The sequence below is a fragment of the Carnobacterium sp. genome (assembly GCF_045617425.1).
Taxonomy (GTDB): domain Bacteria; phylum Bacillota; class Bacilli; order Lactobacillales; family Carnobacteriaceae; genus Carnobacterium_B.
This window is the reverse complement of sequence record NZ_JAZLIO010000006.1, coordinates 1-230686: the sequence shown is the minus strand read 5'-3', so window position 1 is coordinate 230686 and position 230686 is coordinate 1. Positions and strand designations below refer to the sequence as shown.

Annotated in this window: 212 protein-coding genes, 8 tRNA genes, 1 rRNA gene, 1 other RNA gene, 3 pseudogenes, 5 riboswitches and 2 other annotated features (1 of these 232 cut by a window edge); of the genes and pseudogenes, 35 read left to right on the top strand and 190 right to left on the bottom strand. The window is 35.8% G+C overall.

Going from position 1 to position 230686, the window contains the following annotated elements; translation table 11 throughout:
• The 3 genes from ACKI3H_RS03305 to yugI all read right to left on the bottom strand — a co-directional run.
• Nucleotides 1-131 carry the 5' portion of a glucose-6-phosphate isomerase gene (locus ACKI3H_RS03305; RefSeq protein WP_407370856.1) on the bottom strand. 1216 nt of this gene lie to the left of the window's left edge, so only the first 131 of its 1347 coding nucleotides appear in the window; its start codon is at nucleotides 129-131; the stop codon falls past the left edge of the window.
• Between the two features lie 132 nt (nucleotides 132-263).
• On the bottom strand, nucleotides 264-647 hold the full coding sequence (locus tag ACKI3H_RS03300) for a hypothetical protein (protein ID WP_407370855.1): 384 nt from the start codon (nucleotides 645-647) through the stop codon (nucleotides 264-266).
• Nucleotides 648-715: 68 nt separating this feature from the next.
• On the bottom strand, nucleotides 716-1093 hold the full coding sequence (yugI, locus tag ACKI3H_RS03295; RefSeq protein WP_407370854.1) for a S1 domain-containing post-transcriptional regulator GSP13: 378 nt from the start codon (nucleotides 1091-1093) through the stop codon (nucleotides 716-718).
• 229 nt (nucleotides 1094-1322) lie between these two features.
• On the opposite strand from yugI, the gene ACKI3H_RS03290 reads away from it, so the two are divergent.
• Nucleotides 1323-2504 carry a MalY/PatB family protein gene (locus ACKI3H_RS03290; RefSeq protein ID WP_407370853.1) on the top strand — a complete coding sequence of 394 codons (1182 nt, stop codon included), beginning with the start codon at nucleotides 1323-1325 and terminating at the stop codon, nucleotides 2502-2504.
• A gap of 51 nt (nucleotides 2505-2555) precedes the next feature.
• Here the strand turns inward: ACKI3H_RS03290 and ACKI3H_RS03285 are convergent, their stop codons facing one another.
• On the bottom strand, nucleotides 2556-3146 hold the full coding sequence (locus tag ACKI3H_RS03285) for a peptidylprolyl isomerase (protein ID WP_407370852.1): 591 nt from the start codon (nucleotides 3144-3146) through the stop codon (nucleotides 2556-2558).
• 200 nt (nucleotides 3147-3346) lie between these two features.
• Between ACKI3H_RS03285 and ACKI3H_RS03280 the strand changes: the two genes are divergently transcribed.
• From ACKI3H_RS03280 to ACKI3H_RS03270, 3 genes are all read left to right on the top strand, one after another.
• Nucleotides 3347-3850 (top strand): divergent PAP2 family protein, encoded by a 504-nt coding sequence (locus tag ACKI3H_RS03280; protein WP_407370851.1) that lies wholly within the window; start codon nucleotides 3347-3349, stop codon nucleotides 3848-3850.
• 149 nt (nucleotides 3851-3999) lie between these two features.
• The gene (locus tag ACKI3H_RS03275) at nucleotides 4000-4992 is read left to right on the top strand and encodes an NAD(P)/FAD-dependent oxidoreductase (RefSeq protein ID WP_407370850.1); all 993 of its coding nucleotides are present in this window, start codon (nucleotides 4000-4002) and stop codon (nucleotides 4990-4992) included.
• A 181-nt stretch (nucleotides 4993-5173) separates the two neighbouring features.
• Nucleotides 5174-5680, top strand: a complete 507-nt coding sequence (locus ACKI3H_RS03270; protein ID WP_407370849.1) for a phosphatidylglycerophosphatase A — start codon at nucleotides 5174-5176, stop codon at nucleotides 5678-5680.
• Between the two features lie 55 nt (nucleotides 5681-5735).
• Here ACKI3H_RS03270 and ACKI3H_RS03265 read toward each other — a convergent pair whose 3' ends face one another.
• Genes ACKI3H_RS03265 through ACKI3H_RS03250 form a run of 4 tightly spaced genes read right to left on the bottom strand, consistent with a single transcriptional unit; the run spans nucleotide 5736 to nucleotide 9401 of the window.
• On the bottom strand, nucleotides 5736-6335 hold the full coding sequence (locus ACKI3H_RS03265) for a TIGR01906 family membrane protein (RefSeq protein WP_407370864.1): 600 nt from the start codon (nucleotides 6333-6335) through the stop codon (nucleotides 5736-5738).
• Nucleotides 6336-6364: 29 nt separating this feature from the next.
• On the bottom strand, nucleotides 6365-7129 hold the full coding sequence (locus ACKI3H_RS03260; RefSeq protein WP_407370848.1) for a TIGR01457 family HAD-type hydrolase: 765 nt from the start codon (nucleotides 7127-7129) through the stop codon (nucleotides 6365-6367).
• Between the two features lie 29 nt (nucleotides 7130-7158).
• Nucleotides 7159-7983, bottom strand: a complete 825-nt coding sequence (locus ACKI3H_RS03255; RefSeq protein ID WP_407370847.1) for a YutD family protein — start codon at nucleotides 7981-7983, stop codon at nucleotides 7159-7161.
• Between the two features lie 35 nt (nucleotides 7984-8018).
• Nucleotides 8019-9401 carry a bifunctional metallophosphatase/5'-nucleotidase gene (locus ACKI3H_RS03250; RefSeq protein ID WP_407370846.1) on the bottom strand — a complete coding sequence of 461 codons (1383 nt, stop codon included), beginning with the start codon at nucleotides 9399-9401 and terminating at the stop codon, nucleotides 8019-8021.
• A 588-nt stretch (nucleotides 9402-9989) separates the two neighbouring features.
• Here ACKI3H_RS03250 and ACKI3H_RS03245 point away from each other — a divergent pair.
• The 5 genes from ACKI3H_RS03245 to ACKI3H_RS03225 all read left to right on the top strand — a co-directional run bounded on the left by ACKI3H_RS03245 (nucleotide 9990) and on the right by ACKI3H_RS03225 (nucleotide 13360).
• Nucleotides 9990-10718, top strand: coding sequence for an amino acid ABC transporter ATP-binding protein (locus ACKI3H_RS03245; protein ID WP_407370845.1), 729 nt, complete (start codon nucleotides 9990-9992; stop codon nucleotides 10716-10718).
• Between the two features lie 21 nt (nucleotides 10719-10739).
• Nucleotides 10740-11540 carry a transporter substrate-binding domain-containing protein gene (locus tag ACKI3H_RS03240; protein ID WP_407370844.1) on the top strand — a complete coding sequence of 267 codons (801 nt, stop codon included), beginning with the start codon at nucleotides 10740-10742 and terminating at the stop codon, nucleotides 11538-11540.
• A gap of 65 nt (nucleotides 11541-11605) precedes the next feature.
• Nucleotides 11606-12253 carry an amino acid ABC transporter permease gene (locus ACKI3H_RS03235; RefSeq protein ID WP_407370843.1) on the top strand — a complete coding sequence of 216 codons (648 nt, stop codon included), beginning with the start codon at nucleotides 11606-11608 and terminating at the stop codon, nucleotides 12251-12253.
• Nucleotides 12254-12296: 43 nt separating this feature from the next.
• The gene (locus tag ACKI3H_RS03230) at nucleotides 12297-12920 is read left to right on the top strand and encodes an amino acid ABC transporter permease (RefSeq protein ID WP_350451260.1); all 624 of its coding nucleotides are present in this window, start codon (nucleotides 12297-12299) and stop codon (nucleotides 12918-12920) included.
• Nucleotides 12921-13027: 107 nt separating this feature from the next.
• Nucleotides 13028-13360 carry an MGMT family protein gene (locus tag ACKI3H_RS03225; RefSeq protein WP_407370842.1) on the top strand — a complete coding sequence of 111 codons (333 nt, stop codon included), beginning with the start codon at nucleotides 13028-13030 and terminating at the stop codon, nucleotides 13358-13360.
• 3 nt (nucleotides 13361-13363) lie between these two features.
• Here the strand turns inward: ACKI3H_RS03225 and ACKI3H_RS03220 are convergent, their stop codons facing one another.
• The 8 genes from ACKI3H_RS03220 to ACKI3H_RS03185 all read right to left on the bottom strand — a co-directional run bounded on the left by ACKI3H_RS03220 (nucleotide 13364) and on the right by ACKI3H_RS03185 (nucleotide 19501).
• Nucleotides 13364-13822, bottom strand: coding sequence for a GNAT family N-acetyltransferase (locus ACKI3H_RS03220; RefSeq protein WP_407370841.1), 459 nt, complete (start codon nucleotides 13820-13822; stop codon nucleotides 13364-13366).
• A gap of 6 nt (nucleotides 13823-13828) precedes the next feature.
• Nucleotides 13829-14269, bottom strand: a complete 441-nt coding sequence (locus tag ACKI3H_RS03215; protein WP_407370840.1) for a VOC family protein — start codon at nucleotides 14267-14269, stop codon at nucleotides 13829-13831.
• Nucleotides 14270-14357: 88 nt separating this feature from the next.
• Nucleotides 14358-15167 carry an aldo/keto reductase family protein gene (locus tag ACKI3H_RS03210; protein ID WP_407370839.1) on the bottom strand — a complete coding sequence of 270 codons (810 nt, stop codon included), beginning with the start codon at nucleotides 15165-15167 and terminating at the stop codon, nucleotides 14358-14360.
• 166 nt (nucleotides 15168-15333) lie between these two features.
• Nucleotides 15334-15900: a polymer-forming cytoskeletal protein gene (locus ACKI3H_RS03205; RefSeq protein WP_407370838.1), complete on the bottom strand. Its 567-nt coding sequence runs from the start codon at nucleotides 15898-15900 to the stop codon at nucleotides 15334-15336.
• Nucleotides 15901-16093: 193 nt separating this feature from the next.
• A complete protein-coding gene (locus tag ACKI3H_RS03200; protein ID WP_407370837.1) occupies nucleotides 16094-16363 on the bottom strand; it encodes a toxin-antitoxin system YwqK family antitoxin in 270 nt (89 codons plus the stop codon).
• Between the two features lie 498 nt (nucleotides 16364-16861).
• Nucleotides 16862-17806, bottom strand: a complete 945-nt coding sequence (locus ACKI3H_RS03195; RefSeq protein WP_407370836.1) for an alpha/beta hydrolase — start codon at nucleotides 17804-17806, stop codon at nucleotides 16862-16864.
• Between the two features lie 178 nt (nucleotides 17807-17984).
• Entirely contained in the window at nucleotides 17985-18527 is a 543-nt protein-coding gene (locus ACKI3H_RS03190; RefSeq protein ID WP_407370835.1) for a DUF1697 domain-containing protein, read from the bottom strand.
• Between the two features lie 53 nt (nucleotides 18528-18580).
• Nucleotides 18581-19501, bottom strand: coding sequence for an alpha/beta hydrolase (locus ACKI3H_RS03185; RefSeq protein ID WP_407370834.1), 921 nt, complete (start codon nucleotides 19499-19501; stop codon nucleotides 18581-18583).
• Between the two features lie 191 nt (nucleotides 19502-19692).
• Between ACKI3H_RS03185 and ACKI3H_RS03180 the strand changes: the two genes are divergently transcribed.
• Nucleotides 19693-20472 (top strand): ABC transporter ATP-binding protein, encoded by a 780-nt coding sequence (locus ACKI3H_RS03180; RefSeq protein ID WP_407370833.1) that lies wholly within the window; start codon nucleotides 19693-19695, stop codon nucleotides 20470-20472.
• 2 nt (nucleotides 20473-20474) lie between these two features.
• A complete protein-coding gene (locus tag ACKI3H_RS03175; protein WP_407370832.1) occupies nucleotides 20475-22100 on the top strand; it encodes a hypothetical protein in 1626 nt (541 codons plus the stop codon).
• Nucleotides 22101-22187: 87 nt separating this feature from the next.
• On the opposite strand, the gene ACKI3H_RS03170 is transcribed toward ACKI3H_RS03175, so the two are convergent.
• From ACKI3H_RS03170 to ACKI3H_RS03110, 13 genes are all read right to left on the bottom strand, one after another.
• A complete protein-coding gene (locus ACKI3H_RS03170; protein WP_407370831.1) occupies nucleotides 22188-22766 on the bottom strand; it encodes a type 1 glutamine amidotransferase family protein in 579 nt (192 codons plus the stop codon).
• Between the two features lie 236 nt (nucleotides 22767-23002).
• Nucleotides 23003-23998 carry an SIS domain-containing protein gene (locus ACKI3H_RS03165; RefSeq protein ID WP_407370830.1) on the bottom strand — a complete coding sequence of 332 codons (996 nt, stop codon included), beginning with the start codon at nucleotides 23996-23998 and terminating at the stop codon, nucleotides 23003-23005.
• Between the two features lie 19 nt (nucleotides 23999-24017).
• Nucleotides 24018-25067 (bottom strand): SIS domain-containing protein, encoded by a 1050-nt coding sequence (locus ACKI3H_RS03160; protein ID WP_407370829.1) that lies wholly within the window; start codon nucleotides 25065-25067, stop codon nucleotides 24018-24020.
• A 10-nt stretch (nucleotides 25068-25077) separates the two neighbouring features.
• The gene (locus tag ACKI3H_RS03155) at nucleotides 25078-25905 is read right to left on the bottom strand and encodes a PTS system mannose/fructose/sorbose family transporter subunit IID (RefSeq protein ID WP_407370828.1); all 828 of its coding nucleotides are present in this window, start codon (nucleotides 25903-25905) and stop codon (nucleotides 25078-25080) included.
• A complete protein-coding gene (locus tag ACKI3H_RS03150; RefSeq protein WP_407370827.1) occupies nucleotides 25889-26680 on the bottom strand; it encodes a PTS mannose/fructose/sorbose/N-acetylgalactosamine transporter subunit IIC in 792 nt (263 codons plus the stop codon). Before ACKI3H_RS03150 ends, ACKI3H_RS03155 begins: the two co-directional genes overlap by 17 nt.
• Before the next feature lie 18 nt (nucleotides 26681-26698).
• Nucleotides 26699-27169 carry a PTS sugar transporter subunit IIB gene (locus ACKI3H_RS03145; RefSeq protein WP_407370826.1) on the bottom strand — a complete coding sequence of 157 codons (471 nt, stop codon included), beginning with the start codon at nucleotides 27167-27169 and terminating at the stop codon, nucleotides 26699-26701.
• A gap of 14 nt (nucleotides 27170-27183) precedes the next feature.
• On the bottom strand, nucleotides 27184-27603 hold the full coding sequence (locus tag ACKI3H_RS03140) for a PTS sugar transporter subunit IIA (RefSeq protein WP_407370825.1): 420 nt from the start codon (nucleotides 27601-27603) through the stop codon (nucleotides 27184-27186).
• A 73-nt stretch (nucleotides 27604-27676) separates the two neighbouring features.
• Nucleotides 27677-30451, bottom strand: coding sequence for a sigma 54-interacting transcriptional regulator (locus ACKI3H_RS03135; protein ID WP_407370824.1), 2775 nt, complete (start codon nucleotides 30449-30451; stop codon nucleotides 27677-27679).
• Nucleotides 30452-30658: 207 nt separating this feature from the next.
• Nucleotides 30659-31126 carry a hypothetical protein gene (locus ACKI3H_RS03130; RefSeq protein WP_407370823.1) on the bottom strand — a complete coding sequence of 156 codons (468 nt, stop codon included), beginning with the start codon at nucleotides 31124-31126 and terminating at the stop codon, nucleotides 30659-30661.
• 207 nt (nucleotides 31127-31333) lie between these two features.
• The gene (locus ACKI3H_RS03125; RefSeq protein WP_407370822.1) at nucleotides 31334-31738 is read right to left on the bottom strand and encodes a DUF956 family protein; all 405 of its coding nucleotides are present in this window, start codon (nucleotides 31736-31738) and stop codon (nucleotides 31334-31336) included.
• 151 nt (nucleotides 31739-31889) lie between these two features.
• Nucleotides 31890-32801, bottom strand: coding sequence for a PTS system mannose/fructose/sorbose family transporter subunit IID (locus ACKI3H_RS03120; protein ID WP_407370821.1), 912 nt, complete (start codon nucleotides 32799-32801; stop codon nucleotides 31890-31892).
• Between the two features lie 21 nt (nucleotides 32802-32822).
• Nucleotides 32823-33623 carry a PTS mannose/fructose/sorbose transporter subunit IIC gene (locus ACKI3H_RS03115; RefSeq protein WP_407370820.1) on the bottom strand — a complete coding sequence of 267 codons (801 nt, stop codon included), beginning with the start codon at nucleotides 33621-33623 and terminating at the stop codon, nucleotides 32823-32825.
• A 41-nt stretch (nucleotides 33624-33664) separates the two neighbouring features.
• Nucleotides 33665-34651 carry a mannose/fructose/sorbose PTS transporter subunit IIA gene (locus tag ACKI3H_RS03110; protein ID WP_407370819.1) on the bottom strand — a complete coding sequence of 329 codons (987 nt, stop codon included), beginning with the start codon at nucleotides 34649-34651 and terminating at the stop codon, nucleotides 33665-33667.
• A 747-nt stretch (nucleotides 34652-35398) separates the two neighbouring features.
• Between ACKI3H_RS03110 and ACKI3H_RS03105 the strand changes: the two are divergent.
• A pseudogene (locus ACKI3H_RS03105) lies at nucleotides 35399-36481 on the top strand (iron-containing alcohol dehydrogenase family protein).
• A 180-nt stretch (nucleotides 36482-36661) separates the two neighbouring features.
• On the opposite strand, the gene ACKI3H_RS03100 reads toward ACKI3H_RS03105, so the two are convergent.
• The 3 genes from ACKI3H_RS03100 to ACKI3H_RS03090 all read right to left on the bottom strand — a co-directional run bounded on the left by ACKI3H_RS03100 (nucleotide 36662) and on the right by ACKI3H_RS03090 (nucleotide 41266).
• Complete coding sequence (locus tag ACKI3H_RS03100) at nucleotides 36662-38308, bottom strand: peptide ABC transporter substrate-binding protein (protein ID WP_407370818.1); 1647 nt, start codon at nucleotides 38306-38308, stop codon at nucleotides 36662-36664.
• Between the two features lie 62 nt (nucleotides 38309-38370).
• Nucleotides 38371-38638 (bottom strand) — a binding site (T-box leader).
• Nucleotides 38639-38747: 109 nt separating this feature from the next.
• Entirely contained in the window at nucleotides 38748-40349 is a 1602-nt protein-coding gene (locus ACKI3H_RS03095; protein WP_407370817.1) for an ABC transporter permease, read from the bottom strand.
• A 2-nt stretch (nucleotides 40350-40351) separates the two neighbouring features.
• Nucleotides 40352-41266 carry an ATP-binding cassette domain-containing protein gene (locus ACKI3H_RS03090; protein WP_407370816.1) on the bottom strand — a complete coding sequence of 305 codons (915 nt, stop codon included), beginning with the start codon at nucleotides 41264-41266 and terminating at the stop codon, nucleotides 40352-40354.
• A 256-nt stretch (nucleotides 41267-41522) separates the two neighbouring features.
• On the opposite strand from ACKI3H_RS03090, the gene ACKI3H_RS03085 reads away from it, so the two are divergent.
• From ACKI3H_RS03085 to mgtA, 3 genes are all read left to right on the top strand, one after another.
• The gene (locus ACKI3H_RS03085; protein WP_407370815.1) at nucleotides 41523-41927 is read left to right on the top strand and encodes a hypothetical protein; all 405 of its coding nucleotides are present in this window, start codon (nucleotides 41523-41525) and stop codon (nucleotides 41925-41927) included.
• Between the two features lie 238 nt (nucleotides 41928-42165).
• The gene (locus tag ACKI3H_RS03080; protein WP_407370814.1) at nucleotides 42166-43818 is read left to right on the top strand and encodes a peptide ABC transporter substrate-binding protein; all 1653 of its coding nucleotides are present in this window, start codon (nucleotides 42166-42168) and stop codon (nucleotides 43816-43818) included.
• Nucleotides 43819-44034: 216 nt separating this feature from the next.
• A riboswitch (M-box (ykoK) riboswitch) is annotated at nucleotides 44035-44198 on the top strand.
• A 353-nt stretch (nucleotides 44199-44551) separates the two neighbouring features.
• A complete protein-coding gene (gene mgtA, locus ACKI3H_RS03075; RefSeq protein WP_407370813.1) occupies nucleotides 44552-47167 on the top strand; it encodes a magnesium-translocating P-type ATPase in 2616 nt (871 codons plus the stop codon).
• A 162-nt stretch (nucleotides 47168-47329) separates the two neighbouring features.
• Here mgtA and ACKI3H_RS03070 read toward each other — a convergent pair whose 3' ends face one another.
• The 5 genes from ACKI3H_RS03070 to ACKI3H_RS03050 all read right to left on the bottom strand — a co-directional run bounded on the left by ACKI3H_RS03070 (nucleotide 47330) and on the right by ACKI3H_RS03050 (nucleotide 52915).
• Nucleotides 47330-48655: an MBL fold metallo-hydrolase gene (locus ACKI3H_RS03070; RefSeq protein ID WP_407370812.1), complete on the bottom strand. Its 1326-nt coding sequence runs from the start codon at nucleotides 48653-48655 to the stop codon at nucleotides 47330-47332.
• 15 nt (nucleotides 48656-48670) lie between these two features.
• A complete protein-coding gene (locus ACKI3H_RS03065) occupies nucleotides 48671-49999 on the bottom strand; it encodes an ABC transporter substrate-binding protein (RefSeq protein WP_407370811.1) in 1329 nt (442 codons plus the stop codon).
• Nucleotides 50000-50051: 52 nt separating this feature from the next.
• On the bottom strand, nucleotides 50052-50873 hold the full coding sequence (locus tag ACKI3H_RS03060; protein WP_407370863.1) for a carbohydrate ABC transporter permease: 822 nt from the start codon (nucleotides 50871-50873) through the stop codon (nucleotides 50052-50054).
• 99 nt (nucleotides 50874-50972) lie between these two features.
• Complete coding sequence (locus ACKI3H_RS03055; protein WP_407370810.1) at nucleotides 50973-51863, bottom strand: carbohydrate ABC transporter permease; 891 nt, start codon at nucleotides 51861-51863, stop codon at nucleotides 50973-50975.
• Entirely contained in the window at nucleotides 51860-52915 is a 1056-nt protein-coding gene (locus ACKI3H_RS03050; protein ID WP_407370809.1) for an ABC transporter ATP-binding protein, read from the bottom strand. The genes ACKI3H_RS03055 and ACKI3H_RS03050 overlap by 4 nt, the downstream gene beginning before the upstream one ends.
• A 556-nt stretch (nucleotides 52916-53471) precedes the next feature.
• Here ACKI3H_RS03050 and ACKI3H_RS03045 point away from each other — a divergent pair.
• A complete protein-coding gene (locus ACKI3H_RS03045; RefSeq protein ID WP_407370808.1) occupies nucleotides 53472-53798 on the top strand; it encodes a MazG-like protein in 327 nt (108 codons plus the stop codon).
• A gap of 76 nt (nucleotides 53799-53874) precedes the next feature.
• Here ACKI3H_RS03045 and ACKI3H_RS03040 read toward each other — a convergent pair whose 3' ends face one another.
• The 6 genes from ACKI3H_RS03040 to ACKI3H_RS03015 form a co-directional block, all read right to left on the bottom strand.
• Nucleotides 53875-54300, bottom strand: a complete 426-nt coding sequence (locus tag ACKI3H_RS03040) for an OsmC family protein (RefSeq protein ID WP_407370807.1) — start codon at nucleotides 54298-54300, stop codon at nucleotides 53875-53877.
• Nucleotides 54300-55064, bottom strand: a complete 765-nt coding sequence (locus ACKI3H_RS03035; protein ID WP_407370806.1) for an amino acid ABC transporter ATP-binding protein — start codon at nucleotides 55062-55064, stop codon at nucleotides 54300-54302. Before ACKI3H_RS03035 ends, ACKI3H_RS03040 begins: the two co-directional genes overlap by 1 nt.
• 13 nt (nucleotides 55065-55077) lie before the next feature.
• On the bottom strand, nucleotides 55078-55722 hold the full coding sequence (locus ACKI3H_RS03030) for an amino acid ABC transporter permease (protein WP_332495118.1): 645 nt from the start codon (nucleotides 55720-55722) through the stop codon (nucleotides 55078-55080).
• Nucleotides 55723-55761: 39 nt separating this feature from the next.
• Complete coding sequence (locus tag ACKI3H_RS03025; RefSeq protein ID WP_407370805.1) at nucleotides 55762-56586, bottom strand: transporter substrate-binding domain-containing protein; 825 nt, start codon at nucleotides 56584-56586, stop codon at nucleotides 55762-55764.
• Between the two features lie 221 nt (nucleotides 56587-56807).
• Entirely contained in the window at nucleotides 56808-57572 is a 765-nt protein-coding gene (locus ACKI3H_RS03020; RefSeq protein ID WP_407370804.1) for a class I SAM-dependent methyltransferase, read from the bottom strand.
• On the bottom strand, nucleotides 57573-58106 hold the full coding sequence (locus tag ACKI3H_RS03015) for an RDD family protein (RefSeq protein ID WP_407370803.1): 534 nt from the start codon (nucleotides 58104-58106) through the stop codon (nucleotides 57573-57575).
• 233 nt (nucleotides 58107-58339) lie between these two features.
• Here ACKI3H_RS03015 and ACKI3H_RS03010 point away from each other — a divergent pair, with 233 nt between their 5' ends.
• Entirely contained in the window at nucleotides 58340-58825 is a 486-nt protein-coding gene (locus ACKI3H_RS03010) for a DNA-deoxyinosine glycosylase (protein WP_407370802.1), read from the top strand.
• Nucleotides 58826-58866: 41 nt separating this feature from the next.
• Nucleotides 58867-59754, top strand: a complete 888-nt coding sequence (locus ACKI3H_RS03005) for an LEM-3-like GIY-YIG domain-containing protein (RefSeq protein ID WP_407370801.1) — start codon at nucleotides 58867-58869, stop codon at nucleotides 59752-59754.
• A gap of 111 nt (nucleotides 59755-59865) precedes the next feature.
• Here ACKI3H_RS03005 and ACKI3H_RS03000 read toward each other — a convergent pair whose 3' ends face one another.
• The 4 genes from ACKI3H_RS03000 to ACKI3H_RS02985 form a co-directional block, all read right to left on the bottom strand.
• Complete coding sequence (locus tag ACKI3H_RS03000) at nucleotides 59866-61698, bottom strand: DUF2207 domain-containing protein (RefSeq protein ID WP_407370800.1); 1833 nt, start codon at nucleotides 61696-61698, stop codon at nucleotides 59866-59868.
• 234 nt (nucleotides 61699-61932) lie between these two features.
• Nucleotides 61933-62640: a DsbA family protein gene (locus tag ACKI3H_RS02995; RefSeq protein ID WP_407370799.1), complete on the bottom strand. Its 708-nt coding sequence runs from the start codon at nucleotides 62638-62640 to the stop codon at nucleotides 61933-61935.
• A 170-nt stretch (nucleotides 62641-62810) separates the two neighbouring features.
• Nucleotides 62811-64160: a TrkH family potassium uptake protein gene (locus ACKI3H_RS02990; protein WP_407370798.1), complete on the bottom strand. Its 1350-nt coding sequence runs from the start codon at nucleotides 64158-64160 to the stop codon at nucleotides 62811-62813.
• A gap of 4 nt (nucleotides 64161-64164) precedes the next feature.
• Nucleotides 64165-64821 (bottom strand): potassium channel family protein, encoded by a 657-nt coding sequence (locus ACKI3H_RS02985; RefSeq protein ID WP_407370797.1) that lies wholly within the window; start codon nucleotides 64819-64821, stop codon nucleotides 64165-64167.
• 410 nt (nucleotides 64822-65231) lie between these two features.
• On the opposite strand from ACKI3H_RS02985, the gene ACKI3H_RS02980 reads away from it, so the two are divergent.
• Nucleotides 65232-66674, top strand: coding sequence for a hypothetical protein (locus tag ACKI3H_RS02980; RefSeq protein ID WP_407370796.1), 1443 nt, complete (start codon nucleotides 65232-65234; stop codon nucleotides 66672-66674).
• Nucleotides 66675-66783: 109 nt separating this feature from the next.
• Here the strand turns inward: ACKI3H_RS02980 and ACKI3H_RS02975 are convergent, their stop codons facing one another.
• The 6 genes from ACKI3H_RS02975 to ACKI3H_RS02950 form a co-directional block, all read right to left on the bottom strand.
• Entirely contained in the window at nucleotides 66784-67449 is a 666-nt protein-coding gene (locus ACKI3H_RS02975; protein WP_407370795.1) for an HAD family hydrolase, read from the bottom strand.
• A 9-nt stretch (nucleotides 67450-67458) separates the two neighbouring features.
• Complete coding sequence (gene ribE, locus ACKI3H_RS02970) at nucleotides 67459-67920, bottom strand: 6,7-dimethyl-8-ribityllumazine synthase (protein ID WP_407370794.1); 462 nt, start codon at nucleotides 67918-67920, stop codon at nucleotides 67459-67461.
• 48 nt (nucleotides 67921-67968) lie between these two features.
• Nucleotides 67969-69162, bottom strand: coding sequence for a bifunctional 3,4-dihydroxy-2-butanone-4-phosphate synthase/GTP cyclohydrolase II (locus tag ACKI3H_RS02965; protein WP_407370793.1), 1194 nt, complete (start codon nucleotides 69160-69162; stop codon nucleotides 67969-67971).
• An 18-nt stretch (nucleotides 69163-69180) separates the two neighbouring features.
• Entirely contained in the window at nucleotides 69181-69834 is a 654-nt protein-coding gene (locus ACKI3H_RS02960; RefSeq protein ID WP_341046495.1) for a riboflavin synthase, read from the bottom strand.
• Between the two features lie 27 nt (nucleotides 69835-69861).
• On the bottom strand, nucleotides 69862-70935 hold the full coding sequence (gene ribD / locus ACKI3H_RS02955) for a bifunctional diaminohydroxyphosphoribosylaminopyrimidine deaminase/5-amino-6-(5-phosphoribosylamino)uracil reductase RibD (protein WP_407370862.1): 1074 nt from the start codon (nucleotides 70933-70935) through the stop codon (nucleotides 69862-69864).
• Nucleotides 70936-71075: 140 nt separating this feature from the next.
• A riboswitch (FMN riboswitch) is annotated at nucleotides 71076-71191 on the bottom strand.
• Nucleotides 71192-71344: 153 nt separating this feature from the next.
• Nucleotides 71345-71459: riboswitch (FMN riboswitch) on the bottom strand.
• Between the two features lie 154 nt (nucleotides 71460-71613).
• Nucleotides 71614-71728, bottom strand: a riboswitch (FMN riboswitch).
• 345 nt (nucleotides 71729-72073) lie between these two features.
• Nucleotides 72074-72904, bottom strand: coding sequence for a MerR family transcriptional regulator (locus ACKI3H_RS02950; RefSeq protein ID WP_407370792.1), 831 nt, complete (start codon nucleotides 72902-72904; stop codon nucleotides 72074-72076).
• A 162-nt stretch (nucleotides 72905-73066) separates the two neighbouring features.
• Between ACKI3H_RS02950 and ACKI3H_RS02945 the strand changes: the two genes are divergently transcribed.
• Together ACKI3H_RS02945 and ACKI3H_RS02940 are read left to right on the top strand one after the other, a co-directional pair.
• Nucleotides 73067-74815 carry an ABC transporter ATP-binding protein gene (locus tag ACKI3H_RS02945; protein ID WP_407370791.1) on the top strand — a complete coding sequence of 583 codons (1749 nt, stop codon included), beginning with the start codon at nucleotides 73067-73069 and terminating at the stop codon, nucleotides 74813-74815.
• Nucleotides 74808-76622: an ABC transporter ATP-binding protein gene (locus ACKI3H_RS02940; protein ID WP_407370790.1), complete on the top strand. Its 1815-nt coding sequence runs from the start codon at nucleotides 74808-74810 to the stop codon at nucleotides 76620-76622. The genes ACKI3H_RS02945 and ACKI3H_RS02940 overlap by 8 nt, the downstream gene beginning before the upstream one ends.
• A 75-nt stretch (nucleotides 76623-76697) precedes the next feature.
• On the opposite strand, the gene ACKI3H_RS02935 is transcribed toward ACKI3H_RS02940, so the two are convergent.
• Entirely contained in the window at nucleotides 76698-77510 is an 813-nt protein-coding gene (locus tag ACKI3H_RS02935) for an alpha/beta fold hydrolase (protein WP_407370789.1), read from the bottom strand.
• A gap of 242 nt (nucleotides 77511-77752) precedes the next feature.
• Between ACKI3H_RS02935 and ACKI3H_RS02930 the strand changes: the two genes are divergently transcribed.
• Nucleotides 77753-78151: a VOC family protein gene (locus ACKI3H_RS02930; RefSeq protein WP_407370788.1), complete on the top strand. Its 399-nt coding sequence runs from the start codon at nucleotides 77753-77755 to the stop codon at nucleotides 78149-78151.
• 109 nt (nucleotides 78152-78260) lie between these two features.
• On the opposite strand, the gene ACKI3H_RS02925 is transcribed toward ACKI3H_RS02930, so the two are convergent.
• The 3 genes from ACKI3H_RS02925 to ACKI3H_RS02915 are packed head-to-tail and all read right to left on the bottom strand — an operon-like array spanning nucleotide 78261 to nucleotide 81154.
• Nucleotides 78261-79019 carry an ABC transporter ATP-binding protein gene (locus ACKI3H_RS02925; protein ID WP_407370787.1) on the bottom strand — a complete coding sequence of 253 codons (759 nt, stop codon included), beginning with the start codon at nucleotides 79017-79019 and terminating at the stop codon, nucleotides 78261-78263.
• A gap of 2 nt (nucleotides 79020-79021) precedes the next feature.
• The gene (locus ACKI3H_RS02920; RefSeq protein WP_407370786.1) at nucleotides 79022-80089 is read right to left on the bottom strand and encodes a FecCD family ABC transporter permease; all 1068 of its coding nucleotides are present in this window, start codon (nucleotides 80087-80089) and stop codon (nucleotides 79022-79024) included.
• 24 nt (nucleotides 80090-80113) lie between these two features.
• Entirely contained in the window at nucleotides 80114-81154 is a 1041-nt protein-coding gene (locus ACKI3H_RS02915) for an ABC transporter substrate-binding protein (RefSeq protein WP_407370785.1), read from the bottom strand.
• A 678-nt stretch (nucleotides 81155-81832) separates the two neighbouring features.
• Here ACKI3H_RS02915 and ACKI3H_RS02910 point away from each other — a divergent pair.
• Nucleotides 81833-83104: a DEAD/DEAH box helicase gene (locus tag ACKI3H_RS02910; RefSeq protein ID WP_407370784.1), complete on the top strand. Its 1272-nt coding sequence runs from the start codon at nucleotides 81833-81835 to the stop codon at nucleotides 83102-83104.
• 279 nt (nucleotides 83105-83383) lie between these two features.
• Here the strand turns inward: ACKI3H_RS02910 and sufB are convergent, their stop codons facing one another.
• From sufB to sufC, 5 genes are read right to left on the bottom strand one after another with little or no spacing between them, the layout of a single operon-like run.
• On the bottom strand, nucleotides 83384-84778 hold the full coding sequence (gene sufB, locus ACKI3H_RS02905) for a Fe-S cluster assembly protein SufB (RefSeq protein ID WP_407370783.1): 1395 nt from the start codon (nucleotides 84776-84778) through the stop codon (nucleotides 83384-83386).
• Entirely contained in the window at nucleotides 84778-85242 is a 465-nt protein-coding gene (gene sufU / locus ACKI3H_RS02900) for a Fe-S cluster assembly sulfur transfer protein SufU (protein WP_407370861.1), read from the bottom strand. Before sufU ends, sufB begins: the two co-directional genes overlap by 1 nt.
• On the bottom strand, nucleotides 85229-86467 hold the full coding sequence (locus ACKI3H_RS02895; RefSeq protein ID WP_407370782.1) for a cysteine desulfurase: 1239 nt from the start codon (nucleotides 86465-86467) through the stop codon (nucleotides 85229-85231). The genes sufU and ACKI3H_RS02895 overlap by 14 nt, the downstream gene beginning before the upstream one ends.
• Nucleotides 86464-87750, bottom strand: a complete 1287-nt coding sequence (gene sufD / locus ACKI3H_RS02890; RefSeq protein ID WP_407370781.1) for a Fe-S cluster assembly protein SufD — start codon at nucleotides 87748-87750, stop codon at nucleotides 86464-86466. Before sufD ends, ACKI3H_RS02895 begins: the two co-directional genes overlap by 4 nt.
• Before the next feature lie 11 nt (nucleotides 87751-87761).
• Complete coding sequence (gene sufC, locus ACKI3H_RS02885) at nucleotides 87762-88535, bottom strand: Fe-S cluster assembly ATPase SufC (RefSeq protein WP_407370780.1); 774 nt, start codon at nucleotides 88533-88535, stop codon at nucleotides 87762-87764.
• 252 nt (nucleotides 88536-88787) lie between these two features.
• Here sufC and ACKI3H_RS02880 point away from each other — a divergent pair, with 252 nt between their 5' ends.
• Complete coding sequence (locus ACKI3H_RS02880) at nucleotides 88788-89516, top strand: gamma-glutamyl-gamma-aminobutyrate hydrolase family protein (RefSeq protein WP_407370779.1); 729 nt, start codon at nucleotides 88788-88790, stop codon at nucleotides 89514-89516.
• A gap of 82 nt (nucleotides 89517-89598) precedes the next feature.
• On the opposite strand, the gene ACKI3H_RS02875 is transcribed toward ACKI3H_RS02880, so the two are convergent.
• The 5 genes from ACKI3H_RS02875 to ACKI3H_RS02855 form a co-directional block, all read right to left on the bottom strand.
• Complete coding sequence (locus ACKI3H_RS02875; protein WP_244877168.1) at nucleotides 89599-90072, bottom strand: PH domain-containing protein; 474 nt, start codon at nucleotides 90070-90072, stop codon at nucleotides 89599-89601.
• On the bottom strand, nucleotides 90062-91582 hold the full coding sequence (locus ACKI3H_RS02870) for a PH domain-containing protein (RefSeq protein ID WP_407370778.1): 1521 nt from the start codon (nucleotides 91580-91582) through the stop codon (nucleotides 90062-90064). The genes ACKI3H_RS02875 and ACKI3H_RS02870 overlap by 11 nt, the downstream gene beginning before the upstream one ends.
• Nucleotides 91575-92057, bottom strand: coding sequence for a PH domain-containing protein (locus ACKI3H_RS02865; RefSeq protein WP_407370777.1), 483 nt, complete (start codon nucleotides 92055-92057; stop codon nucleotides 91575-91577). The genes ACKI3H_RS02870 and ACKI3H_RS02865 overlap by 8 nt, the downstream gene beginning before the upstream one ends.
• A gap of 131 nt (nucleotides 92058-92188) precedes the next feature.
• On the bottom strand, nucleotides 92189-93526 hold the full coding sequence (gene celB / locus ACKI3H_RS02860; protein WP_407370776.1) for a PTS cellobiose transporter subunit IIC: 1338 nt from the start codon (nucleotides 93524-93526) through the stop codon (nucleotides 92189-92191).
• 119 nt (nucleotides 93527-93645) lie between these two features.
• Complete coding sequence (locus ACKI3H_RS02855; RefSeq protein WP_407370775.1) at nucleotides 93646-95070, bottom strand: 6-phospho-beta-glucosidase; 1425 nt, start codon at nucleotides 95068-95070, stop codon at nucleotides 93646-93648.
• Between the two features lie 189 nt (nucleotides 95071-95259).
• Between ACKI3H_RS02855 and ACKI3H_RS02850 the strand changes: the two genes are divergently transcribed.
• Nucleotides 95260-96231: a LacI family DNA-binding transcriptional regulator gene (locus tag ACKI3H_RS02850; protein WP_407370774.1), complete on the top strand. Its 972-nt coding sequence runs from the start codon at nucleotides 95260-95262 to the stop codon at nucleotides 96229-96231.
• 164 nt (nucleotides 96232-96395) lie between these two features.
• Here the strand turns inward: ACKI3H_RS02850 and ACKI3H_RS02845 are convergent, their stop codons facing one another.
• The 9 genes from ACKI3H_RS02845 to ald form a co-directional block, all read right to left on the bottom strand.
• Nucleotides 96396-97241 carry a MetQ/NlpA family ABC transporter substrate-binding protein gene (locus ACKI3H_RS02845; protein WP_407370773.1) on the bottom strand — a complete coding sequence of 282 codons (846 nt, stop codon included), beginning with the start codon at nucleotides 97239-97241 and terminating at the stop codon, nucleotides 96396-96398.
• A 120-nt stretch (nucleotides 97242-97361) separates the two neighbouring features.
• Nucleotides 97362-98066 carry a methionine ABC transporter permease gene (locus ACKI3H_RS02840; protein ID WP_407370772.1) on the bottom strand — a complete coding sequence of 235 codons (705 nt, stop codon included), beginning with the start codon at nucleotides 98064-98066 and terminating at the stop codon, nucleotides 97362-97364.
• Nucleotides 98050-99090: a methionine ABC transporter ATP-binding protein gene (locus ACKI3H_RS02835; RefSeq protein WP_407370771.1), complete on the bottom strand. Its 1041-nt coding sequence runs from the start codon at nucleotides 99088-99090 to the stop codon at nucleotides 98050-98052. The genes ACKI3H_RS02840 and ACKI3H_RS02835 overlap by 17 nt, the downstream gene beginning before the upstream one ends.
• 67 nt (nucleotides 99091-99157) lie before the next feature.
• Nucleotides 99158-99421, bottom strand: a binding site (T-box leader).
• 50 nt (nucleotides 99422-99471) lie between these two features.
• Complete coding sequence (locus tag ACKI3H_RS02830) at nucleotides 99472-99822, bottom strand: glycine cleavage system protein H (RefSeq protein WP_407370770.1); 351 nt, start codon at nucleotides 99820-99822, stop codon at nucleotides 99472-99474.
• 23 nt (nucleotides 99823-99845) lie between these two features.
• Nucleotides 99846-100202 carry an arsenate reductase family protein gene (locus ACKI3H_RS02825; RefSeq protein WP_407370769.1) on the bottom strand — a complete coding sequence of 119 codons (357 nt, stop codon included), beginning with the start codon at nucleotides 100200-100202 and terminating at the stop codon, nucleotides 99846-99848.
• 28 nt (nucleotides 100203-100230) lie between these two features.
• Complete coding sequence (locus tag ACKI3H_RS02820; RefSeq protein ID WP_407370768.1) at nucleotides 100231-101406, bottom strand: FtsW/RodA/SpoVE family cell cycle protein; 1176 nt, start codon at nucleotides 101404-101406, stop codon at nucleotides 100231-100233.
• Nucleotides 101407-101575: 169 nt separating this feature from the next.
• Nucleotides 101576-102571 carry a YihY/virulence factor BrkB family protein gene (locus tag ACKI3H_RS02815; RefSeq protein ID WP_407370767.1) on the bottom strand — a complete coding sequence of 332 codons (996 nt, stop codon included), beginning with the start codon at nucleotides 102569-102571 and terminating at the stop codon, nucleotides 101576-101578.
• 144 nt (nucleotides 102572-102715) lie between these two features.
• On the bottom strand, nucleotides 102716-102946 hold the full coding sequence (locus ACKI3H_RS02810) for a DUF2969 family protein (RefSeq protein ID WP_407370766.1): 231 nt from the start codon (nucleotides 102944-102946) through the stop codon (nucleotides 102716-102718).
• 111 nt (nucleotides 102947-103057) lie between these two features.
• Nucleotides 103058-104173: an alanine dehydrogenase gene (gene ald, locus ACKI3H_RS02805; protein WP_407370765.1), complete on the bottom strand. Its 1116-nt coding sequence runs from the start codon at nucleotides 104171-104173 to the stop codon at nucleotides 103058-103060.
• A gap of 286 nt (nucleotides 104174-104459) precedes the next feature.
• Here ald and ACKI3H_RS02800 point away from each other — a divergent pair, with 286 nt between their 5' ends.
• On the top strand, nucleotides 104460-104831 hold the full coding sequence (locus ACKI3H_RS02800; protein WP_407370764.1) for a hypothetical protein: 372 nt from the start codon (nucleotides 104460-104462) through the stop codon (nucleotides 104829-104831).
• Between the two features lie 89 nt (nucleotides 104832-104920).
• Here the strand turns inward: ACKI3H_RS02800 and ACKI3H_RS02795 are convergent, their stop codons facing one another.
• From ACKI3H_RS02795 to ACKI3H_RS02760, 8 genes are all read right to left on the bottom strand, one after another.
• The gene (locus ACKI3H_RS02795; RefSeq protein ID WP_407370763.1) at nucleotides 104921-105934 is read right to left on the bottom strand and encodes a sugar kinase; all 1014 of its coding nucleotides are present in this window, start codon (nucleotides 105932-105934) and stop codon (nucleotides 104921-104923) included.
• 9 nt (nucleotides 105935-105943) lie between these two features.
• Nucleotides 105944-106693 (bottom strand): 2-dehydro-3-deoxy-phosphogluconate aldolase, encoded by a 750-nt coding sequence (gene dagF / locus ACKI3H_RS02790; RefSeq protein ID WP_407370762.1) that lies wholly within the window; start codon nucleotides 106691-106693, stop codon nucleotides 105944-105946.
• Nucleotides 106686-107813: a DgaE family pyridoxal phosphate-dependent ammonia lyase gene (locus ACKI3H_RS02785; RefSeq protein WP_407370761.1), complete on the bottom strand. Its 1128-nt coding sequence runs from the start codon at nucleotides 107811-107813 to the stop codon at nucleotides 106686-106688. Before ACKI3H_RS02785 ends, dagF begins: the two co-directional genes overlap by 8 nt.
• On the bottom strand, nucleotides 107791-108930 hold the full coding sequence (locus ACKI3H_RS02780; protein WP_407370760.1) for an amidohydrolase/deacetylase family metallohydrolase: 1140 nt from the start codon (nucleotides 108928-108930) through the stop codon (nucleotides 107791-107793). The genes ACKI3H_RS02785 and ACKI3H_RS02780 overlap by 23 nt, the downstream gene beginning before the upstream one ends.
• A 12-nt stretch (nucleotides 108931-108942) precedes the next feature.
• On the bottom strand, nucleotides 108943-110031 hold the full coding sequence (locus ACKI3H_RS02775) for a DUF871 domain-containing protein (protein WP_407370759.1): 1089 nt from the start codon (nucleotides 110029-110031) through the stop codon (nucleotides 108943-108945).
• A gap of 20 nt (nucleotides 110032-110051) precedes the next feature.
• Complete coding sequence (locus ACKI3H_RS02770) at nucleotides 110052-110300, bottom strand: hypothetical protein (protein ID WP_350451164.1); 249 nt, start codon at nucleotides 110298-110300, stop codon at nucleotides 110052-110054.
• A gap of 65 nt (nucleotides 110301-110365) precedes the next feature.
• Nucleotides 110366-111700 (bottom strand): PTS sugar transporter subunit IIC, encoded by a 1335-nt coding sequence (locus ACKI3H_RS02765; protein ID WP_407370758.1) that lies wholly within the window; start codon nucleotides 111698-111700, stop codon nucleotides 110366-110368.
• Between the two features lie 105 nt (nucleotides 111701-111805).
• Entirely contained in the window at nucleotides 111806-112510 is a 705-nt protein-coding gene (locus ACKI3H_RS02760; protein WP_407370757.1) for a GntR family transcriptional regulator, read from the bottom strand.
• 264 nt (nucleotides 112511-112774) lie between these two features.
• On the opposite strand from ACKI3H_RS02760, the gene ssrA reads away from it, so the two are divergent.
• The 3 genes from ssrA (at nucleotide 112775) to ACKI3H_RS02745 (ending at nucleotide 114079) form a co-directional block, all read left to right on the top strand.
• Nucleotides 112775-113141: a transfer-messenger RNA gene (gene ssrA / locus ACKI3H_RS02755) on the top strand.
• A 395-nt stretch (nucleotides 113142-113536) separates the two neighbouring features.
• The gene (locus tag ACKI3H_RS02750; protein WP_407370756.1) at nucleotides 113537-113701 is read left to right on the top strand and encodes a hypothetical protein; all 165 of its coding nucleotides are present in this window, start codon (nucleotides 113537-113539) and stop codon (nucleotides 113699-113701) included.
• A 48-nt stretch (nucleotides 113702-113749) separates the two neighbouring features.
• Complete coding sequence (locus tag ACKI3H_RS02745; RefSeq protein ID WP_407370755.1) at nucleotides 113750-114079, top strand: hypothetical protein; 330 nt, start codon at nucleotides 113750-113752, stop codon at nucleotides 114077-114079.
• A gap of 150 nt (nucleotides 114080-114229) precedes the next feature.
• On the opposite strand, the gene ACKI3H_RS02740 is transcribed toward ACKI3H_RS02745, so the two are convergent.
• The 71 genes and pseudogenes from ACKI3H_RS02740 to ACKI3H_RS02390 form a co-directional block, all read right to left on the bottom strand.
• The gene (locus tag ACKI3H_RS02740; RefSeq protein WP_407370754.1) at nucleotides 114230-114454 is read right to left on the bottom strand and encodes a glycine zipper domain-containing protein; all 225 of its coding nucleotides are present in this window, start codon (nucleotides 114452-114454) and stop codon (nucleotides 114230-114232) included.
• A 29-nt stretch (nucleotides 114455-114483) separates the two neighbouring features.
• Nucleotides 114484-114678, bottom strand: a complete 195-nt coding sequence (locus ACKI3H_RS02735) for a glycine zipper family protein (protein WP_407370753.1) — start codon at nucleotides 114676-114678, stop codon at nucleotides 114484-114486.
• Between the two features lie 69 nt (nucleotides 114679-114747).
• Nucleotides 114748-115107: a helix-turn-helix domain-containing protein gene (locus ACKI3H_RS02730; RefSeq protein ID WP_407370752.1), complete on the bottom strand. Its 360-nt coding sequence runs from the start codon at nucleotides 115105-115107 to the stop codon at nucleotides 114748-114750.
• A 95-nt stretch (nucleotides 115108-115202) separates the two neighbouring features.
• Nucleotides 115203-115550: a hypothetical protein gene (locus tag ACKI3H_RS02725; protein WP_407370751.1), complete on the bottom strand. Its 348-nt coding sequence runs from the start codon at nucleotides 115548-115550 to the stop codon at nucleotides 115203-115205.
• A gap of 803 nt (nucleotides 115551-116353) precedes the next feature.
• Nucleotides 116354-117307, bottom strand: a complete 954-nt coding sequence (gene argF / locus ACKI3H_RS02720; protein WP_407370750.1) for an ornithine carbamoyltransferase — start codon at nucleotides 117305-117307, stop codon at nucleotides 116354-116356.
• A 25-nt stretch (nucleotides 117308-117332) separates the two neighbouring features.
• On the bottom strand, nucleotides 117333-118523 hold the full coding sequence (locus tag ACKI3H_RS02715; RefSeq protein WP_407370749.1) for an acetylornithine transaminase: 1191 nt from the start codon (nucleotides 118521-118523) through the stop codon (nucleotides 117333-117335).
• On the bottom strand, nucleotides 118516-119319 hold the full coding sequence (gene argB, locus ACKI3H_RS02710; protein WP_407370748.1) for an acetylglutamate kinase: 804 nt from the start codon (nucleotides 119317-119319) through the stop codon (nucleotides 118516-118518). The genes ACKI3H_RS02715 and argB overlap by 8 nt, the downstream gene beginning before the upstream one ends.
• 9 nt (nucleotides 119320-119328) lie before the next feature.
• A complete protein-coding gene (gene argJ / locus ACKI3H_RS02705) occupies nucleotides 119329-120564 on the bottom strand; it encodes a bifunctional ornithine acetyltransferase/N-acetylglutamate synthase (protein ID WP_407370860.1) in 1236 nt (411 codons plus the stop codon).
• 22 nt (nucleotides 120565-120586) lie between these two features.
• Nucleotides 120587-121621 carry an N-acetyl-gamma-glutamyl-phosphate reductase gene (gene argC, locus ACKI3H_RS02700; protein ID WP_407370859.1) on the bottom strand — a complete coding sequence of 345 codons (1035 nt, stop codon included), beginning with the start codon at nucleotides 121619-121621 and terminating at the stop codon, nucleotides 120587-120589.
• Between the two features lie 200 nt (nucleotides 121622-121821).
• Nucleotides 121822-122604, bottom strand: a complete 783-nt coding sequence (locus ACKI3H_RS02695; protein WP_407370747.1) for a Cof-type HAD-IIB family hydrolase — start codon at nucleotides 122602-122604, stop codon at nucleotides 121822-121824.
• A gap of 38 nt (nucleotides 122605-122642) precedes the next feature.
• Nucleotides 122643-123317: a histidine phosphatase family protein gene (locus tag ACKI3H_RS02690; RefSeq protein WP_407370746.1), complete on the bottom strand. Its 675-nt coding sequence runs from the start codon at nucleotides 123315-123317 to the stop codon at nucleotides 122643-122645.
• Nucleotides 123318-123442: 125 nt separating this feature from the next.
• On the bottom strand, nucleotides 123443-125437 hold the full coding sequence (locus ACKI3H_RS02685; protein ID WP_407370745.1) for a fructose-1,6-bisphosphatase: 1995 nt from the start codon (nucleotides 125435-125437) through the stop codon (nucleotides 123443-123445).
• A 177-nt stretch (nucleotides 125438-125614) separates the two neighbouring features.
• Nucleotides 125615-126088, bottom strand: coding sequence for a glutathione peroxidase (locus tag ACKI3H_RS02680; protein ID WP_407370744.1), 474 nt, complete (start codon nucleotides 126086-126088; stop codon nucleotides 125615-125617).
• 110 nt (nucleotides 126089-126198) lie between these two features.
• Nucleotides 126199-126657: an SsrA-binding protein SmpB gene (smpB, locus tag ACKI3H_RS02675; protein WP_407370743.1), complete on the bottom strand. Its 459-nt coding sequence runs from the start codon at nucleotides 126655-126657 to the stop codon at nucleotides 126199-126201.
• 32 nt (nucleotides 126658-126689) lie between these two features.
• On the bottom strand, nucleotides 126690-129053 hold the full coding sequence (rnr, locus tag ACKI3H_RS02670; RefSeq protein WP_407370742.1) for a ribonuclease R: 2364 nt from the start codon (nucleotides 129051-129053) through the stop codon (nucleotides 126690-126692).
• A 3-nt stretch (nucleotides 129054-129056) separates the two neighbouring features.
• Nucleotides 129057-129809 (bottom strand): alpha/beta hydrolase, encoded by a 753-nt coding sequence (locus ACKI3H_RS02665; RefSeq protein WP_407370741.1) that lies wholly within the window; start codon nucleotides 129807-129809, stop codon nucleotides 129057-129059.
• Between the two features lie 181 nt (nucleotides 129810-129990).
• Nucleotides 129991-130227, bottom strand: a complete 237-nt coding sequence (gene secG, locus ACKI3H_RS02660) for a preprotein translocase subunit SecG (RefSeq protein ID WP_035021456.1) — start codon at nucleotides 130225-130227, stop codon at nucleotides 129991-129993.
• A gap of 106 nt (nucleotides 130228-130333) precedes the next feature.
• Complete coding sequence (locus ACKI3H_RS02655) at nucleotides 130334-131575, bottom strand: DUF1015 domain-containing protein (RefSeq protein WP_407370740.1); 1242 nt, start codon at nucleotides 131573-131575, stop codon at nucleotides 130334-130336.
• Between the two features lie 8 nt (nucleotides 131576-131583).
• Nucleotides 131584-132765: a 3-phosphoglycerate dehydrogenase family protein gene (locus ACKI3H_RS02650; RefSeq protein WP_407370739.1), complete on the bottom strand. Its 1182-nt coding sequence runs from the start codon at nucleotides 132763-132765 to the stop codon at nucleotides 131584-131586.
• A 4-nt stretch (nucleotides 132766-132769) separates the two neighbouring features.
• Nucleotides 132770-133849: a 3-phosphoserine/phosphohydroxythreonine transaminase gene (gene serC / locus ACKI3H_RS02645; protein WP_407370738.1), complete on the bottom strand. Its 1080-nt coding sequence runs from the start codon at nucleotides 133847-133849 to the stop codon at nucleotides 132770-132772.
• A gap of 446 nt (nucleotides 133850-134295) precedes the next feature.
• Nucleotides 134296-134793, bottom strand: coding sequence for a mannose/fructose/sorbose PTS transporter subunit IIB (locus ACKI3H_RS02640; RefSeq protein WP_407370737.1), 498 nt, complete (start codon nucleotides 134791-134793; stop codon nucleotides 134296-134298).
• 56 nt (nucleotides 134794-134849) lie between these two features.
• Entirely contained in the window at nucleotides 134850-137690 is a 2841-nt protein-coding gene (locus ACKI3H_RS02635; RefSeq protein ID WP_407370736.1) for a sigma 54-interacting transcriptional regulator, read from the bottom strand.
• Nucleotides 137691-138172: 482 nt separating this feature from the next.
• Entirely contained in the window at nucleotides 138173-139471 is a 1299-nt protein-coding gene (gene eno / locus ACKI3H_RS02630; RefSeq protein ID WP_407370735.1) for a phosphopyruvate hydratase, read from the bottom strand.
• Nucleotides 139472-139670: 199 nt separating this feature from the next.
• Nucleotides 139671-141200: a 2,3-bisphosphoglycerate-independent phosphoglycerate mutase gene (gene gpmI / locus ACKI3H_RS02625; protein ID WP_407370734.1), complete on the bottom strand. Its 1530-nt coding sequence runs from the start codon at nucleotides 141198-141200 to the stop codon at nucleotides 139671-139673.
• Nucleotides 141200-141955, bottom strand: a complete 756-nt coding sequence (gene tpiA, locus ACKI3H_RS02620; protein WP_407370733.1) for a triose-phosphate isomerase — start codon at nucleotides 141953-141955, stop codon at nucleotides 141200-141202. The genes gpmI and tpiA overlap by 1 nt, the downstream gene beginning before the upstream one ends.
• 31 nt (nucleotides 141956-141986) lie before the next feature.
• Nucleotides 141987-143174 carry a phosphoglycerate kinase gene (locus ACKI3H_RS02615; protein ID WP_407370732.1) on the bottom strand — a complete coding sequence of 396 codons (1188 nt, stop codon included), beginning with the start codon at nucleotides 143172-143174 and terminating at the stop codon, nucleotides 141987-141989.
• A gap of 125 nt (nucleotides 143175-143299) precedes the next feature.
• On the bottom strand, nucleotides 143300-144304 hold the full coding sequence (gene gap, locus ACKI3H_RS02610) for a type I glyceraldehyde-3-phosphate dehydrogenase (protein ID WP_407370731.1): 1005 nt from the start codon (nucleotides 144302-144304) through the stop codon (nucleotides 143300-143302).
• A 41-nt stretch (nucleotides 144305-144345) separates the two neighbouring features.
• Nucleotides 144346-145383 carry a sugar-binding transcriptional regulator gene (locus ACKI3H_RS02605; RefSeq protein ID WP_407370730.1) on the bottom strand — a complete coding sequence of 346 codons (1038 nt, stop codon included), beginning with the start codon at nucleotides 145381-145383 and terminating at the stop codon, nucleotides 144346-144348.
• Between the two features lie 271 nt (nucleotides 145384-145654).
• Nucleotides 145655-146182 (bottom strand): DsbA family protein, encoded by a 528-nt coding sequence (locus tag ACKI3H_RS02600; RefSeq protein ID WP_407370729.1) that lies wholly within the window; start codon nucleotides 146180-146182, stop codon nucleotides 145655-145657.
• A 203-nt stretch (nucleotides 146183-146385) separates the two neighbouring features.
• Nucleotides 146386-146979 carry an ATP-dependent Clp endopeptidase proteolytic subunit ClpP gene (gene clpP, locus ACKI3H_RS02595; protein WP_187948908.1) on the bottom strand — a complete coding sequence of 198 codons (594 nt, stop codon included), beginning with the start codon at nucleotides 146977-146979 and terminating at the stop codon, nucleotides 146386-146388.
• A gap of 319 nt (nucleotides 146980-147298) precedes the next feature.
• Nucleotides 147299-148279, bottom strand: a complete 981-nt coding sequence (locus ACKI3H_RS02590) for a tRNA dihydrouridine synthase (RefSeq protein WP_407370728.1) — start codon at nucleotides 148277-148279, stop codon at nucleotides 147299-147301.
• A gap of 372 nt (nucleotides 148280-148651) precedes the next feature.
• A tRNA-Arg gene (locus tag ACKI3H_RS02585) sits at nucleotides 148652-148723 on the bottom strand.
• Between the two features lie 177 nt (nucleotides 148724-148900).
• Entirely contained in the window at nucleotides 148901-149857 is a 957-nt protein-coding gene (gene whiA, locus ACKI3H_RS02580) for a DNA-binding protein WhiA (protein ID WP_407370727.1), read from the bottom strand.
• 34 nt (nucleotides 149858-149891) lie between these two features.
• Entirely contained in the window at nucleotides 149892-150908 is a 1017-nt protein-coding gene (gene yvcK, locus ACKI3H_RS02575; RefSeq protein WP_407370726.1) for a uridine diphosphate-N-acetylglucosamine-binding protein YvcK, read from the bottom strand.
• The gene (rapZ, locus tag ACKI3H_RS02570) at nucleotides 150905-151792 is read right to left on the bottom strand and encodes an RNase adapter RapZ (RefSeq protein WP_407370725.1); all 888 of its coding nucleotides are present in this window, start codon (nucleotides 151790-151792) and stop codon (nucleotides 150905-150907) included. The genes yvcK and rapZ overlap by 4 nt, the downstream gene beginning before the upstream one ends.
• A 203-nt stretch (nucleotides 151793-151995) precedes the next feature.
• On the bottom strand, nucleotides 151996-153723 hold the full coding sequence (locus ACKI3H_RS02565; RefSeq protein ID WP_407370724.1) for a phospho-sugar mutase: 1728 nt from the start codon (nucleotides 153721-153723) through the stop codon (nucleotides 151996-151998).
• 246 nt (nucleotides 153724-153969) lie between these two features.
• Nucleotides 153970-154935 (bottom strand): thioredoxin-disulfide reductase, encoded by a 966-nt coding sequence (trxB, locus tag ACKI3H_RS02560; protein ID WP_407370723.1) that lies wholly within the window; start codon nucleotides 154933-154935, stop codon nucleotides 153970-153972.
• A gap of 105 nt (nucleotides 154936-155040) precedes the next feature.
• Nucleotides 155041-155472 (bottom strand): tetratricopeptide repeat protein, encoded by a 432-nt coding sequence (locus ACKI3H_RS02555; RefSeq protein WP_407370722.1) that lies wholly within the window; start codon nucleotides 155470-155472, stop codon nucleotides 155041-155043.
• 139 nt (nucleotides 155473-155611) lie between these two features.
• On the bottom strand, nucleotides 155612-156493 hold the full coding sequence (gene galU, locus ACKI3H_RS02550; RefSeq protein WP_350451132.1) for a UTP--glucose-1-phosphate uridylyltransferase GalU: 882 nt from the start codon (nucleotides 156491-156493) through the stop codon (nucleotides 155612-155614).
• A gap of 45 nt (nucleotides 156494-156538) precedes the next feature.
• The gene (locus ACKI3H_RS02545; protein WP_407370721.1) at nucleotides 156539-157543 is read right to left on the bottom strand and encodes an NAD(P)H-dependent glycerol-3-phosphate dehydrogenase; all 1005 of its coding nucleotides are present in this window, start codon (nucleotides 157541-157543) and stop codon (nucleotides 156539-156541) included.
• 15 nt (nucleotides 157544-157558) lie between these two features.
• Entirely contained in the window at nucleotides 157559-158407 is an 849-nt protein-coding gene (gene lgt / locus ACKI3H_RS02540) for a prolipoprotein diacylglyceryl transferase (protein WP_407370720.1), read from the bottom strand.
• Between the two features lie 16 nt (nucleotides 158408-158423).
• Nucleotides 158424-159359: an HPr(Ser) kinase/phosphatase gene (gene hprK, locus ACKI3H_RS02535; protein ID WP_407370719.1), complete on the bottom strand. Its 936-nt coding sequence runs from the start codon at nucleotides 159357-159359 to the stop codon at nucleotides 158424-158426.
• A 324-nt stretch (nucleotides 159360-159683) separates the two neighbouring features.
• Nucleotides 159684-160034, bottom strand: a complete 351-nt coding sequence (locus tag ACKI3H_RS02530; protein ID WP_407370718.1) for a phage holin family protein — start codon at nucleotides 160032-160034, stop codon at nucleotides 159684-159686.
• Nucleotides 160034-160339: a PspC domain-containing protein gene (locus ACKI3H_RS02525; protein ID WP_407370717.1), complete on the bottom strand. Its 306-nt coding sequence runs from the start codon at nucleotides 160337-160339 to the stop codon at nucleotides 160034-160036. The genes ACKI3H_RS02530 and ACKI3H_RS02525 overlap by 1 nt, the downstream gene beginning before the upstream one ends.
• A gap of 32 nt (nucleotides 160340-160371) precedes the next feature.
• A complete protein-coding gene (gene liaX, locus ACKI3H_RS02520; protein ID WP_407370716.1) occupies nucleotides 160372-161967 on the bottom strand; it encodes a daptomycin-sensing surface protein LiaX in 1596 nt (531 codons plus the stop codon).
• Nucleotides 161968-162242: 275 nt separating this feature from the next.
• Nucleotides 162243-165104 carry an excinuclease ABC subunit UvrA gene (uvrA, locus tag ACKI3H_RS02515; RefSeq protein WP_407370715.1) on the bottom strand — a complete coding sequence of 954 codons (2862 nt, stop codon included), beginning with the start codon at nucleotides 165102-165104 and terminating at the stop codon, nucleotides 162243-162245.
• A 157-nt stretch (nucleotides 165105-165261) separates the two neighbouring features.
• Nucleotides 165262-165906: an HD domain-containing protein gene (locus tag ACKI3H_RS02510; RefSeq protein WP_407370714.1), complete on the bottom strand. Its 645-nt coding sequence runs from the start codon at nucleotides 165904-165906 to the stop codon at nucleotides 165262-165264.
• 140 nt (nucleotides 165907-166046) lie between these two features.
• On the bottom strand, nucleotides 166047-166727 hold the full coding sequence (gene phoU / locus ACKI3H_RS02505) for a phosphate signaling complex protein PhoU (RefSeq protein WP_407370713.1): 681 nt from the start codon (nucleotides 166725-166727) through the stop codon (nucleotides 166047-166049).
• 41 nt (nucleotides 166728-166768) lie between these two features.
• Nucleotides 166769-167533 carry a phosphate ABC transporter ATP-binding protein PstB gene (gene pstB / locus ACKI3H_RS02500; RefSeq protein WP_407370712.1) on the bottom strand — a complete coding sequence of 255 codons (765 nt, stop codon included), beginning with the start codon at nucleotides 167531-167533 and terminating at the stop codon, nucleotides 166769-166771.
• An 11-nt stretch (nucleotides 167534-167544) separates the two neighbouring features.
• A complete protein-coding gene (pstB, locus tag ACKI3H_RS02495) occupies nucleotides 167545-168351 on the bottom strand; it encodes a phosphate ABC transporter ATP-binding protein PstB (protein ID WP_407370711.1) in 807 nt (268 codons plus the stop codon).
• 55 nt (nucleotides 168352-168406) lie between these two features.
• The gene (gene pstA, locus ACKI3H_RS02490) at nucleotides 168407-169291 is read right to left on the bottom strand and encodes a phosphate ABC transporter permease PstA (RefSeq protein ID WP_407370710.1); all 885 of its coding nucleotides are present in this window, start codon (nucleotides 169289-169291) and stop codon (nucleotides 168407-168409) included.
• Complete coding sequence (gene pstC / locus ACKI3H_RS02485; protein WP_407370709.1) at nucleotides 169291-170211, bottom strand: phosphate ABC transporter permease subunit PstC; 921 nt, start codon at nucleotides 170209-170211, stop codon at nucleotides 169291-169293. The genes pstA (ACKI3H_RS02490) and pstC (ACKI3H_RS02485) overlap by 1 nt, the downstream gene beginning before the upstream one ends.
• Nucleotides 170212-170325: 114 nt before the next feature.
• Nucleotides 170326-171189, bottom strand: a complete 864-nt coding sequence (locus ACKI3H_RS02480; RefSeq protein WP_407370708.1) for a phosphate ABC transporter substrate-binding protein PstS family protein — start codon at nucleotides 171187-171189, stop codon at nucleotides 170326-170328.
• Nucleotides 171190-171489: 300 nt separating this feature from the next.
• A complete protein-coding gene (phoU, locus tag ACKI3H_RS02475; protein ID WP_407370707.1) occupies nucleotides 171490-172155 on the bottom strand; it encodes a phosphate signaling complex protein PhoU in 666 nt (221 codons plus the stop codon).
• 30 nt (nucleotides 172156-172185) lie between these two features.
• On the bottom strand, nucleotides 172186-172938 hold the full coding sequence (pstB, locus tag ACKI3H_RS02470) for a phosphate ABC transporter ATP-binding protein PstB (protein ID WP_407370706.1): 753 nt from the start codon (nucleotides 172936-172938) through the stop codon (nucleotides 172186-172188).
• Entirely contained in the window at nucleotides 172938-173753 is an 816-nt protein-coding gene (pstA, locus tag ACKI3H_RS02465; protein WP_407370705.1) for a phosphate ABC transporter permease PstA, read from the bottom strand. Before pstA (ACKI3H_RS02465) ends, pstB (ACKI3H_RS02470) begins: the two co-directional genes overlap by 1 nt.
• Nucleotides 173754-173755: 2 nt before the next feature.
• On the bottom strand, nucleotides 173756-174616 hold the full coding sequence (gene pstC, locus ACKI3H_RS02460; RefSeq protein WP_407370704.1) for a phosphate ABC transporter permease subunit PstC: 861 nt from the start codon (nucleotides 174614-174616) through the stop codon (nucleotides 173756-173758).
• A gap of 239 nt (nucleotides 174617-174855) precedes the next feature.
• Entirely contained in the window at nucleotides 174856-175758 is a 903-nt protein-coding gene (locus tag ACKI3H_RS02455) for a substrate-binding domain-containing protein (protein ID WP_407370703.1), read from the bottom strand.
• Between the two features lie 295 nt (nucleotides 175759-176053).
• Entirely contained in the window at nucleotides 176054-177829 is a 1776-nt protein-coding gene (gene pnpS, locus ACKI3H_RS02450) for a two-component system histidine kinase PnpS (RefSeq protein ID WP_407370702.1), read from the bottom strand.
• Nucleotides 177826-178554 carry a response regulator transcription factor gene (locus ACKI3H_RS02445; RefSeq protein ID WP_407370701.1) on the bottom strand — a complete coding sequence of 243 codons (729 nt, stop codon included), beginning with the start codon at nucleotides 178552-178554 and terminating at the stop codon, nucleotides 177826-177828. Before ACKI3H_RS02445 ends, pnpS begins: the two co-directional genes overlap by 4 nt.
• Nucleotides 178555-178602: 48 nt before the next feature.
• Nucleotides 178603-179781 carry a PDZ domain-containing protein gene (locus ACKI3H_RS02440; protein ID WP_407370700.1) on the bottom strand — a complete coding sequence of 393 codons (1179 nt, stop codon included), beginning with the start codon at nucleotides 179779-179781 and terminating at the stop codon, nucleotides 178603-178605.
• A 228-nt stretch (nucleotides 179782-180009) separates the two neighbouring features.
• A complete protein-coding gene (locus ACKI3H_RS02435; protein WP_407370699.1) occupies nucleotides 180010-181215 on the bottom strand; it encodes an NlpC/P60 family protein in 1206 nt (401 codons plus the stop codon).
• Nucleotides 181216-181270: 55 nt separating this feature from the next.
• The gene (gene ftsX, locus ACKI3H_RS02430; protein WP_407370698.1) at nucleotides 181271-182158 is read right to left on the bottom strand and encodes a permease-like cell division protein FtsX; all 888 of its coding nucleotides are present in this window, start codon (nucleotides 182156-182158) and stop codon (nucleotides 181271-181273) included.
• Nucleotides 182148-182834: a cell division ATP-binding protein FtsE gene (ftsE, locus tag ACKI3H_RS02425; RefSeq protein WP_035021387.1), complete on the bottom strand. Its 687-nt coding sequence runs from the start codon at nucleotides 182832-182834 to the stop codon at nucleotides 182148-182150. The genes ftsX and ftsE overlap by 11 nt, the downstream gene beginning before the upstream one ends.
• 368 nt (nucleotides 182835-183202) lie before the next feature.
• A protein-coding gene (gene prfB, locus ACKI3H_RS02420; protein ID WP_407370697.1) for a peptide chain release factor 2 occupies nucleotides 183203-184316 on the bottom strand; the annotation gives its coding sequence in 2 pieces (ribosomal slippage) (nucleotides 183203-184243 and nucleotides 184245-184316; 1113 coding nt in all).
• A gap of 74 nt (nucleotides 184317-184390) precedes the next feature.
• Nucleotides 184391-184471, bottom strand: a pseudogene (locus ACKI3H_RS02415) (SEC-C metal-binding domain-containing protein); the annotation flags it as partial.
• Nucleotides 184472-184536: 65 nt separating this feature from the next.
• Nucleotides 184537-186919: pseudogene (gene secA, locus ACKI3H_RS02410) on the bottom strand (preprotein translocase subunit SecA); the annotation flags it as partial.
• A gap of 291 nt (nucleotides 186920-187210) precedes the next feature.
• Nucleotides 187211-187753, bottom strand: coding sequence for a ribosome hibernation-promoting factor, HPF/YfiA family (hpf, locus tag ACKI3H_RS02405; RefSeq protein WP_350451106.1), 543 nt, complete (start codon nucleotides 187751-187753; stop codon nucleotides 187211-187213).
• A gap of 136 nt (nucleotides 187754-187889) precedes the next feature.
• Nucleotides 187890-188576: a ComF family protein gene (locus tag ACKI3H_RS02400; RefSeq protein ID WP_407370696.1), complete on the bottom strand. Its 687-nt coding sequence runs from the start codon at nucleotides 188574-188576 to the stop codon at nucleotides 187890-187892.
• Nucleotides 188573-189922, bottom strand: a complete 1350-nt coding sequence (locus tag ACKI3H_RS02395) for a DEAD/DEAH box helicase (RefSeq protein ID WP_407370695.1) — start codon at nucleotides 189920-189922, stop codon at nucleotides 188573-188575. The genes ACKI3H_RS02400 and ACKI3H_RS02395 overlap by 4 nt, the downstream gene beginning before the upstream one ends.
• A gap of 131 nt (nucleotides 189923-190053) precedes the next feature.
• Nucleotides 190054-190905 (bottom strand): DegV family protein, encoded by an 852-nt coding sequence (locus ACKI3H_RS02390; protein WP_407370694.1) that lies wholly within the window; start codon nucleotides 190903-190905, stop codon nucleotides 190054-190056.
• Between the two features lie 194 nt (nucleotides 190906-191099).
• Here ACKI3H_RS02390 and ACKI3H_RS02385 point away from each other — a divergent pair, with 194 nt between their 5' ends.
• Both ACKI3H_RS02385 and ACKI3H_RS02380 read left to right on the top strand, forming a co-directional pair.
• Entirely contained in the window at nucleotides 191100-191738 is a 639-nt protein-coding gene (locus ACKI3H_RS02385) for a YigZ family protein (RefSeq protein WP_407370693.1), read from the top strand.
• A gap of 151 nt (nucleotides 191739-191889) precedes the next feature.
• Entirely contained in the window at nucleotides 191890-192939 is a 1050-nt protein-coding gene (locus ACKI3H_RS02380) for an LCP family protein (RefSeq protein WP_407370692.1), read from the top strand.
• A 49-nt stretch (nucleotides 192940-192988) separates the two neighbouring features.
• Here the strand turns inward: ACKI3H_RS02380 and ACKI3H_RS02375 are convergent, their stop codons facing one another.
• The 15 genes from ACKI3H_RS02375 to ACKI3H_RS02305 all read right to left on the bottom strand — a co-directional run bounded on the left by ACKI3H_RS02375 (nucleotide 192989) and on the right by ACKI3H_RS02305 (nucleotide 210997).
• Nucleotides 192989-194068 carry a glycosyltransferase family 4 protein gene (locus tag ACKI3H_RS02375; RefSeq protein WP_407370858.1) on the bottom strand — a complete coding sequence of 360 codons (1080 nt, stop codon included), beginning with the start codon at nucleotides 194066-194068 and terminating at the stop codon, nucleotides 192989-192991.
• A gap of 140 nt (nucleotides 194069-194208) precedes the next feature.
• Nucleotides 194209-194925 carry a GntR family transcriptional regulator gene (locus ACKI3H_RS02370; protein ID WP_407370691.1) on the bottom strand — a complete coding sequence of 239 codons (717 nt, stop codon included), beginning with the start codon at nucleotides 194923-194925 and terminating at the stop codon, nucleotides 194209-194211.
• Nucleotides 194926-194935: 10 nt separating this feature from the next.
• Nucleotides 194936-195643, bottom strand: a complete 708-nt coding sequence (nagB, locus tag ACKI3H_RS02365; protein ID WP_407370690.1) for a glucosamine-6-phosphate deaminase — start codon at nucleotides 195641-195643, stop codon at nucleotides 194936-194938.
• A gap of 33 nt (nucleotides 195644-195676) precedes the next feature.
• Nucleotides 195677-196807: an N-acetylglucosamine-6-phosphate deacetylase gene (nagA, locus tag ACKI3H_RS02360; protein ID WP_407370689.1), complete on the bottom strand. Its 1131-nt coding sequence runs from the start codon at nucleotides 196805-196807 to the stop codon at nucleotides 195677-195679.
• A 74-nt stretch (nucleotides 196808-196881) separates the two neighbouring features.
• Nucleotides 196882-198780, bottom strand: a complete 1899-nt coding sequence (locus ACKI3H_RS02355; protein ID WP_407370688.1) for an LTA synthase family protein — start codon at nucleotides 198778-198780, stop codon at nucleotides 196882-196884.
• Nucleotides 198781-198814: 34 nt separating this feature from the next.
• Nucleotides 198815-199768, bottom strand: coding sequence for a glycosyltransferase family 2 protein (locus ACKI3H_RS02350; RefSeq protein WP_407370687.1), 954 nt, complete (start codon nucleotides 199766-199768; stop codon nucleotides 198815-198817).
• A 126-nt stretch (nucleotides 199769-199894) separates the two neighbouring features.
• Nucleotides 199895-200722 carry an ammonia-dependent NAD(+) synthetase gene (gene nadE / locus ACKI3H_RS02345; protein ID WP_407370686.1) on the bottom strand — a complete coding sequence of 276 codons (828 nt, stop codon included), beginning with the start codon at nucleotides 200720-200722 and terminating at the stop codon, nucleotides 199895-199897.
• A gap of 128 nt (nucleotides 200723-200850) precedes the next feature.
• A complete protein-coding gene (locus tag ACKI3H_RS02340; RefSeq protein WP_407370685.1) occupies nucleotides 200851-202329 on the bottom strand; it encodes a nicotinate phosphoribosyltransferase in 1479 nt (492 codons plus the stop codon).
• Nucleotides 202330-202409: 80 nt separating this feature from the next.
• Nucleotides 202410-203831, bottom strand: coding sequence for a glycosyl hydrolase family 28-related protein (locus ACKI3H_RS02335; RefSeq protein ID WP_407370684.1), 1422 nt, complete (start codon nucleotides 203829-203831; stop codon nucleotides 202410-202412).
• A 32-nt stretch (nucleotides 203832-203863) separates the two neighbouring features.
• The gene (locus ACKI3H_RS02330) at nucleotides 203864-204316 is read right to left on the bottom strand and encodes a SprT family protein (protein WP_407370683.1); all 453 of its coding nucleotides are present in this window, start codon (nucleotides 204314-204316) and stop codon (nucleotides 203864-203866) included.
• A 175-nt stretch (nucleotides 204317-204491) separates the two neighbouring features.
• Nucleotides 204492-206669, bottom strand: a complete 2178-nt coding sequence (locus ACKI3H_RS02325) for a Tex family protein (RefSeq protein ID WP_407370682.1) — start codon at nucleotides 206667-206669, stop codon at nucleotides 204492-204494.
• 155 nt (nucleotides 206670-206824) lie between these two features.
• Nucleotides 206825-207661 carry a metallophosphoesterase gene (locus ACKI3H_RS02320; protein ID WP_407370681.1) on the bottom strand — a complete coding sequence of 279 codons (837 nt, stop codon included), beginning with the start codon at nucleotides 207659-207661 and terminating at the stop codon, nucleotides 206825-206827.
• A 67-nt stretch (nucleotides 207662-207728) separates the two neighbouring features.
• Complete coding sequence (locus tag ACKI3H_RS02315) at nucleotides 207729-209246, bottom strand: ABC transporter permease/substrate-binding protein (protein WP_407370680.1); 1518 nt, start codon at nucleotides 209244-209246, stop codon at nucleotides 207729-207731.
• Between the two features lies 1 nt (nucleotide 209247).
• Nucleotides 209248-210225 carry an ABC transporter ATP-binding protein gene (locus ACKI3H_RS02310; RefSeq protein WP_407370679.1) on the bottom strand — a complete coding sequence of 326 codons (978 nt, stop codon included), beginning with the start codon at nucleotides 210223-210225 and terminating at the stop codon, nucleotides 209248-209250.
• Between the two features lie 37 nt (nucleotides 210226-210262).
• Nucleotides 210263-210997: a metallophosphoesterase gene (locus ACKI3H_RS02305; RefSeq protein ID WP_407370678.1), complete on the bottom strand. Its 735-nt coding sequence runs from the start codon at nucleotides 210995-210997 to the stop codon at nucleotides 210263-210265.
• A gap of 193 nt (nucleotides 210998-211190) precedes the next feature.
• Between ACKI3H_RS02305 and ACKI3H_RS02300 the strand changes: the two genes are divergently transcribed.
• Genes ACKI3H_RS02300 through ACKI3H_RS02290 form a run of 3 tightly spaced genes read left to right on the top strand, consistent with a single transcriptional unit; the run spans nucleotide 211191 to nucleotide 213999 of the window.
• Nucleotides 211191-212054, top strand: a complete 864-nt coding sequence (locus tag ACKI3H_RS02300; RefSeq protein WP_407370677.1) for an efflux RND transporter periplasmic adaptor subunit — start codon at nucleotides 211191-211193, stop codon at nucleotides 212052-212054.
• Nucleotides 212055-212068: 14 nt separating this feature from the next.
• Nucleotides 212069-212758: an ABC transporter ATP-binding protein gene (locus ACKI3H_RS02295; protein WP_407370676.1), complete on the top strand. Its 690-nt coding sequence runs from the start codon at nucleotides 212069-212071 to the stop codon at nucleotides 212756-212758.
• Nucleotides 212759-212772: 14 nt separating this feature from the next.
• The gene (locus ACKI3H_RS02290) at nucleotides 212773-213999 is read left to right on the top strand and encodes an ABC transporter permease (protein ID WP_407370675.1); all 1227 of its coding nucleotides are present in this window, start codon (nucleotides 212773-212775) and stop codon (nucleotides 213997-213999) included.
• Between the two features lie 64 nt (nucleotides 214000-214063).
• Here the strand turns inward: ACKI3H_RS02290 and ACKI3H_RS02285 are convergent, their stop codons facing one another.
• The 3 genes from ACKI3H_RS02285 to ACKI3H_RS02275 all read right to left on the bottom strand — a co-directional run bounded on the left by ACKI3H_RS02285 (nucleotide 214064) and on the right by ACKI3H_RS02275 (nucleotide 220015).
• Nucleotides 214064-215455 carry an L-cystine transporter gene (locus ACKI3H_RS02285; protein WP_407370674.1) on the bottom strand — a complete coding sequence of 464 codons (1392 nt, stop codon included), beginning with the start codon at nucleotides 215453-215455 and terminating at the stop codon, nucleotides 214064-214066.
• A 329-nt stretch (nucleotides 215456-215784) separates the two neighbouring features.
• Nucleotides 215785-217140 (bottom strand): DUF1576 domain-containing protein, encoded by a 1356-nt coding sequence (locus ACKI3H_RS02280; RefSeq protein WP_407370673.1) that lies wholly within the window; start codon nucleotides 217138-217140, stop codon nucleotides 215785-215787.
• A 202-nt stretch (nucleotides 217141-217342) separates the two neighbouring features.
• Complete coding sequence (locus ACKI3H_RS02275) at nucleotides 217343-220015, bottom strand: cation-translocating P-type ATPase (RefSeq protein WP_407370672.1); 2673 nt, start codon at nucleotides 220013-220015, stop codon at nucleotides 217343-217345.
• 234 nt (nucleotides 220016-220249) lie between these two features.
• Between ACKI3H_RS02275 and ACKI3H_RS02270 the strand changes: the two genes are divergently transcribed.
• A complete protein-coding gene (locus ACKI3H_RS02270) occupies nucleotides 220250-220942 on the top strand; it encodes a zinc metallopeptidase (RefSeq protein ID WP_407370671.1) in 693 nt (230 codons plus the stop codon).
• A gap of 113 nt (nucleotides 220943-221055) precedes the next feature.
• Here the strand turns inward: ACKI3H_RS02270 and ACKI3H_RS02265 are convergent, their stop codons facing one another.
• The 17 genes from ACKI3H_RS02265 to ACKI3H_RS02185 form a co-directional block, all read right to left on the bottom strand.
• A complete protein-coding gene (locus tag ACKI3H_RS02265) occupies nucleotides 221056-222759 on the bottom strand; it encodes a Na+/H+ antiporter NhaC family protein (protein WP_407370670.1) in 1704 nt (567 codons plus the stop codon).
• A 98-nt stretch (nucleotides 222760-222857) separates the two neighbouring features.
• A riboswitch (Lysine riboswitch) is annotated at nucleotides 222858-223037 on the bottom strand.
• 84 nt (nucleotides 223038-223121) lie between these two features.
• A complete protein-coding gene (locus ACKI3H_RS02260; RefSeq protein ID WP_407370669.1) occupies nucleotides 223122-223325 on the bottom strand; it encodes a DUF554 family protein in 204 nt (67 codons plus the stop codon).
• Complete coding sequence (locus tag ACKI3H_RS02255) at nucleotides 223312-223458, bottom strand: DUF554 family protein (protein WP_407370668.1); 147 nt, start codon at nucleotides 223456-223458, stop codon at nucleotides 223312-223314. The genes ACKI3H_RS02260 and ACKI3H_RS02255 overlap by 14 nt, the downstream gene beginning before the upstream one ends.
• Entirely contained in the window at nucleotides 223407-223685 is a 279-nt protein-coding gene (locus tag ACKI3H_RS02250) for a DUF554 family protein (RefSeq protein WP_407370667.1), read from the bottom strand. Before ACKI3H_RS02250 ends, ACKI3H_RS02255 begins: the two co-directional genes overlap by 52 nt.
• A gap of 339 nt (nucleotides 223686-224024) precedes the next feature.
• Nucleotides 224025-225383, bottom strand: coding sequence for a phosphoglucosamine mutase (gene glmM, locus ACKI3H_RS02245; protein ID WP_407370666.1), 1359 nt, complete (start codon nucleotides 225381-225383; stop codon nucleotides 224025-224027).
• Between the two features lie 53 nt (nucleotides 225384-225436).
• Entirely contained in the window at nucleotides 225437-226591 is a 1155-nt protein-coding gene (locus tag ACKI3H_RS02240; RefSeq protein ID WP_407370665.1) for a YbbR-like domain-containing protein, read from the bottom strand.
• A complete protein-coding gene (gene cdaA, locus ACKI3H_RS02235) occupies nucleotides 226591-227430 on the bottom strand; it encodes a diadenylate cyclase CdaA (RefSeq protein WP_407370664.1) in 840 nt (279 codons plus the stop codon). Before cdaA ends, ACKI3H_RS02240 begins: the two co-directional genes overlap by 1 nt.
• A 173-nt stretch (nucleotides 227431-227603) precedes the next feature.
• Nucleotides 227604-227676: transfer RNA gene (locus ACKI3H_RS02230), tRNA-Lys, on the bottom strand.
• A gap of 17 nt (nucleotides 227677-227693) precedes the next feature.
• Nucleotides 227694-227809, bottom strand: a 5S ribosomal RNA gene (gene rrf, locus ACKI3H_RS02225).
• Between the two features lie 38 nt (nucleotides 227810-227847).
• Nucleotides 227848-227919, bottom strand: a tRNA-Gln gene (locus ACKI3H_RS02220).
• A 4-nt stretch (nucleotides 227920-227923) separates the two neighbouring features.
• Nucleotides 227924-228007 (bottom strand) — tRNA-Tyr (locus ACKI3H_RS02215).
• Between the two features lie 41 nt (nucleotides 228008-228048).
• Nucleotides 228049-228121, bottom strand: a tRNA-Thr gene (locus ACKI3H_RS02210).
• Nucleotides 228122-228143: 22 nt separating this feature from the next.
• A tRNA-Glu gene (locus ACKI3H_RS02205) sits at nucleotides 228144-228215 on the bottom strand.
• A 206-nt stretch (nucleotides 228216-228421) separates the two neighbouring features.
• A complete protein-coding gene (locus ACKI3H_RS02200) occupies nucleotides 228422-228700 on the bottom strand; it encodes a GNAT family N-acetyltransferase (protein ID WP_407370663.1) in 279 nt (92 codons plus the stop codon).
• Between the two features lie 89 nt (nucleotides 228701-228789).
• Nucleotides 228790-229785, bottom strand: coding sequence for an NAD(P)-dependent alcohol dehydrogenase (locus ACKI3H_RS02195; protein ID WP_407370662.1), 996 nt, complete (start codon nucleotides 229783-229785; stop codon nucleotides 228790-228792).
• 652 nt (nucleotides 229786-230437) lie between these two features.
• Nucleotides 230438-230510, bottom strand: a tRNA-Thr gene (locus ACKI3H_RS02190).
• 38 nt (nucleotides 230511-230548) lie between these two features.
• A tRNA-Asn gene (locus ACKI3H_RS02185) sits at nucleotides 230549-230622 on the bottom strand.
• Nucleotides 230623-230686: the final 64 nt, after the last annotated feature.

Genomic DNA, 230686 nt, shown 5'->3' with positions numbered 1-230686 from the left:
TAATCGCTACCTGCTCCAGTTCCTTTACGTAACATTTCATCAGCAGTTGTAACCTGTTGTTGTAAGTTCGTAATTTCATGTGGTTGTACAAATTTTTCAATATTTGAATAATCAAATTTAATATGACCCACGTAAACCCCTCCAATTAATTGTTTTAAAGAATAAAAAACACTATTCTCATACCTATTAACTTTAGTTGTTTTAATCAAAAAAAGCAAGAAAAAACAGCATTTCTCGAATGAGAAGTGCCGTTAAAGATAAACTTATTTAAATTGTGGGACTCCTGAGATTTCCCATTTTTCTAAAGTTTTTGTGAGTTCATCAGAATGCAACCAGATTAGTGAGTTATCACCGCTTTCAGTTAGAAGTCTGTAATCGGCTTCTTCATCATAAAGTTCAAAAACAAATAAAGGGATACGGTTATCATTAACTACTGCATTTGTCAGTTCATATAAATTCAAATCAGTTGCTTTAATGGGTAAAATAGTTTTTAGCGCCTCTAATATAGTAGCTAATCCTGTTTTAACATCACTGATTTCTGTGGTAGGGAATGAATGCATTTCAGCTTCTACTTTCACTAAAAAAACATACTTTCCTTCTGGTCCTTTTGCCATTATAGTTCCAGCTACCCATCTTTTCTCTGTCATTAGTTTACACCTCTACCTATAGTTTTAAGCTCATTTGTTTGGTTTACAATAGGTCAATAATCTCTTTACTACATTACCCGTCTTTTTTCATCTTCTTTAGCTTCTTCAATCCATTTTGGCATCGACTCTTTTATTGTAGCAAAACCTAGCTTACCGACCTTTTCATGATGTTGCCTTCTTTTCTTAGGATGATATTGAAATGTTGTATTTTCCTCTAACGTTCTTAGAGATAAACTGATTTTTCTTGTGTATTCATCAATATCTAATACCATCACTTCAATTTCATTTCCCACTGTTAAAACTTCATTTAAGTCTTTAACAAAACCATGTTTGCATTCTGAGATATGGATAAGCCCTTGTGTTTCTTCATCAAGTGAAACAAACGCTCCATAAGGTTGAATTCCAGTAATTTTGCCTTTAATGACCATGCCAATTTTATACTTCATCCTATCACCTCGCTTATCCATTTCTAGATTACTTTTTGTTCTATGTTTTATTTTATCATAAATAAACAGACAGCGTGTTTAGAATACGTTTTCATATTTTTAAATTTTAGACTTAATTTATGTTACAAGCTTTAAAAGAGGCAACATAGAAAAAAATATCTCTCTTCGGTTTTTACTAGTATACTTAATCCTATAATAGAAACTAACTTTTGATAGGAGGAATAGTTCTATGACTTGGAACTTTGATGAACAAATTGATCGCAGTGATCAAAGTAGTATTAAATGGGGATATTCAAAAAAAATATTTGGGGACGATACTGTTTTGCCCATGTGGGTAGCGGATATGGACTTTGCTAATTCGCCTTTGATTTTAGATGCTTTGAAAAAAGTAGTGGATCAACGTATTTTAGGCTATGCGTTTCCTCCCGATTCTCTCTACCAAGCTATCACAGACTGGCAAAAAAACCGTCATAACTTACAGTTGTCACCCAAGGATATTTTATTCTCTCCTGGAGTGGTTCCAAGTATTGCATTGGTGATCCAAACTTTTACAAACGAACGGGAGACTGTGATGATTCAAGACCCTGTTTATACCCCGTTTGAAAATATGATTACATTGAATAACCGAAAAGTCATTCGAAATTCGTTGTTTATTGAGGATGGTTTGTTTAAGATGGATTTCATTGATATAGAACAACAATTTATAAAAAGAAATGTAAAATTATTTGTTTTAAGCAACCCACATAACCCTGGAGGCCGTGTGTGGACCAAACAAGAGTTGGCTCAATTAGCGGGACTATGTCAAAAATACCACGTTATCTTATGCAGTGATGAAATACATGGTGATCTTATTTATCAACCACATGAGTTTATTTCAGTTGCAGCCATCAATGAGCAATACAAAGACTTTGTCATTACTCTAACGGCGGCTACGAAAACATTTAACTTAGCTGGGATAAAAAATTCAATGATTTTTGTTCAAAACGAAGATTTGCGTAATGCATTGATTGTAGCTCAATCCAAAACCGAACAAAATAGCATCAATACATTTGGTTACGCAGCAACCGAAGCCGCTTTTGCAACAAGTGAACCCTGGCTAGAAGAGTTAATGACATATTTAAAAAACAACTTAGAAACAATTTGTACGTTTTTTGATACTGAACTTCCTGAAGTTTTTTATATGAGACCTCAAGGAACATACTTACTGTGGTTTGACTGTTCTACTTTAAATATTCCTGATAAACAATTGACCAATCATTTTGCAAAAGTTGGAAAAATCGGTTTAAATGCTGGTTCGGATTATGGACCTTCGGGAACAAACTACATGCGACTAAACTTTGCTGCGCCTCATGAAACTGTTGTTGAAGGTTTGAAGCGTATAAAATATGCATTTGAACACCCAAAAGGTTAAGTAAAAAAATAAACGATCAGCAGACATGACGTCTGTTGATCGTTTATTTTTTTAGTTTAATTCAATGCTTTCAATAACAATATCGTTTACTGGCTTGTCTTGAGCTCCACGTTTTACATTTTGGATTGAATCCACAACGTCCATTCCTTCAATAACATGACCAAAAACAGTGTGACGATTATCTAACCAAGGTGTTCCACCATTTTCTTTGTATGCTTCAACAATCTCTACAGGATAACCAGCCGCTTCAAGTTGGCCAATCATATTTGCTGGAGTTTGAGAAGCTGATACGATGAAGAATTGGCTTCCGTTTGTATGCGGACCTGCATTAGCCATTGAAAGCGCACCTTTAAGGTTAAATGCTTTATCTGAAAATTCATCTTCAAAAGAACTTCCCCAGACACTTTCTCCTCCCATACCTGTTCCAGTTGGGTCTCCCCCTTGAATCATAAAGTCAGGGATAACACGGTGGAAAATAATTCCATTGTAGTAACCACTTTCTGCTAATTTAACAAAATTTTCTACTGCTTTAGGGGCAATTTCAGGGAATAATTTAATTTTAAGATCACCCATCGTTGTTTTAATGGTAGCAACTTGTTCATTACTTGCTACTTCATTTGATAATTGTGGAAATTCAGACATTTTATCGTCCTCCTAATTTTTATATTTACTTCTCTATCATACCGAAATCTTTCTTGTATTGCCATTTTTTTTAGCTATCAAACAAAAAATAGCTTACTTCTGTTTCTTTTTTCTATCATTAACACTTTTTTGTCAAAGAAAAACTTGTTTCATGTTATGATATGAAATAGAATATTGAATTTTTTAAAGGATGGTACACTATGCTTATTTTAACGAATTTTCCGCTTGTTGCGGCTTTTACAGCTATTACATTTGCACAAATCATTAAAATTCCAGTAGCTTTTCTATTACAAAGAAAAACCACTTGGGCATTAGCTACTTCTACTGGCGGAATGCCTAGTTCACATTCAGCAGCGGTATCTGCCCTTATTACAGCTCTAGCTTTACAGTATGGTGTAGCTTCACCTTTTGTAGCTATTGCAAGTACCTTTGGAGTCATTGTTATGTTTGATTCTATGGGTGTGCGTCGACAAAGTGGCGAACAAGGAATCTTGTTAAATCAATTAGTGGTTGATTTTCATATGTTGAGTAAAAAAGTGGTTAAACTTTCTCACGATTCGGCAGCCCTCGTTGATGAACAAACTGAACGTCACTTAAAAGAATATTTAGGCCATAAGCCGATTGAAGTTTTCTTTGGGATTCTTACCGGTATTTTAGTCGCTTTTGCTACACAAGCTGTATTGACTTACTTTTCTATTTTATAATCTTTCTTCACCTTTTTATGGGTCCTTTTAGCTGCCTTGAAAGATATACGCAGTTAAAGGATCCTTTTTATTTCTAACTATATATGTCTTGTTTACTATACTTTAAGAAAATTTGAATAAAAAATTCGCACCTTTGGAGGAATTTAGTTTTGAATACTACTAAAGAAGTCTTTGATATTACGATTATTGGTGGTGGACCCGTTGGCATGTTTGCAGCTTTTTACGGCGGGATGCGCAATGCAAAAGTTAAAATAATTGAGAGTTTGCCTCAGTTAGGTGGACAGTTGAGTATGCTGTATCCGGAAAAAAACATCTATGATATCGCTGCACTGCCTGTAGTGACGGGACAAAAATTGATTGATAATCTTTCTGAGCAAATCTCTCGTTTTGACCCGACGATTTGTTTAGAAGAAGAAGTGATTGATGTCATTAAAAATGAAGATGGACTATTCAAATTAACAACTCCCAAAACTGTCCACTATTCAAAAGCGATTATTATCACTGCTGGTAACGGAGCTTTTCAACCTCGTAGATTGGAACTGGATCAAGCCGAAGAGTTCGAAGGCAGTACCCTTCATTATTATGTGAATAATATTGAGCAATTTAAAGATCGAACGGTAGCGATTTGTGGTGGTGGCGATTCTGCGGTCGATTGGGCACTGGCTCTTGAACCAATTGCAAAAAAAGTGTATCTCATCCATAGAAGAAATAAGTTTAGAGCACTGGAACATAGCGTTTCCTTGCTCGAACAATCAACTGTTGAGATGATCACTCCTTATATTCCTGTGGCAATTAAAGGCAATCATCCACAGATTAAATCTGTTCAATTAAAAGAAGTCAGAGGAGAAAGTGAAAAAGAACTTGAAATCGATGATTTTTTGATCAATTACGGTTTTACCTCTTCCATTGGACCAATGAAAAAATGGGGATTTGACGTGAAACGTAATGAGATTCCCGTGAATACTAAGATGGAAACTACAGTTCCTGGTATTTATGCAGCAGGTGATATCTGTACTTATGACGGAAAAATTAAATTAATTGCGACCGGATTTGGAGAAGCTCCTACTGCCATTAACAATGCCATGAGTTACATCAATCCAGACGAACGAGTACAACCCATGCATAGCACAAGTCTATTTTAGGTAATGCCATAAAAAGCTGTTACATTCTAACCTACTTGAGTCATAGTTTGCTTAATATTAGAGTAACCTTCAGAAAGTAGATGTGGGGTCTGTTATTTGAAAAATTTGTAAAAAGGTTATTGCAAGTCATTTGTTCTGCTTTCTAGTATAATTAATCTATACTTAAAACGGAGGGATACGAATGGTAAAAGATACAAATGAGTTACACAAAAAAGCTTTAGAATTACTGGACCAACGTGGCGTTAAATTAAAAGATATTGCCGAATTGGTTATGTTTTTACAACAGTCTTATATCAACGATTTATCTTATGAAGTCTGTTTAGAACACGTAGAAGCCGTTCTCAAAAAAAGAGAAGTCCAAAATACGGTCTTAACTGGGATTCAATTAGATATTTTAGCAGAGAAAAAACAATTGATGAACCCTTTATTGGATATCATTGTGGATGATGAAGGACTATATGGTATTGACGAAATCATGGCGCTTTCTATTGTAAATGTCTATGGTTCAATTGGTTTTACCAACTATGGCTATATTGATAAAATTAAACCCGGTATTCTAAAAAAATTAAACAGTCATAATGACAACGAAGTTCATACATTCTTAGATGATATCGTTGGGGCTATTGCAGCCGCCGCTGCTAGTCGGCTAGCACATGCTCAACCCAATAAAAGTGATATTACACAATAATCATGAACTAGAAATAAGACCCCCCTACTCAACTTTGAGTAGGGGGGTCTTATTTTTAATGAAATGCTTTTCGTTTAGTGTAAAAATACCCAAAAATAATTTGTAGTTCAATTAATACGAAAGCTAAAATAAAGCAATGCATAAAAAAGGTTTCTGGCAATGCTAAAATAATCGGATCGGTAGAAGGATTGAACAGCCAAGCATCGTTATTAAAAAAAACTTTATGGAAAGCTACAAATAACTGATCAAAACTGACAGCTATCATAAAGAGCACGACAAACGGAACGGCTGTTGCAACTTGAAACGGGCGAACCAATTTCCAAAACAATTGATTTTTCTTCATGTAGCGAAGATAAAAGAATGATCCCCCCGCTGTAATCATTGCAATGACATAGTCCCACATAAACAAGCGTTTGACTTCATAAAAATGAAACAACCCACTTTCTGAACTTGGAAAATTCGGAAAGTTCAATTCAGTTACCCAAGGTAAGTTCAAATAATTTAATAATACTCGATAGTTTTCCATCAATGTTTCCTTTGTCAATCCAACGGTTTGAGATATTTTTAAGTAATCAATATCAAAAGCATATAGTGGCGTCAAATTAATCGTTACTACGATAGAAAATGATACAATAAATAAAAATAGACTTATCATTCCTACTACATGAAGGACTTTTTCTTTCACTAAAACACCCACTCATCCAATGAATTTAGTAAATAAGTGGGTTGTTCTTCCACAAGTTCTAAATCTGTTAGAGAGGTAAAACCCGTCAATACTAGTAAAGTGTCAACATCATTGTGAATACCGGCTAAAATATCGGTTTCGTAGTTGTCGCCTACCATGATAACTTCTTTTTTTGTTAGACCAATTGTTTTGATGGCCTCTTCCATAATGATTGCTTCCGGTTTCCCGATAAAAGTAGGCTGAACTCTTGTTGAGGCTATCAGCAAGGCTACTAATGAACCAGCACCAGGTACCATTCCTTTATCACTCGGTAAATTGGTATCTTTATTTGTCGCGATAAAGCGAGCACCTTTATGAATCGCTAAGGTTGCAACTTCAAAATCATGATACGTAACTTGTCGATCGATTCCCACAACCACGTAGTCCGGATTTTCTTCATCTTCAATAAAGCCCGCATTTTTCAATGCACTTCTGAGTCCTGTTTCTCCTATTATATAGACTCTATTTCCTCCACCAAGTGAAGTTAAGTAATCTGCAGTTGCTAGCGAACTAGTGTATACCTCTTCTGCAGACGTTTGAACGCCAAAGTTTTGAATTAAATTATCGGCTACTTCTTTTTGTGTTTTAGAAGAATTATTAGTAACAAATAAATAAGGAATGTTTCTTTCTTGTAGTCTTTTAATAAATCGTGCAGCCGCTGGAATTGGCTCTTTTCCTCGATACATGGTGCCATCTAAATCAATCAAATATCCTTTATACTTCATTTACCTTACCCAACCTTTATCTTATTCATTTATTTTGGAACAACTTTACGCCGGATACTGTATTGGCGTTTCCCTTTAGCATCCTTTACTGTTTCAACAGTTTCTTTTGAACTATGTTTTTCAACGGATTTTTCAACTGGAGAAATTTCCTTTTTGACAAAATCTTTTTTAGCTTTTGCTCTGTCGGAAGATTTTTTAGGAGTTACTGTCGTGCTTGGTTTTAAATCTGAATTTTTTGGTTGAACTTGTTTAATCCCTTTTTCATTTGTTAGACTTTTACTTTTTTGTGTTCTGCGCCTTTTAGGTTTGCTCGTTTTAATACGTTCTTTTTTGTCGTCTACACGTTGCAAGACAAAATAAGGACAGCCAAAATTACAGTACTCGTACAAATAATCCTGAAGATTAGCAATGCGCTGGTCCTGAGGAACTTTCCGATTACGGTTGTCATAAAAACCTTTCAACCGCATTTGTTCAAAGCCCCAGTCCGCTACAACATAATCGTATTTATTTAAAATCTCGCTGTAGCGCTCACCTAATCGCTCTGCATCAAAAGCATCTCGATAATTTTGTACAATTTCGAATTTTTTGCCTTCTATCATAATAGTAGTAGCATCAATTCTTTGAACGATTGGTTCCTCAACTGGTTTACTTAATTCTTGTACTTCTTTATCAACTGTCTGTTCACCTGAGTCTTCAGTGCTGTGATTTTCTTCTATTGCAGTTGTAGCTGGTTGTGATTCTTTCACTCGTTTTTTTGGTCTTGGTTTAATCGGCCTTTTTTTGGTTGGAACGGCTTTTTTAGGTGACCTTGTCTCCTGAGCTCGTTCTGTAGTTGTTTCGTTTTCACTTGTCATTGCGTTCACCTACTTTCATAATCCATTCATCTTACTCATTTATCTGTTGGGTAATGCTTTTTTAAATATTGACCTACAACATTGCGTATAAAATAAGGAAACAGCACTTCGTTCTCCCCTTTGATTTCAATCGTAGGAAAAAAAGGGATAAACATGAAATGATCTACTGTAGCAAATGTATACTGTTTGGTTCGCTCTATCGGTTTACCTAGCCAAGATACTTCTCCAGTTATTTTATCATATGCTACTCCATTGTAACAGATTTCGCCAAAAATTTTTCCTCTAAATCCAATACCTTTAATCGGGAAATTTCGCAAGAATAAGCGATTTTTTTCCATTTCGTAAATCATACGAATGAGATTTTCTCCATCTAGAGTGCACCTTAGAATACGCATAGGATGAGGTAATATTTTGTGCAAGTCATCTTTCGTGACCGTTCCTTCATTCAATGACTGCATAAACAGTCCTGCATTTAAAATAGCTGCCTCTGTGTGAGCATACTCTTTAAGAGCTTCCAATCCAACTTCAACAAGTTCAGATTTACCATGCCAATTAATTGAAAAAGTAGCCGGGATAGTTGCTATTACTTGTTCATTTAACAACTGATGCCCCTTATGTTCATAACCTTCGATCATCTTATCTTCATTTGCGGGGGGGATTATTGTAGCTGTTTCCTTAACAGTGGCTTTAGCCTCAATGATTTTATTTCTTTCGATCCCTAATTCAATATGGCCAACGTATTGACCATATTTACCGGCTGCTGCAAGCAATGTATTTCTAATAATTTTCCCTTGTGGCAATAAGTGATGTGTGTGAGAACCGATAATAACAGAAATCATTGGATATAATTCAGCTATGCGTTGATCTTCACCAATTCCCAGATGAGACAGCAAAATAATGGAATCCACTAAAGGAGTAATCAATTCTAGAATGTCTCCTATCACTTCGTCTGGATTTTTCACATCCCATCCAATCGGTTTGTAGCTTGTTGGAAAAGGTGCAGTTAAACCGAACAAACCAATCTTATGACCAGATTTGGTTTGAATGACTTGGAAAACTTTTGCCCATTCTGGCGGATACCCTGTTTTTGCATCGAATAAGTTTGAGATTACAATAGGAAAATTAGCTTCATCGTATAAGTGACTCAATTGTTTTTTTGAGCTTCCGATGCCTTCATTGTTTCCAATTGTAACTGCATCATATCCAATTTCATTCAGCAAAAGGATATTTGCTGCTCCATCTGTTGCTTCCGTCAAAGGATGGACTCGATCACAGGCGTCTCCAATATCAAATGAAAATACTGTTTCATTTTCTTGTTCCAATCGTTTAGACTCTTCTCTTAAATAAGCAGAAATTCTTGGCCAATTTTCAAAGTGAGAATGAATATCGTTTGTATGATAAATGTGGACACGTTCCATTTTCTTCATCCTTTATTTCAGAAATTTATACTGCTCTTATTATACCAATCTTCAAAAAAAATATCTTGTCTATTTATATAGATTATATATAGAAGAAAAACTGGTTAATTTAAATAGAGACACATTTATTCAAGTCATTTTTTTATTTGATATTAAAAAGCGAAATAATTTGCAAACACCAATCTTTAATGATAAAATTTTCAATGCTGCAACATTTTAAAAACTAGCAAATAATAGATTGGCCATCTTCCTATCAGGTAGATGCTATTAGTAAACTAAAGTCATCTATCTTTACTTTTACAAAATTCTTCTTCATACTTATGAAGAATTCTTTCATTTTCAATGCGATTTATATAACCCAATATGAAGTCGTACTGTTGAATTCATTCGAATAAAAATAGTTGCTTTACAAAAAATAGAATACTCTATCTAACTGTAAGCATTAGAAAATTCTTATTTGTTCTAAGCTTTTTTTTAGTGTTCAAAAACCAATTTTATTATTCCCCTAAGGAGTATGCAGGAGGTTTATACTCCTTACATACTTCTTAATTTAATTACTTAACAATAGAAAACAAGGAGTGTGTTTAAATGATTGAATTTAAAAATATCGAAAAATATTACGGTGATTTCCATGCATTGAAAAATATTAACCTTACCTTTAATCAAGGTGAAGTGGTAGTGGTTATCGGTCCTTCTGGTTCTGGTAAAAGTACCATGTTGCGTTGCATCAACGGTTTAGAAGATATTACTGAAGGAGAATTATTGATTAAAGGTACCAATCTTCATGCTAAAGGTACGAATATCAATGAAATTCGTAAAAACGTTGGAATGGTTTTCCAGCATTTCAACCTTTATCCACATAAAACTGTTTTGGAAAATATTATGTTAGCGCCTATGAAGGTCTTAAAACAATCTAAAGAAGAGGCACAAAAAAATGCTGAGAAATTTTTAGAAAAAGTAAACATGTTGGACAAAAAAGATGCTTACCCTTCTAATTTATCTGGTGGTCAGCAACAACGTGTGGCTATTGCACGAGGATTAGCTATGGGACCAGGAGTTTTATTGTTTGACGAACCAACCAGTGCATTAGACCCGGAAACAATTGAAGATGTATTAGACGTTATGAAAAAGTTAGCTAAAGAAGGTATGACAATGATTGTTGTGACTCATGAAATGGGATTTGCACGTGAAGTCGCTGACCGAGTTATTTTTATGGCTGATGGAGAGGTCCTTGAAGACCGTGAAACAGTTTCGTTCTTTGAAAATCCTAAAGATGAACGTGCTAAACAATTTTTAAGCAAAATTATTAATCATTAATTTTATAGGAGGACTTTTCAGATGAAAAAATTAAATAAGCAAGCTCTTTTTCTTCTTTTACTCCTACCTGTCTTTTTTCTTGCTGCTTGTGGTTCTAAAAGTGCAGCAAATGTAGATATAACAGAACGGATAGAAGAAAATCCTACCATTACATGGGGCGTAAAAGTGGATACCAACCTTTTTGGTCTTTATGATATTCAATCAAGCGAGATCAGAGGATTTGATATCGACATAGCCAAAGCCATTACCGAAGAATTGACTGGAGATGCAGATAACGCAGAATTCGTTGAAGTAACATCTAAAACACGTATTCCTTTATTAAAAAATGGAAATATTGATGCTATTATTGCGACAATGACCATTACTGAAGAGCGAAAAGAGCAAGTCAACTTTACAGATATTTACTTTGATGCTGGCCAAGCTTTATTGGTTCCAAACGACAGTTCGATTCAAAGTTTAGACGATCTAACTGCTGATACAACCGTTTTGGCTGTTAAAGGCTCTACTTCTGCACAAAATATTCGTGAGTTATCTCCTGAGGCAAATGTACTAGAACTAGAAAATTATTCTGAAGCCTTTACTGCTTTGCAATCTGGCCAAGGAGATGCCGTTACAACTGATAATGCTATTTTATTAGGTATTATCGCCGATAACCCTGGCTATCGATTAGCTGGTGGAAACTTTACTCAAGAGCCTTATGGAGTTGCAATTAACAAAGGCCAAGATGCCTTTTTGAAAGAGGTCAACAAAGCCTTAGAAACAATTAAAGAAAATGGCATATACGAATCCATTTATGCTAGATGGATTCCTGAATTAGATTAGTCATTTTAAAACTTCAAAAAAAGCAGTACCTGTACTGCTAAGAAATAAAAAAGCGAGGTGCACCTATGCTAACGATCTTAACAACCTACCATGACGTTTTAATTGATGGGTTTCTAAATACATTGTACTCCAGTATTATTGCCTTATTTTTCAGTTTGATCATCGGTACATTAATGGCAATCTTTCAGTTATCTAAAAATAAATGGCTAAAAGGATTGGCAAATGCTTATGTAGAGTTCTTTAAGAATATTCCCCTTTTGATTATTGTGATGTTCTTTTATGTAGTAGTACCTTTATATTGGTTCTCTATCGATGGCTTTACAGCTGGTACAATTGGATTAACTATTTACACTTCTGCTTTTATTGCAGAAACTGTCCGTGCTGGAATTATGGGCGTACCTAAAGGTCAAACAGAAGCTGGACTTTCAACTGGTTTGACTCAAAATGAAACGATGCGGTACATTATTTTACCACAAGCTTTCAAAATTGTGATTCCGCCTCTTGGCAATCAATTCATTAATTTAGTGAAAAACTCATCTGTTCTTGCGATGGTTACTGGTCTTGATTTAATGTATCAAGGCGATTTAATTGCTAGTGAGACCTTTAATACGTTCGATACGTATATCTTAATCGGCTTAATCTATCTCATCATTACCTTACCCTTAACATACTTGATGAGTTACATTGAGCGTCGCTTAAATGTAACATCTTAAAAGGAGGAGAAATCATTTGACTATTATAGAAGCTTTTTCATGGATGAATATCCGCTTCTTACTGGATGGACTTCTCGTTACAGTAGAAGTGGCCGTACTTTCAATTATTTTCAGTTTTATTATTGGAGCCATCTTAGGATTGCTTCGGTATATGAAGATACCAATTTTTTCAAAAATCGTCGGGGGCATTGTTGATTTGATTCGTAACTTGCCTTTATTACTGATCATCTTTTTTACTTACTTTGCTTTACCGCAAATTGGCATACGTTTAGACATCTTTTGGTCAGCAGTAGCTGCGATGACGATTTTTGAATCTGCTATGCTGTCAGAAATTATGCGAGCAGGTTTAAACTCTGTTCCTTCTGGACAAATGGAAGCTGGACGTTCTACCGGTTTAACGTATCTTCAAACGCTATGGATAATCATTATTCCACAAGCATTTAAAGCTATGGTTCCTCCAATCGTCAGCCAACTCGTATCTTTGATTAAAGATACCTCATTAGCTACCATCATTTCCTTACCAGAATTAACTCATAATGCTCGAATCATTTATGGCCAAAACACGACTTATGTGATTCCGATGTTTATTGCCTTAGCATTCTTCTACTTTATTATTTGTTACGCATTATCAAAAGTTGCTAAACGCTTTGAAACAAAATTATCTTAATTAAAAAAAGCTGTTCACTAAAACTAATTTTAGTGAACAGCTATTTTTTTTCTTATATTTCAGTTACGATAGAAAAAGATATTGAAGAAATGAGAAAGGATCTTACTATGACTCCCTTTACTGAACGTGTAATCCGTATTATCCAATCTATTCCAAGCGGAAAAGTTATGACTTACGGTCAAATAGCAGCACTTGCTGGAAACACTCGAGGTGCAAGACAAGTCGCCCGTATTCTCCATTCCATGAGCCAGAAGTTTGATCTGCCTTGGCATCGTATTGTTAATGCTAAATGTGAAGTAGCTATCAACAATGCTGAAGGGGCTTTTACTCAAAAAGATCGTTTACTTTCAGAAGGCATAATCTTAACACATTCCGGAAAAGTGGATTTAGTGGTTTACCGTCACCATCCCACTACTGAATTAATAGTTGAGAATCAATAAAAGTTATTGCGGAATATTTTTATACAAAAACACGTTAGCTTCCGAGATATTAAAATTCATTTTTTGGTAAAAATGATAAGCTGGTACATTTTTATCCGTTACTAACGTGATTGCTTCTAATTCTTTTTTCTGACAGTAGTCTTCTAAATGTATCATCATTTCTTTTCCCACACCTTTTTGTTGACACTGTGGATGAACGTAGAATTCATCCACATAAACTTCATCTCCAGACCAAAATGTTCGTTCAACCCCGAATAATGCACCAACAATGGTAGACTTATCCACATAAACAAAGCCAAACGAACGTTTTCGGTGTATAAACTCTTGTAGATGACTTTTAGCAGTATTTTTTGTCCACTTTTCATCCCATGGTTTGCTGTTATACACAGTTATCAACAATTCTGCACACAAATCTAAATCAAACTCAGTCAATTCTCGAATTTCCCCATTTTTCTCTTTCAAAAAAAACTAACCTTCTTCCATTATTAGCATATCATTCTCATCAAATTTCCAACTCGCACTATAGGCTACTTCCCAATGATAGCCATCTAAGTCTTGAAAATACCCACTATATCCGCCCCAACTAACCTTCTCAGGTTCTTTAACGATTGTTCCACCATTTTGTTTTACAAGAGTAACCACCTCGTCTACTTCCTTTTCTGACTTTAGGTTGCAGGCTAGTGTGATTCCATTAAATCCTCTTTCTGGAATTACTGGCGGAACTGTTTTATTAATGTCTTTTGCTAAATCTTCAATTGGAAAAAGCTCTAATTTGCTGCCTTGATTATTGAAAAATACGATAGCCGGTTCTTCTACTTTTTCATAGGTTTTAAAACCTATACGTTTATAAAATCTTAAAGCAGCTTTCATATCTCTTACCCCTAGACAAATTAAATTAATGCGATTCATTTTAACCCCTCCTATTAGCTTATTTAAAACTTTTTATTGAGAGTGAAAAAAGCTTATTTAAGTCTTCTAACTTAAATAAGCTCATAAGTTACAGTGTTTCAATTAAAAATTGATCTTCTTTGGTTAATTCAAAATCAAATAACTCTAAATTAGCTACTTGATGCTCTTTGTTGTGAGATTTAGGAATAACCACAACCCCTCTTTGGATTTGGTAACGCAATAAAACTTGTCCCCAATTTTTTCCATAATTTTCAGCAATTTTATCTAATGTTTCTATTTGTTCTTGGGTAACTTTGCTTAACGGTCCCCAAGCTTCTGGTACAATATTATTACTCGTTAAATAGTCAATCAATTCATGATTCCATGTATGTGGATTAGATTCAATTTGATTTACTACTGGCTGAATCCGAGCAAAGTTACGCACCGTTTCCAACATATCAATGGTAAAATTGGATACTCCAATTGATTTGATTTTCCCATTATCCACAAATGATTCAAGAACTTCCCACGTTTGCTGCAATTTTTCATCATCTTCAATCGGATGATGGATTAAGTACAAATCAATATAATCCGTTTGTAAATTTTTCAAACTGTTTTGTATAGTTTGGTTAATTAATTTTTTTGAACCAATATACGCTTCATCTGAAGGAATTTTTGTAGTGATAAAAAATTCTCCACGAGGAATGCCGCTTTCAAAAATAGTAGCTCCGACACCTTCTTCATTTCGATAAGAAATTGCTGTATCGATCAGCCGATAACCAGCTTGAATTGCAGACTTTAATGAGCTAAAATCGTTAGTCAAAGCTCCATTGTATTGATTACCTTCTTTTCCATAAGTATTCGTTCCTGTTCCAACTACTGGTATATCTACTCCATTTGCTAACGTAATCATTTGCATTGAATCACTCCCTTAAAAAGAATATCTACACTACCAATAATAATGATTCTATTGATATTTAGTCAAGTTTAGACATTTTTTTCTTAGTGGCTTCAGGACTCAAATAAAAAACATCTCGCCTTTTAAGTAGCTAAAGGCAAGATGTTTGTTTTAAAGATTTAATTTGTTATTCAGCTACAGTTGTTTCTCCAGTTACAGTGCCTGCATCTAATACTGCAGAATCCATTAATTCTTGAGTAGCAAATGTAAGATTTCCTTCAATAGTTGAATCAGCAAGTTCGAATCCTTCAGCTTCTACTACAACATCTCCAACAAATGTTCCGTTTTGAATTTTAAAGTTTGGAGATTCAACAGTCATTGTTGGTGCTGTTAAAGTAAATTCATCTGTAACTTTGTGATCTTCATCTTGTGCATACAAAGCTAATTTACGGTAAACATCTCCACTTTCTTCCCCTTTATCATGGAAAGTTCCAGCTACAACGATGTCATCAGTTACTGTTACATCATCTGTTATTGCGTAGATCCAAGTTCCGTCTTCGCTAAGTCCAGCTAAAACGTCTGCTGGATCATTGCTGATTGAAGCAGTTGTAACAACTTCTGTACTTTCAACAGCTGAAGAAGCTGATGATTCTTTTTCTGCTGTATCATCGTTATTTCCACAACCTGCTGCAAAAATAATAAGTGATGCACAAGCTCCTAAAAATAATGCTCTTTTTTTGTTTGTTTTAATCATAATGTATCCTTACCTCCAATTTTTTTTATGCGTTTCCAAAGCTATCAATACCATTTTATTATGAAGAATTGATCCGCCTTAACAACTACAAATATAGTGTACAACATCTTTGTGAATTATTCAACTTGTATTTGTTATTTAAATAATTTTTTTTTTTTATTTTGTGTCAAAAATAGTGTTTTAAGTAAATAAATCATCGCTTCTTTTCTTTGCCCCTATCAAATTGTGCTTCTTTTTCAACTTGACCATCATGATTATATCGAATCCATTCACCATTTTTCAGATCATTCTCTAAGTATCCAATCTGCCACAGTTCTCCACTTTTGCGGTAAAATTCCCAGTTTCCTTGCATCTTTCCATCAAAAGGACCGCTTGCCTTTATTAGTCCATTTTCAAAATAATGTGTACGTATCCCATCTTTAGTCACTTGCTTGATTTGTCCATTTTTATAATATCCTTCCATAGTGTTCCTCCTTGTGAATAAATTTCAATTCTTGCCTATTATAAGCTATACTTATTTTTAATTTTCTTCCTGTTCCAAAATAAAGAAACTATATACTAGTTCTATTTTTTTATCTAATGTAACTACTAAATGATTGATAAAGTGCGACAAGGAATGTACGAAAACGCCATCTTCTGCTACATTGAATACAATAGGCGAAACATCTCCAATTTGTTTTAATTTAAGAATAATAGCAACTTTCCCATCTGTATTTTCAAGTGATTCTACTCTATCTAATCATTCAATTTTTCAACCATAAGCTAAGTTATCTGTTTTTGTTGAGACATCTTTTCGACTAGTCAATACAAAGTTCGCTTCTCTTAAATCCTTTTCATATAATATAACTTAAATCCAAAATTTCCCCAATAATGAACTATCTATCCTTAAAAAATTACTAAAAATAGGACCCCAAAAATTAAATATAACTTTTGAGGTCCTCTATTATTTACTAGTATCAAATTAACTTCCAATATACTCAAACACAAACTCTTGGACTTTTTGTTTATAAGCTTCTTTATTTTGCACGTAGGAATCCGCATGATCAGCGTTAGGTGCAATATATAACTCTTTAGGAGATGAGTTAGCTTCATATACATCATACACCATGTTCGTCGGCACAAATGTATCTTCTGCCCCATGGATAAAAAGCATCGGAACTTTATTCTTTTTTATTTGTTCTACTGTATCAGCTTCTCCAAACCAATATCCAGAACGAACTTTTGTCACTAAACTGGTAACTGGAATCAATGGAAATTCAGGTAAACCGTACATATCGTTCAATTGATATGCCAGCTCGCCGTTTAAAGAGCTATACCCACAATCTTCTACAATTACCTTAACATTATCCGGCAAATCTTCTCCACTGACATTCATTACCGTGGCTCCGCCCATACTGATTCCAAACAAGGCTAATTCAGCATCTGTGCCTACTTTATCGATCATCAATTGGATCCACTGCAAGTAGTCTTTTCGTTCATGCCAGCCAAAGCCGATATAATTCCCTTCGCTCTTTCCATGTCCACGAGCGTCTGGCACAAGTACGTTAAACCCCATGTCATGGTACAATTTAACATACGGTGCCATTTGTTCTAGGTTGCCTGCATACCCATGGGCCAAAATGGCTACTTTTTTAGAAGCAGATTCGCTTTCAATGTAAACCCCAGAAAGATTTAATCCATCAGCTGACTCAATCGAAACTTCTTCACGCTCTACCTCACCGTACCATCTCTTTTCTTCCAACCATGGATCTTCAGGGTCGTAATCTCCATCCACATCTGTTGCTTCTATAAAGTCTTTTGGATTTATGGCTACCGCTAGATCATAAAAATAATTCCCAGCAAATCCTAATCCAATAATAACCAAAGCCACCAAAACAACTAAACCTATCCCTATTTTTCTTTTCATTTACTCACACTCCACTAGTTTGTTGATTGAACCATCTAACCATTCAGTTTATTTTACGTTTTTTTTATATAAATGTGAACCACTAAAGAATACAAGGCTGAGTAAAAGTCTTAACTTCATTTTCATGAATACACTTTCTACTATGGTTAGAAAAAAGCTCTCCTTACACAGTTGCCTGCTAATTCTCTAAAAGTTTACGCAGTTTAAGGGTTGTATTTCGATTTCTGATTGTTACCTTTTTATAGAAAGGTTGACTGGATAATTTTGAATAATAGGTCTTACTGTAATTTTGTTTAAAAGAGGAGGACCAAAAGATAACATGTTCTCCAATATAGATTTTTTCATAGGTGGTTTCAATAGACGATAAGAGTTCAACAATTTCTTTTTTATTCACTGAAGGCAATAAAAACAAAGCATTGTGCTTGTAGTCTTCATCTTCTCCCCACCAAAATGGAATACTTGCTAATGCTGCTTGATACTTTTCATCAGAAATAATCACGACTTTAATGGGATAAGAAAAGTGATCCGATAAGATTTTTTGACATTTTTCTAAAACATCCTGTTCACTGTCTTTTTCACTTTCAACAATCAAATTACCGCTATTAATATAAGATCTGACACTTGTAAATCCAGCATTGACTAGATACTGTTTCAAATCACTCATTAGAACTCGATTTTTTCCTCCAACATTGACTCCTCGTAATAAAATAATAAATTGCATATGACTACACCCCTCTATCTGTTTAGGTCATCCCCCTTAACTCTATTCATTATTTAAGGAGTACTCCATATAAAGTCAGCAACTAACTTATCTACTTGCGTATTTTCATGTAGTTGAATATGAGAAGTCTGTGATCCAGTAACGATTTCCTCACGATAACTCAGTTCAGTTGTTTGCATTAAATAACCAATGGACAACCCGCTTCTAATCGAAACTGTTCCATCTCCTTCTGACCCATCTTGCAGATTTCCAACGATGTTTAACATTTTAGTCATTCTAGGGTATTGTTTGATTCCTGTAGTAAAATCACTATACCGTTCGCTAGTTACTAAAGGACCACTTTGCTTTAAATCATTCAAGGATTGCTCTTCATTACCTGATACAAAGTCATTGAAGGGAGCGCCTATCGCTACAAATTTAGTGATTACCGGCAATGTTTTATCATTTCCATATGTGACTAGATAGCGAAAACTACTTACTCCGCCCATAGAGTGCCCAACTAAGTTAAATTCATTTATTTGATACACAGTCTTTAAATAAGTTAAAACATCTTTGATCCACTCTGCTTGATTCCATTCATTATTCTTATTATCTGCAAACAACACTTGGATCATTGGATTATTTGATTCATTTTTCCATTCACCAATTTCAGAAATAATACCATCCGGCTGAACGGTTAGTGTTAATTCCCTCTTTCCCCATCTATTTTCTTCAAATCGAGAAAGCATTCCGTTAAAACTGCCTGCTGTTCCTCCATAACCATGGATAAAAAGCGTCGGAACTGCCGTTTGATTGGTCGTTAATGGATCTGAAGAATCAATTTTGGAACTTATTTTTTCACTTGTATTGGTTGACTGTTCCTCATTAGCTGTTTGATTTTCACTAATTGATTTAGTGTTTTCACGGTTTCCACAACCCATGACTATAATGCTTAACAAGATAACTAAGAAAAGAACATAAACCTTCTTTTGCATACATTACCACTCCTAACTGTTTCTAACTTTAATAAACCATATTATTAAGTATAAAGCAAAAATCACTTTTTATTTCCAAGAAAATAATTTCTTTTTTTGTATAGTTCATTTTAGTAAGGGCTTTTGATATAATAAAAAAAACGTGTTATGTAATTAACAGAACGAATGATAAACATAAGGAGAATGCCTAAATGATAGAATTCAAAACTGTTTCAAAATCCTATAACAGTAAACATGCATTAAAAGAAGTCTCTTTTACTATCCGTTCAGGAGAAATTTTTGGTTTAATTGGACATAACGGTGCTGGAAAATCGACCGCCATCAAATCGTTAGTTAGTATCATTGAACCAAGCAAAGGCACTATTTTGGTGGATGGAGAAGATATTGCAATTAACCGTCTTGCTATAAAAAAGAAAATCGGTTATGTTCCCGACTCTCCGGATATGTTCTTACTTTTATCAGCTATGGAATATTGGGATTTGATTGCTGTTGCTTACGAAATTCCCGAAGAAGAACAAGACAAACAACTATTAAAGTTAATGAATTTATTCGATATGGTGGAAAATCAGGCTAGTATGATTAGTTCTTTTTCACATGGGATGCGTCAAAAAACTTTTGTTATAGGTGCCTTACTATCCGATCCAGAAATCTGGGTGTTGGATGAGCCAATGACGGGATTAGATCCACAAGCAGCCTATGATTTGAAAGAATTAATGAGGCAACATGCAGCAAAAGGGCATACTGTGTTGTTCTCCACTCATGTATTAGAAGTAGCACAGCAACTTTGCGACCATATTGCGATACTCAAGAATGGTGAGATTTTGTATGATGGAACGGTTGAGGAACTGCAAGCGGAAAATGAAGACCAATCACTGGAGACGATTTATTTGAAAATGGCAGGGAAAACTCCAGCGGAAGAAGAACAACCTAGCAGCGAGATTGATTTGGCTTCTCCAGAAAGGAGAGGATGAGAGTGCGGCTGCAACATATCAAACAGCTGGCTAAAGTAAATTTGGTTTCTGCTAATCCTCATATGGTCGAGAAAAAAAGGACGGCATCTTCATCTCCACCATACATCGCCGTTCTTTTGCAAAGTGGTCTTATGTTGTTTATATTTTTTCTACTGTATAGTTTTATGTTTTTTTTCATAGATTTTACTCAGTATCCTGGTATGTTTTCTACTTATATTGTGATGTTCATTGTCATGGCTGTCCTACAAGGGTTTTATTTAGTTTATAATTTATTTTATGAGTCAAAAGATCTCATTCATTATCTTCCACTGCCTTTCAAAGGGAGTGAAGTTTTCACTGCTAAATTGGCTGTCCTTGCACTAATGATATTACCGTACTTGATTCCAATCTTATCTTTATTTATTCTGTTAGGACAGGATGCTGGTCAGTCTATCCTCATCACTATTACCGTTTCCTTGTTTTTATTTCTATTACTGATAGTGGTGGTTTTTTTCTTTTCAGTGGTTTTGGTTCATCTGATTACCAAACTAGCAGTGTTCAGAAAGAATAAACAAGCTGTCACAACGACTCTTTATACTTTGTCTAGTTTAGGAATGACGGCTGTCATCCTTTTTTTCTCTTCCATGGATCAAGAAGCTGATATTCCCTATGGCCAAGTCTTACCTGACTATCGAGTGATTCCTTTTGTTCAATACTTCCATCAGGTCTTATTGAATCCACTCAACTTGAATGCTTGGTTTGGTATCACCTTATGGATTGCGCTACTAGCTTTTTTAGCGATGATTGTATTTAAATGGGCCGTACCCGGATTTTATCGGGAAGAAGAATTGGATGTAAGAGATAGACAAAAAAAGGCAAAAAACAAAAAAAAAGACAACTCAATTGGTTTAGAAAAACCTTCCGTTTCTGTTAATCGAACCTTATGGAAATATAACTTTGGACTTATTCAAGATGGTACACTTATCATGCAACATTTGAGTTCAAGTATTGTTTTTCCTATCATCATACTATTAGGTCCAATTTTTACAAATGGGATTTATTTAGGAGATATGACTTTGCACTATTGGGCTTTGTTTCTCTTTGCAGGATTCGCCTATGCTTTTCTTACATTGAGTTCGACTTCTATTGTTGGTGTTATTATCTCACTAGATAGAGAAAACTTTATGTACCTAAAATCCTTACCTTTTTCGATGAAAAACTACTTAAAGCAGAAATTTTTATTCGCTTTTGTAGCGGAAGCTCTTCTCCCTCTTATTTTAGGGATAGTCTTTATTTTCATTGCAAAACTACCTTTACTTTTGGGAGTACTGTTTTTAGCTGGAATAATCATCGGGATTTTCATACTCTGTCACTATTACTTTGCTCGTGATTTCCGTCTATTATATTTGGAATGGCAGAATCTTACAGAATTATTCAACAGAGGAGGAGCATTCATTCAATTTGTTAGTCTTTTTATTTCACTCATTATCGGACTATTATCTATTCTACTTATTGGCTTCTTATTAAATAACTTAACTCCTATCTGGCAAACAATTGTCTCTGTGTTAACAGCTGCTATCCCAATTATGGCATGTGTTGGTACTGTAAAATGGTACAACAAACGCTTCTGGTCTCGTTTAAGTGATTAATTTACGATTATACGACAAAAGTAAAAAACGGATGGTCGCATTTAAGCTGCCATCCGTTTTCCTATTCTCAAGTTTTTAAAATTTTTTCTATCTGACAAACCCATTTTTAAAATTATCGTACCAAGCTTCTAACTCTTTTGGTTCATCAATTTCCAACAGTTGATATATTTCATAAGCAAACTCAACTGCAGCTGTTTCATTTGCGGTGATGATATTTTTATCCCGAATCACTTGTGACTCCAGAAAATTTGATGATCCCTTATATTCATCTTGCGCTTCAAAAAAATCAAAACTGTCCCCAGTATGTTTAACTTGATTCAGTAATCCATGACTGCCAAGAAAAACAGTTGCTCCACAAATTGCTGCTATTGGAATGTTTTGGTCATGAACCTGCTTAATAAAATGAGCAATTTCTTCATATCGATTATCTTGCCATGAAAATCCACCTGGTAAGATGACCATAGCCAAATTCTTTAAATCAGTATACTCTTCAATTGAAAGATCAATTTCAGCGCGTATTCCACCAATAGAAGCCTTTGACTCTTTATCTAAAGCAATCGTTTTTACTGAATAGTGTGGAACAGAATTTACTTCAGCAATAGCATACGAAGCTTCCCAATCCGCCCATTTATCAGTCAATAAAAGCAATACGTCTTTCGTATTCATCAGGATACCACCTTTTCGATTATTAGTTAATTATAGCATATCCATCATTTCTTTCTTCTTATATTCATTCAACAAAATGAAGAATGTATTTTTTACATTTCTGCAATAGATGTCTTAAAATTATTTAGTACTACCGTATTATATTAGTTTTATACACTATTTTTTATTTAAGCAAAAATGCTCATTGACATCTTAATAATGGCAATGAGCAAGTATATAAGATACACTAAAAAGTTTTAATACTCAAATTGACGGTAGTAACGACGAATGTCTAAAGGATGACAGTTAAGTTTTTCAACATGTGCATCAACTCGTTGAGTCACACAGTGTGCCACCAAATGTGAAAGTCGACCGCGATATTTTTCACTAATTCCTTCTAAAGCATAATCTTTCGAGTCAATGATCGTATAATTCGCACAAATACGAGGCAATAATTTAGCTACCCGTTCAGATAATGAACGCTGTTCGTCTTCACCGATGAATAACGTAACTGGAGTTGTTTCTTCCACGATCTCTAATGTCCCATGTAAGAACTCAGCTGCATGGATTGATTTTGAAGGCAACCAACTCTGTTCTTCCCAATAACACATTGCATAAGAATAGACTCCTCCCCATTGGTTACCTGCGCCAATAAAGTAATGCATATCATCGTGCCTATGTTTTTCAGCAAATTCACGACCAAAATCGTCTGCTGATTTTTCAGCTTCTACTAATCCAATAGCCAAATGTACTTCTAATTCTTTATAATAGTCTTCATAATCATCAAATTCTCCATTACGGTACATGAATCGATCTGCCGCCATAAAAAACTTCAATTGTTCATTCTCTGGGTAACTGATTAAGTAGTCACCCATATCTGCTAAAGGAGTGTTTGGTAAATCTACAAAAGAAATAATCGTAGCACCTAGTTCTTTGATTTCTTTAACTGCCTTTACAACTTCTTGAGTCGTACCTGTTACTGAAGATAATATGACTATTGATCTATCCGTTAAGCGTTTGTTGCCTGTTGTATAATATTCAGCTGCATGTTGAACATACACGGGCAAATTACTTTTACCATTGATATAAGTAACAGCTTGCATGCTAGATGCATAAGTCCCCCCAATTCCTAGATAGTAGATGCTATCAAAGCCTTTTTCCCAGACTTCATCTACTATTTTTTCTACTTCACTTCGTAATTTTAAAGTTCCATTCACACTATTAACTAATTTAGGTTCGTCAAATTTTAGCATCTTTTTATTTCCCCTTTTTTTATATTTTACTTTTTAATACTTCATCAAAATCGTCAAAAATTCTTTCATTTAAATCTATTCCTTGGACTGTCGCAATTTGATAAGCCAGATATTGGAAAGGAATGATTAGTAATAAAGGACTAATTTTTTCACTAACATTTATATCTAAAGCCAAAGTATATATATCATCACTTTTATCTGTAGTAATAGTGAAAGAATCTTTAACATATTTTCTCATATAATTTCTTAACGCTATCGAACGTTCCATAAAGTCGTTATTTGTTTCAATGTAGAACAGAGTATGGTTTTGATTAGCTTCGAGATAAGGTCCATGCATATAAGCTTCTAATTCAAAACCTTGTGTCGGTTTCCTCACTGTTTCAGTAAACTTAGTTTCAAATTCTTTTGCTGTACCCCAGTTAGGACCGTAACCCATTGCAATAAAACGTTGTCCTGATTTAAAAGATTGCTTATGAGTTTCAAAAAAGTTAATAGATTTATCAATCACGCTATCAATGCTCATAACTGCTGAACGAATATTGTTGAGCTCGAGTGTTACTTTTTCAACTGTTAAGAAAGACGATATCTTGGCAACTTCTAAGGCTACTAACATGAGATTTAAGACTGTTGCTGAATACCCTTTTGTGACAAAACCAACTTTTTCAATCCCCATATTTAAATCAAAGACAGTGTCAACTACTTTAGTAATAGGACTAGTAATGTCGCTTGTGATAGCAATTGTTCTAATATTTCCAACTATTTTTATTTTTTCAACCGCTTGAATCGTTGATGTGCTTTTACCACTTTGTGATACAGCAATTACTAAATCAACCTTAGGATCTATTTTTCCATAATGCAAGAAATTGAAAGGCTCTTGGATATCGATATAAATAGATGCCGTACTTTCCATATAGTACTTTGCAGCTAAACAAGCATTGTAAGAAGATCCTGTTGCTAAAATTAAGCAATGTTTTACGTCTACCAGCTGTTTTTTATCAATGTTAAATTCATTAAGAATAGTTGTTAAACTAGCTTGTTCTTCTACGATATAATCTAGCATTGTTACCATTATAACCCTCCTAAAAAATTCCAATCCAAGATCCTAAGATACCTACAACAGCCATTCCACCTAAAATCATTAATGGCTTAACCTCTTTTTTCAATAAATAAAAGACGATTCCAAATGCTCCTAAAGGTAATAATCCTGGCATAATATTATCAAAAATACTTTGTACAGTTACTGCACCATCTCCAGTACCAATTGAAAGCGGAATAGTAATGTCGATTAATGTTGCTGTCATAGCACCAACAACCATTAAACCAATAATTGAAGCCCCTAAAGTTAAACTATCCATCATTCCATTGCTTTGTATTTTCTTTAAGAATCCGGTTCCCAATTTATAACCCCAATTAGTAAATAAATACCGTAAAATAAGGTGAGGTACATTAAAAATCAATAGAAATAAGATGGGTCCTAAAATGTTTCCTTGTAATGCTAATGATGTTCCAATACCAGTCGCAATTAAACGTAAGGTACCCCAGAAAAATGAATCCCCAATACCCGCTAAAGGGCCCATTAAAGATGTTTTGATACTATCGATTGTCTTTACATCAAATTTTTCATCCAACGTATTTTCTTCTTCCATTGCTGCGTTAATTCCAAGAATTAACGTAACAATATGAGGTGTTGTATTAAAAAATTCTAAGTGGCGTTTTAAAGCACCAGACATTTCATCTTTAGTCTTATATAATTTTTTTAAAATTGGGATCATCGCATAAGCATATGCCATATTCATTTGACGCTCATAGTTCCAAGAGAATTCCATTTGGAAAGAGCGCCAGAATACTTTATTTAAATCTTTTTTTGTTATCCTGTTCTCTTCTTTTGACTTAGAAGTCTTCGTCATCGTCGATAACCTCCCCATTTATTGTTTGTACTCCGTCAGTTTGTCCTTTTCTAAAGTTCATAATATTTACAACAATGACCGCTATGATTGCACCAAAAACAGCAATTCCAGTAACCGGAATATTTAAGTATGCTGCAACAATAAACCCTAAGAAGAAATACGGTGCCACCGCTTTATTAATTAATAGGCGAGCTAACATTGCGAATCCTAGTGCTGGGATAATACCAGTAGCAACAGATAACCCATGTTGGACAAATTCAGGAATCATATCCAATAAGCCTTTGATTGTATTGCTTCCTACTGAAAAAGAAATTCCAACAATTAAAGCAAGCATTAAAGATAAACCAAATCCTGCAGTTAAATGCATCCGTTCAACGCCTTTATAATTCCCTTCACTTGCGTAGCGATCTGCTTTGTTATTCATAATTGGAATCAATAACCCTAAATAAACATTTTTAAAAATCAACGTCAATGTAGCAATTGGAAGTCCTAATAATAGAGCAGTTTCAGTACCAGCACCAGCCGTAATAGCAAAAGCAGTTCCTAAAATACCACCTGTTACAACATCTGGTGGTATTGAAGCACCTACTGAGAATGAACCAATGAAAGCTAACTCTAAAGTAGCTCCCATGATAATACCAGTATTAATATCACCTAATACAATTCCAGTAAACAAACCCGTCACAATTGGACGAGATAATAATGAAGTTCCTAAAGCATATTCAGATTGGGCAATAAAAGCCACAATTCCCAGAAGGACAGCATGCATGATCATCTATTTTCTTCCTTTCTTTTAAAGAGCATTTAATGCAGCAACTTTTTTATCTGTTGGTACTTGACGAATTTCGACTTCAATTCCTTTATCGACTAATTCTTTTATCAACTCTTCTTCTTCAAGCGTAATATTAATCGCTTTAGAAATATTTCTTGTACCTTCACGTACCTTTATACCTCCTAAATTGATTTGTTGGATTTCTGGGTAAGCTTCTGCTAATCTCTTTGCATCTTTTACTGATTCCACAACAATAAACAATTTGTATTTATCTGTTACGCCGCTTTTTAAAGCTTGAATAGAGTCTTCGATACTTTTTATAACTAACTTTACACCTTGTGGTTTAGCTAACTTAATCGTTGTTTTACGGATATCATTTTGTGGAACATCGTCATTAGCAATTAAAATACAATCTGCACCTATATTTTGTGTCCATGAAAAAGCTACTTGGCCGTGTAATAAGCGATGATCTACACGTAATAATTTAAGCATGTTATTTGCCTCCTTTAAAATTCTTCTTCTTCAGTTTTATTTTGAATCGTTTCATTACAAAATTGAATTGTCGATGTTGAATTAACTAATGACTGTTTAATCATTTCCGGAATTGAATCAGCGAATTCCAATCGGGTCATTAATTCGATTAATAACGGTAAATTCATTCCTGCAACTAAATAAAAATTTGGGGTATAAATATAGTTTAAAAATTCATTATTTATACTACCGCCAAAAATATCGGTTACAACAATCAATTCATTTTCTTTGTTTAAGTCCATAAGTACTTTTATTTCTTCGATTAAATTGTAATCAGCTGTCATATAAGTATCAATAGTTGTGATTTTATCGTTTTTACCACAAATTAGTTCTAATGAACTTAAAATTCCCGATGCAAAATTTCCATGACTGGCTAAAATTAATTTTCTTTCCACCTTTTTTCACCTCTCTTATATCTATATATATGCAAAGAGCGTGCCAAATATAGTGGCACGCTCTTTGTGATTATTAAAATTCTTCTTCAGTTAGTGATACATCAAGTTTTTGGAAAATGATATCATGGATATAAGCTAATTCAGAATCAGGAATCTTGACACTGTAGTTTTTCTCTATGACACTAAACGCTTCTTTGATTTTTTTTAGCTGTTCTTTTTGACACTGATTTGTAAACCTTTCCCAACTATAGTTTTCAATTGTCTCATTACGGATTAGCCGTTCAATTAAACAACTAATATGAATGTACAAAGCAAGTTTACTCTCATTCGCAATTTGCTGTTCTGTTAGTTCTTCAAATATGCGCATAAACAATTCAACTTCGTACATGACTTTATCACTATCGAGAATGGTAACCGAATCAATAACTTTTTTTAATGAAAAATTACGAATCATACGATTATTAAATTGTTCATTTTCTTCTTGAGTCATGACTTTTTTTAGCCAATCAGAAAGATGTTGCGTTCCTTTTCCAGAAATTAATTCTTCAAGAGAAAGATATGGAATATCATTGATTGCCGGATTAGCGGTTCCGATAATACCAACAACATCATATAACGAAAAGACCGGTTCTTTCTTTTTATGATTATGCAATGTTTCATAATCATAAGGTATTACTTTTAAATGGCTTGTTGCTGGCAAACTTTCTTCTAATAATTGACTAATTTGTTTTGCCGTTCCAATTCCTGTAAAACAAGTCGTCAGCAAAGCCTTAATTTTATTTTCTTGAGGATAGATTAATTTCCAATCCTGTTTGAGATAACTTGCCGAGTGGACTGCTACATCAGCAAGACTCAGTTCTTTTTGAATATTTTCTCCAACAGCAAGTGCTAAAGGTGTTGTGACATTATTCATGATCATAATAGGAGTTATCAATTGTTGTGGAAAATATTCATAAATTTCTTTTAATGAACCCATATCAACTAAAATAACTAAGCCATTACTGATATCATTTTTCTCTGAATAATCAACAATTTCTTCAGCAATTTTTTGTGGCGTAGTATCAAGTGGCATATCAAACGATTCAAAAATATTTTTCCCTAACATATTGTTGGCAACATTTGCAATACTACTGGCTGTAGCGTAACCATGAGCTACAATAATAGCTTTAGCGGATATAGATTCTCGGGATACTCCTAGTCGATTAAGATAGAGTGTAAGCAATATCTTGTCCATATCCGATACTTCAATATCTAATTTAGGTTGAATTAAAATAAGAATCCGTTCGATATATTGAAACTGTGTAGTATATGTCTGTGCTACTTTTTCTTTGAATTCCTTAATTAAACGAATTAATTCAGTACTTTCCGGCTGCCATCGGACACTACTGCGTTGGAAAAGATAGTAACTAATGGCATAAACTGTATTTCCATTAAACGTAATTTGATAAGAAGTCTCCATCTGCTTTAATGTATCGCGTACATATTGGGTCATAAATAAAAGTAATTCTTGTTTTTGTTCCCTATCTGTTTCAAAAATCAAGAAATTAAATAAATTATCTACTTCTTGTTTCATACTTTCTTCTGCTCCAGTTAAATTTGATCGATGAGTACTGAATGCAACTAATAACTTTTCGTAGGTATGAATGATTCTTTGTTGATCAGGGTTTTTTTGAATAATTAAGTTTTCTACCGTTGTTGACTCATCAATCAGCACACTTTCTTCCACGACTGCACTTGTGTTAAGTACAGTCTGAGATAGAAAATCTGGTGACAAATGATGTATGGCAATTTTTACTTCTGACTCTTCTCTTTGTAGAGAAAACGCATTTGCTACAGTTACTTTTATCACATTTTTTAGTTCGCCAATATTACCTTTATATGTCCCATTTTTTAATAAATGCAATACTTGACCGCTGACTAATAATGGATTTTTTATTTTTCGCTGCTCTTTAATTAAAAAATCATACACCATTTCTAAACGTTCGTTTTGTGTACGAGAACTTAAAGCAGGCAATTCAATTTGTACCGGAATCCGGCGAATAAACGTTGTTAAAAAGCTACTAGAAAGATCTTCTGTTGTGGCAAAGAATAAACGTGTTTTAACTTTTCGTGGATTATTCGGTTCACCCATCCGATAAATAATTCCTTGATCTAAATAGGTAAATAATTTTTCCTGTCCTTCTGCATTCAAACGATGAACTTCATCTAAAAATAATATTCCACCATCCGATTCTTCAAATGCTCCTTTACGATTTTCATCTGCTCCTGTATACGCACCTTTAACGTGACCAAATAACTGACTCGTTAACAACTCTGGGTTATTGGCGTATTGTGCACAATTCATAGTAACCAAAGGGACTTCTTCTTCGATTAAATCATTAGCCAAGCAAAATTGGTGAATAATCTTCACCATATAACTTTTTCCCGTCCCACTTTCACCTGTCAGCAAAACCGGCAAACCATTATCAGGATAATAGATGGCAGTCTTTAACTGTTCAATACTACGAGACAGACTTGCATTGTTTCCAATTAGTAACGAGAATAAATCATTTTTTTTGTAGAATAAAGGTTTTTCTTTTTTTACTTCTTCTAAGCTATTGTAAACAGTTTTAGATAAAAAATAAAATTGATTTTCAAAAGCTTCTTTGTGTAAAAAATAAACAGGACGTGTATTAATTTTGACAATAATCTCTTGTTCATTTAGTTGACTTAAGTAATGACTAACAGTATTTCTTTTTATTCCAAATTCTTCAGCCATCCTTTTAGCTGTAAAAATATCGCTTACATTAAGTGAATCAAAGAAGGCTGTTTGGTTTTCTAAATAATCTACTAATTTTTTCTTTAACATTATATTCACCTCAGTTTTATATTAGGTGAATAACCTAATAAGTCAATCTTTTATTGCTAATTTAACTTATTCACATATTAGGTACCTATTTAATATTTAAAAGTGTCTTTTTTGCAAAAAAACTCTCTCAAGATTAATACATTAGTGTTCTGCAAGGATTATCTTAGTATTTAATTATTTGTTAAAAGACTATAATTTTTATTTCTTCTAATTTTCTGTCAGTATACGTACCCATTCTTCCTGTGCATCTATATTATCTGAAACTTTAAAAATAAAATTTCCAACTGATTCAGCCTTTAGCTTAGTGATCCCGTCATAAACATATTCACTATAACCTGCACTGAAATTTGCTATTTCTCCCACTGTTCCAATCAACTCATAGATTGCTCCATTATCTCCTAATAAATATTTGTGCATAGAATAGTCTGTATTTACTATATTATGAAATCCTTCTGTAGTGGCCTGTGTTTTTAGGGTTTCATAATAGCTTGTAATCCCTAAAAGAGCTGTATAAAATACTACACCTCCCAAGGCATGTACTTCAAAAGCATCATATCCAGGTAATGTTTCATCTGGAAACAGTTGCTGAACTTGAATGTCTCCATCTTCAGTGAAAGCAGGACAGTCTCCTTTACTCGCGGCACCATGGTTAAAAAATAAGTCAGATACGGCCATCTCTCCAATTTTAAAACAACTCTATTTCACCCTTAAACTAATAATTCCTCAACATTTATTTTATCATATCCATGAGTTAATTAATTATAATCTACTTACTTTACACAACAATGATTGGATCAATAACATTCTTATACAAAAAAAGTCTAGAATTATAGACTTCTAGACTTACGTAATACTTTTTAAATCACAATTAACTTAGCATTATTATTTCTTTTTCTTAGTTTTTCTAATCTTCGTTTTCTTTTTCCCAATCGATTTAAATGCACGTTTTATAACCTCAAAGAAGCTTAAGGAATGGACCATATGACTTGGATCTACATATACTTGGATAGCTCGAAGAACTTTCTTAGGATCCTTAGATGAAAAGGTAAACGTACCAGATCTTTTTGTTTCAATAGCATAACGTGGTATCCATTTCCCTTTAAACATTACAGAAGCAATAACGTTCTCTACTTCTTCCCAAGGAATTTGAACAAATTTACGTTTGTCGCGAGAATTAAAGAACTCAAATCCCTTATCCCCAATCATAATTTTCCCATAATCCGTTAATCCTGTAAAAGCAGTGGCATCTATTACTAAATCTACTTTTGTATTAATTGATTCAACCATTCTATCTGCTCCATTTCATTTATCATCTTTTCATTATTATACGTTGTTTTAAGTGCTTAGAGCAATAAAAAAAGTGACTGAGATGATCCCAGCCACTTTTTATTGCGAATTAGTAGTGATTCAGAGATTTTAAACGACTTTTTAGTTGATCTTATAAAAGTCCGATTAAATGTCCACCGATTCCGACTACGAATAAGCCAAGAATAATAACGATTGGACTAACTTTTTTCTTAAGCAACCACATACAGAACATTGTTAAAGCCAATGCAGCTAATCCTGGAATCAATTGATCCAAGTTGTTTTGTAAAGTTGTTACTTTTATAGGTGAAAGCGCCAATCCTGAGTTGACTTGTTCAAAGGCTTGACGAATTCCTTCGCCACCCATTGGAAGTTCATCCCATTTGATGTATGCTCCTTCATCTAGTTGAACTCTGGAAACAACCGGTTGGAAACTGATTGAAACCCACCGCTGCACTAAAGCAGCTAATACGAACATACCTAGAATTGATGCACCTTTTGTAATATCTTGTAATAATCCACCTGAAAGATCTTCTGTGATTTTAGAACCGGCTTTATAACCGAATTCTTGTGTGTACCACATGAATCCCCAACGAATTAAGTTCCAAGCTACGAAGAAAATGATTGGTCCAAGGATACTTCCACCCATTGCTAATGATGCTCCAAGAGCACCTAACATCGGACGTACTGTAAACCAGAACACTGGGTCACCAACACCGGCCAAAGGACCCATCATACCAACTTTTACCCCTTGAATTGCTACATCATCAACTGGAGCTCCGTTTGCACGTTCTTCTTCAAGAGCTAAAGTAACTCCAAGAATTGGTGAAGCAATGTATGGGTGAGTGTTAAAGAATTCTAAATGACGTTTTAACGCTAATGAGCGATCCTCTTTAGTAGTGTATAATTTTTTAATTGCTGGAATCATTGCATAAGCCCAACCACCATTTTGCATACGTTCGTAGTTCCAAGAACCTTGAATGAACGTAGAGCGCCATGCTACGGCTAAGCGATCTTTTTTAGTTAACTGAATTTTTTCTGCCATGTCTCTTCTCCTCCTTCAGGATTAATAATCGTTTAAGATATCGCCAAGCGGGTCACCAGAGTTACTTCCGCCACCATTTGAAGAACCACCCATTTTAGAAAGGTTCAAGTAAATAAGAGCTAAAGCTACGCCTAATGCTCCAAGAGCAATAAGAGTTAATTGAGAAATTGCTGCTACTACGAAACCGATAATAAAGAACGGCCATACTTCTTTTGTTGCCATCATGTTGATAACTAATGCATAACCAACCGCAACGACCATTCCACCACCGATTGCCATACCGTCAGTTAACCAAGCTGGCATAGATTCTAAGAATGATTGAACTGTTTGTGCTGGGATGAATAAAAGAGCTGCTGCTGGAATCGCAATACGAATCCCTTGCATAGCTACGGCAGCCATATGCAACAGTTCGATTCTTTTGAAATTGCCATCTTCAGCTGCGCTGTCCATTAAATGTACGATAGGTACAGCTAATGTACGAACAACCATTGTTAAGAAAAGTCCTGCTACTGCAAGTGGAACCGCAACTGCGATTGCTGCTGGAACTCCAGCTGCTCCTTGTCCACCTAATACTAAAATGATTGCTGATGCAACTGATGCTAATGCAGCATCTGGTGCTACGGCTGCTCCAATGTTTGCCCAACCAAGAGCGATCATTTGAAGTGTTCCGCCAAGAATGATACAAGCTGTTAAATTACCTGTTACTAAACCGATTAATGTACATGCCACTAATGGTTGATGAAATTGGAATTCGTCTAAGATTCCTTCGATACCGGCTAGAAATGCAACAAGAATTACTAGAATAATTGATATTATAGACATAATAGGCCTCCTATTTAATTTAATATTATTTTATTATTTCATTATGCGCGTGCTAATTCATTTTTTGCTTTTTTAAGAATGTCTTCCATGTTGGCACGTGAATCATTTGGTACTTTACGTACATCAAATTTAACGCCTTTTGCTTTCATCTCTTCAAAAGCTTTTACATCTTCTTGTCCCATTGAAAGAACTTTACTTACAACCACTTTACCCACTGAGTGCGCCATAGAACCAACGTTAACTTCTTTAATGTCTACGCCGCCATCCATAACTCTAATAACATCTTGTGGATTTTCGAATAATAATAATGCTTTTGTGCCTCCAAAACGAGGATCTTTAGCAATTTCAATCATTTTACTGATTGGAACAACGTTAGCTTTAACTCCTGGTGGTGCTGCTTGTTCGATTAATTTCTTACGAAGTTCATCTTTAGCAACAGCGTCTGAAACGATAATAATACGGCTTGGTAACACAGATTTTGTCCATGCTGTAGCTACTTGACCATGTAGTAAACGAGAGTCTACACGTGTTAGAACTATTTTGATTTTACCATCGCCAACTACTGTTCCTGGTGGGATCGAACCTTGTACCGGTTCAGCAGTTGCACCTGCAGTTGTTGATACAGGTTCCAACTCTTCAGGTCTGATTCTCACACCCTCTTTTGCTGTTTCAATGATATGTGCTGCAATTTCTTGAGCTGAATTCATTGAAAGACGAGATGCATAAGCTTCAATTACCATTGGTAAATTTAACCCGGCAACGATTGCCCACTTCTCTTTATGTTCTTCAAACAAAGTGTTTGCTTGATTAAATGGAGTTCCACCCCATAAATCAACTAAGAACAATACTTCATCTTGATCATCAAACGAAGCGATTGCAGTTTTCATTTTTGCTTTAACGTCTTCTGGTCCTTCGCTTGGCATTAAGGTAATAGCTTTAACATTTTCTTGTTCTCCAAAAATCATTGCGCCAGATTGCAAGATGCCTTCAGCAAATTCGCCATGGCTTGCTAGTATAATTCCTACCATATTTCTACCTCCTAAATATTTTATTTCTATGTTTCTGATGAGACGAAACTAACAGAATCACTTCTTCATCATGTTTTTTTAGTTTTATTTCACTTGAAAAACACAACTCTTAAAGCTACAACACCGCCACCTTTCAATACCCTTTATCTAAACATGATAGCGTTTAGATTTTCCAACAAGATTATTGATTTGTCCATCACTTACTATATGCAATTTCTATGCCAACTTTAGTGTATCGTTTGAAACACTAGTAAATCAGTATTTATAAATGATACACAAACAAAAATTGATACACTTCTAAGTGTATCAATTTTTGTTTTGCATTCTATTCTTTTTTTATTTTTTAGTGTATTAGTTAAATTTATTTCTAATACACAAATTCTATTAAAAATCAGATTATAAAACGATTAAATTTTAGTGTTGACTTACTAATTTTGCAGTGTTATCCTAGCTTCACTAACCCATGAGAGGATGTCATTCCATGATATATTCATTCAATCAAACAGCTATTATTATTAGAATCAGGATTTAGACACTGCCATTTTTTGCAGTCGTTTAAATCCTATTCAAGCTTGTTTGGCTGAATGGGACTTAGGCCACCCATTCATTTAATGAATGGTTGTCCTTTTTATCTTTTTTATAGACATGATGCAATAGAAAAAATGCTTTATAAGAAAAATCATTTAGAAAAACCTATCCCTCCTCTACCGAGTTTAATCATTATACTAAAGAAAGAAGGAATTTATTATGCGTTTAAGTCAAGTTGTTCGTCCAGGTCCTGGCCAATTTTTTTGTAATTCCGGTACCTTAAACTATTTAGATCAAAAATTAACTTCTTTTACTAATCCTGTTATTATTACAGGTGAACAGTCTTATAATGCTTTTAAAAAACATTATTCTGGTTCTTTGGATTTACCAGTATTTTATTATGATGGATCAGCTTCACATGAAGACATGGATCGTCTTTCTTCATTAATAAAGGGAACGGACTGTGTGGTAGGAATCGGTGGTGGACGTGCTTTAGATACGGCTAAAGGTACCGCTGAACTATTAAAAGTAGAATATGTAACTATTCCAACGGTATTAGGAACTTGTTCGGCTTATACTCCCCTTTCAGCCGTGTATCATCCTGATCATACTTTCAAAGTAGTCGATTACTATGAAAAAGCAGCCTTTCTTTGTTTGATGGATCTAGATTTATTAGTAGAATCGCCTAAAAAATATTTTATGGGTGGAATTGGAGATACATTGGCAAAATGGTATGAAGCAGAAGGCATTACTCGACATATTGATGGCGATTTACCTGCTATGGTCCAAGTGGGTTTAAAAACTGCGAAAGTAACTCAAGAATTATTATTAAAAGATAGTACAGAAGCTTTAACAAATTTAGAAAATCATGAAGTAACAAGTGCCTTCAAAAGAGTTGCTGAAAGTGTTGTAGCTATCGCGGGTACCGTTGGCGGATTTGCAGGATAATATGGCCGGATGGCTGGTGCACATGCTATGCATAACGGAATGTCGCTTATTCAAGAAACGCATACTTTTGAGCATGGTATAAAAGTTGCTTATGGCATTTTAGTTCAACTATGGGCTTCCGGAGACGAAAAAGAAGTAAGGAACTTATTACCATTTTTCGAGTCAAATCATTTCCCACATCGTTTTTCCGACTTTGACGTAAAGACTGATTTTTCAAAAAAAGCAAAAAAGGTTGCTGAATTTGCTGCCTCTGATAAAGAGACATTCAACTTAGCTGTGCCTGGTGTAACCAAAGAAACTATTCTGGAAGCTATGAAGGCTGTAGAGAGTCTTTCTGAATCTGTTTCAGCGTAATAAAAAAGAGTGATATGCAGCTAAACTTCTGCACATCACTCTTTTTTTATTTATATAAAGAATAATAGATTTAAAATAATCCATTGAAACATTCATATGTAACTTTAGAAATTCTTACAGAGGAAGACCACTTTTTTTCATCTTCCTATCTTTGACAATAACCAATTGTTTTGCTATTAATTACTCTATAATCGTGGCATTTCTGAAAGTGAAATCAGATCCTAACAGATGACTTTCCAATCCTTGGACTGTAGGGCGTTGCAAGTAATTCGTTGTACGTTGATACAAAGGTTGGAAAGCAGCTGTATCCATCAGAATTTTTTCTGCTTCCAAAAAATTGGTGTACCTTACAGTAGAATCATTAGCATATGTTGTTTTGCTTTCATCTATTAAAGCTTGGTACTCGTCATTTTGATAAGAACCATAGTTATAGGGACTATCTGTCTCCAATAAAATAAAGAAACCTGTTGGATCTAAATCTCCGGCTATCCATCCCGCTATTGAAAAGTCATAATTGCCAGAAGTCCGCTCCGTTTTTGCAACGTTACTTGGTACACTCCTAATTGTGACTGTTATCCCTGAGAGATGTTTTTGAACTTCACTTTGGATATAAGTCCCAACTTTCTTAGAAGTTGCATCATCATTTGTCAATAATTCAAGTTCTAGTGTATCGCCTAATTCATCTTGTGCCAAGCTCCATTCTGCTTTAGCCTTTTCAGAATCGTAATCATTAAAAGAGCCATTATCTGTACGGAAATCTTCATCAGTCTCAGGATTTGTTAATAATTTTTGTGGTATTAAACCACCCAGAGGTTCTGATCCATCTTCAAGTACATTTTCAGTTAGTTCTTTTCTATCAATAGATAAAGCAATTGCTTTTCTCAAATGTTCATTCTTTAGTGGACTATTTTCTGAGGCATTGTAAGTTAAGTATTGTAATGCTAATTCTTGTTTACGGATCAGATTCTCATGGGTTTCGAATTGTCTGGCATAGTCTCCTGTTAATGTAACGACATCCACCTCACCCGTCTCGTAAAGATTCAATCCTGTAGAAACTTCTTTTACCACAGCAACATTCACTCTGTCCAAAGCAACTTCATCTTTATCATAATAGGATTCATTTTTTTCATACGCCCAACTAGTCGCACCATCTTTCCAATCAACTAGCGTAAATGGCCCGTTGTAAAGGATAGAATCCGTATCTTGTCCGTAATTGTCACCTTGCAATTCCACAAACTTCTCATTTTGTGGGAAGAACCATCCGATTGCTAATAGGCTCAAAAAATTAGGTCTTGGAACTTCTAACTCCACTTTTAATTCATAGTCTGACACTGCTGAAACGCCAAACTCACTCAGTTTTTTATCTCCATTAACAATTTCAGAACCATTTTTAATATTTTCAAATAAATAAGCGTTAGGTGACAATGATTCTGGATTCACCATTTTCCCCCAAGCATAAACAAAATCATTAGCAGTTACAGGTGTTCCATTTGACCATTTTGCATCTTCTCTTAACTTAAACGTATAAGTTAAGCCATCCTCACTAATAATTGCCGGTTCTGCTGCAAGAGCTAACTCAAGCTCATCTTCAGCATTGAAACGGTACAACCCTTCAAATATTTGCTCAATAACGGTAAAAGTATTGCGGTCGGTAGCTTGAGTGGTATCCAGTGTCGTGATTTCAGCACTTACTCCAACACCTGTTTCTTGTACAATTTTTGTGGTTTCTGAGGTATCTGAGCCGTTATTTCCTTCTGCTTGTGTACCACATCCAATCAATAATCCTGTTGCCAATAAAATACTTATCCACAATGTCCATTTCTTCATTACTATTCCCCCATTTCATTTATACAACAAAAAAATGCCCGTCCAATCTTAGTCTTTCGACTAGAAAGGACGGACATTTAAATTCCGTGTTACCACCTTAGTTTATAAAAATATCGCTATTTTCACCTTATTCAGTACACAATCTCACAAATGAAAGATCGTAAACTGATGCACTAGATAACGGATGCTTACCGTAACAGTCTAAAAGAAACTCTCACTCGACTGCTCAACTCAAAGGCCATTTTCCATCAGAACTATCATTACCCTTTTCCATCATCCGGGCTTTCTAAAAACTATTTTCTGACGTACTTTCCTTATCAAAGTCTTTTTATCATTTAAAATTCATTGTTTTTTAATCTAAATAAATAGTAACAGACTGCTTGCATACCTGTCAATAACTAAGATGAATTTTTATCAATCTTTCAAATTGTTTTATACGTCAGTAAATATCCCTTTTGTTGTAACTTACAAACCCTATCACAGAAAGAGCAATTCCTACTACACTTAAACTAATTAATGGGGACCAAGCAATTTCTTCATTTGGCAGTTGAGGGATATGATGAAAAGCAGAAATGTTTTTTATCCACTCTGGAAATTCGAGTAAATTGCCAAGATAAACGACCAAAATGACAAAAGTTACATAGATCCAAATCAAACCTGTTCTCTTGGGAAAAGCTCCTACAAGTACTGTTGTTAAACCTAATACTACTAAAATCGCTGGGATATAGACCAGCCCCGAAGCGATAACAGTTCCTGCACCAATAGTTGTCTTTATGACTTGACTTGCCGAAGCATACAACCCTAATCCAATCAACAATTGCATCAGTACAGCTGTTAAAAATGCTAATGTATAATAGCTTCCCATCACTTTATTTCGAGAAATCGCTCGACTATAAAAGTTTTCCGTTCGGCTCATTCTTTCTTCTTTTTTCAGTTTTAAAAAGACCGATACTGTTGGAACAGCGGAAAAGCCAGACATAATCCCCACCAATAATGTAATAAACTGTTTAGTCATAGAATCACTTAAGTCATCTGCTAAAATAACTTGAACCAATTCAAAGTCTGAGAAGTATGCTTCTAAATCGCCTAAAATCGAACCAAAAGCAGTACTCATTAAAAAGATACCAATAGCCCATGAAATGATCGTTCCTTTTTCCAATCGCCATGTTAACCCAAATTGACTTTTTAAAGTATTCGAAGCGTACCTTCTTCCTTTACGTTCAGGTAATAACCCGGCGTTAATATCCCTTTGCTGATTTAAATAGAACGCACTCACGAATAAAATAACCATTCCACTAATTAACGCACTAACTGGCCACCAGTCATTGTCGACAAATACCACTGTTCGAACAGTCCAACCTAATGGAGAAACAAGTGACAGCATTTCACTGCTGACATCTCCAATAGCTCTTATGATGTAAGCAGCTATTAGTACAGTAAACGAAATTCCTGTAGCACCTCTAGATGTTTCAGTTAATTGTGCTGCAACGGCTGTAACGCCTGCAAAAAATAATCCAGTACTTGCCAGGATACCACCATATAGCAAAGTAGATTCTACATTAAACACTTCATGGTTAAATAACCCTAAACTTAACGTCAGAATCATAAACAATAGACTGTTTACGATAACCATCACATTAATTGTTGCAGCTAAATATGCTAACCGTCCAACAGGCAACCCTAGAACCATTTCCAGTCGCCCTTCTTCTTCATCCATCCTCGTACTGGAACTGACTATTAAGATATTCATCACGCTAGCTGCGACAGCTGAAAATAATAACATTTCACTTGCGAAAACTGTCCCTAAATTAAACGTATCCACTTCATAAAGTGATCCTAGCATGGCTATCATAGCTGGATTTTGCATCGTTAAACCAAATTCTATGATCTCTTTTTGGCCAGTATAAATGGTTGTATAAGCTGTTACTGTAGCGATTGAAACACCGATCAAACCAGTTAACCATAAACCGATTTTTACTCCATTTTGTCGAAAAAGCAATCGCATGACCTGACCTGTTCCTTTGAATTGCTGAACAATCATCGTTAGACACTCCCTTTTAAGCCACTTTGTTCCTGGCTGTCCCCTTTGTAGTAGCGTATAAATAAATCTTCCAAAGTCGGAGGAGCACTTTCCAGTTTCAAAACACCAAATTGACTGATATGACGAATAACTTTTGCGAGTTCATCGCTGTCTACTTGAAAGACCCATCCCTTATTTGTCTGGACAACGTCATGCACACCTTCTAGCTCGAATAAATTCATCAAAGGTTCACTTGTTTCAACAGTCAATTTTGTTCGAGTCAAATGACGCATCTCAGCTAATGTTCCTGTTTCAATAATTTCACCTTCACGAATAATGGCTACCCGATCACACAGCTTTTCAACTTCGGACAGAATATGGCTAGACAACAATACACTCTTACCTTGTTGTTTCATCTCTAAAACAAGTTCTTGAAAAATACGCTCCATCAATGGATCTAAACCCGCAGTTGGCTCATCAAGAATATAGAGTTCCGCTTCAGAAGCAAATGCAGCAATCAAGGCTATTTTTTGTCGATTTCCTTTCGAATAGGTGCGGCATTTTTTTGACGGGTCTAGTTCAAACAGCTGAATCAATTCATCACGCCGGTTCTGATTTCCATTTCCGCGCATAGCTAAGAATAAATCAATTACTTCTCCACCAGTTAAATTAGGCCATAGATTTGCTTCACCTGAAACATATGCTACCCGTTTATGAACTTCTACAGCATCTTTCCAAGCGTCTTGCCCAAAAATTGTGACTTGACCTTCACTTGGTTTCAACATCCCAAGTAAAACACGAATAGTTGTAGATTTTCCGGCACCATTGGGACCAATAAACCCGTAGATTTCACCTTTTTTTACAGTGAAATCGATGTTTTTTAAAGCAGTAAATTTTCCAAATCGTTTAGTTAAGCCTTTTACCTCTACTAAGTTCATTTTTACGCCTCCACTTACTACCTTATCTTTATTTATTACTTAAATCGTAAGCGTTTTATTCCTTAATGTAAAGCCTGATGAACCCATGTATGTTAGAAAAACAATCTAATAATTTCCTGGAGTATCTTATCGTTTTTATACTTTGACAACTCTTTTTTATAAACTCAGACTAAAGACGGTCGCTGAATGCTGTTCAACATGTTACACTATTTAATGCTAATCTTATGGAACAAAGAGAAAAAGGAGACACTAGTAAATGAAAAAACTCAAAACTTACATTCAAAAATTTATGATCGGCAGATATGGAGTAGATAAACTTTCAACCTATTTGCTTTATGGGGGACTTGCTATTGTTGTCTTAGCTAACTTATTCAATTGGTCAGTCATTGGCTTACTCGGTTGGGCAGCTATTATTCTTGGTTACTATCGGACTTTTTCTCACAATCGAACAAAACGGTATCAGGAAAACCAAAAATTTTTAGCATCCACTCGTCAATTTACTAGGAGTTGGAACCAAAAGCGAAATAAATTTCTGCAACGAAAAGTTTATAAGTATTACGCTTGTCCAAACTGTCATAAAAAATTACGCGTACCGAGAAACAAAGGAAAAATCAGTATCAAATGCCCACACTGCAAAGAGCAATTCATCAAAAAAACTTAGTCAGTAGCAACCTCTATCTTAGAAATGGAGCCTCCTTTATAGCTTATCGTTGATTTGCGATAACTTGTAAGAAGGTTCTTTTTTTTGCAAAAAAATTAAGCGAAATCCTTTATTCGTATTATATTCTACTTTTTATTCAGAAATGTGTGGATTTTTAGCCAAAACCATACATTTTTTTGCATAAACGTGTTATCCTATTAAAATAAGATTAATTAAATTAGATTAAGGAGTGTTTACAGTGAGAACATCATATAAATTAGCAGCTACAATGAGTACCGCCTTTTTATTAACTGCGTGCGGTGGAAATGGAGATTCTTCAAATTCAACGAGCGGTGATTCTTCAGGTTCTACCTCTGGGGAACAGGCCGTTAATTATACTGCCCCTACAGAGTTATCTACCATGGATACAGCTTTAATCACTGATATCAATAGTTCCAATTATTTAGGACATGTTATTGAAGGATTATTACGTATCGATGAAGAAGGAAATCCTGTCCCTGCTATTGCAGCTGACGAAGGCGTAATCTCAGAAGATGGACTTACGTATACGTATACGCTTCGTGACGATGCTGTTTGGTCTAATGGCGATCCTGTTACAGCAAATGATTTCGTATACGCTATGCAAAAATTAGTCGATCCTGATACTGGAGCTTCTTATAGTTATCTAGCAGAAACGATTGAAAATGCACCTGAAATCATGGCTGGTGAAGCAGATGTCAATGAACTTGGTGTTACAGCTAATGGCGATCATGAGATTACGTTTAACTTAACGCAACCAACGCCTTACTTTGAATTCTTGTTAGCTTTTACGGCTTTCTTCCCTCAAAATGAAGCCTTTGTTGAAGAACAAGGAGATAATTACGGAACTTCTAGTGAAGCCTTGCTCGCTAATGGTCCATTCACATTAGAAAATTGGGATGGCACGGGACTAACTTGGGACTTAGTAAAAAATGACGATTACTATGCTGCTGATGAAGTAACGTTAAACGCTGTGAATGTTCAAGTTGTAAAAGAAACAAGTACTGCTGTTAATTTATTTGAAGGTGGTCAAGCAGATAACGCTCAATTAACCGGTGAGATTGTTAAGCAATTCGCTGAGGACGAAAATGTTGTCGTTCAAAAGAAAGCTAGAACCTCATACTTGGAATTCAACTGGGATAATGAATACTTACAAAACGAAAAATTAAGAGAAGCTTTAGGACTAGTCATCAATACAGATGATTTAGTGAATACTGTTTTAGCAGATGGTTCAACTGAAATCGGCGGATTTTTGCCAGCTGACTTTGTAGCTGATCCAGCTACTGGTGAAGATTTTACTGAAGAAGCAGGAACCTTCTTATCTTATGATACAGAGCGTGCTCAAGAGCTATGGGAAGAAGCCAAAGCTGAATTAGGCGTAGACAGTATCTCTCTATCTTTTGTTGGAGACGATGATGAAAAGAGCAAACAAATCAGTCAATACATCCAAGGTCAAATTCAAAACAATTTGCCTGGTATCTCTGTTGAGTTACGTAATGTACCTAAGAAGAACCGTCTTGCACTAGCTGATACTCGTGATTTTGATATCTTACTTACTGGATGGGGTGCTGACTTCGCGGATGCCATCAACTTTATGGACCTGCTATACAGCGATTCTCCTTATAACGAAGGTGGATATGCAAATAGCGATTATGATGCTTTGATCGACCAAGCGAAAACAACAAATGCAAATGATGATGAAAAACGTTGGGAAGCTCTCCAACAAGCTCATAAAGCCATAACTGACGACTTTGCCTTCATTCCTTTGTACCAAGAAGCCGAAACGCAACTCCGTAATCCTGCTATTGAAGGAATCATCTTGAATTCAGTTGGTGTAGAGTTTGACTTAAGTCGTGCTAGTGTTAAAAATTAATTAGTTGAAAACGAGAAAGGCCAAAGAAGTTTCCGAATTGGAAATTTTCTTTGGTCTTTTTTTATTGTTATATAAAATCCTAATTCTAATCTTAAGTTCTTTTTAAGTATCTTTGTGATATTAACAAATAAAATAATTTCCATAAGTATCCTTATCAAAATAATAGAGTAACTTGACTTCTAAAAATCTTTGAGCTAGCATAGATTATGAAATGAATAAGACTTCTGTTAGGTGAGGCTCCTATATGGACACACGCTGCTGCCCAAAAACGTCGAGAGACACCAATGGGTCAACAGGAATAATCGAATTAAGGTTATTTTTAATGTAGCTGATGGACAATCTACGCCATATAGTGCTAAAACTCAACGATGGAGATGGTTAAAGTTTTTTGATATGAAAAAAAACTTTAGCTAATTATGGAATCGTTTATTTGGAATGGACATTCAAGCATATACTCTATCGTTGAATAGAGTATATGCTTTTTTTGTTTTTTTCTTTACAAAAAGGTTTTAATCCTAATTTTGAAGCTTTGTCTTATCATTTTATGTAGTGTATGGTTTGATCAAGAAAGTGAGGTGAGCGGTATGGTAAAAAGTTCCAGTAATGATAGTCCAGATGATGATTTTTGGAGAATAAAAGAAGGAATAAGTAAGCCTGCCATGAGCCTATTCTTGGTTAGGAAACTCATGCAGTAAATCTTATTTCTTCTGGTAATACAAAGGAGGAAATAATCATGACAAACAAAAAAAAGTCTATTTATACAGAAAAAAAATCTAAAAACAACCAATTGAAGGAATTAGGTTACCTCAAAGAAGAAGCTGTTTTAAAACAGCTGAAATCAAATGCGTCAGGATTAAACAGTCAAGAAGCGAAAAAACGTTTAGAAGAATTTGGGCTAAATGAAGTAGCAGCCCAAAAGCCTGTTTCTTGGTATCAATTAGTGTTTCAAGCATTTAAAGACCCCTTTATTTATGTTTTGACTCTTTTATTAGTCGTTTCAGCTGCCACTAAAGATTTTGAAGCCAGCATTGTGATGGCTATGATGATTTTATTTAGTGCTGGACTTCATTTCATTCAAGAATACCGTTCTCAAAAAGCTAGTTTAGCTTTAAAAGAAATGATTGAAACGACTTGCGCTGTGACTAGAGATGGCGTAACAAAAGAAATTCCAATCGATGAAGTGGTTCCTGGTGATATTGTCACTCTTTCAACTGGAGATTGGATCCCAGCAGACTCTCGTTTGATTTGGGCAAAGGATTTATTTGTTAATCAATCTTCAATGACTGGTGAATCCATGCCCATTGAAAAGCATGTTTCTCTGAAAAAAGAAAAAGAAATTTCACAGTTGACCGCTTTAGATCTTCCTAATTTACTGTTTATGGGTACCGATGTTTTAAGCGGCCAAGGTAAAGTTGTTGTTGTGAAAACTGGTGAAGATACTCTCTTTGGCGATATCGCTGCTCAATCTTCTAAGTCTAGAGGCGAAACGAGTTTTGACCGCGGAGTAAAAAATGTGAGTAAATTATTGATCAGATTTATGTTGGTTATGGTCCCTATTGTCTTTTTGATTAATGGAATCTCAAAAGGAGATTGGAGCGAAGCATTCTTCTTCTCAATAGCCGTAGCCGTTGGTCTGACACCAGAAATGTTGCCAATGATTATTACCAGCAACCTTGCTAAAGGTGCGATTACGATGTCTAAGAAAAAAGTAATTGTTAAAGAATTAAATGCCATTCAAAACTTAGGCGCTATGGATGTTTTGTGTACTGATAAAACTGGCACCATAACGGAAGACAAAGTTGTTTTAGTGCAACATGTTAACCCAATTGGTGAAGAAAGTAATCGTGTTTTAGAATTAGCGTATATGAATTCCAATTACCAAACAGGTTGGAAAAATGTGATGGATCATGCTGTGATTGAGTACTTCAATGAGAATCGTGAAGAAAATGAATTAGAAAAAATCGAGAAAATTGATGAAATCCCTTTTGATTTTTCAAGACGACGCCTAACTGTTGCTGTTAAAACCGGTAATCAACAATTGATGATCACAAAAGGGGCCGTTGAAGAAATGCTGAAAGTTTGTCAATATGTAGAATTAAATAACGAAATCATTCCATTAACTTATGAGCTACAAAAAAAGATGGAAGAAGTTAGCATCCAGATGAATAAAGAAGGCATGCGTGCTCTTGGTGTTGCGTATAAACAAAACGTCCATGATTCAGCTGTCTATTCCATTAAAGACGAGTCTGATATGGTCCTTGTTGGTTTCATGGGGTTCTTAGATCCGCCAAAACAATCCTCTATCACAGCTATTAAATCGCTTCATGAACATGGTGTGAATGTAAAAGTATTGACTGGCGATAATGAAATTGTTGCTCAAAAAATCTGCAAAGATGTCGGAATCCAAGTCGATCGAGCAATCCTTGGAACAGAACTTGAATCCATGACAGATACTGAACTGATGAACGCTACAGAAGAAGTGAATCTTTTTGCTAAATTAAACCCCACTCAAAAAGCTCGGATCATTGAGCTGGTGCAACAAAAAGGACATACTGTTGGATTTATGGGCGACGGAATCAATGATGCACCAGCATTGAGAACAGCTGATGTAGGTATCTCCGTTGATACTGCAGCTGATATTACTAAAGAAGCCAGTTCAATTATTCTGCTGGAAAAAAGTTTGACGGTTTTAGAAGATGGCGTTTTAGAAGGTCGGACTGTTTTTGGAAACATGATGAAATACATCAAGATGACGATCAGTTCAAACTTTGGAAATGTGTTTAGTGTCTTAGTAGCCAGTGCCTTTCTACCATTCTTGCCTATGCTTTCGATTCAACTCTTAGTACAAAATCTTATTTATGATGTTGCGCAATTAACAATTCCTTGGGATAAAATGGATCCTGAAGACCTAATGAAACCTGCTAAATGGGGAACGTCAGATTTATTGAAATTTACATTTAGTATTGGTCCAATCAGTTCTATTTTTGATATTCTTACCTTTATCTTAATGTGGTTTATTTTCCAAGCTAATACCGTCCAAGATGCTGCACTATTCCATACCGGTTGGTTTGTGATTGGTTTGATTACTCAAACTGTTGTCGTGCATGTTATCAGAACGAAAAAAATTCCATTTATCCAAAGTAGAGCCAGCATGAGTGTAATACTTTCAACACTTGCTGTTGTAGTTGCTGCTATATTAATTCCAGGCAGCACGTTCGGAACATTTTTTGACTTTGTAGCATTGCCAGAAACTTATTGGAAATGGATGATACTAATTGTCCTCTCCTATATCGCAATGGTACAAGTCGTCAAATCTATTTATATCAATATTAATAAACAATGGTTATAGTATTTAAAAAATCATAGTAAAAAAGGAGTGAGATTATGATTTCACTCCTTTTTTACTATGATTGACACTATAATTTCATGTGAAAATGAGATGCATTTAACTATTCCACCTACTCTATAGGTTGGAAATATTGGTAGCTATACAATTTTTCCCAACCGCACTTTACTCTGTCACACCTATTTCAGTCTTTTGTTTCACTAAGTAGTTCGTGTTTATTTCTGGAATAAAACTGGCCAATCCATTTGCAATCAATCTCTGTTGAAATGCTACCGGTTTAAAACTATGCCACGGAATCGTTTGTTTTGCGCTAACTATTTTTGCAATTATAAGCAAGTCTTCTTTAGTAGCATGTCCACTAGTCCCCATTTGGATAAACGAATAGTGGTGCATATCTAAAAAGTTCACTAATTCTGCGTAACGCTTATCATAATCACCTAGAGGTTCCCCGTTACTATGGACATAAATGCCTTTATTAAAATAAGTCACAGTCTCTTTATTTTTATAGCTATTTTGTAAAACATAGTGTGACGGATGTTGTGTCAAATCTTGTAAAGTTACTATTTCTTGTACATATTCTTTTACTTCTATTTGATCACTTTCCAGAATACGCCATTTCTTTTCAGGATAAAAAGCATGTAGTACTTCTGCATATGCCGATTCAAAAACCATTTTACGTCCATATAATTCTGTTTCTTCAGCAATTGATTTTATGCGCTCGACATTCCGAATATAAGGATTATATAAAATGATCGAATCAGGATCATCTTGCAACAATTCTCCCCACTTTTGAAGCAGTTCTTTTTCAGAAACAGGTTCTTCTGATGCTTGCTTTTTTTCACCATCAAAGCTAAAAGAGGTTCCTTCCAAAAGAAGCACATCCGGACTCCATACCTTTGCGTCATTTGCCCATTTAATGATTCGCTCAGGATGTTCCCCATTTAAACGAACATCTCCAGAGTGAATTAATTTCAATTCGTTTGTTTCAATAAAAAATGCACTGCAACCCACTGAATCATGATCGCTCCATTTAGGTGTAACTGTAATATCGCCAACTTGAACTGCTGTATCAAAATCAAACAGTCGTATATCTGCTTTGCTGGGATTTTCTTCACCGACTCTAATTAACACATCATACAAGCGGTATGCTTCTTCAGAAAGGTAAACTACAGTTCCTTCTGGTAAATATTGCAATCCCCCCATATGGTCCAAATGCAAGTGAGAGATAAATAGTGTTGTCTTAAAAGTTGATTCATTGACAGATGCCAATTTTATTTTTTTGAACGACTCAGTCTCATAGAGGTAGGGTATTGAAGGCAATTGGTTAGTCGCAAGGAGAAATTCCAGTTCAGATAAAGTTTCATCTACCTGTCCAGTATCTCCACCAACGCTCAAGCCAAAGTCGCATATGACTCTGGCTTGGTCTGTTTGGACTTCCATGATATTGCCGCCAATGGTGTGTAAACCACTCCAAAATCGATATTGTGTCATGTTTAAGTCTCCTCTTTAATTCTTATTAGTTGAAATGATTTCTTCTGTCTTCTTATTCAGCTCTGTTAATGCTTCTTGCTCATCAGCATCATTTACTAAAACATCATCCATCGTGTTCAATAACTCATTACGGTATTCGCCATATCCCACAAATGAAGGTGCAGAGATTCCATAGTCTAATTCAAGAGTTGCTGCTTCTGCTGTTGGATTTTCTTCTAAGTAAGTTTTGTATTCTGGAACTTCTAAAGCAGCTTTACTGATTGGGACATAACCTGTTTCCATAGACCAGTAAGCTGTATTTTCTGGTTCTAATAAGAAGCTTAGGAACGCAACTGCAGCTTCTTGTTCTTCTTCAGTAGCAGAAGAAAAGACACCTAGATCATTACCGGCAAAAATAGTTAAAGGAGTATCATTGTACGTTGGCAGTTCAGCCGTGCTCCAGTTGATCCCATTTTCTTCAGCAACAGGTCCAACATGTGCTAGACCAGCACTAGATCCAATGTACAAAGCACTTTCCCCACGAGCAAATGGACCTGAAAAGAAACCATCTTCGCCAGCTGTGCGAGCATGACCATCATCAATTAATCCCATTAAAAATTCCAGTGTTTCAACACTTTCTGGAGAATCAATATCTACTTCTAATGTTTCACCATCAATGAATGTTGAACCATTTTGACGAGCCATCGTTTCGTATTCCATTTCAAAAGCATTTTCAAGTCCCATGGCAATACTGTCATCCCCAGCAGCAACCATTTTTTCACCTAAGGCTTTTACGTCTTTCCAAGTAGTCGGTACTTCTACCCCATATTCATCCAACAAATCTTGGTTGTAGTACATGACACGCGTTGACTTTGAAAAAGGTATAGCATAAGTTTGCTCATTATAAACAGAGCTTTCCATAAATCCTGGGTAGATATCATCCAATTCTTCTTGTGTAAAGCCATTTTCCCCTGTTAGAATATCATCCAGTGGCAAAAGCAATTCGTTGGTCGCCAAATCCGGTACTAAACCAGGAGTTAGTTGAGACAATGTAGGAAGATCTCCCGAAACACCTGAGGCCATAATGGACTGTTCAAGCGTTTCATAGTCTCCTTGGTTCATTTCTTCTACGGTATATAATTCTTGAGAATCATTAAACTCTTCCGTCAAAGCTGTAATCGCTTCTTGATGTGGACCATTCATCGCATGCCAAAAAGTAATCTCAGTTTCTTCTGTACCTTCAGTTGCTTTAGTTGATCCCCCTGCATCTGCTTCTTCATTTCCTGATCCACAAGCGGCCAATAAAAGACTGCTTGAAAGCAGTAAACCTGTACCAAATGTTAACCAATTCCTTTTTTTGCTCATCTGTCATTCTCCTCTAATTCTATTTTTTAAATTGCTTACACCCTTAAATGAATTACCCTTTTAGTCCACTTTTTGAAATCCCCATAATGATATATTTCTGGAGAAAAAGATACACAATAACCATCGGAATCACAACAATCGTTGCAGCCGCCATCAGAAGTTCGTATTGCGTTCCAGCTTCAGTCGTAAAAGCCTGCAGACCAACGGGCAATGTACGTAATGCACGATCATTGGTCACAATCAAAGGCCACATAAATGCATTCCAACTTCCAATAATTTTCAAAATGGTAATGGCTACAATTGACGATTTAGCCAACGGAACCATTATCGTCCATAAAAAACGAAAATCACTACAACCATCTACTTTAGCTGCATAATGCAATTCTTTTGGAACCGATTGAAAACTTTGCTTCAACATAAATACTGAAAAAACACTTGCTAGATAGGGAACGATTAGTGCCGCGTATGTATTAATCAACCCCATATTGGATAGTGTAACAAAATTAGGTATGATTAGGATTTCACCTGGGACCATCATCGTCGCAATCAATAATGTAAACAAAACATTTTTGCCATAAAATTCAATTTTAGCAAAGGCAAAGGCAGCCAAAATTGTTGTAACTAGTTCACCTACTGTTGAAAGAACTGTTACAAGCACGCTATTTAAAAAATAACGGCCAAAGGGAGCAGCATCGAAAGCAGCAGCGTAATTTCCAATCTGCAAGCTATCGGGGATCCAAACCGGCGGCATAGCAACCGTTTCTCCTGGTGACTTTAAGGATGTTGAAACCATCCAGATAAAAGGAATCAGCATAGTGGCTGCTCCTGCTACCAATAGAGTATAGAGGATGCTTTTTTTTACTTTGCTTCCAATATCTGTGTTCTCGCGTTCTTTGGAAAAATCAGCCAAAAGTGAACGTGATACTTTTGGAATAGCTTTATTGGATAACTCCTTCATTATTCTCCCCCTTTCTTAGTAATGAACAAATCTCTTGTTGTAAGCCATTTGAATAAGCGTAACCACTAAGATAATTAGGAACAAAACAATTCCAGCGGCTGCGGCAACACCATATTGGTATTCGGTATAAAATTTTTCATAAATATAATAAACTACTGTCAACGCTGAATTCCCTGGTCCTGGTCTCCCTTGAAAAAGCGAATACACTTCGTCAAATACTTTGAAGCTACTGATAACTCCCATAACTGTCACCAAAAACGTCGTTGGTCCTAGCAACGGAACTGTGATATTAGTAAACCGTTGCAAATCAGAGGCTCCATCAACCTTAGCTGCCGAGTAATATCCTTTATCAATATTGTTCAATCCTACGAGAAACAAAATAATATTGAAGCCTAGTCCTTTCCAGATAGCCATAATGACCAATGCCAACATGGAATATTTTGGATCCGTTATCCAATTGATTGGGTTCACTCCGAATAGGCCTAGAAAATAATTCATCAAACCATATCTGGAATGGTAGATCCAATTCCAGACAATTGAGATAGCAACCGTACTGGTAACAAATGGCAAGAAATAAATAGACCTAAAAAATCCTGATAAAAACTGTACATTATGCAACAGCAAGGCAATACCCAGTGACAACATAATCGATAAAGGAACAACGCCCAACACAAAGATGAATGTATTTTTGATTGCTAAAAAGAAATTTGGGTCATTAAAAATTCGGATAAAATTATCCCAGCCATAGGCATAGACAACATCTTGATAAAAGTTGTAATCAGAGTAAAAACTCATAGCGAGTGATTTAAGGATCGGATAAATATTGAATACGCCGATAATCAGCATCATCGGAGCAATATAAATCCACGCCCTCAAGGTACTTTTTAGAGTTGGTTTTTCAATCATCCAACAACAGCCTCCTCCAATACCATCGTATTCCCTTGTTTATCAAAATGCAGAATATCTTGTACATCTGCTGTCAAATGGACATTATCTCCTTCTTTATAATTCCCAGAAAGACTAGTAGCAATCACTTCTTTCATTCCACATTTGATTTTGATTGAAACATCTTTGCCTACTCGCTCGATGTGTCGAATCTGACCGCTGATAAAAGCTTGAGATTCACTTGCAGCTTCTTTAAAATTCTCTGCACGAACTCCAATAGAATGGAAAGTTGGATTAAAACTCAAAGCGCTAGATAAGTTGGACCAATTGACTTGTTGTTCATCCACAGAAAAGGTATTGATGATCGGAGTTCCCAAGAACTTCGCTACAAATAAATTAACTGGGCGTTCATACAATGGTTGAGGCTCACTGATTTGCTGAATAGCTCCATCATTTAAAACCATTACTTGATCGGAGATGCTTAAAGCCTCTTCTTGATCATGTGTCACAAAAACAGTCGTCACATTTGTTTCTTGTTGTATACGGCGAATCTCTTCTCGCATTTCAATCCTCAATCGTGCATCCAAATTCGATAACGGCTCATCCATCAGTAATATAGAAGGCTCTTTAGCTAACGCACGTGCTATCGCTACCCGTTGTTGCTGTCCCCCTGAGAGCTGTTTCGGTTTTTTATCCACATGATCTTGGATTTTGACCAACTTCGCTAAATCCATCGCTCTGGTTATTCGTTCATTTTTAGACATTTTTGCCATTTTCAAAGGAAACATGATATTTTCTAATACGGATAAATGAGGATATAACGCATAATTCTGAAAAACCATTCCTACTTTTCGTTTTACAGCATCCGCTTTGGTCACTTCTTTTTCACCAAAATAAATTTTGCCTTCTGAAGGAGTGGTCAGTCCAGAAATCAACATTAGTGTCGTTGATTTTCCACAACCGCTTGGTCCAAGGATAGAAACCAAAGAATGCTCAGGGATGACAAAATTGATATTTTGGAGTACATTTTTTTCTCCATAAGCCATTGTGATATCTTCAAATTTAACCTGCACAAAATTACCTCCATTGCTAATAAACTTCCTTTTCCTTACTTTTCTACTCTATCATAGGCATGTAGATTCTCTGTAAATGCTCCGTAAATTCCAATTGTTTTTTTTAAAGTTTATGTAAACTATATGTGAGGGGTGTAAAGACTAGTCACTTTCCTTGTTTTTGGTCTACCTTATTCAATAGGAGATATTTTGAAACTATTTAAATGAAATCAGGACTTGAGTTAATCAAATTAAGGCTCCTTGTATCAATTCAAGTGGAATATGCATTTGAGTAACCGAACTAGAGCTCGTTGCGTCAACTCAAATGGAAAATGGCCTTGAGTTCACCGAACTAGAGCTCATTGCATCAACTCAAATGGAAAATGGCTTTGAGTTAACCAAACTAGAGCTCGTTACGTCAACTCAAATGGAAAACGGCCTTGAGTTAACCGAACTAGAGCTCATTGCATCAACTCAAATGGAAAACGGCTTTGAGTTAATCGAACTTAGGCTTACTGTGCTATACTAAAACCTTAAAGTTTCATAAAGAACTGATAGATGAAATGGAGGGCTTTCTATGGATGAAACAAGGTCTAGTGAATTAGTTGAACGCTCTAAAAAATTACGAGCACGTTACCATGAGTTGGAGATAAAGCACCATGAGGATATTTGGACTGTTGAAGAAGATGCATTAGCATTTCTGACCGACGCTGGTTTAGTTGGCCGTTTAACTATGGCCCAACAAGAACGTTGGCCTAGTAGCTCAACAAACGAAACTGATTTAGAGTTAAAAATTGGTGAAACCATGTGGTGGTTGATTGTTCTAGCTGAAAGAATGAACATTAATAGTTCTGAAGCTTTAGAAAACTTTCTATCCACCACTGAAAAAAGATTAGAAAAATAATACACTATGAATGATTTATTAGTCACAAAAAAATACCCGCTCCCCTTGTAACACTAAGGGTAACGAGTATTTTTTCTTACAATTCTCTTGCTAATTTTTCGCCATTCAATACTACATCATACGTGATTTCACCTTTTAAAGAGTTCGAAACGGTGCAATATTTTTCTTCGCTTAAGCGAATAGCACGCCAGATTTTGTCGCTATTTACTGTACCGTCTACTACAAAGGTAACATTCATAGCGGTAAAGTCTTTAGGAGCTTCTTCTCTGCGGGTTCCGTCAGTAATGATTTCAAGTTTCTCAATTTTGTCCAAATGCGGATTTAAAATCATCGTTGCATCGATTCCAATACAGCCTGCCAAAGAAGCCAACAACATTTCTGTTGGTGTTGCTCCCTCTCCTACTCCACCATAAGCTGGTGTAGCATCCATATTTAGTTCAAAACCTGAATCGCCTTTAGCGGTAAACTTACGACCCTTATTCCATGTTGTTGTTACAATCATCATTTTACCTCTTCTCTATGTTCTAATTCTTCCATTTTTAAAAACCTTCTAGCACGCTCTGTTTTTGGTTGTGTAAAAAAGGCTTCAGGGTCATTTTGTTCAACGATAATACCGTCTGCCATAAAAATCACACGGTCTGCCACTTCACGTGCAAATTGCATTTCATGTGTCACGATAACCATTGTTCGACCTTCTTTAGCCAATTCTTTAATAACTGTCAAAACTTCATCGACTAATTCAGGGTCCAACGAAGACGTTGGCTCATCGAATAACATCACAGTTGGGTCCATAGCTAGCGCACGTGAAATGGCTACACGCTGCTGTTGTCCACCTGATAATCTAGAAGGAAATTCATCTTTTTTATCTGATAATCCTACTTGTTCCAACATTTTTTCGCCAAGTTGGTTTGCTTTAGTTTTATCCATTTTCTTAACTGTGATCAACGCTTCCGTTACATTTCCCAATGCCGTTTTATGTGGATACAAGTTAAATTGTTGAAAAACCATTCCTGTATGCAAACGTGCTTCACGGACTTTTTTGGTACGCTCTTTTTTAGACTGCTCGGCGTTCATAACAACGCCATTTACTTCAATGCTTCCAGCTGTTAGTTCTTCAAGACCATTCATGCAACGCAACAAGGTGCTTTTTCCAGATCCACTAGGTCCCAAAATAACCACAACTTCACCAGAACTAATTTGCAAATCAATAGACTTTAAAACTTCTAATGCTCCAAACGATTTTACTAATCCATTTATTTTAATCATGTTAATCCCTCAACTATTCATAGATTGACATACGTGCTTCCAACTTGTTCAGTAGGAAAGAAAAAACCGTGCTCATGATCCAGTAAATGACCGCGATTCCCAAGTAAAACGGCATATAACTATAATATTGAGCGATCAGCAATTGAGCCGAACGCAATAATTCCGTTACACTGATGACCGATACTAAGGACGTTTCTTTCAACATACCAATAAAGGTATTTCCTACTGGTGGGATAGCAATGCGAATGGCTTGCGGAAGAATAATCCGACGCATCGCTTGCCAAGGTGTCATCCCTGTTGCATAAGCAGCTTCCATTTGACCTTTTGGAATCGACTGTAACGCTCCACGAATCGATTCAGATAAATACGCTCCATTATTAACACTCAATGCAATAAAAGCAGCTGGCAAAGGATCTAAACTAATTCCAAAATCAACTAAACCATAATAAATAATGATGATTTGAACCAATGTTGGTGTGCCTCGAATAATTGATACATACCCTCGTGCAACAGCTTGTATCACTTTATTGCCTTTCAAACGGGCTATTGCTACGATGATCCCAATCAGAGAACCAAAAAACATCGAAACCAACGTAATCAATAACGTATAATACGCTCCTTGCAACAAGAACGGGATATTCTGTATTAAAACTTCCATAAAAGAAGTACCTCTCTTCTACTTATTCTTGCTTCATGTTTAGTCTTTTGGTGGTGCTTCACCGAACCATTTCATAAAGATTTCATCATACGTACCGTCTGCTTTAATATCAGCTAAAATAGTATTTACTTCTTCAATAAAGGCTTCATTGCCTAATTGAACAGCAATTCCGGCTTGGTCTGATTTGATTGGTTCGCCAACTGCTTTAATCTTCAACCCATTTGCTTCAATGATTGGTTTTAAAGCATACATATTGTTGATCGTAGCGTCGATTCGACCAGAGTCCAAATCTTTTAATGAAGTAATTACATCATCATATGTGCGGATATTAAACTCGCCAACTTCCGGAACCAATTCGTTACGCAAATAAGTTTCATCATTTGTTCCTAAACCTACTCCAATATCTTTACCCACAAAATCTTCTACAGAAGTAATCTCTGTATTGTCATCTTTCACAATAACTTTTACTTGATTGGTGATGTATGGATCTGAGAATAACATTTCTTTTTTACGGTCATCCGTAATCGTCATTTGACTTGCAACCATATCAAATTTACCCGTTTGCAATCCAGCAATCATTCCTGAAAATTCTTGAGAGACAAATTCAATGTCCACATCTAATCCTTTGGCAATTTCTTTAGCGATATCTGCATCAAACCCATCCATGTCTTTATCTTCATTGATAAAGTTGTACGGTTGATAGGTTCCCATTACGCCGACTTTCAATACCCCAGCATCTTGAACAGACTGCAATAAATCTTCGCCTTCAGTTGAAGTGGCATCCTCTTTTGTTGACGTTCCACATGCACTAACAAATAATGCTACTGCCGCGATTCCAGCTAGCATCCATTTTTTCTTTTTCACTATTTATCTCATCCTTTTCTGTTAACGTTCTTAATTTTTAATTTTATCACTTTACAAAAAGTAAGTAAAGTAAATAGTTTGTCCTTTAAAAAAGTCTACATTCCCTTAATTTTACGAATTATCGTGTCTCTAATGGATAACAATAGAGACTGCATAGGCTAAAAGATGTTTCTTTAGCTCATGCAGTCTCTATGATTTCGCATATTCAAGTCCTTTTTACTTTATCTTTTTAACTTAATGGCCTTAAACACCATAAAATCAGCACATCTCAAATCTTCTTCGAATGACGGATATTTTTCCAACATTATTTCTGATGGCTTCGGTTCGACTATACTTTCTATCATAAAGCCTGCTTTAGTTAACGTATCAACATAACTGGTTAATGTCCTGTGGAAAAATAGTACTTTATCTTTATCTCCTAATCGTTGTTCGTAGGCACCTTCATAGAAATAACGATCCACGTTCCAATGCAATTTTTCACCACTATCCTTTTTCTCCCAGCCACTTTCAGGAGTAACAAAACAAGGATGCAAAATTGAAAAGATAAAGTTCCCACCATCTACCAACAAACGAAACATTTCTTGAAAGGCATTTTCGTAGTTGGGTAAATCTTGTATCACCATGTTGGACACAACCAAATCAAAACTGTTGTCTTCGAGCGTATCCAACTTTTCACAATTTCCTCTTACATACTTAATCTGCATGTTAACTGGCGTTCTCTTCTGTGCAATTTCAATCATTCTTGGAGAATAATCCACAGCGGTCACATTTGATCCAGCCTTGGACAACAATCTGCTTAAATACCCCTCGCCACATCCTGCATCCAAAACTTGTTTATCTTTCAATTCGCCCATAAGAGAAAATAAAGTAGGATTTAAAAACACTTCTTTATGAATATCCCCTTGTTCGTTGTGATTTTTTGAGTACGTATCAGCAAAAGCATCCCATCTTCTAATCACTTCTTCAGCATCAACATTCTGTTCCACTTATGATTCCCTCCTAATTGGTACAACTTGAGTTCCGGCTATTAAATCACCTAAATGCCGTTTATCTTTTCTAAAAAACCCCATAACCAATAGGATAATAGCAAACAGAATTCCAGCATTTGTAAAAATAATCGAATTCCAAGTTGTAAATTCCGTATAAATACCATCGATGACCCCAATATGAGCAAGCTGCCACGGTAAAAACTTAATGCTATTTCTAACCAAACTTCTAAAAAACGAAGGCGTTTTATACTGTACTTTTAAACCAGCTTTTCTCTTACCGTATGTCCCAAAGGGTTTCTTGTAATCAAGTAGTGAGAAAATCAGCACTATCGGAACAACCGATTCAAACGTCGCTATCAGTTGGGATTGAACGATTGTAAATTCAGGTATTCCGTCTAACACTAGAAAATAAAAGACTAAGTTAGCCATAAGAAGAAAAACAAGATAAAGCAAAATCACACCGTAATCCATTGCCAGTTCTTTAATTCTTACTTGCACTCGTATCGGATTATTCTCCCACACTAGTTTCACCCTTTCAAACTTCAATTTGAACTTATGCGTCAATTATACTACATATTTTTACTTATCAGGTTTAAGTATAAGCGCAACTTGCGTTTAGAAAAAAAACAAATATACAAAAGCTATTACAACGCTAATAACCCTATAGGAATTCTCCATTTTTTACTATACAATTGAAAGATACTGATTTATATTTTACATATAAATAGTGTCTAATATAAATTTACTATTAAGGAGTATAAATTATGAACAGTGGTTTAGAACCTATCTATGATGAAAACACTAAAATTTTAATACTCGGCAGTGCTCCAAGTATAAAATCGTTAGAATTGCAGCAATACTATGCAAATAAAGGCAATCAATTTTGGAAAATCATTTCTGAATCTTTAAATACTACTGATCCAATTGACTATGAAAAAAGGTTGGAATTATTGGTACAAAACCAAATTGGCCTATGGGATATTTATAGTCATTTTGATAGAATTGGGAGTTTAGATAGTAACTTTAAACAAACAAAATTAAATGATTTTGATGCATTATTTTCAACAGCTTCTATCAAACTTATCATTGCAAATGGAGATAAATCTTATCAAGAAATTTTAAAATCAACTATTTTTGAACACTATACTGTTATAAAATGTTTATCCACTAGCGGTGCAAATAATGGCAAAGCACAAGAACGGAAATTAGAATGGAAAGTGGCTCTTCAACTTCCTTTTCTTAATGAGTAACTTATTCAGCACCTTATAGTAGACATGGAGGAAATAATACAATGAATCGATTTACAGAAGAAGTTATTACTCAGCTTCGCTATTACGTTTATATTTTAGTTAATCCTATTGACCATACCATTTTTTATATTGGTAAAGGTACAAAAAATAGAGTATTTGCTCATGAATTAGATTATCTCAAAACTGACTTCTCCAATGACCTTGTGGAAAAGCAAAAATTAACTGAAATAAAGACTATTCATTCAAATGGTATGGAAGTTGAGAAATATATTTTGACTTTTGGATTAAGTGAAGATGAAGCCTTCCACGTAGAAAATGCGGTTATTAATTTTTGTAAACTAATTGATGACCAAAAACTTAACGTGAAAAAATTGACTAATATTATGAGTGGACATCGCTCTGTTGGGCAGAAAGAAGCCTTGCAAACTTTTGGAAGAGTTGAATTGTTACAAGATGCACTTAGTCCAAAACCCGTTAATATTAATCATTTAAAACCCCATAAAATTATGTTTGTGAAAATCAAGCCTACTAAAGATAAATCTGATTCTAGTAAAGATTTAAAAGCTGAAGAAATGTATAACCCTGAATCTGAAGCTTTGAAAAAAAGAACCTTGGGTGATTGGGTCATGAGTTTAGATAAAGCAAACAACCTAGAATATATCCTAGGTGTCTATCCTGGCAGTGGCATGATCGTTAGTGCTTTTAAAATCGTTAAAGACAGTCCTAGATATGAAATACTTCATAGTAAAACAAAGTCTGGAAGAAAGCAAAAAAGGTATAATTTCTATCAATATGCCGAACCACTGACAGAAATAGATGGTATTCAACTTTTCCCAGATCATATCAAATTAACAAATTATCAATACGTTAATAGCAATGGAGTACCTTGTAATATCCAAAATGAAAGAGTCTATGTAGGATTTGATTAGACATTCATTAACCTAAATCTATCACAATAAAAAAACAAAATATCTTTATACGATATTTTGTCTTTTTATATCTAAAATTCATTAACGTACACAAACTATTAAGAGACTATTCTATCGAGCCCCTCCGCCGCCTCCACCACCGGCACCTCCACCTCCACCAAAGGAAGTTGAGCCACCTGTTCCGGATGCTGCTGATGAAGCACTTGAGTTAAATCCACCACTTGCTAATCCACTAGACCAGTTGTGCCTAAATCCAGTCATGCCGTTCCAATACCAATAATAATAGATGAAGGAGTTATCTCCAGAGGCATCATTCGGATTCGGAATCATTTCCTTGAATTCATCTGTTATTTCCTCACTTCTAAAGTACAAGGTATTCCAGAATAGAAATTCTTCAAATGTAAATGGATTAGCGTTGTCCGCAAAACCTTCTAAGTCGATTTCTTCTAAATAGTTATCAAATTGAACCAAACGATCAAACAGTTCGTCGCCTTCAGGACTGGCAACAGATACCTCATGTTTTGCACCCCATACGTCAACTTTGCCAAAAGAAATAAGTCCTTCTCTTTCTAAATACTCTTTTGAGTAGTCAATCAAATAATCCGCAAATTTGCCTACTTCTTTGGCATGTTTTTTTGCCCATTTTTTCATATCATCGTCTTTAACAAAGCCGTTACCGTTTGCAGCATCCAATAACATCAACCATAATCCAGTTTCATAGGTCTCACCATTTGTTTCTAGATGAGCAACGAAGTCACTGAATGACTGAGGATAACGTGCACGTTCTTCCTGAAAATGTAGGATTTCTATTTCCGTATCAAATCCTTCACCAAATAATGATTTGGTTTCAGTGGTGTGAATAAGGATCCGTTCTTCATATGACCATCTCAGTAAATAAGCTGAGAAATAATCTTCAAAATAACCTTTGTCCATGTCTTGCAATAAATATGCAATTCCTGCAAAGTCTTCTCCTTTATAAGGAATCTCTTCTAAGACAACTCCTTTGTGTTCCTTGATTCTTTGTATTCCCGTACGCATTTGTCCAGCTTCTTCTCTCGCTTGTTTTAATTTCTTAGAATATTTGATAATAAAAGCTGTGATTCCTCCACCAGCAACTGCTACGAGAGAAATAATTACGATAGGTAATGTGTTAGAAGTGGCCTCATCATTATATGCTGAACCATCCATTGCCATTTCGCGTTGTTCTTCCAAAGTCATATCTACACTAGTTTGTGTATTGAATAAGCCTTGAGGAAATTGCAGTAATACTGTTACATCGTTGCTGTCGTCTACTTCTTCCTCAGCTTCCCAAACGATCGTGTTGCCCTCTAATTGCATATCCCCTTCAAAACCAAATCCCCAAAAGCGAACATCTTCTTCTGTTAAAGGTTCAAACCCTGTAACTTCAACCGTTAAATTTTCGGCTGGAATATCGGAAAACGTATCAAAATTCCATAACAAGGCTTGCCCATCTTCTAATTCACGGACTAAGTTTGATAAAGTATACGTCACTTCATATTCATTTTCTCCGTATTCCCCAATTCCCCAAATCAGTTCTAACCCAGTATCCGTTCCTACAATACCGTATTGTCCTGCCTTTTCTTCTAGTGAAGCATCTGGATTCCAGGGTTCCAACTCTTGATAACCGGCTACTGAGAAATCAAGCAATTCTGAATCTTGCAGATCATCTAACACGATGTACAATTCAGTGCCATCGTCCATATTCATCTTTCTATGTTCTGTAACAATCCCCGATCCATCTTCTTGCAGTTCGATTTCGATTCTCATATCCGATAATTGATTTTCTGCAAATACTGTTTCGCCAAAAGTCATACTAAATAAAAATGCTAAACCAATACTAAGCGACCTTCTTAACCCTTTATTCATCCACATATCCCCTCTTTCTTGTTTACACAACTCATTTTCAACTAGTTTTCTGTTCAAAGTTTTCTCTCTATCTCTAGTATACACAATATCACTATGCTCTAGGAAACGTTTTCCCTAAACAACTTTTAAAAATCATTTTTATTTGCACTATGCATTCCCTTAAAAAAGACCTTTTAACATAAAAAAAGAGAGCTTTATCGTTAATTCTTAAAATCAGTATAAAACTAATTTCTAAAAATAACTTAAGCTCTCTTCTATAGTTTACAAAACTTTTTAATGTTAAAAAATTTGTTAGTCACAGACCCATTTGCCATCTATCATGTTACAAGCTGCAGCATCTGTTCCCATTAAGGTTAAACCTTTTAGTTGAAATCCTTCTTCTTTAGCAATTTGTTCAATAGTCTGTTCGATCACTTCTTGCGGTTGTGCTCCGCTGATTAAATATTTTTGGTTCACCACTATAGCAGGAGCTCCTTGGATACCATAGTCTTGCACTCGTTGTAAATCTTCCATTACAGCTTGCTCCGTTTCTGGATTCTCAAATTGAGTTTTCCAAGCATCAAAATCAATAGAAGTTTGTTTCACAACACTTTCGATAACCTTCGTATCTGAAATATCTCTGTTTTTTACAAATAAAGCTTGTTGCAAATCATCAAAAACAGCCCAATAGGCTTCTTGATTCGCGATCATCCCCGCAGCTTTTGCGGCTTTTAAACCATTCTTAGATGTTGGAAATAAGAAATCGTGTTCTTTCATCCCATCAATGTTGAAGCGATGCTCTTCATCATTCTGATTAGCCGATTCCCAATGATGGATCACTTCAGGTTTTACTGCTTCATGAGAACCAAATTGTTGGATAAACTGTTCTTTCTCCCACCCTAAAGCAAATGAACGATGAATAATTTCTAATTTTGGATACTTTTTAGCTACTTTTCTCATACGATAAGACATTGGAAAACAAAAACTGCAGATGACATCATGAAAAAATTCTACTTGCATTTCAACACTCCTATTCGTATTTCACTATTTTTCATTTACAATAATTTATTTTAAAAATTGATTGAGAGTTATTTTGTTTAATTGCTGCAACTTCAGAAAGCTTTTTTAACATTCAAAACTGTTTCAAAATCAATATATCTTTTAGAATAAACGCTGATAGGAACTTAATGCTACCCTATAAAGACATCTTCTTGAGGGTAACGCAATAAAGAATTTTCTTTTCTAGCTATCAATATAGAAGCAATCGTAACAGGACCGAGACGTCCAACGAACATGACAATCATGATAATAAATTTACCTATTGTTGATAGTTCCGATGTTAATCCAGCTGAAAGCCCTACTGTTCCAAATGCTGAAACAACTTCAAAAACAATAGCAATAAATGATCCATTTTCAGTTATCGTTAAAATAAAAATCGCTACAAAAACCAATAAAAAACTTATCATGGTTAGAGTAAAAGCTCTCAAAACAGCATTACTTTTTATCCTTCGCCCAAACAAAGACACTTCTTCTCCACCTTTTAAAATTGTAATTGTTGTTAAAAGTAAAATAATAAAAGTGCTTAGCTTGATTCCACTACTAGTTGAAGCACTTCCTGCCCCAATAAACATCAGTAGCAAAGTTAGCAGCATGGCGGGTACTGTCAGTGCAGTTATATCAATAGAATTAAAACCAGCTGTTCTAGGAGTCAAACCTTGAAAATAAGCACCCCATACTTTATCTCCAAATGATAAATTACCTAAAGTTTGAGGATTGGAATATTCTAAAATAAAAATTGAAAGGATTGCAATCACATTTATAACTAATGTACCTACGATCATAACTTTTGAGTGAAGAGTTAATGTCTTAAATTTTTTCTTATTCCACACATCTAAAAGAACTGTAAATCCTATTCCTCCTAAAATGAACATGCTTGTAATGGTTAAATTAACTACAGGGTCTCCTACATAGTTGGATAAATTATCTGTCCATAGAGAAAACCCAGCATTGTTAAAGGCTGCAACAGTATGGAATAGACTATAAAAGGCACCCTTAGAAAATCCAAACTCTGGAATCCATTTGATGGACAAGAGAATAAATCCAACTAGTTCAATACTGAAAGAAAAAACTAATAAATACCGAACCAATCGAATAATTCCTCCTGAAGAATCTTGGTTTAATGATGCTTTAAGAAGATTTCTTTGTTGCATGCCAATTTTTCGTCTGAAAATGAAAAAAATGAAAACTGCAGATGTCATCAGACCTAATCCACCAAGTTGCATAAGGAACATAATAACCGTTTGTCCAAATAGCGTAAAAGCTGTACCAGTATCAACTACGATTAATCCTGTAACTGTTACTGCAGAAGTAGCAGTAAATAACGTATCTATCCATGAAATTGTTTGCGTAGTCGCAATAGGTAATTTTAATAATACAGTACCAACTAAAATAAGAATAAAAAAACTTGTAACGACTGTTATCAAAGGATTTAAACGACTAGTAGATTGTTTTAAATACCTTTTCAAAATAACCTTGTTCATCAATCTACAATCCTTTCTCTTCGAAACGTTTTATATCATCGTTTTTTCCCATAACGACAATCATATCGCCTTCGTGTAATTTATCTTCTGCTGAAGGTGATATATTTACCTTCTCTCCATTTTTTATGGCTAAAATAGTACAGCCATATTTCACTCTGATATCTAAATCATTAAGTGTTTTATTCGCTAATCTTTTGGAAATGTCTAATTCTGATATACTATACTCTTCAGAAAGTTCTATATACTCTTGAAGCTTTCCGGATTGCATTTGATTAGCAACTCTAATTCCCATATCGTATTCTGGTTGTATGACTCTATCTGCACCAATCTTCGCAAGTACTTTCTTATGATTAGCATCTTGAGCCTTTACCCATACATTTTTCACTCCCATTTCTTTTAATAATAGGGTACACATAATACTAGCTTGCATGTTGTCTCCTATGGCGACTACAGCATAATCAAAGTTTCCAACTCCAAGTGACTTCAGAACTTCTTCACGGGAAGCATCCGCTATAACAGCTTTTTCACTATAGTTTAAAACTGCATTTACTTTTTCTTCCTTTATATCTATCGCTAAAACTTGATGACCCAAACGATGCAACTCTTTACAGACACTTCCTCCAAATCTTGCTAATCCAATGACTACAAATTCTTTTTTCATAATTCAACTCCTGACTCAACTCCATAAAATCATGGGAACGAATAGCTTTTTATTTTTAATGATAGTTGAAAAAATTACGACATTTTTTAAAGGAAAAATCTTGTAATTCATTATGTATGTTTGTAAATTTGGTTACGCTAGTATCTGCAAATATAGGATTGTTCTTTATACATCATAATAGTGTGCACTTTATCATAATTCAAGTGATTTCTATAAACTCCTTATTTTGCCAAGTATAATTTTTACTTTATCTTTACTAACTGGCTGTAGTCCTATTTTATTTTATTGTATACTGTTCTATAGACGAATAATCTATTGGTATTGTTCTTTTAATCGTTTACTGCACTTATTTGGTCACTTATAGCTCATTACCGCAGAAATTAAACTACACAACTGGAGATGGAATTTACTTGAAGAACAAGAATTATAAATTAAAAGCGTTTATTTTTAATCCTGTAACAGTAGCGATATACGCTATAGGATGTTATTACTTATGTTCACTTGCTCAAGACGGCGGAGTTGCTCAAAAAGCTCCCATTATCCTCATTATTTTTCTTAGTCTATTTGTTTGGGTTGGCTGGGGCTTTTATTGGTACATATGGAAAACCAATAAAAAGCAATCCACTTCTTCCCGTTCCATAAAACGCAGCAAGTTTCTTTTTCTGTTCAGTGTGAATTCGTTTCTTTTGATCACAGTTGCAGCTGGAATAAGCCTTTATCAAAGTGGGACCAATTCCCAAGGACGATTAGCCTTTGTGATTCAAGATTACTTGCAGTCTAGTGATGTTACATTTGCTCATAATAATGTTTACGAAGATGGTTTAAATGGATTGATTGAAGATCTTGAAACAAACTATGATTTGCCAGGAGAATTGTATGTTAGTAATCAGGTCGAATTGACTTTTAATAAACAAGGTGACATTACTACTTTATACAGCTTTTTGTATGGCTTAAATGAAGATGGCGAGACGGAAAGCTTTTTGATTGATTATGACAGTTCAAAAAGTGATGACCTCAATTTGACCTTGAACGGAAATGTCAATCCAACTTTTGAGAAAACGATGAGACTTCAACCATTGCTAGATGCAGTAAAAAATCTTCCGATAAAAGACACTGTGAAAAATTGGGATGAAGAAACCCTTGGTATCTATTATGCGGGTTCTCGTAGTTGGGGATACAATACTGAAGGCGTCTTTTATTTTGATGAAAAAGGCGATACTTTTCCAATTGAAACAGCCTTCAATGAAATTGTTGGCTACACGATTTCTGTTTATACTCCAAATAACAACATGATTGCACCGGTACGTTTTGTTGACTATTCACCAACCGTATCTCCTGCAGAAATTGGAGACGTTCCAACAGATCAAAATATGAATGATAGCGAAACTTATTTTTTAACTGAACAACTTGGTTATCAACTATTTGTAGTAGATGCTGCGTTAGGCTCACGTTTCTATACCTTGAACAAAACCACAGATGGTGGAAATACTTGGGACGTCTTCAATGCTGATCCATTTGTAGGTCAACTAGGGGTTTCATCGGGAATAACTTTTATGGATAAAAATCTTGGTTTCATTGGTTTATCCCGCAGTGGAGGCAGTTATGCGGATCTTTATTTGACGACCGATGGCGGTATCACTTTTGAACCAGTAGAGTTGCCCATAATCGAAGTTCCTTTAACCGATTCTGAGAAGTACGCTCCTTTCGATTTTCCGGAAATGCCCTATAAAGAAAGTGACAGTCTGTTTATCCAAGTGGGTCAAGGACAAGACGGCGATTATAACGGCGGCAGCAAAGCCTTGTATCAATCCAAAAACAACGGCAAGACTTGGGCGTTTGTTGGAGAGGTTTAGTAAAATTCACCTTATAAAAAAGATAGCCTTCAGTTTGTTTAGAACAAACTGGAGGCTATCTTTTTTCTCACTTGCGTAAAAAGCAACTATCTTATTCAAGTTTTCCTATCTAAAGAATGTCTTGCAATTCTTGGATATCATTTATCCTTAGATCTGATTGTTGCAGTTCTTCTTCTGACCCAAATCCATAATTACACCCTATGCTAACTAGATTATGGTAGTGACCAATTTCAAAATCCTGTATGCGATCGCCTACAATAAGAAAATCTTCTTTATACTGTTTTTCAATTAATTCAAAGATCTTGTATTTGGCAATATACTCAAATGTTTCTGTGCAATACATCTCTTCAAAGTACTGATTTAACTGGAAAGCTTGCCGATGTGCATTCATATATTTTTCACTACAATTACTTAAAAAGGTAAGTTGGTATCCTTTATCTTTTAAGTAAGCTAACGTTTCCAAAGCTCCCGTATAAAGAGATGCTTCTTTTGCGAGAACTTTTTCCAGCAATGTTTCTCCTATGATTTTTGAAGCAGTAGCTTGGTATTCAGCATCTAAATTAGGCATGAAATTTTCCCACATGTCTTTACTGCTATACCCTAACCATTTAGTGATTTCTTCATCTTTCCAATCTTTTGGGACAGCTTTTTTATTCTCGATCAAATAGTTATACGCCATTTTGAAAGCAGCAATATAGTTTTCCGTACTGTCATGTAGTGTCCCATCGTAATCAAAAATAATGGTTTGAATGTTCTTTAGTCTTGTTTCATCCATGATCCTACCTTACATGCCTTTCAATAAATTAGCCATTTCAATCGCTGAAACTGCAGATTCATACCCTTTATTTCCAGCTTTCGTACCGGCACGTTCAATAGCTTGCTCAATATTATCTGTCGTTAAGACCCCAAACATTACGGGTACACCTGTGTTCATGGCAGCTGAAGCTACGCCTTTTGAAACTTCAGAACAGACGTAATCGTAGTGCGATGTAGACCCTTTAATGACTGCCCCTAAAGTAATAATAGCATCATACTTTCCTGAAGCTGCCATTTTTTGTGCAACTAATGGAATTTCATAAGCTCCTGGAACCCACGCAACTGTGATTTCTTCCTCTAGCATGCCGTGTCTTTTTAATCCGTCAACAGCCCCACTTAATAATTTTGATCCTATAAACTCATTAAATCGTGCAATCACAATACCCACTTTTAAGTCTGTTGCAATTAATTGTCCTTCGAATACGTTCATTTTAATTCCTCCATTTATGGTATTTTTTTATCATGCGCTGTTCTTTTCTCAATAATTCAAATAATGATGCATTTTTTCTTGCTTGGTCTTTAGATAGCCTTTATCTTCAGCAAAAGCTTCCATTTGAAGTGAAATTCTTTCTACAATATCCAAACCGTATTTATCCATGCTCTCCACCTTCAGTGGATTATTAGTCATCAGGCGTAGATGAGAAACACCCAAGTCATCAAAAATTTGTTTGCATTCATAGTATTCTCGTAGATCAGCTGGAAAACCAAGCATCAAGTTAGCTTCAATTGTATCGTGTCCTTGATCTTGTAATGCATAAGCTCTTATTTTATTGACTAATCCAATTCCACGTCCTTCTTGACGCATGTAAACTAAAACCCCGCGTCCTTCATCTGCAATATGTTTCATTGCTGCATCCAATTGTTGACCGCAATCGCATTTTTTTGAACCAAATACATCACCTGTCAAACATTCCGAATGGATACGACATAGTACTGGTTCCCCATCACTGACTTCACCCATAACCAAAGCGACATGGTGTTCCCCAGTTACCGCATGTTCATAGGCATAGATTTCAAAATCTCCATATTTGGTAGGTAACAGTGCTTTAGATTCGCGGAAAATAACTTGTTCTTGGGTTTTTCGATACTCAATTAAATCGGCAATTGTACCGATTTTTAAATCATGATCATCAGCTAAAACCAATAAATCGTCTCTTCTTGCCATCGATCCATCTTCATTCATGATTTCACAACATAGCCCCACTGGTTGCAGACCTGCTAAACGCATCAAGTCAACCGTTGCTTCTGTATGTCCATTTCGAGCCAGCACACCCCCGTCAACAGCTTCTAACGGGAACATATGCCCTGGTCTTCTAAAGTCTTCCGCTTTTGCATCATCGCTCACCAATTTCATAGCGGTCAATGACCGTTCACCAGCTGAAATACCCGTTGTCGTTTCCACATGATCCACTGAAATGGTAAAAGCTGTCCCATGATTATCTGTACTGTTTAGACTCATTTGTGGCAATGCGAACTTCTTTGTATAGCTTTTAGGCATAGGCATACAAATTAGACCTTTGGCATAACTAGCCATAAAGTTCACATTTTCTGTAGTAGCAAATTCAGCCGCACAAATAATGTCTCCTTCATTTTCTCTGTCTTCATCATCTACCAATAAAATGTTTTTCCCAGCTCTTAAATCAGCAAGTAACTCTTCAATTGTATTAAACATATGTCTCTCCATTCTGTTCTAAAAGAACCCGTTATCTTTCAAAAATTCTGTCGTTACTTGACTCTCTTGAACTGGCAATTTCGAATCCAAACCTAATAATTTTTCAACATATTTTCCGATCATATCGCATTCAAGATTTACAGCATCTCCTGGTTGCTTATGCAATAGAACGGTCTCTTCACCGGTATGAGGAATGACAGAAACCTTGAACGATTGATTATCAACCGTCACAACTGTCAAACTAACGCCATCAATCGCTATAGAACCTTTCTCAATAATGTAACGCAATAATTTAGGACTTGTTTCAACCGTGATCCAAACGGCATTATCCTCACGCTTCATTTCTCTTATCTTTCCCGTTCCATCGATATGGCCACTAACCATATGGCCACCAAGACGTGTTTCCAAACTTAGTGCTCGTTCCATATTGACATAACTTCCAGGCGTCAATTCCCCTATGTTCGTTCTTATCAAAGATTCAGACATGACGTCCGCTTCAAAAGAATCATTTTCTATTTTTGTTACTGTCAAACAGATGCCATTTGTCGAGATGCTATCCCCGATACGAGTCCCTTGCAATACTTTTTTTCCCTTTATCTTCAATATTGAAGATTTTTCACCTCGTTTGATTGATTGAATCGTTCCCATTTCCTCAATAATTCCTGTAAACATGCTTTTCCTCCAATCGATTGTTTCTCTTTATTTAACAATATAGCCTTCCACAAACAGATCTTCTCCAACCATCACAGGCGTCATTCGATCAATTTGAAACGCATTTTTTAATAATTGGATACCTGCCCCTTCTACAGCGGTTTTAGCCTCTTTTCCTCCAATTATTTTTGGCGCAATATAGGACTGTATTTTGTCCACGATCCCTTCTTCTAAAGCCGAGAAATTCAAATTTGCACCGCCTTCCAGTAAGATACTATCGATTCCTTTAGCTCCTATTACCTTCATTAATTCTCGTAAATCAACTCTTTCACATTTTTCTTTAGTCACAATCACTTCAATACCCATCTGCTTTAACGTATCTAATTTTTCATTATTGGCTCTTTTCGTGGTAGCCACAATTGTCTTCGCTTTATCTTGTTGGGTTAATACCTTTGAGGCGATTGGGATTCTTAGCTGACTATCGACAACAATTCTAATAGGATTACGGCTGTTTAGTGTTCTAGAAGTTAGTTGTGGGTCATCCTTGATAATCGTTTCTATACCGACCATAATTCCAGCTAATTCATGGCGCAGAGAATGGACTTGTTTTCTAGATGACTCACCAGAAATCCATTGAGATTCGCCTGTCACTGTAGCGATTTTTCCATCTAGAGACATCGCATTTTTCATAACCACAAATGGCTCTTTCGTGACAATGTATTTTATAAAGATCTCATTCAATTTTTGACTCTCTTCTTCTAGTACACCAGTCACTACTTCAATTCCATTGTTACGAAGCCTTTCGATTCCTTTTCCAGCAACTAGTGGGTTTGGATCGAGTGTTCCCACGACTACTCGTTTAATGTTCTTGTCTATCAGTAAGTCTGAACAAGGAGGTGTTTTTCCAAAATGAGAACAAGGTTCTAACGTGACATATAATGTTGCCCCAGTCACATCTTCTTTGGCTGATGCAATAGCATTTACTTCCGCATGGGGCTGTCCATATTTTTGATGATAGCCTTGCCCAATAATTCTTCCACCTTTTACAATGACCGCTCCAACTAAAGGATTAGGAGTTGTCCACCCTTTACCCTTTCTTGCCAAGTCCAGTGCCATCCTCATGTATACTTCATCCAATCCTCTCACTCCATTCAAATTAAAAAAGCCCTAAGAATCTACTCTCAGGGCTTTCGTCATTTTTTTACAAGGCTCAACAAATAACTCCGAATACTCTTTACTCGGTTACTGTTGATTTTTGTAAACTTTGTCTTCGCTTTATCCAGACTATCACTGTCGGCTTCGGAATCTAACCGAATCTGCCTTACGGCTCGTGGGCTTTACCACCGGTAGGGACTTGCACCCTGCCCTGAAGACTATTCAATTTTTACTTTTCTACACAAAAAAGCCCCAGACTTTTATATCCAGGGCTTCGACTTATAGTTAAATAAGACTTTCTTATAATTGCTTCACAAATTCAAGATTGTTCTATATCTAAAAAAAGACTATAGCTACCTTAACTTCTCTGCAATTACTTTGTCTTCGCTTTATCCAGACTATACTGTCGGCTTCGGAATCTAACCGAATCTGCCTTACGGCTCGTGGGCTTTACCACCGGTAGGGACTTGCACCCTGCCCTGAAGACTATTTAATTTTTACTTTTCTACACAAAAAAGCCCTCAGATTTTTATATCCAGGGCTTCGACTTATAGCTAAATAAGACTAGTTAATAGTTGCTTCACAAATTCATGACTGCTATCTATCCAAAAAAAGACTATAGCTATCTTAATTTCTCTGCAATTACTTTGTCTTCGCTTTATCCAGACTATACTGTCGGCTTCGGAATCTAACCGAATCTGCCTTGCGGCTCGTGGGCTTTACCACCGGTAGGGACTTGCACCCTGCCCTGAAGACTAATTTACTTTTATAATGTAAGAATATATTTAAATACAAGCGATGTCAATATCTTTTTAAAACTGCCTTACTACCTTCATGATAATACAAATCTTGATAGGTTAAATTAACTAGGTAGATTTCTTCAGTTGTTTTTATAGAAAGTTATCGTTGAGTAAAATCCGGACACAAGCATCCATTGAGTACCATACAGATTACTTAGCAAGAAACTTCCAGTAGGTAAACAAATATTGAGTACCTTATAAGTTGAATAAAAAGAAACGTAGGGTTTATATGTACAACCTTCTTAACCAAAATCGATTCAAAACAGATTCTATCTTTTGACAGATATTAAACCAGTGAACGGTTGCTAATCTACCGTTTCAGAGTTACTCTCATTTTTATTTTTCACTTTAATCATGACCTTAACTAAATACTTTTCTGGATTTTTTTCTGCCACTTCATCGATGATGTATTCTTCATAGGCATCCCCATCAATCTCATAATCCTTTTCTGCTAGACCATCTAACATTTTCTGATACAGTTTTCCTGTTTTATTGTAATCACAATAATCGTACATAACTGCATAAGATCCTTCAGGTTTTATACTTACCTGATTTTTATCTTCAGTCGATTTATTGATATAGAAATAACTAAGATTTGAAAACTCACCCATGGCCAATTTGTTTTTTTCAATAATCGCTCCTATCGGAAAACCTTGGACAATCTGTTGCTGGTCAATAAGTGAATAGAAATCGATAAGGGCTTCATTGTAATGTTGATTTATTTTTTTCCCCATTAGTATTGGCTTTTTTTCTTGCCAGATAAAGGTAAGTTTTCCTACAGTGGTTACGTCTGCCAATTTTGTTAACTCTATTCTTTTTTCTAACATCTCTTTGTATTGCTGTAACGTACTAATTTTTTTATCAATCTGTTTTTGTTCTTCTTGAAATAAGGACACCATTTTTTCTGGAGTTCGTTCTTGCATATAAATTTTTATTTCTTTGATTGACTTCCCTAACTCTCTTAAAATATAGATCACACTAATGGTATCTAATTGTTTTTCTTCATACATTCGATACCCTTTATCTGTGACTGTTTTAGGCGAGAACAACTCGATTTTGTCATAATAAATAAGGGTCTTTCGACTGATTCCAGATAAAGCTGAAAACTGACTAATGGTTAAATATTCCTTTTCCATATGATTCCTCTCTTCCCGTCCACAGTTTTTGAAAATAAAACTTGACTGTATAGTAGCTATACAGATTATACTGCTATTATTCGCTTATTTCAAAGCATTGTGCTTGCTCCTATGCTATTTGAAGTAAGTTTATATGAATAACTAAAAGGAGACAGGAACAATATGCATTTATTTTTTACATTTCTAAAGAAAAACAAACTGCTTGTTCTCGTTACAAGTAGCTTAATTTTACTTCAATCCGTAGCAACTCTATTTATTCCTTATTTAATTGCTCAACTCATTGATAAAGGCATTTTAGAAAAAAATACCAACGTCGTTTCTTCTATTGGAATTCAGATGTTGCTTACTATTCTTGTAGGAGCCATTGTCGGGGTACTTGGAAGTTACTACACTTCTGAAATTGCTTCACGTTTTGGAAAAGAAACCCGTAAAAAGTTATTTAGAAAAATACAAGATTTGTCACTAAACGACACGAATAAAATTGGTGTGGCCTCTTTAGTCACAAGAACGTCTAGTGATGTTGTCAATATTCAAGAGGTGACGTTATCTCTTTTTCAAATGGTTTTGCCGAGTCCATTTATGGCAGTCATTTCTATAGTATTGGCTTATCGGATTTCCCCTATTATGACGGTCATTCCACTTGTATCCATTCTTATTTTTATCGGTGTCATTACTGCCGTGATGTTTAAATCTACTCGCTTGATCAATAATATTCAGAAAAAGATGGATAAAATGACGATGCTTGTTAGACAATTTTTTAAAGGAGTAAAAATTATTCGTGCATTTGATAATGCTGAATATGAAAAAAATAAAGTGGATAGTAGTTTTAGTGATTTTGCAGCAAATATGATTCGAATCAATAAGTACTTTGCCTTTCTAACACCTGTTGCTTTTAGTCTGAACGCCCTTACGATGATTCCTATTATTTGGGTGGGTAGTTCCTTGGTTGCAGAAAATAGCATTCAAGTAGGGTCAATCACTGCCGTTATCGGGTACTCAGTCATCACAATGTCTTCATTTATCATGACCGCTTTGATCATGTTTAACATACCTAGAGCCATCGCATCATTAAATAGACTTCAGGAAGTACTGACACTTCAACCAGAAGTGGAAGATGACAGTCTGTTGAACGAAAAAGTAGATGTTACTGTACAGCCTGCTTTGTCCTTTGAGAACGTAACGTTTCAGTACCAAGGCGCTGACAAATCAGTCCTGGAAGACCTAGATTTTTCGATCAACACGGGTGAAGTCTTGGCTATCGTTGGTGGAACGGGATCCGGTAAAAGTACGATTGCTAAAATCCTTTTGCGGTTCAATGACATTCAAAAGGGTCGAATTTTGATACACGGTACAGATATCAGTAAACTTTCTCAAAAGGACCTTCGTTCATTGATCAGCTACGTCCCACAACGAGCATTTTTATTTAGTGGAACCATTCAGGATAATATTTTAGATGGGAATAAAGAAGCTACGGTTGACGAAATGAGACATGCAGCTCAGGTTGCTCAGGCCTTACCGTTTATAGAAGAACAGGATCAGCAATTTAATGCCTTGGTAGCTCAAGGGGGAACCAATTTTTCTGGAGGACAAAAACAACGTTTGGCAATCGCACGTGCACTGATAAAGAAATCTCAGATTTATGTATTTGACGATAGTTTTTCAGCACTGGATTATAAAACAGATGCGAAACTAAGAGCCGCTTTAAAACCAGAATTGAAAGACGCGGTAACGTTAATCATTGCCCAAAGAATCAGCACGATCATTGATGCTGATCAAATCATCGTCTTAAATGAAGGTAAAATTGTGGGTAAAGGAACCCATTCAGAATTAATTGAAAAAAATCCTGTCTATCAAGAATTAGCTAAATCTCAAAATATGCTGTCTAAAAGCGAGGTGAAAGAAAATGTCTAAAAAAGAACAAGTGCATTTAGAAGAAATAGACTCAGAAAAACCAAAAAATCTAAAAAAAGCCGTTCATTATTTTTTCGAACTGCTAATGCTTCAAAAAAAGAAAACCATTCCAGCTATTCTTTCAAACATCATTGGCACATTAGCCTATGTTGCGATTCCTTTAGTTACAGCACAAGCTATTGATGGACTAATTGAAGCTGTAAGATCACCAGGTGCTTCAATGATGGAAAGTATTCGATCAGCGATTATGGGACCTCTTTTAATCTTATTAATCATTGCTGGAATTATATTTATTTGTAATTACTTTCAGGAATATTTAATTGCCTCTGTCAGCGAAGATGCCAGTCTAACCTTACGAAAGAAAATAACAGCTAAACTAAATAAATTGCCTTTAAATTTTTATGATCAAACACAAGTAGGCGATCTATTAAGTCGAACGACAGCCGATGCAGATAAAGTAGCGAACTTTATTATCATGAGTTTTAATCAGTTTATTAGTTCAATCATCATTGTCATTGTTGGGTTGAGTCTAATGATTTATGTTAGCGGCCGCTTATCCTTGATTATTATTTGTATGATCCTGGTCAATATTATCGTCACGAAAGTCATTTCTAAAAAGAATCAAACGTTATTTGGCGACAATATGTATACCTTAGGAAAATTAAGTGGCGCTACGGAGGAATACTATTCCGGAAACACGATTATTAAAGCTTTTAATAAACAAGAAGAAGTCATTCAAAAAGCCGATCAATTAATCGACGAACAATATAAAGCACATAAAAAGGCCCAATTTGTTAACTTTGCAATCTACCCTATCATGAGAAGCATTACTCAATTGGCGTATATCAGCAGTGCCTTAATGGGGGCTACTTTAGCCATCCAAGGAACGCTAACAATCGGATTGCTTCAAGCTTTTCTACAATATGTTAATCAAATTTCAGACCCTATTACAGAAGCTTCATATGTTGTAAATATGCTTCAAGGTTGTTTAGCAGCCATTGAACGGATTTATGAAGTTTTGGATGAAGAAAATGAAGTTCCAGATATCCAAAAGGCTAATGTGATTGATAATCCACTTGGTCAAATCGAATTTTCGCATGTCAGTTTTGGCTACAACAAAAATCAATTGATCATGAAAGACGTTAACTTTATTGCAGAACCCAAAAAGACGATTGCTATTGTAGGTCCTACGGGTGCTGGGAAAACAACACTTGTAAACTTATTGATGCGGTTCTATGAAATTAATAGTGGGTCTATTTTATTTGACGGGATAGACACGAACACCCTAACCAGACATGATCTAAGAAAACAGTTTGGTATGGTGTTGCAAGATACGTGGTTGTTTGAAGGAACCATTGCTGAAAATATTAGCTATGGAAAGAAAGACGCTACTCGAGAAGAAGTGATTGCTGCAGCTAAAAAAGCGCAGTGTGACTCGTTTATCCAAACATTACCAGAAGGTTATGACACAATTATTTCAAGTGAAAACAATATGATCTCACAAGGACAACAACAATTGTTAACCATTGCTCGGACCATATTATCAGATCCGAAAGTCATGATCTTAGATGAGGCCACTTCAAGTATCGATACTAAAACGGAAATTAAAATCCAACAAGCAATCGATCATCTTATGTTGGACAGAACCAGCTTTGTGATTGCCCATCGATTGTCGACAATTAAAAATGCAGATCTCATTTTAGTTATGGACAAAGGGAATATTATTGAAACTGGAAGCCACCATGAATTATTGGAAAAAGACGGCTTCTATGCTGATCTTTATCAAAGCCAATTCCAATCAGCATAAGTCTACTAGAATTATGTGCAAAATAAATATATTAGACAACAAGCTAGAAACAAATTCTGTTTCTAGCTTGTTTCTTTAGTTCTTATTTTGAATAAACATCAGCATCGTCCGATTCAATTTTTCTGTCTCATCATGGAAAATCGCATGTCCGCTCTTTCTAAAGGACACGACAATAGTTTTAGAAATCAATTGAGTCATTTCTTCCACCACTTCATACGAACAAACAGTGTCTTTTTTACCATGACAAATCAAGGTCGATACCGTAATTTTTTCAAGGTCTTCTCGTACATTCTCATCTCGCATAGCCAGTGCTGAAAGAATCATCCCATAAGAAGAAGACCTTAATGCCAAATTTGTCAGCCAACCTTTATAGGAGACTAAGGTTTTCTCATGAAACAGCTTTTTAATAAATTCTTGAATCAGTTTAGGACGATCAACTTGAATTTGTTCCATCATAGCTGTGATTTCCGACTTTTTAATCCCAATGGAGTAAGCAGGTTTCTTAGCAAATTGAGGAACTGCTGCACTGATCAAAATCAGCTTCTTAATTCCAAATCCCTTATGACGAGCCATGTACCGCGTGGCAACCGCTCCGCCCATTGAAAACCCGACTAAAATAGCCTCTTCAATGTGTAAGTCTTCTAAAACTCTCTTAACATCGTCCGCAAGTGTATTGTAGCCGTAATCTTCAATCACTAAATCTGACTCACCAAACCCACGAAAGTCGATTCCAATCATGCGATACCCTCTAGGCAAAAAGTAATTGTATTGGTATTCAAACATCTGATGATCAAACGGCCACCCATGCAAGAAAACAATTGGCTGTCCATCTCCTACATCTTCCACTGCAATAGACGCATGATTCGTTCCCGTAATCATTTTTTTCATCTTAGTTGCCTCCTAGTACCTTCTCTACCTAAGTATAATAGAAGAGCTTCTTTTTTAACGAAATAAAGCTCAGAGTGTCTCACCAAATTGTCGGTTTTAGCCTTCATTTCTTACTCGTATAGACATGGCATAAACCTTAGAATGACTAGCGCAATTTAATCTCCTATTTTTGACAAAAAAGTTTCCTCGTGAGATGCTTTACTTGTAATAAAATCAGTCTATGAAGAGAATGGAGGATTTTTATGCCAACAATGGTTTTTGTAAATTTCCCTGTATCTGATGTCAATCGCTCTGCTGCATTCTATGAAAAATTAGGTTTTGCTAAAAATAACGAATTCTCAAACGATGAAGCTGTCGCAATGGTTTGGGATGATCACTTTTGGATTATGCTGCTGAATCACAAATTTTATAGCCGTTTTCTTAAAGATAAAACAATTGCAAATACTCAAACTACTAGCAGCTCTCTAATTGCATTCAACTTGGAAAGTGCTGATGCAGTCAAAAAATTTGCTGAAACAGCAAAAACCAATGGCGGTGATTTCCACAAAGTAGATATGGGGATGTCTGAAGACCAAATGTTTGGACTTGAAGTACAAGATCCAGACGGAAATACCTTGGAGCCTAGTTGGATGGCTATGTAACTAGGTTTGTTCAAACCACTTAAATTACTAATTTGACGCAAAACACCTCTGTCGAATTCAATGTATTGGAATTCGACAGAGGTGTTTTAATAAAGACTTTTTCTTAGTTTCATAGAAATTCAATGGTTTGTTTACCTGAAATAGGGTTAACATAGGTATGACAATCCACTTCATACAATTCTTTAATGACCGCTTCTGTTAACACTTCCTCAGGTCTTCCCTCTTGAATGATCCGTCCATCTTTCATCGCATACAAGTAATCTGTAAAGCGTGCAGCTAGATTCAAGTCATGTAAAGCTGCTAATACACCAATAGGCAAAGAACCGACTGTTCTTAAAATACTCAATTGATGTTTGATATCCAAATGATTGGTGGGCTCATCTAAAACTAAAAATTTAGGTTGTTGGACCAAGGTTCTACCTAATATGACCCGTTGTTTTTCTCCACCGGACAGGGATAAAAAACTCCTATCCGCAATTTTTTCCAAATCTAGTTGAAGAAGAACCTGATCAACAATTTCATAATCTAAAGCACTGTCTCTCTCCATTAAACCTTTGTATGGTGAACGTCCGAGCAACAACATGTCACGGATAGAAAAATCAAAATTGATTTCGTGAAACTGTCCCACGACACCTAATTTTTTTGCGAGCTGTTTATTTGAAAGATCTTGAACGTTTTCATCACCCAGAGTAATAACTCCCTTACTTGGTTCAAGTAGTTTAGAAACACTTTTCAATAAAGTTGATTTCCCACAGCCATTCGGTCCGATTACACCAACAAACTGATTTTGACTAACGTGCAAGGAAATCCCTTCTATAATCTTTTGAGAGGCAATAGATACCGATACATTATCAATCGTTAAATTCATACTTACCCTCCAAACTCGTAGCCTTTTTTCACAAAAATATAAATAAACAGTGGTGCACCAATTAAAGAAGTCAAAATACCAATAGGCAATTCAATCGTTGGCAGGATAATACGAGACAAGATATCGCACCATACCATGAATAAGGATCCTGAAAAAACTGATAATGGTAAAAAGTATCGATGATTTGACCCGACTATCCCACGGACAATATGTGGGATAATCAACCCTACAAATCCAATCATTCCAGTATTTGCCACAATGACCCCTGTTAGAACCGACGTAATAACGAGATACAATTTGCGGTAAAATTTCAAATTCACTCCAAGCGTAATGGCTGATTCATCGCCTAATAACATAAGATTCAAGGTCCGTATTTGTGTTAAAAAGAAAAGCAAACAAACCAGGACAATGGTGGCTATTAAAGGTAACTTGAACCAACTGGCTCCGACTAAACTTCCCATCATCCAAAAAGTAACTGAACGAATCCCTTCCGCATCATTAGCGATATAAATAATGAAATTGGAAAAGGCTGTAAAGAGAGCATTTAATACCATCCCGGATAAGATCAATTTGATCGAATTCATTTGTCCAGTAGCATTCGACAAGAGTAAAACTAACAGAGCAGCTGTCACAGCACCTAAAAATGCCCAAAAAGATAAACCAAATTGAGACAATATACTGGTTCCCCCAAAACCAATCATAATAGCGAACGTTGCACCCAGAGAGGCTCCAGACGAAATGCCTAAGATATAAGGATCTGCGAGTGGGTTCTGGACCGTTGTCTGCATGACCGCACCGGCTAAGGATAATCCCATACCGGTGAGCATTGCTAAGAGTACCCTCGGAAAACGAATTTGCCAGATAATATTTTCGAAAGAATCAGAAGAACCTCCCGGTAAGTTATCAATCAATCCCCCTGACAAATTTTTAAGCAGTATTTGAAATGATTCTTTTAATGGTACAGCGACTTGTCCAATCGCGACACCGATTCCAACCGAAAAAATAATCAATACAATAAAAAGGAGTAAACACATATAAAATAATTTGCGTTGTTTATCGATGTGGTTCATCAGCTTACTCCCTCCTACTATAAATTAATTTTTTGACTGCATTTCAGCGCTGAGTTGTTCCATACCGGTTAAAATTTGGTACCCATAACTCCAGAACTGATTGTAATCGATCGTATAGATACGGTCTTCTTTGATTGCTGTCAGACTTGAAAGTGCGTCATTTGCTTTCAAATCAGCTAAGCTTTCTTTGGGATCGCGTCCACCCGTATAGTTAACCAATAACAATACATCTGGATCAGCTTCCAATAAAGCTTCGACACTGATTTCTCCCGTTGCATCTGCAAACGTATTTTCTAAGCTCATATAGCTTAATGCATCATTTAAGTAAGTGTCTGCTGCACCACTGTAAATATTCACGTTCGTACCTTCTGCTCCAAAAATATAAGCATAATCAAGTGTTTTCTGTTTATCCGGAATGGCTGCGGCGATCGCATCCATCCGTTTTTTTACGTCCGTTGAAAATTGTTGTGCCTTCTCTTCAACTGTAAACAATTTTCCTAACTGATCAATATCTGTATAGATATCTTCAAAAGTCGCACCAGTCGTTGATGTTGCTTGAATATAAGTCTGAATACCCACATCATTCAATTCTTCAACTGTTCCCGTTCCCCATTCGGCATTGGCAAACAGTTGCCCACGTCCCACAACAATATCCGGATCAGCTCCTACGACTAATTCCTTTCCAACATATCCTTCTGACAAAATAGGAATGTTTGAAAAATCTTCAGTTACCGTTTCATCGCCTTCACCGTATAAGGCAGCTACGCCTACAATGTCTTCAGCTAATCCAAGTTGGATCAGCAACTCTGCTGTTCCCTGATTATTGGCAACAATCGATTTGGGGCTGGATTCATACGTTATTTCTTTTTTTGAAAATACCGCGCCTTCTGATGATGTAGTGTAATTATCCAACGTTAATGGAAAAGTTGCTTTTTCTGTCTGTTCCGTTGACTGTTCATTCACAGCTGTCTGTTCTTCTGCAGCATTTTTTTGTCCACAAGCACCTAGCAAGAAAGTTGAAGCCGTAACAAGTCCTAAGTATTTTACTGTTTTTAGTATAGTCATTTTTCCATCTCCATTTATACTATTTATTTTTATCTCTATTTGTTCAGTTCTGCACTTTCATCCCTTTATTGATTATCTAAAACCAGATAATTAGATAAAACGAATCAAGCTTTTTAGGTGATAAGTATTTTCAATTCAATTATATGATTGAATTTTATTAAAGTAAATAGAAATGTTAAAATATTCACAAATAATCATAATAAGAATTACTATTTCGATATTTTTCTATTGGTTAATTAAAAAAAGACACGTAGACAAACTAAATTCACTAGAATTCTAAATCATATTCTAACTTGGTTAACTTATTATCATTTTCACTTGCAGACACTATTTTCTCTTTTTATTAAACAATAACTGTGAGATAAAACGATTTTTAAATTTCCATTCAATAAAGTAAAAATTATCATAAGATAAATAGTTACTTTTCCAAAAACAAGTATTTTTGGAAATCCTCTTTATATAAAAAATAAACATTAAAACCCCAAAATGGAATAATGTGACTCTCACTTCCATTTCTGATATAATAGGCCAGTCATGCTATTTCTCAGAGAAACTATATACTTGTTCGGATCAGGTCTGTTTTTGAAAGATAGTCAGACTCTTGTATGCTAAACCAACCTAATCCGAAACACATTCACAAAAATTAAATGCATGTATAACATGCCGAGGGAGAACCATTTGTTATTTAATGAATTAGAATTGAACCAACACCTATTGCACGCACTGAAAGAAGCAGGCTATACGAAAGCAACGCCCATCCAAGAGGATGCCATTCCGCATCTGCTGAACAACAAGGATTTGTTGGGCTGTGCCCAGACTGGTACTGGTAAGACAGCTGCCTTTGCCTTACCCATCCTTCAAAATATTATGGAAGAAAAAACCGTTGGAAAAGGGGCCATCAAAGCCTTAATCCTTGCTCCTACCCGTGAACTTGCTATACAAATCGGTGAAAGCTTCCAAACATACGCTAAATACCTTCCATTGAATATCCAAGTAATCTTTGGCGGCGTTTCTCAGAATCCTCAGACAGCCACGCTGAAACGCGGAACAGATATCCTAGTCGCAACACCAGGCAGACTGTTGGACCTTATCAGACAAGGATTTGTCAAACTTAACCAGGTTGATTTCTTCGTCTTAGACGAAGCAGATATGATGTTGGACATGGGGATGCTACGTGATGTACGCCATATTATCCGCGAATTGCCTAAGAAACGTCAAAGCATGTTCTTTTCAGCAACGATGCCGAGTGAAATCGAAAAACTTGCAGGAACCATTTTATCAAACCCGGTAAAAGTGGTGGTCAATCCGGTTTCATCAACTGTTGAAGTCATCCAACAGAACGTTTATCGCGTAGCCAAGACCGACAAAACTAACCTACTTATCTATCTTTTGAAGAATAAGCAGGTTGAGCGCTCCCTAGTCTTCTCCAGAACCAAGCATGGTGCCAACAAAATCGTCAAAAAACTTTTGCAAGCGGGTTTCTCCGCCGAAGCGATTCACGGCAACAAGTCCCAGAATGCGCGTCAGCAAGCTTTAGAAAACTTCAAGACCATGAAAACTAGCGTTCTCGTAGCGACAGACATCGCAGCCCGTGGTATCGATGTGCCTGAACTTTCGCAAGTTATCCAATTTGACTTGCCTGAAGTTCCAGAAACCTACGTTCACCGTATAGGCCGTACAGGACGCGCAGGGCTAAGCGGAAAAGCTATCTCTTTCTGTGATGAAACAGAATCAGACTTGTTGCGCGACATTGAAAAACTTAGTAAGAGGAAAGTTCCAGTCATAAAAGACCATCCTTATCTATTGAAAGAAGGCACTCAAGCACCAGCACAGCAGGCGAGAAAAGTTGTTGCCACGCGCAATAGTGGAGCACGCGCTAAAAATAAACAAGGTCGAAGAGGCGGTCAAAAAGCCGCACAAAGACCTCGTGTACAAACGAAAAACACGTAAAGTAACCGATTGACAAAGCCTTTTTTTGCCACCTCTTATGTGGGACTCGCACTTACATCTAGACTATTACTTCACTGGTCAAGATGATGAAATAAAAAAGGAAGGAAAGAAAGAAACCTTCTTCCATCATAAAAGAGCGAGGGTTCATGCATTCATTGCATGAACCCTCGCTCTTTATCATTGTTAAAACTCTTAAGCTAATGACCTATTAGATAACCAACTGAATTCAGAATAATTTTGTTCCATTAATACATTTCAAATTTTAAAATCTGAGTTATACTAACCCACTGACCCTTCCATCTCATATGCAATCAATCGGTTCAATTCCACGGCGTATTCCATAGGGAGTTCTTTGGAGAAGGGTTCGACGAAGCCCATGACGATCATTTCGGTGGCTTCTTGTTCAGTCAAGCCACGGCTCATGAGGTAATAGAGTTGTTCTTCTGAGATTTTTGAAACTTTGGCTTCATGTTCTAGTGAGACATTGCCGTTATGAATCTCGTTGAACGGAATCGTATCGGACTTGGATAAGTCATCCATGATGATCGTGTCGCATTCGATATGCGAGATGGATCCGCCTGAGTTTTTGCCAAACGTGACTTGTCCACGGTAATTCACTTCTCCACCGTCTTTCGCAATTGACTTTGAGACGATTGAACTGGAAGTGTTTGGTGCGTTATGAATCATTTTAGCCCCTGTATCTTGATTTTGCCCAGCTCCAGCCATCGCAATCGACAGCATTGTTCCTCTGGCTCCGCGGCCATTTAATTGGATACTTGGGTATTTCATGGTTGTTTTGGCTCCAAGGTTGCCATCGATCCACTCCATAGTGGCCCCTTCTTCGGCTACAGCGCGTTTCGTCACTAAGTTGTAGACATTGTTGGACCAGTTTTGGATCGTCGTGTAGCGGCAATAGGCGTCTTTTTTGACTACAATTTCAACGATAGCAGCGTGCAGACTACTAGATGAAAAAGTTGGTGCAGTACAGCCTTCAACATAATGCACACTAGCACCTTCATCTACAACGATCAATGTCCGTTCGAATTGGCCCATCGCTTCATCGTTGATTCGAAAGTACATTTGCAGTGGTACGTCACAGCGCACGCCTTTTGGAACATATATAAACGTTCCACCAGACCAGACTGCTGAATTTAAAGCTGCCAATTTATTGTCGGTTGCGGGTACGACTGTTCCAAAATGTTCTTTGAAGATTTCTGGGTATTCTTTTAGAGCTGTATCGGTATCGGTGAAGACAATCCCCATTTTTTCAAATTCTTCTTTCATGTTGTGGTAAACCACTTCAGATTCGTATTGTGCTCCGGCGCCCGCTAAATATTTGCGTTCGGCTTCTGGAATCCCAATGCGTTCAAAGGTTTCTTTGATTTTATCCGGCACGTCTTCCCAACTGCGCTCCGGTTGATTGCTGACGGTTTTGTAGTAGGTAATGTTATCAAAGTCGATTTCTGATAAATCCGCTCCCCATTCAGGCATCGGTCGTTTATTGAAATGATTATAAGCTCTCAAACGGTAATCCAACATCCAGTCTGGTTCTTGTTTACGTTTTGAAATTTCTCGAACGGTTGCTTCAGAATGTCCTTTACCTGTTGTATAAACAGATTTCACGTCATCATGAAAGCCGAATTGGTAATTCTCGCGTTCTGGTACTTCTCCCATTATTCTACACTCCTTGCTTTTTCTTCATCAGGCTCTTTTCCACTCAATGCTTTTTCCAGTGCTTTCCAAGATAACGTCGCACATTTGATGCGGGCAGGGAATTTTGCGACGCCATTCAATAATGCCGCATCCCCTAGCTCTTCCAGTTTTGGAACGTCTTTGCCTTGCACGAGCAGAGAGAATTGATCTGCTAAGGCTAACGCTTCAGAAACAGTTTTCCCAATTACGGCATCAGTCATCATACTGGCGCTGGCTTGGCTGATGGTACAACCGCTTCCATCAAACCGAATATCTTTAATCACTTGGTCTTCGACGACCAGTTGAAGCTGCATCACATCCCCACAAGTCGGATTAAGCAACTCAATTTGAGTCGTTGACTGCTCTAATTTCCCATGGTGATGAGGATGGCTGGAATGATCTAAGATGACTTGGCGGTACAATTGATCCAATTTAGTTAAGGCCATGAGTAAAAAACTCCTTTGTTGCCAGCAATGCTTCAATAAATTTATCCACATCTGCTGTCGTATTGTACAGATAAAAACTCGCTCGAGCGGTTGAATCCGCTGATAATCTGCGCATCAAGGGTTGAGCACAATGATGACCAGCTCGAATCGCTACCCCTTCCATATCCATAGCCGTTGCCACATCATGTGGATGAAGCCCATCTAGGTTGAACGTTACGATACCAGTCCGTTTCGCTAAATCTTTTGGTCCATAAATCGTTACTCCTGGGATTGCCATTAGTTTCGGCCACAAATAAGCCATCAATCCTTTTTCATGTTCTTGAATCGCTAACAGTCCAACCGTCGATAAATAATCGATGGCTGCGCCTAATCCGATGGCTCCCGCAATATTAGGGGTGCCTGCTTCAAACTTCCAAGGCAATTCTTTCCACGTACTATCTTGTTCATCCACCATAGCGATCATTTCTCCGCCAAATTCAACGGGTTCCATTTGTTCCAATAAGTGCCGTTTGCCATACAATACGCCAATACCAGTCGGTCCGACCATCTTGTGTCCACTAAAGGCATAAAAATCAGCATCCAACTCTTGGACATCCACTGGCATATGCGGAACAGCTTGCGCTCCATCGACCACTAATACGGCTCCTCTTGCATGGGTCAGTCGCGCAATCTCTTGAATGGGGTTAACGACCCCAAGAACATTGGAGACGTGCGCCAATGCTACGATTTTGGTCTTCTCGCTTAATTGAACGTGCAAACTCTCCATGTTCAATAAGCCTTCTTCTGTCAGCTCGATATATTTTAATGCAGCCCCTGTTTTCTTAGCCAACTGCTGCCAAGGAATCAAGTTCGAGTGATGCTCCATCACTGAAACTAGGATTTCATCTCCTGACTTCACGTTCGCTTCACCGTAGCTTTTAGCTACCCAGTTCAAACTAGTTGTGGTGCCACGAGTAAATAACACTTCAGCTGATTCATTGGCGTTGATAAAATGTTGTACTTTTTCACGCGCTGCTTCGTATTGCGTTGTTGCCCGTTCGGCCAACGTATGCACGCCACGATGGACGTTGGCATTGGCTTCACGGTAATAGGTTTCAAGTGCAGCCAGTACAGCTGTGGGTTTTTGAGTGGTTGCCGCATTATCTAAATACACTAATGGTTCATCGTTCACAATTTGCGTTAGAATCGTAAAATCGTTTTTCAATTGTTCGGCTGAAAAACTCATTTGCTTAACTTCCTTTCAATCGTATCCACTAATCCGTCACGCATGACTTTTAATGGTATCGCTGCGATAACGGAACCTAAGAATCCTCGAATGACTAAGAGTTCGGCTTCTTGTTTAGGAATGCCTCGACTCATTAAATAATACAAGTTTTCTGGGTCTACTCTGCCTACACTCGCTGCGTGTCCGGCCGTCACATCATTTTCATCGATTAACAGAATTGGGTTTGCGTCTCCTCTAGCGTGTTCAGACAACATCAAGATGCGGCTTTCTTGCTGAGCATCTGCCCCTTTAGCGCCTTTGATGATGTGTCCAATACCGTTAAAGGTTAACGTCGATTTCTCTAAAATCACACCGTGTTGTAGAATATGACCGATCGTATTGCGACCATAGTTGGTGACACGGGTATCGATGCCTTGTATCTGTTTACCCATACTGATGGCCACAACTTTGACTTCGCTGTGCGCCCCTTCTCCAATCAGATCGGTATCAAAGTCGGCAATCACATTTCCAGCATTCATAACGCCAATTGCCCATTCAATCGTTGCATCTTTGAGTGCATGTCCACGGCGATTGATATACGTAGTAGTTGTTTCTCCGATTTGATCGACCGCTGAGAATTTCACTTTCGCTCCGGGGTTGGCAATCACTTCCACAATAATATTAGCCGCATTTTTTTCGGTGCCAATGGTCTCGTATTTTTCGACATAGGTAAATTCACTATTGGTATCCGCAAAAATCAAAACATGCTTGATCCAGCTGTTTTGGACTTGACTATTTTGGACAAATAACGCTTCAAGAGGTTCATCAATCACGACATTTTTAGGAACATATAAGAACAAGCCACTGGTCATAAAGGCTGCATGAAAAGCGGTCAGTTTGTCTTCATCGTGTTCAACGGCTAGCTTCATATAGACCTTTTTCACTAAAGCTGGATGCTCTTGCAAAGCCGTAAAAATATCGGTAAAGATCACACCTTGTTCGATGTACTTCATCGGCAATTGTTCCATAACGGTTTGATTGCCGACTTGGATCACTCGCGGTGCATCGCTATCACCGGTTAAAAAATCTTCTGCCAACATGATCCCTTCTTCATAGCTGAATAGGTCAGGAACTTGCAGCAACGGCCAGCGTTGGTACTTAACTCTTTCAAAAGATGGGAGCTCTAAAGAGTTGATTTTAGTTAACGCTGATTTTCTAAATTCCATCATCCACAACGGTTCTTCATGCATCAATGAAAATTGCTGAACAGAGTCAAGATAATCTATATAATTGGTCTCTTTCATCTTGATCCTCCTTAATCGTCTTCTAACACAATATCTAAACCTAGTTCATCACGGATACCTTTGTAGCCTTCCGCTTCCAAGCGTTTAGCCAGTTCGGCTCCGCCTGTTTTAACAACAATACCGTTCATCATCACGTGGACCACATCTGGTGTCACATAATTTAACAAGCGTTGGTAATGGGTAATGATCAATGCCCCGAAGTTTTCACCGCGCATCGCATTGACTCCTTTTGACACGACTTTTAATGCATCAATATCTAGACCTGAATCAATTTCATCCAGAATAGCAAATGTTGGCTCGATCATCATCAATTGCAAGATCTCATTGCGTTTCTTCTCGCCACCGGAAAAGCCTTCATTTAAATAACGTTCAGCCATTTCTTCTGGCATATCCAATACTGCCATCTTGTCGTCTAACTTTTTGATAAAATTCATAACCGAGATTTTATCGTCTGCTGGTCTTCTAGCATTGATTGCTGCACGCATAAATTCCGCGTTCGTGATACCCGCAATCTCGCTTGGGTATTGCACAGCTAAAAACAATCCTGCTCGAGCACGTTCATCAACGGCCATTTCTAAAACATCTTGTCCATCTAATAAAATCTCACCTTCTGTAACGGTATAGCTCGGATGGCCCATGATAGCGGCGGATAAAGTTGATTTCCCCGTTCCATTTGGTCCCATGATGGCATGAATTTCGCCTGTTTTCATTGTTAAGTTGACACCTTTTAAAATTTCTTTGTCTTCTATCGATACATGTAAGTTCTTCACTTCTAATACGGACATAGCTTGGATTCGCTCCTATGCTTTAGAATTTTTTCACAAATGATGTTTCTTTGGAATTATTGTCTTTCTTACTTTATATTTTAGACTAACCCTCTTGCTTTCGCAATCTTATTAACAAATGCTCTGAAGTTACTTTTCTGCTATAATCAGGTAAACTAATAATGAAAAAAGAAGCTGGCAGAACCAGACCTATTACTTAAATGTGCTGTGTTTTAGTTGTCCTGCTTTTATTAATGAAAGGACGGATTGTTTATGAAACCATTAATTGGAATAGCCGGAAATATTTTGTTGAACAATGCCGACCTGAACGGCTTACCAATCACTTACACACCACAAGGATTTGTTAACGGCGTTCGTCAAGCTGGCGCTATCCCTGTTGTTTTCCCAATCAGCGACCCGACTGAAGCAAAAGATTACCTATCAAAAGTTGATGGTCTACTATTAGCTGGTGGACAAGATGTGTCACCGTTGTTATTTGGCGAAGAACCCAGCTTAAAATTAGGTGCGACCAATCCAGCACGTGATGCATTTGAGATTGCACTTGTAAAAGAAGCGATTCACCAAGCAAAACCAATTTTTGCTGTTTGCCGCGGCTTGCAACTCGTGAACGTTGCTTATGGCGGAACACTTTATCAGGATGTTTCGGATTACCCTGACTTGACCGTTCAACACATTCAATTGACACACTTTGAAACCGGTGCTCACACAATCACCATTGATCCTGAAAGTAAGATTGGAAAGATTTTTGGCGACCAATATGTAGTCAATACGTATCACCACCAAGCCATCAAAGAATTAGCTGAACCATTTAAAGCTGTGGCTTGGAGTAAAGACGGCTTAATCGAAGCCTTCGAAGCAAAATCTCCCAACCAAAGTATCGTAGCCGTGCAATGGCACCCTGAATTAATGATTCCTTATGATTTGATGATGCAACGTTTATTTACAGACTTTGTCAAACGCACCATCAAAAAAATGAATTAAAAAAAGCTCGTTCAGATTCTTTCCTTCACAACAGTAGTCCTTCTACTATTGTGGGTCAGATCATGAACGAACTTTTTTTGTATTATAAACTGTTGCGGATTAATCGCTGAATCCTTTTTTTTAATTCCAGAGCCTCTTCTTCAGGCATCTCCGGCAACTTATGACTTGTAGCAGCTGTTGAGATAGTTAACGACATGACGCCTAATTTTTTGGCTAACGGTCCGACATTCGATTCAATATTTTGGATGCGAATGATGGGAATCGTGATTCGTTTTTTAATAAAAATACCTGAGATGAAATCAATCTCATCCATTCGATAGTTTACTCTCCAAGACCGATAATGCCACGTTGGCAATACATAAATAGAGATAAATCCTCCAACCAGAGCCAAAGCAATAGTAATATAGATACCTTCTTCTGGCAATGGAGTATGGGGCATGATTTGGTAAAAAAAGTTATACACCAGTGCAACAATGACCATTGGAATGCTGTTCATAAACCCACGTATCCGCCATAATTTTAAAACTAGAGGATCCAGCTCTTTTTCAGGCTCCATGCTTTTCACTCCTCTCTTTTGCCATGAACCAATCAAATAGCCGCTCACAGTCGGCTTCTTCGATAAAAGACAATTCTTTACTCTGGGATGTATCCCCTAAAGCACTAAAGACTTCTACTTTTCCCAATTGACTTCTTTTTAAAAAGGGATTTTGTTTGACCGTTAAATTTAAAATACGGTCTTTACGCAAGTACATGATCTCGGTACCTAGAAATGTTGTCAACTGAAAGGTCATTTCTTCTGTGGATAAAGCATACCCTGTTTTTTTGTAACTACGGTAGCCATAAAAAAGTGACAGCAAGCTACCCACTAAACCGATCGTCCATGCGTAAGGCCATAAAAAGTAAGAAACTAAAGCAGCTGCAATAATCCAGAATAGCAATGGAAATTGTACAAATCGTCTAAATGATCGAATTGGAATGATTGTTTGAGCAGGCTGAAAGTTAAACTGAGGAATGATTTCAGCTCTTAACGCTGCAAGTTGATCTTTTTTTACCAGCGGCAGCAACAGAACTTTTCCATCTTCAGTCATTTCACTCACAGAATCTTTCTTATCCACTTCATCATCACTTGTGATGCCTACCCAAAAGGTTGTATAGCCCGTTAGTTTTTGCAACCAATTTTGTTTTTCCCACACACTTTGAATATTGGCTAAAGCAATCGTCTGGCTTTTAACTTCGAGCAGGCCTTTTTCAATAGTCACGTGATTTTTTGTTAATTCGACTTTGTATTCAAAATTCTTAATAATCGAAAGCACTGTAGCTACAACATACAATAAGATAAACAGTAATACGCCGATAAAAATGAAAGAGGCAATCGCCGTTTGACTAAAGATTGTCCCCGCTTGATTGAAAATTGAATCAGGAATGAACTCCCCAAAAACATTTATTGCTCCTACCATTATAATCAGGCCTTTAAAAACAGTCCCTCCCATAAAATTCATTTTGAGGATATCTACTAAACTCATGGAATACATTTTTTTTGTGACTCCTGCTTCTTGCAAGGAGAATCCACTGTGTCGGTCGGTCTGCTTCTCATCATGTTCTTCATTGCTATCCCTGTCAGCATCAAGCGATGTCTCTTTAAGGTAATGCAGTTGATTCGCCAATTTCAGTGCATCTTCTTTAGACAATGCATCTAACGATATCCCTTTTCCAGGAGTCTTAATCTCCAACTTTGTGACATTAAAAATACGATGAATCAAGTTTTCACTGTAATCAATGCTTTGAATCCGACTAATTTGAACGTCTTTTTCTTTTTGAATAAATAATCCGCTTTTTACTACAAATCGATTTCCCGCGATCCAAAAAGTTGTCCGTATGTACCTTAAAACGTCCACTAGATAAGACAAGCCAAAAATCGTAAAGAACAGTAGTGGCAAAACAAATCCAAAACCTTCCATGTCTGGGCCAGTAAAAGCAAAGAAAAGAATCGGCAAGATAAAAGAAATCAAGCGTTTATAAGCCTCAGTAACCAGTGTTAATGGGTGTAATTTTTTTTCATTATACATCTGATTTCACCGCCTTTATCTGTTCCAGCAATTGAATTCTTAACTCTTCTGCATCTTTTTTCAACATTAATGGAATCTCATGTCCTGTTCCTGCCGTAAAGACTTCAATTATTTGGATCCCATATTTCCTAGTCAATGGTCCTTCTTTAACGACCACGTGTTGGATTCGCTCAATTGGGATCAACGCTCTCTTTTTAAAAAAGAGGCCATTCATAATTTCAAGATGAAGCCTATGCATTTCATAGCGTACAGCCTTTAACTTTAAATAAGGCAATAAGAATAGACTCAATAAAAAGTCAATGATCGGCAAAACAATCCAGATGGCCATCAACCAGATTGGCCAATTAAATTGGATAGTCAAAAACATTAAAAGGACAAAAACAGCTAAGGTAAAAAAACTTTCAATAATATCTTTTGTTCGTTCATAGCGAATGGCACGTTTATCTAATTTTTTCGCTGGCAATTCTTTATACACACTGATCACTCCCAACCATTATCCTTTCTTTGAGTGTATCATTATCTTGAAAAGAGTACTATCTTAAACGTTGTTTTAAAGACATAAAAAAAAACGAGTGATAAATCCACTCGTTTTTTTCACTGATTGAGTTAAACTGTTTTCGTTTCAGTAATAGAAATGGCTTCTTCCATTTCATTATTTACAGCATCTTGACCTTCCATTTCAATCTTGTAGGCTTTGTTATCAACTAGTTTAAAGAACGGATAGTAGATAACGGTACTGGCAGCAATTTGAATAATTTGGAAAACAGCGCCTCGCCAGCCGCTAACCAAGAAACCTGCAATGACTGGTGGTGTTGTCCATGGTATATTGGCACCATTTGTTATTGGAACGAGTCCAATCGACATCACAAAGTAAGTTGACACAGCCATTAGAATCGGAGTAATCAAAAATGGAATCAACATGATTGGATTCAAAACGATCGGTAATCCAAAAATCAATGGTTCATTGATATTAAACAAGGCTGGACCAAACGCTAATTTGCCCAATGTCTTAAACTGGGCTGACTTAGCCATCACTAAACAAAGTAAGGCTAGTCCAATCGTTCCACCTGCGCCTCCTACCTTTATAAAGTTTTGATAAAATTGATAGTTTACAATATGGGGTAGTGTTTCTCCTAAACTGAAAGCAGCAGCATTTTCTGCTGTTAACGATAGCCAAATGGGTTGCATCACTGCACCAACGATATTAGAACCATGGATCCCAAATGACCATAATAAAATTTCAAAAATGACAATAACCAATGTCGCTGGCAATGAACTACCTAAAGCAGTCAGAGGTGTTTGTAAAAATTGGAAAATAAATGTTTGAGCTGTTCCATATCCTGTAAAGCTAAATCCGATACGGATAAAGTTAAAGAATAAAATAACAAATAATGCCGGTATTAAAGCTGTAAATGATTTAGCTACATTTGGTGGAACAGATTCAGGCATTTTGATGGTCCAGCCTCTTGCAACGACCCAGCGAGTAACCTCAACTGATAAGATAGCTGTAATCATTCCTACAAATAATCCGCTGGCTCCTAAATTGTTCATCGGAATGCCAACTAACCCATCTTCTGTAGAAATAGTTGGTGTTAAAACTAGGAAAGCGACAACTGAAATAACGATTGCTGCTAGATCATCTAGATCATAGTATTCAGCTAATGATTTTGCGATACCAAAGATAACAAAAATCGTCATGATGTTCATAGTCATATCATACGGTACCATAAAGTAAGTCGTCCAATTTTCACCTAATAGCGAAGCCATAAAATCTGGGTAACCAGCTATAGGTAAGTTAGCGAACAAAAGAAATATCGAACCTAAGATCAAAATAGGCATAGCGCCAAAAAAACCTGTCTTTATAGCTGATAAATAGCGATTTGAATCCAGTTTATAAGCAATAGGTCCCATCTTATCTTGAAGAAATTCCATAAATTTATCCATTATCCATTCTCCCTCCAGTTATAAAAAAACGCTTACATATTATTTAAAAACAACTTACCTATAGTGATAGATTGAAGTCAATATAGGTAAGCATTGTCATCAGTATTTCTTACATCTTATTACTTAACCATTTGAACAGGTGCTTTAAAGTTGCTTTCCATCAAGTCATCAACATAACGAACTGTTTCTGGTTGATCAGCCTCGATTTCTTTGATTTTTTCTGCAAATTGTGGCAGATGTTCTTTATGTGCATACAACATTTCATCAAGAATCGTTTTGGCAAGCGTGCCACCTGGTACTAAAGGATTGATCGTAAAAGCTTGTAAAGCTGCTCCATAATTCCCTTCAATAGCTGCTCGAATGACCGTTTCTTCCATCGCTTTCATATTTTGAATGATGCCACGTGCTGCTGGCGTAAACGCGCCCCAGTTGTAAGGCTCCACTCCATGTGCCGTAACAGATCCAGATACTTCAACGATGCTGTCATATGGCAAGTCATCAATTGTACCATTGTTTTCCGTTGAAACGACCATATCTGTCCGCTTGTCATTTTGAATGGAAGCAATGATCTCACAAGCTGCATCACTATAATGAGTACCTCCTCGTTGTGACAGCTCTTCTGGTTTATAATTTAGAGCAGGATCTTTATATAATTCAAACAATCGTGCTTCCGTAGCTTTTACAACTTGAGCTCTTGTTTCACCATTCTCAAACTCTTCAATAGAGTGTTTTAACATCTCATCTTCAATGTAGTAGTAACGGTGGTATCCGCATGGCAACATACCCAAGTCTTTGATTTGTTCATAATGGAATTCAGCGTCATGGATATTTTTAAAGTCAGTATTTTCGCCATCTTTATGAGGCCCATAAATCATATCGATTAATTCAGCGGTTCTTTCTTTGCCAGTTTTATCCCACACACGGTGCCAGTGGAAATGATTGATTCCAGCAAATTTAAAGAACAGTTCATCTTCTGGTATCCCTAATTTTTGTGAAGCTGTCGAACAATGTCCAATCGGAACATTGCATAAGCCAACGGTTTTTTTCCACCCTCCATGTTTAATGGCTGCTTCAGTTACCATACCTGCTGGATTTGTGAAGTTGACTAACCAAGCATCCGGACAAACTTCTTTCATGTCCTTAATAATATCTAAAATGATTGGAATGGTTCTGAAAGCTTTAAACATTCCACCGGCTCCATTTGTTTCTTGACCTAATACACCATGGGATAATGGAATTCTTTCATCCTTGATTCGTGCATCCAACAACCCAACACGAAATTGAGTTGTAACGAAATCAGCATCTTTCAAAGCTGACTTTCTATCTAATGTTAGTTCGACATTCCAATCTAAACCGGCAGCCTCAATTTGACGCTTAGCCATTTCACCAACAATTTCAAGTTTTTCTTTTCCAGCTTCGATATCCACTAAAACGATATCTTTAATTGGCAGTTGATCCTTACGTTTGATATACCCTTCAATTAATTCCGGAGTATAACTTGATCCTCCACCAATTGTGACGATCTTTAATGCTGTTTTAGACATGTAATTTTCCTCCTATTTAAAACGTTTTCATTTCCTATATTTACTATAGTTTATGTAATGCATTACATGTCAAGGCCTAACTTTTTTTATTTCAAAAAAAAATTAATAGGTTTTTTTTTCGTATTTTTTCTAGCTATCATTTGGTATACTGATTAGGATACAACCGTTTACAGAAAGAGGTTTTTCGAAATGACGAATATGAAAGATATTGCAAAGATTGCTGGTGTTTCCTCTGCTACCGTTTCAAGAGTCATTAACAATAATGGCTATGTCAGTCATACTACTCGCCAAAAAGTCGAAAGCGCTGTCCAAAAGTTAGATTACGTTCCAAACAGTCAAGCGGTTTCGTTGAAAAAAGGTGCAACTAAAACTATTGGTATCATTGTGCCAAATATTACTGAAACCATTACTGTCTTAGTCAAAAATTTTACATTAGCTGCCCAAAAAAAAGGATATACCGTTATTCTCTATTTAACTGAAAATGATCCAAAAAAAGAATTAAATGCTTTAGAGTTGATGCGTAGAAAGCAATTAGATGGTATTTTTTTGATCATTCGTTCAAACGATTGGTCAACTATTGAATCATACACAAAATATGGTCCCATCGTTACCTGGCAAAGGGTTAAATCCTCTTGTATTCTATCTGTCTTTATTGATCAATATGATGGTTATCTTTTAGGACTTGAATATCTTTACGCTAAAGGGTGCCGTACGATTATTAATCTATATAGCGATATTCGACGCTTGAATACTAAAAGCCGAATCAAAGCGTATGAATATTTCTGTGAAAAATACAATTTGACGCCTCATTCACCCGAACAGTTCAATGATATCAACAGTATCCAAGATGGTGAGCGCATTGCACATTGGTTAGCCAAACAAAAAATCAAGCCTGACGCCTTCATGACAAGCTCTGATGCTGTTGCAGCTGGTCTAGTTTCTCAAGCAAAGCGTCTAGGGTTCTCATTACCAGAAGATTTTTCAGTGATTGGTTTTGATAATATTGAAATCTCGCATTTATTAGACATCACTACTATTGATTATTCTATACATAAGCAAGCCGAAAATGCGTTTAAAATGATCAACAATGAATTGTCTGTCCAAAAATTAACTTCTGATGAATTAGCTTTTACATTGATTCTGCGTAAAACAACAAAATAAAACAACAACAACCCTGAAAAATACAGAATTCAGATAAAGTTTTCCTTGTCTTTCTAAAAGTAATCTTTTTCATTCCGAAGTAAATTCAATCCAATCATCTTACCTTATTTAACCGCACAAAAAAAGTAAGAAGCCATTTTATTGACTTCTTACTTTTTTTCAGCTTATTCTTTTACAGGAACAACTGCTCCATCCCATTCTTCTAAGATGAAATCTTGAACTTCTTCAGATTTCAGTACTTCTACCAATTTCAAAATAGCTGGATCTTCAGCATCTTCTGAACGTACAGCAATAATATTCGCATATGGAGAAGATGAACTTTCAATAGCAATTGAATCGTCAAGCGGGCTGATGTCTTGATCTACAGCAAAGTTTGAATTGATAGCAATTAGTTCTGCCTCATCTTGTTGGTATAATGTCGTCATTAATGCTGGGTCATTTTCGTATTCAAATGTTAAATTTTTAGGATTTTCTTCAATGTCATCAAATGTCGCTGTTGTCAAGTCTACACCATCTTTAACTGTTACTAATCCTGCTTCTTCGAAAATTCCAATCACACGGCCCCAGTCTGCTTGGTTGTTGCTGACTAAGACAGTTGCGCCATCTTCTACATCTTCTAAGCTTTCATAACGTTGAGAAAAAATTGCTAAAGGTTCAATATGAATGTTTCCAGCATTCACAAAATCATAGCCATTTTCTTCTACAGCTGCATCAAAAAATGGAATGTGTTGGAAGTAGTTGGCATCAATTTCACCTTCATCCAATGCCACATTAGGTACAACATAATCATTGTATGTTGTAATGTCTAATGTAATGCCTTCTTCTTCAAGAATAGGTTGTGCGAACTCAAGAATTTCAGCATGTGGCACATTGCTGGCCCCAATTTTAATCGTTGTTTCTTCAGTTCCTGAACCATTTGATTCAGTATTGCCTCCTTCGTTGCCACAAGCAGCTAATGTTAGTACTACTCCAGTTGTTACTAATGCTGATAAAATTGTTTTCTTTTTCATTTTTAAATCCCCCTATTTTTTCATTAGTTTTTTTTTATGCTATTTAAATCCCCTATTTAAACTACAGTAGTTCTTTTTAATCAGCTAATGATGGTGATGTTCGTCTTTCACTTAGCTGTTTTAACGTTTGTCCACTTTCTTAACGATCACATCTCCAATGGCTTGAATAATAAAGACAATGACTAAAATGATCAAGGTTGCAACTAGAGTTACAGCTGGCTGGTTTCGTTGGAACCCATCGAGATAAGCGAGGTTTCCTAATCCACCTGCCCCAATCACACCGGCCATTGCGGTATACCCAACTAAAGATATGGTTGTGACTGTAATTCCTGATACAATAGCAGGTAGACTTTCTGGAATCAAGACTTTATAAATAATTTGCCATTTACTAGCTCCCATTGCTTCAGCAGCTTCAACGACACCTTTATCAATTTCTCGAAACCCAATTTCAACCAGTCGGGCAAAGAATGGTGCAGATGAAAGAATCAACGCCGGTAATGCAGCTGTTGGCCCAATAATCGAGCCTACAAGTGTTTTTGTAATTGGAATCAATAATACAATCAAAATAATAAATGGGATAGAACGGAAGATGTTGACTAAAATTGCGACAACTCTGTACAGTATTTTAGCTGCCAATGTATCTTTTCCATTTGTTTCATACAGTAGTAAACCTAGCAGCAATCCTGCGAAAAAGATGATGACTACTGATCCAATAGTCATACCGATCGTCTCTAAAGTTGCTTCTTGCATTTTTTCCCATTTAACTTCTGAAAAGTCGAGATATTGTGATAAAACACTCGCTCCTAAATTAAGCTTCGACAACATGTTCTACCACCTCTACTTCTACCTGGAATTTTCTTAATTCTTCAATAGCCACTTCGATTTTTTTATTCTCACCTGTCAGTTGGACATAAAGCGAACCAATTGCGCCATCTTGTGTTTGTTGAATGTTTCCTTGAATGATGCTTAAATCGACGCCATCTTCTCGAACGATTTTTGACATGATCGGCATCTTGGCTTGTTGGCCATGGAACGTTAAGTGAACAATTTTCCCTTCAGGATATTCTGCCAACAATTCTTCAAAAATCATATCAGTATCTTCACTGTCTGGATTTGCATCTTGGCGAATAAAACGTTTAGTAATGTCTTGTTGTGGTTTTTTGAATACATCAATGACAGAACCTTCTTCAACAATTTTTCCATCATCCATAACGGCAACCTTGTCACAAATTTTACGAATCACATGCATTTCATGTGTAATCAAGACAATCGTTAGGTTTAAACGCTTGTTGATGTCCAATAGTAAATCCAGTACTTCATCCGTAGTCTGTGGATCCAGTGCACTTGTTGCCTCATCACAAAGCAATAACGTTGGATCATTAGCTAGTGCTCGCGCAATTCCAACACGTTGCTTTTGACCACCTGAAAGTTGAGATGGATAAGCTTTTTCTCTTCCTTCCAACCCTACTAAACCAATAAGTTCTTTTGCTTTAGCTTCGCGTTCTTTTTTAGGTATTTTTGCCAATTCAAGCGGAAAAAGAATATTTTCTTCAACTGTCCTAGACCATAACAGGTTGAAATGTTGAAAGATCATCCCAATTTTCTGGCGTTCTTTTCTAAGAGATTTTCCTTTTAATTGTGAAATGATGTTCCCTTCAATAGCTACTGTACCGTCTGTTGGTGTTTCTAGTCCATTGAACATTCGGACCAACGTACTCTTTCCAGCTCCAGAATACCCAACGATTCCATAAATTTCACCATCTTGGATGGAAACATTGATATCTTTGACAGCCGTTAAACTGCCTTGTTTTGTTTGAAATACTTTTTTTATATTTTTTAATTCAATCACTTTTGATACACCTCCAAATTCATTCAAATAAAAAAACTTTCATCCCTATACTAAGCATGCTGCTTACTATAAGGACGAAAGTTCTGACTTTTCGTGTTACCACCTTAATTTGTTGATTCATCACTAAATCAACCTCATACAGTACTCAAGCATTTTTCAACTTTTTTATACTGTGGCACGTTATCGGGTGCACCCGGAATAAACTTATGCAAGGCATTCACTTATTCTGCTCAAAGACCATCTTCGGCTCAATTCCCATTACCTTTTTTCAGCAAACAAGGCTCTCTATAAATGGTTATTACGAACGTACTCTTCTTATCATCGCGTTATTGATATTTAACATATTCTAACAGAGCATTTTTTTTATGTCAACTTTAAATTTTAAACTTCAGCCGACAATTTTTCAAAAGCACCTGGCTCTACATCTTTTAATTCAAGAATCCAATTGTCATTTTTGTCCATGCTATTTAATTTTTCAGGATTATCTGTTAGTTCTGCATGGAATTGAACAACGACACCTGTTAATGGAGACAATAACTCAGTAACAGCTTTTGCTCCTTCGACTCCTAGTAAAACATCATTTTCTCTTACTTCTGCTAGCGTATTTGGAAGTTCAACAAACATGACTTCACCTAAATCATCTTGCCCTTTTTCAGATAACCCAATCCGGTAATTGTCGCCTTCTTTTAGTATCCATAAGCCATTTTCACTATATTTCATTTGCTTTTCCAATTCGATCGCTCCAATCTGGTTCTTTATTTTATCCAAGTTTGTTCATAAACGTCTTCTTTAAAACCAAGAGTCGTTATTTTGCCATCAGTTAGTAAAGGTCTTTTGATTAAAATTCCATCTGAAGCCAAAACAGCTGCACATTCAGTTATGTTCATATTTGGCACTCTATTTTTCAATCCTAATTCTCGGTAGCGATTCCCACTTGTGTTAAAAAAGCGAAGTACCGGTAGATCCGTTTGGCTCATCAAGTTGAGCAATGTTTCTTGTGTTGGTGGATTCTCGATCATATTTATCGCACGGTACTCGATTAAGTGGTCATCCAACCACTTCCTTGCTTCCTTACAAGTTGAACACGTCGGGTGTTGATAAAATTTAAGCATTGAAACTCCCTTCAATACAGTATTCATTTTATTTGAAATCTTCATCTTCTTCAGAGAACATGTAACTGCGGTAATGGTATCTCATGGACATAATAAGTCCGACACCCATCATGTTTCCTAACAATGCCGTTCCACCTTGAGAAATAAACGGCAACGGTATCCCGGTTAATGGAAGCAGTCCAATGCTCATCCCAACATTTTCAAAAACATGGAACAGAATCATCATGATAACGCCTGTTGCAATATACGCATAGAATTCGTTTTTCGTATCAAAACATATGCGGATCATTTGATAAATCAACAAGAAGTAGATAAAAATTAAAATACAACTGCCAAGAAAACCAAAATTTTCTCCAATCGTTGAAAAAATCATATCAGACTCTCGAACCGGCACATATACTTCTGATGTCCCAAATCCTTTACCAAACATTTTACCTGACCCAATCGCTTTAATACTCTGAATCAGTTGATAAGATGTATCTCCTGAATCTCCATATGGATTCAACCAAGAATCTATTCTTGCAAATTGATATTGTTGAAAACCCCATTTTAATAATAATTCACGATTGTACACAACTAGGATCAGTAATGTTCCACCAAGTGCGGCTACTCCTGTAAACAGTGGTAGAATGATTTTCCAAGTGACTCCTGAAATCAGCACTAAACCAATAATAATGGCAATAAACACTAATGTTGAACCTAAGTCATTTTGTAGCATAACCAGTACAAGTGGCGGAATAGAGGTTAATATAATTTTGCCTAACAATAAAAAATCGGATTTAGGATGGTGAGTCGGGTAATCGCCGTTATGTTTTGTAACGACACGTGCCAGCATTAGAATAAAGGCTATTTTCATGATCTCCGAGGGCTGAAAGGTTAAAGGACCTATCTTAAACCAGCTTTTCGCCCCGGTACTTAATTCAGTCGGCCGGTCATAAAAGAATAGCACCAACACTAACAGAAAGAGCCCAAAACCATAGGCTACCGGCGCCAATTTCCATAACTGTTCAGAATCAAACTGCATAATCACTACGATAGCAACTGCACCAACTACATACCAGATGACTTGCATCAATGTAGCACCGATTCCGGAGTTCCCAGTTAAATGAGTGGTTGAATAGATAGTCGCAATACTAATGATTGCTAGCAACAATACGGATAAGATAATCCCATAATCTATTTTTGTTTCTTTATTTTCTATCATTTTTTAAAATTCTCCTTGTGTCCTATCTATTAAAAAATGTCTTCATCAAACTTCATTCATTATATAAGAAAAACAATCTAAAAAAAAGGGCTGACTTATTTCTTAGAAAAATCTTACGGTGCTCTTCTAATTAACTCTGACTAAAGAAAAAAGAAAACTGAGTATTCACTCAGTCTTCTTTATGTTTCTCTACTGTTTTTAATTTCACTAATTTTTTATGTTGAATTGATTTTGAATCATCTGGATATTTTTTTTCCTTATCCTCTTTCTCTTCATTATCTTTTTCAACTTTAACTTCTTGAACTGATTTACCTGTTTTAATTTCAAAGTAAACAGCATTGATTAATGCACCTACCAGTAAGATTATAGCGGATAAATAGAGCCACAACATTAAAACAATGAAGACTCCAAACGTCGCACTAGCAGCCGCTTCCCCTCCAGCAAATTGTACGTAGAGTGTAAAGGCTTGTGATAAAATCAACCAACCTATCGTAGCAAATACTGCTCCTGGAAGAGCATACTTGATATGCATACGATGATTTGGTACTAAGAAATAAACCATTGTAATAATTAGAATCAAGACAATAAATAAAACCAACCATTTTAAACTAAATATTTGTAAAATGAAATCTAATTCAATACCTACAAAATCTTCAATGAATAATAAGATAAATTCACCAAATACAAAGACGAAAATCAGCACCCCTACAATCGCTACAATCGCTAACTGTACTAAGAAAGAGACTAATCGAACAATAATAAAATTATTTCTTTTTTCTACTCCATAGACGTCATTTAAAACATTTTGCAATGCATTAAAAGCTTTACTGGCCGACCACAGTGACGTAATCAAACCAATAGATATAGCGCCTCCGCTTGAACTATTCAAATAACTTTCTAAAATTGGAGCTAAAACATTGTAAATATCTGGTGGAACAGCTGTTTCTACCATTGGCAATATATCGGCAGCATCTATAGGGAAAAGAGGAATAACGTTCGCAACAACCAATAAAATTGGGAATAAAGATAGTAAAGTGAAATAAGCTAGTTCAGCTGCATTTGATGAAACTTCAGCTCTTGCCCAATTGGGTTTTAGTACTTCTAAAAAATGTTTAAACCTATCTTTAAAAGAAGCGGACTTGACATTCGTTGACAAAACAATCACATCCTTTACGTTAAGTTATGTATAGAAAAAGCATAGCATAGATGGATTTAAAAAGCTTTTAGGATGCTCTTAATAACAGTATCGATAAAAAAAGATCGACCCTAGAGTAGGATCGATCTTTTATTGCTTATTGCTCATTCAAATTTACATTTGGTGTAAATTATAATCCATAATTAATTTATTTATACCTTCATCAACAGTTCTCGCTTTAGACTCTGTTCCTGAATTCGTTTTTACGGTAACTGTTTGGCCTTCTTCTTGTTGCAATTGACCAATTTTTTCATCATTCACATAAAGCTCTAACTCAACAAAACCTTCTTTATTATTAGGGGTTTCTTTTACTTCTACTTGAATTTTTTTATTTCCTTTTGACATGCGAATGCTCCTTTTTGCAGTTAGTTTCTTCATTAGTATACTGCATTTCGGAAAGAAATTCATTTATTTATGCATTTAATGCAACTTCTGTTTCAAAACACACTGATTGGATTACATAAAAGAACTCAATGCTTCATGATACGGAAGGTTTAATGACTCGCCAACTTCTTTTTTAGTCAATTTACCAGCCATAACATTGATACCCGTATAAATCGTTGCATTTTCTTTAGCTGCTTTAATCAACCCTTTATTTGCGATTTCAACTGCATAAGGAATGGTTACATTGGTTAAGGCAAGAGTCGAAGTTTTTGGAACAGCTCCTGGCATGTTGGCAACTGCATAATGGACAACACCATGTTTGATGTAAACAGGATTATCATGGGTCGTCACTTCTGAAGCTGTTTCAAAAATCCCCCCTTGGTCAACCGCTATATCAACAACAACCGAACCTGGTTCCATTTGTTTAACCATTTCTTCTGTTACTAAGGTTGGTGCTTTAGATCCCGGTATCAATACAGCTCCAATTACTAAGTCTGCTTCTTTAACTGCTTTTGCAATGTTGTATTCATTTGACATAAGTGTGTTGATTCTATTTTCAAATAGATCATCCAATTCTTCTAATCGTTTAGGATTGACGTCCAAAATCGTTACTTCTGCTCCTAGGCCGATTGCGATTTTGGCTGCATTTGTTCCGGAAACACCTCCACCTATGATGGTTACTTTTCCTTTTTGAACGCCAGGTACTCCGCTTAACAAGATCCCTTTTCCTTGATTGACACTCTCAAGAAATTCAGCACCGACTTGGGCAGCCATTCTTCCAGCAATTTGGCTCATTGGTGTCAATAAAGGCAATGTTCCGTCAGTTCCGACCATCGTTTCATATCCAATAGCTGTAACTCCAGACTTCATCAACTCTTTAGTTAATTCTAAAGCTGGCGCTAAGTGCAAGTACGTGAACACTATCATCCCTTTTTTGAAATATTTGTATTCACTTGGAATAGGCTCTTTTACTTTAATGATCATTTCAGCGTCCCAAATTTGTTCAGCATCTTCAAACAATGTGGCTCCTGAGAGTTGATAGTCTTCATCCGTAAATCCGGCTGTCTTTCCTGCATTCACTTCTATGATGACTTCGTGTCCATTTTCCACAAGGCTGTTTACACCAGCAGGAGAAATAGCTACTCGACTTTCATTATTTTTTATTTCTCTTGGAATCCCGATTTTCATTATTCGTAGCCTCCATTTTATATTTTCTTTTTGTATCCTATAGAATCATTGTAACGCTGAATCGAATAGAACCCAATTATTTTGAAGGATTCTATTTGTTTCTCTTATATTGTTCCTTATCAGCTACATTCGTTTTCAAAACTAATTTAAAGAATTTTTAGTAACCTAGACATATTTCGTCTATAAGAACATCAGTTATTTAATTCGATTTCTTTATGCTATATTCATTTGGTTTAGAATATTATATAATCAGTTATTGTGATTGTGATTGTTGGAGGTGGAACTGGTGTTAATCGATGTTAACGATAATTTTTTTAATGAATTAGAAGAGGTTTCAAATTCACTAGATATGACGGTTGGAGAATACTTAGAAAATCTTCATGAAAAAAATCAAAATTTAAAAAATGTTTTACTAGAAGATAAAGAAGGTCTTCAAACATTTGTAAAAAAATACCATACAATATTAGATGACTTATTTATACTAAATAGCGAAGCCTTAGCTATCATTAATGAAAATGATGATGCTCAAATTATGAAACCTGTATTTTTGAAGTTATCAAAAATTGCAAGTGGTGACATCACCGTATTATCTAAATTGTACGATGTCTACGTTCAGACATCCAAACAACAAGTGATAAATTCTTCAACATTAGAATAACTTACGTACATTCTAATGATTAAATGAGAAATAAAAAAACACATCTTTTTTTTAGATGTGTTTTTTATTTTACTATTATCTTTTAGTTTTTATCGCAAAAGATTCGTTCGATTTCCATTCATATACTCTTCAACGATTTTTTTATTCACTAAAGGAGTGTCGCCATAAGTCGTATGCGCAAGCACAGCATTGGAAACGGCGAATTCTATTGATTTTCTCTCTGACCATTCTTCAATGTCCCCCGCAATGATTCCTGCAGCAAAAGCATCCCCAGTTCCTATTCTGTCTAAAATAGTCAATTCATACTCTGTACTAACCGAAAACCCTTGATTGTTTCTAAGAAATCCTTTTAAAAACTGTTTCTCTCCTTTATTTTCACGCAGTGTTCCTGCAAATAAAGAGATTCCATATTTTTCTACAAAAGGTATGCTGGCAATGTTTAAACAATCCTCAGTATTCTTTAAATTTTCATCCAAAGGAAAATCCAATAATTCTGTTAAGTCACGTATTCCTCCAAAAACAATATCACAGTGAGGAAGAATCTCTTCATACTGTTTTTTTACCCATTCATGACTTTTATCTAAGTTGATACTTGGCCGGTAATTAAAATCAAAACAAACTGTTTTGTTTAATTCCTTTGCTTTTTTCGCAATGTACATTGTTGTTTGTCTTACCGTTTCGCTAACCATCAATGAAATACCACATATATGCACAATATCAGCCTCTTTAATAGCTTCATCTATGTCGAAATCATCTAAGCGACTTTGAGAAAAGGAACTTTCAGTTCGATTTAGATAAGTAACTTCAGAAGGCCGAGCCCCAAAGCCCATTTCTAAAAAGTATATTCCAATATGATTTCCTTTGTACGCCACGTTTGTATCGTTTACCCCTAGTTTTCGGATATAACTTGAAGCTGCTCTTCCCACTTGATTGTCTGGCAGACTCGTTACTAGTGATGTATCGTAATTAAAACGCGATAAATTGCTCAAAATATTTAAACCTGTCCCACTAAAACTTAAATCAACTGAATCGGTTTGTTCGATAAACTTATAATGAGGAGGCGTCAAACGCATCATGACTTCTCCAAAAGCGATAATTTTCATAACAATCCCCTACTTCTTTTCTGATAAGACTTTTTTCATCATCCGATATAATTCTTTGATGTCTTCTGGTTTAGTGTCACCCGTTTCTTGATCGATAATTGAACTGTATACATGGGGAATAACTTTTTCCACTCCTGCTTCTATCGCGATTTGGAGTATTTCTTCAAAGTTCTCTAAATCGATTCCACCAGTTGGTTCAAGAATGAAATTATGTTTAGCACAGGCTTGTGCTACAGCAATATATTCATCCTTGTGAGCTAACCCTTTCATCGGGAAAAACTTCACTGAGCTTCCGCCCATATCTTTCAACATCGCTATAGCTGTTTCAATAGGTACTTCTGCTTTAGGCATCTGGCTGCTTAATGGGCCTGTAGAAATGGTTACATAGCCTACTTTATTTGTAGGAGAAATCAAACCGTTAACAATTGTTTGTTCTTGACTTAACAACGCTCTAGAAGCTCCTACACCCGTAAACACTTGGTTCACATGTTGAGGTTGAAGTTTTCCAGAAATTCGGCTAACCATTTTACTTTGATTTGGATCCCCAGCTCCAAGTCCAACGGATAAAGCATTATGGATCGCCTCTTGATATTTTTTCATATCTTCAATTGCTGCTTGATCTGTTTCGTAGTTTTTTGAAAGGACACCTAAAAGAATATTTCCTTCTGCAGCTTCATAACATTCTTTTGCATTTTCAACTGAGTTAGCCAGTACGTTTAAACAAATGCGGTTTTCTAAATAACTTGGTGCTTTACTCATGTATTTTTCCTTCTTTCTCATACAAGGCTACTATTTCTTTCACTCTTGTTCCTATTTTTAACATCTCATCTTTAGTTACAGCACGAATATCGAATTCAATAATGCCATTATTCATTTCATACTCTCGCGTATAAATGGCTGGATTTCCAGTTTTAAGCTCTTCAACCAGTTGACTAGCATTTAATGGTGCTTCATCATTAACCATAAGTTTAGCTCTAAAAATAGTTCTGCCCGCTTTATCTTGTGCAACTGAACACGTTATTCCTTTGATACTGTTCAGTTCCTCAACTAGTGGCGCAAGTCTTTTTTTCATCTGCTCTGCTGACTCATTGTCTTGTTCAATATAATCTTCAATTGCAGTAGCTAAGCCAAGGATATTTTCTTTTCCTATTTTCATTGCTCGACCTATTCCTTTACTTTGCAAACGAACCCATTCTATCAACTCAGTCTTTCCAAAGACAATGCCCGAACTCGTTCCTTCAAAAGCTTTTGCTCCGCTATAAATGACTAAATCGATTCCCTTAGAAATATAAGTAACTAAATCTTCTTCTGCTGCTGCATCCAAAATCAATGGCAACTGATGCTCATGAGCAACTTGTAGTGCCTCTTTGATTGAAAGCATACTCTTTTGAACGGTATGATGGCTCTTCACATAAAGAATCGCCGCAGTTTCCGGAGTGATCATAGATGCGATATGCTGACTGCTACACATATTGGCGTATCCAGCTTCGACAACTTTTCCGCCTCCCAATTCAATCATTGTTTCTATAGGTGTTCCATAATCCACATTGTGTCCTTTTGGAAGAATGATTTCACGCTGGGTTACTCTATCTGTATAAGGATGGTATAAATGATAGTGGCTCCCTTTACCAATAATCGCTGCAACTGATTGAGCAATACCCGCAGATGCAGAAGAAACAATCGTGCTATCTTCTGCATCGACCAATTTCGCAATATACTGTCCTGTTTTTTGAACTAGGTCTTCCATTTCAAAAAATTGCTGTCCGCCAAATTTCTGAGCTTTAATCACGTTTTCACTATACTTTGATACACCTAATATACTCATTTTACCGCTTGCATTAATGACTTCTTTTAAATTATATTTCTTGTAATAATCCATCTTCCTCAACTCCTACTCTATAATCATTACCCCTGATTATTGTATAGATAGGTGTAATCACTTGTGTTGTTTTTCTGGTCTTTCCATTGGAATCAACCAATATTTTCTCTTTGTCTTCTACATCAAAAATCGTAATATCAGCATCATAACCGATCTCTATTATACCTTTTGACTTTAACTGAAATGCTTTTGCTGGATTAGTCGTTACCATTGGTATGATGTCACTTAGAGCATAACCTAAAAAGAGCATCTTCTCTATCATCGTGGAAAAATTATACACAGGACCATCTTCTCTATTTCGGTGATAGATATCTGTACTAACGATATGACAAATCAAATTTTCTCTTTTAGCTTGCTCTGCAACAGCAAAGTTAAAACTATCTGTCCCATGTCCAATATCGAATCGAATACCTTTTTGATACGCATCCCATACAAAATCATGAATCTTGCCATTTTCATTTAAGATTCCATTTAATTTTCCATTGTAACAGTGAGTCAACACATCCCCCTTATCCATGATAGATAAAATGGTTTTTAAATCTGGAGGTGCTGATCCAACATGAACCATTAATGGAATCGATTGATTCTTTTCTTGAATCAATTTTGCCAATTCCAATGGCCGAATGCCATTATCTCCGATAACAGTTTTGCTCATTCTGGCTTTGATTCCTACTATAAAATCCGGGTAGTTTTTTATCACTTCAGAAACCTTTTTCTCTTGAATATTCGTTAAATCAGCTAATTCATTTTGGTGAACAATCCCTGTTTTAGAAATATTCACTAATGCAAACACATTTGTTTTGGCTTGACTTGCTAAGGCATAAAATTCAGCAATATTATCGGCGCCCGTTGAACCGGCATCAATCACACTTGTAACTCCTTTTGTATAGCCAATCGTGTCAGGCGAATCATAGTAAAGATTCATTTCTTCATAACAATGAGTATGCCCATCAATCCAACCAGCAGAAAGATAGGATTGATGATTTAAATCGATTGTTTTTTTAGCGTCTTTTACTTGTAATTTCTTTTCTACAGCAACAATTTTTCCATTTTTGATACCGATTTCGATTGGTTCTTCGGTTACTGTTTTTGCATTTTTAATATACAGATCAAACATATTCTCCCACCCTTACTTATCTTCAAATCTGAATTTGCTCCATGGGTAGATGAAATCTAACAAGACATGTTCTTCTTTTTTTATTTTCCCTACCAAATTTTTCCGCTCATCCGAGTGTGGCTCCAAAACGACTTGAAGCTCATTTTTGTATTTGCCAAATTCATTATTCCCAATGACTACATCGCCACGTTCAAAAGTTAATTGATTGTCATGTGGGACATTTGTTTCTTTCGAATATTTTTTGCGAACTTCTGTTGACCGAATCACTTGACTGGTTATATCTCCCCGTCTAAAATGTTGAGGCCGAGTAACGATTTCTTTTTCTACTTCATTTACATTAGATACATAATCAATCGAAAACATGACTTGATAAGGATCTATCAGAGATAAAGCCTTCAATTCTTGTTCTGATGCATAAGCATTACCGATGATGACGTCATCAATTAGATTGGTACTAAAAAGATGTTTTGCTTGAACCTCAATTGGAAGATTCCTATGCATTTCCAATGTAGGCAATCCGTCATTGACATCCCATGGTCCAATTGTTCCACTTTGAGAACTGACAAATGCCGCTGTTCTTAAACCTTGCTTTTTAAAGCGCTCGCTACATTTTACAAAAAAATCAAATGGCAAGGCAGTCCCTTTTTGTGGGTAAAAATTATGACAACCATATAAATAAGGTCGATTAGCTTGATAGGATAAGATATTATCTAAATACGCTACGTCATTGCTCATATTCAATTCAACAATTAGATGGTAAGGATTAAAAGAAATCATAGCTTCTTTGTTGCCATCGAAACCTACATCTAAACGAATTCCATCTGCTCCTAATGCATGAAAAAAAGAAAGGTCATCATACGAAATTTCCAACTCTTCAAATATATTTGGTGCAATATCCAATATGACTTCAAAACCTAATTTTTTAGCAAAGGCTATAATGCTGCTGTATTTTTCACTAATTTTTTCTTTTCCTTCAGTCACTTCTAACATGCTCATGAAGATTCTCGTAAAGTTATAGTGTGATGCTAAAGTAATATATGCTTGATCTTGTTCTGAATCACTATGATCCGGATAAACTGAGATACCTAATCTACGTTTCATCATTTATTCCTCTTTTCTATTTAGATAAAAGATTTGCGAAATTTTGCTCCAAGAACACTCGCACAAAATAGTGTGACCGCGGGTACTAGGAACCATTCAATATGGAAAATGAGTCCTATCACTATACTTAAAGCAATCATTAAAATTGCCAATACAATTAAATAAAACATGTTCATTGCAATGATTTTTTCTGGAAGCACCTTTTTTTCTATTACGTACTGACAAAGAATAAAATAAACGGTAAAGACCAAAAATACTAGTATTGTCATATAGACCTCCAAAGAGATAAGTCATCAGACTTATCTCTTAATTTTTTTATACATTATTTAATTATTTAAACAGACTCTTCAGCCATTGTTGCTGCTTGTGCTGCACTTTCTTGTTCTGCTTCCAATTCTTTTTCAATTTGTTGTCTTTCAAATACTTTAAAGAACGGGTAGTAAATCGCTATAGTGATACAGAAGTTGATAACCACCAATAACCCTGCCATGATACTCCAGTCCGTACTGATCCACGCTGCAATTGGTGAAATGACGGTAAAGGGTAAACGGGCCATCATCATTGGTACGACATCTGTTACGGTCAAGAAATAAGATAAGGTTGTCGTAACTAGCGGTGCTACAATAAACGGTATTCCTAAAATAGGATTCATTACTATTGGAGCTCCAAAAATCATCGGTTCATTAATGTTAAACAGTCCTGGTAAAATAGATAATCTCCCTAAACTTTTAAGGTATTTAGATTTTGAAAAAAGGAACAATACAACTAATGTCAACGTTCCGCCGGCTCCACCGATCCAAACAAACCATTGTAGAAATTGCTCTGTAAAAATATTCGGTAAATCTGTTGCAGCTGTACCTTCTTGAAAAGCGGTCATATTTTCGGCAATTGAAATATCCCAAAAAGGACGAATAACTGGACCCATAATAGCTGGACCATGCACTCCTAGAACCCAGAAGAATGTAATCAAGAACACTGTAAGAAGTCCTCCGAATAAACTATTTCCTGCTAAAATATCTTTAAACGGCAATAATAACGAGCTCAATACACTGTTGATATCAAAACCTAACACGTGTCTAGTAATCCAAAAAAATAAAATAATAACGGCTGTTGGTATCAACGCAATAAAAGAATTAGCCACTTCAGGAGGAACACCCTCGGGCATTTTAATCGTAAAGTTTTTCTCTTTCATAAAGCGGTAGATCTCAACAGATAAAATAGCTGCGATGATAGCTCCAAAAAGAGAAGAGGAACTAAGTGCTGCAATATTGATGTATCTGCCTGATTCAATAACGCCTTCAACGGGCTCAATAACTTGTGTCGGTACAATTGTAGAAATCAAGAACCCTAGTATTGCAAGCATTCCAGATGTCATACCATCTAAATCATAACTATCAGCGAGTGACGAAGCGATACCAAAAGTAGCATACAATGATAATATCCCTACAGTAAAACGAAACGGAATATCGAGTATAGCTTTATACGGTTCTATAATTGCAGCAACTGATTCGATAGGGATATTCAAAAGAATCGTAAAAAAGGATCCGATAATGGTTAAGGGCAAAGTTGCAATGATTCCTTTACGAATAGCTGCCATATGCCGCTGTGAACTAATCTTTGTAGCTACAGGTAAAACTTTTGAATCTAAAAAATCAACAAAATTATTCATAATAGCCTCCTAATTACTTTTATTTCTCACAAAAAGAATATAACATTATAATGTTTAGTTGTAAACGATTTCCTTAAAAAAATCGTTTTTTTTTACCTTTTGAACTTAAACTTCATAATCAATAATGTAGGGATACTTGCTTGTATCATATATTGCGTGAGAAATTTCAATAATCTCATTTGTTGTGCTAACTGTTTTTCTGACTCTTTTTAAAAGATGAGTATGTGCTATATTTAACTTCTCTTTTACAGATTCTTCGATTTTTACCACTTCAAAGCTATCTTGGAATCTGCCAACATTTTTATTGAATTCCGCTAACCATTTATAAAGAGAGACGCTTTCTATTTGCTTCAATGCTTCAATAGTTCCAAGAACTGGAAGGAAATGCTCAAAATAAATATACGGTTCTCCATCTAAATAATAAATCCGGGTTAATTTATAGGCTTTATCTTTAAATGTCTTTTGAATATCGTCATCCTCATTTATTGTTTGTACCTCTTCTATTGCTATTATTTCTTTTCTTAATTTATGGCCATTCATTTCAATAATACTTGAAAAAGAAGCTGCTTTAGAAAGCTTATTAAATAAACGATCACTGATTACTGTTGTACCTTTACCGCTTTTTTTCTCAACATATCCATCAACAGCTAATATTTCAATCGCCTTACGAATCGTTATTTTGCTAACATTGTATTTTTCTTCAAGTTCATTTTCAGTAGGTATTTGTTCTCCTACTGCATATATACCGTTTAAAATATTCTTTCGGATATCATCAGCAATATCTGCATAAAGAAGTTTTTTTCTCTTCATTACCTTCCTCTTTTCCAAAATCTAATCATTCCATTAGTGTATTTCAAAACATTATAATGTTTCTTGTTAAATATACCAATATTACATGCTAGATTCAACAAATAATAGCTTGTTGCTCTTAATTCATTCTTTTGAAAAAATGGAATAATGACTTATGAAACGAACATATTTTCTTTTTTTCTAAAATATGTTATACTATTTTAAGAGAGTTAAACAGATTAATGATGATTCAAAACAGAACATTCTCTGTATACATCCCATTTAGGGAGCGTTACGGAATCGACAGGTATAGGTCGAGCTTGGATCGCGTTTCGTAGGTTACGGCTACGCTAAAACGTTACAGTTAAATATAACTGATAAAAACAATAATAACTCTTACGCTTTAGCTGCGTAATAACAGCTTAGTGTAGATCCTCTCGGCATCGCCCATGTGCTCGAGCAAGGGTCCTATAATAAGTGGGATACGCTAAAACTTTCCGTCTGCAATTTTTAGAAGAGATCATCAGACTAGCGACGTATGATGCCTGTTGTGCGGCTAATACTGAGCGAAACCTTAATAGTACAACTATGAACGTAGACGTCTAGGTGCCGATATACTTGGACAGGGGTTCGACTCCCCTCGCTTCCATTATTGCTGTATACCTCCATTCAAGTAACATTGAAATGTTGGTATAACAGCTTTTTTTATTGTTTTTAATTCAATGATTAATAATTACAATCATATCAGGGTAGTCAAATGGGTAGTCATTAAATAATTTTAAAATACTCATGCTGGGCGCATTTACATGTAGAATAAACCATATTCATATTATAGAGAACATAAAATCGTAGCCTGCATTTAACACAATTATACACGTCAGCATACAATAGATATTAAGTTACTCATTTGATTGGGTAACTTTTTTATTACAATATACTCATAATATATCTCCTCTTTAAATTTTGGTAGGTTATAAGTGAATTATCCTTAATAGCAACAATCTTTAAGGATAGGGATAAAAAATACATATTTTTGGAGGAATAAGGATGAAAAAGTTTAAATTGTTAGCTATGTTTGGAATATGTGGGATTGTTCTTGCAGCATGTGGTGGAGAAGATACGTCATCAGAGGTATCTTCTCCCGCTGAAGAGTCTACTGCTGTAGAAGAAACCATTGTTGAAGGTCAAACAGAAAACGTAGTAAACGAATAAGAATTTGGTACACTTACTAATCTAGGTGGAGTAACAAATATTGACAAAATGCAACAATCGGGTCCATTCAATGTAACTGTGCAAGAAGTTCAGAAAGGACAATTGCAACCATCTGCAGATTATGTAGAAATGATGGGTGGAGAAGATTTAGCTGTTATTTCTGTTAAAGTAAGTGTTGAAAATACAAACGGAGATACAAACATGATTTATCCAGACCAAGGAACAATTGTGACTAACACAAAACAACAAGTAGATGCTGATATGTTCCTTAGTGGCAGCGTTGGTGGAGATTTTATTGGTGAAGTTGTAAAAGAAGGTACTATCTTTTTCATATTTGACGGTAACGCTGAAGACGTAAAAGTTTTCAATATGTTGTAGGTGCAGGTAACGATCCTAATTTTAGTAGCTTTGGAGAAGATTTAACTTTTAATTTTGAATTTTAATTAAATAATAGTTTGACGTGAAAATATCCCACGGGGAACGTGATGAATATAGACAACAAAACCCTATCTCTTAATTGAGGTAGGGTTATTTTTTGGATTTATTTTTTGATTTTTGACTGCCCATAGCTGCACCAACTACAGCGCCACAAGCAATACCTATAGCGATTCCGATGGCTAAATTATCAAATACTAGTCCTAAAGCAGCACCAAACGCAAGACCATAAGACATACCTAAAACAACGTAAGTTGCTTGATTCACATTTTTTTCATTCTTTTCCTGTTTACTATCTTTATTATCTAAGTCTCCCATAAATAAATTCCTCCCTGTATTTTAGATACTTATTTTTCTTTATCCTTAGACTTCATACCATCTAATGCTGCACCAATTGCTACTCCAATACCCATTCCAAGAGCTAGATTATCTGTAAGCATTCCAAAAGCAGCTCCTAGCGATATGCCTATAGCAAGAAAAGGGATGTTATCTGTTTTTTTACCACGTTTTTTCTGCTCTTTATTATTATCTAAATCTCCCATAAACATCGTCTCCTTATAAATTAATTTTACCATAATAGGAAAGATAAGCTATTATTTGAAATTAAACTATTAAGTAGATTTGTCCCAAAATAAAGCATTTAAAACTGTTTCAGCACGTTTTCTTTCAATGTCGGTTAATTCTACTCCGCCATAACTTATTGGAAGGTTGCTTTTTAAGATTGAATCAAATTCTACTATTTTATCACCTTTGGACCATTCAGGAATATGATTGCTTCCTATTAAAAACTCAATTGATACATCGAAATATTTAGCAATCTTGTCCACAATTTCAATACCAGGAATGGAAGTTTTCCATTTGTAAATTACAGTATGTGACAATCCTATCTTTCTTGAAAATTCTGGTAAGGTCATACCTTTTCTAGCAGCAAGTGATTTAACGTTATCATATAAGTTCATACCTGCGCTCATATTTATTTACCTTCAATCTGTATAGTTTTGTGGGGCAAATTGAACATAATAAACACCTTTGCAAGAATACAAAAGTGTTTTAAAAATATTTAGAGTTAACTAATTAATGACTTTTCTTTGTATACCATGTAAAGTTTAGTAATAAACCCAAGATCTTCACCAACGAGAGTATTTAATCTAGAAAAAACTCTTTTCATTTCTGGAGAATCATCAACTGTACTCAAGGATTGTAAAGAATCGTCTGATAAGAAAAATAATTCATCTAAAATGTGTTTATAGTCTTTAACAAATTTTACGAATTCGTCCTTTTCTGTAAGGAGAACCCCTTTTAAATTAGCGTTACTATCATGCTGTCTTTCTAGATATTCTCCTGGAGTAATCTCCAAGGCTTCTGATAAAGCTGATATTTTTTCATAAAATTCATTATCTAAGTTAACTAACACAGGTGCACGCTCCTTGCGCTCAATATGCTGTTAGTATAACGATTAAACGAAAAAAATAACATACATATTAAAATAATATATTTGGAAATAAGAATATTGTGACTAATTTGTTACAATAGAACTAAACACAACAATTGATATCGTTTTCAAATTTCGCTGAATATAGATATAATAAAGGTGTTAAAATATTATAGTTAATTGAATTCCAGTTAGTTAGTTGCGATGAGATAGCTACCTGATCGTTATAATTGATTGGAATTTTTTTATAATATTTTAACCGTATAGATCATCTTAACAGATGAGACTGCAAGAGTATTAGGTATTCTTGGCACATAGATTACCGATAACCCCTAATTCTTAACTCCACAAAGGTTAGGGGTTATTTTTTTATAATAAAATACCTTCACTAAATTAAGAAGTGAAAGTATCTATAATATATACAAACAAGAAATGTTATAGTTCATTAAGAAATATTTCAATAAACTCTTCGTCTACTAAGTAGGAAGAGTTTAAGGAGTTAGCAAAAGAACTTGCTTGAACTATATCTGAAAAAGAATATGTATTAAACTTTTTTTGTAAGGGTATGACAACCCCTCGCTTCCATAGGAAAAATTGTGACTTACATGATTTATAAAAGAGTTTGTAAATGTTGTTTTAATAACATTTATAGGCTCTTTTTTTGTAGTTTTTCATTAAGGCTCCGTTGGAACTACATTTATCCAACTCAGTATCTAGTGTAGGCTTTCATTTCATCTTAAAACCTAAAAAAGCCATCAGAATTGATACCTGATGGCTTTTTAGGTTTAACGATTTTCCATTAATTTTTTCAATACTGCTTTTTGAACATGCAAGCGATTCTCTGCTTCATCAAATACGACTGAGTGGTTGCCATCAATAATTCCAGCGGTTACTTCTTCGCCACGGTGTGCAGGCAGGCAATGTAAGAATATAAAATCCTTTTGTGCATACTGAGTCAGTGCTGCATTCACTTGATAAGGTAGAAAAGGCGTTAAGCGTTCTGCTTCTTTACCTTCCATTCCCATACTTGTCCACACATCCGTTACGACAATGTCTGCATCTTTTACTGCTTCTATTGGATTATATGTAAAGTGGATAGTGGCTCCTAGCTGTTCAGCTTTACTTTTTGCATGTTGAAAAACGGCTTCTAGAGGTTCATACCCTTTGGGACTGGCTATACGCATATTCATCCCCATAATGGCAGCTCCTTCCATTAATGAATGAGGCATATTATTGTTCCCATCTCCTACATAAGCCATTGTTAATCCTTCTAATTTTCCTTTTTTTTCATAAATCGTCATTAAATCTGCTAGAACTTGCATCGGGTGGTGTTCATTGGTTAATCCATTTATAATAGGCACCACCGAATTTTCTGCAAATTCCTCAATAATTTCATGTCCAAACGTACGGATCATCAGTCCATCCACATAACGAGAAAGCACTTTTGCAGTATCCGCGATACTCTCACCTCTACCTAATTGGATATCTTTCGAACTTAGAAATAAGGCATGTCCGCCTAATTGTGTCATCCCTACTTCAAAAGATACCCGCGTTCGTGTAGAAGACTTTTCAAAAATCATACCCAGCGTTTTTCCATGCAAATGTGGATGTGGAATTCCTTCTTTAGTTTGTTGTTTCATGACGATTGCATCTTGAATAAGTGCAGTTAACTCTTTTCTTGTTAAATCCGCTATTTGTAAAATATCCTTTTTACTTAGTTCCCAATTTTGTTCTGCCATTCTCAATCTCTCACTCACTTTCTCTTCACTTATTCTTTTGCATTGAAATGAGCACTTCTTCAAATTTTTGAAGAAACTCGTTTATTTCTTCAGTTGTAACAGTCAAAGGTGGCAAAACACGTAAGACTTGCGAACCTGCTGTTAACGTCAAAACATACTTTTCTTGCAATAAAGTTACGAGTTCTTTGGCTTCCATATCTACTTCAATTCCGATTAGAAAACCCATTCCTTTTACATTTTTTATCACATTAGACCGGTTGGCTAAGTGTTCCAATTGTTCTTTAAAAGAAGCGGCCTTTTTCTGCACCTCTGTCATAAATCCTGGTTTGGTCATTTCGCTTAAAGTAGCTACTCCGGCTGCAGCTGCTAATGGGTTCCCTCCAAAAGTTGTGCCGTGGGTTCCTGGAGTAAAAGAATTTGCAACATGTGTTTTAGCTAGCATTGCTCCGATTGGAAATCCCGATCCTAAACCTTTTGCTAGAGTCATAACATCTGGCTCAATACCGTATTGTTCATAAGCAAATAATGTTCCTGTTCTTCCCATACCCGTTTGAACTTCATCAACCATTAAAAGAATGTCGTACGCTTGGCAGATGTCTTGCAAAGAATGAAGCCACTCTTTATGTGCCGGATTGACTCCACCTTCTCCTTGAACAAGTTCCAACAAGACTGCAGCTGTTTTTCCGTTATGAATTTTCCCAAGGTCAGATTCTTCATTAAAATTTAAAGACCGTACACCTGGCATTAAAGGTTCATACCCCGTTTGGACTTTTTCTTGTCCGGTTACAGACAACGTGGCAAAGGTTCTTCCATGAAAGGAGTCTTTAAAAGAAACAACCGATGTGCGTTCTGAATGACCATGATCTTTTGCATATTTACGAGCAATTTTTAGCGCTGCTTCATTAGCTTCTGCTCCGCTATTGCAAAAAAAGACTTGGTCAAATTGCGAATAATGAACGAGCTCTTCTGCTAATTGTGTTTGCAATGGAATCTCATATAAATTGGAACAATGCCATAATGTATCTAATTGTTGGTGCAACTTTTGTGCTACTGGATCAGGAACATGCCCTAAGTTGCATGTCGCAATACCCGATGTAAAGTCTAGATACCTTTCATTTTTGTCATCCCATACATACGTTCCTTTTCCTTTAGTAATGGTGATTGGAAAACGCGAATAAGTTGACATAAGAACGGCCTGGTTTTCTTGTTTAGACATAGACTACTTCCTCCTTATAGACAAATCGTGTACCTACTTCATTTCCCTTTAGATAACTTGCAATATCTTCTGGTTTCAGTCCATTCAAAATAACCGCTTGTTTCATATGAACAGAAAGACTTTTAATAGCAGAACGCACTTTAGGAATCATTCCATCAGTAATGATTTCTTCTTTGATCAATTGTTCTGCTTCTCCTTTTGTTAGTGAAGAATGAATTTTCAAATGGTCTTTTTTTTGTTCCATGACTCCAGGAACATTACTAATAAATGCTAGCTTTCCGCCTAACGCTTTTGCGATCGCTGCTGCTGCCATATCCCCATTGATATTGTAGTGTTGACCTGTCTCATCCATTCCTATAGGCGAGATCACTGGAATGATATTATTTTCCAGTAAGCTCATTAGAAAAGCTGTATTGACCTCAGTCACTTCTCCAACAAAACCAATTTCTTCAGTAGTTTGGATAGGTTTGACCTTTAGCAAGCCATGATCAATGCCACTCATTCCAATGGCTTGTAATTGTTGAATTTGGCAGTGAGTTACGATTTCATTGTTGATGGAGCCGCTTAAAACCATTTCTACTACTGTTAACACTTCTTTGGTGGTCACACGCAATCCATTGACAAATTTTGTAGGAATCGCTAATTTTTCCAATAACTCATTAATCATTGGACCTCCACCATGAACAATCACCGGATAACATTTTTTTGTTTGTTGTAGTTGGGCAATCATTTGATAGAATGACTCTGGTAATTTATCTTGTATGCTTCCGCCGATTTTCATAATCAGTATATCCATTTTCTCACCTCATGTCCGATAGGATGAATTGATACGAATGTAATCATAGGTTAGATCACAACCCCATGCTGTTGCTGAATGCTGATCTTGTTGTAAATCAATGGTCAGCTTGACGTCATCCTTCACTAGCGTAAGCATAACAGCTTCTTCATCGAAAGGAACACCAATCCCTTTTTCAACCACTACTGTATCACCGATCAGAACTTTTACGTGTTCCGGTTCAATTTTTTGATTGCTGTATCCTATTGCCGTAATAATTCTTCCCCAATTGGCATCAGAACCGTACATGGCTGTTTTTACTAAATTCGATGAAATAACTGATTTGGCCACAGCTTGAGCAGCTTCATTTGTTTCTGCTCCAATCACTTCTACTTCAATTAATTTGGTAGCACCCTCTCCATCACGTGCAATCGACTTAGCCAGTGTTTTGCAAACATATTGAAAGCCTTTTAAAAAAACTGCCCATTGTGGGTGATCTTGATTTAAAAGAGTATTGCCTTGTGTTCCATTGGCTAACGCAAGTACCATATCATTGGTACTCGAGTCTCCATCAACTGTAATCATGTTAAAAGTCTTATCCGTCGTTGCTTTCAATGCTTCTTCTAAGCTTTTGCTATCTACAACAGCATCTGTTGTAATAAAACCAAGCATCGTTGCCATATTAGGGTGGATCATACCCGAGCCTTTTGCAGCTCCCCCAACAGTAATGTGTTTTCCATCAATCTCAAATTCCACCGCAATCTGCTTCGTTTCAATATCCGTTGTTAAAATAGCCCGTTCAAAATCGGTTACGTTTTGACAAAGCGGATCGTTTAGGTAGTGAATGCCTTTTTTTATCGGTTCAAATGGTAGAGGAACGCCGATGATTCCAGTAGAAGCAATGGCTACTAGATGCTCTTCAATACCTTTTTCTTTTGCAACCAATTCCGCTGTTGCGTGTGCTTTTTTCATACCATCTTCACCCGTACAAGAATTAGCATTTCCAGAATTCACTACGATTGTCTGGATTTTTTTTGCTGTATCTACATGCTTTTTGGTCAGTTTCAGTGGAGCTGCTTGAAAACTATTTAATGTGTAGACCCCTGCCGCAGTAGCAGGTACCACTGAATGGATCCATCCAAAATCAAGAGCCTTTTTTCGTAGACCAGTATGTACACCTCCTGCCGTAAAACCTTTTGGAGACGTAACATGCCCATCCTCTAGAATATGAATTTTTTGTATAGGTTGCGTAATATCTGTTGCCATCATCATTTTTCTCCTCACTTTTTCAAGGGTATAAAGGGCTATATTCTAACCCTTTGTCAATCGGCCAGTCATTCATTAAGTTCAAATTTTGAATTGCTTGACCTGCTGCTCCTTTGACTAAATTATCTATCGCTACAACAATGATCAATTGTTCTGTTCGTTCATCGACATGAATGCCTATATCAACGTAATTGCTTCCAGTTACTTGTTTGGTTTGAGGCAATGATCCCAGTGGTTGAAGACGAATAAAGGGATCCTGTTCATAAAAGGATTGGTACAATTCCCAGGTGTCTTTTGATGTTACGGATTGGTTCAATGGAAGATACATAGTACACAATAGTCCTCTGGTCATAGGTACTAAGTGGGTGGCTAAAGTCACTTTTATTTCCTCACCCGCTTCTTTAGATAAGTAATGCTCAATCTCAGGTGTATGTTGATGCTTTCCAAACTTATAAGGAATGAGTGCTTCATTCATTTCTGAAAAATGAGTCATTCTTGAAAGTGTACGTCCAGCGCCTGAAGTACCACTTTTTGCATCAATAACGATGTTCTTTTTGGTGATCCATTCCGTTTGGACAATAGGAATCAATCCTAATAAAGCAGCAGTTGAGTAACATCCTGGATTAGAAATGAAAGCAGCATTTTTTATTTCTTCTTTGTAAATTTCAGCTAATCCAAAAGTGGATTTTTCTTGCACTTCACTTGCTGCAGCCTCTGCTCCATACCATTCTTCATAATCCTTCTTTAATAATCTAAAATCTCCACTTAAATCAATACATTGCAGAGATGTTTTTAAAACCTCTGGAATCAACGCCTTACTTACACCAGCTGGCGTTGCAAAAAACAATACATCTACTTCTTTTTCAAGATAAGAAAGATCATATTCAATCATAGGTTTTTCAATAATGGATTTCATATGAGGATATATATCGCTCAGCAGTTCTTCATCATGAGTATGCGAGATTAGTTCCGTAACGGTTACATGCGGGTGACGGTTTAATAAACGGATAAGTTCTAATGCGCTATATCCCGTTGCACCAACAATAGCTGCTTTCATCAATTTTTAACCTACTTTCATGTGTTTTTAATTATTCTTATTATAACAAAAAAAATTATTTATGCAACTATAAAGAGTAAAATAATTATTTTATACACTTATTAATATTATTATGTATACAAAATGCATATTCCAGTTTTTCCATACAAAAAAAAGAGACATTAGGAAAAATCCTAATATCTCTTTTTAGCTTTATCAGCTTATTTAATTAAGTCGTAAAACTCTAATCCTTCAATAATTCCGCCTTCAACGTGACTAGACGTTATATAATCCGCAGTATTTTTTAACACATCAATGCCATTTGCCATGGCTACACCGTAATCAGCATGACTCACCATCTCGAGATCATTTGGACCGTCTCCAAATGCATACGTCGGAATGTTATCAAATTGCATTAATTTGACCAATTCTTGAATACCAGTAGCCTTTGAATTGCCTTTTGTGATCACATCAATGCTGTAGGGTGTATTCCTATAGAAAGACAATTCAGGAAATTTCCCTCTAAATTGATCATCAATAGACGTATCAGTCGTTAGAATCAATGCCATTAAGACTTCTTCATTTAAATGAATAGCCGTATCAACATCAGGTGCTTTTGCATGAAGAAAGTTATAGGCACTCTCTACTTCTTGAGAAGTATACGTAACCCGAATTTTATCACTTGTATAAAAAGAAACGGCTAAGTTTAAGTCGTCAGCCGCTTCTTTTAAGCGAATCAGTAACTCTTTAGGCATTTGACTGCGGTAAATTTCTTTGCCTTCATACATAATGTATTGACCGTTTAGCGTGATAAACGATTCTATAGGCGTAGTGTCTAGTACATGTTGAATTTCAAGAGGACTTCTTCCTGTGGCGATAAATGGAACTCCTCCATTTTCTTTCAGTTTTTCTAAAGCAAGAGTGACTTCTTGGTCTACTTCAGATTTATTATTTAAAAGTGTTCCATCTAAATCGAAAAAAACTAATGCTTTTGGCAGTACCATATTAATCTCCTTTTTGTAAAAAAACTTTTTAGCCTATGTTACAACTCTATAAAATGCCCAACTTCATTGTAGGCTTCCAAATGGTATCTCCCATTGTAATATTTTACAACTGAGACACTTGCATTCAATAACGGTTGTGGATTTTCAAGTTCTGGAACCAAATTATTCAGCAAGTACCGAATGGTATTTCCGTGAGCAACAATCATCACTTTATCTCCGGTATCACGATGTTTATCCACTAGTTTGATCAGTCCTTGTTCTACTCTAAGCCAAAACGTTAAAAAGTCTTCAGCATCATGGTAAGGATCGGCTTTTTTAAAGGCATTCATTTGTTCAGGAATAGACGTTTCAGCCCACATCTCAGCCACACTTGAATAACCCATTTCTTCATTCACTTTTCCCCACGTTTCATCCACATCGCTACCTTCGAATGATCCGAAGAAAACTTCACGAAATTCTGGCATCGATTTTAGTGTCATCTCTTTGCCTTTTTTATTTTCTTCTAATATGATTGTCGCTGTTTCAATCGTACGACTTAAGTCACTTGTATAAGCGGCATCAAATTCAACATCTGCTAAACCTCTTCCACTGCTGCGAACATCTTCGCGTCCTTTTGGCGTTAACGGAGTGTTAGACCACCCTTGCATTCTTTTGTAATGATTAAAGTAAGTTTGGCCATGACGTACAAAATAAAAAGTGCAGCCTTCTTCCATAAAAAATCTCCTCCAGTACAGTAGTTGTGTTTATTCTTTTAGTATCTACCTTATTGTACCAAAAAAACGAGCCATAATATAAACATCCGTTTAGTTTTAAGTAAACATTGTGTTAAAAAGGTTTATTACTTAAGAATGAAGTAATTTTGTTTTTGCTTTTCAACAATATCTCCATTACGATAAGCTTCTAATAATTCTTTCAAATCACTGACTTGCTTAGTTAGTTCTTTACCCACATCGGTTTCTCGAACTTTTTTGCGGTCTAATTCTCGGTCAATCACTCTTCTGGTAGACATGATGTCTATTTCATTTTCAATCGCGTCATTTACAGAAGTGAACGGTTGATGAGAAACTAAAACCATTCCATAAGAGTTGTACAACAAAGTATACCCCGCTAACCCAGTTGTTCCTTGATATGCTTTAGAAAATCCACCATCAATGACAATGATTCGTCCATTCGCTTTTATAGGATCCTCTCCGCGTTTTTCTTTCACGGGTGTGTGTCCATTAATGATATGCCCTTTAAGAGGATCTAATCCAAACTCACTTAAAATCTTTTCACATGTTTTTTCATCATTGCGCATAGCGTAATAAGCATTTTTCTTTTCTTCATGAGTAACTTTATCTGCAACGTAATACCGTTCAAATGTCGTCATTTGATCTTTTCCAAAAAGTGAAGAAACTGGACCGGTCCATAAATACCATACATAATCTAAATACTTGTCATTGTCTTTATGACCCTTATTTAAATACCCTTTTCTTAGTACTTCCTCAAACTTGTCCAATAATTTTTTGCCAGCGTATTGTTTCCCTTGGATTTTCATTCCCATAAATTCACCATTTTCCGTCAAAGGCATACAGCCATGGAACAATAAATTATCATTATACGTAAGATACATATTGCCTTTGCTGTACAAGTAAGAAATATGGTGTTGCAGACGTCCGCAATTTTTAAACGCTGTGATTAATTTTTCGACAACAAACTCTTCTTCTGGAGTTAATTTATAAGGATCTGCTGGATCAATCGTCGGAAAATTAGTATTTAGTAACGGATATTCTTTTCCTTTGATTATAATTGTCCCATTTTCGTAATCAATTCCATTTAACACTAATCGGTGGTCTAATTGAAATTCGGGATGTCTGTTAATGATTTCACCCTCAAGTTTGAACTGAATCACTGAAATAGCTTGATGCATTTTAGTTATTTGGCGGATTTCATCTTCAAAATAACCTTCTTTATTAGGGTCTATTTTAGGATAAAAACAACTTTTCAAATCTTCTGGATACGTCATTTCTGCAAATGTAAGCAACTGACGTAACGAGATACCATAAGCATCTTCAATAATTTCTAAATTATCATAGCGGGCACTGATACGTAGAACATTTGCAATACAAACTGCTGAACCACTTGCCGCTCCCATCCACAAGATATCGTGGTTTCCCCATTGTACATCAACCGAATGATGTTCCATTAATGTATCAATAATTTTATCAGGATAAGGACCCCTGTCATAAATATCTCCTACAACATGCAATTGATCTACTACAAGTCGTTGGATCAAATAGGATATAGCCGTAATAAAATCAGTTCCTCTATCTAATGAAATAATGCTGCCAATAATCTCACTATAATAATCTTCTTTATTTGTATAACCGTCTCCATCTTTTGATAACAGCTCTTCAATAATATAAGCAAATTCATTTGGCAAAGCTTTCCGAACTTTTGACCGAGTGTACTTTGAAGCCACAAATACACATAATTCAATTAATCTAGACAAAGTAATGCTATACCATTCATTTATTTCTTCTTGATCCTCAAATTCATTACAGACCAATCGAATTTTATTCTCAGGATAATAAATTAATGTTGCTAAGCTGTTCATTTCTTTTTGGCTTAAGCGATTATGAAAAATTTCTCTTATCTTCTCTTTTACATTACCTGATCCATTTCTGAGCACATGTTGAAAAGATTCATATTCTCCATGAACATCGCTAACAAAATGTTCCGTACCTTTAGGTAAATTCATAATAGCTTCCAAATTGATGATTTCAGTTGTAGTATCTCCAATGGTTGGGTATTCTTTAGCTAATAAATTCAAATACTTTTTAGTTGTGTTCATGTATTCTCACCCCTTTATAATCTATACCACATCAGTATACCATGTTACTGATTCATTTTTTTCTTCTTAAATGTACTAAAAAAACTCTCTTTCTTACAAGAGAGCTTTTAGTTTTCAAAACGTCTCTAATAAAAAAAAGGTCCCAAGACTACTTGTCTGAGACCCCTCTTTACACCATTAACTGTTCGTTATTGCTTTTTCTACATTCGTTTCCATTTTTTCAGGTACCTTTGTTGAACCAAATCGTTCAATGATTTCACCATCTCGACCAATTAAAAATTTTGTGAAATTCCATTTGATTTTTTTGTTTCCTGTCTCTGACGTAAGGTAGTGGTAAAGTGGATCTGCATTTTTCCCGTTCACCAGAATTTTGTCATGAAACTGAAAAGAAACACCATAATTTTTTTGACAAAAACTTGCGATTTCTTCACCTTCACGAGGTTCTTGATTCATAAATTGATTAGAAGGGAAACCGAGTACAACTAGTCCTTGCTCTTTATACGTTTGATACAATTTTTCTAAACCTTCTAATTGAGGAGCCAAACCACATTCTGTAGCTGTGTTCACAATTAGTAAAACTTTTCCTTTGTATTTTGATAGTGAAACTTCTTCTCCACCAATTTCAGTAACTGTATAATCGTAAACAGACATTGTTAGTCCTTCTTTCACATCCAATTTTTAAACCTTACATTTCATATGCTTACTTTACATCACTTATTTTATCAAAGTCAACAGTAACGATTAGACAAATTTGACCGTATTTATCTTGATCTTAATGCACGATCCAGTTCACGTTTTTGATCTTTTCGTTTCAAATCTTCACGTTTATCGTATTTTTTCTTCCCTTTTGCTAAGCCGATCAATACTTTTGCGTATCCATCTTTTAAATAGACTTTTAAAGGAATCAACGTATTTCCGCTGGATTTTGTTTCCCCCAACAAACGCGTGATTTGTTTTTTGTGCATCAATAATTTTCTTGTTCTTAACGGATCATGATTAAATTGATTTCCTTGTTCATAAGGACTGATATGAACATTATGCAAATAAATTTCACCATTTTGTATTTTAGCGTATCCGTCTTTTAGATTGATTCGACCTGCTCTGATAGATTTGATCTCTGTTCCTTGCAATACTATTCCAGCTTCTACTGTATCTAATATTGAAAAATCATAGCTCGCTTTTCTATTTTGTGCAAGTACTTTACCTGAACCTTTTGGCATCTATGATCGACTCCTAACTCATTAAAAACCCATTATTTTTTCTTAGGTTTTTTCTTTTTAGCTACCTCTTTATAAAAAGGCTTGCTTTTCTTTTTGCTTGATTCTTTTCCCTTAGGTTTATAAGATGAAATTTTCTCTTTTGAACCACTATCTTTTCCGCGAGTTTGACTATTTCCTCTACCTCTGCCTTTTGTTGAACGTTTCGGTCCATCATATTTAGGTGCATTCGGATCTGGAACCAATTCAAAATCAATTTCACGTGTTTCAGGATCTGCTTTTGTTATTTTCACTTTTACTTTTTGTCCAATACGGTAAACGACCCCTGTACGTTCTCCAACGAGCATCATTTGTTCCTCGATATAATTAAAGTAGTCGTCTTTCATATTTGAAATATGAACCAGACCTTCAACTGTATTCGGCAATTCAACAAACAACCCAAATTTCAACACAGAGCCAATGATTCCCTCATAGATTTCGCCAACTTTATCAGCCATAAATTCAGTTTTCTTCAATGCATCCGTTTCTCTTTCAGCATCAACTGCGCGACGTTCTGCTTTTGAGGTTTGCTCAGCAATATCTGGTAAACGATTTTCCCATTTTGCTTTTTGAGCGGATCCTGTTCCTTTTTCACCATACGAACGGATTAAACGGTGTAAAATTAAGTCAGGGTAACGACGAATTGGAGACGTAAAGTGCGAATAGTATTCTGCCCCAAGTCCAAAGTGACCCAAGGGTTCCACATCATATTTAGCTTGTTTCATGCTTCGTAACATCATCGTTGAAACAACTTGTTCTTCAGGCTTACCCTTAACACTATTCACAACTGTTTGTAATGTTTTAGGAGAAACGTCTTGGCTGGTACCTTTAACAGTAATACCAAATGCTGTAACAAATTCCATGAATTTTTGCATACGGTCACTATCCGGTTGTTCATGAATACGGTAAATTAACGGAACTTCCATTTTAGAAAAATGTTCAGATACCGTTTCATTCGCTGCCAACATAAAGGATTCAATCAAACGTTCGCCAACACCACGTTCTCTTAATACAATATCTAATGGCTTGCCTTTAGGGTCTACAATGATTTTGGCTTCTTTTGTATCAAAATCAATCGCTCCACGAGATTTACGTTTTTTCTCAAGTGTATGGTGCAGATTCTCCATTAATTCAAACATGTCCACTAAATTACTATATTTTTCACGTGTTTCTGGATTCTTATCCGTTAATATTTCGTTTACTTCAGTATACGTCATCCGTTCAGTTGTCCGTATCACACTTTGGAAAATATCTTGTGCGACAATTTCTCCATCTGGTGTCATTTCCATCACACAGCTCATCGTTAGGCGGTCTACATGAGGGTTTAACGAACAGATTCCGTTAGATAAACGTTGAGGAATCATAGGAATCACTCGATCGGTTAAGTATACGCTGGTTCCTCTTTCAAATGCATCTTTATCTAAAGGACTATCTTCTGTTACATAATAGGAAACATCTGCTATGTGAACGCCAAGTTGATAATTTCCATTATCCAATAATTTCAAGCCTACAGCATCATCTAAGTCTTTCGCGTCCGCCCCATCAATCGTCACAAGAACTTCATCTCTTAAGTCACGACGTCCTTCAAGATCAGATTCTTTAATACTATCCGGTACTTCATCCGCTTGTTGTATAGCCTCTGGCGAAAATTCAGTTGGAATGCCGTGTTTGTAAACGATAGTTAAAATATCGATTCCTGGATCATTTATATGTCCTACAACTTTTTTAACGATTCCCTGCATACTCCTTGGAAATTCATCGTCTGGATACAAGGTTATTTCTACGACAACAATAGAACCGTCAACCGGTTTGATTCCTTGCGCTTCAATAAAGACACGAATGTCTGTAATTTTTTTATCTTGAGGATCAAGGTAGCCATATAGACCCGTTTCTTCGATTCCTTCTTCACTGTAAGCATAAAATTCCCCAACTAATTGAGTAAATTTACGTTCAATAATAGCATTTATCTTTCCTTCAGCACCTTTGTCTGACCAAGGTTCCGCAGGTTTAATAATGTCTACTGTTACTTTATCTCCATCTAATGCATAATTTGTCATATTAGGTGGGATATAAATATCTTTTTCTTCATCTTCGATTGAAACAAAGCCAAAACCTCGATCGCTTGCTCTGAAAGTACCAGTTAAAACAGGATCATTACTTGGCAATTTAAAATGCCCTTTTTTATTTAAAAAGAGTTTACCTTCTCGTTCCATTTCAGCCAATGAACTGACAAGGACTTTAAAATCGGCTGCACTAGTCAAACCCATTCCCTCACTGATATCACTAACTTGAAACGAAACTTTCTTATGTTCTTTCATAAAAACTAAAATCGCTTCTTGTAATGCTTTTTTGTCGTTCATTTTTTATCCTCCATTCCAATCTAACTGTTTTAAAAAGTTGCTAACATCTTCTTGCAAGGCTTTTCTATCTACACCTACCGTTACCGCATGTTTGCTATTTTCATACAAATGAAAATCGACGACGGAAGCTTGTGTTAATGCTTCTTTAAATGCGATTGCAACTTGTGGATCAATCATTTCATCTTGACCAGCTTGTGCAATGAAAATGGGCTGTGCGACCTCATTATAATGAGCCTTCATTGATTGTGTTAGTTCACTTATTTCGTTTAATTGGTTATCTAATTTTCGCTCTACTTCTGGCATGCGGTTAGCTATATCTGTCTCAGAATAACCTGCCTTCTTTTTCAGTATACGCACAAAAGTTAAAAATTCTTCTCTCACGTTATTGCCTTTATGAAAATCAATCACTGGTGAGCAAAATGTGCCACCAGCTAGTACTGGTTCTTTATCGACTATCATTTTTGTCGCTATGATTCCGCCTAAAGATAAGCCAAATACCGCAATTTCTTCATAGCCCTTTTCTTGTAAAAAATGGATAGCTTTCTTTGCATCTTCTATCCAATCTTTTGTTGATGCCTCTAAAATATCCTCTGGTTCCATTGTGCCATGCCCTTTGAATAACGGTGCATAAACGGTATAATTTTCTTTCTCCAGTGCTCTTCCCAACATTCGTACGTCATTCGGTGTACTAGAGTAGGCATGCATCAAAATAACAGCTTGAGGTCCCTTTTCAAAAAAAAATGATTTTATAGCCATGGGTATTCTCCTTCTTCTCTTTCCTGTAAGTCTTCATTCTACTATTTTACTGTATAATTGCCTTTTTTCATACTCAAACACTATGAAAGGTTATGAAAAGTATGTCGTTCTTCTAAAGAACTTGTAGATTTTTTTAGAAAAAAAAGCCACCTGAAGATTTCAGGTAGCTTAACTAAGTTCCTTAATTAATTGCTATATAAGCAAGAGCAAGTGCCAACGCAAAGAATAATGTTCCAAGTACTACTGTAGCACGTTGCAATACAGCCTCAAATCCGCGTGCTTTTTGTTTCCCAAATAATTGTTCAGCTCCGCCGGTGAATGCACTAGCAGCATTGCTGGTCTTTGTAGGTTGCATAGCAACTACAATGATAAGTAAAACTGATACAATTAGTTCAGCAATTAAAAGTGTATCGTACAATTTCATTGCCCTCCTGTCTACCGTTTCTTCTATCCCTAACTCTAACATAAAAGATAGTAAATTACTAGAAAATAAATGAACTTATCAGCTTACTATTTCCTCATGTTTACTTACTTTCAAGATCATGAACAAATAATCCACTTAATAACTTCGGCTCGAACCAAGTCGATTTTGGAGGCAATACCTCTCCGCTATCTGCAACACGTATTAGTTCATCAATCGTCGTAGGGTACATAGAAAACGCTGCTGAAAACGACCCTTCATCTACAGCATCACTCAGTGCTTGCATACCACGTATTCCACCAATGAAATCAATTCTTTTATCTGTACGAATATCTTCTATACCAAACAAAGGCGTCAATAGATGCTCTTGTAGGAGCGAGACATCTAAGCCTTGCACTGGATGAGTTGAAATAAAGCTAGGCTTTACCGTTAACTTATACCACTCGTCATTCACGTACATTCCAATTGTCTTTGGCTGTTTAGGCTTGTAAGGAGACGGCACTTTTTCAATATCAAATTTCCCAGCTACTTTTTCTAAAAAATCATCTTGAATCAGTCCTTTTACTACTCGGTTATAATCCCAAATTGCCAATTGTGATTTAGGAAACAGTACAGCCAAGAAATAATTGAATTCTGCTTCATCTGGTGCATTTGGGTACCTATCTTTCCTTTTTAATGCAACTTTCACAGCAGATTCAGTCCGATGGTGACCATCTGCAATATACAATTCCGCTACGTTTTGATCAAATAATTGTGTTAACTTATCCCTAACAGCTTCTTGATCAATGACCCATACTGTATGCTCTACTGCATGGAAACTCGAGAAGTGATAAATTGGTTCATTTTCTGCTGCCCATTTTTTAATGAGTGCATCGATCGATTCTTGATCTCGATATGTTAAAAAAATCGGACTAGTATTTGCATCCGTAGCATCCACATGTCGAATACGATCCACTTCTTTTTCTTCACGTGTAAATTCATGTTTTTTTATGTTCTTTTCCAGATAGTCCTCAATTGATGCGCAGACCACTAACCCCATTTGTGAGCGTCCATTCATCGTTAACTGATAAAGATAAAACTGCTCGGTCTCCTCTTGGATCAACCAACCCTTTTGTAAAAAAGCCTTCAAATTCTCTGCGGCTTTTTGATACACTTGTTGCGCATACGGAGAACTTTCTTCCGCTAAATCAATTTCAGCTTTATCAATGTGCAAAAATGACTTCTCATTCTGATCTCCTATCACTCGTGCTTCTTTTGAATTCAAGACATCATAAGGAAGAGATGCTATTTCACTCGCATATTTTTCAGTTGGGCGAATAGCCTTAAACGGTTTAATTTTAACCATATTTCCTCCTACTTCCCATTTTTATTTTTAATTACCCGAACGCTTAAGATACCTTCGACACTACTAATTTTTTTAACGATATCTGTTAACTTTTCTTCAGAAATAGACTCCACATCAATTAATGTGTAGGCATAGTCTCCTCGGCTTTTATTCATTATATTTACAATATTTACGTCGTATTCTGCTAATCCAATCGACATTTGTGCTACCATATTGGTCACATTACGATTGATAACTGCTAACCGGATTGGTGAGTTAAGAACCATTTCTACACTTGGAAAATTAACAGAGTGAACAATATTGCCTGTTTCTAAAAAATACTTTAATGTTCTTGATGCCATTTTGGCACAATTGATTTCTGCCTCTTCTGTTGAAGCTCCTAAATGCGGTAAAACAACTGCATTATCCATTTCAATTAAACGTTCATCAGCGAAATCGGTTAAGTAACTTTTTAATTTTCCTTTTTCAAGTGCTGCAATAACAGCTTCTACATCAACCAATTCTCCACGTGCAAAATTTAATAAAACAGCATCCTTTTTTACTAAGAGTAACTTCTCGGCACTGATCATCGCCCTAGTTGAAGGCATCAACGGTACATGAACAGTGATATAATCAGAAGTTGTTAAGACTTCCTCAATGGTGAGCACTCTTTTGACCCGACTAGAAATGCTCCAAGCCGTATCAACTGAAACATAAGGATCATATCCCACTACATCCATTCCAAGACGGTAAGCATCGTTTGCTACCATTGCTCCTATTGATCCTAAACCTATAACTCCTAGCTGTTTTCCAGCTAACTCACTTCCAACAAACCGTTTCTTTTCTGCTTCTACTCTCTTTTCTACGTCTGGACCTTTGAGTGTTTTGACCCATTCCACCCCTTCAATGATTGGACGGACCGCTAAGAGTAAACTAGCGATGATTAATTCTTTTACTGCATTTGCATTGGCTCCGGGGGTATTGAACACAACAATTCCTTTTTCAGAACATTCTTCTACTGGGATATTATTGGTTCCTGCTCCGGCACGGGCGATTGCTTTTAGCTGACTGGGAAAAGTCATGCCATGTAAATTGTGACTTCTTAACACTATACCATCTGGATTATCCGTTTCATTTAATTGATAATTTTCTATTTCAAATTTTTTCAAACCTTCTTCAGCTATTGCATTATATGTTTTAACGGTATACATGTTGTTACTTCCCTTCTACTTTCGCTTCAAATTCTTTCATAAGAGCTACCAATTCATTTACTCCTTCTATTGGAAAAGCATTGTATAAGCTAGCTCGCATTCCGCCTACAGAACGGTGACCCTTTAAATTGATCATCCCTCGGTTTTCGGCTTGTTTGATAAATAATTTGTCTAGTTCAGCATTTCCCGTAACAAATGGAATATTGGTTAAGGAACGGGAATGTTTAGAAACGGGCGAACGAAACAGCTTTGAAGAATCAATGGCTTCGTATAGTAAAGCCGCCTTTTTACGGTTTATTTTCTCAATTTCCGCAACACCGCCTAATTCTTTGAGCCATTCAAACATTAATTTAGCTGCATAAACAGCAAATGTCGGTGGAGTATTGTACATGGAACCATTAGCTGCTTGTATCTTGTAATCCAACATAGCGGGTAAATTTTCTTTTAGTCCAATTAAATCTTCACGAACAATAACCACTGTCAAACCTGCAGGTCCAATATTCTTTTGAGCTCCAGCATAAATCAACCCAAAGTCAGATACATCATAGTTACTAGACAAAATATTAGAAGACATATCCGCAACAAGCGGTACTTCAACACCATTAGGCATGTTGAGAAAAGCTGTTCCTTCAATCGTATTATTTGTTGTGATATGCACATAATCGTATTCTTTATCTATTACGGGAATTTCTGGATTTTCTATAAAGTTATTTTCTTTTGAACTGGCGATGACTTCTACTGTTAATCCGTCAATTTTCTGAGCTTCTTCTATGGCTTTTTCAGACCAACTTCCAGTATTGACATAGGCTACTTTAGTTTTCCCTAGATTCATGGGCAGCATTGTAAATTGTAAACTTGCACCACCTTGCAAAAATAATACTTTATAATTTGACGGAATCGTCATGAGTTCCCGTAAAAGTGATTCTGCATCATTCATAATGGATTGGAACAAGGAAGATCGGTGACTCAATTCCATAACCGACATCCCACTGCCTTGGTAAGACAATAAGTCTTCCTGTATCGTTTTTAATACGGATACCGGCATAATCGCTGGTCCGGCTGAAAAATTATAAAGTCGTTCCATTTTAATCCACTCCTAATAATTTCCTTTTAACGCTAATCAAAATCTCATAAACTTAATTTTAATTATACCAGTATTTTTTTATTTAAACAGACATATTCCTATTTTTTATAAAGAAATAAACAAAAGGACTAGGAAAAATCCCAATCCGTTTGTTTGTTATACTAATTTAGTGGATCTATATTTTTAGTGTTAATAAATTTCTGGAGGAATAGGGTTGCTTGTAACCCTGCATAGGAATTCAATAAGAATTATAAACCATTAGCGCTTCAGCAATTATGGTTTATTTGTAGCTTGAAAATCTGTAAGACTAGAGGCTTTCAGGCGGTCTCCTATGGCTATACAAGCGTACCCTTGCATTCCAGAAGAAATTTCATTTTGAAGTAACTATACTATTTGTCATACACCTAGTGTAGTTGTTTTTTCGAAATAGCTGTCTTTTTTAAGTACTACACCATTCCTTCTTTTTTCAATAAATCCATCATATAGACCTTGCTATCTGTTACTACTTTACGAATCTCTAAATCGATTCCTTGCTCACTTAAATAGTGTAAGTCCTCGATATCTTGATGATTTACTGCAACTGCGTTTGTAATCATTTTTTTTCCATCTGAAAAACTCATTCCGCCAATATTAATGGAATCAAAACTGACTCCACCTTCTACTACTCTTCTGACATCACGCGGATTAGTAAACAGCAACATTGATTTAAACGTATTGAATGTAGGATCATCATAAATTGAAATCATTTTATCGATTGTAATCACATTAACATTCACACCTGGAGGAGCAGCATGCTTTAACAATGTTTTTCGCAATATATCCTTTGCTACCTCATCGCTAATGACTAAAATACGGTTTACTTTTGTTACTTTTGCCCATACAGTCACAACCTGGCCATGAATCAACCTGTCATCAATACGGACTAATCGTATTTCCATAGACATGGTACCTCATTCTCCTCATTATTTTTAAATTAATCAATACATTCCTACTTGCTTCATTAAACGGTTTCTTGATGCGCATCTACTATTTTAACAATGTAAAATAATTCTGATTCTGGAATCGTCATATTTAATCTTGATTCAAGCAATTCATTGGCTTCTTTAACCGATTGATAATAAATTGAGTCTTTGTTAATTGTTTCATCCGATTGACTCATCGGATCGCTGAACAATACTCGTTCAATCACACCAGCCATATGCATCAATAGACCAGTTTGGACACTATTGCTAAGTTTTTTATTTAATTTTTCTTCTATAATTTCTGTGTAATCCCACAATATATTGATGAACTTCCGTGGATTAAGAAAAGTAAAATAAGTAGCCAAATATTCTTCACATAGCTGCTTTGTATCCATTGACTCCGCATAACTTCCTTCAGCATATTGCTGATCCAAAATGACTTGTTTAACTTTCTCATCTCCAGAAGACTGGAACAATTCTTCCAATGTTAAATGAGGAACATTTAATGCTGGTTTTGCTATTCCTGCTGTGGCTAACACTTGATAGTCTTGCGAAATTTTTTGAACTTCTTCTTCCATACCAACTAAAGAAATGGAAAAAATTTCAATGGTTTCATCAATAAACTCTTCTAATAAGCTTTCTACACGTTCTTTGATACGTACGGCTGTCCCTTCACCGGTTGAACAAATCGTAATAATAGCTTTCGGCTTGTAGATCTCTTGTTGCGTTGATGTAGATAGAAAGACCGGTTTGTCTTCGGGAAGGTTGCTGTATCCTCTGAAGTTTTTTAAAGACCAATAGATTTCATCTAATTGATTGTCCATAAAAGACGTCTTGCGTGCTGCTTCTAAGACAAGAGGCGTGGTTACCATATCTAGGGTTTTTACAGCAATATCTGTCTCACGCATCGCTTTTACACCAAACGTTGTCAATGATCCCATATCGACTAAAAGAAGTACACCCTTGCCTTCATTGACATTTTGAATAGAGCTTAAAACCAATTTATAGGCTTGCTGTGGGCTCATTTCCAAAGGCATATCTACCGCTTCAATATTCTTAACATCTAGTAATTTAGCCACAACTTGAACCATACTTGTCGCTGTCGATCGTCCATGTGCAGCGACAACGATCCCCACATCACCTAAATTATTCTGTTCCTTTAAAGAGACCAGCAGCATGGTTAGATACCAGCATTCTACTTCTGGAACGTTGATTTGGTAATTTTCTTTCATGTGGTTTTTAATCAAGATGGCTACTTCATATTCATTTTGGTAATTCAAAATCAATTTATCCAATTCACTATTTTGTTTGATTTGAACAAACCCTTCTTTTGAACGTTTGATAAAAGAACTTAAGTGCAAACTCATAGCATATAAGAAGTTTTGTTTAAAATGATACCCTAAATGATCTTCTGCCATTTTCCAAATTTCTTTCGTTAGTGTGATAACTTCTTGCTCAACAATATCTCTTAAATTATGCTCATTATTAGGAATCAATTGGTTGGTTTTATAAAATGATTTCAAATGCAGGTTAATGTCTGTTGTAATAAAATTCTCAATGTCATCCTGGTTCAACCCTTCATCTTTGAGCATTACAGCCTTATCTCCGATGATTTCATATAAATTGAACGGCAATTCATACGTATCTTGCTCTAACATATAGACAGAATCCTTAGGATGAATGGTCATACGTGGTTCAAGGTAGTTGCTGATTTCATTTAGTTCATCTCGATTTCGTGCAAGATTAACCAGCCCTTCTTGAAGCTCTCCCGTTAGTAGATCCATGTTGATTAGCATTTCTTCATTGTTGTCCATGCTGTTCAAAAAAGCTTTGGCACAAGCCAATTGGATGCTTGATTTCAATTGACCGATATTTCCATAAGTAACGCTTCCCAGTAAAGCTTTAACAACATTTTCTTCGATAACGATTCGTTTATTAATACGGTTCGCTTCAATAGACAATAATAATTTGAGCAGTTGGATACGTTCATTGGCTGGCCGCTCATTAAATGCTGGCAATTGAATGGTTACTGGAATACGTCGTACAAACGTCTTCAATAAAGCTGAACTTGGGTCTTCAGTAGTTGCACAAATAATTCGAACGTTAGCTGAATACCTTTTTTCTGTTTCTCCCATTGGTTGAAATGTACCTGTGTCCATAAAGTAAAAAAGCATTTCTTGTCCTTCTGGAGGCAATCGATGAATTTCATCTAAGAACAACATGTTGTTGTCTGCTTTTAACAATAATCCTTCTTTTGCTTCTGTAGCTCCAGTATAAGCACCCTTAGTATGTCCAAATAAATGTGACATCAGCAACTGCGGATTTTGCGAATAATCTGCACAGTTAAAAATAATCAAGGATTGCTTCGGCTCAATGATGCCTTTATCCTGAGAATATTGATACATGGCATTAGCAAAAAACGTTTTTCCTGATCCAGTCGGTCCAATAATCAGGCTGTTTAGCCCTTTTGGCGGATAAAATATGGCCGCTTTTGCTTGCTCCATTTGATTTTTTAAACTGCCATTTGACCCAATCATGTACTCAAATAGACTATGGTCATTTTTTCTAGCATCATTTGATTTTTCTATTGTCGGTTTCTTTTTGATTAATGATTCATCTTTATAGGATTTCACAGGTTTAGATAATGGTTTCCACTTTAAGCAATTACTGTCAATATATCGCACAGGTCTTCCTTCAAGTTTCGCTATTTTCCCTTCACGAACTAGAAGATTTAATTCTTTGCTTACATTCGTGCGAACAATATTCAAAGCATCAGAAATTTCGCTAGTCGTCAGACCTGATCCGAATTCTATTTCTTCACTAGTAAGTTTTTCCGTATGTTTTTTAACAAACTGATAAACTAAATCTTTTCTCTTCATTTAGTTACCTACCTTCCTATATTCTTAATCGCTTACATTCTATCACAAATAGACCAATTTGTATCATTAATTTTGATACAGTAAAATTTGTGTATCAAAATCGAAACTATTGTTCATTTTTTGTTCACTTCTACCATAAATTATTTTGATGAACAATAAAGTGCTTAAAATGAAATCTTTTTTGGAATAGCAGTTCTGCTTGCGGAGAGCCATGGGACAGCTTGAAGCTTGTAGTCTTCAGAGCTTTCAAGGCTTAAACAAAGCAATAACCGTTGAAGCGCTAACGCTTTGTAATTTGCATTGAATCTTTTAAACGGCTACAAGCAATCCTATTCCTCCAGAGATTATTTATAATCGACTTAACTATACTCTAGCAGCATTTAAAATGTAAACTTTTAAAAATAAAAAAAACACTTCATTAGTTGCGTTGCCTCAACTAATGAAGTGTTTCTCTATTCAAGAATTTAATTTACCTTAAATTCTTATTTGTTTTTTAGGTTGTAGAAAGCTTGTAAACCTTCGTATACAGCTAAATCGCCTAATTGATCTTCGATACGTAACAATTGGTTGTATTTAGCAATACGGTCAGTACGGCTTAATGAACCAGTTTTGATTTGTCCTGCATTTGTAGCTACTGCGATATCAGCAATTGTTGAATCTTCAGTTTCACCAGAACGGTGAGAAACTACTGCAGTGTATCCAGCTTTTTTAGCCATTTCGATAGCATCGAATGTTTCAGTCAATGTACCAATTTGGTTAACTTTGATAAGGATAGAGTTTGCTACTCCCTTATCGATAGCTTGAGCTAATTTTTCAGTGTTTGTAACGAATAAATCATCACCAACTAATTGAACTTTATCGCCTAAAGCTTCTGTTAATTTTTTAGTACCTTCCCAGTCATTTTCATCTAATCCATCTTCAATAGAGATGATTGGGTATTTAGCTACTAAGTTTTTGTAGATTTCGATCATTTCATCAACTGTTTTTTCGCCTTCGCCTGAATCAACTAAGTCGTAAACACCTTTTTCTTTGTTGTAGAATTCTGATGATGCAGCATCCATTGCAAGCATAACGTCTTCACCTGGTTTGTAACCAGCTTTTTCGATTGCTTCGATAATAACTTCGAAACCTTCTTCATTAGAGCTTAGGTTAGGAGCGAATCCACCTTCGTCACCAACTGAAGTAGCTAAACCTCTTGATTTTAAGATTCCAGCTAATGCATGGAATACTTCAGCACCCATACGTAAAGCTTCTTTGAATGAAGGAGCTCCTACAGGCATGATCATGAATTCTTGGAAATCAATACTATTGTCAGCATGTGATCCACCATTAATAATGTTCATCATAGGAGTTGGCAATACTTTAGTATTGAAGCCTCCTAGGTATTGGTATAAAGGAACATCTAGGTAATCAGCAGCAGCACGTGCTACAGCGATAGAAACACCTAAAATAGCGTTAGCGCCTAATTTAGCTTTGTTTGGAGTTCCGTCTAATTCGATCATTGTTTTGTCAATTGCCATTTGATCGCGAACGTCAAATCCAATAAGAGCTTCAGAAATAATGTTATTCACATTTTCTACTGCTTTCAAAACACCTTTTCCAAGGTAACGAGATTTGTCTCCGTCACGTAATTCAATTGCTTCATGTTCCCCAGTTGATGCACCAGATGGAACCATTCCACGGCCAAATGCTCCGCTTTCTGTGTAAACTTCTACTTCGATTGTTGGGTTACCGCGTGAGTCTAATACTTCACGAGCTAAAATATCTGTAATAAATGGCATTTAATTTCTCTCCTTTGAGTGTACAAAATTTTTAGTGCCAGGGCTTTGCCCATAGCTTCATTTTAGTGAGTTTGCCTGTTAAATGCAAACACTTTAGGTCTTCTCTTACAGTTTCTTTACTAAACTTATCTAATTAAAAGAATTTATGCAAAGTCTGCAGCTTTTACATCGTTATCTTTCGCAAAATAGATCGTTTATTTTACTTCTGAATCAAAGATTCACCAGTCATATCATCTGGTTTTTCAATGTTTAATAAATCTAACATTGTTGGTGCAATATCAGCTAGACGTCCGCCTTCGCGTAGTGTTGCTCCTTCTTTAGTTACAATAACAGGAACAGGTACAGTTGTATGAGCAGTATGCGGTTTCCCCTCAGGTGTTGTCATTGTATCCGCATTACCATGATCGGCAAAGATAATTGCATATCCGCCTTTAGCAGTAATTGCATCAACTACGCGACCTAAGTTTTCATCGACCGCTTCAATAGCTTTGATAGTTGGTTCCAGCATACCTGAATGTCCAACCATATCCGGATTAGCAAAGTTTAAGATGATCGCGTCATGTTTATCCGCTTCAATATCTGCTACTAATGCATCCGTTACTTCGTAAGCACTCATTTCAGGTTTCAAATCATATGTTTCCACTTTTGGAGATGGAATCAAGATACGGTTTTCACCAGGGAACTCTTCATTGCGTCCGCCATTCATAAAGAAAGTAACGTGCGGGTATTTTTCAGTTTCCGCAATACGCAATTGAGAAAGTCCATGTGCTGATAGAACTTCACCTATAACATTTTTCAATGCAACCGGTGGGAAAGCTATTTCAGCTTTAATACTTGGGTTATACATTGTCATTGTTACAAGTTTAAGATTTTGAGCTCTTTGTCCACGATCAAAGAATTCCCATTCATCATCCGTAATAGCATTGGATAATTGAATAGCACGGTCAGGACGGAAGTTGAAGAAAATGATAGAATCATTGTCTTGTAAAGTTGCAACAGGTTTTCCATCTTTTTCAATAACTGTCGGCATAACAAATTCATCAAATTTTTCTTTGTCATAACTTGTTTGTACAGCCTCTAATGCACTTGAAGCTTTAAGACCTTCTCCATGAGCAATAGCGTTATAAGCTTTTTCTACGCGTTCCCAACGTTTGTCGCGGTCCATAGCATAGAAACGACCAGAAATGGTAGCAATTTCACCTGCTCCGATTTCTTTGATAGCTTGTTCTAATTGTTCAACATATTTGATTCCAGAATTAGGTGCTACATCACGTCCATCAAGGAAAGCATGAACATAAATATTTGGTACACCTTTTTCTTTTGCTGTTTTAATCAATGAAATCAAATGATTAATGTGACTGTGTACTCCACCATCTGATAAAAGCCCAAACAAGTGCAAATTAGATTGGTACTTGATTGTTCTTTCCATTGCATCACTTAAAACAGGATTTGTTTGAAATTCGCCTTCTTCAATAGCTTTATCAATACGTGTTAAACTTTGATAAACCACTCGTCCAGCTCCGATATTTGTATGCCCAACTTCAGAATTCCCCATTTGCCCTTCTGGAAGACCTACATCTAGTCCAGAAGCTTTTAACGTACTATGAGGGTATTTTTCTAAAAGATGGTCAAAGTTTGGTTTATTGGCTTGAGCTACAGCGTTACCCATTACTTCATTACGCCATCCTAATCCATCTAAGATGATAATGGCTACAGGTGCTTTTGTCATTATTTAACAGCCTCCAATAATGCTAAGAACGATTCTGCTTCTAAGCTTGCTCCTCCTACTAAAGCTCCATCAATATCTGATTCAGCCATGTATTCAGCAATATTCTCAGGTTTTACACTTCCGCCGTATTGAATACGTACAGCATCAGCAGCATCTTGAGAAACTTCTTTTGCAATTGTTTGACGAATAACTGCACAAGTGTCGTTTGCGTCTTTTGAAGTAGAAGATTTACCAGTTCCGATTGCCCAGATTGGTTCATAAGCAATAACTGATTCAGCTATTTGACCTTCTGTTAAGCCAGCGATTGCTGCTTTAACTTGTCCGCTTACCCATTCATTTGTTTCTCCAGCTTCACGTTGTTCTAACGTTTCACCACAGCAAATGATTGGAATCATACCGTTTTTGAAAATAGCATGTGCTTTTTTGTTAATTTCTTCATCTGTTTCATGGAAGAATTCACGACGCTCAGAGTGACCAATGATTACGTAGTTTACTCCTAAGTCTCCTAAAGCAGCAGGGCTGATTTCACCTGTGAATGCTCCAGCTTCTTCAAAGTAGCTGTTTTGAGCTGCGATTTTTAATTCTGTTCCTTCTGATGCTTTAACTAATGATTGTAAGTATAAAGCAGGAGCTCCAATAACTGAATCTACTTGTTCAGAAGAAGGTATTTTTGTTTTAACTGCTTCTACAAACTCAGCAGCCTCAGCAGCAGTTTTGTTCATTTTCCAGTTACCAGCAATAATAGGTTTACGCATAACATAACTTCCTTTCTCTAATTGAACTAAATTATTTATCTGAAATTGATGCTACCCCTGGAAGTTCTTTACCTTCAAGGTATTCTAATGATGCTCCGCCACCTGTAGAGATGTGAGTAAATTGATCTGCAAAACCTAATTGCATTGCTGCAGCTGCAGAGTCTCCTCCACCAATAATAGTCGTTGCATCCGTTAAGTTAGCAATTGCTTCACAAACACCGATTGTTCCTTGAGCAAAGTTAGACATTTCAAATACGCCCATTGGTCCGTTCCATACAACTGTTTTAGCACCTTGTAATTCTTTGGTGAATAATTCAATTGTTTTTGGTCCAATATCAAGACCCATTTGATCAGCTGGTACAGCACCATCATGAATTTCAGTTGGTGCATCGTTACTGAATTCTGGAGATGTAACAGAGTCGATTGGCAAGACTAATTTGTCTCCGCCTTTTTCAATCAATGTTCTAGCTAATTCAATTTTGTCTTCTTCGACTAATGATTTCCCAATTTCAATACCTTTTGCAGCATAGAAAGTATACGTCATTCCGCCACCAATAAGAACTTTATCCGCTTTGCTTAATAAGTTTTCGATAACACCAATTTTATCACTAACTTTTGCTCCACCTAAAATTGCCACGAATGGACGTTTAGGTTCGTCAACTGCGCCACCAATAAATTTGATTTCTTTATCCATCAAGAAGCCAGCAGCACTTTCAAGATTTGAAGCAATCCCTACGTTAGAAGCATGCGCACGGTGAGCCGTACCAAATGCATCATTAACAAAAACATCGCCTAAGCCAGCCCAATATTTCCCAAGTTCAGGATCATTTTTGCTTTCTTTTTTACCATCGATGTCTTCAAAACGTGTATTTTCAACTACTAATACATCACCAGTGTTTAATCCAGCAATGGCAGTTTCTAATACTTCACCACGTGTTTCAGGTACAAATGTTACATTTTTTCCTAATAATTCGCTTAAACGATCAGCGACTGGACGTAAACTTTTGCCTTCTTTATCTTCTTCAGTTTTCACTTTACCTAAGTGAGAGAATAATATTACTTTCCCACCTTGTTCAATAATATATTGAATTGTTGGCAATGCTGCTTGAATACGGTTGTCATTGGTAATAACTCCGTCTTTCATTGGAACATTGAAGTCTGCACGCACTAAAACTTTTTTACCATTAAGGTCTAAATCAGTTACAACTTTTTTTACCATTAAGGTTCCTCCTCTAAAGAGCGATTATGTGTAAATACTAATCTTTGAAAAAAGAAAAGCGAGGAAGCGCGCTGCCTCCCCGCTTTTTACTATTCTCTATCCTAATTTAAGTTTCTTGTTAAAGATTAACCTAATTTAGCAAAGTATTCTAAAGTACGAATTAATTGTGAAGTATATGACATTTCGTTGTCATACCAAGCAACAGTTTTAACGATTTGTTTGTCACCAACAGTGATAACTTTCGTTTGTGTTGCATCGTATAATGAACCAAATGACATTCCTAAGATATCAGAAGAAACGATTGCATCTTCAGTGTATCCGTAAGATTCGTTAGCAGCTGCTTTCATTGCTGCATCTACTTCTTCAGCAGTTACTTTTGTTCTTAATACTGTTTGTAATTCAGTTAATGAACCAGCAGCAACAGGAACACGTTGTGCAGCTCCATCTAATTTACCTTTTAATTCTGGTAATACTTCACCGATTGCTTTAGCAGCACCAGTTGTGTTAGGAATAATATTAGCTGCTGCAGCACGAGCACGACGGAAGTCGCCTTTTGGATGTGGAGCATCTAATGTGTTTTGATCACCCGTGTAAGCGTGGATAGTTGTCATTAATCCTAATTCAATACCAAATTTGTCATTTAGTACTTGAGCCATAGGAGCTAAACAGTTAGTAGTACAAGAAGCACCAGAGATAACTGTTTCAGAACCATCAAGAGTTTCGTGGTTTACATTGTAAACGATTGTTTTCATGTTACCAGTTGCTGGTGCAGAAATAACAACTTTTTTTGCTCCTGCTTTGATGTGTAATTCAGCAGCTTCTTGAGTAGTGAAGAAACCAGTACATTCTAATACGATTTCAACTCCAAGCTCTCCCCATGGAAGTTCTTCTGGGTTGCGGTTGCTTAAAACTTTGATGTCTTTACCATTAACAGTAAATGCGCCATCTTTAACTTCCACGTCACCGTTGAAACGTCCTTGTGTTGTATCATATTTTAATAAGTGAGCTAACATTTTTGGATCTGTTAAGTCGTTAACTGCTACCACTTCAATACCTTCTAATTCTTGAATACGACGGAATGCAAGACGTCCAATACGTCCAAAACCGTTGATACCTACTTTAACTGTCATAAATAGATTTCCTCCTTTAGGAATCATGCAATATATTTATTTTAAAGGGTTATCCCTGTTAAAATCTCGTTAGCAGCACCCTCATCTGTGATGAGCCACGTATGGCGTGGTGCCTTTTTCATATGAGCCTCAATTGCTTTCGCTTTGGATTTACCACCAGCTACTGCGATCACACTAGCAATATCTGCCAGTTTTTCAGATTGCAAACCAATGCGTGGTATTTTGTAGACCACTTCACCAGACTGATTGTAAAATTCTCCAAATGCTTCCCCAACTGCTGCTTTAGTTTCAATCAGAGCTAGAACTTCTTCATTCATCCCTCTGCGTTCTGCCATAAGCTTAGCGTCTCCGATGCTATATAAAACACAATTCGCATCGTCAACCAACTTAAGTGTTTTTTTTATTCCCGGTTCTTGTAATAGCGGTTTATATGTTTCTACGCTTACTTGTTCCGGAACATAAAGAACACGGTTTTTGCCATTCGTTTTTTGTGCCATTAAAGCACTAATTGAATTAGCTTGAATATCGACCGATTCACCTAATCCACCTCTGGCAGGAACAAACATTAACTTTCTTTTGTGAGAAAGAGTTTCATTCATTTGATTTGCCACTTCTGCCATAGTAGTACCACCCATAATAGCAATAATATTATCGCCTTCTGGAAGTAAAAAGTCTAAAGCTTCTACGGCAGCACGACCCATCTCTTCATGTAATTTCGACTGTTCATCTACATCACCAGAAATAATCACACAGTGTTCAATCTCCAAATAAGAAGCGAGTTTTTTCTCTTTCTCTTTCATCCCCAAAAGTTGACCCATTAACTGATCCAATTGGTGGTAAACGGATTCCCCTTTTTCGGTTAGCTCCATTCCCATTTTTGAAGTTTTTATCAACCCTTGTTTCTTTAAGCCTTCTGATTCTGTACGTAAGACACGTTCTGTAATCCCCATACGATCAGATACAACTCTTCTTCCAACAGGACCCAATAAAAAAACATTGCGCAAAATATGGTAACGATTCTGCAGTGTATACATGATATCTGGAATGACTTCTTCAATAACAGATAATACATTTTGCATAAGCGACCTCTTTCTACGTTGGTCGCTTTGTGACCGCGTTAGTCGTTCAGCGACCATTGCTACTTAAAAAAACAAGAGAATCAAAATGAAAATCAAACTTTCAGTTTCCTGTACTTGTTTTCTTATCATTCAACAACAGCACTAAACAAAGTGCTATTACCATCTCTCACAACGTTAATTGTACCAGTTATCTATTAATCTTTCAACTATTATGTTTATAAGTTTTCCATTAAAATTGTGTAGAAGATATGTCTTTTTCACAAGCTATTTTTTAAATGCGCGCTTCAATCAAGTTTTTGAGTTCTTGTTGCGTAATATGCTCATCAAAAATTTCTTCATCAATAAACACGGTCGGTACAAATACAACATTTGCTTGGTTTGCCTCTTGGATAATTTCTTGAGCTGCCAATTCATTTGATTGTAAGGATAAATTTCTTTTCTCAACTACATAAGCAGCTATATCATCAAACGATTCTAAATATCCCCACTCTTCTTGGTGAGCAAAAAAGAAATCGATGTCTTCAAGCGCCTTTTCAGGATTTGAATAGTCTAAATAACGGTGCACAACGTTTCCTTTTTTCAAACTCGGTTTTTCCTTATCAAAATGCTTAATGATTCGCTGCACTTTTCCAGCAAAAACATAGTCGTTTAGTACATCTTTTGAATCTTCGTACCACATTTTACAATAAGGGCATTTTAAATTAATAAATTCAATCACTTTAACTGGAGCGTCATCACTTCCAATTTTAATTCCATGGGTTGTGTTTACTTTGTCTGCCTTTATATTGCTGATATCCATTAAATATCCTCCCTTAATTCGTTTATTAGCTTCATTATACAGATAATAGTGGATCAATTAAATGGATTCGACTCATTTAGTCGGTCGGCTGACTATAAGAGCAAAGAAAAAAGAGACTGAAGCGGTGCTCCAATCTCTTTTTTCTTTACTCTTCAGATGTATCGCTTGTCTAATGCCTTACTTATCTAGACGAGTCTGTACTATTAGCTTAATGCTGAACTGTTTTCCATAATTTCATCAATTAAACCATAAGCTTTTGCATCTTCTGCAGACATGTAGTTATCACGATCTGTATCACGTTGGATGACTTCTATTGGTTGACCTGTACGGTCAGATAAAATTTTATTCAAGCGTTCACGAGTTTTTAAAATGTGACGAGCAGCAATTTCAATTTCCGTAGCTTGTCCTTGAGATCCGCCTGATGGTTGGTGAATCATGATTTCAGCATTCGGTAATGCATAACGTTTTCCTTTTGTACCAGCTGTTAATAAGAAACTTCCCATTGAAGCAGCCATTCCCATTGCAATGGTTTGTACATCTGCTTTAATAAAGTTCATTGTATCAAAAATCGCTAAACCAGCAGTTACACTACCACCTGGAGAATTAATATAAATATAAATATCTTTTTCAGAATCTTGTGCATCTAAAAATAACAGCTGAGCAATTACAGCATTTGCTAAATCATCGTCTACTGGACCACTTAACATGATGATACGGTCTTTTAAAAGACGTGAATAAATGTCATAGGCACGTTCACCTCTTGATGACTGTTCAATTACTGTAGGGACTAAATTCATAATTTGTTTCCTCCTCAATTGTTCGTTTCTTTTATAGCGTAACTAAACGATTTACACTATGAGTTACTAAGTGTATTTTACTTCATTGGTCAAAAAAGGTCAATTTTTTTCGTTTGCTAATTTTGAAAAAAAGTGATTAGAATTTATATTCTAATCACAAAAATTGTCTTAAAGACTTTGATACAATTCAATCACTTTCAATAAAATAATTATAACATAAATAAATTATCCAAAAAATTAAAAGCTTCTAAATGATCATAATTTACTTTACCTTTTATCCACCATAAGAATGAGAATATTAATGGTGAGATAATCATTGCTATTCCCCTAAAATATCCTTATTCTTCTCTTCAAATTCATCAAGTAATGCACGGGCTTGATTTGTTGTTTCTGTTTCCATCAACTGTACTCTTAAGTCACTTGCTCCACGAATACCACGAACATAGATTTTAAAAAAACGACGAAGTGGTCTGAATGCACGGGGTTCATCAACGGTATATTTATCAAAAAGATTTAAGTGCAATCTAAATAGATTCAGCAATTCTTGGCTGCTGTGCTCTTTTGGTTCTTTTTCAAACGCATAAGGGTTGTGAAAAACACCTCGCCCAATCATAACGCCATCCACACCATACTCTTCAACAAGTTTCAAACCAGTTTCGCGGTCCGGAATGTCTCCGTTGATCGTCAAAAGTGTTTGAGGTGCAATTTCATCGCGCAATTTCTTGATTTCTGAAATCATTTCCCAGTGTGCATTGCCTTTACTCATTTCTTTTCTTGTGCGTAAATGGATAGAAAGGTTAGCAATATCTTGTTCAAATACGTGTGTCAACCAATCACGCCATTCATCGATATTTGTATAGCCAAGTCGGGTCTTGACGCTTACTGGTAGCCCTCCTGTTTTTGCTGCTTGGATCAAATCTGCTGCAACTGTAGCACGACGAATAAGGCCACTACCTTTTCCTTTACCTGCAACATTCGGTACCGGACAGCCCATATTAATATCGATTCCTTTAAAACCTTGTTCTGCCATACCAATGCTCATTTGACGGAAGTGTTCTGGTTCGTCTCCCCATATATGAGCTACCATAGGTTGTTCGTCTTCAGTAAATGTTAAACGACCACGGACACTATCACGTCCTTCTGGATGACAATAGCTAACGGTATTTGTAAACTCTGTAAAAAATACATCTGGTTTACCTGCTGCACTCACTACATGGCGAAACACGACATCCGTTACATCTTCCATCGGTGCCAATACAAAAAACGGACGTGGCAAATCTTGCCAAAAATTTTCTTTCATTTTAACTAATCGATCCTTCCATGATGGGCTATCAGCAAATACTTTCACCCAAATTATATATATAAACTATATAGCCGTTCAATAATGATTTTTAACAGTTGGAATTATACAGCCCTTTGTAAAATAAGTCCACATCGTTTCCTATAGATATTCTACCTTTTGTTTCCTCATATAAAAGACGGTTAAGCAACTATATCAAAATCCCGAAAACTATTATAGAATCAATGTGATAGAAAAAAAGATCCAAAAATCGTAAGTATTTCCACGAAATCCGGGTCTGAATTTTACATGTATTCTCTTCAATAGTATCTGGTATTTGTACGAAACACGTTTCAAAGTGTTGCTGTACCAACATCATTAGGCTTACTTAAATGCCCCCTGAGGGAATCGAACCCCCATTTCAAGAATCGGAATCTTGCGTGATATCCATTACACTAAGGGGACTGATATACTCAAACAAATCTGCTTCAGTTACAATCCTATTTTGACAATCGCCAAAACACCAACTATTACAGTGTAGCCCAGTTATAATGAAAAAACAAGGAGAATTTATAGACTGACCAAGTCTACATTTCTCTCCCAACCGAGAAATTTCTTGCATGTCTTTATACCTATACTTTTTTAATTGCTTGCAACGGATCTTGTACGTTCCTTAGTTCTTAAGTTTTCTGCCATCTCATTCAACTTGCGCAAGCGGTGATTGATTCCGGATTTACTAATCGTTCCACTAGGGATCATTTCTCCTAATTCTTTTAGCGTTACTTCTGGATATTCTAAACGCACAAGCGCGATTTCTCTTAATTTTGTTGGAATTTTATCTAATCCAATCATTTCATCGATAAATTTAATGCTTTCAATCTGTTTACTTGCCGCGTCAATCGTCTTATTTAAATTGGCATTTTCACAATTGACCAAACGATTTACTGAATTTCTCATATCTCTGATTATTCGTACATCTTCAAACTTAAGCATGCCACTTGTTGCGCCAATCAATGCTAAAAAATCTGCAATTTTTTCTGCTTCTTTCAAATAAGTAATGTATCCATTGCGTCTTTCTAATGTACGAGCATTCATATCGAACTGATTCATCATTTGACAGATATCATCATTATGTTCCTCATAACTTGAATGGATTTCAAGATGGTAACGACTAGTTTCTGGATTATTTACGGATCCTCCTGCTAAAAAAGCGCCTCGTAAATACGATTTTACTTTTTGAGTATTCGCCATTACTTCATCAGAAACATGACTATGAAAAGACATCCCTTCCATAATAGATAAATCTGAGAGCACTTCCTTAGTGCCGTGTTTTAAACGTACAATATAAACATTGTTTTTCTTTAATTTCATTTTCCGGCGAACCAACAATTCACTTTCAACATCAAAATGATCTTTCAGCAACACGTATATTCTTCTTGCAATAGCTGCATTTTCAGTTTGTACGTTTAGAATGAATTTTTTATCTACTAACCCAACCGTACCATTCATCCGAATCAAAGCTGCTAGTTCAGCTTTGGCGTGTTCTCTATGAACTTCTAATTGAGTCAATTCCTTTTTTACTTCTGAAGCATAAGACATGGAGTAACCCCCTTTCTATTATTTATTCTCACATTTAATAACTATTTCTTTTTTCTAACCGTCTATTGTCAAAAGCTAATTTAAATAATTCATCCACAACTTTTGTTCCATTATGAAAGACTCCTTGGTCTCTTAATTCAAGGAAATCATCTGATATAATAGAAGGAACTTCCTCAGCTAACCCTTTAAAATCATGGGCTACTTGTACTAAGTACTCATTATAGCGTTCGGTATCCATATAATTTTCCGGAACTTCACCAATATTGACCAAGACTGTATCAATAAATTTTTTACTTAAGTGTTGATGCAACACGCATACGTGATCAGCATCCGTAAAATTTTCAGTTTCGCCAAGCTGAGTCATGATATTGCAAATGTAAACGACTTTTGCTTTAGTTTCTTTGACTGCTTCCCCTAAATCATCAATCATTAAATTGGGTAAAATACTAGTGAATAAGCTTCCTGGTCCTAAAACGACCATATCTGCATCATGAATAGCTGCAATGACTTTTCTAGAAGCTTTAGCTTTATGATCATCTGCTACTGTTGTTACATATACACGTTCTATTTTTTTTCTTTCTTTAGCAATTTTTGATTCGCCTGAAATTTTAGACTTATCTTCAAAAATGGCATGCAACGTTAATGGTTCTTCTGCTGCTGGGTAAACATGTCCCTCTACTAACATCATTTTAGACAATAATTGAATGGCTTCAAAAATACTCCCTCTCATTTCAGACATAGCTGCAATAACGAGATTCCCAATTGAGTGTCCTGCTAAAAAATTATCATTTGTATCAAATCGATACTGAAAAATTTCTTTTTGAGCAGGAGGAATATTGGAAAGTGAAATTAGTACGTTACGAATATCTCCTGGAGGAACGATATTCGCATAATTCCTTAACGTTCCGCTACTTCCTCCATCATCAGCAACGGTTACAATGGCTGTTACATCTGCATCTTTTGATTTTAAGCCATTCAAAATTACAGGTAATCCAGTACCTCCGCCAATGACCACAATTTTAGGTCTATTTTTCTTTCTTTCTTGTATCATGAACGATTCACCGATTCTTTAACCTTCCCTTTATCGCGATGAGTAACATGAACAGGATACCCATCGATTTCGATTTTCTGAGCAATCCGTTCTACTAAGGCTACAGATCGGTGTTTTCCACCTGTGCAGCCAATTGCGATAGTAACGTTGTTTTTACCTTCTTTTTTGTATCCCGGCAAAATATACTCTAATAAATCTGTAAATTTACGATAAAATATTTCTGTTTCTGGTTGTTTCATTACATAGTCATAAACAGGTTTATCTTGACCAGTTAACGGTCTTAAATTATCAATATAATGAGGATTAGGTAGAAAGCGAACATCCATCACTACATCTGCATCAATTGGTAACCCATATTTGAATCCAAATGATACCATTTCTATTCTAAATAACTCAGTATCATTGGTTTTAAAATTACTATTGATTTTTTCTCTTAATTGCCGTGGCGTCAATTTTGTTGTATCAATCACAATTTGTGCTCGGCCTTTTATGTCTTCTAATAATTCTCTTTCTTTTTTTATTCCTACAATAAGACGTCCATTCATTGCTAAAGGATGTGTGCGTCGCGTTTCTTTATAACGCGAAACCAATTCTTCATCACTGGCATCTAAATAAACTATCTTTGTAGTCACAAAAGAGGTATTATCCATAGATTCCAAAGCTGTTACGATTTCTTCAAAGAAGGCTCTCGAACGCAGATCAATCACTAAAGCAATTTTTGTTAATTTACCAGATTCTTTAACTAATTCCCAAAATTTCGGCAGTAAGCTTGGCGGCATATTGTCCACACAAAAATAACCCATATCCTCAAAACTTTGCATTGCCACTGTTTTACCTGCTCCACTCATTCCAGTAAGAATGACTAATTGTAGACTATCTACCATCTTATTCGCCTCTTTCTTTTGGTTCTTTGGACTTTACCTAATATATTATATCACGCCGGGTGTGTCATGTATAGTTATCTCAAGCTTTTCTTTGAAACTTAATCCATCCTTAGTCAATTTACCCAAGATCCAACTTTTTTATTTTAAATAGCATGAAAAAACAACGCAATTTTAACTACTTTGCGTTGTTTTTTCGCTACTTTTTATTCGTTTACGATTGAATTGATGCTTTCTTCAAGACGAATAACTTTATTTTCAATCTCTACTCCTGAATCATCACATGCGCCAATGTAGAATTTAATTTTTGGTTCTGTTCCTGACGGACGGATAGCAATCCAACTGTTGTCGACTAACTTGTATTTCAAAACGTCAGCTGTAGGCATATCAATCTCTTCTATTGTTCCATCATGAAGTGTACGTTTAGCAATTGAAAAATCTTCTACACTTTCTACTTCAATTCCTGCAAACTCTTTAGGAGACCCTTCTCGGAACTTCACCATTAACGCTTTGATTTTTTCAGCTCCAGTAATACCTTGCATGCTGATGGAAATCGTTTTTTCTTTAAAGTGTCCATAATCATGGAAAATTTGTGCCAAACCATCATATAAAGTATCACCTTTTTGTTTATAATACGCAGCTACTTCTGCAATCAGTACAAGAGCCTGAATAGCATCTTTATCCCGTACAAATGGTGAAACAAGGTAACCATAGCTTTCTTCAAACCCGAACAAGAACGTTTGACTGCCATCTGTTTCATATTGCTTGATTTTTTCAGCGATAAATTTAAATCCTGTCAAAACGTCGACCATTTCAACATTAAAACGCTCTGCAATGTGTGTTGGTAATTCACTTGACACAATTGATTTAAGAGCCACACCGTTAGCAGGTAATGTTCCAGCTTCATTTTGTGCAGTTAATAAATAGTGCAACATCAAGCTAGCAATTTGATTTCCTGTTAACACTTCATAATGACCTTCTGCAGTCTTAACAGCTATTCCCAAGCGGTCAGCATCTGGATCTGTTGCAACTAATACATCAGCATCAATTTCTTTACCTAACTTGATTGCATATTCAAATGCGCCAGGTTCCTCAGGATTAGGAGATTTAACTGTTGAAAAATCAGGATCTGCTTCAGCTTGTTCTGGAACAAGATAAATAGATTCAAAGCCGGCATTTTTCAAAGCTCTTTCACCTAACATTTTTCCAGTTCCATGAAGTGGCGTATAGACTAATTTCATCTCTTTGCTCATTTCCTTCACTAACTCTGGATTAACTGTAACTTTTTTCACATTTTTTAAGTATTCACTATCTACTTCTTCTCCAATAATCGTAAGTAGTCCTTGTGATTCAAGATCTTCTTGTGATAACACATCAATTTCAAGAATATTTTCGACACTGCGAACATAGTCTGTTAAAGCATTTGCTTCTTTAGGTGGCATTTGTCCGCCGTCTTCTCCGTACACTTTGTATCCATTATATTCAGCCGGATTATGACTTGCTGTAATCATGATTCCTGCAAATGCATTTAAATGACGAACAGCAAAAGATAATTCTGGTGTTGGACGAAGACTTTCAAAAACAAAAGCCGGAATTCCATGTGCTCCAAGTGTTCTTGCAGCTTCCATAGCAAATTCTGGAGACTTATGTCTTGAATCATAAGCGATTGCGACTCCACGTTTTTGCGTTTCTTTTCCAAGGCTGTCCATAAAACGAGCTAGTCCTTCTGTTGCTTGTCTTACTGTGTAAGCATTCATACGATTAACACCCGCACCAATGATTCCACGCATGCCTGCCGTTCCAAATTCTAGAGGAGCATAAAATGCATCTTCTAATGTATCCGAATCATCTTTTAAAGATTTTAATTCTTCTTTTAATTCAGTTTCTAAATCATTAAAATTTTCCCAAAGTTGATAAGTCTCTCTCCAGCTCATTTCAATTCACCCTTTACATAATTAGTAGTATTTTGTTTTTCGTTAACGCTTCCCTTGTAAGTATAACACTTCTTATCCATCCTGGCACACAATTCAATTCGAATAATCAGCTAACTTTTTTGATTTATTAACAATTTTAATTATAAAATAATTATCTGTACGAATAACGTTAATTTCTATAAAAAAAGGAACAAGATTTCTCTTGTTCCTTTCTTTGTTACTTTTTAAATTTATTTTTCTTTACTATTAATTTGAAGTAATCGCTTTTGCTTCTAAGCTTTCTTTCAGTTTCTCAACATAGTGGAAAACGGCATTCCCTGCTAAACTGCCGTCACCAACAGCTGTTGCAACTTGACGTAAAGGAGTTAAACGAACATCTCCAATAGCAAAAATTCCAGGTTGTGAAGTCTCCATTGTTTCATTAGTTGGAATCCAACCTTCTTCATCCGTAATGCCTAAGTCTCTAAATTTGTCTGTATTTGGCAAGATACCAACATAAATAAATGCGCCATCTGCAGGAAATTCTTTGACTTCACTTGTATGAACGTTTCTAATTTTGACACCAGTTACTTTGTTGTCATCACCATAAATATTTTCTACGGTAGAATCCCAAATGAAATCAACTTTTTCATTCTTAAACGCTCTATCTTGAAGAATTTTTTGGGCTCTTAGCTCATCACGACGGTGAATAATCGTAACTTTTTTAGCAAATTGAGTTAAATAAGTTCCTTCTTCAACAGCTGAGTCTCCTCCGCCAATAACTACTAACTCTTTATTACGGAAAAAAGCTCCATCACAAACGGCACAGTAAGAGACACCACGACCATTGTATTCATTTTCGCCACCAACATTTAATTTGCGGTGTTCTGCTCCTGTTGCAATAATGATCGAGCGCGTTTTAAAGATTTTTTTTCCAGCAATAATTGTTTTATATTCTGTTCCTTGTTGGATTTCTTGAACATCAGCATATGCATACTCTACTCCAAATTGTTTAGAACCTTCGAACATCTTTTCAGATAACTCTGGTCCTGCGATACTATTAAACCCAGGGTAATTTTCAATTTCTGCTGTATTGATCATTTGTCCACCGGGGACTCCACGTTCCAACATTAGTGTAGATAAATTAGATCTTGAAGCATACAAAGCAGCTGTCATGCCTGCTGGGCCGCTTCCAATAACAACGACATCATAAATTTTTTCTTGTATCTCCATTATAAAACCCCTCATTTTCTTTAATCATTTCATCTTACTGTACACCAATTTGTAAATAATCGCTACTTATTTGCTTACAAATTAGAAGTGAATAAGCATTTTTTCTTAAAAATCGTTTAATTCCATTTTTAGTGTTTCTTGCAACTCAGATGCTTCGTCAACAAAGTCACCGCCTGGGTCTAGAGTCAGGTATTGTTCTACTAATATTAATGACTGTTCTAAATCTTCTAAAAAAGCATAATTATTGGCTTGGAAATAGTAGGCTTCTGCAAAAATATCGCCGCTGTTTTTAATTAGTTCATCTAAAATTTCGATTGATTCATCGTATTCACCAGTATGTTGATAACAAATAGCTAATTGGCAAGAGGCGAAAATACTTTCCTCTTCATTTTTTGATAAGGTTACTGCTCGTGAGAAGTATTTTTTTGCACGATCCATTTCATTTTTTTGAAAGGCAGCAATTCCACGCTTAAAATAAAATTCACTTGTTGGAATAACTTCTATAATCGTCGCCTTTTGATTTTCAATTTCAGACATATGCAATCCTCCTCTAAAGTAACATTTACTAACCAGTATAGCATATAGGTGGTATTTTTAATAGGTCTTGTTCAAGCCAAAAAACTACAAAGAGGTGAACAATTTCTCGTTCACCTCTTTGTAGTTTAGCTAGTGTAGATTATTCAGCTTCTAATTTTTTACCTAATTCAATAATGTATTCATTTAAAGAATCTTTTATCTCTGGGTGTTTCAAACCGTATTGAATGCTTGTTTTCAAAAAACCAAATTTATCTCCAACATCATAACGGGTTCCTTTAAACTCATGTGCAAAAACGCGTTGCGTTTTATTTAAAGTATCGATTGCATCCGTTAATTGAATTTCATTTCCAGCACCTGGTTCTTGTGTTTCTAAAATATCAAAAATTTCAGGGGTTAATAAGTAACGTCCAATGATCGCTAAATCACTTGGTGCATCTTCTGGATTTGGTTTTTCAACAAAACGACGAACATTATAGGTTGTTTCATCTACTTGTCCTTCTACATCAATGATTCCATACTTAGAGGTTTCTTCATGAGGAACTTTCATTACAGCAATGTTTGATGCATGGGTTTTGTCGTATCCGTTAATCAGTTGTTTGGTTAGTGGAACTTCATCTTCCATTAAATCATCTCCAAGCATAACAACAAATGGTTCATTTCCTACAAATGCTTTAGCTTGTAAGACTGCATCGCCTAATCCTTTTGGATACGATTGACGAACAAAAAATAAATTTAAACCGGTTGTTTCTTCTACTAATTCTAAAAGTTCCATTTTTCCTTTAGATTTTAGATTGGCTTCCAGTTCTGGATTTGAGTCAAAGTGATCTTCAATAGGACGTTTGCTTTTCCCAGTGACAATTAAAATATCCTCAATCCCTGAATTAATTGCTTCTTCTACAATAAACTGAATCGTTGGTTTGTCAACAATTGGCAGCATTTCTTTAGCCATAGCTTTTGTTGCTGGTAAAAACCGTGTTCCTAATCCTGCTGCTGGGATAATTGCTTTACGTACTTTTTGCATGTCTTTTATTCCTCCAATTGATTTAGATAATAGGTATTTCTTTCCTTATACTTCAGATTTTCCTTCTCGTTGCATCAATGAGACGATAATATCTTCGACTTTAGCTCCATTATACAATACTTCGTAAATTGCTGCAGTGATTGGCATCTCAATTCCTTTTTCCTGAGCTAATTCATAAGCTGCTTTAGTGGTTGCAATTCCTTCTACAACCATTCCCATACTTTCAAGAACTTCTTTCAAGCTGTTTCCTTTACCTAACATGTGACCAGCTCGCCAGTTTCTAGAATGGATACTTGTACAAGTGACAATTAAATCACCTACACCACTTAATCCAAGAAAAGTGATTGGATCTGCACCAAAAGCAACACCTAAACGACTTATTTCAGCTAATCCTCTAGTCATTAAGGCTGCCTTTGCATTATCTCCATAACCTAATCCTTGAAGTGCTCCGGCTCCTACTGCAATAATATTTTTTAAAGCTGCGCCCAATTCAACACCGATAATATCATCGTTGGTATAAATTCTAAAATAGTCATTCATAAATAATTCTTGTACGATTTTAGCCGCGTCTTCATTTGTTGAAGCTGCAGTTATGGTTGTTAAATCTTTAAGCGCAACTTCTTCCGCATGGCTAGGACCTGATAAAGCTACTACCGCTTGGCGTTTTCTTACAGGAATTTCTTCTTCTAAAATTTCTGAAATGCGTTTGTGACTCTCTTGCTCTAGCCCTTTGCTTGCATGAACAATGACCGTTTTCTTAGTTAAAAATGGTGCAACACTCTTAGCGACTTCACGGATGGCTTTTGTTGGAACCACAAAAACGATCACGTCAACGTCTTTGATTGCTTCTTCAATATGATGAGTCGCTTTAATACTGTCCGCTAAAACAACTGCAGGCAAATAAAATTTATTGGTGTGTTTAAGATTAATTTCATCTGCTTGTTTTGCTTTATGACTCCATATACGAACATCATTCCCATTTCCTTCTAATACCATTGCTAAAGCTGTTCCCCAAGAACCCGCTCCTAAAACGGCTACTTTCTTTGACATTTTACTTAGGCTCCTTTATTTCGACTGTTTCTTTTCTGATTGATTCATTCCATCTAAATAATACGGAACTGGGGGGTAATCTCTTCTTCTGTAAATCCATAGACTAAGTGCTCCTATAAATAAAACAACGGAGACAGCTTGTGACACTCGAATAAAATCAAAAATCCATAAACTGTCTGTCCTAAGACCTTCTATAAAGAAACGTCCCAGAGAATACCATAGTACATAACTTAATGCCACTTCGCCTTGTCTAAATAAGTGCTTTTTATTTCGTAAGATAACGATTAGTAAAAAACCAGCTAAACTCCATAAAGACTCATATAAAAAAGTAGGTTGGTAGTAAACGCCATTAACTTCCATTTGCTTGATAATAAATTCAGGTAAGAATAGATTTTCCAAAAACGATCTCGTTACTTCTCCTCCATGTGCTTCTTGATTCATAAAATTGCCCCAACGTCCAATTGCTTGCGCTAGCAGTACGCTTGGTGCTAAAATATCCAACATTAACCAAAGTGGAATCCCATGTTTCTTTGTGTACCAGTAGACTGTTAGACCTCCCGCAATCAAGCCACCATAAATCGCTATACCACCATTCCAAATTGCTATAATTTCACCAGGATTTTGAAGATAATAGTCTAATTCAAATATTACATAATACAAACGTGCTCCAATGAAAGCTATCGGGAGCGCCCAAAGAGCCATATCCACGATATGTTCTCCATCAATTCCTCTTTTTTCAGCTTCTCGCATACTTAAAAAAATTGCCACAAATATAGCTGCAGCGATAATGATTCCGTACCAATATACATCAAGAGGTCCTAATGAAAAGGCAATCGGATTAATTGCTCCTAACAGATTGCTCATGCTTTAATCTCCAATCTTACTGTCCAGTTGAATTTTTTTTGATTAATTTTTCTAAATTGCGTTCGAATGTTTCAGTAGCATTGTATCCCATGATTTTTGCTCTGGTATTCATCGCTGCACTTTCAATAATGATTGCCAAGTTACGACCCGTTCTAACTGGAATCGAAATTTTTGGTACATCAACATTCAAAATACGCTGTTTTTCTTCTCCACTACCTAAACGATCATACGTTTTTTCTTTATCCCAAAGTTCTAAATTAACGACTAAATTAACGACTTTACTTAAACGGATTGATCCAACCCCAAATAGATTTACAACATCTATAATACCTATTCCACGAATCTCCATTAAATGACTTAAAATTTCAGGTGGCTCACCTACGATTTTTTTATCATCAATTACATATAATTCAATTCGATCATCGGCTACAAGTCTGTGTCCTCTTTTAATTAATTCCAAAGCTGTTTCACTTTTACCTACTCCACTATCTCCAGTGATCATAACGCCCATTCCATAAATATCTACTAGCACACCATGCATAGCAATACGCTCAGCTAATTCCGCTTCTAAGAAATTCGTTACATTGCTAGATAAACGCGTAGTTGATTGTGGGGATAAGAGTAAAGGAATGCTTTTTTCAGTTGTTGCTTGTACCAACTCTTTAGGAGGAGTTAGGCCTCTTGAAATAAGGAACGCAGGTGTATCTGGTTGACACATTCTCCGCATCACAATTAACCGTTCATCACTCGTCATTTGCTCAGAAAAAGAAATTTCAGTTCTCCCAAATAATTGGATACGTTCTTGAGGATAATAATTAAAATAACCAGTAAGTTCAAGACCTGGCCGTGAAATATCATCTGTTAAAATTTTACGATCAAGAAATTCTTCTCCGTTATGTACTTCTAACTTCAGAGAGTTTACTAATTGTTTTACAGTCACACTTTTGGTCATAATTTTTTCTCCTCTGTTTAAAGATCTTTTTTTTATTTCATTTTTAATGGTTTAAAACTACTATATGATTCTCATTTTACCATTTTAATCCTTCTGTTTAAAGGAAATAGAAAGAAAACCTATTCAAAAAAACTAAATGCTTTAACATTAGTCATTTTATAAGTTTAAATTTCTTTTAAAAACAAAAAAATAGTCATAGGAAATGAAACAACCGTCTCATCTCCTATGACTATCTGATTACTTTTATAAAATGCGTTAAAAAAAGACCCGGTTTCCAATTTAGAAAACTCGGGTCTTAAACTTATCTTTTCTCATATTGCCAATTCACTTAGGTTGTCTTAATTGACTATTTAATAACATATTAACTAGCGACATCAAGATAGCCACAAGCATTGTTGCTCCAAATGATGAAAATTCAAAACCGCTCCCTACAATTGCTGCGGTCATACTCAACATAGCTGCATTAATAACGATAGTGAAAAATCCAAGAGTTAAGAGAGTAATAGGTAGGGATAAGATGAATAAAATCGGCTTTACTGCCATATTCAAAATAGCCAAGACAAGGCTGGCGCCTAATGCTACCCATATGCTTTCTACATAGAACATATTTTGCAAAAAACCAGCTAAGGCTAAGAAAATCAATGCATTAACAATAATTTTTTGCCAAAATTTCACTAAAAGTCACTCCAGTCTTCCTCTTTAACTTTCTCAGCTTCTTTACGTGGTTCTTTTTTTTCTGGTCGCTTATTTCCAGGTTTGAATCCATACGTTCCTGTATTCTCTGAATTATTATTTCTAGGAGCTTCTGGAATCACGATAGCAAGTACGATATACAGAATAAACGGCGAACCTACACCGATTAAAGTAGCTGCTCCATAAATAATGCGGAGTATCGTTGGATCAAATCCGAAATATTCTGCGATTCCAGCTAAGACACCGCTCACCATTTTATTGTCTCTTGATTTAGTCAATTTTTTCATTTTCATTCACCTCTCTGATTTTCAACACTGTTTCAAACTAGTTCATCTGCCTCTTTTAATAAAATATTACCTGTTGTTGTTTCTAATTTCAACACTAATAGTTGCGTATCCGCTATTCTTCTAAATTCTAGAAGTTGACTTGTTCGGTCTTTTCTTTCTTTAAGTGTTTCAAGATTTGCAACTCTATTTTGAATCGTTCCTAAATTACTTTTTGCTTCTCCTTCTATACTATACTGTTTAGGAAAAGATACTTTTACACTTCCGTTGACAGAAGAAGCTGCCATACGTGTTAAATCTTCACCTTCTAATGTAACTTTTACAGTACCATTGACCGTTGAAAGATTTCCACTCTTAATTTTACCATGTGCAACGATTCCGCCATTAACACTTTTTACCATCAAATCTCTTACTGTGCTATCTAATACTGTAACGGTACCATTAACGCCATCAGTTTCCAACATGGTAGCTGTTAGATTTTGGAAAAATACATTCCCATTCGTGCATTTAACATAGAAATCTTTTCCTTCGAAATCTTCAAATTTTACATTTCCATTCAAAAGATTGATTGCGGTATGATCGTATACTCTTTCAGGAAGGTAAAATACTAAGTCACAACGTATCCGTTTGTTTGGAACGTGGAATACCATTTTTTCATCGGTCACTTCCACAGTGCTGCGTTTTTCAAAAGCTTCTAAAGGTGTTGCAGTGTCTAATTTACCATAAATTTTAACATCAGCTTCAACTTTGATATCTTGGCTATCCCAGTTTTTAAATAGTACATTTCCGTTTGCAACTTTTACATCTAAAATAGATGCTGTACTTTCAGGATAATTAAACTCATGTGTGAATTTAGTTGAAGCTAAACCTGGTACACGAACATTAACATCTTTCCAGTCCATATTTTCCATCACTGTAGAGAACGTTTCTTTCATGAACTTACCAAATTGATTTCCAGTATCCACTACTTTTCCTGTTACTTGATTCAATGTCTCATTGGCTGTTTCTTTCCAATCTTCTGGTATCTCAAATTTTTCTGAAATTTGTTTCTTTTGAGTACCCCATTGTTTTCTTTTTACCGTTCTCAATTGATTTTCTAATTCAGTTTTTTCTTCTTCTAAGTCTTTCAATTGAACGTCTAACTCATTGATTTCATTTTTCATTTGATTCATTTCAGGTGCTTTTTCAGGATGTAATTCATCTAAGTCTTCTTTGGTTTCAAGTACCATTAATTTTTCTTGTACCATTCTAAGTTTGCTTCTAAGTGTCGCAATTTCAAGATTCTTTTCATCTAATTTTGCAGAATAAGAAGATGCTTCATTGGATAAACTTTCTAATATTTTTTCCAACTGATTGCGATCCTTTTGTTCTTCAGCAGAGAACGCTTCATCTTGAGCGTCTTCTTCTGATTTTAAAAACTCTGAATCAGTTTCTGTTTCTTCATTAAAAAATGGTGTTTCAGGTTTAGGTGGTATAGCAGTTTGTTCTTTTGACTCTTGCGTATGAGCTTGTTCTTTTTTAATCGCTTCTTTACCTTCTTTTTTTGCTGCATTTTCTAGTAAAACTAAGGCTTCTTCAGTAGAGATGATCCCTTGTTTAACTAGTTCGAGTATTCTTTCTCTTTGTTTCATGGTCATTTCCTCCTCAAAATTTTCAATTCCTTTGATAGTGTTTGCCTTATAATGTTAAAAGTTAGTTGTATACTGTCTTTGTTATTATCATTATTATGCGTCATCTAGGGAAATTTGTCATAGGACTTAAGTACGATTTTATTATCGTTACATAGTCTGAACAGGAGGTTAGTTTTCACGTTAAGTTTAACATGAAACAACTAAATTTAAAAAAGAAATACTTTAAAAAAGACGAATACAACTGACTGATCACAGCTTTATTCGTCCTTTTTGTACTATTCAATTGACTGTTCAATCACTTTTTCGCGCTTCTTATCTCTTTTCAAGATTTCATTCAAGTATTGTCCAGTAAAACTTTTCTTGACCTTAGCGACTTCCTCTGGAGTTCCAGTAGCGATGATCGTACCTCCACCTGCTCCACCTTCTGGTCCTAAATCAATCACATAGTCCGCTGTTTTAATCACATCCAAATTATGTTCAATAACTAAAACTGTGTTGCCTGCTTCAACTAATCGATTTAGCACAACTAGTAGTCGCGCAATATCATCCGTATGCAATCCTGTCGTAGGTTCATCTAGGATATAGAAGTTATCTCCGTTTGAACTTTTGCGTAATTCACTAGCCAACTTCATTCGTTGTGCTTCCCCACCTGATAATGTGGTAGCCGGTTGTCCTAGTGTTACATATCCCAATCCAACATCGATGATTGTTTGCAACTTTTTACGAATTTTAGGAACATTTTCAAAAAAGACAACTGCTTCTTCTATTGTCATGTTCAGCACATCAGAGATATTTTTCCCTTTGTATCTGACCTCTAAGGTTTCTGAATTGTAACGTGTGCCATGACAGATTTCACATGGTACATACACATCAGGAAGGAAATGCATTTCAATTTTTAAAATTCCATCTCCTCTACATGCTTCACACCGTCCGCCTTTCACATTAAAACTAAAACGCCCTTTTTTGTACCCTCTAATTTTAGCTTCATTTGTTTGAGCAAATAAATCGCGGATATCATCAAATACACTTGTATACGTTGCTGGATTGCTTCGAGGTGTCCGTCCTATTGGACTTTGATCAATATCAATAACTTTTTCTAATCCTTTATGACCTTCTAATGATTTGTATTTTCCAGGTTTTTGTTTTGAACGATTTAAATCCCGAGATAAGGTCTTTTTCAAAATAGAATTAACTAAAGAACTCTTACCAGATCCAGAAACACCCGTAACAGCTACAAAACGGCCTAGCGGAAAATCAACATTTACATTTTTCAAGTTGTTCTCAGCTGCCCCTTTAACGCGAATAGCACCTTTATCTTCTGTTCTACGCTCTTTAGGAACAGGTATAAATTTTTTCCCTGATAAATAAGCGCCGGTTAAGGAATTCTTACTATTAGCAACTTCTTCTGGTGTTCCGATGGCCATGATTTCTCCACCCTTTTCACCTGCACCAGGACCTATATCAATCAAATAATCGGCAGCTCTCATGGTGTCTTCATCATGTTCTACGACGATTAATGTATTGCCTAAATCACGCATTTTTTGCAATGATTCAATAAGTCGATTGTTATCTCTTTGATGCAGCCCTATTGAAGGCTCGTCTAGTATATATAAAACACCCGACAAATTAGATCCAATCTGAGTTGCCAAACGAATACGCTGTGCTTCTCCCCCAGATAAAGTACCGGCAGTACGACTTAGGGTTAAATAATTCAACCCAACATTCTTCAAAAAACTCAATCGATCATTTACTTCTTTCAATATAGGCTTTGCAATCATGTCATCATTTTCAGATAGAGACAATTCATCGAAAAATTGCATTGATTTTTCAATCGGATATTCACATACTTCCCCAATGTCTTTTCCATCTATTTTTACTGATAATGCTTCTGGGTTTAATCGTTTTCCACCACACGTTTGGCAAGCCAATTCCGTCATATACAACCTCATTTGGTCTCTTGTAAAATCGCTGCTTGTTTCACGATACCGTCTTTGAATATTCGTCAATACACCCTCAAATGGGATGTCGACATCACGTACACCACCAAAGTCATTTTTATAATGAAAATGGAATAATTCTCCCTTTGAACCTTTCAAAACAAATTCTTGCTCTTCTTCAGGCAATTCTTCAAATGGGATGGTCATATCAATTTTAAAATGTTTACAAGCTTGTTCCAACATTTGTGGATAGTAATTTGAACTAATTGGATTCCATGGCAAAATAGCTCCGTCTTTCAACGATAAGCTTTTATCTGGAACTACTAAATCAACGTCTACTTCTAACTTAATGCCCAATCCGTCACAATCGGGACAAGAACCAAATGGCGCATTAAATGAAAATAATCGAGGTTCTAATTCACCAACAGTAAATCCACAGTAAGGACATGCATAATGCTCACTAAATAATACTTCTTCTTGACCCATGATATCTGCAATCGCATAGCCTTCTGCTAAGCGCAAAGCTGCTTCGAAGGAATCAAATAAACGCGAACGGATGCCTTCTTTGACTACAATTCGATCAATAACAATTTCAATATCATGCTTTTTATTTTTTTCCAACTCAATATCATCAGTAATATCATACATTTCTTTATTTACTCGTACACGAACGTATCCTTCAGATTTAACTTTATCAAAAACTTTCTTGTGCTGACCTCTTTTTCCAACAACAATAGGAGCTAATAATTGGATTCTTGTTCCCTCAGGATATTCTAGTACACGGTCCACCATTTGCTCAACAGACTGACTAGAAATCTCCGTACCGTCATTTGGACAAATAGGATGACCAATACGAGCATATAATAATCTTAAATAGTCATTGATCTCCGTTACCGTTCCTACCGTAGACCGTGGATTTTTACTAGTTGTTTTTTGATCGATTGAGATAGCCGGACTTAAACCATCTATACTATCCACATCTGGTTTATCCATTTGACCAAGAAATTGACGAGCATAAGCTGAAAGACTTTCAACATAACGCCTTTGACCTTCAGCATATAAAGTATCGAAAGCTAAAGAACTCTTACCAGACCCTGATAATCCGGTAACAACTACTAGTTTGTCTCTTGGTATCGTTACATCAATGTTTTTCAGATTATGTGAACGCGCGCCTTTGACGGTAATTTTATCATGTGCCATTTGCTTACTTCCTTTTTAGTTATTTTTAATGCTTCAAATTTAGTTTATAAGAATAGTTTAACGAAAACACAAAAGATAGGATAGCTACATGCATCCTACCCTTTTATCTTACTAGTTTATCATATTATATTATTTTTAGCGAACGTTTGTTCATCTGTTAGTCACTTAATGAATCATTAACAATTCGTTGCGTTATTTTTTGTAATTGATCTTGATTTGTAAAGTTCCCACTTAACAAGTCAGGAAGGATTTCTTTCAAAAAATAATGTGTACTCGTCAAATGTCTAAATTCTAAGATTGTTTTTAAAGATTCTTCATAAATTTCAGTAAACACGCGTTCCGGATTTCCTTTTTGAATTTCTCCAAAAGATTCATAAAGCAAATCAATTTTGTCTGAAACAGATAAAATTTGCCCTTCTAAAGTTTCATCTTTCCCTTCTTTTAGTCGTTCAAAATAAGCAGGTTGGAATTCTTTTGGAATTTCTTTTTTTACGAAGTTTTCCGTCATTGAATCTTCAACATCTGCTAACATTCCTCGTAATTCAGGTGTCGCATATTTAACAGGCGTTTTAATATCTCCTATGAAGAGTTCTGTATAGTCATGGTTGAGCGCCTTTTCATATAGTGCTCTCCAGTTGATTTCATTTCCTGCTTGCTCTTCTACAGTTCCTAGAAACTGTGCAATTTGAGTAACTTTAAACGAATGCGCTGCAACAGAATGGTCTTCATATTTAAACTTCCCTGGACAACGAAAGATGTTTTCTAAATCACTTAAGCTTTTAATATACTGATGCATCCCCATTTTAACTCATCCTCCATTTGTTAAATTTTTATTATCCTAACATAGAATACTTAAGAAAGCAAAAGACCTTGACAACTATACCTCTTATCCTAAACTAGCTAAAAAAACGACTGGAATAATTTTCCAGTCGTTTTTGTTGATTAATTTATAGGACTATTTTTATTGTGAGTGTTTAATTCAACAACTTTACCAGAATTCAAGTATACGATCCATTCAGAAATATTTGTTACATAATCCCCAATTCGTTCTAGGTATCCAGCTACAAGCATATAATCTGATCCACCCAACACAATTTCTGGATCAGCTTTCATGTGTTCTATACAATCATGGTGGATTTTTTTTGCATCTTTATCTACTGCTCGATCACTTAAAGCTATTTGTTTAGCCTTTTCTGTATCAAAATTAACATATGCATCTAAAACGCCTTGAACCATAACTTTTACTTTTTCAGACATTTCAGCAATTTCTGCTTCCACTTCATAGATTCGTTTGTTTCCTTTTACTCGAATAGTCGATTTTGCAATACTAACTGCGTGATCGCCCATTCTTTCAAGATCAGCACAAGCTTTCATAACCGTTACAATCTTTCTTAAATCTGTTGTGACCGGTTGTTGTAACGCAATCATTTCAAAACATTGTTTCTCTAGCTCAACTTCGTGTCTGTTAATTTCCAAGTCTCCATCAATTACTTCTTGAGCGAGATTTTTATCATGATTTACAAAGGCTTTTACTGATTTATAGATTGCTTCGTTAACCATTTTTCCCATTTCAAAAAAATGAACGTGTAAATCATTTAATTCCTCTTCAAATACTCGTCTCACTTTCCATCACTCCTATACCATTTTCTTAATTATGCAACGAATTACCCAAAACGTCCAGAAATATAGTCTTCTGTTTCTTTTTGTTTAGGTCTTGTAAAAATTTGTCTTGTTTCCCCATGTTCAATCAAGTGTCCATTTAAGAAAAATGCTGTATTATCAGATATTCTTGATGCTTGTTGCATATTATGAGTAACGATTATCATGGTATAATCTTTTTTTAATTCTAATAACATATTTTCAATTTTTGCGCTTGAAATAGGATCTAGAGCACTTGTAGGCTCATCCAGTAGAATAACAGACGGTTCAATTGCTAATACTCGTGCAATACAGACTCTTTGTTGTTGTCCACCTGAAAGCGAAAGAGCACTTTTATGCAATTTATCTTTCACATCTTCCCAAACAGCTGCTTTTTTTAAACTTTCTTCCACGATAGCATCTATCTTAGCTTTGTCTTTCATTCCTGCAATTTTCAAACCATAGGCAACATTTTCATAGATTGAAAAGGGAAAAGGATTCGGTTGTTGAAATACCATACCAACTTTTTTCCTTAATTCAACAGTATCCATTTTAGGACTGTAGATTTCTTTGTTTTCAAATTTTACGTTACCTGTAATCGTCACATTCGGAATCAAATCATTCATCCGATTTAAAGTTCTTAAAAAAGTAGATTTTCCACAACCACTTGGCCCAATCAATGCAGTAATTTCGTTAGGCTTAAAGTCTAACGAAACACCTTTTAGTGCTTCGTTATTTCCATAGTATAAATGAACATCTTTAGATTCAATAATAAATTTTTCATTACTCACTCTTTTTCCTCCTACCCAAAATGACCAGATACATAATCTTCTGTTGCTTGAATTTTTGGACGAGTAAAAACTTTTCTCGTTTCATCGTACTCGATCACGTTTCCTACATAAAAGAAAGCTGTGTAGTCACTAATTCTTGAAGCTTGTTGCATATTGTGAGTAACAATAATAATTGAATAATCTTCTTTCAATTGCAGTAGTGTTTCTTCTACTTGACTAGTAGAAATTGGATCCAAAGCACTTGCTGGTTCATCTAAAAGTAAAATATCCGGTTTAAGGGCAATTGCTCTTGCGATACATAACCGTTGTTGTTGTCCTCCAGATAAGGCCAATGCACTTTTATTTAATTGATCTTTCACTTGATCCCATAAAGCAGCTTGTTTTAAACTAGTTTCCACTGCTTCATCTAACGTATTTTTATCTTTGACTCCATGTCGTCTTAAAGCAAAGGCAATATTGTCGTAAATTGATTTACTAAATGGATTAGGACGCTGAAATACCATTCCAATATTTTTACGCATTTCATATACATCGATATTTGAAGCATTCACATCAATACCTTCGTACATAATTTTTCCAGTTACTCTAGCCGATTCAATTTCATCATTCATCCGGTTTAACGAACGCAAGTAAGTTGATTTCCCACATCCACTTGGCCCAATAAGAGAGGTGATTTTATTTTCTTCAAATTCTAACGAAACACCTTTGATGGCTTCATTATCTCCATACCATACATGTAAATCTTCGGTCGACAAATCGATTTTCGTACCGGGGGCCATTTTTAAAACATTTGTTTCTAAGTTAGCTTGATTGGGCATTCCTTAAATCCTCCTTATCTAACTGAAGCATTACTTCTACAATTCATTTCTTTTACTAAGCAGAAGTAGCTTTCTTTTGCAGTTTTCTTCCTAGGTAACGAGCAACTAAATTAAATAATAATACTGCAATAATCAAAACAGCTGAAGCTCCTGCAGACACTTGTGCTCCGTCAGGCATAACACCTTCACTGTTGATTTTCCATATATGAACAGCCAATGTTTCAGCTGGTCTCATTATATTCAATGGACTTGTAATCGATTGTGGATTCCAGTTGGCAAAATCTAGCGCCGGTGCGCTTTGCCCAGCTGTGTAAATCAATGCTGCTGCTTCACCAAAAATACGTCCAGCTGCTAAAATCATACCTGTTAGAATACCAGGCAATGCTGCAGGTAAAATAATGCGAGTAACGGTTTCCCAACGAGACAAACCTAAAGCTAATCCAGCTTCTCTTTGAACACCGGGTATGGCTTGCAGTGAGTCTTCTATTGTACGTGTTAACAATGGCAAGTTAAAAATCGTTAATGCAAGAGCACCAGAAAGAATTGAGAAGCCAAAATCAAATTGAATAACAAAGATCAAAAAGCCAAAAAGCCCAACGACGATAGAAGGCAATGAACTTAGCACTTCTATCGCTGTTCTGATGATATCTGTCAACCAATTTTGTTTTGCATATTCTGACAAATAAATAGCAGCACCTAAAGCTAAAGGTGCACTAATCACCATCGTTAAAAGCAACAAGTAAAACGAGTTGAATAATTGAATTCCTATCCCGCCTCCCACTTGAAACGATCTCGCAGGCTGAGTTAAAAATTCCCATGAAATTTGTGGCACACCTCGCCATAAAATAAAGGCTAGCAGACTGAATAAAATAAGAACGATGAACATAGATAAAGCATATAAGACACCGACTGCGAATTTATCCCATTTTTTTGCATTCATTATTTTATAGCCCCTTTCTTACCGATCCAACGCGTTAAGATATTAAAGAATAGTGCCATAACCATTAGGATTAAGGCTAGTGACCAAAGAACATTATTTTCTAGTGTTCCCATCACTGTATTCCCCATACTCATAGTCAATATACTTGTTAAGGTCGAAGCCGGAGTCACTAAACTTGTCGGCATCAATGCAGCATTACCGATAACCATTTGAACAGCAAGAGCTTCTCCAAAGGCACGAGCCATTCCAAAAACTACAGCTGTCAACAATCCTGGCATTGCGCTTCTTAGAACAACTTTATAAATGGTTTGCCATCTTGTTGCACCCATAGCAAGAGAAGCTTCACGGTAATGTCTTGGTACAGAGTTTAAAGCATCCACTGCCATACTTGTCACAGTCGGTAAAATCATAACAAATAACACAAAAGTAGCAGATAAAATACCAAAACCCGTTCCTCCAAAAATAGAACGAACAAAAGGAACAACGACGGTCAGCCCAATAAATCCGTAAACTACAGATGGGATACCTACTAATAATTCAACGACCGGCTGTAAAACTCTTTTCCCAGTAGATGGCGAAATTTCAGTCATGAAAATTGCCGCACCGATTGCAAAAGGTGTCGCTAGTGCTGCCGATAGCAGGGTCACTAAAAATGATCCTGTAATCATTGGAAGTGCCCCTACAAGAGGCAATCCGTCTTCACTAACATTTCCTGGATTCCAGATTGAACCAGTTAAAAAGCCCCAAAAAGAAACTCCATCAGTAAAGAAAGTAGAAAGACCTTTGCTCGTAACGAAATACAAGATCGACACAACTACAAGTACGATAATAGCGATACAAATAAAACTAACGGTTTTTCCTAATTTTTCCAGTCTACCTTTTTTTGAGTTTCCAAGTAATCTTGCTTGAATCTCTTCCAAAAGAAGCCCTCCTCTTATCTCAAATACAACAAGCTGAAAGTCGGTTTTTCATATTGAAAGATCGTCTTCAGCTTCATGCTATCTTTTTATCTCATATTCATTTTATTTAGCAATTTATTCTATAGGTACAGTATTTCCTTCTACATCTCGTTCAACTTCCATTTCACTAGTTGGAATATAGCCTAAAGCACCAATCAATGAAGCTTGAATTTCATCCGATAAAATGTAATCCAGAAACTCTTTTGTTAAACCAGTTGGTTCTCCATTTGTATACATGTGTTCATAAGACCAAATCGGCCAATCATTTGTTTTTACATTTTCATCTGTTGGCTCTACTCCATCTATTGATAAAGCGACCACATCGTCGTTTACATATGAGAAAGCTACATAACTGATGGTTCCAGGTGTACTAGCAACAATTTGACGTACTGTCCCACTTGATTCCTGCTCTTGTGTAATAATGCTGTTTTGTCCTTCTTCTAGGACCCATTGTTCAAATGTAGCACGTGTTCCACTACCAGCTGCACGATTCAAAACCGTTATTGGCAAATCTTTCCCACCTAATTCTGACCAGTTCGTAATTTTCCCTGTAAAGATGTCTTGCAGTTCTTGTATACTAATATCAGTAACTCCAGTACCGGGTGTCACAATTGGTGTGATTCCGACAACAGCCACACGATGATCAACTAATTTAGAAGCATCGATGCCATCTTTTTCTTCAGCAAAAATGTCTGAATTCCCAATATCTACTGCATCTGCAGCAATTTGGCTTAATCCAGTTCCACTACCTCCGCCTTGTACGTTAATAAATTTCCCAACATTTTCAGAACTGAATTGTTCACCAGCAGCTTCTACAAGTGGTTGTAAAGCAGATGACCCAACTGCAGTAATCGATTCTTCTTCTACTACAGGTCCACATGCTGTTAGAATAAACCCAAATACAATAAGCAACAGAAATCGACTATTTTTTAATTTCATCTTATACCTCCTAGGCATTTACCTAAATTACATACTTCTTAATAATAGCGTACTTTTGTAAAAATTAAATAGCGTAATTGTAAATATTGTGTAAAGGCACATTATGCCTTATTATCATTCTAACTTTTTTAAATTAAAAGAGCAAAGAAAAAAAGCGGTAGATAGAGTTTTATCTCTGGTCTACTGCTTTTTTTCTTTGTTTCTCTGATCTACTGTTACAAAATCAAATGAGAGATTTTTTATCTCTCTCCAATTTAAATTTACTTAATAGTGATAAAAACCAGCTTAAACTATTTCTTTTTATCGTTTACTTGTATTCAACTCTACAACTTTACCTGTTTTTAAATAAACAATCCATTCACATATATTGGTAACATAATCACCGATGCGCTTTAGATATCTTGCAGCTAACATGTAATCTGTTGCTCCTAAAATCAATTCAGGATCTGCTTTCATTTCATCAATACATTGTTGATAAATACCATAAAAATCCTGATCAATGTCGTTAATAACGGTTGCTAAATCCTTTGCTTTGTTAGCATCTTCCTTAATATAAGCTTCTAATACACCTTCAACCATCACTTTTACTTTCTCTGAAAGTTCTGCTATATTGGCTTCGATTTTTGGAACACGTTTTGTACCTTTAACTCGAATAGCGGCTTTTGCGACACTGACTGCGTGATCTCCCATTCTTTCTAGATCAGCACTAGCTTTCATAACCGTTACTATTTTACGCAGATCACTTGTAACAGGTTGTTGCAATGCAATTAACTCAAAACATTTTTTTTCTAATTCCGTTTCACGTGCATTGATTATGACATCATTATCGATTACTTGCTGGGCAAGTTCTTTGTCGTGGTTAGTAAATGCCTTTACTGACTTGTAAACAGCTTCATTAACCATCATACCCATCTCCGAAAAATGAACATGTAAATTTGCCAGATCTTCTTCATACACTCTTCTCAAATCATTTCCCTCCAATCCTTATTAAAATGGTTAACCAAAACGTCCTGAGATATAATCTTCTGTTTGCTTTTGTTGAGGATTTGTAAATATTTTTCTTGTTTCACCCGTTTCGACGATTTTTCCATTTAGAAAAAAGGCGGTTCTATCTGATACACGAGAAGCCTGCTGCATGTTATGTGTAACCATTACAATAGTATAATTCTCTTTCAAAACTGTAACCAATTCTTCTATTTTAGCCGTTGAAATGGGATCTAATGCACTTGTAGGTTCATCCATCAGTAAGATTTCAGGCTCAACAGCTAACGCACGTGCAATACAAATTCTTTGTTGCTGTCCACCTGATAAAGACAACGCATTTTTTTTTAAATCATTTTTTACTTCTTCCCAAATGGCTGCTCCTCGAAGACTTTTTTCAACTAAAGCATCTAGTGCTTTTTTATCTTTGATTCCATGGGTTCTTGGTCCGTAAGCAATATTATCGTAAATACTCATTGGAAATGGATTCGGTTGTTGAAAAACCATACCCACTTTTTTACGCAACTCATTGACATCAAAGTCCTTTTTATAAATGTTTTCTTCATCTAATAAGATAGATCCTTCTATCTTACAACCCTCAATCAAATCATTCATTCGATTTAAACTCTTAATCAATGTTGATTTGCCACATCCGGACGGGCCAATAAAAGCTGTAATTTGATTTTTAGGAATCTCTAAATTTACATTGTGCAAAGCTTGAAACTCACCATAAAATAGATCCATATTTTTAATACTTAATTTACTCATTATTTTGTCCCCTTTGTCAGTCTATTACTCAAAAATGTTGACAAACCATTAATCATTAAAACAAATAAAATCAGAACAACTCCTGTTGCATAGGATTCATTTACATGCATTCCTTCACTTGATAGAACATACATATGCAAAGCTAATGTTCTTCCAGATGAAAATAAGCTGTCTGGTAAATTTGTTGAACTTCCGAGCGTATACAATAAAGCAGCTGTTTCGCCAACAACTCGTCCACTTGCAAGTATGACACCTGATAAGATTCCAGGCATAGAAACGGGTAATATCACTCTAAAAATCGTTCTTAATTTTCCTGCTCCTAAAGCAAAGCTCGCTTCTCGTAAAGAGTCATTTACTGATAACAATGCTTCTTCTGTCGAACGAATAATCAATGGTAAAACCATTATTACCGAAGTTAGCACACCTGCTAAAACAGAATATTGAAAGTTTAAGAAAGTAACAAAAAACAACATTCCGAAAAGACCATATACAATAGAAGGAACAGCTGCTAAAGTATCCGTTGCAATACGAATAACTTCAACGACTTTATTTCCTTTTTGAGCATATTCTACTAAATAGAACCCTGTAAACACACCCAGAGGAGTTGCAATCAATAGAGTCATACCCACTACAATAAGAGTTGTAATTAGAGACGGCATCAATGAAACGTTATCTGTTGTGTATTTCCACGCAAACATTTCCGGAGTAATATACGGTATTCCTTTGGCTAAAATGAACCCTACGATGTAAAACAGAGATCCGAATGTTATGGCTGCTGCTAAATAAATTAAACTTCTCATTAATTTGCTGGCCATGATTATCTAGCCCCCTTTTTCTTAATGATTAAGAAAGTACCATTAATGATTAAGATAAACACAAACAATACCACTGCCGTTGCAATGAGTGCTTCTCTGTGCGAACCACTTGCATAAGCCATTTCCAGTACAATGTTCGTTGTTAATGTACGAACGCCTAACGTTAAGCTTTCTGGCATAATAGGCTGATTTCCAGCGATTAAAACGACAGCCATGGTTTCTCCAATTGCACGTCCAATTCCTAAAATAACTGAGGAAATAATTCCAGATTTAGCAGCAGGTACAACTACTTTCATAACTGAGCGTTCGTGCGTCGCTCCTAAAGCCATACTCCCAGTATAATAACTTCCAGGAACAGCTCGTATGGATGATTCTGACAAGCCAATAATCGTTGGCAAGATCATGATTCCAAGTAAAATGATAGCTGTCAACATGTTCATACCTGTACCACCAACTAGTCTACGCATGATTGGTACGATAGCTTGTAATGCAAAGAACCCATAAACGATAGAAGGAATAGCTGCCATCAAGTTAACAGCCGGCTTTAGAATTTTGTATAACCAACCTGGACAAAACTTTGCCATAAAGATAGCCGTTAAAATTCCTATTGGTACCCCAACAATGATTGCGCCAGATGTTACAGCTAAAGATCCCATAATCATTGGCAATATTCCAAATGAGGCAGGGGTATTAGAAGGTGCCCATTTTTGACCAAATAAGAAATCAAAAACTCCATATTCAACCATGAATGGAACGCCGCCTGCAAAAATAAAGATACAGATTAAAATGATAGCTAAGACTGATGTCAATGCAGATACAAAAAAGACACCTTTCATAAATCCATCTAATTTTTTCGTCTTCATATTGTTCTCCTTTAACTTTAAACAGAATAAATCATCCATAAACACATTCTTTTTCAATTGCATTTATGGATAATTGTAAATTTTTTTACCTACTTTTATCCCCATATATGAAAAACCAGCCTATCTTGATGGATACAAGTTGATAGGCTGGATTCATTTGTCAATTTCCCAATTGACTGAAACTCACTTCATAAAAATAACCAGAATCTCTCTGGTTATTTTTATGTTTTACCTAGTTTTTATTTAACAATTTCATCCCAAGTTGTTACTTCACCTGTAAAGATTTGTTTTACTTGTTCCATTGTTAAATCTTCAACTGAATTTTCGTTGTTAACAATTACAGCGATACCATCAATAGCAAGTGGCTCAGCTGTTAATACGTCTAATTCTTCATCTTTTAATTCGCGAGAAGCCATTCCAATATCAGCCGATCCGTCCATTGCAGCAGTCATACCAGCAGAAGAACCATTTGACGTAACATCGATTGTAACTTCTGGGTTAAGAGCCGTATATTCTTCAACTAGAACTTCCATTACTGGTGTTACTGAAGTTGAACCAACAACACTGATATTTCCAGTCATGTCTTCAGCTGCTTCATATGCAGGAGCATCTGTAACGGCTTCAACGTATCCTTCATTTACAATAATTTCTTGTCCCTCAGCACTCATAATGTATGTCCAGAAATCTTGAGCAACTTCACTTAATTCTCCATTGTAAGCAATATTGAATGGACGAGAAATTGCATATGAACCATCTTGTACAGTTTCAGGAGTTGCTTCTACTCCTTCAATGTTCACACCTTTAATACTATCATCTAATGCTCCTAAAGAAATGTATCCGATTGATGTTGGGTCTCCAGCTACTGTTGTCATCACACCACTCGTACTATTTTGAATAGTCGCTCCAGAATATGTGTTATCTGTTTCAGTATCGCCATCTTCAACTAGTACACCTGTAATTTCAGTAAAAGCTCCGCGAGTACCAGAACCATCTTCACGTGAAATAACATTGATTGTTTGAGTTGTGTCAAATTCTTCCGTATTTTCTGATGAACCTGCAGAATTTGATTCTGCTCCACAAGCTGCTAATGTTAAGCCTAAGCCTAAAGTTAAAGTTAATTTTGATAGTTTTGTAATAGTCATTTTACCCATCCTTTTAGTATTAGTGTTGGACATCCATATCCCTCGTCCACATACATATCTTAACGAATGAATATTAATTTTACTCTCGCTTTATGTAATGTTTTTGTAGATTATTGTAAAGAGTATTAACTTTGTGTAAATATTGCTGTATTTTGCTATCGATATAGAGTCTTAAATTTTTATTAATGGTGCTTAATATTCGTACAACCATTTGTTAAACCAGTAAAAAAAGCCCTGAGATTTACTCAAGGCTTTTTTCTACAATTTAATTTAATGTTGCATCGCCTGTAACTAGCTACTTTGGTTGGATAGGCAGTTTTACAGTGAATGTTGTTCCTAACCCAAGTCTGCTTTCAACGGCAATCGATCCATTCAAATTTCCCACTAAATACTTCACGATAGATAATCCCAATCCCGTTCCGCCAGAATTACGACTACGGGCTTTATCCACTCGATAAAAACGTTCAAATATTCGATCTTGTTCATCTTCTGGTATTCCTATTCCATTATCTGAAACCAAGATAACAGCTTGATTCTTTTCTTTTCTTATAGTAACCGTTACTTCTCCGCCATCCTGAGTATAGACAACAGCATTATTAATAAGATTAGCTAATATTTGCTTTAATCGACTGCTGTCCACTGTAATAGACAAAGTATCTTCTTCAATTAAGTTCAATTTCATCTCTTTTTCATCTGCTGTTTGTTTTACGAGCTGAAAGGTAGATAATACTGCTTCGGTAAGATTGACTTCTTGCATGTTCATAGGCACTTGTTTTTGTTCCAGTTTCGACAACTCTAGAATATCATTCACTAAAAAATCTAAGCGACTGCTTTCAGCTAACATAATTTCTAAAAATTGTTTCAATACTTCTTTGTCTTCCATTGCTCCGTCCAACAAAGTTTCTGAGAAACCCTTAAGGGCTGTAACCGGAGTCTTTAATTCGTGTGAAGCATTAGTTACAAAATCTGTTCGGACTTTTTCAAGCCTTCTAATTTCTGTAATATCGTACAACAAAACAATTAAATTTTGCTCTCCTGGTTCTTTCCCATCAATAGGAACAATATTCGCATCAACAATTTTATCTTTGGGATAATAAAAATAGATTTCATCATTTTGTTTTTCATTTTGTTGATATGCTATTTCAATCAAGTGGCTTAATCCATAGCTTTTTGTTGCTTCAACATAAGAATTCCCAACAAGTTTGGTGATATCTTCCCCTAGAATAACACTCATAGCAGGATTCACCATTTTTATGGTTCGATGTTCATCTATCAACATTACACCAATAACCAAATGATTGATCAATTCATAAAGTCGTTTGTCATTTTGCTCGATTTCTTGTGTTTGTTCTTCTAAACTTGTTGCTAGTTCATTTATCGTTTGTCCTAAATCGGCTACCTCACCATACGCATTCCCACTATACCTGACTTCATACTGTTTATTGGAAAGACTTTTAGCAACAATCATAATATCATTAATGGGTTTTGCTATACGTTTTGTTATAATTAGTGTGATTAAGGTCGTTAAAATAAGGGCTAATAAGCTGAACAGCAACAGAGAGTTTTTTATTTGTTCACTAATTTGATTGATTTCAGCTACAGGTCTAGATAAACGTAAAACCCCTACTAATTCATTCTGTTCGCTCAGCAACGGTACTGCGACATAATACAACGTTTCTTTTGTACTTTCGCTATTCCTGGCTGAAACCCCTACCTTATCTCCAGCTAATACCGCTTTAAATTCCTCACGATTGCTATGATTTTCCAATGTTTCTTTATTTGTTGCTGAATCAAAAACGACAATACCAGAAAGATCAATGATTGTTAATCTTTCATCTGATTGCATCTCAAGAGCTGTTGCTTCATTTGTTGCAGCTTCCAAATTTGTTAAATCAGCAGCATTCATAGGAAGTAAATCTGCTATTGTTTTAGCTTGTTTGATCAACTCTTCTTCTTGACTGTTACTAGCATAATCTTGTAATAAATTAATCGAGAAAAGACCAATAGATAAACTGAAAATAGTGAATATCGCAATGAAAATAGCTAAAATTCGAAATTGAAGTTTCTTCATTTTTTTGGAGCCTCAAATTTATAGCCAAAACCCCTTACTGTTCGGATATAAGTTGGATTTTTTGTGTCTACTTCTATTTTTTCTCTTAAATGGCTAATGTGCACGTCGACAATTCGGGTTTCACCTGCATAATCAAAGTTCCATATTGCATCCAACAATTGTTCTCTGCTAAGAATACGATTGATTCGTTTGATCATATACATCAATAATTCAAATTCTTTAGGAGTAACATCTATTTTTTCTCCTCTTACAATCACTTCATACTGGCTAGGATCTATTTGGATGTCTCCTACTTTTATTAATTCATCCTGTTCTTCTGGATTAGTGGACTCTTTTAAAGCTTCTTCCACATTGCTTTTACTGCTCATTCGTCTCATAATAGCTTTCATTCTCGCAAGTACTTCACGTGGACTGAATGGTTTGGTCATATAATCATCCGCACCTAGTTCAAGACCGATAATCTTTTCAAGTTCATCATCTTTAGCTGTTAGCATCATTATTGGCGCTTCAATTTTTTCTTGTCGCAATTTTTTACAAATATCCATTCCACCCATTGACGGAAGCATTAAATCTAAAATGATAAAATCATACGGGTGAGCTACAGCCATTTCATATCCCTCTAAACCATCCAAAGCTGTATCGACTTGATACCCTTCTTTTTCCAGATTAAAAGCTAATAATGTTAAAATAGATTGTTCATCATCGACAATTAATACTTTTTTCATTTTATCCCGCCTATATTGATATTTTTAATTTTCCATTTTTGCCTTAACCTACTTTTCTAAGATCACTACGCCAATTTCATGAGGAGAATCTGCGTAAATAGCTGTTTCAGTTAAGCGCAGTTCACCATCTACTCCTTTAACTTTCAAATGACAATAAACACTGTTTTTTGATAATGCTTGGTAAAAGTCAGATTCAGTTTCAATAGGCACATTATTGCAATAAACAATTGTATCTCCAACTACTAAATTCATTTTTTCCGCAGGAGTATCTGGACGAATACCAATAATTTTTATACCATTTTCAGCTGGTCCAAAAAGGACACTCCAATTTTTTTCTCGTTTACGATGACGATATAATACAATCCCTCCACCAATAATCATGAATACAAATCCAAAAATTGGAGCATAAGGAACCCAAATGGAAACTATGGCAATTATCACTGCCACTCCTGTTATTACTACTAAATCATTAACTAACTTAGAAACAGCAGCTTTTGGTACTTGAGACTGGATTGTGAATTGAAAACCAATTAAAATCGGTAACCAAAAGAAAGAATACAATTCGTTTCCGATTGAAAAGACTGGCCACCAGCTAAATAATGCTTGAAAACCTTCACCTGGAACAACTAATAACAATGGCATTACCCAAAATGGTTTTATTGGATATTTCGCAATCCGTTTTCCACGTTTTGTTTTTAAAAAGCGTGCTGATAAATGAGTATCTGCTTTTCTTTTGATGGTAACAATAGAAGCCCCTAATAAAAGAATAAGAATAATAAAACTGTTCATAAGTAATGGTGGACCAATAAATTCGCTTTGACTTAAAGGCTGATACCAGTTATTTGGTATAAAAGAAACATCAGGACTGTCTAAAACTAATGGTAGTCCTAACAGAATTAATGAACTCATTGAAACTGTAAATATCGGATGAACAAATCGATAACCAACAACCAAACTTAGTATTGTTACAATTTGATACACAATAATCCAGTCCATTGTAACTGGAATACCGACAATGGTTAAAAGAATTGAACCAATCACTCCAAAAAGAAGCCCTAAAATTAAATAGTTTTTAATTTCGTACAATGTATTATAAACAGCTACACGATGATTACTTCTTTCATGCTTGATCCGACGGTGACTTGTCCAAATTGCAAAAACTAAACCCACTAAAAATGTAGGTTGGATAAAAAACAGCACTAGCGCAATAAAAAAATTTGCTGCCATTTGCATCTACTCCTTCTCTTCTTTTCTATTTTATCAAACTAAATGAATATAATCATGAATTTATCTATTTCTAAATATAGTTTACATGATTTTTACAATAAAAAGCAGTTTATACCCCATATTTATTTTTTTATCTAAAAAAAACCAATCGCTAACACGATGTTAGCGATTGGTTTAAAACGTTTTTGGGAAACGGTCAGAATAAAATTCTGTATTTTATTAAGTGAATTAGTTTATACGGCCAAAACCAACTAAGTATTGAGCCCAGTAAGCTTGACTAATCGTTGTAACTGAAACACCTTTTGAAGATTGTGAACCAATAAATTGATTGTTTCCAAGATAGATACCTACATGATCAATACTTCCTGTCTGGTTAAAGAACACTAAATCACCAGGTTGTGCTTCAGATTGCGAAATCTTTGTTGAAGCTGCATATTGAGCACCTGCTGTACGTGGAAGACTGATGCCAGCTGCTGCAAATGCATAGCTAGTGAAACCAGAACAGTCAAAACCGCTAGTAGATGTTCCACCATAAAGATATGGTGTTCCAAGAACCCCATAGGCTGCATTTTTAATTGTTGCCCATGAACCATTTGAAGAATTTTCTGCTGTTGAAGCAGCTTTTTTTGTTTCAACTGGTTTAGCTGTTAACTCTGAAGCTTCGTTTGCTTTAGTTTCAGAACTCATTAGTTCAACAGTTGCAGAACTTGTATTTTCAACAGAAGATGTTGTTTTCACAAGTGCTAATTCTTCTGCTCCTTTTTCAGCTGCAGCTTTAACAGCTAAAAATTTCTCTTTTTCATTTGTTACAATAGATTTTTCAGCAGCAATAGATGCAACAACTGCTTCTTTTTCTAATTTTTGTTGTTCCAAATCTGTCTTAGAAGCTTCTAATTTTGCAGCCAATAAAGTTTGCTCTTCAGATTTTTTTTCAGTCTCTTTTTGTTTTGCAGCTACAGCTTCTTTATCAGATGCTTGAGCTTTTATTAAATCTTGATTTGCAGATACAATTTGGGAAACTACATCAGCGCGTCCAATAATATCAACAATTGAGTCAGCATTTAGTACAAAATCTACATAGTTTTGATTATCTCCATCAACTTGTACAGAACGTGCTTGATCTTGCAATTTAACTTCGCGTTGCTCAATAGCAATAGTCAATTCAGAAACTTCCGTTTCCAATTCTTTTAAACTTGTTTGTGTTTCTTTCATTTCAGACATCAATGATTTGGCATTACTTTCGTTATCAGTGATAGTAGCTGTAATGGTTGCTAACTGAGATTCCGCTGAAGCTTCTTTCTTTTCAAGATCAACCAATTTTTCTGTAGATGTTTGGATATCCTCATCTGTACTTGCAAATGCTGTCATAGGTGCAACATAGGTTGAAAAACCCAATGCTGCAACTAATGCTATATTAATGAACTTTTTATTCAATTTTGTTATCCCCCGTTTTCCCAAATAGTTTAGTTTTTGTCTTTAGTTAAAGTAATTATACTTTTAAGAATTTTCTAATTGACATGAATGATCCGATTGCACCGATAATAATTCCGATTGCCAACATTAATCCGCCAACTTGGTATAAGAATGGATTTGGCGTTAGGAGTGCAAAGTACGTACCGGCTAAGAAGTCTGTTAATACATCAAATGATGCAATGTATACAAAACTCAAAATCGTTACTGGTATGATTGCACCAATCAGCCCTATTAAAGCTCCTTCAATTAAAAAAGGCCATCTGATGTACCAATTTGTTGCACCAACTAGCTTCATAATTTCAATCTCAGTACGGCGTGAAAAGATTGTAATTCGAATCGTATTTGAAATTAAAAATACAGCTGTCAAGATCAATGCAACAATCACAACTGCTCCAACATTACGAACCGTATTCATTGTTTTAAATAAGTTATCTGCAGTTGCTCCACCATAATTGACTTGAGTGACATAATCTAGCTCTTCAATCTGTTCTGCAACAGGTGCTGTATTTTCTGGGACATCCGTATTTACAATATATACATCGTATAAAGGATTATCATCTCCATCAAATAAATTAAATTCATCACCATAGCTACCAACTACTTGCTGTAATTCATCTTCACGACTTGAGAATTCAACTGATTCTACATTATCAAGTGTTTCTAATTCTGACTGTAATTGTTGTTGTTGTTCTTCATTTGCAGCTAAATCAATGTATACTCTAACACTTACATCATTTTCAATATCAGTAGCTAGCTTATTTACATTCATTAACATAGCGATAAACGATCCAACTAATAGTAGTGTTACTGTTACAGCACTAATAGCTGCAAGTGACATCCAACCATTTCTTTTCAAACTTTTCAAACTATCAATAACATGTCTTTTTGCTGTTCTAGGCTTCATAACCGTAATCTCCTTCCAATTGATCTCGGACAATACGTCCATTCTCAACCGCAAGTACACGGTGTTTAACAACGTTAACGATTTGACTATTATGAGTTGCCATAATCACGGTTGTTCCTTGATTACTAATTTCTTCCAAAATTTTCATGATCTCCCATGATGTATCTGGATCAAGGTTCCCTGTGGGCTCATCTGCAATTAAGATATGAGGAGTATTTGCAATGGCTCTTGCAATGGCAATTCGCTGTTGCTCTCCACCTGATAATTCATTAGGAAACATGCGTACTTTGTGTTTTAAACCGACTAGTTCGAGAACTTCTAATACTCTTTTTTGAATGGCTTTGGGATTTTTTTCGACAACTTCCATCGCATAGGCAATATTTTCATACACTGTTAATTTTGGAAGTAATTTAAAATCTTGGAATACAACACCGACATAACGTCTTAAAAAAGGAATGTTTTTTTCTTTAATCGTCATTAAATCAAAATCTCCGACTTTAATTGTTCCTTTAGTTGCTTTTTCTTCACGATAAATCATCTTTATAAAAGTTGATTTACCAGCTCCACTAGGTCCTACAACATACACAAATTCACCTGGCTCTATACGAACAGATAAACCATTAATTGCTGTAATACCGTTAGGATATTTCTTGTAGACATTTTGCATTTCAATCATTTTTTTATCACCTAACTTTTTTAGTTTCTAATGCACAATTCAGGTGTTTATTCTACCGCCATGGGTATTTTGCCTTAATGCTTAATCATTATAGCACTATAAAAACTTCTGTCAGTTGTATTTACTTTACAAATTCATTTCAATCTGTATTATTTTTGTAACGTTACTGTCTTATTTATATGTTTCTGACGATTTTTAGTACTTTTTATATGTTTTTTTATAAAAAAAGGTTTAATAAGGTTCAACTCTACCACTTACCCTTCTAAAAAGCTTTATTTTTGGGATTCAATAGATTTCTTTTATTACAAACAAAAAAACCAAAATTCTGACAACTTAGCTAAATTTGTCGGAATTTTGACTTTTCTTTATCATTCTTCAGTTGTTGAGATTTTACTTCTTAAATACGCTTGTATAAACGGGTCAATTCCGCCGTCCATAACCTGACTGATATTACCTGTTTCATAATTTGTACGATGATCTTTTACCATTGAATAAGGATGGAAGACATAGGATCTAATTTGTGATCCCCAACCAATTTCTAACTGTTCGCCTCTAATAGCGGCCATTTCTTTTTCATGTTCTTCTACCTCAAGTTGATGCAATTTCGCTTTTAGCATACTCATTGCTTGTTCTCTATTTTTTAATTGTGAACGTTGTGCTTGACTAGCCACTACAACTCCCGTTGGCATATGTGTAATTCGGACAGCTGAATCTGTTGTATTAATGTGCTGTCCACCTGCTCCACTTGCCCGATAGGTATCCACTTTTAAATCATCCGAATTGATTTTTATATCCACACTGTCATCTAGCTCGGGTACAACATCAATTGAAACAAACGAGGTATGTCTGCGACCTGCAGAATCAAATGGAGAAATTCGGACTAAACGATGAACACCTTTTTCAGCTTTCAAGTAACCATAAGCATTCATTCCTTTAATCAGCAAAGTTACACTCTTAATCCCTGCCTCATCACCAGATTGGTAGTCCAGTGTTTCAATCTTAAATCCTCTTTTTTCAGCCCAACGTGTGTACATTCTAAGCAACATGTTGCCCCAATCTTGTGATTCAGTTCCACCTGCTCCTGGATGTAGCTCAATAATCGCATTGTTCTTATCATAAGGATCACTCAATAATAGGTCCAGCTCATATTGATCTAGTTTATTTAGGAAGGGATTGATTTTACTATCCAATTCTTTTACTAGTTCTTCATCGTTTTCTTCTTTTACCATTTCCAGTAATAGGTCTAATTCCTCTTTTTCAATTAAAAGATCTTTATATTGATTGTACTTTTCTTTTAATTCATTTGCTTCATTGATAATCGCTTGAGCTTTTTGTGCATCATCCCAAAATGATGGTTCTGTCATTCTATCATTGTATTCAGCAATGTCTCTTTCTAATGTTTCTAAGTCAAAGAGACCTCCCAAAACCGTTTATTTTTTTATCCGCAGTTTCTAAATTATTTCTAATATCACTTAATTCCATTATCTTCACTCCAATTTAGAAAGAACACGACTCATCTTACAAATCGTGTTCTTTCCCATATTATATTTTTTTATTTAATCTAATTTCCCATGACAATTTTTATATTTTTTACCGCTTCCGCATGGACAAGGGTCATTACGTCCTACTTTTGAACTATCTATTTTCATTGGTTTTTTTTGAGCTTCTTTAACAATTTGTCCATCACCTGTTGAACGTGCTGTTGTTCCTTTGGCAACTTGTTCTCTTTGTAAGTTTTGACGAATTTGTGATTTCATTAATAGACGAGTTACTTCGTAATCAATAGAACCAATCATTTCTTCAAACAATTTGAATCCTTCTGCTTGGTACTCAACTAATGGGTTGCTTTGTCCATATGCGCGTAATCCAATACCTTGGCGCAATTGTTCCATTGTATCAATGTGCTCTGTCCATTTGCTGTCCACTACTCGCAAGATAACAACTTTTTCAAATTCTAGAACTTGTTCTTTCCCATTTAATTGTTTCTCTTTTTCAGCATAGATTGATTTTGCAGCGTCCAATAAGACTGTTTCAATTTCTTCAACTGTTTTACCTTCTAAATCATCCATTGAAATGTCGTCTGGGTGAACTAGCGAAGCCTGTGCAAAATCAAGAATAGTTTGTAATTTCCAGTCTTCTTTTGGTCCTTGGGTATTGATTTGTACAATACGTGCTATCGTACGTTGAATCATTGGAACAGTGACATGTTTCAATGATTCTTCAGCCATGATCACTTCAAGTCGTTGATTGTACATAATTTCGCGTTGTTCACGCATGACATCATCATACTGCAAAACATTTTTACGTGTATCGTAGTTGTTTCCTTCCACACGTTTTTGAGCAGATTCAACTTGGCGTGAAATCACTTTACTTTGGATTACCGCATCTTCTTCACTCACTTTAAGGCGTTCAAGAACAGCTTGGATACGTTCTGAACCAAACCTCTTCATTAATTCGTCTTCTAGTGAAAGATAAAATTGAGTAACACCAGGATCTCCTTGTCGTCCAGAACGTCCACGTAATTGATTATCAATACGACGTGACTCATGTCGTTCTGTACCAATAACACATAGTCCACCTACTTCACGAACACCTGCACCTAATTTAATATCTGTCCCACGTCCAGCCATGTTGGTCGCAATTGTTACTGCGCCTTTTTGACCAGCATTTGTAATGATTTCAGCTTCTTTAAAGTGATTTTTAGCATTTAAAACTTGATGAGGAATATTATTTTTTCTTAAATAACCAGATATTAGTTCAGATGTTTCAACCGCTACTGTCCCTACTAATACTGGCTGCCCATTAGCATGCCGTTCTTTAATTTCTGCAACCACAGCATGGTATTTGCTTTCTAATGTTGGATAGAGTAAATCTGGTTTATCATCACGGATCAATGGTTTATTTGTTGGTATAGACACTACATGAATATTGTAAATTTCACGGAACTCTTCTTCTTCTGTCTTAGCTGTACCAGTCATACCTGCTAATTTTCTATACATACGGAAGTAGTTTTGGAATGTTATATTCGCCATTGTTTTTGATTCATTTTGTATTTCTACATTTTCTTTGGCTTCAATAGCCTGGTGTAAGCCGTCAGAATAACGACGCCCTTCCATGATACGACCAGTAAATTGGTCTACGATCATAACTTTACCATCTTGAATAACGTAATCTACGTCATGATGCATAATAAAGTTAGCTCTTAAAGCTTGATCGATATGGTGTGTTAACGCTTGGTTTTCCACATCATATAAATTATCTATTCTAAACGTTTTTTCAGCTTTCTCAATTCCATTTTCCGTTAAAGCAATCGTCTTAGAAGGAATGTCTATTGTGAAATCTTCTTCCTCTTTCAATCCTTTAACAAAGAAATCTGTTCGATTGTATAGAGCAGTTGATTTCGCTGCTTGACCAGAAATAATTAATGGTGTTCTAGCTTCATCAATTAAGATAGAATCGACTTCATCAACAATCGCATAATTCAATGGTCTTTGAACCATTTGTTCTTTGTAGACAACCATATTATCTCTAAGGTAATCAAATCCTAATTCGTTATTCGTACTGTACATAACATCCGCTAAATAAGCTTCACGTTTTTCTTCTGAAGATTTTGAATTTAAGTTTAAGCCTACTGTTAAGCCTAACCATTCATACAGCTCTCCCATTTCAGTAGCATCACGACTAGATAAATATTCATTTACTGTAACAACATGTACGCCTTCTCCTGTTAACGCATTTAAATAAACAGGCATTGTTGCAGTTAACGTCTTACCTTCCCCAGTTTTCATTTCAGGAATGTTTCCACGATGTAGCGTAATCCCACCCATTAATTGTACATGGTAGGGATACAATCCTAGTACACGTTTAGCTGCTTCTCTGACAACCGCAAAAGCCTCAGGCAATAAAGCATCTAACGTTTCTCCATCTTGATATCTTTTCTTCAATGCAGGTGTTTTAGCTTTTAGTTCATTATCAGATAAATTAGCCATTTCATCTGCCAGTTCTTCAACTTGCTTAGCTATTTTGCTTAAACTTTTTAATTCTTTTTTATCGTTCTCAATTAAGTTACGTAAAAAATTAGCCATTAATCTTTCTCCCCTATATCTTTATCTATATTTCTGTTTAGTTTAGGTTAAATTTCATTTTGTTAGTAGACAAGTTGACTTCAGCTTGACGTTAAAATTTTCGATTTTTATGACAACAGTCAATATTCTTATTAATTCTATCATTACTGATTCACAATTGAAACCTTTTTATCCACATTAACCGTTCCTGATCTAGACGATTTTTAGCAAAAAAAGAAAATCTAAAAAACTTCAAGGCAAGAAAGAAGTCTCTCTTGCCTTGAAGTTTTTTTATTTTCAATATACTTCAAGTTATTCAGTTTCAATTAATCCATATTTTCCATCTTTACGACGGTATACGATACTTGTACCATTTGTATCTGCATCTTCAAAAATGAAGAAATTATGTCCTAACATATCCATTTGTAAAACCGCTTCTTCACTATCCATTGGTTTCAATGATAAACGTTTTGTTCTAACGATATTCACTTCATCTTCCATCAATTCTTCCTCTTCCCCTGGTAAAACAGGTGGAACAACAACGTTGGATCCGCGAGATCTGCGGTTAACTTTAGTTTTGTATTTTCTCATTTGGCGTTCAAGTTTATCTGTTACCAAATCAACACTCCCATATAGATCAGGCGAGGTTTCTTCCGCACGTAGAACTAAATAAGGTAAAGGAATTGTTACCTCCACTTTAGCTGTTTTATCGGAATACGTTTTTAAATTAACGTGGGCTGTTGCTTCAGGTACATCATTAAAATATTTTTCAACTTTCCCCACTTTTTTTTCAACATAACTACGAATAGCTGCAGTTACCTCAATATTTTCGCCACGGACATTATATTTAAACATAAACACTCTCCCCTTTCATCTGATTGTGTATCAGAATCAGCATCATCAATTGGACCACTCAAATGATGATATGCTTAAATTAATTATATATCAACACCAATAGATTGCAAATAAAATCGATTACATTGAGTTAACTTTAGCGCGAAACAGAAAATGTTTCAATACTTTGTGCCCCATTTCTCATCAAACAGTCTGCTGCATGAAAAAAAGTTCGGCCAGTCGTATAGATATCGTCCACTAAGATTAAATGTTTTCCCTTTATGATCATTTGAAGACTTTGGTCAACCACAAATGGTTGGGGAGCGAGCATACGCATTTTTCGATTTTTACTTGATTGTTTCTCTCCGGTTCCACAATTAATCAAAACGGATGTATAAGCTACTCCAGCAAACTCCAGCAAACCTTCTACTTGATTGAATCCTCTTAATTGTTTGCTTTTATCGCTTATCGGTATCGGGACAACTTGTTTCTTTTGCTTTAAAAAAAAGGTTTGAATTTCTTTTTTGAATAATTCACCTAGCCGATAATCACCTGTGTATTTGTAAGCTTCTATCCACTCTTTTATGAACGTATTGTATTGATATAATGCTGTATGTTTGAAGGAATAGCTTGGATATTCAGCCTTCCATTTTTGGCAATCTGGACAGAGCTCTTCTTCTACCCAGTGTCGACTGCACCCTCGACAAACAGGAACATTTTGTAACGACACTAATTTACTCGAACAAGAATCACATCTAATTTTTGGTTCAACTCTGGTAAAAGATACCAAATCATTTAATTGTATGCTTTCTTTAGTTGTCTTTCCACACCATAGACACTTCATTTCCCTATCAACAATCCCCTTTCACGAGCTAATTTGTTCATTTTTTTTATTTGAGTGATAGCATTTTTCAGAGCTTTTGTTTGTCCATAATGGAGATATCGTACTTCTCCTGTTGGAAAATCACGATGTCTACCTACACGACCGGCAATTTGAATCAATGCGGCTTCTGTGAACGTTCGATCTTCAGCACCTAACACAAGGACATCAATATCTCGAAAAGTAACACCTCGCTCCAAGATAGTTGTAGTCAACATGAACTGATAGCTTTCATCACGCATCTTCTGTACTTTTTCTTTGCGCTGTTCATCCTCCGAAGAAACGCTTGTAAATGAACAGTCTGGAAAAAATTCTGTAAGGCAGCATGAGAATTCGAGTATCAATTCAATATTAGGAACAAAAACTAGGAATCGACGTTTTGCTTGTAACAAACGCTGAATCTCTTTAAAGATCACAGCTTTTTTGTGCCGTTTTAGAATTGATTTACGCCAATCACCTGTCCAAATAGCTTTAGGTTCAGGTAGCTCAAACCCATGATAGCGCGCTGGTAAAACTGAAGCGTTTAATTTTTTTCGTGCAATATCTTGTCTCATTTGTTTGTTTGGAGTAGCAGATAAATAAATAATGGTTCCGGTAGTTTTTTTAGCTTTCTGTGCAGCAAATTGTAAGGCTTTATCTGTATCAAACGGAAATGCGTCAATTTCATCGATGATTAAGACATCAAAGGCTTCTCTAAATCGCATGAGCTGATGAGTAGTCGCAATAACTAATTGAGTGTAGCTGTAACCTTCTTCCATCTCTCCATAAAGAGTGATTTGTTCTACATGTTGAAAAGCACTTTTTAGACGAGGGGCTAATTCTAGACACACATCCGTTCTCGGAGAAGCTATGCAGACTCTTTTTCCACTTCTGATTGCCCATTCTATTCCTTTAAAAAGCATTTCGGTTTTCCCAGCACCAGCCACAGCCCATATCAGCCTTGTTTGACTAGTTTTTATAGTTGTTTCAATTTCTCTAGATGCGAGTGCTTGCTGTTGCGATAGTTGACCTTGCCAAGTCAAAATAGGTTCTTTTATTGAGATGAACTGATTTTTTTCAGGAACATGATAAAGTGTACTACATCGCTTAATTTTCCCCATTTGAAGACAGCGAATGCAATAAAAACATTTTTTTCCACAGGTACAAGGAGCTGCTTGTCGATCTTTTGGTTGATTAGACCCACAACGCCGGCAAGTTTGTTGTTGCCCTACTTCTATAAAACCTTTTGAAATTATACCGTTACCCTCTTTAAGACAGTCTTCATTTAATTCACTTAATAATAACTCTCTTCCCATCAAAAAATGGTTCATCTTTTCCATCACCTCTTTTTTACTGTACGCAAAAAAAGGCTCAGGATTCTATTTATCCCAAACCTTTATCTATTCAACTATACGTTCTAGAATGGCATTTATTTTTGTTTGTATAAAATAATATAATAGTTTTATTTGCTTGTCAGATCTTCTGCCCAAGTCATGCCTAAAGCACCTTCACCTAAGTGTGTACCAATAACTGGACCAAAATAACTAATTTCATAACGTAAGGTTGGGTACTGCTGTTTTAAATCTTCCATCCACGCTAAGGCTTCCTGCTCAGCATTGGCATGGATAATCGTTGTAACAATCGGATAACCTTTTGCAACATCTTCGCCTAATAATTGTTCGATTCTTTTAAGAGCCTTTTTCTTCGTTCTTATTTTTTCAAAAATCATAATTTTTTTATCTTCAAAATGCAAAATAGGTTTTATCTTCAATAACGAACCAATCATGGCTGAACCATTAGAAAGTCGTCCTCCACGAACCAAATGATTCAAATCATCTACTACAAAATAGGCCTGCAAGGTTTGTTGTATCTTTTCGAATGTCTGAAAAATTTCTTCAACGGTAAACCCTTCTTTAGCCATTCTTGCTGCTTCTAACACAAAGTAACCTTGCGCTGAACAACTAATTCCGGAATCATAAGGGTAGATCTTAAAATCTTCATATATAGCAGCTAAACTTTTTATTGTATTATAAGTTCCACTCAGTTCACTCGATAAGTGAATACTTATCACAGCATCATACGTTTTAAATAATTCATTAAATAACACTGATGCTTGGCCTATAGGTGGTTGTGAACTTGTCGGTAAAGCTTCCATCGTTTTAACTTTTTCAAAAAATGTAATAGGATTTATGTTCGTTTCTTCAATAATTTCTTTTTCCATTATGACCGATAAAGGCAATCTATAAATGGAATACATTTCACACTGTTCATCGGTTAAATAAGCTGTACTATCTGTTACCACTGCAATCTTCAATTTATCGCCTCACTATTAAGTTTATCCACAGTCTAGTGGCCAAGTTAAAATTATAGCATACTTTATTTTTTGTTAAAACTCCTTCTTTATTAGCACACTTTTCATTTTTCTTTTCTATTGTTCTTGTTCAACCCTTACACTAAAGGTACACTATTTGTATAAGGCAATTATTTGGTTTGATGAAAGGACAAATTATGTTAACTCATTACTATACTATCGAAAAAGATGGACATTTTGAATTAGAAATAAAAAAATCTCGTTTTATTTGTCACTTAAAACAGGTATCGGATGAACTAGAAGCTCAAGAGTTTGTTCATTCTATAAAAAAAGAACATGGCAAAGCCAACCATAATTGTGTAGCCTACCTAATCGGTGATTATGATGAAGTCCAACGTGCTTACGATGACGGAGAACCCTCTGGTACAGCTGGGGTTCCTATGTTAGAAGTCCTAAAGAAAAGAAACCTTAAAAATGTTGTGGTTGTTGTCACACGTTACTTTGGAGGTATTAAGCTTGGTGCAGGAGGTTTGATACGTGCTTATGGAAAAGCTGTCAGCGAAGGTCTGAATGCTATAGGAGTTGTTGAGAGACGTTTGCACACTCAAGTAACGATTATTGTTGCTTATCCAGCCTCAGGAAAATTGGAAAACTCTCTTCGTGAAGCGAACTACGCTATTAAGGATATTATTTATTCTGATGTTGTTTCTTTTTTATGTCTCATTGATCACGAACAATTAACTGATTTCCAAGCTAACGTTATTGAGTGGCTCAACGGTCAAGTAACATTTAAACTAGGAGAAGATGTTTATTGTGACAAAAGAATTGTAAATTAAATATTAAGAAATGGTTACTTTTTTCGAATAATCTTCCTACTTGTATTTATTCGTGATAAAATAAACAAGATATTTTAGGCTATATGTACCTAGATAACAAGCACCGCTTGATCAATTCCAAAAGCAAATGATTTTCTGAAGGAGAATGAGTGTGAAGAAACATCCTAATACTAGTAGAAGTGCGTCATATATTGATAAACGAAAAAAAAGAAAGAATACGATCATTCTCAGTATCCTGATTCCAATTATGATTATCATTTTAGGGGCAGCTGTTTATGCAGCTAAGCTTTATGCCACTGCTCAAAAAACGATTGATGATTCTTATCATGAACTAGACCGTAGTAAAGAAGTTGTAGTAGATCCAATTAAAGAAACCACTTCTATTTTGATCATGGGTATTGATGATACCGAAGAACGCGACCTTGGAAGTGCAAGAACCGATTCGCTAATCTATTTGACTATTGATCCAACTGACCATGAAGTTAACATGGTCAGTATCCCTAGAGACACTTATACTCCAATCATGTACAAAGGAGAATACTTGCGTGAGGATAAAATCAATGCAGCTTATGCTAGGGGAGAAGAACAAGCAACGATTGAGACTGTTGAAGAATTGTTAGATGTTCCTATTCATTATTATGTAACCTTTGATTTTGATGCCTTTTTAAAAATTATAGATGCATTAGGCGGCATTGAAATGGATGTTCCAATAACTTTTTCAGAACAAAATTCTGATGGCAAGATGAATCAAATCACCTTAGAAGAAGGTTACCAAACATTAAATGGTGAAGAAGCATTAGCACTAGCTCGTACAAGAAAAATTGATAACGATGTTATGCGTGGAGAAAGACAACAATTGCTGATACAAGCAATTGTTGAAAAAGCCTTAAGTGCTGGTTCAATATCAAAATATACAGATGTCATTGAAGCAGTTGGCTCAAACATGCGTACTGATTTGACTTTCAACGAGATGTTGGGAATAGCTCAAACAGGACTAGAGGGCTCTTATGATTTTAACTCTTATACATTTGAATGGACAGATTTCATGTTGAATGGCGCCAGCATGGTTGAACTTTATCCAGATAGTGTTGACTTTGTCAGTCATCGTTTCCGAGTGGCTCTCGGATTAGATTCTTTAGATGAACGGGATGCTGACGATTATGAATTTGAAACAAACGGCATAACAAATTACGCTTATTAAAACAAAAACGGGTACAAGACTTAACAGTCTTATACCCGTTTTTTTTTAGTTATCTTTTTCGATTTAATTTTTTTGCAAAACGTCTGAATTTAGATAATAAAGGTCTTCTTTCTTCACTGACTAACCCAATTAATTCCATGAATAACTCTAAACCAAGCAATAAGCCTACTGTTAACATAATGGATCCCAAAAAGGTAGACAAAGGATACATCAATGCAATTAATGAAAACATAGCGGCAATGCTATAAATAGCAAGCACCGTTTGTCTGTGGGTCAATCCCAGCGTCATTAAACGATGGTGCAAATGCATTTTATCTGCACTCGAAATTGGTGTTCGATTTAATCGTCTTCTCAATATAGCTGCAACCGTATCTGTAATCGGTATGCCTAGTATGACGACCGGTATGATAACAGTAATCAACGTTGCGTTTTTTAGGCCTTGAAGTGACATAATCGATATCATAAAACCTAAAAATAAAGCGCCTGTGTCGCCTAGAAAAATACGTGCTGGAAAAAAGTTATAGGGCAAAAATCCTATGGATGCTGCAACAAGAGTAAAAATCATGATTGGAACAGCCACATCAGCAATTGTTAAAAAGAAGAATCCAATAATACCCATAGTTGTTAGAGCAATAATAGAAACTCCTGTTGCTAATCCATCTAAGCCATCTATTAAATTGACTGCATTTGTAATAGCTAATATCCATATTAATGTTATGGGTAAGCTAAAGACTCCTAACTGTATCTTCCCAATTAATGGCAAGGTAACGAGATCCATTCGTATATCAGCTACATAGTAAATAATTAGTGCAGCTATTAGGATACCCAATAATTTCATTTTTGGAGAGATCTCGATTAAATCATCAATCATTCCAGTAATAATAATTACAGTAGAAGCAACAAACAACGGCAGAACTTGTTTAAATGGAATTGGCTGCAAAAAAAATAGGGAAAAATAAAAAGACAAGTAGATCGCCAATCCACCTAAAGTTGGCATCGCCTTTACATTTACTCGTCTTTCGCCAGGTTTGTCTATAGCATTTACTTTTAATGCCAATTTTTTTATTAGCGGTGTCAGCATAAAACTGATTATGATCGTTAATAAGCAGAACACCAATACTTGAAACATATCATACATAAAAAAGAAACCTACTTTCAAAGCCATTCTTGCTCTCATTATACAAACTTAATGGCTAAAATACAATTGCAATTTAGTTTGACTGGACTGAAGCCCCATTAACAGCAAAAAAGATTTACGCTACTTGTTGCTTAGCGTAAATCTTTTTCTAAATAAAATTCAAATCTTTCCCCAACATATTGAGTACGGACATACTCAAATGGTAAGTTTTCTTCTGAGTAACTAATTTGTTTCAATTGAAGAATCGATTCGCCACGTTTTATAGATAAATACTCCGCAATTTTTTCAGAAGCACGCATAGCGGAAATCGTTTGCTCCGCTCGTTTAACCGTGATACCTTGTTCTGCTTCTAAAACTTTGTAAAGTGATTTAGTAATTTCTTGTTTTCCTAATGATTCAACTAGGTGATACGGGATCGTTGCCACTTCAAAACAAATAGGAATATCATCTGCATACCGAATACGTTCCATTCTTAAAACCATTTCTTCTGGTTCAAGCTTTAAATTTTCTGCTTCACTTACACTCGCAGTCTTGACATGATAGGAGATTGTTTTACTTGTAGGTTTTCTTCCTTGTGAAGTCATAATATCAGTAAAACTTTGAATACCAGCCATTTTTTCTTGTACTTTTTTATTGGATACATAGGTGCCAGAGCCTACTTTTCGCTCTAATATTCCTTCATCTACCAGAGTTTGTACGGCTTGCCTCAAGGTCATTCGGCTGACATTAAAATGGATAGCTAAGTCTCTTTCAGAAGGAATACGCTCTCCTATTTTCCAAACTTCTTGTTCTATCATTTTTCGTATTTGATTATGAATTTGAATATAAATTGGTGTCGCCTTAGCCATGATTTCGCTCCTATCGTTGCATTAATTTCGCTGCTGCTTCATCTACAATCATAATCACATTCTTATGATTTTGCAAGATGCTTGCCGGAACTTCTTGTGTTACAGGTCCTTCTACAGCTTTTTTAATAGCTTCTGCTTTTGTTTCACCATATGCCATTAAAATAATTTTTTCAGATTGCATAATTGATTTGATTCCCATTGAATAAGCTAAACGCGGAACATCTTCAGCATTATCAAAAAAGCGTTTATTTGCTTCAATAGTAGATGGCAATAATTCTACTTTATGCGTTGTTAAATCAAAAGAAGTTCCAGGTTCATTAAATCCAATATGTGCGTTGCTTCCAATACCTAAAACTTGAATATCAATCGGGTGTGTTTCAATAATTTGATCATAGCGTTCGCATTCTTGTTTTGCATCTTTAGCCATTCCATCGGGCACAAATGTTTCTTTGAATGGTTTTTTAGAAAATAACTGTTCTTCCATAAAATAATGGTAGCTTTGAGGATCTGTAGGAGCTAGTCCAACATACTCATCTAAATTAAGAGCTGTCATTTCTGAAAAATCTACGTCGCTTTGGATCATTTCATGGTACAACGAAACAGGTGTGCTTCCTGTAGCCAAACCTAGTACTTTTGCTCCTTGATCCATACCTTCTTTAATCAATTCAAATGCTTTTTTTCCGCCTTCTATGTTATCTTTCACAACAATTATTTCCATTTTTAATTTCCACCTTTTCTTTTCGATTCTAGTTTAGTAAACCATTTTTCCGTAACTAAATGTATGCTCTACTTCGAATTCACTAGTCATTACGATCATATCGGCATCTTTACCCGCTTCGAGCTTGCCTTTTTTATTTAAACCGAATTCTCTTGCTTGATTGACAGAAGTCATTTTTACAGCGTCCTCAATGGAACAACCTGTAAATGCCATAATGTTTTTAAATGCATCATTAAACGTCAATACACTTCCTGCTAATGTTCCATCTTCTAATCTTGCTTGATTATTTTTTACTAAGACTTTTTGCCCACCTAATTCGCTCACACCATCAGGCAGACCTTTTGCACGCATCGAATCCGTGATGACTTCAATCCGGTCTGGTCCTTTAACTTTATACGCTAAGTTGACCATATCAGGATGAATATGATAGCCGTCAACAATCATTTCTGTGTAAATAGCGTCTTCTAGAAAGGCATGTCCTGTTACTCCTGGCTCACGATGATGCAACCCTCTTTGTGCATTATACAAATGTGTAATATGAGAAGCTTTAGAGTCCATCAACTGGGCTCTAGTTGCGTTGCTGTGACCGATTGAAAGAACGATGTTATGACTCATACAATAATCTTCAAATTCTGACGCATCACTTGTTTCAGAAGCATAAGTGACTAAGCGAATACGATTTCCACTTAACTTATTCCATTCTTCCATTTGTTTTGCGTCTGGTATGCGAATGAATTCTTCTGGTTGTGCTCCTTTAAACTCTTTTGATACAAAAGGACCTTCTAAATGAATTCCTTGAATCACAGGGTTTTTACTAGCAGCTTTATTGATGGCGATAAGTGCTTTATCAATCGCTTCATAAGACTGTGTCATTGTTGTTGCAAAGTAAGAAGTGATGCCTTCTTTATACATTTCTTGAAGCATCTGATTGATTTCATCTGCACTGCTGTCCATGTTGTCATAGCTGTAACCACCATGACTGTGAACATCAATAAAACCTGGTAAAACTATTTTTCCAGCAGCATCATGTTCTTGATCCGTTGATTCTTTTTTATAATCACTCATTTTCCCTACAGCTAAAATTTCTTCAGAAAAGCGAATAAACGCATTTTCAACTTTTTCTTTTCCTGTGTAAATAGTTGCATTTATTAGTACATTAGCCATTTTGTATTCTCCTTTGCTCTTTTTTATCATTATAAATGGTATAGACCAAAAAAGCAAGCAAAAAAGTAAAGCACCTAATCTTCAAAAAAATCATGTGCTTTACTATAATTTTCACCTACTGTTACATCGTATTGAATCATATCGTATACCTTTAGCAACTCTTGTGTTGTTTTTGAAAGATTTTCTCGTTTGGCAGCTACAACTGTTGAATCGCGTTCAAGGTATGTCCCTTTTTCAAAAGCAGGCAATTCCTCTTCCAACTCCATCAAAAAGGCATGATAAGGAGTAACTTGAGCATTTGCAATATCTAAAATATGATTCATATAATAAATAGGACTAATGGTTCCAATTGTATCGTAGTCTTCAGCAAAATTAGAATAGACGAGCAATGGCGTTTGGTGCATTTTTAAATGTCCATTCGTTTTGACTACAGTCTCACTATAAAAACTCGGCAGGTGGTCTCCCCAAAAAACAACAATCGTTTTTTCAGTTGATTGACCTATTGTTTTTAAAAATTCAGCCAATGCATCATCACTATACGCTAGATCTTGTAGGTAATTGGCTGCTTCTTTAGCATTTCCTGTCCCTTGAGCGGAATAGTTTGTCTTAGGATATTTACCGCTGTAAACCATGTGGTTCTGCATCGTAACCAAGTGGATAAAATCAGGCTCTTGTGTTGCTTTCATTTGTTGCAAGACTTCTTGATAAGCGGATTCATCTGAAATATACGGATTCCGATCTTTTTTACCCACAAATTCCATAGTTGTTTCCGTTAAAAAATTTGTAAACCCTAAATTTTGGTAAACTTCATTTCGTTTATACATCGTTGTATCATACGGATGAATAGCCGTTGTGGTATGTCCTTGCTGATTCAGATAAGAAACAACTGATGGCAACTCATTCATCCTAGAAACCAATTGCGTATAAGGAGTTGTTAAACTAGCAGTCATCGGCTCCATTGACAAGCCCGTTAAAGCTTCGAATTCGATATTAGCTGTTCCACCTCCATAACCTTGAGATAACATCGATCCACTTAAGGAAGTGTCCTTTAATGCTCGGAGCTTCGGAATTGGGTCTTTTGAAACGGTAACTCCTTCAAGAGCTGAGGGATCTGAAAAACTTTCATTCATGACATAAATAATATTTACGTCTTTTATTGATGCTAATCTTGTCTGATTTACTTTAACTGCTTTTTCTTCATATTCTTGAACTACTTTTATTATTTGTTCTTCTGAATACCCTGCTGGTTTGGTCATAGCTTCTACGCCAAGGTTATATAAAAATCCACCTATAAAACCATTGTTGTAATAATTCATTTGCTGACTGTAAGGAATCCAGTAAGCATGTCGATCATAAGCAGATTTCACCAAATTCCCCGGCTGATTAAACCCTAGACTATAAAAAAGAATAGCACTTGTCACAATGAATGTGCCGACTCTTACAAACCAATTCCATTTTTTTTGTTTAGAATCAGTAAAGGATTTTGACCTTTTTTTATGCTTAATAAAAATAGATATGCTCAGTATGATAGTACTGATTAGAAAAATACTAATGACTAAAAGCAGCTTGCGATCAATCATTTGGATCAAAAAAGGCAACTCTTTAATCATGGTCAAGTCAGATGGATACAAAGGTTCGCCACGTAAAGCCATTTTTTGTTGTGTCGTTATACCTGTTGCTACTACTCCAACTGTCAGAATAAGGGTACTCAACCAACGCGAACCACTTATGGCTGTTATCCATAAGTAGATAGTAACCAGCAAAAATACCCCTATTAAAAACATTTCCGTATGCCATTGAAAGGCAAATTTTACAGCTAAAGAAAAACTGTATTGATTTTGAAAAAATTGCAGTCCGAAATTCCCTATAAATGAAGCAATCAAACCTAGTAAGATCGTAGTCAAATACTTTTTGAAACTAGCTAGATAGCGATATACAAATGAATTCGTTTGTTTCCCATGTAATTGTCTCATTTCATTCACCTTCATTAAAAAGATTCTTGAGTTGTTAGTCCTTTTTTTTATCACTATCGGTTTCTTTCAAAATATAAATCGGTCTTTTCTTTGATTCCAAATAGGTTTTCCCTAAATATTTCCCTACTATTCCTAAACAAAAAAGCTGCAATCCACCAATAGCTAATATAATGGTAACTAAAGAAGGCCATCCGGCCGTTGGATCATCAAATAAAACCGTTCGGATGACAATCACGATCATAAAGAAAAGGGAAATTAAAAAAGAAAATAATCCTACAAAAGAGGCTATAGCCAATGGAATATCGGAAAAATCAACAATTGCATCCAGCGAATATTTAAATAAAGACCATAATGACCAAGACGTTTTTCCGGCAGCACGCTCTTTGTTTTCATACTCTAAATAAGTTGTATCAAATCCTACCCAGCTAAAAATGCCTTTTGAAAAACGGTTAACTTCCGTCATAGAAAGAATGGCCTCGACCATCTGACGAGTCATCAATCTGTAATCACGCGCTCCATCTACAAATTCAACTGCTGAAATACGGTTCATAAGCCGATAAAATTCTTTGGCTAAAAATGACCGGATAGCCGGCTCACCTTTTCGACTTACCCTTCTTGTCCCTACACAATCATACTTTTCCTGTCGTATAAGATGAAGCATCTGAGGCAATAGTTCCGGAGGATCTTGCAAATCAACATCCATTACAGCTATGTACTCTCCCGTAGCATGTTCCAATCCTGCAAATAATGCTGCTTCTTTTCCAAAATTTCGTGAAAAGGATAAGTATCGGATAGCATCAGGGTATTTTAATGCCATTTCTCTCAAAACCGTTAATGTCTGGTCTTTCGAACCGTCGTTAACAAAAATATATTCAATACTTATATTGGCTAAAATTGGCCGAATCTTTTCAACTGCAGCAAAAAAAAGGGGGATCGTTTGCTCCTCATTGTAACAAGGGACTACAAGTGACAATTTTTCTAGTTCCACTACTCTCACCTCTTTACCTAATTTTGAACAATCATACATGAATGACAGGTTGTCTATAACAGAAAAAAGCTGGAATAAATTTCCCAGCCTTTGAGTGTCTTCTAACTCCATCTATTCCTAAATTTTTTATTTCCAAAAATCATCAAAAATAGTAATTGGAAGGTGACGTTTGTGTTCTGTTTTCATATACCAGTTTTCAATTTTCTGTGCTGCTTCTTCAGGTACATCTTTACCCTCTAAGTAGTCATCAATTTGATCGTAAGTGACTCCCAGAGCTTTCTCATCTGGTAAAGAAGGTTTATTTTCTTCTAAATCAGCAGTTGGAATTTTTTTGTATAGATGTTCAGGTGCCCCTAGTTCTTTTAGTAACGCTTTTCCCTGACGTTTATTTAATCTAAAGATAGGATTGATATCAGTACCGCCATCTCCAAATTTTGTATAAAATCCCGTAACCGATTCTGCAGAATGATCCGTACCTACTACTGCTCCATTATGACTTCCAGCTATCGCATATTGAATGATCATCCGTTGACGAGCTTTGATATTTCCTTTTACAAAATCACTCACGGATGTCCCGCTATCTTCTAGCGTTTTTACTGTTGCATCTACTCCAGGCTTGACATTCACTTTAACTACTTTGTCCGCTTCGATAAAGGCTATTGCATCCATAGCGTCTTTTTCGTCTGCTTGTTCGCCATAAGGAAGTCGTACAGCAATAAATTGATAGCTGCTGTCTCCAGTCTCCTCGCGCAATTCAGTCATAGCCAACTGGCTTAATTTCCCAACTAATGTAGAATCTTGTCCTCCACTAATACCTAATACTAGCGTTTTTAAAAATGAGTGTTTCTTCAAATATTCTTTTAGAAAATCCACGCTTTTTCGCAATTCAACTTTTGGATCAATAGATGGAAGAACACGCATTTCTTCAATAATTTGTTTTTTTAAATCTGACATAACTGTAGCCTCTTCTCTTTGATTAATTGTTAAACGTAGTATAGCATAGTTCTTTTTACGACTCTAATATTTCTAATTTCAAAAAAAAGAATCAGTTACTGATTCTTTTTTTGTTAGCTATTTTACTATTAGATAATTGGTTTTTTTGACAACATATTCACGTCATCACGCGCTTTTTCAATGGACTTGATTTTATGGTGATACGCTGATTGTGATAGATCTACTGGATAGGCTTCTGGATTCAAGCTGCGTTTGTATTCTTCCCAAAGCATCCCTAAACTAACTTCAGCATACGTTTTAATTTCCGTTAATTTTGGCAAATCATACACTAGTTCTCCATCTACAAAAATTTCTTTCAGCAGAGGTCTAGCACTAAAATTCGTTACGGTTTTATTAATGTATGTGTGCACTGGATGGAACATAAACAACTCTTCTTTTTGGTCGGGTCTTTCTTCCCAAAGAGTGATGTAATCGCCTTCTGACTTTCCATCATCATTCTTAGTGATACGCCATACTTGTTTTTTACCAGGCGTTGAAACTTTTTCAGCATTACTGGAAAGTTTTAACGTATCTACCATATTGCCTTGTTCGTCTTCAATAGAAACCAGTTTGTAAACCGCTCCTAGAGCAGGTTGATCATAAGCCGTGATCAATTTTGTCCCTACACCCCAAACATCAATCCGAGCACCTTGCATTTTTAAATTTAAAATTGTTTTTTCATCTAAATCATTTGATGCATATATTTTTGCTTCTGTAAATCCAGCATCATCCAGTTGTTGACGTACTTTTTTTGAAATGTATGCCATGTCTCCACTATCAATACGCACACCTAAAAAATTGATCTTCTCACCAAGTTCTCTTGCAACTCGTATAGCATTCGGCACACCCGATTTCAATGTGTCATAAGTATCAACGAGAAAAACGCAATCTTTATGTGTTGTAGCATAAGCTATAAATGCATCATAATCATTTCGGTAAACTTGTACTAATGAGTGTGCATGCGTTCCACTAACTGGTATATCAAATATTTTTCCTGCACGTGTATTACTAGTAGCGTCGCATCCTCCAATAAAAGCAGCTCTTGTGCCCCAGATAGCTGCATCCATTTCCTGTGCTCTTCGTGTACCAAATTCTAAAACGGGCTCATCTTTTACAATTGATTTGATATTAGATGCTTTTGTTGCAATTAAGGTCTGATAATTCAAAACATTTAAAATAGCTGTTTCAACTAGTTGACAATCTGCTAAAGGACCTTCTACTTGAATAATCGGTTCTCCTGCAAAAACAACTTCTCCTTCAACCATCGAACGAATTGTTCCTTTGAATTTAAAATCTTTTAAATAATCCAAAAATCCTTCTGGGTACGTGTTTAAACTTCTTAAGTAATCAATGTCACTTTGTGTAAACTTTAATTTCTGAATGTATTGTACAATGCGCTCTAATCCAGCAAAAACAGCATACCCGCTATTAAAAGGGTTGCTTCTAAAATAGGATTCAAAAACCGCATGTGCATCTGCCTTTCCGAGCTCCCAATACGTTTTCATCATATTGATTTGGTATAGATCCGTGTGTAATGCCCAACTGTCATCTGGATATATCGTATTCATTACTCTTCCCCTAACTCTCATTTTTTCCTTTTTATCATACCATAAAAACTTGAAAAAAAAGATGGTTTCAACATTTTATCTCATTCATTTCCTTCATCTATATATACTTTTCCGGTTTCTTTCCCGAGACGAATAGGTTTTCTAGCTCCTTCATAATTTTTTAATCGTATTTCTTTGATGGCCACTTCTCCTGCACGGTATTGAGCAGATAAAGCAATTTTATCTAAACGATTTTCAGGTTTTGTTATTGCGAAAAAATGATGAATCGCTACTTTTTGATAAGCTGATATCACTAGCGCTCTTGGGGTCGAGGCTGTATACAACTTTGTCAATTGAGGGTAGCAAGCTGCAAGAAAGGTTGCCCGTATGCCAAATGCTGACATAGAATACGCCTCATCTGCTTGGTGGTGACCAATGTGTCTAAAATTGTATGAACGATTATCGTGATCCGAAAAATGGCCAACAATTTGGATATCGGAGGCTGCAGAGCTTGTTTCATGCGCTTTTATTTCGACTCCTCCAAAACAAAAAGCCGTATGGTTATTCGTCAAGGTAACATGTTGCGAGCCATCATCTATTTCAATTCCATTGGAGTTTGAATAGCCATTTTTATGAGCACGACCACTAGGATGATGAGCATAAGAGTTAGAGATGAATATATAATCACTATGGTGAGTCGTTATCCCATCATCGCCAAAACCACTGGCTTCAACTTGGTCTATCCAGATATACTGACTGCCACCTCTTGCTCTAAGACCATCTCCAAGATAATTGTACACTGGAGATGTGATATCAATGCCATGCAGTCCTGGATCGCTGATTTTCACATTGCGAACTAGAGCGTACTTAACGTGCGCTAAGGTAATGGCACTGGAAAAAGTCCCACCACTAGCTGTCTTTTCATGCCCCTTCAACCTTGCAACATTCCAGTCTAAACTCATTCCTTCAATACGAATGTGATGATCTCCGTTTAAATAGTGTTTATTCGTGATCAATCTTGACTTTTTTGGAGCAGCTTTATGCAAAATAAGAATTGTCTCGTTCATGCCACTTCCGACTAATTCTGTAAAAGATGGAATCTCGATTCCTCTAACGACATATCTACCTGGTGGTACAAGGACACGTCTATACCCAGAGGAAAGTGCTTTTTTAAACGCTCTTGTACAATCTGTTTTACCGTCTCCGATTGCACCATAATCACTCACAGAAACAGTCGTTACTTTCTTTTCCAACCAAGTCATTTCATAGTCTAATACTACTTTCCAAAGTGGAGATACTTTTCCATCATGATTGACCAATACTGGTCGTTCTGTGGTAAAGTCAGTCTTGTTTCTACTTGGTCCATTTATCATAAGTCTACTCGTTTTAGGAGCAGCTAATTTACCAGATAGCGTACGAAACAAGTCTTCTGTTTGCTGTATTGCTGTTTGTTTTTGCATTGGACTTTCGTACATTGGAAAAATAGCCGTTAATTTTTGCTGGATCACTTGCTCTTGATTCATTCTCTTCCCTCCTAGAGTCTGCTCATTTCCTATCAAATCTCAATGTACACTAATTTACCTCTACATTGACCACAAACGTATTTTTGTGTATTGACTTTGCGCTGTCGATAAATGACTTGAGAACATCCTTGGCATTTGTAAAGTAGTCTTTTCTTTACTGGTTGAGGTTTACTTAACGATTTTACAAATCTCGATCCACCAACAGCTGTTAATAATTGTTTGAATTCTTTGTCTTTATGTTGAAAACCACCACCTGATAAATGCAGATGGTAATGACACAATTCATGTTTGATTACTCCTAAAAATTCTTCCACTCCAAAAGCTTCTAGAATCTTTGGATTAAAATCTAGATTATGGGATTTCAGATGATAGCGTCCTCCGGTTGTACGCAAACGAGAGTTAAATGCTGCTTCATGTTGAAAAGGTAACCCAAAAAAATCGCGTGAGGTCTTTTCAACTAAGGTTTGTAGTTCCGCTTGATTCATAACTTACTCTTCCTTTTCCAAACTCAATTTCCATTCAATTCCTAATCGAATTACTCATAATTTATTTTACAAGTTTATAGGTTGTCTCACAACTAAAAGCCGTTACGAAAAAGAGGATGGGACAAAAATCCCACCCTCTTTTCTATATACAACTATTTATGCTAAAATAACTCACTTATTCTTTTGGTTTCAACATTGTTAAGGCGATTCGACCTTTTTTCAGATCTACACTATCAACCCAAACCGTCACAACATCGCCTACTGAAACAACATTTGTTGGATGTTGAATGTAGCCCTTGCTTAATTTAGAAATATGAACCATGCCATCTTGCTTGACTCCGATATCTACAAATGCCCCAAAATCAACCACATTTCTAACCGTTCCTTCTAATTCCATGCCTGGTATTAAATCTTCCATACTTAAAACATCTGTCCGCAATAATGGAGCTGATAGTTCATCTCTTAGGTCACGGCCAGGTTTTGACAATGCCTGTAGCATATCTTTTACAGTTTCCTTACCTAAACCAACTTGGTCAGCCAATACTACTATGTCCATTTTCTCCAAAACTTTCTTGGCTTCTAGACTCCCAACATCTGATAAGGTTAATCCAGCTAATTCTAATATTTGTTTTGCCTCTTTATAAGTTTCTGGATGGATGCCTGTATTATCTAAGACATTTTTTCCGTCAATAATGCGTAAGAATCCTACAGCTTGTTCATACGCTTTAGGGCCCAAACGAGCTACTTTTTTCAATTGAGCACGACTTTCAAAGCGACCATTCTCTTCACGATAAACCACAACATTGGTAGCAGTGGTCTTATTCAATCCAGCAACATGTTGCAATAAAGGCGCACTTGCCGTGTTTACATTTACACCCACTTGGTTAACCGCCGTTTCTACGACAAAATCTAAGCGTTCTTCCAAGCGTTTTTGTGAGACATCATGTTGGTATTGACCAACACCAACTGATTTAGGATCAATTTTTACAAGTTCAGCTAAAGGATCTTGTAATCTGCGGGCAATGCTAACCGCACTTCTTTGTTCAACTTGCAGATCAGGAAACTCTTCGCGAGCTATCTTACTTGCTGAATAAACAGATGCACCTGCTTCATTTACAATTACATAGAAAACTTGTCGTTCCATTTCTTTTAAGTTTTCCGAAACAAACGTTTCTGATTCACGACTAGCTGTTCCATTTCCAATTGCGATCATTTCAACTAGATGCGTTTCAACTAATTGTTTGAATTTAATTGCTGCTTCAGCACGAGCAGCTGCACCCGCTGGTTTATGTGGATAAATCACATCAATCGCCAGCACTTTACCTGTAGGATCAATAACTGCCAGTTTACATCCTGTACGGTAAGCCGGATCTAACCCTAAAACAATTTTACCTTTTAATGGAGCTTGTAATAATAAATTACGTAGATTTTCTCCAAAAATATGAATAGCTTGTTCTCCAGCCTTTTCGGTTAATTCTGCACGGATCTCACGTTCAATAGATGGTCCGATGAACCGTTTATAACTATCTTCAAAAGCCGCTTGTATAAAAGGAACCGCAGTAGAAGTAGACTGCTCAATTAATTGTTTTTCCAAATACTCATGAATTTTTTGTTCGTTCAAATCAAAAGAAACTTTTAAGATATCTTCTTTTTCTCCACGATTCATTGCTAAAATACGATGAGATGCAACTTTTGTCAACGGTTCACTGTACTCATAGTACATTTCAAAAGTTCCTTTTTCATCTTTTTCAGCATTTTTAACTTTAGCTGTGATTGCACCATTTTTAGAACTGAATTCTCGAATCCAAGTTCTGTACGTTGGTTCATCCCCAATTCGTTCAGCAAGAATTTCGTGTGCTCCAGTTAATGCCTCTTCTCCTGTAGCAATTTTGTGTTCTTCATTGATGTATTTTTCAGCTTCCACTTGTACATCGGTCGTTGGAAATGACAGCAACCATTGCGCTAGAGGTTCTAAGCCACTCTCTTTAGCTATCGTGGCTTTTGTCCGTCGTTTTTGTTTGAATGGACGATACAAGTCTTCCACCAACTGCATTTTTGTCGCTTTTTTGATTTTACCTTCAAGTTCTGGTGTTAATTTTTCTTGTTCTCCAATGCTTCTTAATACATCATTTTTACGTTTTTCTAAATTTGTTAAATATTGATGACGCTCTTCTATTTCTCGTATTTGGACTTCATCCAGCGTACCAGTCATTTCTTTTCGGTATCGAGCTATAAATGGGACTGTATTCCCTTCAGCCAATAGATCTAAGACTGTTGTTAATTGCTTTTTAGAGTAGCTTTTTAATTCATTTTTCAATAAATCTAGTACAATTGACTCGTTTGTTTCCATCATGTATTTCTTCCTCTCTCGTTCCACTTTACTTAACTATTTTACCATAAACATAAGTGCCTAACCAAACTCCTCTTAAATACCTCCGTAATTTATTAACCACACAAAAAAGTATGCAAAAAGAGTTTAACCTTTTTGCATACTTAGCTCGCTTTTAGTTAGTTCGTTTTTTCTGGCAACTGAAACGTTAGTAATGCATTCACTACTTCTGCTTCCGGATCTTTGGTCAGCCAATGTTTCGATCCGCCCAAACAAGCACAAATATAATTCACTTGGTTCTCTACCAATGTTTTTCTAAAATGGACATGACCCATAATACTATAAGCAATTGGGTAGTCTTGATACAATTTTTCGTAAGATGAGCTCCCTAGAAAAGCATTAAAATAATCATAAATTTTATGCGGCAATGGTACAACAAATTTCGGATGAGTAACAACATGAGTCATCAAAATAACTTTTCGCTTTCCAACAGATTGAAGATCTGCTTCCAACTTATTTAACATCCATTGGGCAACTTGTTTGTTTCCTTTCTCCCAATGGACATAACGTTTATCTTGCCATACACCAACTCTCAATTTCATATCATCGAATTCTGACTTAGTGTATTTTTTCTGATCTGCATAACCGTAATCATACCAACCTCCATTCCCAACAACAGCCCATTCATCATTCAATATATACGGTGTATTCAATAAACTATTGGGTTGTTTCTCAAAAAAATGGTAGATTTTTTTTGTATCTGTTTCTCCATTTCTTAATGACCAAAAGTCATGATTACCTGGGACAAATAAAATGGGAATACCACTTTTGTCTGTGACTTCATCTACAAAATGTTGAGATACTAGATAATCGCTACTAATATCCCCAGCAATTAATAGGACATCGATGTTTTGGTGGTTAATTTGTTTAACCATAATATTCGCAAACGTTTCTATTCCATTTAATTTTTTCTTATTGGTATCAATGTGTAGGTCTGATAGTACACCAATTTTCATAACGATCTCCTTTATTGCATCTTGTATAACACTATTTAAGTTTTCTTCTTATCTATATAAATCCTTTTTAGTCATTTAGTAGGCCTTTTTCAGTTAAAAATTTTAGTGCAACCTCACTTGCACTAACTCCAGTCACATTTACAGCATAGTTCATTTCTCTCATTTCAGCATCCGTAATTTTTCCAGCTAACTGATCTAAACTATCTTCAATTTCCGGAAATTCCTCTAGCGTTTCGTTCAATAGTAACGGAGCTCCTTGGTACGGTGGAAATAATCCACGATCGTCTTCCAAAACAACTAGATCATATTGAGCAAGTTCGCTGTCTGTTGAATACGCATCTACTAAATTAATGTCACCTGTCTCAATAGCTGAATAGCGAAGTTTTGGTTCCATTGTTTGGACATCACCAAAAGTTAGTCCATATAAATCTTGTATCCCAAGGTATCCATCTTGCCGATCAGAAAATTCTAAAGTGAAGCCTGCTTTAATTTCATCTGCTATCGGAATCAAATCTGAAATGGTTTCAAGCTGATATTCTTCTGCTAGTTCTGAAGTAACCGCAAGCGTATACGTATTATTAAATGCCATAGGTTCCAATAAAGACATATTATACTGATCTGCTAAACCATCTCTAGCTTGTTGGTAAACATCTTGCTCATTTGTTGAAGTCAATTCTTCGTTTAAAAATGTTGCCAGAATTGTTCCTGTATATTCTGTGTAAATATCAATATCTCCTGATTCTAATGCATTGAACACAAAAGTGGTTTTTCCCATATTTGGCTCTAACGTGACAGCTACATCTGTTTCGTCTTCAATCAAGTATTTATACATATTCATAATAATTTCAGGTTCTGCGCCTAATTTCCCGGCAATAACCAGTTCTTCTTTGTCTTTCATTAAAAATGGTGCAATCAGTAATCCCAAAATAATAACACTGAGTATTCCTAATGTAATCACCGTTTTCTTAAACGAAATTTTTTCAAATATGCTTAATAAATAATCAAAGAAAATTGCTAACAATGCCGCTGGAATTGCTCCTAATAAAATCAAATAATTATTTCCGCGATCGATCCCTAATAAAATAAGGCTACCTAATCCACCGGCTCCAATTAAAGCCGCAATTGTTCCAGTCCCAATAATCAACACCATTGCATTACGGATTCCTGCCATAATGATCGGCATAGCAAGCGGAATCTGCACTTTAGTAAGCTTCCTCCATCGATTCATTCCCATAGCATCTGCTGCTTCATTTAACGACGGATCTACTTCCATTATTCCAGTGTAGGCATTTCTTAGAATAGGTAATAACGCGTAGAGAACCAATGCTATTATAGCAGGTACGGATCCTATTCCTACTAAGGGAATCATTAATCCTAAAAGGGCAAGAGATGGAATGGTTTGAAAAATAGACGTAATTTGTATCATAACCGTTGCTGATTTTTTATGCTTAGTTAAGTAAATAGCTAGTGGAATCGCTATAATCACCGCTATAAATAATGAAATAAAGGACAGTTGCATATGTTCAATCAACGCTGTTAATAAATCACTTTTTCGTTCTTGAAATGTAGCTATAAATTCATTCACTCTATACCACCACACTTTCTTGTTCACGTTGAATTTCATGTGCCAAATAATTCAGCAATTGCTGTTTTGTAATTTTCCCTATTTTTTGGCCGTTACTTTCTTTAATGACTACAAATTCTTCTTTAGCTAAAACGACAACCAATGCATCAATCGTATCTTCAGGAGTTAGATAAGACTCGCTATCTTCAACTTCACTGAGTCCTAGTTGTCCAGTTTCTATCAGTTGTTGAATTGTTGGCGTTTCTTTCATCTCACTAATACCCATTTGTAAGAAGTTCCGAACAAAATCATTTTTTGGGTGTTTTCGAATGTCATCTGGCGTTCCTATTTGTTCTATTTTCCCATTATTCATTAAACAAATGCGGTCTCCTAAAGCTAATGCTTCTTGCATATCATGCGTTACAAAAACAATTGTCTTGTTCAATTTTTTTTGCAACTTAGCTACATCTCTTTGTAGATTACGTTTACTAATAGGGTCTAAAGCACTAAAAGGTTCATCCATTAAAATAATATCAGGATTAGCTGCTAAAGCTCTAATCACACCAATTCTTTGTTGTTCTCCTCCTGAAAGTTCAGAGGTTTTACGATTTCGATATGCTTCTGGTTCTAGACCGACACTTTCAAGAAGCTCTGTCACTCTATTTTTCATATCATCTTTAGACCATTTTTTCATTTCTGGTACAATCGTAATATTTTCTTCAACCGTCATATTTGGAAATAGAGCTATTTGTTGCAATACGTATCCAATATTCCAACGCAACTCTTGCAAATTATAATCACTGATTGGTTTACCATCAATGCGAATAAAACCTGACGTTAATGAAATCAATCGATTGATCATTTTTAATGTTGTTGTTTTCCCACTGCCGCTGGGTCCAATAAACACAAAAAATTCCCCATCTTTTATTTCTAAATTGATATTTGATACAACTGGTTTACCTTTTTCATATTCTTTAGAAACATTTTCAAAAAGTATCATCTTCTCTCTCCTTTAAACCCCATTTTTTAGTCTACAATTACGTCAATCCATCCCAAACATAACCCTTATTGTCTAGTTTAATATCTCTAACTAACTCTTTTTCATTAAATAGTACTCCATGAAGCGCACCACCGTATACTGCACCTCCATCTATCCCTATCTTATTATCCTTTATCCATAAATCCGTTGTTTGATTGTCTCCATATAAAAATGGCGTAATCGTATGGCCAAATACAATGATTTTTCCAGTAGTATTTTTCATTTCATGAAAGGCCTCTCGAATCCAGACATAATCTTCACTAGATGTTTGATGCCAATCACGCTTTGATAAGTCAACACCTGCATGAACAAATAAAAAATGTCCCCATTCATAATAAAGAGGCAATGATTCAAGGAATGGTTGCAAGGTAGGATACCGACTAGTTAAAAACATCACGATTTCTGTAGGCGAATACTCCGCATCTAACCCCGGATGCAAGAACGTTTCAAGAGTTTTCATCCCACCGTTCAAACAATACAACTCATAATTCTGTTCAGGATGTTTCAAAAAAGCTAATAACATGTCTTCATGATTTCCTTTTAAGTAAATGGCATTTTTCTTTTCTACAAGTGACTGCGCTAATAAGAAACAATCTTTTGGATTTTCTCCACGATCTCCTAAATCACCAATCAAAAGCAACTGCTGTGTTTCTTCATTCCAGTTTGTTAGCATTTGTTTGAACAGTGTAATTTGACCATGAACATCTCCAATTGCAAATAGTTCTTTTTTCATCATCCAACACCTCATTAGGTCTTTTTAATATTATACCAGTTGTTAGATTATTTTTATAAAATAATGGTTTACCCTCTTTTTCTATATAAGCCATTAATCTAGACTATAAAAATAATAATCCTTATAATAATCCTTATAAATGAACAAGTGATGAGCAATACAAATTACATTATTGAGGAGATGACATCTGGCTATGAATTGGAAAAAAGGACTTGGAATAGTTGCGTCAATCGCGGTCTTAGCATTTATCATTTACAGTGTTGCGGAAACCAATACAACAGAGGAAACGATAAGGGTACAAACAGCAAAAGTAACACAAGAAACAATTGAAGAACGATTAAACACCACTGGATTAATTGAATCTGCTCAGACTCAATCTATCTTTGGCCAAGGTATGGTCCAAGAGGTCTTTGTAAGTGTTGGAGACGCTGTTGAGGAGGGTGATGTACTCATCTCGTATAGCAATGGAACAAATCAAACAGCTGAATTCAGCGGAACCGTGACATCCGTTAATGCACGAGACAACCAAGTTGATCTTAGCAGTCAAAGTGGTGACCCAGCTATTTCGTTAGCTAATTTGGCTGATTTACAAGTTGTGGTTGAACTCAGCAAATCAGATGCTCCACATATTAAAGAAGGTCAAGTTGCTCTTTTGACTTCTGGAGAAGATGTATTTAATGGAACTGTCTCTCAGATTGATCCTATTGCCACTACTGTAACCAGTCAAACGGGTACATCTGCTGCTACTTTAAAATCCATTATTTCCTTTGACACACCACCAGAGAATTTATTTGTAGGTTTCGATATTGACGTTGATATCATAACCAATACCGCAGAGAATGTTTTGGTCATTCCTATAGAATCTTTAATGTATGATGAAGACAATAAACCCTACGTTTATGTTGTAGAAAATGGACAATCCATTGCTACAACAATAGAAACAGGTATTCAATCCACTACTCATGTAGAAGTAAAAGATGGATTGTCTATAGATCAGGTCATTGTGTTATCACCAGATGATACGATTCAAGATGGTACCAAAGTGACCATTGACTAGAAAGGAGTTCTACTATGATTCAGGTTAAAGATATCACTAAGACCTATACAACCGGTTCGGAAACTTTGGTAGCTTTGGACTCTATTTCCCTGGAAGTAATGGCTGGTGAATTTACAGCAATAATGGGTCCTAGTGGCTCAGGAAAATCAACTTTAATGAACATACTAGGATTATTAGACCGTTTTGATTCAGGTACTTATATACTGAACGGACAAAATGTCAGCGATTTAAACGACAATGAGAGTGCAAAAGTTCGGAACAAAGAAATTGGTTTTGTCTTTCAATCGTTTAATTTAATGCCTAGAATGTCCATATTAGAAAATGTTGCGTTGCCTTTAGTATATGCTGGTGTAAAGCCAAAAGAAAGAAAAGAACGCGCTTTAGCTGCTTTAGAGCGAGTTGGTTTAAGTAACCGCATTAAGCATAAGCCAAACGAAATTTCTGGAGGTCAAAAACAACGTGTTGCGATTGCTCGAGCAATCGTAAATGCTCCTTCTGTTTTGATGGCGGATGAACCCACTGGAAATCTTGATTCCAAAACGACTGTTGATATCATGCGTATTTTCCAAGAGCTGAACGCTGAAGGAACCACCATTGTGATGGTCACTCATGAACCTGAAGTAGCGTTGTACACTAAACGAATTGTTACATTTAGAGACGGCGCATTAGTAAACGATCAGCTCCAGCAGCAGAAATTAATGTAGAAAGGAATTTCGGCATGAATATTCGTGAAAATTTTAAAATGGCCGTTGATAGTATCTTTTCAAATAAATTGCGCTCTATTTTAACAATGTTAGGCATTATTATAGGAATCGCTGCTGTTATCGCTATATTAGCTGTAGGCAATGGTGCAACTTCAGAAATCACCAAAACGTTTAATGATTTTGGCGCATCCACTATTTCATTGTCTGTCAGCGATGAAGCATCTTATGATGCAACAATTACAGATGCAGATATTGAAGCTCTAAAAAGTTCTATTCCAGAAATCACCCGTATTTCTCCGGACAATACAGCGAATACCACTGTAAGATCTAATTTTGAAACTCGTTCAGCTTTAGCATTTAGTGGCACGCCTGATCTACAATATACAACCCAATCAATGGAAAGTACTATTATTGCTGGTCGGTATTTCAATCAAAATGATTATGATGATGCAAAAGAAGTCGTTGTAATCAGCGAAGATACCGCTACTGCTTTATTCAATGGACGCCAAGATGTTATTGGTGAAACGATCCAATTGATTGGAAGTACTGGCAATGTATTGAACTTAAAAATTATTGGGATCGTTGAAGGAACTTTTCAAGAATTACAAGGATCATTTGATTTAAGTCAAATGCCGTTATCATTAGCTCTCCCACTTACAACCATGGAAAAACTAAATCCTGCTGTAGCGGTTATCAATAGTTTAACGGTTCAAGTAACGGATAAGGATGCGATAGAATCGGTCTCTAATCGTATGGTTCGTTTATTAGAAACCAGACATGACTCTGTAGGTGATAATTACTATACAGCAACCAATTTTTTACAAGCTTTAGATCAAGTAGACTCTGTATTACGGTTATTTGTCAACTTTATAGCCGCCGTCGCAGCTATCGCTTTATTGGTAGGTGGAATCGGCGTTATGAATATTATGCTGGTATCCGTGACCGAACGCACACGTGAAATTGGCACAAGAAAAGCTTTAGGTGCTACAACTACTACGATTCTTTTCCAATTCTTAATGGAAGCCGTCATCTTAACTTTAATTGGTGGAGTCATTGGCCTTGTATTGGGTATACTTCTTGCAAATGGTATTTCCAACGCATTAAATATTGTACCTAACATCACTTTAGGTTCTGTTCTTTTAGTACTCCTTTTCTCTACAGCTGTTGGGATTTTCTTTGGTATCTATCCTGCTCGAAAAGCAGCAAAGCTAGATCCAATAGAGGCCTTAAGATATGAATGATTTTTTATACAAACCAAAAAGCACCCAAGAGACTTCTTGGGTGCTTTTTGGTTTGTTCTAAATTTTAGATATCAGACTTTACAACTGCAGAGTCATCGTTGAAAATCGATTCATCAAAAGTTTTTAATCGTTTAGACGAAACAATACCAGCAATGATACTGTCATTTACATTCAACATCGTACGACCCATGTCGATAATAGGCTCTACGGAAATAACTAATCCGACAATGGCTACAGGTAAATTTAATGATCCTAATACAATTAACGCAGCAAATGTTGCTCCGCCACCTACACCAGCAACACCAAAAGAACTAATTGTAACAACAGCCATAATCGTAAGAATATACGCTGGGCTAAAAATATCAATTCCGGCCGCTGGCGCTACAATAGCTGCTAACATTGCTGGATAAATACCAGCACAACCATTTTGTCCAATAGATAAGCCAAACGTTCCAGAGAAATTCGCAGAAGCTTCATCAACTCCTAAAGCTTTGGTTTGTGTTTCAATATTTAATGGTAACGCTCCAGCACTAGAACGTGCAGTAAATGCAAAGCTTAATACTGTAAAAGTTTTTTTCAGGTATTGAATTGGATTAACTTTTAAACCAATTAAAATAATCATATGAATAATAAACATAACGATAAGTGCTGCATACGAAGCTATTACAAATACGCCTAGGTTAAGCAATGCATTAAAATCACTTGTCGCTAATGCTTTAGTCATCAATGCAAAAATTCCATAAGGTGTTAAACGCAATACTAACGTAACGATACGCATGACAATAGCGTATAAACTTCTAATTAATTTAGCAAAAAACTCTCCAGCTTCTGGATCTTTTTTATGGACACCTAAGTACGCTATGCCGACAAAAGCTGAAAAGATAACAACAGCAATTGTACTTGTAGAACGAGAATTAGATAGATCCGCAAAGAAATTAACAGGGATAAATTCTAAAATTTGTTCCGGAATACTTAAATCCGCAACTTGTGCTTCTCTTTCACTTAACTCTGCAATACGTGCAGTTTCAGCAGTACCTTGACTGAATTCTGCTCCGTCTAAGTTAAACACCATTACACTAGCTATTCCAATTAAGGCAGCTATTGCAGTTGTAGCAAGCAACGTTGCTAATACATTAAAACTGATTTTGCCAAGATCTTTAGATCCCTCAATTTTTGTAAATGCTCCTACAATGGATACAAAAATTAATGGCATGATCAACATTTGTAAGAATTTAACGTAACCTGATCCAACGATATTAATCCATTCAATCGATTGCGTTGTCACTTCACTACCAGAGCCAAAGATTAATTGTAAGATAGCTCCAAATAAAACACCTGATCCTAAAGCAATAAAAACACGTGTTGAAAATTTTATGTGTTTTTTTTGTAACTGCCAGAATCCAATAAGTACAGCAATAAATAATACTAATACAATACCTATATAAAGATTTGTCATAATAAATCCTCCCTTTTTTGCTTCCTTAATAAACTTAAGAAAACAGATCCATCATAAGATTAAAGGTCTCAAGTAGCCCCGTCCAAAGTAACTACCCTAAAAATCAGGAATTTCCTGACATTTTCAGTGACCTATAAATATTACTTTACTTTTGTAAGGAAATCAAGTGAAAAATAATATCCAGAAAAATATCACTAAAAAATCATTTAAAATTTATGATTTCAGCTTGAAGGAAACTAAAAAAAACTATCAAAATGAAACGCTTCAAACTAATAAAGGTTCATCAGTTTGAAGCGTTTCATTTGTTTACTTACATTATATGATCTAAATTAATGCTTAGTCTTTTCCTTATCTTCAACAGATTCAGTATTAATTATAGGTTTTATCAGTTCTTTATTTCTCCGGTTATTTTTATGGAAGAACACGACTTCTAATAAAGGAACGATTATAGCAGCTGTAAAGCCTCCTGAGAAGCCATTATTATAAAGGTTCATACCTGCATGTAAATAACTTATATTTGTTACTATAACCATGTGCAAACTACCTGCTAAAACTCCTGCAATCACTCCGTAGTGTCCACTAACTGGTGCTAAAGTTGTTCCGAATAATGCTGTAAGTAAAAAACTAGTACTTGTTAATTCAGTTGATGTTAACCAACCTCCGAGCAATACTCCTAAAAGAATAGGAAAAACATTTTTCACGTGTTTTCCAAAAGCTCCAAAACCAACTACGGTAAATATTCCTCCAATAACTGGTCCGTTTAATTCTCCTCTGACAACTAAAACCAACGTAGTGGACAGAAAACCTAGCAACGCCATATTTATTAAAGTCAATCCTAAACCGTAGCGCTCTATAAAATCTGGTCCGCTTTTGCCATCTTCTTTCAAAAAACTACTGTATCCTGAAAACGAACCACCATTAAAATAAAGTCCGACACTGAATAATAAAATAAATAGACTATAAAGGTAAATGGATAACGGTTGGTTATAACCACTTGATACTAAGTGAACCGTATCTACTTCTATTCCGTAGGCTCTAAAAAATGCAATAAAAGCCATTCCAATAATTCCAGCCGTAAATCCGATATTATAAAGACTAAAACCTTTATGAAAACTAGCAAAATGTCGTGATAAAGGCGGTAAAATCAGACCCACTATGGCTCCTGCAGTACACCCTAAAAAGATTCCTGTAAAAAATGAAAATCCGCTATTGAATGCTACCTCACTCACTAATGGCCCTAAAGCAGTCCCGTATAAAGCAGATAATAAATAATTTTTAAATGGTGTACGAGTCATCTTAGCATACAATAATACCCCTAAAATAATCGGAATAGAATTAAATAAATTTTTACCAAATAGAGAAAATCCTGCTATCGTAAAAATGGCCGCAAATAATGGACCAGATAATGTTACTTTTGTTGAACGGATAATAAACAAACTTTTTATAATCATCAATGCTGCATTGATAAGTGCAGCACCAACATTTGCAAGTTTAAAATAGTCCGTTACTAAATTAGCTGGAGAAATAAGAATTTTAAGACTTCCATACCAAATTTCTTCAAGTGTGTTGAAACTTAGTGCTAGTCCGATTAGTGTAAGAGCAAATAAAAAAGCAATACTGTATTTTATTCTTTCCATTACTATTGGATTTTCATTCTGTAAAGGTAGGTGTCTTACTTTTTTCATACGCATTACCCTCTTTTCTGTACTAAGCTATTTAGCTTTTAAAATCCATTTTCATATAAAGCGAGTACTTGCTATTTAAAAAAATAATAACATGACTTTTTATTCACTACAATTTATTTTTTTAAATAGTAGTGAATATATAGAAAAAGCATCCCTCAACCTTCAGGGATGCTTTCCAAAATATCCAATTGATGATCATGCGTTACTTTTTATTATTAGCAACCTTCCGTATAAAGAATTTCACTATTTCTACTAAAGGAATAATTGAAAAAGCTGCTCCTAATACTAACAGCCATTGATTGACATTCAATGATGATACACTGAACGCATCATTTAATCCTGGGATCAAAATGACTACACTTAACAATGCTGCTGATACTAAAATAGCCAAGTTGAAGGTTTTATTTTTGAAAAAACCAACCGTAAATAACGATTTTTCAATTGATTTAACATTAAATGCATGGAACAATTGAAGCAACCCTAAAGTAGCGAATGCCATGGTTAACGCATCTGCATGGATTAAATCAAGATCATTGGGATGGGCTGGATAATGCGTTGCCCACCAGTAAACAAATAAAGTAATACCACCTTCAAAAACCCCTTGGTAAATCAAGCTAGGTAAAACACCATTTGAAAAGAACGTTGCTTTTCTTCCTCTTGGTGGTTTTTTCATCGCATCCGCTTCCGCAGGCTCTAAACCTAATGCAATGGCTGGAAATGTATCGGTCACAAGATTAATCCATAAAATATGAACAGGAGCTAAGATACTCCATCCTAGTAATGTAGCAATAAATAACGTAAGGACTTCTCCTAAGTTAGCCGATAGTAAAAATTGAATCGCTTTTTGAATATTTGAGAACACCTTACGTCCTTCTTCTACCGAAACGACAATAGTTGAAAAATTATCATCTGCTAAAACCATGTCACTTGCGCCTTTTGAAACTTCTGTACCTGTAATTCCCATTCCAATTCCGATGTCAGCTGTTTTAAGCGCCGGTGCATCATTAACGCCATCACCTGTCATAGCCACTATTTTCCCTGCTTTTTGCCAAGCTTTAACAATTCGTACTTTATGTTCAGGCGATACTCTGGCATATACAGAATAATCTTTTACTCTAGTTGCAAAATCAGTATCGTCTATTTGATCTAACTCAGCGCCCGTCAATATACCCCCTTGTTGACCTTCTTTTAAAATACCCAAACGGCGTGCAATCGCTTCTGCAGTATCTCTATGATCTCCAGTGATCATTACAGGACGGATTCCTGCTTCTCTTGCTACTCTAACAGCATCCTTAGCTTCTGCCCTTTCTGGATCGATCATTCCAGTCAGCCCCGCAAAAATGAGGTCTTTTTCAACTTCCTGTGTGGTTAGATCCTCTGGCACTTGATCCACAATTTTATAAGCCATTGCTAACACTCTCAAAGCTTGAGTCGCTAAATCATGATTGACATCTAACAGCACATTTTTAGTTTTTTCGTCTAGTGCTTCAATATTTCCATTATTATCTATTTGTGAACATCTTTTCAGCAGTTCATCTGGTGCTCCTTTTGTTCCAATAAAGAATTTTCCATCCGGCAACTGATGAATGGTCGACATTAATTTGCGATCTGACTCAAAAGGAACTTCAGCAACCCGTGGTTCTTTAGTCAATTCTTCTTTAACGTTCAACCCTTTATCGATAGCGTATTGAACCATTGCTGTTTCAGTAGGGTCTCCAACTAAGGTTCCATCATTTGCGATTTGTGTATCGTTACTATATGTCATCACTCGAACAAGTGGTGTCCGTAAATCAATCTCATCTCCAACGGTTTGAATTGCTCCATTGACATAAACTTTTTCAATCGTCATTTTATTCATGGTTAGTGTTCCCGTTTTATCTGTGCAAATAATATCTGTACTTCCTAATGTCTCAACTGCTGGTAAATTTCGGATCAACGCTTTGCGTTTTGCCATTTTTTGAGTTCCTAAAGCTAAAATAATGGTTACAATTGCCGGCAGTCCTTCAGGTATCGCAGCTACAGCTAACGAAATAGACGTTAACAACATCTCTAACCATTCACGTCCATTGTACATGCCTACTCCAAACATAACGACAGCAACAATTAAAATCGCAATGGTTAAGTATTTCCCTAAACGATTTAAGTTTTCTTGCAACGGCGTAATGGTTTCTTCAGAACTGGCTAACATATCCGCAATTTTCCCAACTTCTGTATTCATGCCGGTTCCAACAACGATTCCTTCCCCTCGTCCATAAGTAACATTGCTATTCATGAAAGCCATATTGTCTCGATCCCCAATTCCAGCTTTCTCATCTTTAATCATATTGGTATTTTTTTCTACTGCTTCTGATTCCCCGGTTAATGCTGATTCTTCTATTTTGATTGAAGCAACCTCAACTAACCTCACATCTGCGGCTACAACATCACCAGCTTCTAATAATAAAATATCTCCTGGAACCAATAAATGGCTTTTCAGTAAAACAACATTACCATCTCGCTTAACTCGTGCTTCCGGTGACGACATTTTTTTCAAAGCATCAATAGCTTCTTCTGCTTTTGCTTCTTGATAAACCCCTAATATAGCATTTAAAACGACAACGACTAAAATAATGATTGCATCTGTAACATCACCAAAAATAGCAGAAATAAGAGCCGCCGCCAATAAGACTATTATCATAAAATCTTTAAATTGTTCTAGAAATTTGACAATGATACTTTTAGATTTGCCTTGATCCAATTCATTTGGTCCATATTCAGCTAAACGTTTTTCAGCTTCACTCGACGTAAGACCTTTTTCTGTTGTTTCTAACTTTTTCAAAACTGTTTCTTCATTTTGAGCAAAAAAAGGTTCTTTAAGTTGCTGCTTAATCTCCATCTTTCATCCATCCTCTCCGACTTGAAGCGATTACTAGAAATAAGAAAAATTTGTTTGCCTTTATAAAATTGATTATAACTTTCACTATTTTTTTTAGCAAAGTTTATGTGCTTACTCTTTCTTTCTTACATCAACTGAATTTTTACAGTTCATTAGATTATTATAAACATCTTAACATCTTGTATTAACAGCTTATGTTATACTAATCAAAAGAAATGTAGAAAGGTGGAAACAATGATGTTTTTCTTTGATCAAACGTATTTCTTAATTATTATTGGAGTCATATTATCAGGAATTGCTAGTTCCTACGTCAGAAGTACTTACGAAAAGTATAGCAACGTAACGAATTCAAAAGGATATACTGCTAGTGAGGTTTCTCGTCTTATTTTAGATAATGCTGGGCTACAGCATGTGAAAATCGAAGCTGTCAAAGGAGATTTAACCGACCATTACGATTCAAGCACAGATATTTTGCGTCTTTCAGATGCTACGCGTCATTCAAGATCTGTGGCAGCTATTGGAGTTGCAGCTCATGAAGTCGGCCATGCTATTCAAGATCAAAAAAGCTATATTCCTTTAAAAATAAGAAGTGCTTTAGTTCCAGCAACAAACTTTGGACAAAAAATTTCGTTTCCAATGATTTTATTAGGTGTTATTTTTGGTTACAATCAAACACTGATAAATCTTGGTATCATTTTCTTTTCTGTAGCGCTTCTTTTTCAGTTGGTCACTTTGCCCGTTGAATTTAATGCTTCTAACCGAGCAATTGCTATTCTAAGAGATCAGCATATCTTAACTTCTACTGAGGTTCCACAAGCAAAAAAAGTTTTAGATGCTGCAGCACTTACTTATGTTGCAGCTGCCATAGCTTCCTTCTTGCAAGTCCTAAGATTAGTTTTACTATTTGGTGGCAGAAGAAACAACTAAAGCAATAGACAAAACAAAAGAGAATCCATTTCGGATTCTCTTTTTGTTTTGTCTATTAAGTTAATGAACTACTTATTTAAAAGAATGTGCGCTCTGATTTTCATCTCTTCATTTTACAACTTTTCCTCAACCCGTTTACCAAATACATAAACTGCTAAAATAATGACAACCATTGAAACTGGAAGAACGATCCAGATAGATATTCCTAAACCAACTGGAATAAAACCAAACAAAACAGTGATCATCCCCACTAAAAGAGCATAAGGTATTTGTGTGCGAACATGATCCATATGGTTCACACCTGCTCCCATTGAAGAGAGAATAGTAGTGTCCGAAATAGGTGAACAATGGTCACCAAAAATTGCACCACTTAAAACTGCCCCTGCAGAAATGACAATAAATTCAGGATTTGGCGATAGTGCTGCAGCTAGCGGTATAGCCAATGGCATTAAAATTCCCATCGTTCCATAAGAAGTTCCTGTGGCAAAAGAAATGATTGAACCTAATATAAAGATAATGGATGGCAGTAAGAACGCCGGCATTGAGTCGGATAACAATGAGACTAAAAATTGAGCTGTTCCTAAATCGGTTATAACTGCACTGAGTGACCACGCTAACAATAAAATAGCTCCCGTAATAATAAGTGATTTCATTCCATTGATCCATGTTTCTACTGCTTGACCCCATGAAAATGTTTTTTGAGACACCCCCATAGCCATAGCTACCAAGCTTGCCAACAATGCCGCTTGGAACAATACAATACTTGCATCAGATGCTCCAAAAGCTTCTTGAATGGCTGTGAATGAATACGGATTTACATTTAACAAATTAATTAATGTTGTATTCTCTCCAGCTAAAATAGCGTAATATCCATTGGCATAAAATCCAATTATTGCAACAATAATTAAAGTACTAATAGGAATAATTGCATTCCATATACTTAGATGGACACCTTCAGCCGGTTCCATTTCATCCAATTCCTTTGAATCAGCAGGATTGATTTCTTCTGCATTTGTTCGATTGTATTTTCTAGCCCTTCTTTCAGCTGTTAGCATAGGACCAAATTCTTTTAAAAATACAGCAGTACACAATACAAACAACAACATTAAAATGTTATAAAAGCGATAAGGAATCGTTTCAACAAAAATACTATAAGCATTAACCTCTTGACCAATAGCTTCATAACCATCTTTAATCAATCCTACTTCATACCCTACCCAAGTAGAAATCAGTGCAATTCCAGCAATCGGAGCAGCAGTTGCATCTACTATAAACGATAGTTTTTCACGCGAAATTTTCTTTTCATCCGTAACTGGTCGCATAACAGGTCCTACAATTAATGAATTTGCATAATCATCAAAAAAGAGCAAAACACCCAAAACCCAAGTAATAATTTGAGCACTAATAGGTCCCTTTGCTTTTTTAGATAATGCATTTGCAACCGCTTTGGCTCCACCCATTTTTGTCATTAATGCGATTAAACCACCAATCGCTAATACCTGTAAAATAATGCCTGCGTTCCACGGATCAGCTAATGAGTATAATGTGTAATCGATTATACTCAAAAAAGATTGAATAAAAGCATAGAAAATAGATCCATCTGCCAAGTGTAAGACAAAACCTCCAGCAAAGATACCCAAAAACAATGAGATAATAACATCTTTAGAAATGAATGCTAAAATAATGGATACCACTGGTGGTACTAGAGAAAACCACCCAAAATTCACTGTAGAACCTGTAGATTCTCGAAACTCTCCATTAATTGAAAAAATAATAAATGCACTAATAAATAACCCAATGATAACTTTCTTTTTCATTTTAAACTCCCTCTCTTTTTTGCGCACAAAAAAACACCTTGAGCGCTATACAACTCAAGGTGCTAAAATAGTTCCATATGTAATGTCCCTTTAACCCTTTTGTTGATAGCCCTCCGTAAATTTCTTACTGAAATTCACGACAGTGTTAAGCATATTATACTTAACCCCAGCATAAAGTAATTGGCAATACTCTATACTTCGGCAATTTTTCCTTTCCAGTTATTCGCTTGTGCCTTCAAAATAACTGTACTCTTAAAAATTGCGCCTCTATCTTACTATTAAATTACGCTTTTAAATATACTATATTAGTGATAATGATGCAACACTAACCCAATTAATTCTTTTACAATTGGTTAGTTCGCTTAATAAAATAATCCAAAAATAATTGGAATAAATGCTGCAGGAGCATAGTTCATAATTTTTAAGTCTGTAATCTTTAACGTACTTAACGCTAGACCAATTATCAGTAGAAAATCCACACATGTCATTTCATTAATTACACTTTCTGTTAACAAGGGAGCTATAACTCTTGCTAGCAAAGAAATACTTCTCTCATAGATCAGCACTAAACCTCCTGCTAGCAAAAACACCTATACCAAGACTGCAAGCCAACACAAGAGCTGCTATACCATCAATTAACGATTTAGCTAATAAGGTTTCATGATGCCAGTTAACCCACTTTGCAAGGCCTCGACACAAATCAATAAACTCGCTGTTATGAATCCTTTAGAAATGGATAATGTATCATCTTTTGTTTGAAATTTAGTTTCTATTAAGTTTCCTAGATTATTTACTTTTTCCTCTAAATTCATCCCTTCACCGATAATAACCCCAATCACCATTGAACCTACTGCAATGAGTATATTTTCTCCAGCTAATGCTCCTCTGAATCCAATATACAATACACAAAGCGCTAAACTGCTCATAATAGCTGTACCTAGATGTTTTGATATTCCTTTTTTAACACTAATCCACTACTTCCTCCAAGAACCACCGCTAAACCCTTAACAATTGAACCCAACAAAATCACTTTATCTACCCCTAACTACTTTATTAAATACTAATTAAAAATAAATATAGTATCCATTTAACTTTTGGTCAATGCCCTTTAATATAATATTCTTGATTTTTATTCGTAAATAATTTCTAGTTTAACTTCTTTAAAGTATCAAAAAAGAGCTTTAGATTAATGTTTACACATTAGAATCTAAAGCTCTTTAGTTTGTTGCTTTCATTTGTAGAAATACCGATTAATCATGTCATTTTTACTCAACTAAACCAATTTCTTGTTTTACAACTGAAGCAATTCGGTCAACATAAAGGTCTACTTTTTCTTGTGTTGGAGCTTCTGCCATTACACGCAACAATGGTTCAGTTCCACTAGGACGAACTAAAATACGTCCATCTCCATTCATTTCACTTTCGACTTCTTCGATGATCGCTTTTATTGCTGGGACATCCATTGCGCCATTTTTATCACTAACGCGAATATTAACCAATTTTTGAGGATATGTTTGAACCTCTTCAGCTAACTCTGAAAGTTTTTTCCCTGTTTCTTTCATAACATTCAACAATTGAATTCCTGATAAGATTCCATCACCAGTGGTATTATAATCTAGGAATACCATGTGTCCTGATTGTTCTCCACCAAAGTTATAACCATTTTTGCGCATTTCTTCTACTACATAACGATCTCCAACTTTTGTTTGAAGAGCAATCATATTATTGGCCTCAATTGCTTTATGGAACCCTAAGTTGCTCATTACAGTAGAAACAATGGTATCTTTTTTCAATCGGCCTTTTTCTTGTAAATACTTGCCACAGATAAACATAATTTTATCTCCATCAATGATATTTCCTAATTCATCAACAGCAATCACCCTATCCCCATCACCATCAAATGCTAATCCAGCATCGGCTCCTTTTTCAACTACAAATTTAGCCAAACCTTCAGGATGAGTTGAACCAACACCGTCATTAATATTCAACCCATTTGGTGTTGATGCCATCACATCGAATTCTGTTTCTAAATCTGCAAATAGTCGATTAAGAAGAGGACTTGTGGCTCCGTTTGCACCATCTAAACAAACTTGCAATCCAGCTAAATCATTTGGAATTGTTTGTTGTAAAAATTGAGTGTATTTTAAAGCACCTTCTGGATACTCATCAACCGTACCTAATCCTTTTGCACTAGGACGAGGTAAATTATCATTCTCTTCGTCTAATAATGCCTCGATTTCTAATTCAGTATCATCAGATAACTTAAACCCATCTGATCCAAAGAATTTAATACCATTGTCAGGTGCAGGATTGTGTGAAGCTGAAATCATAACACCAGCTGCAGCACCTTGAATACGAGTTAAATACGCTACTCCAGGAGTAGATATAACTCCTAATTTCATTACTTCGATTCCAACGGATAAAAGACCTGCAATTAATGCAGATTCTAGCATCTCACCAGAAATACGAGTATCTCTTCCAACTAGAACACGTGGATGCTCTTCGCCTTCAGCGTGTTGAGTTAAAACATACCCACCGTATCTTCCTAATTTAAAAGCTAATTCTGGAGTTAGTTCTGAATTAGCAACCCCTCTTACCCCATCTGTTCCAAAATATTTTCCCATTCTAACATGCCCCTTTTCAAAGTTTAAACCTTATCCATTTAGGTTTGCTATTTCTATTCACTTACTTCTTCACTGGATTCGCTTGATGACTCATCTAATGACTCGCTTGATGATTCAGAAGAAGTGTCACTTTCTGATGATTCATTTTCTTTTGGTGTTGATTCACTCGATGAACTAGATTCGCTCGAACTTGAGCTCGAACTTTCGTTGCTAGTTTCATTGTTACTTTGTCCATTTCCTTGTGAATTTTGAGTAACAGTTATCGTTACTTCAATTTTTTCAGGCTCTATAGCTGTTACTCCTTCAAGTAAAGGCAGATCAATCGATTGAGTTGTTGTTTCAGTTATATCCGTTATATCAATATCTACTGGATAACTGCTTAAACTATTTACCAGTTCATTTTCGCCCTGTATCGCAACCATTGTAGCCGTTTGATTACTAATGCCTAACTCATAACTCAAGTCCACATTTGGCGTACCAGTTTGATTTAATACTACAGGCACTTGCTTCGCAATTGGATCAACAGGTATCGTCACTGTTATCTCACTAGGATTCAGATTAACATCTAATTCATTTCCTTCAGCATCAGTAACGATAACTGGAAGTGTTTGAACAATGTCTTCTGTAACATCCTCTTCTTCAGCTACAACTACTTTCACATCTTCAACTTGATCAATTATAGATGCTGTCCCTGTCAGTTCAACCGTTTCATAATTGACTGTTGGTGTACCGGTCTCAAACTCATCACCAATGAATGACTCGTCAAATTCAACATCGACACTAAAAGTTTCAACTTTTTTTTCTTCAATCGTTATTGTTACTTCTTCAGGTAAGATTTGATAATCTAACTGAGGTGAAAGTCCTTCAGCAACCAATTCAATAGTATGAGTACCAACCCCTAAACTGTCTAAATCAGTTGCTACAATATCAAAATTTTTAGTCGTTTTTGTATTTAACACGATACTTGACGGACCTGATATTTCTACGGAAACTGTCTCTGGAAATCCCGTTACATAATAATTATCTTGATCGATTTCAACTACTATTGGTACTTCAAGTATGGTTTCTGTTGTAGATGCACTTAATCCATCAATTCCGCTGGTTGTTTGAACTCGATTATTACTACTGTTTACATAAGTAAACAGTAGTATAGCAAATGCGAGTGCAATGATCTTCATAAACCATGGATTGTTGTAAAGTTTCTCCATTATTTAGAAGCCCCCTTTTTAAAACTATCCACCATTTCTTGAAAAGAATTTTTCTTCTCTTCTTTTTCAACAACAATTAAGTTTTTAGCTAAGAATTTTTCAAAATCCTCTTTAGATAATTCACGTAATAACTCGCCTTTATATGAAACACTGACCCCACCGGTTTCTTCAGAGACAATAATTGTTATAGCATCTGTTACTTCACTTAAACCAATGGCTGCACGATGCCTTGTTCCTAATTCTTTAGAAATAAGCGTGCTTTCTGATAAAGGTAGATAACTAGCAGCAGAGGCTATTTTATAATCCCTGATGATGACTGCTCCATCATGCAACGGTGTATTGGGAATGAAAATATTGATTAATAGTTCACTGGATATGTCAGCATCTAGCGGAATTCCTGTTCCAATAAATTCATCTAACTCTGTATCCATTTGGATAGAAATTAAAGCTCCAATTCTTCTTTTCGCCATATATTGAACAGCTTTTGCTAATTGTTGGACCAAATTTTCTCCAGGATTTACTTTTCGTTTTGCTCGATTAAAAATAGATCCGCGGCCAAGATGTTCTAACCCTCTTCGCATTTCTGGTTGAAAAATAATAATCATTGCAAGAACACTCCATTGAATAACTAAATCAACAATCCAATCAACTGTTTGCAACTCCAGAAAAAAACTTGCTACTTTTATTAACATGATAACAGCAATTCCTTTTAGTAGTTGAACAGCTCTACTCCCACGTAAAATAATTATCAACTGATAAATAAAGAATGTAACTACTAATATATCTACCACGTTAAGAAAATTTCGCCACGTGACTAATTGTGACCAATCTATAGACATATGCGCACCTCCGATAATGTTTCTGATTGTCACCCATTGTGTATTATACCATAATATTTCCTATGAATAACATTAATCCACCCATTTATAGACCCTATCGTTATTAATTAACTTCCTATTCCTATTTTTAACACAAAAAAACTTGCAACGATTAACGTTGCAAGTTTTTATTATGAGTCATGCAGGATTCGAACCTGCGACCCTCTGATTAAAAGTCAGATGCTCTACCAACTGAGCTAATGACTCAACTTAAAAATGACTTTGCGTGGCAATGTCCTACTCTCACAAAGGGAATCCCTTCACTACCATCGGCGCTAAGAAGCTTAACTTCTGTGTTCGGCATGGGAACAGGTGTGACCTTCTTGCCATTATCACCACACAATTTTCATCTTTGTATTTTTTTGCATATTCATGCAACTGGGCTAGCTGGATTCGAACCAACGCGTGAGGGAGTCAAAGTCCCTTGCCTTACCGCTTGGCTATAGCCCATAAATGGTGGAGGGGGGCAGATTCGAACTGCCGAACCCGAAGGAGCGGATTTACAGTCCGCCGCGTTTAGCCACTTCGCTACCCCTCCAAATAAAATTATCTTTCCTATTAAATGAACAACTAAACGCATGCCGGCTAAAGGAGTTGAACCCTCGACCCTCTGATTACGATTCAGATGCTCTACCAACTGAGCTAAGCCGGCAAAATTTAATAAAAAAAGACTATGACCCGTACGGGAATCGAACCCGTGATACCGCCGTGAAAGGGCGGTGTCTTAACCGCTTGACCAACGGGCCATGATGTTTAAAAATATTCAAGCACAAGAAATATTATATAAATAATTCACAGAAAAGTAAAGACTATTCTTCCATTTTTCTGTATTTTTAATCATTTTATAATCTTCCGTATTTTTAAACCGATTAAACTAATAAAAGTGGGTAAGAATTATGACACTTCTTAACCACTTTACCAATAAATGACTGCTTTTTCAATAGCATAATAACTATTCGGCTTCAATATGTTTATATTTTTCAGGTTTTCTATCAAATAATTCTTTTGCATATGGACAAAGTGGGACAATTTTTTTCCCTTCTTTTTCCATCTCTTCAACAACTTTATCAACCAATTGGGCAGCAATGCCTTGTCCTCTTAAAGATGGATCAACAAAAGTATGGTCTAAAATTACTTTATCTTCACCAGAAGGAACATACGTTACTTCCGCAATCATTTTTCCGGATTCATCATTTTTCAAAAAACTGTTTCCATTTTTTACAAATTCCATCCTAACACTTCCTTTTACATTTGCTTCATTAAGTTTAACACTTATTAATTTAGATACCAAGAAAAGCCTTACAAAATATAAAATATGTCTTATTTACTAATACGTATACCTATTTTACCCATTTGTTTTGCTGTTTCTAATCTATTAAAGGCCAATGCATAATCCTCAAAATCATAAATAGTATCAACAACTGGTTTAATTGAGTGTTTTTCAATAAATTTAAGCATCTCGAGATATTCTTCTCTGCTACCCATTGTGGTTCCCAACATTGTATATTGACCGTAAAAGAACTCTCTCAAATTCAGATCAACAACGTCACCTGTTGAAGAACCGAATAAAACCAATTTTCCACCCTTTTTTAATTGTTTCAATGATTGATTGAAGGTTGCCGCTCCTACTGATTCGATTACTACGTCCACTTTTTCACCATTTAATTCTTTTTCCCAATCATTTTTACTGTTTATTCCTTTAGCTGCTCCGATTTTTTTTGCTTTATTTAATTTTTCTTCAGAACGCGACGTGACATAAACTTTTATACCCACCGCTTTGCTGAATTGAAGCAAGTTGGTCGCCACACCTCCACCTATTCCTGGGATTAAGATCGTTTGCTGATCACTTACTTCCCCTTTTGTAAACAGGGCTCTATATGCTGTTAATGCCCCCAATGAGAGGACTCCCGCTTCTTCCCATGTCAGATGACTTGGTTTTAAAGCAACAAACTTTTCATTAATGATAAATTCTTCTGAGAATGTTCCCTGCATTGGATTTCCTAATATCTGAAAATTGTCTGGTGGCGCTGGTGTATTATTTAACCAACCTATACTAGGGTTCACAATGACTTCATCTCCTACCTTAAACATTGTCACTTCTTTGCCTATTTCGTCTATAATACCTGCACAATCTGATCCAATTACTAAAGGGCTACTTGTTCCATCACGCCCTTTAATAGTTGCCAAATCACGGTGATTCAATCCTACTATTTTCACTTTAATCCGAACTTCTTTCTCATCTACTTTTCTAGGTTCAATTTCTCCTATTCTTAGTCCTTTTATACCACTGTTTTTTTCATGGATTAAAGCTTTCATTCTTATCTTCCTCTCTTTAAATTCCATTTTATACTAAGTTAAGTATAACAGTCCTATCCTTTGGACTCAAAGAGAGTGCTAGATTAAGTATGAGAAATTCATTTGAATTCGTTCTTATCTTTAGCACAGTTTCAAATTGAAGTTACTTCATGATTAGATTACACTAGAACTAATACTACTTACTTCTGTACTGAACCACTATTCTTTTAGGAGGAAGATAATGTATTTCACAACGATTGAAAAAAGGATTACATATCTGTAAATAAGCTCATTAGAGAAGTTTTTTTCGAAATCAGAACATGGTTATAACAAGAAAGCTGAATTTATAGATCACTTTTTTTGATTGTATGACAAATGGTGTGAATGTTTCAAAATAAAAATTCTTCGGGAATAGACGGGTTTGGTTATGGAGACATGGGACAGCCTGTAAGCCTGGAGTTTTACAAGCTTTCAAGCTTCAAATAAACTGTAATTCATTCCTGAAGCAATAATGGTTTATAATTCTCATTGAATCCTCTACAGGGTTACAAGTAACCCCATTCCTCTAGAAATATTTGGTGAGTATTTTGAATAATCTATTAACACTAAAAATTAAAGAACAAAAAAAAGAAACCCTCTATTTATAGGATTTCCATTTTTGTTGGTTACATGAAGCCACTTGCCGGATTTGAACCGGCGACCTCTTCCTTACCATGGAAGCGCTCTACCGACTGAGCTAAAGCGGCACTACTAAGTCATAGTATTTACTTGCAAAAAAAAAGAACTCCGCAAGTAGGACTCGAACCTACGACATCATGATTAACAGTCATGCGCTACTACCAACTGAGCTATTGCGGAATAATTGAATCTGCGTGGCAACGTCCTACTCTCACAAAGGGAATCCCTTCACTACCATCGGCGC

Bases quoted from the DNA above. Each gene is read 5' to 3' on its own strand.
- ACKI3H_RS03300 (WP_407370855.1), bottom strand. From the start codon at position 647: ATGACAGAGAAAAGATGGGTAGCTGGAACTATAATGGCAAAAGGACCA.
- yugI (WP_407370854.1), bottom strand. From the start codon at position 1,093: ATGAAGTATAAAATTGGCATGGTCATTAAAGGCAAAATTACTGGAATT.
- ACKI3H_RS03290 (WP_407370853.1), top strand. From the start codon at position 1,323: ATGACTTGGAACTTTGATGAACAAATTGATCGCAGTGATCAAAGTAGT.
- ACKI3H_RS03285 (WP_407370852.1), bottom strand. From the start codon at position 3,146: ATGTCTGAATTTCCACAATTATCAAATGAAGTAGCAAGTAATGAACAA.
- ACKI3H_RS03280 (WP_407370851.1), top strand. From the start codon at position 3,347: ATGCTTATTTTAACGAATTTTCCGCTTGTTGCGGCTTTTACAGCTATT.
- ACKI3H_RS03270 (WP_407370849.1), top strand. From the start codon at position 5,174: ATGGTAAAAGATACAAATGAGTTACACAAAAAAGCTTTAGAATTACTG.
- ACKI3H_RS03265 (WP_407370864.1), bottom strand. From the start codon at position 6,335: ATGATAAGTCTATTTTTATTTATTGTATCATTTTCTATCGTAGTAACG.
- ACKI3H_RS03260 (WP_407370848.1), bottom strand. From the start codon at position 7,129: ATGAAGTATAAAGGATATTTGATTGATTTAGATGGCACCATGTATCGA.
- ACKI3H_RS03255 (WP_407370847.1), bottom strand. From the start codon at position 7,983: ATGACAAGTGAAAACGAAACAACTACAGAACGAGCTCAGGAGACAAGG.
- ACKI3H_RS03250 (WP_407370846.1), bottom strand. From the start codon at position 9,401: ATGGAACGTGTCCACATTTATCATACAAACGATATTCATTCTCACTTT.
- ACKI3H_RS03245 (WP_407370845.1), top strand. From the start codon at position 9,990: ATGATTGAATTTAAAAATATCGAAAAATATTACGGTGATTTCCATGCA.
- ACKI3H_RS03240 (WP_407370844.1), top strand. From the start codon at position 10,740: ATGAAAAAATTAAATAAGCAAGCTCTTTTTCTTCTTTTACTCCTACCT.
- ACKI3H_RS03235 (WP_407370843.1), top strand. From the start codon at position 11,606: ATGCTAACGATCTTAACAACCTACCATGACGTTTTAATTGATGGGTTT.
- ACKI3H_RS03230 (WP_350451260.1), top strand. From the start codon at position 12,297: ATGAATATCCGCTTCTTACTGGATGGACTTCTCGTTACAGTAGAAGTG.
- ACKI3H_RS03225 (WP_407370842.1), top strand. From the start codon at position 13,028: ATGACTCCCTTTACTGAACGTGTAATCCGTATTATCCAATCTATTCCA.
- ACKI3H_RS03215 (WP_407370840.1), bottom strand. From the start codon at position 14,269: ATGAATCGCATTAATTTAATTTGTCTAGGGGTAAGAGATATGAAAGCT.
- ACKI3H_RS03210 (WP_407370839.1), bottom strand. From the start codon at position 15,167: ATGCAAATGATTACGTTAGCAAATGGAGTAGATATACCAGTAGTTGGA.
- ACKI3H_RS03205 (WP_407370838.1), bottom strand. From the start codon at position 15,900: ATGATTAAAACAAACAAAAAAAGAGCATTATTTTTAGGAGCTTGTGCA.
- ACKI3H_RS03200 (WP_407370837.1), bottom strand. From the start codon at position 16,363: ATGGAAGGATATTATAAAAATGGACAAATCAAGCAAGTGACTAAAGAT.
- ACKI3H_RS03195 (WP_407370836.1), bottom strand. From the start codon at position 17,806: ATGAAAAGAAAAATAGGGATAGGTTTAGTTGTTTTGGTGGCTTTGGTT.
- ACKI3H_RS03190 (WP_407370835.1), bottom strand. From the start codon at position 18,527: ATGCAATTTATTATTTTATTACGAGGAGTCAATGTTGGAGGAAAAAAT.
- ACKI3H_RS03185 (WP_407370834.1), bottom strand. From the start codon at position 19,501: ATGCAAAAGAAGGTTTATGTTCTTTTCTTAGTTATCTTGTTAAGCATT.
- ACKI3H_RS03180 (WP_407370833.1), top strand. From the start codon at position 19,693: ATGATAGAATTCAAAACTGTTTCAAAATCCTATAACAGTAAACATGCA.
- ACKI3H_RS03170 (WP_407370831.1), bottom strand. From the start codon at position 22,766: ATGAATACGAAAGACGTATTGCTTTTATTGACTGATAAATGGGCGGAT.
- ACKI3H_RS03165 (WP_407370830.1), bottom strand. From the start codon at position 23,998: ATGCTAAAATTTGACGAACCTAAATTAGTTAATAGTGTGAATGGAACT.
- ACKI3H_RS03160 (WP_407370829.1), bottom strand. From the start codon at position 25,067: ATGGTAACAATGCTAGATTATATCGTAGAAGAACAAGCTAGTTTAACA.
- ACKI3H_RS03155 (WP_407370828.1), bottom strand. From the start codon at position 25,905: ATGACGAAGACTTCTAAGTCAAAAGAAGAGAACAGGATAACAAAAAAA.
- ACKI3H_RS03150 (WP_407370827.1), bottom strand. From the start codon at position 26,680: ATGATCATGCATGCTGTCCTTCTGGGAATTGTGGCTTTTATTGCCCAA.
- ACKI3H_RS03145 (WP_407370826.1), bottom strand. From the start codon at position 27,169: ATGCTTAAATTATTACGTGTAGATCATCGCTTATTACACGGCCAAGTA.
- ACKI3H_RS03135 (WP_407370824.1), bottom strand. From the start codon at position 30,451: ATGTTAAAGAAAAAATTAGTAGATTATTTAGAAAACCAAACAGCCTTC.
- ACKI3H_RS03130 (WP_407370823.1), bottom strand. From the start codon at position 31,126: ATGGCCGTATCTGACTTATTTTTTAACCATGGTGCCGCGAGTAAAGGA.
- ACKI3H_RS03125 (WP_407370822.1), bottom strand. From the start codon at position 31,738: ATGGTTGAATCAATTAATACAAAAGTAGATTTAGTAATAGATGCCACT.
- ACKI3H_RS03120 (WP_407370821.1), bottom strand. From the start codon at position 32,801: ATGGCAGAAAAAATTCAGTTAACTAAAAAAGATCGCTTAGCCGTAGCA.
- ACKI3H_RS03115 (WP_407370820.1), bottom strand. From the start codon at position 33,623: ATGTCTATAATATCAATTATTCTAGTAATTCTTGTTGCATTTCTAGCC.
- ACKI3H_RS03110 (WP_407370819.1), bottom strand. From the start codon at position 34,651: ATGGTAGGAATTATACTAGCAAGCCATGGCGAATTTGCTGAAGGCATC.
- ACKI3H_RS03100 (WP_407370818.1), bottom strand. From the start codon at position 38,308: ATGAAGAAATGGACATTGTGGATAAGTATTTTATTGGCAACAGGATTA.
- ACKI3H_RS03095 (WP_407370817.1), bottom strand. From the start codon at position 40,349: ATGATTGTTCAGCAATTCAAAGGAACAGGTCAGGTCATGCGATTGCTT.
- ACKI3H_RS03090 (WP_407370816.1), bottom strand. From the start codon at position 41,266: ATGAACTTAGTAGAGGTAAAAGGCTTAACTAAACGATTTGGAAAATTT.
- ACKI3H_RS03085 (WP_407370815.1), top strand. From the start codon at position 41,523: ATGAAAAAACTCAAAACTTACATTCAAAAATTTATGATCGGCAGATAT.
- mgtA (WP_407370813.1), top strand. From the start codon at position 44,552: ATGACAAACAAAAAAAAGTCTATTTATACAGAAAAAAAATCTAAAAAC.
- ACKI3H_RS03070 (WP_407370812.1), bottom strand. From the start codon at position 48,655: ATGACACAATATCGATTTTGGAGTGGTTTACACACCATTGGCGGCAAT.
- ACKI3H_RS03065 (WP_407370811.1), bottom strand. From the start codon at position 49,999: ATGAGCAAAAAAAGGAATTGGTTAACATTTGGTACAGGTTTACTGCTT.
- ACKI3H_RS03055 (WP_407370810.1), bottom strand. From the start codon at position 51,863: ATGATTGAAAAACCAACTCTAAAAAGTACCTTGAGGGCGTGGATTTAT.
- ACKI3H_RS03045 (WP_407370808.1), top strand. From the start codon at position 53,472: ATGGATGAAACAAGGTCTAGTGAATTAGTTGAACGCTCTAAAAAATTA.
- ACKI3H_RS03040 (WP_407370807.1), bottom strand. From the start codon at position 54,300: ATGATTGTAACAACAACATGGAATAAGGGTCGTAAGTTTACCGCTAAA.
- ACKI3H_RS03035 (WP_407370806.1), bottom strand. From the start codon at position 55,064: ATGATTAAAATAAATGGATTAGTAAAATCGTTTGGAGCATTAGAAGTT.
- ACKI3H_RS03030 (WP_332495118.1), bottom strand. From the start codon at position 55,722: ATGGAAGTTTTAATACAGAATATCCCGTTCTTGTTGCAAGGAGCGTAT.
- ACKI3H_RS03010 (WP_407370802.1), top strand. From the start codon at position 58,340: ATGAACAGTGGTTTAGAACCTATCTATGATGAAAACACTAAAATTTTA.
- ACKI3H_RS03005 (WP_407370801.1), top strand. From the start codon at position 58,867: ATGAATCGATTTACAGAAGAAGTTATTACTCAGCTTCGCTATTACGTT.
- ACKI3H_RS02995 (WP_407370799.1), bottom strand. From the start codon at position 62,640: ATGCAAGTAGAATTTTTTCATGATGTCATCTGCAGTTTTTGTTTTCCA.
- ACKI3H_RS02990 (WP_407370798.1), bottom strand. From the start codon at position 64,160: ATGAACAAGGTTATTTTGAAAAGGTATTTAAAACAATCTACTAGTCGT.
- ACKI3H_RS02985 (WP_407370797.1), bottom strand. From the start codon at position 64,821: ATGAAAAAAGAATTTGTAGTCATTGGATTAGCAAGATTTGGAGGAAGT.
- ACKI3H_RS02975 (WP_407370795.1), bottom strand. From the start codon at position 67,449: ATGGATGAAACAAGACTAAAGAACATTCAAACCATTATTTTTGATTAC.
- ribE (WP_407370794.1), bottom strand. From the start codon at position 67,920: ATGAACGTATTCGAAGGACAATTAATTGCAACAGACTTAAAAGTGGGT.
- ACKI3H_RS02965 (WP_407370793.1), bottom strand. From the start codon at position 69,162: ATGTTTAATACAATTGAAGAGTTACTTGCTGATTTAAGAGCTGGGAAA.
- ACKI3H_RS02960 (WP_341046495.1), bottom strand. From the start codon at position 69,834: ATGTTTACAGGAATTATTGAGGAAATGGGAACGATTCAATCAATCAAA.
- ribD (WP_407370862.1), bottom strand. From the start codon at position 70,935: ATGAGGATGGCACTGGACTTGGCAAGAAAGGGTAAAGGGTGGACAACT.
- ACKI3H_RS02950 (WP_407370792.1), bottom strand. From the start codon at position 72,904: ATGGAAAAGGAATATTTAACCATTAGTCAGTTTTCAGCTTTATCTGGA.
- ACKI3H_RS02945 (WP_407370791.1), top strand. From the start codon at position 73,067: ATGCATTTATTTTTTACATTTCTAAAGAAAAACAAACTGCTTGTTCTC.
- ACKI3H_RS02940 (WP_407370790.1), top strand. From the start codon at position 74,808: ATGTCTAAAAAAGAACAAGTGCATTTAGAAGAAATAGACTCAGAAAAA.
- ACKI3H_RS02935 (WP_407370789.1), bottom strand. From the start codon at position 77,510: ATGAAAAAAATGATTACGGGAACGAATCATGCGTCTATTGCAGTGGAA.
- ACKI3H_RS02930 (WP_407370788.1), top strand. From the start codon at position 77,753: ATGCCAACAATGGTTTTTGTAAATTTCCCTGTATCTGATGTCAATCGC.
- ACKI3H_RS02925 (WP_407370787.1), bottom strand. From the start codon at position 79,019: ATGAATTTAACGATTGATAATGTATCGGTATCTATTGCCTCTCAAAAG.
- ACKI3H_RS02920 (WP_407370786.1), bottom strand. From the start codon at position 80,089: ATGAACCACATCGATAAACAACGCAAATTATTTTATATGTGTTTACTC.
- ACKI3H_RS02915 (WP_407370785.1), bottom strand. From the start codon at position 81,154: ATGACTATACTAAAAACAGTAAAATACTTAGGACTTGTTACGGCTTCA.
- sufB (WP_407370783.1), bottom strand. From the start codon at position 84,778: ATGGGAGAAGTACCAGAACGCGAGAATTACCAATTCGGCTTTCATGAT.
- sufU (WP_407370861.1), bottom strand. From the start codon at position 85,242: ATGGCCTTAACTAAATTGGATCAATTGTACCGCCAAGTCATCTTAGAT.
- ACKI3H_RS02895 (WP_407370782.1), bottom strand. From the start codon at position 86,467: ATGAGTTTTTCAGCCGAACAATTGAAAAACGATTTTACGATTCTAACG.
- sufD (WP_407370781.1), bottom strand. From the start codon at position 87,750: ATGAAAGAGACCAATTATATAGATTATCTTGACTCTGTTCAGCAATTT.
- sufC (WP_407370780.1), bottom strand. From the start codon at position 88,535: ATGTCCGTATTAGAAGTGAAGAACTTACATGTATCGATAGAAGACAAA.
- ACKI3H_RS02880 (WP_407370779.1), top strand. From the start codon at position 88,788: ATGAAACCATTAATTGGAATAGCCGGAAATATTTTGTTGAACAATGCC.
- ACKI3H_RS02875 (WP_244877168.1), bottom strand. From the start codon at position 90,072: ATGGAGCCTGAAAAAGAGCTGGATCCTCTAGTTTTAAAATTATGGCGG.
- ACKI3H_RS02870 (WP_407370778.1), bottom strand. From the start codon at position 91,582: ATGTATAATGAAAAAAAATTACACCCATTAACACTGGTTACTGAGGCT.
- celB (WP_407370776.1), bottom strand. From the start codon at position 93,526: ATGGATAAATTTATGGAATTTCTTCAAGATAAGATGGGACCTATTGCT.
- ACKI3H_RS02855 (WP_407370775.1), bottom strand. From the start codon at position 95,070: ATGTCTAAAACAGCATTAAAGATCGTCACAATTGGTGGAGGATCAAGT.
- ACKI3H_RS02850 (WP_407370774.1), top strand. From the start codon at position 95,260: ATGACGAATATGAAAGATATTGCAAAGATTGCTGGTGTTTCCTCTGCT.
- ACKI3H_RS02845 (WP_407370773.1), bottom strand. From the start codon at position 97,241: ATGAAAAAGAAAACAATTTTATCAGCATTAGTAACAACTGGAGTAGTA.
- ACKI3H_RS02840 (WP_407370772.1), bottom strand. From the start codon at position 98,066: ATGTTGTCGAAGCTTAATTTAGGAGCGAGTGTTTTATCACAATATCTC.
- ACKI3H_RS02825 (WP_407370769.1), bottom strand. From the start codon at position 100,202: ATGCTTAAATTTTATCAACACCCGACGTGTTCAACTTGTAAGGAAGCA.
- ACKI3H_RS02820 (WP_407370768.1), bottom strand. From the start codon at position 101,406: ATGATAGAAAATAAAGAAACAAAAATAGATTATGGGATTATCTTATCC.
- ACKI3H_RS02810 (WP_407370766.1), bottom strand. From the start codon at position 102,946: ATGTCAAAAGGAAATAAAAAAATTCAAGTAGAAGTAAAAGAAACCCCT.
- ald (WP_407370765.1), bottom strand. From the start codon at position 104,173: ATGAAAATCGGGATTCCAAGAGAAATAAAAAATAATGAAAGTCGAGTA.
- ACKI3H_RS02795 (WP_407370763.1), bottom strand. From the start codon at position 105,934: ATGAAAATTATCGCTTTTGGAGAAGTCATGATGCGTTTGACGCCTCCT.
- dagF (WP_407370762.1), bottom strand. From the start codon at position 106,693: ATGAGTAAAGCACCAAGTTATTTAGAAAACCGCATTTGTTTAAACGTA.
- ACKI3H_RS02785 (WP_407370761.1), bottom strand. From the start codon at position 107,813: ATGGATTATTACAAGAAATATAATTTAAAAGAAGTCATTAATGCAAGC.
- ACKI3H_RS02780 (WP_407370760.1), bottom strand. From the start codon at position 108,930: ATGTTTGATCTGTATATTAAAAATGCAAAAACAGTAACCGAAGAACCA.
- ACKI3H_RS02775 (WP_407370759.1), bottom strand. From the start codon at position 110,031: ATGAAACGTAGATTAGGTATCTCAGTTTATCCGGATCATAGTGATTCA.
- ACKI3H_RS02770 (WP_350451164.1), bottom strand. From the start codon at position 110,300: ATGACAATACTAGTATTTTTGGTCTTTACCGTTTATTTTATTCTTTGT.
- ACKI3H_RS02765 (WP_407370758.1), bottom strand. From the start codon at position 111,700: ATGAATAATTTTGTTGATTTTTTAGATTCAAAAGTTTTACCTGTAGCT.
- ACKI3H_RS02760 (WP_407370757.1), bottom strand. From the start codon at position 112,510: ATGAAGAGAAAAAAACTTCTTTATGCAGATATTGCTGATGATATCCGA.
- ACKI3H_RS02750 (WP_407370756.1), top strand. From the start codon at position 113,537: ATGAAAAAGTTTAAATTGTTAGCTATGTTTGGAATATGTGGGATTGTT.
- ACKI3H_RS02745 (WP_407370755.1), top strand. From the start codon at position 113,750: ATGCAACAATCGGGTCCATTCAATGTAACTGTGCAAGAAGTTCAGAAA.
- ACKI3H_RS02740 (WP_407370754.1), bottom strand. From the start codon at position 114,454: ATGGGAGACTTAGATAATAAAGATAGTAAACAGGAAAAGAATGAAAAA.
- ACKI3H_RS02735 (WP_407370753.1), bottom strand. From the start codon at position 114,678: ATGGGAGATTTAGATAATAATAAAGAGCAGAAAAAACGTGGTAAAAAA.
- ACKI3H_RS02730 (WP_407370752.1), bottom strand. From the start codon at position 115,107: ATGAGCGCAGGTATGAACTTATATGATAACGTTAAATCACTTGCTGCT.
- argF (WP_407370750.1), bottom strand. From the start codon at position 117,307: ATGGCAGAACAAAATTGGGAACTAAGTAAAAAGGATATTTTACAAATA.
- ACKI3H_RS02715 (WP_407370749.1), bottom strand. From the start codon at position 118,523: ATGTCTAAACAAGAAAACCAGGCCGTTCTTATGTCAACTTATTCGCGT.
- argB (WP_407370748.1), bottom strand. From the start codon at position 119,319: ATGGATATACTGATTATGAAAATCGGCGGAAGCATACAAGATAAATTA.
- argJ (WP_407370860.1), bottom strand. From the start codon at position 120,564: ATGGCAACAGATATTACGCAACCTATACAAAAAATTCATATTCTAGAG.
- argC (WP_407370859.1), bottom strand. From the start codon at position 121,621: ATGAAAGCAGCTATTGTTGGTGCAACGGGATATAGCGCATTAGAACTT.
- ACKI3H_RS02695 (WP_407370747.1), bottom strand. From the start codon at position 122,604: ATGGTACTGCCAAAAGCATTAGTTTTTTTCGATTTAGATGGAACACTT.
- ACKI3H_RS02690 (WP_407370746.1), bottom strand. From the start codon at position 123,317: ATGGAAGAAGGCTGCACTTTTTATTTTGTACGTCATGGCCAAACTTAC.
- ACKI3H_RS02685 (WP_407370745.1), bottom strand. From the start codon at position 125,437: ATGAACACAACTAAAAAGTATTTGAATTTATTAGCTAAAGAATACCCA.
- ACKI3H_RS02680 (WP_407370744.1), bottom strand. From the start codon at position 126,088: ATGTCTGTTTACGATTATACAGTTACTGAAATTGGTGGAGAAGAAGTT.
- smpB (WP_407370743.1), bottom strand. From the start codon at position 126,657: ATGCCAAAAGGTTCAGGTAAAGTACTTGCACAAAATAGAAAAGCGAGC.
- rnr (WP_407370742.1), bottom strand. From the start codon at position 129,053: ATGAACGACAAAAAAGCATTACAAGAAGCGATTTTAGTTTTTATGAAA.
- ACKI3H_RS02665 (WP_407370741.1), bottom strand. From the start codon at position 129,809: ATGGCTATAAAATCATTTTTTTTTGAAAAGGGACCTCAAGCTGTTATT.
- ACKI3H_RS02655 (WP_407370740.1), bottom strand. From the start codon at position 131,575: ATGGTTAAAATTAAACCGTTTAAGGCTATTCGCCCAACTGAAAAATAT.
- ACKI3H_RS02650 (WP_407370739.1), bottom strand. From the start codon at position 132,765: ATGTATACCGTTAAAACATATAATGCAATAGCTGAAGAAGGTTTGAAA.
- serC (WP_407370738.1), bottom strand. From the start codon at position 133,849: ATGGAACGACTTTATAATTTTTCAGCCGGACCAGCGATTATGCCGGTA.
- ACKI3H_RS02640 (WP_407370737.1), bottom strand. From the start codon at position 134,793: ATGTCTATGGAAATACGATTAGTCCGTATTGATGACAGGTTGATTCAT.
- ACKI3H_RS02635 (WP_407370736.1), bottom strand. From the start codon at position 137,690: ATGAAGAGAAAAGATTTAGTTTATCAGTTTGTTAAAAAACATACGGAA.
- eno (WP_407370735.1), bottom strand. From the start codon at position 139,471: ATGCCATTTATTACAGATATTTTAGCTCGTGAAGTATTAGACTCACGC.
- gpmI (WP_407370734.1), bottom strand. From the start codon at position 141,200: ATGACAAAAGCACCTGTAGCCATTATCATCTTAGATGGATTAGGATGG.
- tpiA (WP_407370733.1), bottom strand. From the start codon at position 141,955: ATGCGTAAACCTATTATTGCTGGTAACTGGAAAATGAACAAAACTGCT.
- ACKI3H_RS02615 (WP_407370732.1), bottom strand. From the start codon at position 143,174: ATGGTAAAAAAAGTTGTAACTGATTTAGACCTTAATGGTAAAAAAGTT.
- gap (WP_407370731.1), bottom strand. From the start codon at position 144,304: ATGACAGTTAAAGTAGGTATCAACGGTTTTGGACGTATTGGACGTCTT.
- ACKI3H_RS02605 (WP_407370730.1), bottom strand. From the start codon at position 145,383: ATGCAAAATGTATTATCTGTTATTGAAGAAGTCATTCCAGATATCATG.
- ACKI3H_RS02600 (WP_407370729.1), bottom strand. From the start codon at position 146,182: ATGGATATCAGCAATATAAAGGCAGACAAAGTAAACACAACCCATGGA.
- clpP (WP_187948908.1), bottom strand. From the start codon at position 146,979: ATGAATTTAGTCCCTACAGTAATTGAACAGTCATCAAGAGGTGAACGT.
- ACKI3H_RS02590 (WP_407370728.1), bottom strand. From the start codon at position 148,279: ATGAAAGAAAATTTTTGGCAAGATTTGCCACGTCCGTTTTTTGTATTG.
- whiA (WP_407370727.1), bottom strand. From the start codon at position 149,857: ATGTCTTATGCTTCAGAAGTAAAAAAGGAATTGACTCAATTAGAAGTT.
- yvcK (WP_407370726.1), bottom strand. From the start codon at position 150,908: ATGATACAAGAAAGAAAGAAAAATAGACCTAAAATTGTGGTCATTGGC.
- rapZ (WP_407370725.1), bottom strand. From the start codon at position 151,792: ATGGTAGATAGTCTACAATTAGTCATTCTTACTGGAATGAGTGGAGCA.
- ACKI3H_RS02565 (WP_407370724.1), bottom strand. From the start codon at position 153,723: ATGAGCTGGAGAGAGACTTATCAACTTTGGGAAAATTTTAATGATTTA.
- trxB (WP_407370723.1), bottom strand. From the start codon at position 154,935: ATGGAGATACAAGAAAAAATTTATGATGTCGTTGTTATTGGAAGCGGC.
- ACKI3H_RS02555 (WP_407370722.1), bottom strand. From the start codon at position 155,472: ATGTCTGAAATTGAAAATCAAAAGGCGACGATTATAGAAGTTATTCCA.
- galU (WP_350451132.1), bottom strand. From the start codon at position 156,493: ATGCAAAAAGTACGTAAAGCAATTATCCCAGCAGCAGGATTAGGAACA.
- ACKI3H_RS02545 (WP_407370721.1), bottom strand. From the start codon at position 157,543: ATGTCAAAGAAAGTAGCCGTTTTAGGAGCGGGTTCTTGGGGAACAGCT.
- lgt (WP_407370720.1), bottom strand. From the start codon at position 158,407: ATGAGCAATCTGTTAGGAGCAATTAATCCGATTGCCTTTTCATTAGGA.
- hprK (WP_407370719.1), bottom strand. From the start codon at position 159,359: ATGACCAAAAGTGTGACTGTAAAACAATTAGTAAACTCTCTGAAGTTA.
- ACKI3H_RS02525 (WP_407370717.1), bottom strand. From the start codon at position 160,339: ATGAAAAAATTGACTAAATCAAGAGACAATAAAATGGTGAGCGGTGTC.
- liaX (WP_407370716.1), bottom strand. From the start codon at position 161,967: ATGAAACAAAGAGAAAGAATACTCGAACTAGTTAAACAAGGGATCATC.
- uvrA (WP_407370715.1), bottom strand. From the start codon at position 165,104: ATGGCACATGATAAAATTACCGTCAAAGGCGCGCGTTCACATAATCTG.
- ACKI3H_RS02510 (WP_407370714.1), bottom strand. From the start codon at position 165,906: ATGGGGATGCATCAGTATATTAAAAGCTTAAGTGATTTAGAAAACATC.
- pstB (WP_407370711.1), bottom strand. From the start codon at position 168,351: ATGCCCAATCAAGCTAACTTAGAAACAAATGTTTTAAAAATGGCCCCC.
- pstA (WP_407370710.1), bottom strand. From the start codon at position 169,291: ATGAATGCAAAAAAATGGGATAAATTCGCAGTCGGTGTCTTATATGCT.
- ACKI3H_RS02480 (WP_407370708.1), bottom strand. From the start codon at position 171,189: ATGAAATTAAAAAATAGTCGATTTCTGTTGCTTATTGTATTTGGGTTT.
- pstB (WP_407370706.1), bottom strand. From the start codon at position 172,938: ATGAGTAAATTAAGTATTAAAAATATGGATCTATTTTATGGTGAGTTT.
- pstA (WP_407370705.1), bottom strand. From the start codon at position 173,753: ATGGCCAGCAAATTAATGAGAAGTTTAATTTATTTAGCAGCAGCCATA.
- pstC (WP_407370704.1), bottom strand. From the start codon at position 174,616: ATGAAGACGAAAAAATTAGATGGATTTATGAAAGGTGTCTTTTTTGTA.
- ACKI3H_RS02455 (WP_407370703.1), bottom strand. From the start codon at position 175,758: ATGACTATTACAAAACTATCAAAATTAACTTTAACTTTAGGCTTAGGC.
- pnpS (WP_407370702.1), bottom strand. From the start codon at position 177,829: ATGAAGAAACTTCAATTTCGAATTTTAGCTATTTTCATTGCGATATTC.
- ACKI3H_RS02445 (WP_407370701.1), bottom strand. From the start codon at position 178,554: ATGAAAAAAGTATTAATTGTCGATGATGAACAATCTATTTTAACATTA.
- ACKI3H_RS02440 (WP_407370700.1), bottom strand. From the start codon at position 179,781: ATGGCAGCAAATTTTTTTATTGCGCTAGTGCTGTTTTTTATCCAACCT.
- ftsX (WP_407370698.1), bottom strand. From the start codon at position 182,158: ATGAAGCCTAGAACAGCAAAAAGACATGTTATTGATAGTTTGAAAAGT.
- ftsE (WP_035021387.1), bottom strand. From the start codon at position 182,834: ATGATTGAAATGCAAAATGTCTACAAGAAATATCCTAACGGTATTACA.
- hpf (WP_350451106.1), bottom strand. From the start codon at position 187,753: ATGTTTAAATATAATGTCCGTGGCGAAAATATTGAGGTAACTGCAGCT.
- ACKI3H_RS02400 (WP_407370696.1), bottom strand. From the start codon at position 188,576: ATGAAGTGTCTATGGTGTGGAAAGACAACTAAAGAAAGCATACAATTA.
- ACKI3H_RS02395 (WP_407370695.1), bottom strand. From the start codon at position 189,922: ATGAACCATTTTTTGATGGGAAGAGAGTTATTATTAAGTGAATTAAAT.
- ACKI3H_RS02385 (WP_407370693.1), top strand. From the start codon at position 191,100: ATGTTAACTCATTACTATACTATCGAAAAAGATGGACATTTTGAATTA.
- ACKI3H_RS02375 (WP_407370858.1), bottom strand. From the start codon at position 194,068: ATGTTTCAAGTATTGGTGTTCTGCTTATTAACGATCATAATCAGTTTT.
- ACKI3H_RS02370 (WP_407370691.1), bottom strand. From the start codon at position 194,925: ATGGCTAAGGCGACACCAATTTATATTCAAATTCATAATCAAATACGA.
- nagB (WP_407370690.1), bottom strand. From the start codon at position 195,643: ATGGAAATAATTGTTGTGAAAGATAACATAGAAGGCGGAAAAAAAGCA.
- nagA (WP_407370689.1), bottom strand. From the start codon at position 196,807: ATGGCTAATGTACTAATAAATGCAACTATTTACACAGGAAAAGAAAAA.
- ACKI3H_RS02355 (WP_407370688.1), bottom strand. From the start codon at position 198,780: ATGAGACAATTACATGGGAAACAAACGAATTCATTTGTATATCGCTAT.
- nadE (WP_407370686.1), bottom strand. From the start codon at position 200,722: ATGTCAGATTTAAAAAAACAAATTATTGAAGAAATGCGTGTTCTTCCA.
- ACKI3H_RS02340 (WP_407370685.1), bottom strand. From the start codon at position 202,329: ATGAATACGATATATCCAGATGACAGTTGGGCATTACACACGGATCTA.
- ACKI3H_RS02335 (WP_407370684.1), bottom strand. From the start codon at position 203,831: ATGAATCAAGAGCAAGTGATCCAGCAAAAATTAACGGCTATTTTTCCA.
- ACKI3H_RS02330 (WP_407370683.1), bottom strand. From the start codon at position 204,316: ATGAATCAAGCGGAACTACAAACCTTAGTTGAAAAGACCTCACGCGAT.
- ACKI3H_RS02325 (WP_407370682.1), bottom strand. From the start codon at position 206,669: ATGATGGAAACAAACGAGTCAATTGTACTAGATTTATTGAAAAATGAA.
- ACKI3H_RS02320 (WP_407370681.1), bottom strand. From the start codon at position 207,661: ATGAAAATTGGTGTACTATCAGACCTACACATTGATACCAATAAGAAA.
- ACKI3H_RS02310 (WP_407370679.1), bottom strand. From the start codon at position 210,225: ATGATACTTTTTGAAAATGTTTCTAAAGAATATGAAAAAGGTAAACCA.
- ACKI3H_RS02305 (WP_407370678.1), bottom strand. From the start codon at position 210,997: ATGAAAAAAGAACTATTTGCAATTGGAGATGTTCATGGTCAAATTACA.
- ACKI3H_RS02300 (WP_407370677.1), top strand. From the start codon at position 211,191: ATGAATTGGAAAAAAGGACTTGGAATAGTTGCGTCAATCGCGGTCTTA.
- ACKI3H_RS02295 (WP_407370676.1), top strand. From the start codon at position 212,069: ATGATTCAGGTTAAAGATATCACTAAGACCTATACAACCGGTTCGGAA.
- ACKI3H_RS02290 (WP_407370675.1), top strand. From the start codon at position 212,773: ATGAATATTCGTGAAAATTTTAAAATGGCCGTTGATAGTATCTTTTCA.
- ACKI3H_RS02285 (WP_407370674.1), bottom strand. From the start codon at position 215,455: ATGACAAATCTTTATATAGGTATTGTATTAGTATTATTTATTGCTGTA.
- ACKI3H_RS02280 (WP_407370673.1), bottom strand. From the start codon at position 217,140: ATGAAAAAAGTAAGACACCTACCTTTACAGAATGAAAATCCAATAGTA.
- ACKI3H_RS02275 (WP_407370672.1), bottom strand. From the start codon at position 220,015: ATGGAGATTAAGCAGCAACTTAAAGAACCTTTTTTTGCTCAAAATGAA.
- ACKI3H_RS02270 (WP_407370671.1), top strand. From the start codon at position 220,250: ATGATGTTTTTCTTTGATCAAACGTATTTCTTAATTATTATTGGAGTC.
- ACKI3H_RS02265 (WP_407370670.1), bottom strand. From the start codon at position 222,759: ATGAAAAAGAAAGTTATCATTGGGTTATTTATTAGTGCATTTATTATT.
- ACKI3H_RS02250 (WP_407370667.1), bottom strand. From the start codon at position 223,685: ATGAGCAGTTTAGCGCTTTGTGTATTGTATATTGGATTCAGAGGAGCA.
- glmM (WP_407370666.1), bottom strand. From the start codon at position 225,383: ATGGGAAAATATTTTGGAACAGATGGGGTAAGAGGGGTTGCTAATTCA.
- ACKI3H_RS02240 (WP_407370665.1), bottom strand. From the start codon at position 226,591: ATGGAGAAACTTTACAACAATCCATGGTTTATGAAGATCATTGCACTC.
- cdaA (WP_407370664.1), bottom strand. From the start codon at position 227,430: ATGTCTATAGATTGGTCACAATTAGTCACGTGGCGAAATTTTCTTAAC.
- ACKI3H_RS02200 (WP_407370663.1), bottom strand. From the start codon at position 228,700: ATGGAATTTGTAAAAAATGGAAACAGTTTTTTGAAAAATGATGAATCC.
- ACKI3H_RS02195 (WP_407370662.1), bottom strand. From the start codon at position 229,785: ATGAAAGCTTTAATCCATGAAAAAAACAGTGGTATAAAAGGACTAAGA.